Here is a 225,080-nt window from a genome sequence, read left to right on the forward strand (position 1 = left end):
GCCTTCACGCTGCTGTCGTTCAAGTTCGCGCCGGCGCTCTTGGTGCTGTTGCCGCTGACCCTCTATTTCCAGAAGCTGGGCTTGGCCAACACCTATATCGGTCTGATATGGGTCTACCAGTTGATCTGCCTGCCGCTGATCCTGTGGATCGTGCGCGGCTATTTCGAGGATATTCCGGCCGACATCGAATATGCCTACCGCATCGGCGGCCATTCCTGGTTCGCCACCTTCCGCAAGATCGCGCTGCCGCTCGCCGGCCCCGGCATTGCGGCGGCCGGCCTGCTCGCCTTCATCTTCGCCTGGAACAATTTCGTCTTCGCGCTGGTGCTGGCCTCGGCCGACAAGCAGCCGGTGACGGTCGGCGCGCTCGCCTTCATCACCTCGTCAGGAATCCAGTACGGCCAGATCTCGGCGGCCATCGTGCTCTCGATCACGCCGACATTGGCACTCGCCCTCTACGCACAGCGCTATCTGGTCGAAGGCCTGTCGCTCGGCGCGGTGAAAGGATAGACATGGCCAGCCTCGAACTCAGAAATGTCGTCAAGCGCTACAAGAGCCAGACCGTCCTCGACAATCTGTCGTTGACCGTGGCTGATGGCGAAACGCTCGTGCTGTTCGGTCCGTCCGGCGCCGGCAAGACGGTGCTGCTGCGCCTCGTCGCCGGCGTCATCGATCCAGATGAAGGCAAGATCCTGATCGGCGGCGAGGACATGACTGATGTCGACGCCGAGTTCCGCGGCGTCGGCATGGCGTTCCAGAATTTCGCGCTGTTTCCGCATATGAGCGCCTTCGACAACATCGCCACGCCGCTGGCGGCCAAGCGTTCGTCACAGAGCGCGATCAAGTCCGGCGTCGAAAGCGTCGCCAAGCTGTTGAAGATCGCGCATGTGCTCTCCCACAAGCCGCGCGCGCTCTCCAACGGCCAGAAGCAGCGCACCGCGCTTGCCCGCGCGCTGGTCGGATCGCCGCCATTGCTGCTGCTCGACGATCCCTTGCGCAATGTCGACGCCAAATTGCGTTTCGAGATGCGGCTCGAATTGCCAAGGCTGCTCGCCGATCGCGGCGCCACCGTCGTCTACGTCACCCAGGACTACAAGGAGGCCATGGCGCTCGGCGACCGCATCGCTGTCATGTCGCAAGGCGTCATCCGGCAGCTCGGCACGCCCGAGCAGATCTACCGCGAGCCGGCCAACATCGAGATCGCGCGGCTGTTCGGCGACCCGACCATCAACCTGCTCGACGTCAAGCCCGCGCGGGATGCCAGGGGTATCTATGTCGGCCTGTCCAATGTCCAGATCCATCTCCCGGATGCTCCCGAGACCGCCATCGGTCGCGACTGCATCATCGGGCTGCGGCCCGAGGCCCTGCATTTCGTTGGCGACAACGAGCCCGGCGCCATTCCGGTGACGGTCGAGGCCGAGACGCCGCTCAACGAAAAGATCGTCACGCTTGTGCGTACCGTGCGCGGCCGTGAAATCCTGGTCTCACGCCCGGCCGGCGCGCCGGGCCGCGACGAAGGCAAGGCCCATATCGCCGTCGACGGCAAGAGCGCCTTGCTGTTCGATCACGCCAGCGGCGAGCGCATCGGCGCCAAGAACATCGTCAAATTGCGCAACGGAGAAGCGGCATGAGCGCCAGCGCACTCACCATTTCGGGCGTCGACAAATTCTATGGCCCGATCGACAGGGGCGTTCACGCCGTCAAGAACCTGACCATGGAGATCGGCAAGGGCGAGATCGTGGCGCTGCTCGGCTCGTCCGGCTGCGGCAAGACCTCGACCTTGCGCATGATCGCCGGCTTCGAGGAGGTCTCGCGCGGCGCCATCGCCGTCGCCGGTCGCAAGGTGCACACCTTGCCGCCGGTCAAGCGCAATGTGGCGATGGCCTTCGAGGGCTACTCGCTCTATCCGCCGCTGACCGTGCGCGAGAACATGGCCTTCGCGCTCAAGGCCGCCCGACTGCCCAGGAGCGAGGTCGATGCCAAGGTCGCCAGCATCGCCAAGCTGCTCGAGATCGAGGACATATTGGAGCGCTATCCCAGCTCCATCTCGGGCGGCCAGCAGCAGCGCGCCAGCCTTGGCCGGGCGCTGATCCGCGAGGCCGACCTGCATCTGCTCGACGAGCCGATGGGACAGCTCGAACCGCAGCTGCGCGCCGTGCTGCGCGGCCGCATCAAGCACTTCATCAAGGAGCGCGGCCTGACCGCGATCCTGGTCACCCACGACCAGACCGAGGCCAATGCGCTCGCCGACCGCATCGCGGTGATGGAGGGCGGCGTGCTGCAGCAGTTCGACACTCCGGACCGGATCAAGGAGCGCCCGGCCAATCTGTTCACCGGCACCTTCGTCGGCGAGCCGCCGATGAACGTCTTCGAGGCCTATGTCGGGACAGCCGCCGGCCGCATCAACCTGCGGCTGCCCGACGGCCTGTCGCTCGACTACGACAAGGATGCCTTCAGCGCCCCGGTTCGCGACCAGTTGCTCAGCCGCGAACGGGTCGTCATCGGCATCAGGCCCTACGCGGTCCGGCGCTCGAAGGAGGGTGTTCCGGCCAGGGTCTCGGCCAATCAATGGCTCGGCGACCAGACCCATATCGCCGCCGACTTCGCCGGTGGCTCGCTGGTTCTGGTCGAGCATGACCGCACGCGGCTCGACCTCGGCGCGCCGATCAATGTCAGCATCGATCCGAAAAACCTGCACGTCTTTGACCAGGCCAGCGGCAAGGCCATCTCGCACGGCATGGAGCTCGCGTGATGCGTGATCTTCTGATCGGCATCGACGCCGGCACCTCCGTCATCAAGTCCATCGCCTTCGACACGAAGGGCCGGCAGATTGCCGCAGCGGCGACGCCGAACCACTATGAGACGCTGCCGGGTGGCGGCGCCGAACAGGATCTGGCGCGCACATGGGCCGATGCCGCCACGACGCTGCGCCAGCTTGCCGACAAGGTGCCCGACCTCGCCAGCCGCACCGTCGCCATCGCGGTGACCGGGCAGGGCGACGGCACCTGGCTGATCGACGCCAAGGGCGAGCCGGTGGCCAAGGGCTGGCTGTGGCTCGACGCGCGCGCCGCCGGCGTCGTCGAGGAGATCCGCGCGCGGCCCGATGACCGGCTGCGTTTCGAAAAGACCGGCAGCGGGCTCGCCGCCTGCCAGCAAGGCTCACAGTTCGTATTCATGAAACGCACCATGCCCGAAATGCTCGGCAAGGCGGCAACCGCCTTTCACTGCAAGGACTGGCTTTATTTCAAGCTGACTGGCGAGCGCGCCACCGACCCGTCCGAAGGGACCTTCACCTTCGGTGATTTCCACACCCGCGACTATAGCGAGGATGTGCTAGACGTGCTTGGCGTCACCGATCTCAGGCACCTGCTGCCGCCGATCGTCGACGGCACCAGGCACAGCACCGGACTGTCGCCGGCGGCCGCCGCCGTCACCGGCATGCTGGCCGGCACACCCGTCGTGCTCGGTTATGTCGACGTCGTCTGCACCGCGCTCGGCGCCGGCCTCCTCGACCGCGAGCGCAAGCCCGGCTGTTCGATCATCGGTTCCACCGGCATGCATATGCGTCTGGCCGAGACGCCCGACGACGTGCAACTCAACGAGGCGGCGACCGGCTATACGATGGCGATGCCGGCGCCAGGCGTGTTCGCGCAGATGCAGTCCAACATGGCGGCGACGCTCAACATCGACTGGGTGCTTGGACTTGCCTCGGGCATTCTCGCCTCGCAAGGCATAAGCCGCAGCAATGGCGAGATGATCGCGCTGGTCGATGCCTGGATCGCGGCCTCGCGGCCGGCCTCGCTGCTCTATCAGCCCTACGTCTCGGAAGCCGGCGAGCGCGGGCCGTTCGTCGATGCCAATGCGAGGGCCGGTTTCGTCGGCATTTCCTCGCGCCACGGCTATGCCGATCTCGTCCGCGCCGTATTCGAAGGCTTGGCCTTCGCCGCGCGCGACTGCTACGCCGCCATGGGGCCGCTGCCGCGCGAAATCCGCCTGACCGGCGGCGCCGCCAGAAGCCCGGCGCTGCGCAAGATCCTTGGCGCGGCCATTGGCGCCGACACGCGCACCAGCGCGCGTGAGGAGGCCGGTGCGGCGGGTGCGGCGATGATCGCCGCCGTCTGCGTCGGCCAATACGCCTCCATGGACGAATGCGTCGGCGAATGGGTGACGCCGCTGCTCGGCGAGGCCGAGCCGAGCGACCCGGACCTCGCCGCGATCTACGAGAGGATGACACCGTCCTACATGCTGGCGCACCAGGCCTTACGGCCGGTCTGGCGTGCCATGGCCACATCGCAGGAAAATTGAGAAGACGAGTATGCGTAAGAGAATAGCGATCATTGGCGACAACTTCATGCTGCCGGAGGTGTTTCGCGCCAAAATCGAGAAGGTCGCCAGTGGCGACCTCGATATCAGGACATTGCGGACGGCCTGGCCCGACGAGCCGATGGAGTTCGGCAATGCGGCGCTCGGCCTCGACAAGGTCAAGGAATATTTCGGCCATCCCGACGAGGTCGTCGATTTCATCGGCGACGCCGAAATCCTCGTCACCCAACTCGCGCCCCTGTCGGAAGGCATGATGCGGCGCCTGCCTGATATCAAGCTCGTCGCGGTGTCGCGCGGTGGGCCGATCAACATCGACATGGAAGCGGCCAAAGCGCACGGCATCACCGTGGTCAATGTGCCGGGCCGCAACGCCACCGCCGTGGCCGAATTCACCATCGGCGCCATCCTGGCCGAAACGCGGCTGATCCGGGTCGGGCATGAAGCCCTGCGCAAGGGGGAATGGCGCGGCGATCTCTACCGCGCCGACCGCACCGGCCGCGAGCTCAACGAGATGACCGTCGGCGTCGTCGGCTACGGCAATATCGGCACGAAAGTTGTGCGGCTGCTGCGTGCCTTCGGCTGCCACGTCCTGGTCAGCGATCCCTATGTGCAGTTGAGCGCCGATGACCGCAACGCCGGCGTCGAACTGGTCGCGCTGGACGATCTCCTGTCGCGGTCCGACGTGGTGACGCTGCATTCACGGGTGACGCAGGAGACACGCGGCCTGATCGGCAAGGACACGATCGCGCGGATGAAGCCGGGAGCGATCTTCGTCAATACGGCGCGCGGGCCGCTGGTCGACTACGACGCACTCTACGAGGCGCTGGTTTCAGGGCAGATCGCCAGCGCCATGCTGGAAACCTTCGCGGTCGAACCGGTGCCCTCGGACTGGCCCTTGCTGCAGCTGCCCAACGTGACGCTGACCCCGCATATCGCCGGCGCCTCGGTCCGCACCGTGACCTATGCCGCCGAGCAGGCCGCCGAGGAGGTGCGCCGCTACCTGGCCGGCCTGCCTCCGGTCAATCCGTGCTGAGAGCCGCGGCCATGGAGCGCAAACCCGGCAGAGGAACGAGATGAACGGCGACCCTGACATCGTCGACCTCTTCGTCATTGGCGGCGGCGTCAATGGCGCCGGCATCGCGCGCGATGCCGCCGGACGCGGCCTGTCCGTGATCCTGTGCGAAAAGGACGATCTTGCCGAAGGCACCAGTTCGCGCTCGGGCAAGCTCGTTCATGGCGGCCTGCGCTATCTCGAATATTACGAATTCCGCCTGGTGCGCGAGGCGCTGATCGAGCGCGAGGTGCTGCTGGAATCGGCACCCCACATCATCTGGCCGATGCGCTTCGTGCTTCCGCACAGCCCGGATGACCGGCCGGCATGGCTGGTACGGCTCGGCCTGTTCCTCTACGACCATCTCGGTGGTCGCAAGCGGCTGCCCGCCACCCGCACGCTCGACCTGCGCACCGCGCCCGAGGGGGCGCCGATCAAGGACAGTTTCAAGCGCGGCTTCGAATATTCCGACTGCTGGGTCGACGATGCCCGCCTCGTCGTCATCAACGCGCTCGACGCCGCCGAACGGGGAGCCAAGGTCTTCACCCGCACCGCCTGCATCGCCGCTCGCCGCGAGGGCGGCGTCTGGCTTGTCGAGATGCGGGACGTCAGGACCGGTATCAGGACCGTCGTTCGGGCGCGCGCGCTGATCAATGCCGCCGGTCCCTGGGTCAACGACATCGTCAACCGCGTTGCCGGCCAGAATTCCAGGCGCAATGTACGCCTGGTCAAGGGCAGCCATATCGTCGTGCCCAAATTCTGGGAGGGCCGGCAGGCCTATCTTGTCCAGAACAGCGACAAGCGCGTCATCTTCATCAATCCCTACCAGAACGATCTCGCTTTGATCGGGACCACCGACATTCCTTACGAAGGTCGGCCCGAGGATGTGACGGCGGATGAGAGCGAGATCGACTACCTCATCAGAGTGGTCAACCGCTATTTCAAGCGCGGTCTCGTGCGCGACGACGTAGTCCATTCCTTCTCCGGCGTCAGGCCGCTCTATGACGACAATGCAGACAATCCAAGCGCGGTGACCCGCGACTATATTTTCGAGCTCGACGCGCCGGAGGCGCAGGCGCCGCTGCTCTCCGTCTTCGGCGGCAAGATCACCACCTTCCGCAAACTGGCCGAGCATGCGTTGGACAGGATCGCACCGTTCTTTCCTCGCATGGGGAAGCCCTGGACAGCGAAGGCGCATCTGCCCGGCGGCGACATCGCCAATGCCGACTTCGAACAATTTCTTGGCGGCCTCGCCAACGAGTATCCATGGATGCCTGCGTCGCTGCTCAAGCATTACGGCCGGCTCTACGGCACCAGGACGCGGTCCGTGGTTGGCGGCGCCCGCTCGCTCGGCGCGCTGGGGCGGTGCTTCGGCAAGGACTTCTTCGAGCGCGAGGCGACCTATCTCTTCGAACAGGAATGGGCGCAAGACGCGGCCGACATTCTCGAACGGCGCACCAAGCATGGCCTGCATCTGTCCGCCGAGGAGAAGTCGGCTTTCGGGCATTGGTGCGCGAGCCGGCAGGCGAGGGCAGGCTGATGGCGCTCATCGCTCCTGTCCGGCGACGGCGCTGAAGGGATCGCGACCTTGGCCTTCACGCTCTCCCTCAACACCAATCCGCTGGTCAACCGCTTCGCCGAGCCGGACGATCTGATCGACACCATCGCCTACGAGATCGGCATTCGCGACGTGCAGCTCACGCATGAATTCGTCAATCCGGGCTGGCCGGCGGCGACGATCGTCAAATTCGTCCGCCTGTTCCGCAACGCCTTGAACCGCACCGGCGTGCGCGTCACATCAGGCATGACCGGCCCCTATGGCCGGCTCAACCATTTCGGCCATCCCGATGCCGATGTGCGCCGCTACTATGTCGACTGGTTCAAGACCTTCGCCGATATCTCGGCGGAGCTTGGCGCTGGCGGCATGGGCACGCAGTTCGCCATCTTCACGCATAGCGACTATGACGACCCCGCCCGCCGCGCCAGGCTGTTCGACATCGCACTGGACTGCTGGCGCGAGGTCGCCGAACACGCACGGGCGGCAGGCCTGACCTATTTGTTCTGGGAGCCGATGTCGGTCGGCCGCGAATTCGGCCACACCATCGAAAGCTGCCGGCTGCTGCAGGATACGATCGACGCGGCCGGCATGGCCATTCCGCTTGAGATGATGGTCGACATCGACCATGGCGACGTCTCGTCCTCCAACCCGGCAGACGTCGATCCCTATGCCTGGGCCGAGGCCTTCCCCCTGAAGTCGCCGATCATCCACATCAAGCAGTCGTCGATGAACAAGGGTGGCCATTGGCCGTTCACCGCAGCCCACAACAAGGACGGCCGCATCACGCCTGAGAAGCTCCTGGAGACCGTGCGGCGCGGCGGCGGCACCGACAACGAAATCTGCCTCGAACTGTCGTTTCGCGAGCGCGAGCCGGTCGATCACCAGGTGGTCGCCATGATCCGCGAGTCGGTCGATTACTGGGCACCCTTCATCGACGCCGGCAGGCCCGCTCTGCTGCCGAGAGCTGGATAGAAATCGGGCAGGAGCCGATACAGTCCCAACCCGTTTGAAGAGGCCACGGCTCGAAATATTCCGACGATCCAACCGCCCGCCCGCCGGCGGAAGGGAATGCACCCATCAGCGAATGTATATTAGGCAGGTCGAATGTTTTGTCGGCCTGCGAAGCTTAACTATGAGCAAAGGCAAACTATAAAAGATACTTTTGTTTAACTTCGCCATGCATACTGCGAACTGGCCAGATTTGCTTGTCCGGCTTTCCCGCCTGAATTGAGAATTCGCATGTCGGTTACACGTCGCACATTGCTTACGGCCGGAGGCGTCGGATTGCTGGTCGCGCAGGCGCGGGCGGCCAATACTCCGGGACAGCAAATGGAGAACGCCTCCGTTGTGAGCAACAATGCGCTGCGCATCGCAATGCCGGCCTTTGCCGCCAATCCATTTTTCCCGGCCGATGGATCGGGGGACACCGGTATAGACATGGAACTGGCCCGCGGCATAGCTGGCGAGCTTGGCGCCGAGCCGGTGTTCGACCGATCCGCCGTAACATTCGACGGCATGGTGGAACAGCTGACATCGGGCCAGGCGGACATCGCGATCGGCAAGCTCAGCCGCACCCTTCGCCGTGGTCGATCAATCCTCTATTCCCGACCTTACGCCGTGCTGCATCAAGGGCTGCTGGCGAACCGTCTCAGCCTGGCGCGCATCACGCAAGGCAAGCCGCCCGAGCAGATCATCCGCGATTTCTCGGGCGATCTCGGGGTGATCGAGGGCTCTTCATTCGCTACCTATGCCGCCAAAACCTTTCCGCATGCGCAACTCCATCGTTTTGCAGGCTGGGACATGGTTGTCGATGCGATCCGAAACGGGACGATTGACATGGCCTATCGCGACGATTTCGAGATCAAGAAGCTGATGGTCGACGATCCGTCGATGACGGTCGCCGCGCGCTCGATCACGCTGACGGACAAGGTGGACACGATCGCAATCGGCGTGCGGCCGGACAATCCGCATCTCGCTGCCTTTGTCGACCTTTATCTCGATCTCGCGCGCGGGCAGCAGGTTCTCAACACCGATGAGATCATCGCCCGCTATCGATTGGGGAGCAAAGCCTGACGATGGCTATCTCGGAGGTAGCCGGACACCTGTCTTTCGATTGGCGCCTGGCGGCAAGGCGCGTATTGCGCTCGCCCGTGACGACGATCGCGATGATCGCGGCCGGGATCCTGTGCGGTCTCTACCATCCGGAGTTTTCTCATGCGATCAGCCCGATCGCGCAGCTCTATCTGAATTTCCTCAAGATGGTCGTCCTGCCCTATCTGGTCTCGTCGGTCATCTTCTCGATCGCCGCCATGGTCCAGGACCCGAAATCGGTCCGCTACCTGGGCAAGGTCGGCATCGCCGTGCTGGTCGTGTCGTTCCTGGCCGTGCTGGTGAGCGGCACCTATTCGCTGATCCTCCAGCCGGGCCAGATCGAGAACCCTCAGTCGCGCATCGAGCTTGGCGAGTTCATCAATTCCCAGGGCAGCGTATCCACCGATCTCGCATTCCCGTTCCAGCCGCCGCCATCCAACGCGGACCCAAATAGCGGACATTCGATCTTCCTGGATCTGGTGCCGAACAACGTCTTCAACGCGCTGGCCTCGGGCCAGACCATCCAGGTCCTGCTGTTTTGCCTGCTCTTCGGGCTCGCGATGGGCAAGATCCCCCAGCCCTCGTCGATGAGCCTGACGCAGGCGCTCAACGCGGTCTACCGCGCCTGCACCGTGCTGACCAACTGGTTCATCTGGGGATTGCCCTTTGCAACTTTCATGCTGATCGCTGACCAGACCGCGTCGACCGGCACCAAGCCGCTGACGCTGATGGGCGGCTACCTGCTGGTGATGGGGCTTTCCTGCCTGACATTCCTCGCCGGCGCATTCGCCATTATCGCCATCCGGTCGCGCCGAAGCTTCTGGTCCACGATCAAGACCTGTCAGCCCCTTCTGATGGTGGCCATAACCACGCGCTCCTCGGTTGCCTCGCTTCCATGGGTCATCAACCTGTTGAGCGAGCGGTTGAGGTTCAACCTGGTGGTCGTCGAACTGCTCGTGCCGCTGCAGGCGGCATTGCTGCGGACGGGTCCGGCGCTGGTCTACACCTCGGGCGCCCTGTTCATCGCGCAGCTCTACGGCCATCCGCTGGCAATCCCGGATCTGCTGCTCGTCGGCATTGTCTCGGCGCTTCTGGCGCTCACCACCGGCGGCATGGGAAGCCTGCTCATCCTGTCCCAGATGTCTATCGTCTGCGGCTACCTGAAGCTTCCCTTCGAGGCGGCATTTGCCCTGTTCGTCGCCGTCGATGCGGTCGTGGACACGTTCATGACGCTGGCCAGCGTCTGCACCGTGGCGGCGAGCACGGCAATGATCGCACCGGGCCATAGGGAGGCAACGCAGCCTGCCGAAGCAGTTCCCGGAGAGCTTGAAGTCCGATGACCGACCAAGGGATCAGCCTTCAACTCGGCATCATCGGCGGCCTCGGGCCGCTGGCATCGGCCGACTTCTACTTGAAGCTGACCCGGATGACGCAGGCAGTCCGCGACAACGAACATGTGCCCGCCGTCATCCTCAGCGTGCCACAGCTGCCCGACAGGACCGAGGCTATCCTTGCGGGCCATGACGGGCCGCTGGCGTCGTTGAAAGCCGCGGTCTCGACACTCAACACGCTCGGCGTCGCCTGTATCGCAATTCCGTGCAACACGGCCCACCACTGGTATGGCCAGTTGACGGCGATCTCGCGAGCCGAGATCATCCACATCGGCGATGCGGTCGTGGCGGAAACCCGTCGCGGCCTGGACCGGGGCCAGGTCGCGATTCTCGCGACCCGGGGCACACTGGTCTCCGGCTTTTATCAGGACAGGATGTCGGCGGCGGGATTTGAACTCTGCTTTCCCGCGAGCACGGAATTTCAGGAGCGCGTCGACAGCGCGATCGGCCTCGTCAAGGCGGGTTCGATCGCGCAGGCCGCAGCCGAGACTGGATACGCGCTCGAGATCGCGCGATCGGCCGGCGCCGACACAGCCCTCCTCGGCTGCACCGAACTGTCGGTGGTGGCCGCCAGCCTTGACGATACAAACGGATTGGTCGTCATCGACAGCAATGCGGCCTTGGCGCGAGCCTGTCTGGCACGATTGGGTTTCGCCGCGCAGGAAGCGCGCGGCTTGCCAACCGTGTCGGAGCTGCGGGGACATGACCGATTTCCCTGGCAGTCGGCCCGGCGGGCCTAAAGCGGTCCAGCGTTTGACAGAATCGCTGAACCGCCCGGGGGCCGCGGTCGTTCAGCCGAATTTCGGATCGAGGCTGCCCGATTTGTAGCGCTTGGCCATTTCCGAGACCGGCAGCGGCTTGATCTTCGGCGCGTTGCCGGCGGTGCCGAACTGCTCGAAGCGCTCCTTGCAGAGCTTCCTCATCGCCGCCATGGCCGGCGTCAGGTATTTGCGCGGGTCGAACTCGCTCGGGTTCTCGGTCAGCACCTTGCGGATTGCACCGGTCAGCGCCATGCGGTTGTCGGTGTCGATGTTGATCTTGCGCACGCCATGCTTGATGCCGCGCTGGATCTCTTCCACCGGCACACCCCAGGTCGGCTTCATCTGGCCGCCATATTTGTTGATGATCTCCTGCAGATCCTCCGGCACCGAGGACGAGCCGTGCATGACGAGGTGCATGTTCGGCAGGCGACGATGGATTTCCTCGATGACGTTCATCGCCAGCACCGCGCCGTCGGGCTTGCGCGAGAATTTATAGGCGCCGTGGCTGGTGCCCATGGCCACCGCCAGCGCATCGACATGCGTGTCCTTGACGAACTGCACCGCCTGCTCGGGATCGGTCAAGAGCTGGTCGTGGCTGATCGCGCCTTCGACGCCGTGGCCGTCTTCCTGCTCGCCGCCGCCGCTCTCCAATGAACCCAGCACGCCGATTTCGCCTTCCACCGAGACGCCGCCCCAATGCGCCATGTCGACGACGCGCTTAGTGATGCCGGAATTATAGGCATAGTCGGCCGGCGACTTGCCGTCCTCCTTGAGCGAACCGTCCATCATCACCGAGGTGAAGCCGTACTGGATCGCGGTGACGCAGGTGGCTTCGTTGTTGCCGTGGTCGAGATGCATGCAGACCGGGATGTCGGGGTGGATTTCCACCAGCGCGTCGATCAGCTTGGCCAGCACCACGTCATTGGCGTAGGCGCGCGCGCCGCGGCTGGCCTGCAGGATGACCGGCGACTTGGTCTCCTCAGCGGCTTCCATGATGGCGAGGCCTTGTTCCATGTTGTTCATGTTGAAGGCCGGCACGCCATAGCCATGTTCGGCGGCGTGATCGAGCAATTGTCTCAGTGTGATGCGAGCCAACGATTAGTCTCCCGTATCTGGTTTCAAAACCCGTGGTTGCGGGCTGTCCGCGCATCGTCCAGCCCACCGATGCTTCTGGCCGGAATTCCGCGCAACCGCAACCGTGACAGACCGTCCCGGCCGCAATTCTTGTTACAGCGTCGCGATAAAAGCCGGCGAAATATCCCAAGGAAATATCTCATTATCACAAAAATAATGATACTCGTGCGGCGATATCTGTTATATCTGGCTCGATCAAGGCGCCAGGGTTCTGCTTTGGCGGGTCGGCGGCATGAAGAGCGACAACAGACGACAAGGCATCATCGATTTCCTGGTGGACGCCGGCGCGGCAAGCGTCGACGATCTTGCCTCCCGCTTTGGCGTCTCCAGGATGACCGTGCATCGCGACCTCGACGAACTCGAGGAAAGCGGCTTCCTGCGCAAGGTGCGCGGCGGCGCCTCGATCCAGCCGAGCAGCCTGTTCGAAAGCGATTTCCGTTACCGGCAGAAGCAGGCGATCGGGGAAAAGCAGCGCCTTGCGGCGTCGGCCGTGATCATGATCGAACCCGGCCAGACCGTCATCATCGACGACGGCTCGACGGCGGGCGGCATTGCGCGCCATTTGGCGGATCTCAGGCCGCTGACGGTGATTACCAACAACCTCGCCGTCATCCAGGATCTGGCCGGTGCCGGAGGCATCAACCTGATCGCGCTGGGCGGCCAGTACTCGAAGAAATTCCACGGCTTCTTCGGCCTGCTCGCGGAGGCCTCGCTGCGATCGCTGCGTGCCGACGTCGCCTTCCTGTCCTCATCCGCCATTCATGGCGCCTCCGCCTTCCATCAGGACCAGGAAGTGGTGCAGGCCAAGCGGCTGATGATGGCGGCGGCGACGCGCAAATATCTGCTGGTCGATCACGGCAAGTTTGGTCGCAGCGCATTGCATTTCCTGACCGATCTCAACGCGTTCGACGCCGTCTTCACCGGGCGCGAGCCGGAGCCCGGAATGCGCGCGACGCTCGATGCGGCCGGGGTTTTGCTGACCGTGGTCGCCGACAAGGATTGAGGATCAAGGAGAGTACGCGTGGTTTACTGGGTCGGTACAAGCTGGAAGATGAACAAGACGCTCGCCGAGGCGCTTGATTTTGCAGGCGCGCTGGCCGGCTTCGTGCCGGGTTTCGACGATCGCATCCAGCCTTTCGTCATCCCGCCCTTCACGGCCGTGCGGGAGGTCAAGCGGGCGTTTTCGGCGACACGCATCAAGGTCGGTGCGCAGAACATGCATTGGGCCGATGCCGGCGCCTGGACCGGCGAGATCTCGCCGGTGATGCTGAACGATTGCGGGCTCGACCTGGTCGAACTCGGCCACAGCGAGCGGCGCGAGCATTTCGGCGAGATCGACCGAACGGTCGGGCTGAAGACCGCGGCGGCGGTCAGGCATCGATTGATACCACTGATCTGCGTCGGCGAAACGCTGGCCGAGCGCGAAGGCGGCAAGGCCGATGCGGTGCTGCGCGCCCAAGTCGAGGGGGCGCTGCAATTCCTCGAAGGCGAGGCGAAAGGCGCAAAGATCCTGTTCGCCTACGAACCGGTCTGGGCGATCGGCGACAAGGGCATTCCGGCGAGCTCCGACTATGCCGACAGGCAGCAGGCGTTGATCAAGCAGGTCGCCGGCGGTCTGCTGCCGTCCGTGCCGCCGGTGCTCTATGGCGGCAGCGTCAATCCCGGCAATGCCGCCGAGCTGATCGGCCAGCCCAACATTGACGGCCTGTTCATCGGCCGCTCCGCCTGGCAGGCCGAAGGCTATATCGACATCCTGCGCCGCGCTTCCGCGGCGATCTGAATCAATCGAACTGGAAAGGACAGAAAATGAAAATAGCCATCGGAGCAGACAGCGCCGGCAAGCCGCTGCTCGACGTCATCGCCGCGCATCTGGCGACCAAGCCCGGCCTCACCGTCAGCGACCTCAGCCAGGCGGGCTTCTATGCCGACCTGTCGCAAAAACTCGCCCAGACCATCGTCGACGGCGAGAACGAGCGCGGCATCCTGTTCTGCGGTACCGGCATCGGCGTCTCGATCTCGGCCAACAAGGTGCCGGGCATCCGTGCCGCGCTCACCCATGACACTTACTCGGCCGAGCGCGCCGCGAAATCCAACAACGCCCAGATCATCACCATGGGCGCGCGCGTCATCGGGCCGGAACTGGCCAAGGCCATTGTCGACGCCTGGCTGGCCTCGGAGTTCGACGAGAAGGGGCCGTCGGCCGGCAACGTCCAGGCGATCAACAAGCTCGACGCGGCAAAGAGCTAAGCGAGACTTTTCTGCATCGCGCCGATGACGGTGACGGCTGAGGCCGCGCCCGGGTCCATGTGCCCGAGCGACCGTTCGCCGAGCCGCGACGAGCGGCCCTTGGCGGCGATCATGTCCTTGGTGGCTTCGGCGCCGCGCTCGGCGGCGGCGAGGGCAGCCTGCAGGCTTTCGGCAAGACTTTTTCCCGCTGCGTTGCTGGCGCCAGCCGCTTCGGCCGCGGGTTGCCAAGCATCGACCATGGTCTTTTCACCGGTCTCGGCCTTGCCGCGATCCCTGATGCCTTGCGCCATCGCTTGGAACAGGGCGACGACATCGCTATCCGCCAGCTCGGCCTTGCCCTTGACGGCGGCGGCGGCGCGCATGAAGGCCGTGGCATAGAGCGGGCCCGACGACGCGCCGACGGCGTTGAGGAACGATTTCGCGGCTGTGTTGAGCAAGCCCGTGGGTTCGGTCGCCGCCAGGTCGAGCGATGCCAGTGCATCGCGCACGGCGTTGAAGCCGAGCGCCATGGCAATGCCGTGGTCGGCGTCGCCGATCACGCCGTCGAGCTGGCAAAGCCGATCCCTGTCGGCCTCGATTGCCACCGCGATCGCGTCGAACATTCTCTTCAGGTCGGAGGCGCCGATGGTCATGGAGCGCTCCTCAGCCGGCACGGAACATGGCGCAATCGCAGGGATGGTCGAGCATCGCCTGCAATTCTTCGTCGAGATGGAAAAGCGTCACCGAGGCGCCGGCCATTTCCAGCGACGTGCAGTAATTGCCGACCCATGTGGCGTGAATGGAAACGCCGATCGCATCGAGCCGCTGCTTGACCCGGCGGTTCATGATGTAGAGCTCCATCAGCGGCGTCGATCCCAGCGAATTGACCAGCACCGCGACCTTGTCGCCACGCTTCGGCGCCATCTCGGCGAGGATCTTGTCCAGCATTTCGTCGGTGATCTCGTCGGCGGTTCCGAGCTTGCCGCGCGCGATGCCGGGTTCCCCATGGATGCCCATGCCGATCTCCATCTCGTCGCCTCCGATCTCGAAATTCGGCCGCCGCGTCTGCGGCAGCGAGCAGGGCGACAGCGCTACGCCTATGGTGAAGGTATGGTCGTTGGCCTTGCGGGCGACGCGCTCGACCTCGTCGAGGGGGAGCATGAGGTCGCAGGCCGCACCGGCCGCCTTGAAGATGAAGAAATTGCCGGCGACACCACGGCGCTTCTGTCGCTGGTCAAGCGGCGCCGAGGCGACGTCGTCGGTGGTCAGCACGGTGCGCACCTCGATGTCGTCCATGCCGGCCATCTCGGCCGCCATGTCGAAATTCATCACGTCGCCCGCATAGTTGCCGTACATGAACAACACACCGGCGCCGCCGCTGACCGCCTTGGCGCATTCGAGAATGGGATCAGGCGGCGGCGAGGCAAAGACGTTGCCGACGGCCGCCGCGTCCGCCAGCCCCTTGCCGACAAAGCCGAGAAAGGTCGGCTCATGGCCGGAGCCGCCGCCGATCACCAGCCCGACCTTGCCAGGCCGTGGCCCATCGCGGGCGATGATCGAGCGCGGGCTGCCGTCTACGCTCCTGAGATGGCGAGGATGCGCGGCGAGGATCCCTTCGAGCATCTCGTCGACGGCGCGGTTGCCGTCATTGATGATCTTCTTGGTCTGCACCGGCATCCTCCCGAACTCGCGTATTTCGCGAGATACTACAGGCTGTTACCGGGATTTCCACCCGGCTTCGTTGCTTCAGGCCGCGATCTTTTCTCGCGCGGCGAGAATCTCCACGCACGCCTTGGCCGCCTCCTTGCCCTTGACCGTGAAGTGCTCGAAGAAGAAGCGATGGTGCTCGGCGCTGTCGTGGAAATTGTGCGGCGTCAGCACCGCCGACAGCACCGGCACGCCGGTCGACAGCTGCACGTTCATCATGCCGTCGATGACGGCGCCGGCGACGAAGTCATGCCGGTAAATGCCGCCATTGACGACGAACGCCGTGCCGAGGATCGCGGCATAGCGGCCGGTCCCGGCTAGCGTCTTGGCATGCAGCGGAATTTCGTAGGCGCCGGGCACGTCGAAGACGTCGACGGCAAAGCGTCCTTTGCCGATCTCGGCCAGTTCCGCCTCGAACGCCTTCACGCACTGGTCGACGATGTCGGCGTGCCAACGCGCCCTGATGACGGCGATGCGGATCGTCTCGTAGTCTTTGTGGGAATGCTGATTCATCGGTCCATCCTTCCGTTTCGAACCAGAATCAGGACGCACGATACGAAATCCGGCCCGCCGGGGCGGTCCGTTTTCCGTTTCGTTCTCTTTCATCCGGACTCTGACCGTCGGCTCCGGAATCACACCGGATCTGCTGACCTTTCCAATTGTCTTGGAAAGCGCTCGCGGGCTTGGGCCGAAACCCTTACCGCCGGTGGGGACTTTCACCCCGCCCTGAGAACATTAACGGCTCTGTATGGGAGGACAGGGGGCCGCTGTCAACGCGGCAGGGGCCATTGGCCAATCACGTTTTGCCGACTGGAGCAACGCGGCAAGCGGATCGTTCTAGCGGGTGCGCCAGGCTGCAGCCAAAGCGGCAACCAGCATCAGCAAGGCCGCGACTGCCGCGCATATGGCAAAGCCGAAGCCGGAATAGAGCGGCCCGAAGCCGGTGGTGCCGACGAAGACCGCCAGATAGGTCACCGCGCTGTTCAGCCCCATGATCGTGCCGCGCCGCGAGGGGTCGAGCGCCGACAGGCGCATCACCAGCACATTCAGCCCGAAATGGTTGGCAAGCCCCCAGGCCGCGACCATCGCGAGGGTGAGGCCATAGCTGCCGCTGGTCGCCGCGATCGCCACATAGACGATAGCGACGAGCAGATAGGCGAAAGGCATGACGCGCCGGGCGCCCAGGCGATCGATGATGCCGTCGAAGAGCGCCGCCGTGCCGAACCCCGCGCCATAGGCAAGGGCGGCCAGGCCGTTGGCGCTGACCGGCTGCCCAAGCCCGCTGTGGAGATGGTCGCCGAGATAGCCATAGACACCGTAGAAGGCGGTCATGAACGCGCCGCAGGCGATGAGAAGCGGCACGATGCCGGGGATGTTCAGCGCCGCGAGCGGGGCAGGCGCCGGTCCAGCCTTCCTGACATCCGGCAGCGACGATGCGGTGAGGCCGCCGAGCGCCAGCGCGGCCAGCAGCGCCACCGCGGCGAAGACGGCGCGCCAGTGAACGAGATCGGCAAGCACCGCCGACAGGGAAACGCCGGCCACCATGCTGAGCGTCCAGCCGGTCAGCACCACGCCGATCGTGCCGCTTTCGCGGCCGGGCGGAGCGATGGCCGCGGCACTGGCGTAGATTGCCGGCATGGCGATGCCGGCGGCGATCCCGGCGACAAGCTGTGCCGCAACCAGCGCGGTCACCGTCGGCGCCGCGGCGCTGGCGACCAATGCCAATGCCAGCAGCAGCAGGGCTGCCTGCAACATCCGGCGGGCGCCTACCCGGTCGATATGGCGTGCCAGGAACAGGGCGCTCGCCGACGTGCCGAGGCCGAAGGCAGCTGCCGCCATCATCACCATGGGAACGCTGGTCGAAAACGATACGGCCACGGCCGGCGCGATCGGACCCAGCACCAGCGAATTCGAGCCGATCACGGCGATGCATCCGGTCAGGAGATAGGCCAGCGCCGGGATGGACGGCCTTGTGTTCGCGCTCAAGGTTGCGGCTTGATCGTTGTTCGACATATCAGCATAATGGCCGTATTAAATTCCGTGACAATCGGGAATACCGATATGGATGAAGAAACAGATGGCATTCCGCGGAACAAGCCAGCAGCCCGGGATGTCGACGCGATCGACCGAAAAATATTAGGCGTTATGGTCGATGACGCGACGGTCAGCTATGCCGAACTCGGCGATCGCGTCGGCCTGTCGCCGCCGGCAGCGCATGAGCGGGTCAAGCGGCTTCGGCGCAGCGGCGCCATCCGCAGCACATCAGCCATCATCGATCCAAACGCGGTGCGGAAGCCGCTGCTCACCTTCGTCCATATCGACACCAGCGGCTGGGGCAAGACCCCGGAACTGATGGCGATCTCGCAATACCCGGAAGTCGAGGAAATCCACACCGTCGCCGGCGACACATGCGTCTTGCTCAAGGTACGTACCGAGGACACCAAGGCGCTTGAAGGACTGCTGTTGCGTCTCTACGAGACCCCCGGCGTCACCTCGACGCGCAGCTACGTGGTTCTGGCGACCTATCTCGAACGGCCGGTGCAGCCCGGCATCACGACGCAGTGGCCATCGCCAAGGCATATGGCCAAGCCGCTGTACTAGCTCCCCAGCCGGATCGTCTCGAAATAGGCGTCTGTGCCGACCTGGCCGCCCTTCAGCGCGATCTCCAGGCCGTCGATCGCGCCGCCGCCATGAGCGACGCAGAGCGGCGATCCCGGCGATTGCGGCAGCGGCATGCGCACGGTCAGCGCGTCGATGGCCAGTTGTCCGAGCGCGTGGCTCGACGTGTCGCCACCGGCGATCACCGCGCGCTTGAGTTTCTGCTCGGCGATCAACCGGCGCAGGATCGTCCCCAGCGCCCGCCCGAGCGTGTTCCGGGCGCCCTCGATCCGGTCGATCTCGACGCCGCGATCGGCCTGTGGACCGAGCGCGGTGTAGAGGATGACGCTGCGGCCATTGGCCAGGCTCGCCAGTCCGGCGGCGACCGCCTGCTCGATCGCTTCGCCCGCACTTTCCGAGACCAGTCGCATCGCATCCATCTCGACACCATCGAAGCCATGGGCAAGGGCGTGGCGGATCTGCTTTTCCGTGGTCGGCGAGACGCTGCCCGACACGACGGCGAGCCGATCGACCGCGCCGGGCGGTGCGAATGCGGCATGCCCCGATACGATGCCCTTGGTGGCCCACTCGGCAAGCAAGGCATATTCGGCGCCGGAGGATCCGACGACGAAGCCATGGCCCTTGCCGTGGATGCGCCAAAGCTGTTCGCCGACCCGTTTCTGCGTCTCACGGCTGTCGACGTCGAACAGGACGACGTCCTTGTCCTGCAGCAATCGGTCGACCGTTTGCGCGAGATCGTCCGCCTGCAATGTCGCGAGGTCGATGAGGCCCGAGCTGAGGCTGGTCTGGCGCGAAAGGTGGACGAGCAGGTCGGCCTCGTCCATCGGCGTCACCGGATGCCTGCTCATCACCGGATGCCGGTCGATGCGGAAATAGGCGCCGCGGAAGGCCGCGAAGAGATTGCCGAAGGCGGTGTAGCGCTTGAGCTGCGGCGCGCCGACCACCATCGGCACGCTCGCGCCGCCGAAAATGCGCCTGCCGATCTCGGTGGCGCGGCCGATATTGCCGACCGCCGGGCTGGAATCGAAGGTCGAACAGATCTTGTAATGGCAGAGCGCCGCGCCGAGGCCCTTCAGCCATTCGAAGGCCGGCGTCAGGTTTTCCTCCATCCATTGCGGCGTTTCGCTGCGGCTGGTGCCCGCCAGGCCAATTGCGCGGCAATGGGAAAACCGCGCCAGCAGGGACGGGTCTGGCTGGCGCATGAACAGCACGGTCGGCAAGCCGCCGAGTTCGAGCGCCTCCATCACGTCGGTCGAGCCGGTGAGGTCGTCGCCATAGTAACTGAGGAGCAGGTTCCGCGCGGCCATGCTCATGCCGCCTTGCCGTCGCCGAATTTCCCGATCGATCTCGCCAGTTCGGGGTGATCGCGGGCATAGTCCGCCAGCGCGATGCCCTCGACCGCCGCCTGCCAGGCTTGCAGAACGGCTCGCACGCCGGCGCCGGGGCCATCCGGATGGCTGACGATGCCGCCGCCGCAGAGATAGAGGAGATCGAGCGTGCGGCCGGTGCGCTCATAGGTTTCGGGCGCCTGACCGCCCCATTGGCCGGAGCAGGCCACCGGCAGCGCGCAATCCTCAGGCGAAAACAGCGGCGTCGTCACCGCCTCGAAGGAGCGGATGAAGGAATCGTCCGGCTCCCAGTATTTCGAGCCGATGCCGTTGATCTGGAACTGGTCGACGCCGAGCAGCCGCCAGAATTGCTGCCAAACGCTGAAATCCATGCCGAGTCCGGGATGGCGTGTCAGGATGTCCCAGCCATTGCGATGGGCATGCAGCACCAGCCCGGAGCGCTTTCTCAGATAGGCCATGCCGCCGAAGCCGATGGAGTTGATGTTGACGACGGCGCAATTGCCGCCGGCTTCGAGCACCAGATCGTGGTTGCGCATCATCTCGTCGGGATCGGCATGCGAGATGCCGAAAGCATACATCACCTTCTTGCCGGTCTTCTGCTCGTGGTCGAGGATGAGGGGCATGATCGCCTTCACCCGCTCGGCAAGCGGCGAATAGGCCGGGCTCATCAGCTTCTCGTCGTCCTTGATGAAATCGACGCCGGCCTCGATCAGTTCGCCCACCATTTCGGCCGTCTCGTGCGGCCTGAGACCCAGCGCCGGCTTGACGATGGTGCCGATGATCGGGCGGCCTTCGACCCCGGTCAGCCTGCGGCTGCCGGCGGCACCGAATTGCGGGCCCGGATGGGCGCCCCTGAATTGTTCCGGCAGCTTCATGTCGATGACGCGGATGCCGGACAGGCCCCGGATCGAATAGGTGCCGCCGATGGCGATGGTCATCAGCGCCGAAAGATCGGTGCCGATGGCATCGAACGGGAAGCCGATGTCGACGTCGGCGCGCCGAAACGGCCCGTTGCCGGACCCGGGCAGCGATGGTTGCCCGGCATCGGGCAGGTGTCGGATCGCCAGCACGCGCGCCGCCACGCGCGCCTTCAGCTCCTCGGTCTCGCCCGGCAGCGCGACGAAGGTGCCGGTCGACTGGTCGCTGGCGATCTTGGCCGCCAGCGCCTCGATGCTGCCAGGGGTTTCGATGCGATAGGTAAGCGTGATCATGGTTGGCCGGCCGCTCGAAAAGGGTTCGAAAAAAGTTTCATCGCGCAGGAAATCTGGTATAATGAGTACATAAGTATTGCAAGAAATATCCTCGCCTCGACAAGAGCGGACGGGCTGCGGCAATTCCAGGAAAACTGTACAACGGTTTCCGTTCGGAATTGCGTGAGACCAAAGAGTTGGAGCGACCCCGCTCCAGGCGCGGGCATTCCGGTAATCCCGCCGGGAATGCTAAACAGGACCCGGGCCAGGGAGTGATTCGTCACGATGAACCGTTCGGAGCCGATCGTCCGGCGCAAACTTTCCGACGAAGTCTTTGCAAGACTGAAGCGGCTGATCACCAGCGGCGAATTGCAGCCGGGCGACGACATGCCGTCCGAGCGCGAACTGATGGAGCGCTTCGAGGTCGGCCGGCCGGCGATCCGCGAGGCCATGCAGGCGCTGAGCAATATGGGGCTGGTCGCCATCTCGCATGGCGAGCGCGCCAAGGTGCTGCAACTGACCGCCAAGTCGATCATCAGGCAGGTCGACGGCGCTGCCAAGATCATCCTGTCCTCGTCCAGAGACACGCTGGAACACCTGAAGACCGCGCGCATCTTCTTCGAGCGCGGCATGGTCAGGGAAGCGGCGGAAAAGGCTACATCGGAGGATGTGCAACTGCTGAAGGCGACCGTGGCCGAGCAGCGCGCCGCGCGCGGCGATTCCGAAGGCTTCATCTCCTCCGACATGAAGTTTCACACCCAGATCGCGACCATTTCAGGCAATCCGATCTATGTCGCCGTCAGCGAAGCCACGCTGGGCTGGCTGAAGGAATACCACACCGAAATGCTGATCTGGACCGGCAAGGAAAAATACACGCTGACCGAGCATGAGGAGATCATCGACCGCATCGAGCAGCGGGACGCCGACGGCGCCGAGAAGGCGATGATCAAGCACCTCGAACGCTCGCGCGCGCTCTATGTGATGAATTCCGAGAAGTAGGCTGTCTGCCTAACCGATCCGGGCAATCGCATAGGGCGACATGACGATGTCGCGCTGGCCAAGCGCGGAAACATCGACCGGGACATCGTTCGCCGTCAGGTTCGCCAGCCAGACGATGGTCTCGCCCGAGACAGAGCGGCCGGCCAGCGCCAGCACCCGCGTCTCGTCGCTCGTCGTGGCGCAAACATGCGTCAGCCCGGCCAACGCACAAAGCCCTTCGATAGCCCGGAAGATCGGCCGCGGCGTTCCCTCTGCGACGGGTTCGCCCGGTCCCGCGACCACGCCGAAAGGTCCGGCGAAGCTGGACAGCGTCAGCATCTCCAGCCCCGCCGGCGCGACGCGCGCGGCGTAGCCGATGGTCCATGCGGCGGCGAATTGCGCGGCATGGCGGGGATCGCGGTTGGCCATGGCGATGCGCTGTCCCCGCGGATTGTCCTTGGTCGCGCCGCCATAGGGGTTCTGGCGCATGGCGATCGTCGATGGCCCGATCCGGTAGGGCTTTGTGCCGAAGATCGCCCGGCTGGACCGGGTTATGAAGGGCAGCGCCTCCAGCGACTGCATGACGCTGAGATCGTCGGCGGCATGCACGATCGGGTTGGTGCAGTGGGTGATGAAATCGAGCTGGCTAGCCGGAACGCGCTTGCGGTTGAGCTCGGTGAAATAGCTGAACATGCCGCCGCCAAGGCGGAGGCCGGGAAAGGCGCGCCGCGCCGCCGCGTAGACGTCCTCGAGCGGCGGACATGCCGGCCAGGCGCTGCCCGGCGGTGTCGACTGACGGTCGACCGCGGGCGACACCGCGATGGCGTCGAGCCGCAACCCTGCGTGACGCACCATGTCGGCGACGTCGGAAAGTTCGGCGTCGAGGTCGCCGGTGCAGGCGGCCACGCATTCCAGCGTCGTCGAAACGGGATAGGCGGCGGCGAGCCGGGCATGGGCACGCAGCGCGTCGAGGCCATGGCCGCGCGTCGGATCGAAATGGAAAAGCAACTGCCGGGAACCGAGCCTCGCCAGCAACGGCAGGTCGGCAAGGGTTGCCTGGACATCCTCGGGATAGATCACCACGCCGATGTCAGGCAGCTTCGAGCCGGCTTCGCCGAGTTCGACGCGGACCGGTTCGGCCGCCGCTGCCGAGGCAGCCACATTGGCGTCGCCGGCAATGCGCAAGCTGATCGTCTGGCGCACTGGCTCTCCGGCCGGCAGCATATAGGGCCATGGCAGCGCCAGCGGCCGCACATAGGTCTTGTAGGAGGCGTCTGACCAGTTGCGCTGGTCCTCCATCTCGAATGTGTCGCCTTCCATCCGGCATTGCGCGGTAACGCCGGGCCGCACCCTATGCGTGATGGCGCGCAAATCCTTGAAGGGCTGCCACGGGTCGATCAGATCGGGCAGTTCCGTCTCGACCACGCTGCCGTCGGTGTGCTCGACCGTTACCGGGCTGCCGGCGAGGCCGGCGATCGGGTGCAGGATGCAGAAGCCGCAGCGGTTGGTCTCGAAGTCGCTCTCAGGAAGCGCGGTCACATCGAAGATCAGCCGCCCGTCGGCAAAGCCTTCGATCGTCGCGTGGAAGCCAAGCCGGCTGCCGGCGGGGCCTAGGCAGCTTGCCGCGTAGCCGACGGCGAAACGGTCGTCCCTCTGGTCGATGGTCAGCTCCGTCAGCTCAGGCTCATACGTGCCCCAGTCACGGTCGCGCACGATATAGGCGATGGCGCGCAGCACTTCGGTTCCGCCATGGCGGATGGTGCGCAGATTGCCGTTGACCAGCTCCGCGCTCAATGCGCCCGCCTGCAGCAGGATCGGCGCCGCTTCCGCCGTCCGTGTGCCGTAAAGATCGAAAGCGTCTGATGTCATCTGAGCAAGGCGTCGATTTGCACCGGTTCGCGGCTAGCGGCGCCGGCATAGGCGGCTTCGACGAGCGCAAAGGTTTTCAGATTGTCGGCGCCCGAGGTCGCCGGTTCCTTGCCTGATGCAAGGCGGTCTATCCAGTGCTTCTGGATCGCCAGCACACTTTCCTGGATGTTGTGCCATGGCCGCGAGGCCCAGGGCAGCAGCGGCGGCGAGACATCGCTCACCTTGGTCCCGCTCTTGCCGGTGACGGTCAACCGGTACCCTTGCGCCAGCCGGATCGTGCCGTCGCCGCCGTCGAGTTCGATCAGCGTTTCCGGAAATGGCTCGACGGCAAGCTTCGTCGCATAGCTGCAATCGACGACGGAAGTGGCGCCGCCGCCATGGTCCATCAGCATCGTGGCGACATCCTCGCCGGCGATGGCCGGGTTGATGCGCGCCGTGCGGGCGGTGAGGCTCGACACGTCGCCGAGCAGGAAGCGGGCTATGTCGAGGATGTGGATGCCAAGATCCTCGATGATGAAACGCTTGCCCGTCGCCAGATAGGGCTGGCCGGAAAACACGTCATAGCCGGAGCGGAACGAGATGCGGCCGAAGAAGGGCGTGCCGATCTCGCCGCTGTCGAGCACCGCGCGCACCGCCTGGATCGGCGACTGCCAGCGAAAGTTTTCGTGGATCATCAGCGGCACGCCGGCATCGGCGCAAGCCTTCACCATCGCCTTGGCATCGCTGAGCGTCGGCGCGAAGGGTTTCTGGCAGATGACAGGGACGCGGTGGCCGGCTGCTATTTCGACCAGCGCACGATGGCTGCCCACCGTGGTGGCGATGTCGACGAAGTCGAGTTTCTCCGCCGCGAACATCGCCGCCGCATCGGCGTAGCGCCGCGCCACGCCGAATTGGTCGCCGACGATCCTGAGCCGTTCCGGATCGCGGTCGCAGATGGCGACGATCATGGCGCCTTCGATGTCGCGCCAGGCATGCATCTGGTTGACGGCGAAGAAGCCGCAGCCGATCAGCGCTCCACGCAACGCAGCCATTCTCAACCCGCCTTTGCCATCTGCATCAGGGTAACACGCTGCTGCAGCCGGCGCTGCGCCTGGTCGACGACGACGGCGACGATGATGACCAGGCCTTTGATCACCATCTGCCAGAAGGAACTGACGCCCATCATCACCAGGCCGTCCGACAGGATACCGATGACGAAGGCGCCGACGATGGTGCCGCCGATCGTGCCGCGCCCGCCAGACATCGAGGTGCCGCCGAGCACCGCCGCGGCGATGGCGTTCAATTCGAAGCTTTCGCCGGTCGCCGGATGCGAGGCCATCAGCTCCGACGAGATGATCAGGCCGACGATCGCCGCGCAGAAGCCGGAGAACATGTAGACGAACATCTTGACCATGTTGACGCGCACGCCCGAGATGCGCGCCGCGCGCTCATTGCCGCCGACGGCGAAGATGTGGCGGCCAAGCGGCGTGTAGCGGGCGAGATAGGCAGCCCCCAGCGCCACCACGATCAGGATCCAGATCGACACCGGCAGGCCGAGCAGCCGGCCGGCGCCGAGGAAGCCGAAGCCGGTGGTGCCGAGTTCCGGCTTGCCGACCAGGTTGGGGAAGGTGCGGCCGTCGGAGGACAGCAGCGCGAAACCGCGCGCCACATAGAGTACGCCGAGCGTGGCGATGAAGGGCGCGACGTTGAGCCTGGTGATCAGCAGGCCGTTGACCGCGCCGATCGCTATGCCGACCAGAAGCGTGATCAGGGCAATCTCGACCACGTTGAAATAGACGGTGTACCCCATCTGCAGGTCGATGCCGTTGAGCACGAGATAGCCGGCCACCATGCCGCACAGGCCGACGATCGAGCCGACCGAAAGGTCGATGCCGCCGGTGATGATGACGAAGGTCATGCCCATGGCGAGGAAGGCGTTGAGCGCGACGTGCTTGGCCATAAGGATCAGATTGGCGGCCGACAGGAAGTTGGGCGCCGCGATCGAGAAGAACACCAGCACGGCAATCAGCGCGATGAAAGTCCGGAGCTTCATCAACGTCAGCAGCGCGGAGCCGCCGGAGGCGGAGGGAGCGGCCGCCTTGGCCGGAATGTCAGTCATCAGCGTTGCTCTCCATGTACGGGGGCAAGATGTACGGGGGCAAGATGTCCCGGTCCGTGACCCAGCGCCGACGCCGCGACGATCGCCGCTTCCGTCGCTTCGGCGCGGTCGAACATGCCGGTCAGCCTGCCGTTGCTCATCACCGCGATGCGGTCGGACAGCGCCATCACCTCGTCGAGATCGGAGGTGGCGAACAGGATGCCGAGCCCGTCGCGCGACAGCTTGCGCATGGTGCGGAAGACGTCGGCCTTGGCGCCGACATCGATGCCCCGGCTGGGCTCATCCATCAACAGCACTTTCGGTCCGGTGAGCAGCGCCTTGCCGATCACCACCTTCTGCTGGTTGCCGCCCGACAGCGACGAGACTTCCTGCGCCGGATCGGCGACCTTGATCGCCAGTTCCCGCACCATCCGCACGACGGCCTGCCGCTCGGCGGCGCCTCGGATATGGAACAGGCGCACGAAGCGCGACAGGCTCGCCAGCGTCAGATTGCTGGCGACCGAGAGGATCGATACCAACCCTTCGCGCTGGCGGTCCTCGGGGATCAATGCCAGCCCGCGCCGGATGCGTCGCGTCGTGTCGCGCTCCTTCACCAGCTTTCCGGCGATGAAGATCCTGCCGCTGGCATGGCCGTGACGGCCCATGATGCAGTCGAACAGCTCGCTGCGCCCGGCGCCCATCAGCCCGTATATGCCGAGGATTTCGCCGGCGCGCAGCGACAGCGAGACATGATCGACCGCCAGTCCGCCGGTGACGCGCGGCAGGCAGATCTCCTCGGCGCGGAAGATTTCCTCGCCGGGCTGATGCCCGTCGGCCTTGGCGAAATCCTTGGCGTCCGAGCCAATCATCTGCCGCACGATCCACTGCGTGTCGACGTTCTTCATCTCTTCCTGGCCGGTGATGCGGCCGTCGCGCAGCACGGTGATGTAATCGCCGATGCGGATCAGCTCTTCCAGCCGGTGCGAGATGTAGACAATGGCGACGCCGCGCGCCTTGAGGTCGGCGATCACCTTGAACAGGATCTCGACTTCCGCCGCGCTCAGCGCCGAGGTCGGCTCGTCCATGATCAGGATCTTGGCATCGAGCGAAACCGCCTTGGCGATCTCGACCAGTTGCTGCTGGCCGATCCGCAGATCCTCGACCAACATGTCGGGCCGGATACCGGCTTCGAGCCGGTCGAGAAATTCGCCCGCCCGCCTTTCCTGCGCCTTGCGGTCGATCTTGCCCAGCCGGTTGGTGATCTCGCGCGTGGCGAAGATGTTCTCGGCGACGGTCATGTTGCCGAACAGGTTCAACTCCTGGAACACCATGCCGATGCCCCGCGCCACCGCGTCTCCAGACGAGGAGAAGGAAACCGCCTCGCCTTCGAGCAGGATGCGGCCGGCGGTCGGCTGCTCGACGCCGGCGATGATCTTCATCAGCGTCGACTTGCCGGCACCGTTTTCGCCGACAAGCACGTTGACGGCACCCTTGCGAACCTCGAAGTTTGCCTGCTTGACCGCGACCGTGCCGGCATAGACCTTCGAGACATCCTCCAGCTTGAGGATGACATCGTGAGCGGGGCTCATGGCTTGGGCCCGATCTCGGCCTCCGCCGGCGTCACCAGCGGCAGGTCTTGGCCGCCTTCGATCGTGTAGGCGCCGAGCACCTTGGCGGTGCGGCCCTCGAGTGCCTCGCGCGGCAGTTTGGAGAGCACGGTCTTGCCGGCATAGGCGTTGAAGGCCTTGCCGAACTGGGCGAAGTCGATCTGGTTGGTGAAGTCGTTGAACTGGACGAAATCGAGGCTGTCGCGCAGCGCCGTGCCGCGCATCGCCGGCCCGATCTGGATGCGCGCATCGGCCTTGCCGTCGCCGTCGACGTCGATATCCATCGTGCCCGCGCGAGACTGCGTGTTGGCGGCGACGATCTTGCCCTCGACACGGACCGCGAAGGTCCATGGCGAGTTCGCCTGCTTCCTGGGATTGCCGTATTTGGCGCCGGCCGCCGCCGGATCGGTTTTCGCCAGCGCCTGGACCTCTGCGAACGGCCCGGCCTTCTGGTTGAGATAGGGTATGACCTTCGAGGCCCAGATGTCCTCGACCATCTTGTCCGGATTGAAGGCAGGCGCGCTGTTTTCGCTCTGCGCCACGGGCGTCGGCAGGATCTTGCAGCCGCCAAGGCCAAGGCCCGCGAGCGCGGCAAGCGTCAGCCAGCTAAAAGGGGTCTGCCAGGTCAATGTCTTCGGCATGGCGGTCAAAAGCACCCGGAACGTGAAGTCGCGCAATTCCAGGAAAAAATGTGGAACGGTTTTTCCGTCCGGAACCGCGTCAAAACAAAGAGTCAGGCGAGGGGCGAACCCGGAGGTCCACCCCTCGCAATCATATCGCGCCGGCTCAGTTCTTCAGCGCGAAGGTTTCGAGCTTGGCGGCATTGTCGCCGTTGATGAGCACGCAGTCCATCAGCTGCTTTTCCTTCTCTGGCGACTTCTTGTTCTTGATGAAGTCGTTGGCCTGCTCGACCGCCATCTGCGCCTGGGCGTAGGCCGGCTGCAGCACCGTCGCCTTGATGCCGCCGGAGGTGATGGAATCGCGCACGTCGTTCGAACCGTCGAAGCCGACGACGATGACGTCCTTGCGGTTCGCTGCCGCGAGCGCCGCATAAGCGCCCATCGCCATCGTGTCGTTGCCGGAGATGACGCCCTTGATGTCGGGATTGGCCTGCAGGATCGATTCCATCTTGGAATAGGCCTCGGTCTGGCTCCAGTTGGCCGACTGCTGCGCGACCATCTTCAGGTCCGGATAGTCGTCGATGACGTCGTGATAGCCCTTGGAGCGGATGCCGGCATTGGTGTCGGATTCCTTGCCGACCAGCTCGACGAAATTGCCCTTCTCGCCCATCAGCTTGACGAACTCCTGCGCGCCGAGCTGGGCGCCCTGGTAGTTGTTGGAGACGATCTGCGCCACCGCAACGCCGGTGGCGTTGATCTCGCGGTCGATCAGGAAGGACGGAATGCCGGCGTCCTTGGCCTTCTGCACGGCGGCGACGGTCGCGTCGGCGCCGGCATTGTCGAGGATGATCGCCTTGGCGCCGCGGCCGATCGCGGTGTCGATCAGTTCGGACTGCTTGTTGGCGTCGTCGTCATGCACCAGCACCAGCGCCTCGTAGCCGAGTTCCTTGGCCTTGGCCTCGGCGCCGACGGCTTCCGCCTTGAAGAACGGATTGTCGTGCGAGGGAGTGATGATGGCGATCAGGTCCGCCGCGTAGGCGGGCATCGCCGTGCCGAGTGCCAGCACGCCGGCGAAGGCGGCAAGCGTCATTCTGCGTGTCAGTTTCATGAAGTCCTCCCGTTGAAAAAATGCCTTGATCGATCAAGGCCGCTGTCTGCGTCTGAATTCGTCAGGCCGCGGAGAATGCGGACCACTTCGGCTCAAGCCGTCGATCGGCTTTTTCAGAGCCGATCAGCACTCCCGTTCCCCGCCATCCTCCACTCGTCCGGGCTTCGAACTCCTAGCGAAGCGTGCCCGATCCAAGCCAGCAACAACTTAGCCAACTGGTATAATGAGTCAACCACAAATTCAGGTGATATGTACCTGATGAGCTGGCTCAGGTGATCCGCTGAATGCTGGCCGCGATCTCTTCGGGCTCGAAGACGCGCTTCCAGTCGTCGCGCATCAGCACCGGCTTGCCGAATTCGATCGCCTTGTTGCAGGCGTCGGAGAACACGCCCTTGGTTTCGCCGAAGATGACGGCGCCGAGCACGTTCATGTGGCCGAGCAGAAAGTCGAGTGCCGCCTGCTGGTCGACACCGCGCGCCACCACCTCGTCGACCGCTTCCTTCATGACGACCAGCAGCGAGGCGCACACCGTTTCCGAAAGGCCGGGCTCGAGCAGCGCCATCTGTTCGACGGAAACGCGGTGCGAGCGCATCACCGGCGCCCAGATGATCTTGGCGATGGCCTCGCCCTTGGCGTAGTCGGCTTCCGGTCCCTGCATCAGCGCGCTGACCATGTGCTGCTTTGCCTTGACGCCGCCGAAATAGTCCTTCTTGGCCGCCATGTCGGTCTCGTCGTTGAAGATCGGCGGATGGCAGGGATGGGTGACGAAGTAGGTCAGGTCGGGACGGTCGGGCAGATGGCCGGCGAACGGTGCTGCCGCGTCGAGCACGATGACCATCGTGCCCGGCGCGAGCTTGCTCTCGATGCTGGTCGCGACCTTGCCGATATGGGTGTCCGGGACCGCCAGGATCACCACCTCGGCGCCTTTCAGCGCCTCGTCGGCGCTGACCGTGTCGAAGCCCAATCCGGTCTTCAGCCGCTCACGCCCGGCCTCGCTGACCTCGACATGGCGGATCGTGTAGGGCGAGCCGCGGAAATTGGTTGAAAGGCGGTAGCCCATTTTTCCGCCGGCACCGAACAGCGCGATCGTCGTCATCTAGCCCTTGCTCCCTGGTCCTGGACGATGGCATCGCCGATCGTCACCTTGTCTACTGGTATGATCACTCTACCATAAATTGGCAAGAGAAATCATCATCCATGGTGTCATTCCGGCCGGATCGCCACGGCATTTTGTTCGGGTTTCAGCGTGCCGTCGTCGCCTGCGCGATCGACGGCGGCTCGTCGCGACAGCACCTGCCGGCCTGCCAGCGCCAGGACGAAGATCACGACGATGCCTTGCACGATGTCCTGCGCGCCTGGCGGCAGGCCGACGATCTGCATGGTGGTGACGATCAGGATCAAAAGGATGCTTGCGAACAGTGTGCCCACGGCACTTGCCGAGCCGCCGAAGATCAGCGTGCCGCCCAGCACCACCGCGGCGATGGACTGCAGGAGATAGGGCTGGCCCATTTCGAGAAAGGCGCCGCCGATATAGGCGCCGAGCAGCAGCCCGTTGAGCGAAGCCAGCACCGACGAGATGATGAAGGCCGAGGCGATGACGCGGTTGTTGCGGATCGCCGCCAGCCGCGCGGCGGCTCGGTTCTGGCCGACCGCCGACAGCAATTGTCCGAACACAGTATAGCGCAGCACGAAGGCGGTCGCGGCCACGCCGACGATGGCGATGACGGCCATGACCGGCACGCCGGAGACACGGCCCGTCGCCAGCGTCTTCAACAGCGGGCTGACGGCAAAGCCGGATATGGCGCGGTTCGACAGCAGCGTTGCCGTCGCCAGCACATAGCCGGTCGCCAGCGTGGCGATGATGGCCGGTATGTTGAGCCCGACCACGAGCAGCGAGTTCAGCGCGCCGACGGCGAGGCCGAGCAGGATCGCCGCGCCGACGCCGATGGCGAGGTTGGCGTCCTGGCCCTTGATGGTGAGCAGCGCCACGAAGGCGCTGAGCGTAATGACCGAGGCCACCGAAAGGTCGATATTGCCACGCCCGGTGGTGACGACGAACATCTGGCCGATGCCGACGACGGTCAGGAACGAGGCCGACAGCATGATGCCCGACAGGCTGTTGAGGCTGAAGCGGTTGGTCACCACCGACAGCACCAGCCAAAGGACCAGCACGCCAATGGCCGACCAGACCCAGCGGTTCTTCTGCGCCCAGAGGCTGAAGGTGGCGAGGCCGTTCATTGTTCGCTCCTGCGGTCGGCGGTCAGGCTGCGCAGCGTCAGCAGGGCGATGAGCACCAGCCCTTGCGTCGCGGCGTTGAAGTCGCTGCTCACGTTCAGCGTGCCGAGCAGGGCGCCAATCAACGACAAGGTAACCGCGCCGGCGATGGCGCCGACCGGAGAGATGACGCCGCCGAGCAGCGAGCAGCCGCCCATCACCACGGCGGCGACGCTGAGCAGCGTGAACGAACTGCCGGAATTGATGTCGCTTGCCGTGTTGATCGCCGTCAGCGACAGGCCGGCGGCGGCCGCGAACAATCCGGCGACGAGGTAGCGCACCAGCGCATAGCGGGTCGGCGACCAGCCGGAGCGGACCATGGCGGTCGGATTGTTGCCGAAGCCGCGCAGCACCACGCCGAGCGGCAGCCGGTCGATCACCAACACCACCAGCGCGACCGCGGCGATGAGGATGATGGAGGTGGGCAGGAAGCCAAGCGACCAGTTGAACATGGCCGACAGCCATTCGGGGCTGGCGCCGCCGGGTGTCGGCTGCAAGGCGTAGCCCAGTCCCATCCAGATGAAGGAGGCGCCGAGCGTGACGACGATGGCCGGGATCTTGCGCGCCTGGATCAAGCCGCCAAGCCCGGCATAGGCGGCGACCGCCGCCGCCAGCGTCAGCGCGCCGAGCCATGGCTGATCGTAGAGCAGCGTGGCGGAGAGCACGCTGACCAGGCCGGCAAAGGCGCCGACACCGAGGTCGATCTCGCTGCCGCCGACGATGAACATCTGCGCCGCCGTCACCAGCACCAGCGACAGCGCCGGCATCAGGAGCAGGTCGATCCCGAAGATCGAGGCGACCGCCGGATTGGCCGAGATCATCACCGCCAGCACGGCGGCTAGACCGATGAAGGGAGCCGCGTTGACCAGCCCGCGGGCAAGTCCGGCACCGGTGGCACTTTTCCCGGAGCCGGCGCGCGTGTCTGCCTGCTGGGCGAAGGAGGCGCCAACGACGGCCGATTCCGTGATCGCCTCGCCGCTCAATTCCTTGACGATGCGTCCGCCCGAAAACACCAGCACGCGGTCGCAGGCCAAAAGCTCGGCGTCTTCGGTCGTGTGCCAGATCAGGGTGCGCCCGCCGCGCGCGATGTCGTTGCAGAGCCTGTAGAAATCCTGCTTGGTGGCGATGTCGACGCCGCGTGTCGGATCGTCGAGCAGCAGGATCGGCGTGTCGGCAACGAGCGCGCGGGCAACCAGCGCCTTCTGCTGGTTGCCGCCGCTGAGTTCGAGGATGTTGGAGCCGAAACGCTTGTCGTCGAGCCGCAGCCGGCCGGCCGCATCGGCCGCCGCCTCGCGGTTGGCGCGCTCCGAAACCAGGCCCAGTGCCGGACGGCGGGCAAGGCTGCCGATGCTGATGTTTCCAAGCACGCTCCACAGCGGGAACACGCCTTCCTTCTGGCGGTCGCCAGCGATGAAACCGGCGTCACCGCTCCTGGTCACCGCGGCACCCCTGGCGGTATCCGGCTCGAAGATGGTGTGCAGCAACTCCTTCTGGCCGCTGCCTTCGAGCCCTGCCAGCCCGATGATCTCGCCGCGGCCGATCGCAATGTCGTGGCCGAGCCCCGCTGTCAGGAATCCCGACAATCTGACCAGCGCCTCGCCCCTGCTGACGGCGGCGGCACTGTGCTGGTGGATCGAATTGGCGTCGCCGCCCATGAGTTGCACAAGTTGGCCGATCGAGGTGGTGGCGACATCGCCGCGCCAGGCGGTGCGGCCGTTGCGCAGCACCATCACCTGCGTGGCGATATCGATGATTTCCTGCAGCTTGTGGCTGATGAAGATGAAGGCGAGGCCGGATCTGGCCCGTTCGCGGATGAAGGCCCGCAACTGCCTGGAGCGGTCGAGGTCGAGCGAGGAGGTCGGCTCGTCGAGTACGATCAGCTTGACACCGGGCGTCGCGGCGGCGCGCGAGATCTCGACCATCTGCCGCTCGGCGATGGAGAGGTGGCCGACCTCGGCATTTACGTCGATGCCGTTGGCGGGAAAGACGGCGTCAAGCGCCGCGCGGGCGCGAGCCCGGTAGAGTGCGCGCCAGCCGGGCCGGTTGGCCGCCTCGCCCGGTGTCTCCAGGAAGAAGTTCTCGGCGACCGAAAGGTTGGCGCACAGCGACAGTTCCTGGTGCACCATGCGGATGCCGCGCCGTTGCGCCTCTGCCGTGTCGTAGTCAACGAAGCTCACATCCTGGCCGGCGAACGAGATCGAGCCCAGGGTCGGCGACGTTGCCCCGCACAGGATGCGCATCAGCGTCGACTTGCCGGCCCCGTTGCCGCCGACCAGGCCGATGATTTCGCCGGCCGAGACGGCGAGGTCGATCGCCGCATTCGCCAAGGTCGGCCCGAAACTCTTGGTGATCTTCGACAGCGAGACGACGTCCGACCGCGCGGCCGGCATCGTGGCGGCGGCATCTTCCGGGTCGGCTGCGGCAAGATGGGACATTCGTCCTCCGTTTCTGTACGGGCAAGGACCGGGCGCGGCCGTTTGGCGGCGCCCGGTCCTTGGGCATTCGCGACCTTACTTGGTGAGCAGGTTCTGCTTGACCCAGTCGAGCGAATAGCTGGGGCTGATGATCTGGCCGCCCGGCAGTTTCGCATACTCCTTGAGATTGCTGGCATCGACGGTCGCCACCGGCATGATCATCAGCTTCGGCGCCTTGCCGCCCTTGAGCAAGGAAAGGCCGAGCCAGAACGCCGCGCCGCCAATGCCCGGCGTGGTGTTCATCGAGACCGTCTGGTAGCCGTTTTTGGCATTCTCGTCGGCCCACCATTTGACGAAGTCGGTGCCGCCGCCGCCTTCGATGATCGGCATCTTGCCGGCATAGTCGCCGCCATACTGGACGAAGGCCTGGGCAATGCCGACATCGTCGCTGCCGCCCTGGCCGAGCACGGCGTCGACATGCGGCAGCGAGGGCAGCACGTTGGCGATCGCCGCCTGCGCGACCGAGGCTGTCGCTTGGCCGTAGACGGTGGCGACAACCTTGATGTCGGGATATTTCGCCAGCACCGACTGCTGCGCGTTGAACATGTCGTTGTCGGGCGCCGAGCCCTTCACACCGCGCACCTGGATGACGTTGCCCTTGCCGCCGATCATCTTGAAGACGGCCTCGGCCTGGGCCGCCTTGTAGCCCTTGAAGTCGAAGTTGAGCTGGTAGTTGCAGGGCGCCGAAGCAACCGAATCGAAGGACACGACTATAATGCCGGCCTTGCAGGCCTTTTCGATGATGCCGTTGACCGCGGTTTCCGAGGCGGCGTCGACGGCGAGCACGTCGACCTTCTTGAGGATCAGTTCGGCGATCTGGCTGTTCTGCTGCGCCACCGAGCCGTCACCGTTCATGACGATGTAGTCGGCGATCTGACCGGCCGCCTTGGCTTCCTTGGCCGAGGCCTCGAAAGCCTCCACCATCTGATGGCGCCAGGTGTTGCCGTAATAGGCGTTGGCGAGCGCGATCACCGGTTTGTCCGACGATGCCATCGCCGGCAAAACCGAAACACTGGCCAGCGCGGCGCCGGCAAGCGCCGTCACAATAGAAAACTTCATGTTGTCTCCTCCCAAAAAAACACCAGCCGACCCTGATCGGCCCGTCTGTCATTTCGTTATGGTGCCTCTTCCGAAGGACACCATACCATCTACATGTTATACCAGCATACCAAATAGGCAAGCCGGTCCGGAACCCATTTGATTGCGTCGACGGTAGCCAGGCGCGGCCCGCCGGTTCGTCTGTCTCATCCCTGGCCAGTCGGCCTACCCGTTTCGGCAATGACGTTGGGTCGCCGAAGGCTGGACGTTAGGTCATCATATATGTAATGTCAATGAATGGCGGGATTTTGCCTGTCGGTGCGACTCGGGATCGGGTATGCCTGGGAATGATCAGGAGAGATGCGGATGGAACCGGTCCAGAAGAAGAAGTTGTATGTCGAGGTGCTTGACCGGCTGATGGCGGCGATCTCGACGTCCGAATTTCCGCCCGGTTCCCAATTGCCGTCGGAAAAGGAACTGATGACGATGATCGGCGTCGGGCGCCCGTCGATCCGGGAAGCGATGCTGACGCTGCAGCAGATGGGGCTTATCCGGATTTCGCACGGCGAGCGTGCGCGCGTCATCAATCCGACGCCGGAGGTGATCGTCGATCAGGTCTCCGCGGCGATGGTGATGATGCTGGCAACGAATTCTCGCGGGCTGGAAGAACTAAAGGAAGTCAGGCTCTTGCTGGAAACCGGCCTGGTTCGGATAGCGACGCGGCGCGCCACGGCTAAGAGCCTGGAACGTCTTGCCGAGACCTTGCGCCACTTGCGCGACGCAAAGGGCGATCAGGCGCGATTTGTAACCGCCGACATGGAATTCCACGCCGTCATCGCGGAGATGAGCGGCAATTCGATGATCGCGGCCGTGGCCAAGGGCATGCTCGAATGGCTGTCCCGCTTCAAGCGCGATCTCGTGGCTGTGAAAGGCGCCGAGCGTCTGACCGTCGAGGAGCATGAACGGATCTACAAGGCGATCGCCAACGGCGATGCGGAAGGCGCGAGCGCCGCCATGGCCGACCACATCGGCCGCGCCAATGAACTCTATTCGAAACTGGCTGGTGGCGGCGGGGGCTGACAGCGTACAAAATTTTTTAACGAGGAAAACTCGTGTGATGACATGATATCTTTTTGGTGCTATCGCTCCCGCCATGAAGATCATTCCAGCCGGAACCTCTGCATTGACCGGTCGCCTCAGCGCCACTTATCTGATCGAAACCCGCTACCCGTTGGAGGCTGCCGCAACTGCGATGGCCGGCGAGCAATCGAGCGGGACGTTCCGCGCCATACCGGGGGAGACGCCAGAACTGCTGCGCAGGTTTGGGGCGCGTGTCGAATTCATCGAGGATATTGGCGAGGTCGAAGGTGAGGCGCTGCCGTTTTCGCGTGCGCCCAAAAATGCGACCTCCACCAGACCACGCCGGGCCAAAGTGGGTCTTTCCTGGAACATCGAGAATACGGGTACCGTGCTGGCTTCGGTCTGGTCGACGGTCCTCGGCAATCTGTTCGAGCTGCATCATTTTTCGGCCATGCGCCTGCTCGACGTCACCTTTCCCGACGCCTTCGCGGATGCCTATCCGGGCCCGGCCTTCGCCGTCGAAGGGACGCGTCGGCTGACTGGTGTCGAGGGGCGCCCGCTGATCGGCACGATCGTCAAGCCGAGCGTCGGCCTTTCGCCGGAAGAGACGGCACGGCTTGCCGATACGATGATCTCAGCCGGCCTCGACTTCATCAAGGACGACGAACTGATGGGAGACCCCCCGCATTCGCCGTTCGAGCAGCGGTTCGAGGCGGTCATGGCTGTCATCGACCGGCACGCCGACAGGACCGGGCGCAAGGTCATGTACGCGGCCAACATTTCCGGCGATATCGACCCCATGCGCCGTCAGCTGGATCTGATTGAGCGCCGTGGCGGCACCTGCGCCATGCTGGTCTTGAATTCCGTCGGCCTCTCGGGTGTCGTCGAGATGCGCCGCCATTCCACTGTCGCGCTGCACGGCCATCGGGCCGGCTGGGGCCTCTTCAGCCGGTCGCCGGATCTCGGCATGAGCTATCTCGCCTACCAGAAGTTCTGGCGCCTGGCCGGCATCGACCACATGCACGTCAACGGGCTGTCCAACAAATTCTGCGAGCCCGACGATTCGGTGATGGCCTCGGCCCATGCCTGCCTGACGCCGATGTTCGGCCGTGCCGACCGTCCCGATACGGTCATGCCGGTTTTTTCGTCCGGACAGACCGCGGTGCAGGCGGGCGAGACCTACGCAAGGCTCGGCTCGAACGACTTCATCTATTGCTGCGGCGGCGGGATCATGGCGCATCCCGGCGGGCCAGCCGCCGGCGTTCGAAGCCTGCGTGATGCTTTCGAAGCCGCGGCCGCCGGCATTCCCGCGCGCGACTATGCCGCCACGCATCCAGAACTCGAAGCCGCGCTGCTGACGTTCGGCTGAACCGGCGCCAACGGCGCGCCATCAACAGGGAGAAAAAAATGACGATATCCGTAGCCGTGCTGGGAGCAGGCGGAAAGATGGGCTTCCGCGTCACTGGCAAGCTGATCGGGGCGGGCTATGACGTGCGTGCCGTCGAGGTCGGCGAGCCGGGCCGCAAGCGTTTGGCTGAGGCCGGCATCGCCGCCGTCGCCATGGAGGAGGGCATTCCCGGCGCCAGGGTCGTGGTGATGGCCCTCCCGGACAACATCATCGGCCAGGTGACGCGCCAGATCTCGCCGATGCTGGCCAAGGGCACCATGATCCTCGTTCTGGATGCCGCCGCACCCTATGCCGGAGACCTGCCGAAGGACCGGCCTGATCTCACTTATTTCGTCGGCCACCCCTGCCATCCGCCCTTGTTCGGCGACGAGACGGAGTGGGCGGCGCGGCGCGACTATCATGGCGGCATCGCCAGGCAGTCGATCGTCTGCGCCCTGATGCAGGGCCCGGAGGAGCACTACGCGCTTGGCGAGGAGGTGTGCAAGGCGATGTGGTCGCCGATCATCGACAGCCATCGCGTGACGGTCGAGCAACTTGCGATCCTGGAACCAGGCCTCTCCGAAATGATCGCCATGCCTTTCGTCGACACCATGGTCGAGGCGGTCGAGGAGTGCGAGCGCGAATACGGCATTCCCAGGCAAGCCGCGCTCGATTTCCTGATCGGCCATCTGAATGTCGAGATCGCCATGTGGTTCGGCTTCTCGCCGAAAGTGCCGTCGGATGCTGCGCTGCGCCTGATGCGGTTCGCCAAGGGCGTCGTGGTTCGTGACGATTGGCGCGAGGCGCTCTCGCCGGCCAAGGTCAAGGAAGCCTCCGAATTGATCGTCTACGGCAAGGGAGCCTGAGCCCTGCCTTCGCGGATTATATCGGTATCGACCGCGCTCTTCGACGGCTATTCCATGGACTTGGCCGTCGAGGAGATTGCGGCGGCGGGTGCTGCCCATGTCGAGCCGGCCTTTATCAGCGGCTATGTCGATTTCGATGAGGGCATGTTTGCCGAAGCGAATGGCCTCAAGCTGCGCCGGACGGCGCAAAATGCCGGGCTTGGCATCAATGCCGTGTCGGCCCATCTCGACCTGTCGGGCCCCGATGCAATCGAGGCCTTGTCCCGACGCATCGGCTTTGCCGCCGGTCTTGGCGCATCCTTCCTGATTACCAACGCCGGCCCGGCGGTGAACCGGGCTGCTATCCGCGCGACGATCGAGGCCGTTCTGCCGAGGCTGGAACAGGCCGATATCGTTCTGGCGCTCGAAAACCCTGGACATGGCAGCGGCGATCTGCTCGGCAGCGCGCGATCGGGGGCCGGCTTCGTCGGGGAAATCGGATCGCGGCACGTCCGCCTGAACCACGACGCCGGCAACATTTTCACCTACAGCGGCGAGACGATGCAGCCGGCAGAAGACATCGCCGATGCCATCGACATGTTCGGCCATGCTCATCTGAAAGATGCCGTCAGCAGCGGGGCGGGATGGGAGTTCTGCGCCATCGGCGACGGCTCTGTCGACTATGCATCCTACTGGGCGATGCTGCCCGCCACGCTGCCGGTCAGCGTCGAACTGCCCTTGCGACTGAAGCGCCCGGGCCGCCGCGACCCCCAGCGCGGAAGTGCACCCGTCGATATCGCCATTATTCGGAACGCGCTCAAGCGTTCGCTGAACTTCGTCAACTCGCTGGAGGCCGCGGCGAATGGCGTGGTTTGAGCCGAATTCGACCGGGCTGGATAAGCTTATCCTCGCTCGGGGAACATAGCTTTCAGCCCCTCGCGCGATGCCTTGGCGACGCCGCGCTCGGTGATCAGCCCGGTAACCAGCCGCGCCGGCGTCACGTCGAAAGCCGGGTTCGCCGCTGGCGTTGCTTCGGGCGAGACGCGCACCTGCGCGATTTTGCCGTCTGATGTCTTGCCCCAGACCAGCGAGACCTCGTCGCCGGAGCGTTCCTCGATCGGAATTTCGGCAAGCCCGTCGCCCACCGTCCAGTCGATGGTGGGCGAGGGCAGCGCAACGTAGAACGGCACGTCATTGTCGGCGGCTGCGAGCGCCTTGAGATAGGTGCCGATCTTGTTGCAGACATCGCCATCGGCCGTCGTGCGGTCGGTGCCGACGATGACCATGTCTATCGCGCCACGCTGCATCAGATGGCCGCCGGCATTGTCGACGATCAGCGTGTGCGGCACGCCGTGGCCGGCCATTTCCCAGGCGGTGAGCTGGGCACCCTGGTTGCGCGGGCGTGTCTCATCGACATAGACATGAACCGGAATGCCGGCTTCGACGGCGAGATAGATCGGCGACGTGGCCGTGCCGTAGTCGACCGTCGCCAGCCAGCCGGCATTGCAGTGGGTCAGGATATTGACCGTCTCGCCCGGCTGTTTGCGCGCCGCGATCTGCTTGATGATTTCAAGGCCGTTCTCGCCAATGGCGCGGTTCAGCCCGACGTCCTCGTCGGCGATTTCACTGGCGCGCTTATAGGCGGCCGCGGTGCGTTGCTCCATTGGCAGCGGCTTGAGGAAACGCCGCATCTCGTCCAGCGCCCAGCGCAGGTTGATCGCCGTCGGCCGCGTCTCGTGCAGCGTTTCCCAGACGTCGTCGAGAGCTGTATCGGAAGGATCGACGGCCATCTGCATGGCGACGCCATAGGCCGCGGTGACACCGATCAGCGGTGCGCCGCGCACCCACATGTCGCGGATCGCGGTGGCGATGGCGGCGACCGTGCCGAGCTTCTCGATGCGGAACTCATGCGGCAGCCAGCGCTGGTCGATGATCTCGACCGAGCGCCCGTCGTCGCTCAGCCAGATGGTCCGGTAGTGGCGGTCACCGACGTTCAAATGCTGCTCTCCTGTTCGATCAGCGCGGCCAGGTTGTTGACCTCGTCGATGCTGTGAATCTGGCGCCGGTTGACGGCGATGTGACGGCCGAATTTCAGTGCCTTCGCCTCGCAAGTGGCGCGCACATCTTCATTGGCAATGGCTTCGAAGTCGGCATTGTGGGCGAGGCCGAGGATGCGCCTATGCACTTCGATGCCGGCAAATCCGAGCAGATCCTCCCAGATCTGGTGCAGCACATTGTCGAGCGCCTGCTCGGACCCCAGCCTGTCGCCCTGATCCTCGAACAGGCTCTTCTGATAGAGCATGCCGTCCCGCTCGGTGCGCCACATCAGCGAGAACTCGGCGCGAAACACGGCCCAGGTTTCGGTCGTGACGCCGAGCAGATAGGCGCGCATGGCATCGCGCTTGCCGTTCTGCTCATGACCGCGCTGCGAGAAGAAGGACATCCAGAAATTGGCGAGCAACATGCCGACGTCGAACGCCATCGGGCCGTAGAAGGCGAACTCCGGATCGATCATCCGGGTCTCGGTATCGGTGACCATGATCGAGCCCGAATGCAGGTCGCCATGCAGCAGCGTCTCCGCGTTCGCGGCGAAGATATGCTTCAGCCGCTGCGCCTCCACCTTGAGGTCGCGGTCGGCGCGCAGTTCGGCGACGAGGCCGTCGAGTTGCGGCGATGTGTGCCGGTTCAGCTTGGCATCGAAATAGGGATCGGAAAAAACCAGGTTCTCGGTGATGTCGCAGAGTTCGACGTTGTCGGCGAACAACGCCAGGTCGTTTTTGCGCTCCCGAGCCACCATTGACAGGTCCGAGCCGCGGAACAGCGTGCGGGCCATGAACAGGCCGATATCCCTGGCGATGTTGGGCAGCTGCCGGCCCTCGATCAGCGCCCGCCGCAGGATGATGTGCGGCGGCGCCAGATACTCCATGATGATCAGCGCCTGGCCTTCGTCGAAATGATAGATCGCCGGTACCGAGCCGGGCGCTCTGCGCTCCTGCCGGGTCAAAGCGTGGTATTCGAAGAAAGAGCGCTTCAGCGGCAGGGGCCAGCTGTCGCCGACGAGGCGGACATAGGGCAGGGCCTGCTTGACTATGGCGCCGCCACTGGCGCCTTCGACGATGAACACCAGGTTCAGATTGCCGTCCCCGACTTCGCGGACTTTCCAGGCGCTCGCGTCCTTGCCGATCTTCGCGCACAACGCCTCGTTCGTGCCGAGACGCGTTGCGAGCGTCTCCACCGACAATGCTTCGAACGGCAATTTTCCAGTCATCCTCGTCCCTCCCGCCTGTGTGCTCCGATCATAGGGGAGCCTTGGCGGCGGGGCCAAGCTAGGAAGCTGTCTGGCAATTGTCAATCGTGTTGACAATTGCCGATATTGACCATAGCGTCGGCGTCAGGGAGGAACGCATGGTCGGCAATGCCGTGTTCCGCGTAGAGGGACTGAGGAAATCCTTTGGCCGCAACGAGGTGCTTGGCGGCATCGCGCTGGACCTCCATGCCGGTGAAGTGACCGTGCTGATGGGCGCCAACGGCGCCGGCAAATCCACCTTGGTCAAGATCGTCAGCGGCGTCTACGAGCGTGGCGGCGGCACCATGACCCTGGCGGGTGCGGAGTTCGCGCCGAACACGCCGGCGGAAGCGATCCGCGCAGGCGTCGTCACCGTGCACCAGAACATCAATGACGGTGTTGTCGCCGACCTTGATGTCGCCACCAATCTCACTCTGGACAGGCTGAGCGGCCGTGGCGCGCCAACCCTGTTCAATCCTGCCCGCGTGCGCCGCGAGGCCAAGGCGGTCGCCGACCGCATGGGACTGGCCATCGATCTCAAGGCGCGCGTCAGCGATCTGTCGCTGGCCGACCGCCAGATGGTGGCGATTGCGCGTGCGCTCGCCCATCAGCCAAAGGTGCTGATCCTCGACGAGCCGACCTCCTCGCTCTCCAGTGCCGAGGCTGACCGGCTGTTCGCGCTGGTCGACCGCCTTCGCGAGCAGGGTGTGGCGATCCTCTACATCTCGCACCGCATGTCGGACATCAGGCGGCTCGCCGACCGCATCGTCTCTATGCGCGATGGTGTCGTCTCGGGCGCCTTCGACACCAAGCCGCTCGACTATGAAGGCGCGGTCAACGCCATGCTTGGCCGCAAGATCCATCTCGACCAGATCGTCGCCAGGAGTTCGGCCAGGGCGGTCCTGAACGTCGAAGGGCTGCGCATCGCCCACGGCGCCAAGCCGATTTCGCTGACGCTCGGTGATGGTGAAGTCGTCGCCATCACCGGTCTAGTCGGTGTCGGCAAGACCGCTCTTGCCGAAACGCTGTTCGGTGTGCGCCGACCGCTCGATGGCGCCATGACGATGAACGGCAAGCCCTACGCGCCGCGCTCGGCGGGCGACGCGATCGCCGCCGGCGTGTTCCTCGTCGCCAAGGATCGCGCCACCAGCGGCATCATCGGTGGCTTCAACATCGAGCGCAATGTCAGCCTGCCGTTCCTGAAGCGTATGTCGAATTTCAGCGTGCTCAAACGCCGTCTCGAGCGCGCCACCGCGCGCCGGCAGATCGAGCAACTCGGCATCGTCTGCCGTTCCGAGAAGGACGAGATGTCGGCGCTATCAGGCGGCAACCAGCAGAAGGTGATGGTCGCCCGCTGGATGGCCCAGAATGCCGCGCTGTTCATCCTAGACGAGCCGTTCCAGGGCGTCGACATTTCGGCAAGGCGCGACATCGCAGCCAAGCTGAGGGCAAGCGCCAATGGCCGCGCCACGCTTTTGTTCCTCACCGAACTCGACGAGGCGCTGGAGACGGCCGACCGCATCCTGGTGATGTCGGAGCACACGATCGTCGGCGAGCACCGCAATGCCGATGTCGACCTCGACCGCCTGTTGGCCGAGGTCGCCGGCGGACCGCTGCACAACGCTGCCTGAGCGTGGCGGTGAACGGAATTGGAATGGAGAGACAATGGCTTCGAGTTGGGTAAAAACGGCAGCGGCGCTGGGGTGCGCTGAATGACGCTGCGCGACTATGCCATCCGCTATGGGTTCATCGTGCTGCTGTTCGGATTGGTCGCCTATTTCGCGATCGCCGCCGACGGGTTCGTCTCGCCGCAAAGTGCTGTCTTCATCTTCCAGTCGGTCGCCATCACCGGCGTGCTGGCGCTCGGCGTCACCGCCACGCTGGTGGTCGGCGGCTTCGACCTGTCGATCGGCTCGGTCGCGACCTCGGCCATGATGGCGGCGGCCTATGTCATGGTGGTGCTGGAGCAGAACGCTCTCGTCGCGGTCATCGCCTGTCTCTTGATCGGCGCTCTTGTCGGCCTGATCAATGGCTGGCTGATCGTCTACATGCGCGTGCCCGATCTTCTGGCGACGCTCGGCATGATGTTCCTGCTGGTCGGCCTGCAGCGTATCCCGACAGAAGGCCGCTCGATCGCCACCGGCATGACCATGCCCGATGGTTCGGTCGCCAACGGCAAGTTCTCCGACGCCTTCCTGGCGCTTGGTCGCCACCGCTTCGACTTCTTCATCCCGAACCTCATTCCGGTGTCGGTGGTCGTGCTTCTGGTGCTGGCGCTGCTGATCTGGTTCTTCCTCGAATACACGCGCTTCGGGCGCATGATGTATGCCGTCGGCTCCAATGAGCGCGCCGCCGAACTCGCCGGCGCGCCTGTCAAGGCATACAAGATCTGGGCGTACGTTATTTCAGGCGTTTTTGCCTCGATCGGCGGCATTTTGCTCGCTGCCCGGCTTGGACGCGGCGACATCGCCTCGGGTAATAATCTGCTGCTCGATGCGGTCGCCGCGGCGCTGATCGGCTACGCGGTGCTTGGCGCCGCCAAGCCGAACGCCTTCGGTACCGCCGTCGGCGCGCTGTTCGTCGGCATCTTGCTGCAGGGCCTGACGATGATGAACGCGCCCTACTACACGCAGGATTTCGTCAAGGGCGTGGTTCTGGTCGTCGCCCTTGTCTTCACCTTTGCCCTTTCGGGCAGGGGCAGGGGCTAGCATTCGGCCGGATTGATTTTGGGCTCAACAAAAGTGGAGGAAAACAAGGTGAACATCACACGACGACTTCTGGGGAAAGTGGCGCTCGGGCTGGCCGGCGCAACCATGCTGATGCAGGTCCCGGCGTTGGCCGCCGACAAGCCGGCGCCGTTCGACAAGCCCGGCGTCAAGATCGCGCTGGTGCGTTATCTCTCGACCGGCGACTTCTTCCAGGCCTATCTGTCGGGCGTCGAGGCGCAGTCAAAGGCGCTCGGCATCGACCTGCGCGTGCTCGATAGCCGCCAGGACGCCGCCCTCCAGTCCGACATGGTCGACCAGGCCATCGCGCTTGGCGTGCAGGGCATCATCATTCAGCACGGCCTGACGGAATCGATGAAGGATGCCGCCCAGCGCGCCGTCGACGCCGGCATCAAGGTGGTGGCTTTCGACGTCAACGTCGAAAACCCGAAAATTCCGCAGATCGAACAGTCGGACAAGGATCTGGCGCGGCTCGCCCTCGAGCAGGCGGTGAAGGACAATGGCGAAAGCTGGAACGCCGGCTATGTCTATGTCGCCGGCATCGCGCCGCTCGACCGCCGCAACGAGACCTGGGTCGACGTGAAGAAGAAATATCCCGGCATCAAGGAAGCCGCGATGTTCGGCACGCTGGACAATCCGATCGCCAATTCGGTCGCCAACCAAGCGCGCTCTGTGCTGTCGGCGCACCCCGACATCAACGTGATGTTCGCGCCCTATGACGAATTCGCCAAGGGCGTGAAGATCGCGGTCGACGAAGCCGGCCTGAACAAGAAGATCAAGATCTATTCGGCCGACATTTCGACGTCCGACATATCAGCGATGCGCGAGCCCGACAGCGCCTGGGCGGCGACCGCCGCAACCAACCCGGCCGTCGTCGGCCAGGTCTCGGTGCGCGCTCTGGCGCAACTGCTCGCCGGTGAAGATCCCGGCCACAACGTCATCGTGCCGCCGACGCTGATCACGCAGAAAGAGCTGATCGACAAGGACATCAAGAACATGGAAGACCTGTCGGCCAAACTGCCGCAGTTCGCCCATGCCGATGTCGCCATGCCGGCCTGGATGCCGAACCCGAACGCGAAGTAAGCGCGGCTCCAATAGGAAAGCAAAAGGGCGGCCACGAGCCGCCCTTTTTGCTTGACGCGCAGCCTTTCCGGTTACAGCCAGTGTTCCGGATCGCGCATCCCGTGGACAATCGCCACGGCCAGGATGCCATCTGTCTGCGGTTCATAGATGACGATATAGCGGCCCTCGATGAGCACGCGGGCGGTCACGCTCAACTCGGGCCGGGCGGTTCCCATCCTGGGATGCTCTGCCGCCAGTTCTAGTTTGTCGAAGATGCGTATCAGCAGCTTGTCCGCTGCCTTTTCATTGTCGATTGCAATTGTGTTCCAGATGTCCCGCAAATCCTGCGAAGCGCGCGGAGTGAGCCGGTATCTAGCCACGGGCGCGGCGTTCTGCCTTCAGGCTGCGCAAGAATTCAGCCGGTTCGACATCCACCGGCTTGCCGCTGGCCATGCCGTCGGCATAGGCACGTTTCAACTGATCGAGTTCAAGGACACGCAGCTCTTCGCGCTGCTCCCACAGGCGCAAGGCTTCGCGAACAACCTCGCTGTTGGAGGCGTATCCGCCAGCGTCAACGGCCCTCTGCAGGCGGGCGGCCTGCTGAGGCGTGAGCGATATGGTCAAGGTGCGCATCGGTTCGGTTTTCATCCCAGCCTTATATCACGCCCCACAAAAGCTAACAATCTTTGTTAGGGCCTCACTACCCCCTGCCACGTGCAGGAGGTAGTGAGCGGCAACGTTTTGCCTAACGCAGCGCCGCGGCGATGTTGCCGCCGTCGACCGTCGTCACGTCGGCGGTCGTCCGATCGGCCAGCGCGTGATGCAGGAAGGCCTGAGCCACGTCCTGCGCCGTCACTTCCTGGCCGAGCAGATTGCCGGACATGTATTCCTTCTCAGATACGCCGCGCGCGCCGGAACGGCTCGCGATCATGGCGTCGGTCAAGAGGCCGGAGCGAATGCGGTCGGCGTTGACGGCGTTGGAGCGGATGCCATGGGCGCCGTAGTCGAGCGCGTATTGCCTCGACAGGAACAGCGTCGCCGCTTTCGGTATGCCATAGGCACCGAATTTCGGGCCTGGATTGATCGCCTGCTTGGAGGTGTTGAACAGGAGCGCGCCGCCCGTTCCCTGTTCCAGCATGATGCGCACCGCGTTCTGCGCCGCCGACTGGTGGGCGAAGAAATTGAGCTCGAAGCTCTTGCGCAGCAGCGCATCGTCAAGTTCGCCGATGCGGCCTTCCCAGGCCGCGCCCGCATTGGACACCAATATGTCGACGCCGCCGAACACGACGACCGCGCTGTCGAAGGCAGCACGAACCTGGGCTGGGTCGGTGATGTCGGCGCCGACACCGATTGAATTGTTGCCGGCTTTCTTGGCGGCATCGGCGGCCTTTTCGGCGTCGAGATCGACGACCACCGCATGCGCGCCATTGTCGGCGAACAGTTTCGCGGTCGCCGCACCAATCGCGCCGGCGCCGCCGGTGATCAGCACGACCTGGCCGGTCAGCGGCTTCGGCTTGTTGGAGGCGAGCTTGGCCTGTTCCAGCGACCAGTATTCGAGCGGGAACAGGTCGGCCTTGGAGAGCGGATGGAAACGGCCGACAGCCTCGGCGCCGCGCACCGCCTCGATCCACATCTCGCCGACATCGGATGCGATCCTGGCATCCTTCAGCGTGCGGCCATGGCCGAACATGCCGAGCCCCGGAACCAGCGTCAGCCGCGGCATCGGATCGAGCATGATGCGCTTGACGTCGTCGCGCGCGTCATTGGTCTCGAAATAGGCGCGGTAATCGCTGGCGAAGGCGTCGACATGGCTCTTGATGACGGCCTTGTAGTCGCCGGCCTTGTCGGCATCGGGCGCCGGCACGGCCATCGGTCCGGTCTTGATGCGGATCGACAGGTCCGGCGTCGACACGCCACGCCCGGCATAGTCGGCGATGTCAGCCGAATTGATGAAATCGACGATCGCGTCCGAGGTCCGGAAATCGCTGATCATGCGGTCGAAGCGGCCTTCGCCGCGTGGTGCCGCGACAGCGCCGCGCAGCATGGGCGCGATGGAAGCCGGCGTCGCCAGCCTTGCCGGCAATGCTGCCTTGGCCGGCCGCGGCTTGGCGTGCTTGGCCACATAGTCTTCCGCCACGTTCACGTAGTGGATCATCCGGTCATAGGCCTGCTTGGCATCGTCGCCGAAGGTGAAGATGCCGTGCTTGTCGAGGATCAGGCCTTCTACCGTTGGGTCGGTGTCGAACACATCGGCCGCCGCCTTGGCGAGATCGAAGCCCGGCATGATGTAGGGCACATAGCCCATCTTCGTCCCGAACACCTTTGCCACCAGCGGCTTGCTGTCTTCCTGGTCGACAATGGCCAGGATAGCGGTCGAGTGGGTGTGGTCGACGAATTTGTGCGGCAGGAAGGCATGCAGCAGCGTCTCGACCGAAGGGTTGGGCGAGGCGGGGTCGATCAGGTTTGCCCGCTGCAGGGCAACCATGTCCTCGTCGGAAAGCCTGTCCAGCTTGCGCGCCTTGAGCAGGGCGCCCATCTTGACCGCCGGCAGGCCCTGCGGCTCGATGATGGCCATGTCCCAGCCGCTGCCCTTGACGCACAGCACGTCCCACTCGTCGCCGACAAGGTCGGTCGCCTTGATCTTGCAGGAGGTGTTGCCGCCGCCATGCAGGACCAGTTGCGGCACGCCACCGAGAAGCCGTGTCGTGTAGACGCGCAAGGCGAGGTCGCGGCCGATACCTTTCTTCGCATAGTCGGCAACGAGTTTTTCGGCCGCGTCGTCGTTCCACAGATTCTTCATGTTCGCTTCGTCCAGTTGCTGTGTTTAGGTGGTGAAACAGGAATGCCGCGACGCCTTGATGACAATGCGTCGGCAAAGGGTTTTTCAGGATGCCTTTTCTGCTGACGCTCCGGCATGATCGAGCAGCCGCTGCGCCATATGCGCGCCGACCACCAGATGCGTGCAGAGGCCGCCGGTGATCGCCGCGAGCAGCGGCTCGAACTTGCTGTCTTCCTGCACGACCATCAGCCGCTTCCCGATGACGCGCAGTGAAGCAAGCCCCGCCGAGATGACCCGCCGGTTGTAGCTGCAGTCGAGCAACTCGCCACTGGCATCGATGATCTGCCCGGCGATCACGCCGGCGGCACCCTCCTTGCGCAATGCCGCCATCTCGGCCGCCGTCAGCGCACCGCACTTCACCAGATGGCTGTCGGCATCGACGGCGCCGATGGAGTAGAGCGCAAGGTCGCAGTCGCTGATCCCGGCAAGCTGGTCGCGGATGACCGGCTCGGCGCGCAGGCCTTGCGCCAGTTCCTCGGTCGACAGCACCAGGGGCGCGTAGAAGTTGAGGCCCTTGGCATTGAGCCGTCGCGCGATTTCCATCGTGCATTGATCGGGCCGGTAGGAATACGGCGCGCCGAGATTGCCGCAGAGCTGAACCACGGTGACGTCCTGCAGGTCGGCATAGGACATGATGTCGGCGATGGTGTAAACGGTGCGGCCCCAGGCGACGCCGATGCGGTCGCCTTTCCCAACGAGTTCCAGGAAAACGCTTGCCGCCAGCACCGCGATATCGGTCGACTGGTCGGCGAGATAGGCGTTTTCAGGCGCGATCCAGACGGCGTCGAGCTTCAGGGCGTCTTCCAGCCTGCGCGCCATGACGTCGTCGGTGAAGAGCTGCGTCGAGGTGGAGATGTTGACGATGCCTGTCTCGCGCGCCTTGCGCAGATACATGGCGACCGAGGCGCGCGAAATATTGAGCTGATTGGCCACTTCGTCCTGGCGAAGCCCATGGGCATAGTAAAGCCAGGCCGCCTTGTGAATGAGCTGTTCTGCCGGTCGGATCGCCATGCCGCCTCCTCGGCTGACAATAGTCACGGCTCTCGACAAAAGTCAAATTCGCATGAGCAGGAAGCGATCTCCCGCCGGCGCGGCTAAATCGAGATCACCATTCCAGCAAGTCGGCACAGCATAGCATTTTCAGCCATTCAGGGGGGGATAGCGTGACGACGAACCTAGGGTTAGAAAGCTCGAAAAGACTTTGGGGAGGACGGGATGGCCAATCCCTACGAACAGGATCTCGACAGGAACGCCGCCAACCACCAGCCGCTGACGCCGCTCACCTATCTGGAGCGCGCGGCGAAAACCTATCCCGACCATATCGCCATCATCCATGGCAGTCAGCGCATCAGCTACCGCGATTTCTGGCGCCGCTCGCTGAAGCTGGCTTCGGCGCTTGGAAAACACGGCATCGGCAAGGGCGATACGGTAACGGTCATGCTGTCCAACACGCCGCCGATGTTGGAGGCGCATTTTGGCGTGCCGATGACCAAGGCGGTGCTGCATTCGCTCAACACGCGCCTCGATGCCGCTGTCATCGCCTTCCAACTCGACCACGCCGAGACCAAGGTGCTGATCGTCGACCGCGAGTTTTCCGATGTCGTGCGAGAAGCACTCGGTCTGGCCAAGGTCAAGCCGCTGGTCATCGACTACGACGATCCCGAATACGCCGCCGACACGCCTTATCGCAAAGGCGAGCGGATCGGCAAGGTGGACTATGAGGCGTTTGTCGCCGGGGGCGACGAGGATTTCGCATGGTCGATGCCGGACGATGAGTGGGACGCCATCTCGCTCAACTACACTTCGGGCACGACGGGCAATCCCAAGGGCGTCGTCTATCACCATCGTGGTGCTGCGCTGATGGCCTACACCAACACCATCCATGCCGGCATGGCCAAGCATGCGGTCTATCTCTGGACCTTGCCGATGTTCCACTGCAATGGCTGGTGTTTTCCCTGGACGCTCGCCGTCCAGGCCGGCACGCATGTCTGCCTGCGCTGGGTGCGGCCGAAGCCGATCTATGATGCCATCGCCGACCATGGCGTCACCCATCTCTGCGGGGCGCCGGTCGTCATGTCGGTGCTGATCAATGCCAGGGAAGAAGACAAGCGCGCGTTTGCGCAGACGGTCACCTTCAACACGGCGGCCGCGCCGCCGCCAGAGGCGGTGCTGTCGGGCATGGCCGATGCTGGCTTCGCCGTCACCCATCTCTACGGGTTGACCGAGACCTATGGTCCCGCTGTCGTCAACGAATGGCATGTTGGCTGGGACGCGCTCGACAAGGGGGCGAGGGCGGGCAAGAAGGCGAGGCAGGGCGTGCGCTATGCCGCGCTCGAAGGCCTGACGGTGATGGACCCGGAGACGATGACGGAGACGTCAGCCGACGGCGAGACCATCGGCGAGGTCATGTTTCGCGGCAACATCGTCATGAAGGGCTATCTGAAGAACCGCAAGGCGACGGACGAGGCTTTCGCCGGCGGCTGGTTCCACTCCGGCGATCTCGGCGTCATGCACCCGGACGGCTACATCCAGCTCAAGGACCGCTCCAAGGACATCATCATCTCCGGCGGCGAGAACATTTCCTCGATCGAGGTCGAGGACGCCCTCTACAAGCACCCGTCGGTCGCCTCCTGCGGCGTCGTGGCGCGCGCGGATGAAAAGTGGGGCGAGGTGCCTGTCGCCTACGTGGAGCTGAAGCCGGGCAAAGCTGCCACCGAGGCCGAGATCCTCGAGCACTGCCGCGCGCTGCTTGCCCGCTTCAAGGTGCCGAAGGCGGTGGTGTTTGCCGAGATACCGAAGACGTCGACGGGCAAGATCCAGAAGTTTAGGCTCCGGGAAATGGCGAAGGTGGCGTAGCTGCACCGTCATTCTGCCGACCTCCTTGCCATGGCCTCGACAATTTGCCGCGGACCTCCGTGACTTCGTCACCCCTAGGGTCTGCGCCGCGTCGCTGCGCTCCTTGCTCCGCCCTAGGATGACGACGGTACGGGCGTCATTGGCCAATCGCCAACGTCGCTCATTGCGCTCCTTGTCACTGTCACCATCTGTCACCAATTATACGTGTACGTCGATTTGGCGTTGACTCCTCATGGCGTTCGATTTACGACTGACGAAAATTGAAATTCGTCACTCATCAAACGAAAGCGCCATGTCCGAAGCCGCCAACATTGTCGCCGATGCCGCCCGACAGGAGAATGTGACGCGCATCCTCGATTGCGCCGAGCGCCTGTTCCGGCACTATGGCTACGGCAAGACCAATGTCGCCGACATTGCCCGCGAACTCGGGATGTCGCCGGCCAACATCTATCGTTTCTTTGCCTCCAAGGTCGAAATCCACCAGGCCGTCTGCGGCCGCATGCTCGGCGCCGGCTACAAGATGGCCTACGAGATCATGCACCTGCCGGTCAGTGCCGAGGAACGGCTGCGGCGCTACGTGCATGCGCAGTACAAGATGACGATGGAGGTCATGCTCGACGACCAGAAGGTCCACGAGATGGTCATCGTCGCGCTCGAACGCGACTGGGGCGTCATCGACAAGCATGTCGACAGCATTCACGATCTCTTCGCCGAGACGATCCGCGATGGCATCGAGGCCGGCGAGTTCAGGAAACAGGACCCGGTGATCGCGTCGCGCTGTTTCGGCGCCGCCACCGTCATCCTGTGCCATCCGCAGATGGTGGCGCAGTGCCTCGCCAAGACCAACCGGGCGATGCCCGACGAGCTCATCGATTACGCCATCAGAGCCTTGAAATAGCCGCCGCCAACCGGTGTCGACAGTCCGCCTCCAGTCGGGAATACCAAGATGTTTTTGTCCAGTTCCATCCTTCGCAAGCTGCCGGTTGCCGGCCTGATCGTCGCATCGCTTGGGCTTGCCGGCTGCTCCCAGGAAAAAGCGGAGGTGAAGGACATCATCCGGCCGGTCAAGGTCGTCGAGATCGCAAAGGCGCATGACACCCGCACGCTGTCCTATTCCGGATCGGTGCGCGCCCGCACCGAGAGCGCGCTGGGTTTCCGCGTCAACGGCAAGATCACCGAGCGTCTCGTCGATATTGGCCAGCGCGTGGCGCCCGGCGATGTGCTCGCCCGCGTCGATCCCTCCGACTACGAACTGTCGGTCAAGAGCGCGCAGGCAGCACTCGATGCCGCCGAACGGCAGGTCGAGACGGTCGAACTCGCCCGCAAGCGCGCCGAACAGCTTTTCGCCAAGAATTTCGCGCCGAAATCGCAGCTCGAACAGGCGACGCTGACCTATGACCAGGCCGTCGCCACGCGCGACTCCGCCCGCTCGACGCTCGCCCAGGCCAGGAACCAGGTCGGCTATACCGACCTCAAGGCCGACAGGGACGGCATCGTCACGGCGGTCAATGCCGATGTCGGCCAGGTGGTCGGCTCGGGTACGCCGGTGGTCACCGTCGCGGTCGATGGCGAAAAGGAAGTGCTGATCGCGGTTCCGGAAATGGAGATCGCGGAGTTCAAGCCGGGCAAGGACGTCAAGGCGGGCTTCTGGTCCGACGCGGCGCTGGCGCTCGACGGCAAGGTCCGCGAGGTCGCCGGCAGCGCCGATGCGCAGTCGCGCACCTTTGCCGTCCGCGTCAGCCTGCCCAACGACCCGCGCGTGCTGCTCGGCATGACCGCCAATATCGAGGCGTCGGCGGCCAACGAAAAGCAACTCGTCTCCATCCCGCTCAGTGCGCTCGCCGAGCAAGGCAGCCAGTCGATCGTCTGGACCGTCGATCGTGGCGCCGACACGGTTCATGCCCGTCCGGTCAAGGTCGCCGAGTTCGCCGCCGACGGCGTGCGTGTCGCCGAGGGGCTAAAACCCGGCGATGTCGTGGTCGCCGCCGGCACGCAGTTCATGACCGAGAATCTGAAGGTGAAGCTCGCCGGAGGCACGACGCAGCAGTCCGCCTCGGCCGAGGGCGACGACGCCAGCCAGCTGCGCTGACGACAGACAGGTCGGCCGCGCGTTCCCGCGGCCGCAGGTTTCCGGGCGGCGTGCCCGAAGGTCGAGACGTCAAGGCCGATGTTCCCCCGCATCGATCCTCGCGTCCCACCGCGATGAGTGTCTCCGCGCTCGGAAAGCTCGCCGCCCGGAAGCCAGTATCGAATGCAGATGATTTCGTTCCGCGCGCCGCGCTTCCTCGAAGCACCAGGCGCCGGCAACCAAGCAACGTGGACCAGCACCGATGACGACCTCCACTGAAGAAAAGCGGCCCTTCAATCTGTCGCGCTGGGCGATCGGCCATCCCTCGATCGCGCGCTTCCTGTTCGGGCTGATCATCATCGCCGGTGGGCTCGGCCTGATGCGAATGGGCCAGAAGGAAGACCCCGATTTCACCTTCCGCGTCATGGTCGTGCAAGCGATCTGGCCCGGCTCCTCGATCCAGGAGATGGAGGACCAGGTCGTCAACAAGATCGAGCGCAAGCTGCAGGAGACGCCGCATCTCGATTTCGTGCGTTCCTTCACCCGCGCCGGCAGCGCCATCATCACCGTGCAGATCAAGGGCGACACCAACGCCGCCGAGGTGACGGACGCCTTCTATCAGGTGCGCAAGAAGGTCGGAGACATCTCAGGCGACCTGCCGCAGGGCCTGCTCGGTCCCTATTTCAACGACGAGTTCGGCGACACCTTCATCACGCTGCATTCGATCAGCGGTGACGGCTTCTCCTATCCGGAGCTGAAGAAGTTCGCCATCCAGGCGCGCGACATGCTTCTGACGACACCTGGCGTCGAAAAGGCCGTCATCATCGGCGACCAGCCGGAAAAACTCTATATCGACGTCTCGTCCAAGGCGCTGGCCGAACGCGGCCTGACGCTGACCGACCTGCAGAACGCGATGAAGGGCCAGAACAATGTCGACCCGGCCGGCTCCGTCGACACCGGCGTCAATTCGGTGCGCATCTCCGTCGAAGGCGACGTCGCCAAGGCCGCCGACATCAGGGAATTGCGCCTGCGCGCCGGCGGACAGGTCACCCGTCTCGGCGACATCGCCACCGTGACCTCCGGGCTCGAAGATCCCTTCCAGCGCAAATATCGCTTCAATGGTCACGACAGCGTGCAGCTTGGCGTCGTCATGGCCAAGGGTTTCAAGGTCACCGACGTCGGCAAGGATGTCGAGGCGACCTACAAGCGCTTCGAGGAGGCGCTGCCTTATGGCGTCTCGGTCGACCAGATTTCCGACCAGCCCGAAGTCGTCAAGGATGCTGTCAGCGAGTTCATGCATGCGCTCGGCGAAGCGCTGCTGATCGTGCTTGTCGTCTCGTTCCTGTCGATCGGCTGGCGTTCGGGCCTGGTCATCGCCATTGCCATACCGCTGGTTCTGGCCGCCACCTTCGCCATCATGTACGAGCTCGGCATCGATCTGCAGCGCATTTCGCTGGGTGCCTTGATCATCGCGCTCGGCCTGCTCGTCGACGACGCCATGATCGTCGTCGAGATGATGGAGCGAAAGCTGGAGGAGGGGCTGGTCAAGATCGAGGCGGCGAGCTTCGCCTATTCCTCGACCGCATTCCCGATGCTGACCGGCACGCTGATCACCACCGCCGGCTTCATCCCGGTCGGCTTCGCCGCTTCGACCGCAGGCGAATATGTGCGTACCCTGTTCTATGTCGTCGGCATCGCGCTGATCGTATCGTGGTTCGTGGCGGTCTATTTCACGCCGTGGCTGGGCAACATGATCCTCAAACAGCGCAAGCACGCGGGCAGCCATCACGACGCCTTCGACACGCGCTTCTATCGCCGGCTTCGCTCGACCGTCGGCTGGGCGGTGCGCCACCGCATCATCGTGCTGGTGATGACGCTGGTGACCTTCGGCACCAGCCTGTGGGCCTTCCAGTTCATTCCGCAGAACTTCTTCCCGCAATCGTCGCGGCCGGAAATCCTGGTCGATCTGTGGCTGCCGGAGGGCACCTCGATCAAGGAGGTCGAGGCGCAGGCCAAGACCCTGGAAGCCAAGATGATGGACGACAAGGACAAGCGGTTCATCGCCACCTATATCGGCGAGGGCGCGCCGCGCTTCTTCCTGCCGCTAGACCAGCAACTGCGCAACCCGAACTTCGCCCAGATGCTTGTCATGGCCAATGACGAACCGGCGCGCGAGCGGCTGATCGTCAAGCTGCGCGCCATCCTGGCGCAGGATTTCCCGTCGATCCGCGCCAAGGTCGACCGCCTGTTCCTCGGACCGCCAACCGGCTGGCCGGTACAGATGCGCATCATGGGCCCGGACCGCCAGGAGGTGCGCCGCATCGCCGACCAGGTGAAGGCGAAGTTCCGCGAGGATCCGCTGCTGGGTGCCGTGCATGACGACTGGCTGGAGCCGGTGCCGGCAATGAAGCTGGTCATCGACCAGGACCGTGCCCGTGCGCTCGGCGTCACCTCGCAGCGCATCCGCCAGATGCTGCAGGCCGCGATGTCCGGCGCGCCGCTCGACGACTTCCGCGACGGCGAGGAGACAGTGTCCATCGTCGCCCGTGAGCCGGATGCCAGCCGCAGCCTGCTGTCCTCGGTCGACTCGGTCTATATCCCGACCGATTTCGGTGGCTTCGTGCCGCTGTCGCAGGTCGCCAAGGTGGTGCCTGTGCTGGAGCAAGGCATCGAGTGGCGCCGCGACCGCCTGCCGACCATCTCGGTGCGCGCCACCTTGCCCGACGGCGTGCAGTCCAACGACGTCGTCACCAAGATGTACAAGGACATGCAGGGCCTGCGCGATGGCCTCGCCCCGGGCTACAAGATCGAGATCCAAGGCGGTGCCGAGGACTCGGCTGAAAGCCAGGCCTCCATCGCCGCCAAGGCACCGATCATGCTGGCCATCATCGTCGTGCTGCTGATGATCCAGCTGCAGAACTTCGGCAAGGCGATGCTTGTGCTGGCGACTGGCCCGCTCGGCATCATCGGTGCTGCTGCTGCCCTGTTGATCAGCGGCGCGCCGTTCGGCTTCGTCGCCATCCTCGGCGTCATCGCGCTGCTTGGCATCATCATGCGCAACTCGATCATCCTGGTCGATCAGATCGACCAGGACATTGCCAGGGGCATGGAACGCTCGGAGGCCATCATCGGCTCGGCCGTGCGCCGCTTCAGGCCGATCGTGCTGACGGCGATGACGGCGGTGCTGGCGCTGATCCCGATCTCGCGCGCCGTCTTCTGGGGTCCGCTCGCCTACGCCATGATGGGCGGCATCCTGGTCGCCACCGTGCTCACCATCCTGGTGCTGCCGGCGGGCTACGCCCTGTTCTTCGGCCGCGAGCCGAAGAAGGCGCAAACCGGTGAGCAGGCCCCGGAGCCAGGAGAGATCGAAGGCATCGAGCGGCCGCAACTGGCGTTGGCGGCGGAATGAGAAAAAACCGGCCGGTCGATTTGCGACCGGGCGGTTTTCCTTGATGCAGTGGCTTGGACCGCCCGGCAGTCAGGCCATCAGATGACGAACACCCAATTGGCGATGAGCATGACCGCCACACCGGCGATCAGCGTCAGATACGGCAGTATGCCCGCCTTCTTGACCGAAAGGTCGGCGCCCGCCATGCCGAGGTCGGCCAGCATGTGGTCGGGGAACTTGCCCTTGTCCTGGATGTAGTGACGGAAGCAGAACACCGGGATGATCAGTGCCGCTGTGATCAGGCCGGCCCACAGCGCCATCGGGTTCCACACCTTGGCGCCCGCGCCCATGAAGATGGCGTTGACATAGGCGAAGATCGCTCCGATGCCGAGCAGCCAGGACGGCGCCCGCCACGGCCTGGCGATATGGCCGTTGTCGATGCGGTGGATCCAGCCGGCATTGAGGTTGAGGAAGTTGAAGATGATGTAGCCGCAGTTCGACACGGCAAGGATGAAGAAGAAGCTCGTCGCGTCGGCGGAAGCGATCGCCAGCACGATCAGGTTGAAGCAGAGGTCGGTCCACATGGCACGCGTTGGGGCGCCATGCTCGTTGACGTGGCTGAGATAGCGCGGCAGCCAGCCATCGACCGAACCCTGATAGAGCGTGCGCGAGGAGCCGGCCATCGCCGTCATGATGCACAGCACCAGGGCCAGGATCATCAGCATCACCAGCAGGCTATGGATGATCTTGCCGCCGCCGACCATGCCGGCCAGCGCATCGGCCACGCCTGACCCGTCGACGATAGGCGTTGCCAGCATGCCGTTCAGGCCCAGCACGCCCTGGAAGGTGAAGGGCACCAGGATGAACAGAAGCATGCACAGCAGGCCGGAATAGAAGATGGCCTTGAACGTGTCGGTACCGGGGTTCTTGAACTCCGACGTGTAGCAGACGGCGGTCTCGAAACCGTAGGTCGACCATGCGGCGATAAACATGCCGCCGAGCACCAGCGTCCAGCCGGCGATGTTCCAGGAGCCGGGGTCCGGCGCGTAGGCGGCCGCCAGCGGCACCAGCGGCGAGAAGTTCGCCCAGTCGATCTGGCCGGTGACGATCGGCACGACGCCGACGATCAGCATCGGGATGATGACCAAAAGGCCGATATATTTCTGCACATTGGCGGTGCCCAGGATGCCGCGATGCTGGATCGAGAAGATGATCAGCATCAGCACCGCGCCGATGAAGAAGGTGGCGTTGAGCGTGAACGACACCGGACCCAGCGTGTGGCTCCACAGCGTCCAGTTGCGGATCGCCGGTGTCGCGGCGGCGGTAACCGCCGTGATGGCATCGGCGGGAACCGTTCCGGCATGGGCGGCGATGTAGGCCACCACCTCGGGCGAGGTGTCGGTGAAGATCGGCAACGGCGCCAGCGCGTTGAGGATATAGGCCGCGGCGATCGAGCAGCCGAGCGACAGCACCGGCGACCAGGCGAACCAGTTGCACCACACCGAGAGCGGCGCGATGAACTTGGAATAGCGCAGCCACGCCGTGGCGCCGTAAATCGAGGCGCCGCCGGACTTGTTCGGAAACAGGCCGGCGATCTCGGCATAGGTGAAGGACTGCAGGAAGCCCATGATCATGGACACCGTCCAGATCAGGAAGGCCAGCTTTCCCGTCGTGCCGGCGATGCCGCCGATCGAGAACAGGACCAGTGCCGGAACGCCGCTCGCCACCCAGAAGGCGCCGCGCCAGTCGATATGCCTGAGCAGCTTGCTTTCGGCAGGCTGGTCCAGGACCGTGCTTATCGTGCTCATGTCGATGAGTTCCCCTTTTTCGATGTTCCCCGCCAGCGATGCCTCGGCTACGCGAAGCTTGCTCCCCGGCAAATGATCGTTCCGGCTGCGGTGTTTCCACTCAGTCGTATTTTTTTCTTAAGAGTGAAGATTGATCCGGCGCGCTTTCACGTCAAGCGATTTGTGAAACCGTGCACATCACGCTTGCGCGCACGGATGACAAAGCGCCCGGCGGGGCGGCCGGCCGGCGCTTTGCGAACCAAAAGGGCAGGTCAGGAACGTGGTTTGGTCTTTTGCGGATCGTAGTGGGCAAATGCGACGACCCGCGCCGGCAGCCGCTTGGCATGGCCGTCGAGCTTGCCGATTTCGACCTCGGTGCCGATGGCGGCGTGGGTGACGTCCAACCGCGCCAGCGCGATGTTCTTGTTCAGCACCGGCGAGCGCATGCCCGACGTGACGACGCCGATCTGGGCGCGGCCGACATGGACGCAGTCGCCATGGCCGACGGCGACATTGCTGTCGATGTCGAGACCGACCAGCTTCGTCTGCGGATGGTCCTTGCGCCGGATCAGCGCCTCGCGGCCGACGAAGTCGTCGGTCTTGCTCTTCAGCGGCACGGTGAAGCCGATGCCGGCCTCGAACGGGTCGGTCTGGTCGGAGAATTCATAACCGGCGAAGATCAGTCCGGCCTCGATGCGCACCATGTCGAGCGCCTGCAGACCCATCGGCTTCAGTCCATGCGGCTGGCCGGCTTCCCATACGGCGTCGAACACCTTTTCGGCGTCGCGCGGATGGCACCAGACCTCATAGCCGAGTTCGCCGGTATAGCCGGTGCGCGAGACGACGATGGGAATGCCGTTGCCGCCATCGATGCGCGCCACGGCGAAGCGGAACCATTCGAGTTCCTCGATCGAGGGCTGCAGCGGCGAGGTCCAGATCACCTGTTTCAGGATGTCGCGGCTCTTTGGCCCCTGCACGGCGACATTGTGCATCTGGTCGGTGGACGAGCGCACCAGCACGTTGAGGCCGAGCTTTGTCGCCGTCTCGCGCAGCCATTCGCCGGACAGATCGTCGCCGCCGACCCAGCGGAAATTGTCCTTGCCGAGCCTGAGCAGCGTGCCGTCGTCGATCATGCCGCCATGCTCGTAGCACATGGCGGAGTAGACGACCTGGCCGACGCCGAGTTTCCTGACGTCGCGCGTCAGCGTGTATTGCAGCAGCGCTTCGGCATCCGGGCCGGTGACCTCGAATTTGCGCAGCGGCGACAAATCCATGATCACCGCGTCCTGCCGGCAGGCCCAGTATTCGGCGATAGGTCCTTCCTTGGCGAAGGAATTGGCCAGCCAATAGCCCCTGTACTCGACGAAGTCGCGTGTGTGCTTGGCAAAGCTCTGGTGAAAGGCTGTCTCGCGGGTCATTTTCGGTTCCGAATCGGGCGTCATGCGTCTGGCGATCGCTCGCGAGAATTTGTGCTGGCCGGAATAGGTCCGCACGTGGATGTCGGTCAGGTCCCAGCCATTGGCCGGCGTCGTGTCGTCGGGGCAGGCGGAGGAAACGCAGACGATGTCGGTCAGCGCGCGCAGCAGAACATAGTCGCCGGCGCGCGACCATGGCTCGTCCGACACCATCACGCCATGGGCGTCGATCGCCGTGTTGAAGAAGAAGTTGATCGCCATCCAGCCGGCGCGGGCGTTCACCCCCTTATCGGAGAGCGCGCGGTTGAAATTCTCCGAGCAGTTGGTGTGGCCGGGATAGCCGATGTCGTCGTAATATTTCGCCGCACAGGCGAGCGCGAAGGCGTCGTGTCGGCCGCACGTGTCCTGCACCACCTCAACCAGCGGCTCCATGTCCTGGTCGTAGTATTTGGAATGCAGGCCGGGCATCGGATAGCTCGCGCCCATCAGCGTGCGTGTCGTCGTCACATCAAGCGGATGGTCGAGGCCCTTGTCGAGCTTGCGCGCCGAGAAACACTGGAAGTCGGTGCACTGGCGCCCGTCGACATCGATGATCTGCAGATAGTCGCCGGCCTTGACGAAATAGGATTCCGCCGTCGCCGAATGGACGCGCAGGTCGAGCACCGGATCGGCAAGTGGATCGGCAAGCCGGGATCTTGATTTCAGGCGGATCGTGTTGCGCCGCACGATGATGCTCAGCGGCGTCGCCGTGTCGTGGCCGTCGACCAGCATCGGCCCGCCGGGCGCGGCAATCAGCATCGCGCCATCGCGCTGGACGGAAAACGCTTGCTCGGTACCGGCAGGCGTCGAGCCGCCGAATACGCGCACCGCCTTGGGCTGATCAAGCTGAACCTGCCGGCGCTCGAGCCCGCGCCGCAGCGATGCGATGCTGTCATCGCCCTCGGCGAGCAGCGCCTTGATGCCGGCGGCATTGCTGTTGGGTTCCTCGCCGAGAATGCCTGGATCGGTGACGCCTGACTTGTCCCAGGCCAGCAACTCGCAGGCCTGGCCGCCTTCGACGTTGCGCACCGTAATCGTATCGCCGGCCTCGACTTCGATCAGCACCGCGCCATTGCCCTGGATCGTGTACCGTTCCATCCCCGGCGGCAGCGTGATCTGGCCGGGCCTCAAGATGAGGCTTGGCCTGGGCGGTCCGGCTGCGACTGTGGGATAGGGCGACTGGCTCATCTCAGCCTTGCGGTTCGAGAAACAATTTTGCCTGTGTGTGAAATTATTTTAGCGACAAGAATAGCAGTGTCGGTGAGTTTGGCAAGCGGAGGCGCCGTTACTGGTGCTATCGTTTTGGTGCATCCTTGCCGGTCGCCTGGTCTTCGAACGTCAGCGCTGCCCCTCATCTGGCTGCCGCCATCTTCTCCCCATAAACGGGGCGAAGGGCGCTGTCGCCGTCGATTTCGCCAATCGCCAACGTCACAGATCGGAGCGCCGCCGTTGCGGACAGCCCCTTCTCCCGTCACTATACGGGGAGAAGATGCCGGCAGGCAGATGAGGGGCAGCGCCGAGTTCTGCTGATTGGCAGCTAAAGCTCCATGGAATGCGCGATGTCGACGCCATACTCAGCGGCCGAGTCCAGAACGGCGTGCCACAGGCTCTCGGCGAAAGTCGCGAAGACCAGCAGATTGAACACCACCTGTCCGTCGCGATCCGCACCTCGCCATAGCATAACGCTGGTATGATCCATCGAGGTCGCTGCGGCGGCACCCACGCCAAACACATCGGAATGCAGATCGATAGACGACAGCTTGGCCAACATCGCGCGCGCCTTCGCGCCGGAGATGCTGATCAGCACGCGCGCATGCGACTGGTCCGACAGCGAGGCGCAGGATGCGAAAACGGGAGCGAGCGACTCCATCGTGTGCTTGCGGCCTTTCGACAGCACCATGAACTGATCCGGTCCCGACCAGATCAGCGTGGCGTCCGCCCTGCCGACCGCCTTTGGCGTCTCCGGCGCCGCGACGCCGAACCGCACCTGTGCGGCCGTCGCCATCTCGGCCGCCTTGCCGCGCCGCGCCATCACCTGGACGAGATCGAAATCGCGGATCTCGCTCAGCGACACGCCGGCGTCACCCTGCGCGCCGTGGCGGCCGGCAACGAGCGCGCGATCAAGCGGGCCGCGGGTCTCCCAGGAAAACTCAGCCACGCTGGCGCCCTCCATCCGGATCGTAGAAGACGGGATTGCAAATCTCGACATCATAGTCCTCGCCGCGCAACGGATCGTGCGCGTGCACGATTTCGCCGATGCGCTCGCGGCCGCGCTCGATGAGCGCCAGCCCGATCCACTGGTCCAGCGTCGGCGAGAAGCAGACCGAGGTGACATAGCCCTGGTCATTGTCCGGGCCGGGAATCTCGCCTTTCGGAATGATGTGGGCGCCGGAACGCAAGCGCCGGGCCTTGTCGGTCGGCTTGATGCCGACCACCACCTGCCGGTCCGGGGCCACCAGCGCCTCGCGGCCGGCCATGACGCGGCCGATGAAGTCCTTTTTGGTCGACGTCATCTTGCCGAGGCCGAGATCGGCCGCGGTTGTCGTGCCGCTGAGTTCCGGCCCGGCGACATGGCCCTTTTCGATGCGCATGACGCCGAGCGCCTCGGTGCCGTAAGGCGTCACGCCGAACGGCTGGCCCGCAATCATCAGATTGCGCGCCATCGCCTCGCCGTAGCGCGCCGGCACCGAAATCTCGAACGCCATTTCACCGGAGAAGGAGATGCGGAACAGCCGCGCCTTGACGCCGCCGCGCAACGCGACTTCGCGCGCGCCCATGAAGGGGAAACCTTCGTTGGAGAGATCTTCCGAAGGATCGACGATCTCTTTCAACAGGTCGCGGGTCTTGGGTCCGGCAATGGAGAACTGCGCCCACTGGTCGGAGACCGAGGTCAGTTGCACGTCGAGTTCCGGAAACAGCACCTGCCGGCAGAATTCGAGGTGCTGCATCACCAGCCCGGCCTTGGCCGTCGTGGTGGTCAGGAAATAGTGTTCCTCGGCCAGCCGCGACGTGGTGCCGTCATCATAGACGATGCCGTCCTCGCGCAGCATCAGCCCATAGCGCGCCTTGCCGACGGCAAGATTGGAGAAGGTGTTGATGTAGACGCGGTCGAGGAAGGCGCCGGCGTCCGCGCCATGCACGTCGATCTTGCCGAGTGTCGAGACATCGCAGAAGCCGACGCCGCCGCGCACAGCCTTGACCTCGCGGGTCACCGATTCCAGCCAGTCCTTCTCGCCCGCGCGGGGGTACCACTGTGCCCGTTTCCATAAACCGGTGTCGACAAAGATAGCGCCCTGTTCGGCTGCCCAGTGATGCAACGGCGTCAGCCGCGTCGCATGAAAATTCTCGTCGCGATGGTGGCCGGCAAAGGCACCGATGGCGACGGGCACGTAAGGCGGGCGATAGATGGTCGTGCCGGTCTCGGGAATGGATTTGCCCGTGACCGCCGCCATGATGGCGAGGCCGGCGACGTTGGAGGTCTTGCCCTGGTCGGTCGCCATGCCGAGCGTGGTGTAGCGCTTCAGGTGCTCGACCGATTCAAACCCCTCACGCTGCGCCAGCTCGATATCGGACGCGGTGACATCGTGCTGCTGGTCGACAAAGGCCTTGCCCTTGCCGGCGACATGCCAGAGCGGCGTCAGCGAGAAGGCCTCGTCGTCGGCGACAGGCGCCGATCCCGCGTTGCCGGCGCGTCCTGCATCACGTGCAGCCGCCGCACCGGCCTCGAAGCCTTCGCGCAGGCAAGCGCCTAGGCCAAAGGCGCCGTTGGCCGCGCCTGCGGCAACCATACCCGGGGGCGCGCCATCCGGCACGAAGGCGGCGATGTCGTCGCGCCATTTCGGCCGGCCGCGATGGTAGGAGGTGAGCCCGACCGTCGGGTTCCAGCCACCGGACACGGCCAGTCCGTCGGCCTCGACCTCGGCACGTGCGCCGCCGGTCAGCGAAACGGAAAGCTTGCGCACGCCGGTCTTGCCGCCGTCGACGCCGCTGACGGAGCCGTGCAGCACCGGGAAACCGCCCTTGCTGGCAAGCGAGCGATGCGCCGGCGAGATCTCCGCACGGGCGTCGATCACCGCCGCGACCTGCAATCCGGCGCCGAGTGCTACCTCGACCGTGTGCCAGCCATCCTCATTGTTGGTGAACAGCGCGATGCGCTTGGCCGGCGCTGCGGCGTAGCGGTTGATGTAGCTCCGCATCGCGGACGCCATCATCACGCCGGGCGTGTCGTTGCCGGCAAAGACGATTGGCCGTTCGAGCGCACCTGCCGCGACGACGCAGCGCTTGGCCACGATACGCCACAGACGCTGCCGCACCTGATGCTCGGGCGGCTGCGGCAGATGATCGTTGACGCGCTCGATCGCGCCATATGTGCCGCCGTCATAGACGCCGAACAGCGTTGTGCGCGTCATGATGCGCACGTCGGGCAGGGACCCAAGTTCAGCCAGCGTTCGCGCCAGCCATTCGGCCGCCGGCAGCCCGTCGATCGTGCCACCATCGGCAAGCAGGCGGCCGCCGGGCACGAAATCCTCTTCGCACAGGATGACCCGCGCGCCGCTGCGGCCGGCAGCCAAAGCCGCAGCCAGGCCGGCCGGCCCCGAACCGGCGATCACTACGTCGCAATGCGCCCAGGCCTTGTCATAGTGGTCGGGGTCGGGAACCACGGCGGCACGGCCGAGGCCGGCGGCGCGGCGGATCGCCGGTTCGTAGATCGCTTCCCAGAACTTCGCCGGCCACATGAAGGTCTTGTAGTAGAAGCCGGCGACGAAGATCGGCGCGAACAGCTGGTTGACCGACATGACGTCGAAGTTGAGCGACGGCCAGCGGTTCTGGCTGGCCGCTTCGAGGCCATCATAGAGCTCGGCGGTGGTGGCCTTGGTGTTGGCCTCGCGCCGCGCGCCGGTGCGCAGCTCGACCAGCGCGTTGGGCTCTTCCGAGCCCGCCGTCAGGATGCCGCGCGGGCGATGGTATTTGAACGAACGGCCGACCAGCTTGACGCCGTTGGCGACCAATGCCGAGGCAAGCGTGTCGCCCTTGAAACCGGAGAAGCTCTTGCCGTCGAAGCTGAAATTCAGTGGCGCCGCACGGTCGACGAGACCGCCCGATGCAAGGCGATGGGACTGGCTCACGATGTAAGGCCTTCCATCAATTCGACGTCTTTTGAGAAGCCAGCGCTGCCCCTCATCGCCCTGCCGGGCACTTCTCCCCGTATAGTGACGGGGAGAAGGAGGCTGGCCGCGGCTGCGGCGCCCTTCTTGCAACGCTGATGATTGGCGAAACCGTTGATTAGGGCGCCCCTCTCCCCGTCTCTATACGGGGAGAGGATGCCGGCAGGCAGGTGAGGGGCGGCGCTGACCTGGACAGAATAAGTCATTTCGCAACCTGCCTCGCCCCGGCACCCGGCGCCGGTTCAACCGCCGAAATCTCGTGTGTCAGCGTGTTGCGGGTGACCTTCAGCCAGGCCCGGCAGCCGCCGCCATGATACCAACTCTCGTCCATCACGCCGGCGATATTGTCGCGCAGATAGACGTAATCGTAGACCTCGTCTTCCGACGCTCCAGGTGCCGGCCGCGCGGGCTTGGCGTCGCCGAGATAGGTGAATTCGCCAAGTTCGCGTTCGCCGCAGAAGGGACAGGTAATGCGCATGGTTCCAGCCGTCTTCAGTGCAGGTTAGGTTGGGCGCCCTGGCCCTTTTCGTCGATCATGGCGCCGGCCCGGAACCGGTCGAGGCGGAATCGGGCGGCCTCCTTGTGCGATTCGTCGCGCGCGATCAGGTGGGCGAAGACGAGGCCCGAACCCGGCGTCGCCTTGAAGCCGCCATAGCACCAGCCGGCATTGAGGTAGAGCCCGTCGACCGGCGTCTTGTCGATGATCGGCGAGCCGTCCATCGACATGTCCATGATGCCGCCCCACTGGCGCAACAGCCGCACGCGGCCGATCATCGGGATGATCGCCATGCCGCCCTCGCAGACATCTTCCATCACAGGCAGATTGCCGCGCTGGGCGTAGGAATTGTAGCCGTCGATGTCGCCGCCGAAGACGAGGCCGCCCTTGTCCGACTGGCTGACATAGAAATGTCCAGCGCCGAACGTCATGACGCCTGGAATAAGCGGCTTGATCGCCTCGGAGACGAAGGCCTGCAGCACATGGCTCTCGATCGGCAGGCGCAGGCCCGCCATATCAGCGACGCGCGACGACGACCCCGCGACCGCCATGCCGACCTTGCCGGCACCGATCCTGCCGCGCGAGGTCTCGACGCCGGTCACCTTGCCATTGGCGTCCCTGACAAAGCCGGTCACTTCACAATTCTGGATGATGTCGACACCAAGTTCGCTGGCGGCGTGGGCGTAGCCCCAGGCCACCGCGTCGTGGCGCGCCGTGCCGCCGCGCCGCTGCAAGAGCCCGCCTTGCACGGGGAAGCGCGCATGGTCGAAGTTCAGGAACGGCAGCATCTTCTTCAGCGCTGCCTGGTCGAGCAGTTCGGCATCGATGCCGTTGATGCGCATCGTGTTGCCGCGCCGCGCATAAGCATCGCGCTGCGCGTCGGAATGGTAGAGATTGAGAACGCCGCGCTGGCTCACCATCGCGTTGTAGTTCAGATCCTGCTCCATCCGCTCCCACAGCTTCATCGACAATTCGTAGAAGCCGGTATTGCCGGGCAGGCCGTAATTGGAGCGGATGATGGTGGTGTTGCGGCCGGCATTGCCGGAGCCGATCCAGCCCTTTTCCACCACGGCGACATTCCTGATGCCGTATTCGCTGGCCAGGAACCAGGCGGTGGCCAGCCCATGGCCGCCACCACCGATGATCACCACGTCGTAGCGGTCTTTCGGTGTGGCGTCGCGCCATGTGCGCTGCCAGTTCTTGTGGCCTGAAAGGGCGGCGCGTGCGAGCGAGAAGATCGAGTATTTCATCAGTTCATTCCGAGGTCGCTCGCACCGCTAAAGACGATCAAATGTCCAGCGTGTGGTCGCGCTCCCATTGCGTGAAGTGCGAAGCATAGGAATTCCATTCCTGGTGCTTCAGCTTTAGGTAGGCCGACGAGAATTCCTCACCCAGCGCCGCCTTGAGCGATTTGTCCTTGTCGAACTCGCGTAGCGCGTCGAGCAGGTTGAGCGGCAGTTTCGGCGCACCCTTCACCGTATGCCCGTGCTGGTACATGTCGATGTCGTAGCGCTTGCCCGGATCGGCCTGCGAGCGGATGCCGTCGAGGCCGGCGGCGATGATCACGGCCTGCAGCAGATACGGGTTGACCGCACCGTCGGGCAGGCGCAGTTCGAAACGGCCGGGGCCGGGCACGCGCACCATGTGGGTGCGGTTGTTGCCCGTCCAGGTCACCGTGTTCGGCGCCCAGGTCGCGCCAGAGATGGTGCGCGGCGCGTTGATGCGCTTGTAGGAATTGACCGTCGGGTTGGTGATCGCGGCCAGCGCCGAGGCATGTTTCATGATGCCGCCGAGGAAGTTCCTGCCCTTGGCCGACAGGCCAAGCTCCATCGACTTGTCGGCGAAGACGTTGGTCTTGCCGGACTTGTCCCACACCGAAATATGGGCGTGGCAGCCATTGCCGGTCAGGCCCTGGAAGGGTTTTGGCATGAAGGTGGCGCGCAGGCCGTGCTTCTCGGCGACCGACTTGACCATGAATTTGAAGAAGGAATGCTTGTCGGCGGTCGCCAGCGCGTCGTCGAAGTTCCAGTTCATCTCGAACTGGCCGTTGGCGTCCTCATGGTCGTTCTGATACGGCCCCCAGCCCAGCGCCAGCATATGGTCGCAGATCTCGGCGATCACGTCGTAGCGGCGCATCACCGCCTGCTGGTCGTAGCAGGGTTTTGACGCTGTATCGTACTCGTCGGAGATCGCCTTGCCGTCGGGCGAGATCAGGAAGAACTCGGCCTCGACGCCGGTCTTGACGTGCATGCCTTCGCTGGCGGCCTCGGCGATCAGCCTGTTCAGCGTGTTGCGGGGTGCCTGGTCGACCCCCTTGTCGTCCATGATGCAATTGGCGGCGACCCAGGCAACCTCGGGCTTCCATGGCAGCTGGATCACCGAATCCGGATCCGGAACCGCCAGCATGTCGGGATGCGCCGGCGTCAGATCGAGCCAGGTGGCGAAGCCGGCAAAGCCGGCGCCATCTTTCTGCATGTCCGATATCGCCTGCGCGGGCACCAGCTTGGCGCGCTGGCCACCGAACAGGTCGGTGTAGGAAATCATGAAATACTTTACGCCGTTCTTCTTGGCGAAAGCGGCGAGATCGTTCCCCATTATAGTTCCTCGCTTATATCTGCTGAAGGCTTAGAGGGTGTTTTTTCCCGGTATCCAGTTGGTGCCGGCCAGCGGCACGCCGGCCATGGCGGCTGCCTCGATCGTGAGCGCGACGAGATCCTCGGGTTCGAGATTGTGCAGGCTGTTCTTGCCGCACGCGCGGGCAATGGTTTGAGCTTCGAGCGTCATCACCTTGAGGTAGTTGGCGAGCCGCCGTCCAGCCGCGATCGGGTCGACCCGCTTCATCAACTCGGGATCCTGGGTGGTGATGCCGGCCGGGTCTTTGCCCTCGTGCCAATCGTCATAGGCGCCAGAGGTGGTGCCAAGCTCGTTATACTCCGCCTCCCAGCGGGGGTCGTTATCGCCGAGCGCCACCAGGGCCGCCGTGCCGATCGAGACCGCGTCGACGCCGAGCGCCAGCGCCTTGGCGACATCGGCGCCGTTGCGGATGCCGCCGGAGACGATGAGCTGCACCTTGCGATGCATGCCGAGATCCTGCAGCGCCTGCACGGCCGGCCGGATGCAGGCGAGCGTCGGCTGGCCGACATTTTCGATGAACACTTCCTGCGTCGCCGCCGTGCCGCCCTGCATGCCGTCAACGACGACGACGTCGGCGCCGGCCTTAACCGCGAGGGCTGTATCGTAATAGGGGCGGGCGCCGCCGACCTTGACGTAGATCGGCTTTTCCCAGTCGGTGATTTCGCGCAGCTCGAGGATCTTGATCTCGAGATCGTCCGGGCCGGTCCAGTCGGGGTGGCGCGAGGCCGAACGCTGGTCGATGCCTTTCGGCAGCGTCCGCATCTCGGCGACGCGGTCGGAGATCTTCTGGCCGAGCAGCATGCCGCCGCCGCCCGGCTTGGCGCCCTGGCCGACGACGACTTCGATGGCATCGGCGCGGCGCAGGTCGCGCAGGTTCATGCCGTAGCGCGATGGCAGGTATTGATAGACCAGTTGCTTGGAATGGCCGCGCTCTTCCTCGGTCATGCCGCCATCGCCGGTCGTGGTCGAGGTGCCCGACAGCGTCGCGCCGCGCCCAAGCGCTTCCTTGGCCGGGCCAGACAGCGAGCCGAAGCTCATGCCGGCGATGGTGATCGGGATCTTCAGCTCGATCGGCTTCTTGGCGTGGCGCGAGCCCAGTACCACCGAGGTGTCGCAACGCTCGCGATAGCCTTCCAGCGGATAGCGCGAGATCGAGGCGCCGAGGAACAGGAGATCGTCGAAATGCGGCAGCTTGCGCTTGGCGCCGGCGCCACGGATATCATAGATGCCGGTCGCCGCGGCGCGGCGGATTTCGGAAAGCGTGTAGTCGTCGAAGGTCGCGGATTTGCGCGGTGTCGTCGGCGGGTTGCGGTACGTCATCTTGCCTCAATACGCGTCGGCGTTGTCGATATTGAAATTGTAGAGCGTGCGCGCCGAGCCGTAGCGCTTGAACTCCGACGGCTTGACGCCGGTCACGCCGGCGCGGTCGAGCAGGCCCTGCAGCAATTCCAGGTGCTCGGGCCGCATCTCCTTGACGATGCAGTCGGCGCCCAGGCTGTCGACCTTGCCGCGTACGAAGAGCCGCGCCTCGTAGATGGAATCACCGAGCGCATCACCGGCATCGCCCAGCACCACGAGGTTGCCGGACTGCGCCATGAAGGCCGACATGTGGCCGATATTGCCGTGCACGACGATGTCGATGCCCTTCATCGAGATGCCGCAGCGCGAAGACGCATTGCCCTCGATGACCAGCAGGCCGCCCTTGCCGGTGGCGCCGGCATACTGGCTGGCGTCGCCTTTCACCGTTATCGAGCCCGCCATCATGTTTTCGCCGACGCCGGGTCCGGCCGAGCCGTGCACGGTGATCGCGCTGCCTGAATTCATGCCGCCGCAATAGTAGCCGACGCTGCCGCGCACATCGATGCTGACAGGCTGGTCGACGCCGACAGCGACGGAGTGGTTGCCTTTCGGGTTGAGCACTTCCCACGCTGTCTCGTTGGAACCGGGGGTGAGCTGGTGCAGCGCCTGGTTGAGTTCGCGCAACGACTGGACGTCGAGGTCGAAGACGCGCGCATGGCTTTCGCGCGTTGCCTTGGAGGTTGCCGGCATGAACTCAATGCTCCCAGAAATAAACGGTTGCGGGCTCCGGTTCCCAGACCCGCGCATTGTCGATGCCGGGTAGTTTGGTCAGCGCGCGATATTCCGAGCCGAAGGCGACATACTGGTCGGTTTCGGCCATCACGGCGGGCTTGCAGGCGATCGGGTCGCGCACCACGCCGAAGCCGTTCTTGGTGCCGACGACGAAGGTGAAGAAGCCGTCGAGGTCCGACAGCGTGCCTTCGAGCGCTTCGCCGAGGTTCTTGCCATGCGCCATCTGCGAGGACAGATAGGCGGCCGCCACCTCGGTATCGTTCTCGGTCTCGAACTTCATGCCTTCGCGCACCAGTTCGCGCCGCACATTGTTGTGGTTGGACAGCGAACCATTGTGCACCAGGCACTGGTCGCCGCCGGTCGAAAACGGATGCGCGCCCATCGTCGTCACCGCCGATTCCGTCGCCATGCGGGTATGGCCGATGCCATGCGTGCCGGTCATCTTGCGCACCTCGAAGCGGTCGACGACGGCTTCGGGAAGGCCGACTTCCTTGTAGATTTCCACCGCTTCACCGGCGCCCATGATGCGCACGTCGGGACGAAGCGACTGAAGGGCCTCACGCGCCGCGTCGACCTTGTCGGGCGTGGTCCTGACCACCGCATGTGTCGATTTCACCGCAATGCTCACCGGCGCTCCGAGAGCCTTGGCGAGTTCGGCGTCCAGCCCGCGAAAATCGCGGTCAGGCTTCGGCGACTGGATGGTGATCTTGGCTTCGTTGCCTGATGTCGCGCCATAGATGGCGATGCCGGCGCTGTCCGGCCCGCGATCGCTGAGCGATACGAGCATCTCCGACAGCATCGCGCCGAGCTTCGGCTCCAGCGTCTTGTCCTTCAGGAAAAGTCCAACGATTCCGCACATGTCAGCCTCCCGACGTTTGTGACCATGAGATGATGTACCGAATGAAATCCTTGAATTCAATGGTATGAAAAAAATTTTCCTCTGGTTACGTATGTGGCTCGATGCCGCTCTGCATGTCGTCGCTCCCCGGTCGGGCATTATGAGCCCATTTGGCGGTACGGATACGGGCGAGCTTGTAGGCGTCGAGGATCGACAGCGCATAGATGAGGAAGCCGCCGGCGTGCCGGCCGACGAAGCTGGCATCCGGCGGCGAGATCTTGGCGGTTACCCAGGCCAGGATGACCATGAAGAAAAGGAACTGCAATCCGCGCACGGGCACGCCAAGAATGACATGACCGCTGCCCGGCAGCGCGATTGCCGCGCCCAGGACGAGATAAGGGCTCACTGGCGCCGGCGAAGTGTTTGAAGTGCTCATGCGGCCTGCCGTTCGCTTCGGTTGATGGCGTCGCGCAGCTCGGACAGCGATACGAGCAGCCGCTCGATCAGCATCGCATCGATCCGTGTGTCGCCGAACGCGGCTTGCCGGAAGACACCGTAGCGTGCCCGTTCGGCCTCGGCCAGCAGCCAGACCATGCGTACGCCCTTGGGTGTGATCAGCAACTCCTTGGCGCGGCCATCCGAAAATAGTTCGAGATGACCGGTGATGATGCCCTGCGGAAAACGCGTGCCCCTGTGGTCGGTCCGCAGCACCGCCTCGGCGGGAAAGCCCGGCGCCTTCGGCAGCGTGTGCGCAAGATGGTCGAAATTGGAGAATGTGGTCGGCGAGCCCGGCCGCATCATCATGTCGAAAGTGGCAGGCACGGCAACCTTTTCGGTGATCGAGACGGAAAGCCAGCGCGTCGGCAGCTTTCGCGTCGCCAGCGTGTCGACGATGGTGCGCACTTGCACCCGACGGCTGTTCCAGGAGCCTTCCCAGGTCAAAACACCCGCGGTGCCATTGGAGACATTGGCAGCGTCCACAATGACGGCGCGGATGCTGGCCGTATCGAAAGCCAGCGCGGCCAGCGCTTTGTTGTGATTGGCACGCGCCATGAAGGCGAGGTGGAAGACGAGAGCCAGGGCAATCGCCCCGACAAGCAATATGGATGTCACGTCACGCACCTCACGATGGCTCGCCCTGCTTCGGGTGAGCTTCCTTTGCTCCGATCAATAGCCCTGCGGTTTCGGCCACGGCATGGTGAACTGGTCGCCACGCCGCACGAATTTGTAGCGGTAGAAGTGGAACCACACGGAAATCAGGAAATAGAAGATGGTCATCGCGATCAGCTGCGAGCCGAAGCCGAGGAAGATGGCGAAGAAGGTCACCACGCACAAGCAGAACAGCACGATCGCCGGCAGCGGATGGAAGGGGTGCGTATAGCCGCGGCGGATCGAGCCCAGCGGCCACTTCTTCCTGAACATCATGATGTTGATGCTCATGAAAGTGTACTGCAGCACGCCCGACAGGATCGAGAAGGTGATCGCCTGGTTGAGGTCGGCGATGAAGGCGAAGGCGAGCGCGATCGGCAGCAGGAACAGGATCGAGCGGTAGGGCGTGCGGTATTTCGGATGCACCGCCGAGAACCAGCTTGGCAGATAGCGGTCGCGGCCGAGCGAGAACCAGGCGCGCGCGGCGTCATTGATGCAGCCATTGGCCGAGGCGAGTGCGGCCAGCAAGGTGGCGACGAACAGAAGATTTTCCAGCAGCGGGCTGCCGGTCAGCTTGCCGGCGTCCCACAGCGGATAATAGGTGATGCCGAGATATTCCCAGGGCATCAGCGAGGCGCAGACATACCAGGTCATGGCGGCTGCGATCAGCAGCGTGATCATGCCGGCCATGGTCCCGTAGGGCAGGGAGCGGGCCGGCGAACGCACTTCCTCGGCCGCCTGCGTCGTGCCTTCGATGCCGAGATAGTACCAGATGCCAAACTGGAAGGCGGCGATGACGCCGATCCAGCCATAGGGCAGCGCATTTCCCGGCGTCACGAGTTCGTTGAGCTTCAGCACCGCCCCTTGCGTCCACGGGCTGACCGAAAAGAAGAGGATGACGATCGAGACGTAGGCGATTGCCGTGATGACGAAGTTGACGTTGAGCGTCATCAACACGCCGCGATAGTTGAGCCACGCCAGCACCACGATGGTGGCGGCGATGAAGGAATTGTGGGTGAGCCCTTCGACGCCAGCCTTGGCGACGATAGTGTCGCCGAGCAGGATGGCGTCGGACACTTCAAGCATGGTGTAGGCAAACACCAGGAAGAGCGCGACATTGAACGCCATCAGCGGCCCGACAATGTGCTTGGCCTGTGCGTATTGGCCGCCGGCGGCGGCGACGGTCGAGGTGACCTCGGAATCGATCATGGCGACCGAGGTGTAGAGCAGCCCGACGATCCAACAGACGATCAGCGCCGCCAGCGCGCCGCCCTTGTCGGCCGAGAAATTCCAGCCGGTGAACTCGCCGACCAGGACGATGCCGACACCAAGCGCCCAGACATGGGCCGGGCCAAGCACCCGAAGCAGCGATACCCGGTCGCCGTGAATTGTGGTGGTGGTGTTTTCAAGCGCGACCGTCATCGATCAATCCCCACTCAGATCCGGTGTTTTTCGGAAGCGGCTTCAAGCTCGCCTTCACGCGACGAGGTCAGAACGTCCTCGGAGTAGTTTGTATCGACCTTGAACCAATCGTAGAGCATCCACAGCGCGAGCACGATCGAAATGCCCCAGCATGCGTAAGACAGTGCCACCCACATGATCGTGTCCCCAAATTCTTCGTCGAACCTTATTTGTCGTCGAACTTTTCTTTGATGACGTCTCGATATTCGCGGTCGGATGCCCGGAACAGGAAGACGAAATAGCCGATCAGCACGGCCGCCATGATGATCAGTGTCGGCCAGTCGATGATGTAGTGGAACCGGTTCTGGATGATGTCATGCGCGGTCTCCGGCGTGTAGCCGAGCTTCTCCCAGATCGAGGCCATTGTCGGGTTCTGGCCAAGGGCTTCCCAGGTCTTGGCATCGAGCGCGTCGATGGACTTCGCCGCCCCGGCCAATCCCATTTTCAGCGGCAGCCACAGCGCCACGAAGATGGCGACCACGACAACGGCAATATCGAAAACCTGCCCGGCCTTGCTTTGCTCCGGCGGCGTATAACGCGGCATGTCTGTGCTCCTCAGGCCTTGCGATTGCGGGATGCGTCGGCGTTCTTGATGTCGAGCCCGTAGATGAAGTCCTTGTCTTCCTTGTAGTGCTTGACCATCGCCAGGATGGCCGCGGTGTTGAAGATCAGCACCAAGGCCGCGGCGATCGCCACGACGGCCTTGATGCCGCTATGCGGGATATAGGGCCACGTCATGAAGAGGACGAAGAGGATCGTCGCCCACAGGCAGATGATCAGGAGCGCGGAGCCGCGCACGTCGGAACGGTACAGCGCCTCGATGCGCTGCTGCAGGTCTGACATCGGTTTTCCCCTTCTTTGCCGACGCCCGGTTCCGAATTGACCGCCCGCCGCTCTCTTTCAAGAGAGTAAAATTTTTTTCATAAGCTCCGCCCGAATCCCGAACTTGTCAAGACGAATTTACTCGGGGTTAACCGCTCGCTTCGAGTGAACAATTTTGCCTGACAATGAAATTATTTGCTTCAAGGGGATTGCAGGCTTCCCGCGTTTGCGGTCAATATTCCGTCCAAAGCTCCGCCCTCGGGCAAAGGAGCAGGGAACAGCAGCATTTTCGAACGGAGGACGAGCGGATGACGGCATCCTGGAGATTTTCAACCCTGGCGGATCGCCATCGCGCCCTGGGGTCGAAACTCGAAGACTGGAGCGGTATGGGCACCGCCTGGACCTACGACAAGGATGCCGATGAAGAATATGTCGCCATCCGCACCAAGGCCGGGCTGATGGATGTTTCCGGCCTGAAGAAGGTGCACATCACAGGACCGCACGCCTCGCATCTCATCGACCTCGCCACAACACGCGACGTCGAAAAAATCTATCCCGGCAAATCGGCCTATGCCTGCATGCTGAACGAAGCGGGAAAATTCACCGACGACTGCATCCTCTACCGCACGGGGCCGAATGCGTGGATGGTGGTGCACGGCTCGGGCACCGGCCATGAGGAACTGCAGCGGGCGGCGATGGGCCGCGACGTGTCGCTGCGCTTCGACGACAATCTGCACGATTTGTCGCTGCAGGGGCCAACGGCCGTCGACTATCTGGCCAAGCACGTGCCCGGCATTCGCGACCTCAACTATTTCCACCATATGCAGACGCAGCTGTTCGGCTTTCCCGTCATGATCTCGCGCACCGGCTATACCGGCGAGCGCGGCTACGAGATTTTCTGCCGTGGCCAGGATGCCGGCGCGATCTGGGACAGAATCCTCGACGAGGGCAAGAGCGCCGGCATCATCCCCTGCCGCTTCACCACGCTCGACATGCTGCGCGTCGAAAGCTACCTGCTGTTCTATCCATACGACAATTCCCAAAAGTATCCGTTCGAGAATGAAGGCCCTGGCGACACGCTGTGGGAGCTTGGCCTCGACTTCACCGTCAGCCCCGGCAAGACCGGCTTTCGCGGCGCCGAGGAGCACTATCGCCTGAAAGGCAAGGAGCGCTTCAAAATCTATGGCGTGCTGCTCGACGGCAAGGAACCGGCCGATGAAGGCGCGCCGGTCTATCGCGACGGCAAAAAGGTCGGCGTGGTGACCTGCGCCATGTATTCGCCGCTGATCAAGAAATCGATGGGCATCGCCCGCCTCGATGTCGACTGCGCGGTCAAGGACACCAAGCTCGAAATCCGCAACGAGAGCGGGTCGATCAAAGCGACGGCGCAGCCCTTGCCGTTCGACGATCCCAAGAAGACCAAGCGCACGGCGAAAGGCTGAGGCATAATCGACAGCGAAGGGTTTCAAGGCACGAAGCAGCGAATGGCAGCCAAGACCATCATCAGCCGGCCCATTTACGGAACTCTCTCTCCGCAGCCCGGCAAGCATCATCTGTTTATCGCCGACGCCGAAGGCGCGCTGGCGATTGCCGACATGGCCGCCAAGGCCCCTTCCGGGTTCTTTGAAGGGGCCGAAATCGTCTTCATTCCCGGTCCTGACGGCAAATATGTAGCCGCCCTCGAAGCGCTGAAGCCGGCGCAATTTCACACCGCGCCATCCTTCGCCAGCCTGCTACCGCGTTTGAAGCAGACGCTGACCAACGCCCATATGGGCTTGCGCCTCTATCTCGCAGGCACCGAGGGACTGATCGGGCAGGCCATGCAGGTTGCGCTCGAAGCCGGCATCGACCACACCTCCATGCAGACCGAACATCGCGGCTCGCTGGCCAGGCGCATGCAGTGTGTCCACTGCAAGGGCATCACCGAAAACGTGACGACGCAGCCGGCAACCTGTTCGCATTGTGGCCTGCTGCTGTTGGTGCGCGATCACTATTCGAGGCGCCTCGCCGCCTTCCAGGGTGTCTGCATCAATGCCGAGGATCGCTCCGAGATTCCTCCCATGGAGGAGGCCTTCCCATGAGCACCGGCACCACCAAGCTCGATGTCGTCGTCAGCGATGTCGTCCCGGTCAACGAGCTGGTCACCCGCTTTCATTTCCGCAGGCGCGACGGCGAGCTTTTGCCAACATTTTCCGGCGGCGCTCATGTCGTGGTCGAGATGCGCGACGGCGAGCGCACCAGGCTCAATCCATATTCGCTGATGGGCTCGCCGCTTGACACGCGCGAATACACCATTTCGGTGCGCCGCGACGATGTCGGCCGCGGCGGCTCGCTGTTCATGCACAATTCGGTCAAGCCGGGCCTGGAGATGGTGATCAGCTATCCGGTCAATCTTTTCTCGCTCGATCTCAGGGCGAAGAAACATTTGATGCTGGCTGGCGGCATCGGCATCACGCCGTTCATGGCGCAGACCGCGCAACTGGCGGGCGAAGGCGGCAATTTCGAACTGCACTACACCTGCCGCACCGCCTCGCTTGGTACCTATGCCGACGTACTCAGAGAACGCTACGGCCGTCGGGTCCGGCTCTATCACGATGACCTCGAGGAGCGCATCGAGCTCGACCGGCTTCTGTCGTCGCAGCCGCTGGGCACGCATCTCTATGTCTGCGGGCCGGCCGGCATGATCAACTGGGTGCGCGACCGCGCCGCCGCACTCGGCTGGCCGCCGGAGACCGTCCACTACGAGCATTTCGCGGCGCCGCAGCCCGGCCTGCCGTTCGACGTGACGCTGGCCGTCAGCGGCAAGACCATCCAAGTCGGCGAGCAGCAGAGCCTGTTGGAAGCCATCGAGGCCGCCGGCGTCGATCCGCCCTATCTCTGCCGGGGCGGCGTCTGCGGCCAGTGCGAGACCAACGTCATCTCGTGCGACGGCAAGTTCATCCACAACGACCATTGGCTGAGCGAGGAAGAGCACCGTTCCGGCAGGAAGATCATGCCGTGCGTGTCGCGCTTCGAGGGCAACTCGTTGGTCCTGGAAAGATAGGAGGCGAGCTTGGGCATCACCTTTCGCAAGGAAACCTTCCGCGACGACTTCACCTTCAGGAACAGCCCGGAGCACATCAGGCGGTTCCCGTTCCCGTTCCACGAAGACAGCTACATGTACGCGGTCAACATCGAGCCGCATGTCGTCGGTCCGAAGGGCTCGGTGCTGGAGAACCTGATCGACGTCGACGAGCACTATGTCGCCGAGATGCAGGACCGCGCTTTGGTGCTGGCCGAGGATCCGCTGCGTTGCCAGTCATTGCCGCACATGACCTTGGCCGGCTGGGACCTGCTGGAACTCTTGATGGAGCAGCAAGCGCTGGGATACCCCGAGCATTTCACGCTGGAGCGAAACGGCGACCGCTGGCGCTGGATCAACCGCCCGCTCGGCATCGACGATACCTTCACCTTCGGCGACACCTCGACTTTGCCTTATGGGCCGATGGAATACATCACCCGCCAGAGCCAGGGCGATTTCTGCATCCTCGACCAGCGCGACGGCAATCTATGGATGGATGCCGGCATGGTCACCACCCAGGCCGACTGGTCGCTCGATTTCGACATCGGCATGAATTTCTTCGAGTGGCATGCGCCGGTGCCGCTCGCGCATGAGAAGGGGATTTTCGTCAGGGCGCTAAAATTTCTCATCAACATCCAGCAAGGCAAGCCGGCACGGCGGCTGAACTGGACGATGACCATCAATCCGCGCCTCGATACCAGCCCCGAAAACTACCACAAATGGGGTCCGGACCGCACGACCGTGACGCCCGAGAATGTCGGCGACAAGGTGCATCTGCGCGTCGAGCTGCAGAGCTTCTGGCGGCTGCCGCGCTCCAACGGGATCGTCTTCCCGATCCGCTGCTACCTGATCAAGATGGACGAGCTGGTGACACAGCCGAAATGGGCACGGCGCCTGCATCGCGTCATACGCGACCTGCCGGAGGAACTGGCAACTTACAAGGGCCTGACGCGCTTCCGACCGACGCTGGTCGAGTGGCTGTCGAAGCTGGATGATGGCAGTCCGACGAGCTCCGGGTTTGGGCCGGACTAAGGCAGGCCTCCTCATCCGGCCGCTACGCGGCCACCTTCTCCCCGAGGGGAGAAGAGATCGCCAAAGCTGGAGCCAGCTCCTCTCCCCTCGGGGAGAGGTCGGATTGCCCCGAATTGCTCTTTGCAATTCGGTCTTGGCAATCCGGGTGAGGGAGCAGCAGCGGCCCGCCTACCCAGCGCTATTCTGCGGATAGCAGATAATCGAGAGATACCGCATCGGCAGTTTTGTCAGCTCTTCCGGCCCATGCGGCGCGTCGGCGTCGAAGAACAGGCTGTCGCCGGGCTTCATCGGATAGAGGTTGCTGCCGTGCCGGTAAACCACCTCGCCCTCGAGCATGTAGAGGAACTCCATGCCCTCGTGCTGGAAGGTCGGGAACACGTCCGAATCCTCAGTCAGCGTGATCAGATAGGGCTCGACCACGACGCCGCTGGTGTTTGACCCGATATGGCCGAGCAGATTGTACTGATGGCCGGCGCGCGTGCCGCGGCGTTCGACATCCAGCCCTTGGCCGGCCTTGACGAAGACGGCGCTGCGCTCCTCCTCGAAGCGGCGGAAGAAGGCGGTTACCGGAACGCCGAGCGCCCGCGACAGTGCCTGCAAGGTGGTCAGCGACGGCGAGGTGATGCCGTTCTCGATCTTCGACAGCATGCCCAGCGAAATGTCGGTGGCGACAGCCAGATCGGCGACGGTGATGCCGAGCTTCTTTCGGAACGCCCGAACCTCGCGGCCGATCGCGACCTCCAGCACTTTTTCGCGGGTATCGCGAATGGCGTGCGGGTTCTGCGTCAGCGGTGCCCGGATTGTCTTTCCATCGGCCGAAACCTTTGGCTGCGGCTTTGCTTTCGCGGATGCGGGAGCAGTCTTGGAACCGGAATCTGTCTTCGCCATGTCTGTCCGAGCCCTCGAATATTTATTTCACCCTAGGTGAACTTATTCGCTGCCGATACAGGAGCGCAATGGCGACGGCAAGCCATCTTCTGTCGGGCGCGCCGGTCGTTGGAGCGTGGCCTTCGTCGGTTTTTCGCCAGGAATCCGTTGTACGCAAACACGTTCCCGCAGTTGGCTGTTGACAGCACGCAAGGGCCAATTATTGTCCTGTCAGTGAAATTTGTTTCGCTGGGGAAATCAAAAAAAGTGGAGGCCCGGAAATGAAAACTCGCGTTGCCGTCATCGGAGCCGGACCGTCCGGCTTGGCACAGCTCAGGGCCTTCAAATCGGCGGCCGACAAGGGCGCCGACATTCCCGAGATCGTCTGTTTCGAGAAACAGTCGGACTGGGGCGGCCTGTGGAACTACACCTGGCGCACCGGCCTCGACGAGCATGGCGATCCCGTGCACGGCTCGATGTACCGCTACCTCTGGTCGAACGGACCGAAGGAGTGCCTGGAATTCGCCGACTACACGTTCGAGGAGCATTTCGGCCGGCCGATAGGTTCCTATCCGCCGCGCGCCGTGCTGTGGGACTACATCAAGGGCCGCGTCGAGAAATCGGGCCTACGCGAATGGGTGCGGTTCAACAGCCCGGTGCGCATGGTCACCTTCTCGGACGAGACGAAGAAGTTCACCGTCACCGCTCATGACCGCGGCAACGACGTCACTTATTCCGAAGAGTTCGACAATGTCGTCGTCGCCTCCGGGCATTTCTCGGTGCCCAACGTGCCCTATTTCGAAGGCTTCTCGACCTTCAACGGCCGTATCCTGCACAGCCACGATTTCCGCGACGCCATGGAGTTCAAGGGCAAGGACATCCTGATCATCGGCCGTTCCTATTCGGCCGAGGACATCGGCTCGCAATGCTACAAATACGGCGCCAAATCCATCACCTCCAGCTACCGCTCGAAGCCGATGGGCTTCAAATGGCCGGAGAACTGGAAAGAGGTGCCGCTGCTGCAGAAAGTCGTCGGCAAGACGGCGCATTTCAAGGACGGCACCACCAAGGACGTCGACGTTATCATCCTGTGCACCGGCTATCTCCATTCCTTCCCGTTCCTGACCGACGATCTGAAGCTCAAGACCGCCAACCGGATGTGGCCGCTGGACCTCTATGAAGGCGTCGTCTGGGAGAAGAACCCAAAACTGTCCTACATCGGCATGCAGGACCAGTTCTACACGTTCAACATGTTCGACGCGCAGGCCTGGTTCGCGCGCGATGTCATCATGGGCCGCATCAAATTGCCCTCCGCCGAGGCGATGGCGGCGCACGGCGCCAAATGGCGGGCGAGGGAAGAGACGCTGGAAGACGCCGAGCAGATGATCTGGTTCCAGGGCGACTACACCAAGGAATTGATGGACCAGACCGACTATCCCGGCTTCGACGTCGAGGCGGTCAACCAGACCTTCATGGAGTGGGAGCACCACAAGGCGGAAGACATAATGAGCTTCCGCGACCATTCCTACCGTTCGCTGATGACGGGCACCATGGCGCCGCTGCACCACACGCCGTGGCTGCAGGCGCTGGACGATTCGATGGAGAGTTACCTCGAAGTGAAAAGCGTCGCGGCAGAATAGCCGCGGCGCATCTTCAGGATTACCCCAATCTTGCCCTGGCCTTGGCTGTCCATGCGCTGAACAGCCGGTCGGCGACGATGCCGATGAAGGCGATGGCCAGGCCGGCGACGATGCCGCGGCCGGAATCGGCCTTCGACAGCGCGATGAACACTTCCTGACCGAGATCGCGCGTGCCGACCATGGCGCAGATGATGACCATCGCCAGCGCCATCAGGATGGTTTGGTTCACACCCAGCATGATCTCTGGAAGCGCCAGCGGCAGCTGCACCCGAAAGAAGGTCTGGCGCGGCGTGCAGCCGGACACCTTCGCCGCCTCGATCAGCGCCGGCGACACCTGCCGGATGCCATGGTTGGTGTAGCGGATGGCCGGCACCACGGCGAAGGCGACCGTGGCGATCATGGCTGTGACGTCGCCAACCCGGAACAGCATGACCACGGGAATGATGAAGCAGAAGGACGGCAGCACCTGCAGCGTGTCGATGACGGGCGTGATTATCTTCTCGAAACGATCGCTGCGCGCTGCCGCGAGTCCGATCGGGATGCCGATCAGGCAAGCGATGAAGGCCGAGATGCCGCAGAGATAGACCGTCGCCATGGTCTTTTCCCAGAGTCCGGTGACGGCGCAGAAGGCGGTGAGTGCCGCGACAAGTGCGGCCAGCCGCAAGCCTGAGAGCTGGTAGCCGGCAAGGCTGAGCAGGAACACCGCGCCCAGCCACGGAAAGCCCTCGCAAAAGGCGCGTACCGGGTTGAGCACGTTGAGGATCAGCGCGACGCGAAAGGCTTCGATGATGTCGAAGAAGTTGATCGTCACCCAGTTCACCGCCGCCTTCCACAGCGGCGCGGTGGTGAAGGTGACCGCCTTCGGCACCGCCGCGAAGGCCGGCACGAACAGGCCAAGCAGCGTGGTGACGGCAAGGATCGCAATGGCCAGCGTCAGATTGGGATAGCGCCGCCACAAGCCCCTGTTTGCCTGCTGATGGAGATGGCCCTTGGCCTGCTTGTGCGCCATGGCCTGGCTCAGCCGGTCGAGCGCGATGGCCAGTGCGACGATGGCGAGGCCGGCTTCCATGGCTTCGCCGACCTTCAGCGCACGCAGCGCCAGAAGCACGTCATAGCCGAGCCCGCCTGCGCCGATCATCGAGGCGATGATGACCATGTTGAGCGCCAGCATGATCACCTGGTTGACGCCGACCATCAGTGTCGGCCGCGCCGACGGCAACAGGACGCGCCACAGTTTCTGCCGCGCGGTGCAGCCTGCCATGTCGCTGAATTCGCCGATCTCCAACGGCACGCGGTTGAGGCCGAGCATGGTCGCCCGCACCATCGGCGGCGTGGCGAAGATGGCGGTGGCGATCATCGCCGAGACCGGGCTGTTGCCGAACAGGAGCAGCATCGGGATGAGATAGGCGAAGGTCGGGATCGTCTGCATCAAGTCGAGGGCAGGGGAGACGATGAGCCGCTCCGCCCATGGCTTGCGCCATGCCCAGATGCCGGCGAACAGCCCGGTGAGAATACAGAACGGCACCGCGATCGAGATCAGCGCCAGCGTCAGCATGGCGCTGGTCCATTGGCCGAACAGCGCGATGTAGAGGAAACAGCCGCCGACCAGCAGGCTCAGCTTTCGGCCGCCCACGGCATGCCCGGCGAGGAACGCGACGGCGCAGACGCCGACCCAGGACAGGCGCGGCAAGACATAGGCGTCCACGCCATGGCCGAACTTGAAATTCTTGGCCAAGAAATTGAGCGCGAAATCGAGCGGCACGCCGAGCACCGTGGTGATCGAACGCGTCAGCCACGACAGGTTCGACTTGATCCAGCCCATCAGCGCGCTGACCCAGTCGGCGACGGGCACGACAGCCTCGGCCGGATAGTTGACAGCCCAGGGCAGCCTGTCCTGCAGCATGAACACCACCAGCACGGCGGCCAGTGCCAGGACCCAGATCAGCAGCCAACGCTGAACCGGCGGCCTTGCCTGGCTGGCGCTTGCCGTCACCGTCATGCGCCGGCTCTTGGCTTGTCGATGCCGGCCAGCAGCCCGATCACAGCTTGTGGCGTCACCTCGCCGATCGGCTTACCGCTGCCGTTGACCACGGCGAATGGTTTGCCGGCGGCAACGATGCTGGCGGAAAAACTTGATATCTTGGCCTCGGGCGCCACCGTGCCGCCATGCTCGGCGCCGTCGCAGGTGCGCATCAGGCTGCGCGCCGAAATCACCTTGGCGCGGTCGACGTCGCGGGTGAATTCGGCGACATAGTCGGTCGCCGGATTGACCACCAGCTCCTCCGGCGTGCCGATCTGGATGACCTCGCCGTCCTTCATGATGGCGATGCGGTCGGCGAGCCTGATCGCCTCGTCGAAATCATGAGTGATGAAAACGATGGTCTTGTGCAGCATGGTCTGCAGCCGCATCAACTCATCCTGCATCTCGCGGCGGATCAATGGATCGAGAGCCGAGAACGGCTCGTCGAGAAACCAGATTTCCGGCTTGGTGGCGAGGCTGCGGGCGATGCCGACACGCTGCTGCTGGCCGCCCGACAATTCGCGCGGATAGAAATGCTCGCGCCCGCGCAGGCCGACGAGTTCGATGACTTCCCGGGCGCGCGCCTCGCGTGTCGAACGGTCCTGTCCCTGGATGCTGAGCGGGAAGGCGATGTTGTCGAGCACGTTGAGATGCGGCAGCAAGGCAAAATTCTGGAACACCATGCCCATGCGGTGGCGCCTGAGCTCGATCAGCGCGGCATCGGAAATCTTCAGCAGATCCTTGCCTTCGAACTCGACCTTGCCATGCGTCGGCTCGACCAGCCGTGACATGCAACGCACCAGCGTCGACTTGCCGGAGCCGGAGAGACCCATGATGATGAAGATTTCGCCCTGGCGGATTTCGAGGTCGACGGCGCGCACGGCCCCGACCAGACCGGCCGCGGTCACATCCGCCATGCTGGCCTTGCCATCGCGCTCGCGGATGAAATTGGCGGCGTTCGCTCCGAACAGCTTCCACACATTGCGGCAGGCAAGTTTGACAGGGCGGGCGTCCGTGCCCGGTTGCGCCGCCCGCTGTTCAATCGCTTCCGTCATTCAGTCGTCCTTCTGGAACATCAAGAGTTGAGACCCGGCTGGCCAACAGCCAGGTCTCGCGTTTTCCAGTCGGAGCGATCACTGCGCCCAGGCTTTCCAGTCTGCCTCATGGGCGGCGATCCAGGCGGCGGCGACGTCTTCCGGCGTCTTGCCGTCGAGGTCGATCTCGCCGCTCATCTTGTTGAGTTCGTCGGTGTCGACCGTGTAGGCCTTGGCTACCTTGTAGGCGACAGGCCATTTGTCCTTCATGCCGTTCCAGGAGTATTTCCAGATCTCGCCATGCGGCTTGCCGCAGTCATATTTAGCGTCGGGATTCACGCCCCATTTCGGGTCGTTGTAGCACTCGGGCGTGTATTCGGGGAACTGCACCCATTCGCCCTTGTATTTTGCAGGCGCCCAATGCGGCGAGTAGATCCACAGCATGATCGGCGCCTTGCGCTGATAGGCGGAATCCAGTTCGGCGAACATCGCCGCGTCGGTGCCGGCATGGATGACGGTGAAGGGCAGTTTCAGGGCTGCTACACGCTCGTCGTCAAAACCTTCCCAGGTCACCGGCCCGCCGAGATAACGCCCCTTCGGCGCCGTCTCGGCGGTCGAGAAGGCCTCAGCGCATTTCGGATCCTTGAGGGCTTCCCAATTGGGCAGGCCGGGGCACTTTTCCTTCATATATTCGGGAAACCACCATTCTTCCTTGGCTTTCGGACCGAGCTTGCCGAGCCGCTCGGTCTGGCCAGTGGCGTCGGAGGCCTTCATCGCTTCGCCGGCGGTGGTGTCCCAGAACTCCAGGCCGACATCGATGTCGCCATTGGTGAGGCCGGTGGTCAGGCTGGAGAGGTAATCGGCGGTCGGGTATTCGACGGTGTAGCCGAGCTTTTCCAGGATGCCGCCGAGGATCTTGGCGTTGAGGTTGACGCTGGTCCAGTCGAACAGCGCGATCTTGATCGGGTCGTTGGATTCAGGCGCCGCTGCCTGCGCTGTCGGCGTCATGGCACTTGCCGCGGCAAGCGCCAATGCTCCCATTGAGAATTTCGAAATCACACTGCGAATTGGCATTGCTTGGTTCTCCTTCAAGCTGTGACGGTTACTGGTCGTTCCCTTCTTGCGTCTTTTCTTGATTGTGTTGGAAAGGCTGGCTGTTGCGCAAGGCTGTTGTCGCCCGGGCGCCGCCAGGCACGGCACGGGCGTGTTGATGCTCGATTTCGGTGATGACGGATGCTGCCTGGGCGGCCAGTCTCATGGCCGATGGATCGCCGCGATAGCGATCATCCGCGGATCGATTGCCAGTCCTGCGGCGCCCTGCAAGGTGCGAGCCATCAAGGTCCCATGATCCCGAGCATTCCGGCGGAAGTGCTTCCGGCCAGCGGCTTGGCAAGCCCCATCTCGCCAAGGCCGTTTCATGGGATGAAATTATATATACCAACGTTCATGCCGCGCAACGACTAACGCTACGTTCGCGCCGTAATTTGAGACTGCGGGCCAAGTGGGCCGGCACCGGCGGGACATGGCTCGCATCCCTGTTACCAGCAGACGTAGCCGCCATCGACGATCAGGTCGAGGCCGGTGACGAAGCTCGAGGCACGGCTGGCCAGGAACACGGTCGGTCCGACCATCTCCTCTGGCACCGCCATGCGTCCCATCGGCGTGTCGCGCTTGAAGATCTTTATCTGTTCGGCCACCTCCGGCCGCTTGTTCATCGGCGTCAGCGTGTAGCCGGGGCTGACGACGTTGACGCGCAGCCCACGACCGGCCCACTCCATGGCGAGGCTCTTCGACATATGAATGACGGCCGCCTTCGAGGAATTGTAGTGCGCCTGCGTCAGCCCGCGATTGACGATGGTGCCCGACATCGAGGCGATGTTGATGATCGAGCCCTTGCCGCGCGCCAGCATCTTGCGCGCCTCGGCCTGGCAGGACAGGAACACGCCGGCGACATTGACCTCGTGCACCTTCCGCCACGTCTCCAGCGACAGTGTCTCCGCTGGTTCCGAGCCGGCGATCCCGGCATTGTTGACGGCAACCGTCAAAGCACCGAGTTCGGCTTCCACGCGATCGATGGCGGCAGCCAGATCGTCCTCCGACGTCACCGTGCCTGTCAGCACCACCGCCTTGCGTCCAAGTGCCGTGATCCGGTGGGCGGTTTCGTCCAGCCCGCCCTTCGACGCATGGCCGAAACAGGCGACATCGGCGCCGGCCTCGGCCAGCCCGATCGCGATTGCCTGGCCAATGCCGCTGCCGGCTCCGGTGACCAGCGCGACATCGCCGTCGAGTTTGAAAAGATCCATCGATAGCCCCTCCCTGGGTCCGCTTGGTCCGGGGAAGGTATGCGCTACCCAATGCCTCGATCAAGCCACCACGCGCCTGACCGGTATCGTCCGTTCAGAAGTATCCGTCGGAGGCGGCCGTGGCTTCCTTCGGGATTTCGACGCCGTCGACCAGGATCTTGTCGACCAGTTCATGGTGGAAGCAGACCAGGCCCTTGATGCGCTCCGCTTCGTGCACGGGTTCGGGATAATACCAGACCATGTTCTCGTGGCGCTTCTTCGCCGTCGTCACGTGATAGTAGTTGGAGATGCCTTTATAGGGGCAGCGCGAAATGTAGCGGCTTGGCGAAAACATATCGAGCCGCGTGTCGGAAACCGGCAGGTAGTGGCGCACAGGATGGCCGGTCTCGAACAGGAACACGCCACGCCGTGAGTCGGCGACCTGCTCGCCGTCGAGGATGACCTGCACTCGCCGCGAGGAGGGCAGGCAGTCGACGCGGCGGAACGGATCGCGGGCGTGGACGAAGATCTCCTCGTCCTCCTCGAACCAGTGGCCCATCTTGCTCCACACGAACGACATGTAGCCCGAGATCGGCGGGCAACCCTTGACCGGATCGAGATAGCGCCATGCACCATCCTCGACCAGGGTGATCCCCGTATTCAGCGAGTAGTGCGTGGCGACGCCCTTGTATGGGTCTTCCGTCGTCGTCTTCGAGGGCAGCAGGAATTCCTCGCGCACGTCCTCGATCGGGAAGTAATACACCGGCAGATGGTCGGATTCGTACAGCACCAGCGCCCTGGTGGTGTCGGCGACGGTCATCGATCCCACCTGCACCCGCAGCCGCTTCAGCGACGGCATGGTGAAGGCGACATAGCCAGGCTCGAACTCGTACTGCACGATCTGGTCGAGCACGGGGAAATGCGGTCCGCGACCGCGCAGGTGAGGCTTGCGAATGGTAGTCTCCCGTTTCTTGTCTTTCATGGCCGGATTTCGGCGCATGGCTAGGGGGATATGAGGCCGGGCCGAGGGCGGGCGAGGGCTTCCGGGCGGCGGGCGTTGCCGGCATCGAGCCGCTGGAACGATGGCCCCCCATCGTTCGTCGCGGCCCTGCTACCGGACCGCCTCACCGCCCGAAACAGGGAACCGTCCGATGTGGCCTCTGCCCGTTCGAGCATGATCTCAGCAGCCTCTATCCCAGCGACACACGATCGAGCAGCAGCCCGGCGGCGATCGGCGGCAGGCCGCTGACATTCTTGCGCACCGGCACCAGAAGATCGGGGAAGTAGCTGAAGATCACCGGTGTCTCGTCGAGCAGCAGATTCTGGATGTCGGAGGCCGCCGCGCGCTGAGCGCCGATGTCGAGCGCCTTGAGATAGCTCGTCACCATGCCATCATAGGCAGGACTTTTGAAGTGCGCCGCGTTCCACGGGCCGTCGCTGACCAGCGGGCTCTTCAAAAAGACATTCGGCACGGAGCGATGCGCGTAGTCGGTGATCCCCAACGGGCTGTCCAGCCAATCCGACTGGCCGAACACCGCTTTGCCGTAATATTTGTCCTGGTCCTCGATGTTGAGCGAGACGCGGGCGCCGATCTCCTTGGCGAAATTCTGGAACAGTTGCGCATAGGCTGGAATGTCGGAATAGCGCAGCGTCGTCAGCGTGATATCGAAACCATTGGCCAGACCTGCGGCCTCCATCAGCTGCTTGGCCTTGGCGATGTCCTGCGCGCGCTGCGGCACCGATTTGTCGGTGGCCGGGAAAGCCGGCGCGAACGGGCTGTCATTGCCGGTCGCCGCCATGCCGCGGCACAGTCCGTCGACCAGCTTGGAGCGGTCGATGCTGAGCGCCAGCGCCTGGCGCACGCGCTTGTCGGTGAACGGCGCCATGTCGCAGCGCATGTGAAGCTGGCGGTGCGCGGTCGAGGCGACCCGCAGCACCGTGATGTCGGGGCTGTTCAGCACCACCTGGCTGACATCGAGCGGCACGGCGTCGAGAATGTCGACCTCTCCGGCCTGCAGCGCCAGGATGCGCGGCTGCACATCGCCGTAAAATTTGAATTCGAGCCTGTCGGGCAGCGCCTTCTCACCCCAATAGTCCTCATTACGCACGAAGGTCGCGCCGACTTTCGGCGTATAGCTCTCCATCCGGAACGGCCCGGTGCCTTCGAAGGTCTTTTCGTAGTCGCCCTTGTAGCTCGCAGGCAGGATGACGGCGTTGTAATTGTCGATCGACACCGAATAGGGAAAGCTGCCGTTCGGCGCGTCGAGATGGAAGGCGACGGTATGATCGTCGACTTTCCGGGTGCCACCCTTCGACAGCAGGCCCTTGAACACCGACAGCGCGTTGGATGCGCCGTTCGGATCGGCCAGCCGGTCGAAGGTGGCGACTACGTCGTCGGCCTTGAAGTCCTCGCCATTGTGGAATTTCACGCCCTTGCGCAGCTTGAAGGTCCACACGCTGCCGTCTTCGTTGGGCGACCAGCTTTCCGCCAGCACCGGTTTCAGGGTCAGGTCCGGCTGGGTGATGCAGAGAAACTCGGCGGTCTGGAAAACCAACTGGTAGCTGCCGCTGTCATAGAAGGTGACGGGGTCGATGGCGCCGCCCGGCGTCGCCACACCGGCGCGCACCGTGCCGCCCGGCTTGCCTTCGGCGCGGGCCTCTTGCGTGGAGAACCCCGCCGCTCCCAGAATGCCACCAAGGAACGGCAGCGAAAGGCCAAGCACGCTGCCATGGCGCAGGAAATCGCGCCGGTCGAGCCTGCCAGCCAGCAATTCGTCGACAGCGGAATTTTCGATTGCGGTCAGGCTTTTGCGGGCAGCGTCAATCGTCATGAAATGCCTTGGCATGGCTGCATTCCTCGCTTGCCCTTGGGAGATCGGCCATTTAGGTCATTGTTGACCGCGACCGGAAAGCGATATTTTTTGATAGGGCCCATCGGAATTTTCGATGGAGGAGTGATGCATGGATACCGAAAACCTGCGCAGCTTCCTCGAAGTCGCCGAACATGGCAGCTTCACTGTCGCCGCCAACCGGCTCAATCTCGCGCAGTCCACCGTCAGCGCCCGAATAAGGGGGCTGGAGGAGCAGTTGGGGCGAAGGCTTTTCGTCAGGGATCACGATGGCGTCTCGCTGACGCCGGCCGGCCGGCAGTTCCTGCCGCACGCTTCCTCCATCACCCGCACCTGGGAACAATCGAGGCAGGACATCGCCGTTCCCGATGGCTATGAAACGCTTCTGCGCTTCACCGCCCCTGCCTATCTCTGGGAGCGCATGACCTCGCCATGGGTCGAGTGGATGCGCGTCAGAAGGCCGAACGTGGCGTTGCGGCTGGAAGGAAGTTTTCCAGACCAGGCAATCGACCAACTGGCGGAAGGCCTGCTCGACATTTGCATCCTCTATCTGCCGCGGCCGCATCCCGGCATCGTCTATGAGACGCTCGCCGTCGACCAGGTAGTGCTCGTCCAGCATACCGCGCAGACCAGGCCTTGGACCGAGAACTACATCCTGATGGACTGGGGGCTCGAATTCCGCATCGAGCATGACCGGGCCTTCGCCGGCATGGTCAAACCGGCCATCTCGGCCGGACTGGTCTTCATCGGCCTGCAGCATGTCCTGTCGCAGCACGCCGCCGCCTATCTGCCGCTCAGCGCCGTCAGCGGCCATATCGAGCGCGGTGAAATGAGACGCATCGACAACACGCCGGTATTCCGGAGGCCGATCTATCTTGCCTATCCCTCGAACCCCGTCTCTTCGGATGTGCTCGATGTTGCGTTGACCGGGCTGCGCACACTGGCCAGGGACTGGACGGGAGGTCAGGGGTTTTCGGAAGGCGACCGTTCCCTGGGCACCGCTGGCCAGGTGTAACCGGCCAGGCAAATGCGGTCACCCATGCGATGTCTCGCTATGCCGGTTCGGCCACGGCTGCCTTCTGCAGCCGCGCCAGTTCGGCATAGGGAATGTGGCAGCGGATCGAATGTCCAGGCTGCGCCTCGGCCAGCGGTGGCTCCTGCTGTTCGCAGATCGGTCCGATCTTGCGCGGGCAGCGTGTGTGGAAGACGCAGCCCGAGGGCGGGTTGACGGCGCTGGGGATTTCCCCATCGAGCCGGATGCGCGCCGTCTCGGTCTGGTCGAGCTTGGGCACGGCCGAAAGCAGCGCCTCGGTGTAAGGGTGATGCGGCCCGGAAAACACTGCTTCCGACGGCCCGATCTCCATGATGCGGCCGAGATAGAGCACGGCGATCTTGTCGGAGAGGTAACGCACCACGCCGAGGTCGTGCGAGATGAAGATGTAGCTGACGTCTTCCTTCGACTGCAGGTCGGCAAGCAAATTAAGGATCGCCGCCTGGACGGAGACGTCGAGCGCCGAGGTCGGTTCGTCGCAGACGACGATGCGCGGATCGCCGGCGAAGGCGCGCGCAATGGCGACGCGTTGCTTCAGCCCGCCCGACAGTTGGCGCGGCTTGACCGCGAGATGCCGGTCGGTGAGCCGCACGGAGCGGACGAGGTCGTCGAGGCGCGCTTCCCGCGCCTTGCCGGAGAGGCCGGCCAGCCGTTTCAAGGCGCGGCCGAGAATGTGGCGGATCGAGTGCGAACGGTTAAGCGCGGAGTCCGGGTTCTGGAAGACGATCTGCATCGCCTTGACCTGGTCGTCGCCACGGTTCTCCAGCTTCGGCGCCAGCGCCTTGCCCTCGAGTTCGATGGTGCCGCCGGCGTCCGGTGGCACCAGGCCGAGCAGCAGTCTGGCGAAAGTGGTCTTCCCCGAGCCGGATTCACCGACCAGGCCCAACGTCTCGCCGGGCCTGAGATCAAGCGATACGTCCTTGACGGCCCGCAACGGATAGCCATGGCTGGCATAGGTCTTGTTCAGCCCGGCGACGCGCAGCACCGGCGCCGTTGCTGGCTTTGGTGCGGTCGCCACGTCCGCGGGCGTGGCGCGAGGCAGGGCCTGCGCCTGGTCGTGATAGTGGCAGCGCGACAGCCGCCTCCCGCGCTCGTCGGTGAGATCGTAGAGCGGCGGCAATTCGGTGCGGCAGCGGTCGGTGGCCAATGCGCAGCGGTCGGCGAAGGCGCAGCCCTTGATGACGGTGCCGATGCCGGGCAGGAAGCCGGGGATGGTGTCGAGGCGGCCCTGGTCCTTGCGCTGGCCGCCGCGCGGCAGGCAGCGCAGCAGCGCCACCGTGTAAGGGTGGCGCGGATCGTTGAAGACGACGTCGGTCGGTCCTTCCTCGACCAGCATGCCGGCATAGAGCACGCCGACCCGGTCGCACATGTTGGAGACGACGGCGAGGTTGTGGCTGATGAACAGGATCGAAGCGGAGAGTTCCTGCCGCAGCTGCGCGATGAGGTCGAGCACCTCGGCCTCGACGGTCGCGTCCAGCCCGGTGGTCGGCTCGTCGAGGATCAGCATCGAGGGGTCATTGGCCAGCGCCATGGCGATCGCCACACGCTGCTGCATGCCACCGGAGAGCTGGTGCGGGTAGCGCTGCATGACGCTTGGCGGATCGGAGATGCGCACCCGGTTCAGCATGGCGATGGAGCGGTCGGTGGCCGCTTGGCCGGAAACGCCGGCAAGCTCGAAAATCTCGGTCAGTTGGCGGCCGATGCGGATCGACGGATTCAGCGCCTTGCCCGGATCCTGATAGACCATGGAGACGCTTTCGGCGCGGGCACGCCGCAGCGCCTCGGCATCGAGCTTCATGACATCCTGGCCGTCGAGCGCGATGGCGCCGCCTGATATCGAGCCGTTGCGCGGGAGATAGCGCACCACGGCGAGCGCGGCTGTCGACTTGCCGCAGCCGGATTCGCCGACCAGCCCATAGGCCTCGCCCTGGCCGATGGTGAGGCTGAGGTTGCGCAGCACCGCCCGGTTTCGGCCGCCGACGCGGTAGGCGACAGACAGGTCGCTGAGTTCCAATGCGTTCCTTGCCTTGGCGGGTTCAGTCATTGAACGCTCCATGCACGCCGTCGGCGGCCAGATTGACGCCGATCACCAGCGAGGCGATGGCGAGTGCGTCAAACAGCACCGTCCACCAGAAGCCGCCGCCGATCATGCCGTAATTCGAGGAGATGGAGAGCCCCCAGTCCGGAGACGGCGGCTGGATGCCGAAGCCCATGAAGGACAGCGTGGCGACGGCGAAGATGGCGTAGCCGAGCCGCACCGTGGTCTCGACCAGGATCGGCGGGATGACGTTGGGCAGGATCTCGACGAACATCGTATGAAGCGCGTTCTCATGCCTGAGTTGTGCGGCCGCGACATAGTCGAGTTCGCGCTCGGCCAGCACCGCCGAGCGCACCGTGCGCGCGATGATCGGCGCGAAGCTGAGGCCGATGACGACGATGACGGTGGTCTTGGAGGTGCCGAGCGCGACGATGGCGAGCAGCGCCACGATGACCACGGGGATGGCCATGAAGGCTTCCAGGATGCGGCTGACGACATCGTCGACCAGCCCGCGAAAGTAGCCCGTGAGCAAGCCGAGCGCAGTGCCCGCGACCGTCGCCAGCAAGGTCGCCAGCGGCGCGACGGTGAGGATATCGCGCGAGCCGACGATGACGCGCGAGAAGACGTCGCGCCCGATCTGGTCGGTGCCGAACCAGTGTTCGCGCGAAGGCGGCGCCAGCGCGTTGATGATGTCGTCGGCGAGCGGGTCGTAGGGGACAAAATGTTCGCCAAACAGCGCGCAGACGACCCAGAACAGAACGATGGCTATGCCGACGAGGAACGTTCGCGAGCGCAGCAGCGAGAACAGGACCTCGGCCAGCGGGCCGCGGCGCCGCGTGTCGTCCTGTGCGGGGGAGGGGGTCTGAACGGCGCTCATTGGTCTGACCCCAGCCGGATGCGCGGATTGAGCACGGAATAGAGGAAGTCGGCGACCAATGTCGCCACGGCATAGACGATGCCGATGGTGAGGATGCCTGATTCCAGCATCGGAAAATCCTTGCCGCGCGCGGCGGTGAAGATCAGCGAGCCGATGCCCTGGTAGCGGAACAGCGTCTCGATGACGACGAGGCCGCCGATGAGGTAACCGGTCTGGGTGGCGATGACGGTGATGGTCGGCAGCAGCGCATTGCGCAGCACATGGCGCCAGATCACCGTGCGCCACGGCAGTCCTTTCAGCACCGCGGTCCGCGTATAGTCGGAATCGAGCGCCTCGATCATGCCCGAACGCGCCATGCGCGCGATATAGCCGAACAGCACCAGGAACAGCGGCAGGGCCGGCAGGATGAGGTAATAGAGCTGGGTGAGGAAGCCGGCGTCCTTCGGCCATGCCGCCGAGATCGGCAGCCAGCGCAGCCACACACCGAAGATCAGGATCAGGATGATGCCGGTGACGAATTCCGGCAGTACCGTCACCGACAGGCCGCCGAGGCTGATGATGCGGTCGAGCGGGCGGTTGAGGTTGAGCGCGGCAATCACACCGCCCAGGATGCCGATCGGCACCACCAGCACGAAGGCGACGGCCGCCAGCTTCATCGAATTGCCGAGCGCATCGATGACGAACGGCGCCACCGGCGAGCGGAAGATATAGGAGGTGCCCATGTCGCCCTGGACGAAATTGGAAATCCAGCTCCAGTACTGGGTGAGAAGCGGGCGATCGACGCCGAGCGTATGATTGAGCGCGTCGACCGCGCGCTGGTCGGCGAACGGGCCCAGGATCGCGCGCCCGACATTGCCGGGCAGGACCTGGCCACCCAGGAACACCATCACGCTGAGCAGGAACAGCGTCACCAGCGACAGCGAGACACGCCGGGCAAAGAAGGAGAGAATGGCTAGGCCTCCTTATGGTGGGGCTGGGGCCCGGACATGCCGGACACGTCGGCTAAACACACTGTGGCAGGTGGATCGAATGCTGTCACCGTTGGAACGGCTCCATCAAATCGCGACACCTCGACCAGCGTCGAATTGCAGGTCGGCGATTGCGCAAGGCGCGATGTGCCGCGGTCGGCTGTCAGGACATTCGGATTGCCATGCTTTTCCAGGCTGTGCGGCTGTCCAGGCTCCGACGGATCGAACCAGGCACCCGTGGGCAATTGGACGACGCCCGGGATCAAGCCGTCCGTCAGCACGGCACCCGCAAGGCAGGAGCCGCGCTCGTTGAAGACGCGAACGACGGCTCCGTCCACAATGTCACGCGCCGCGGCATCCGCCGGATTGATCCACAGCGGTGCGCGGCCCGACACCTTGCCGGCGCGGCTGACCGAACCATGATCGTGCTGGCTGTGCAGCTTGTCGGCCGGCTGCGGGGACAAGAGATGCAGTGGAAACCGGCCGGCAAGATCGCTTCCCAGCCATTCCCGTGGTTCTCGCCACACGGCATGGCCAGGGCAGTCGTCATAGCCGAAGGTTTCGATCGTGTCGGAGAAGAGTTCTATGCGGCCTGACGGCGTCGCCAGCCGGTGCCGCTCCGGGTCGGCGCGGAAGGCGCCAAGCAAGGTCTGCGACGTGACCTGGCGGACAAGATCGGCGTGGCCGTCCTGCCAGAAACGGTCGAAGGACGGCATCTCGACCCCGGCCGTGGCGGCATTTCCCCGGGCCTGCTCGTAAAGCAGCCGGATCCATTCGCCGGCATTGCGCCCTTCGGTGAAGGTTTCGCTGGTGCCGAGCCGCACTGACAGAGCGGCGAAGATGGCAAAATCGTCGCGCGCTTCCCCCACCGGATCGATTGCCTGCTTCATGGCGACGACCAGGTTTTCCCGGTTCGAAAAGGCGAGGTCGTTTCGCTCCAGCGGCGTGGTGACCGGCAGCACGATGTCGGCATGGCGCGCGGTCGCCGTCCAGAAGGGTTCATGGACGATGACCGTTTCGGGACGTTGCCATGCCTCGACCAGGCGGTTCAGGTCCTGATGGTGATGGAAAGGATTGCCGCCCGCCCAATAGACCAGCCTGGTGTCGGGATAGGTCATCGCGGCGCCGTTGAATTCGAAAGCGCCGCCCGGGTCGAGCAGCATGTCGGCCACGCGGGCGACCGGAATGAAGTCCGGCACCTGGTTCTTGCCTTGCGGCAAGGACGGCCAACGGAACCCCATCTCCGGCCTGCCGGCGCCGTTTGTCGACGAATAGCCGAAACCAAATCCGCCGCCGGGCAATCCGATCTGTCCGAGCAGGGCGGCAAGCGTGATTGCCGCCCAGTAGGGCTGCTCGCCATGGTCGGCGCGCTGCAGCGACCAGCTGACCATCAGCATCGTGCGTTTGGCGGCCATCTCCCTGGCCAAGGCGAGCATTGTCGCCTCGGCGACGCCGCTCAGCGCGGCAGCCCAGGCGGGGTTCTTCGGCTGGCCGTCGGTTTCACCCATGACATAGGCCCGCACCGCCTCGAAGCCCGTGCAGTAGCGCGCCAGGAACGCCTCGTCATGGCGGCCTTCGCTGATGAGGACGTGGCACAGGGCCAGCATCAGGGCGGTGTCGCTGTTCGGCCGCAGCCGCAGCCATTCGGTCTCGACGCCGCGCGGCGCGTCGTCGCGCACCGGTGAAACATTGATCAGCCGGGCGCCGTTGCCGACGGCGTTGCGCATGGCCGCTGCCGCCTCGTGACGGGCCGCGCCGCCACCCTGGATCTGCGCGTTGCGCCAGGGCAGGCCGCCAAAGGCGACGATCAGCTCGCTATGTCGTTCGATCCCGTCCCAAGTGGAATGGTTGCCCGTCAGGCCGTCCGTCCCGCCAACCACATGTGGCAGGATGACCTCGGCCGCGCCGTAGGAATAGCTGAGCACCGAGCTCGTATAGCCGCCGATCGTGTTGAGGAAGCGATGGACCTGGCTTTGCGCGTGATGGAATCGTCCCGCGCTCGCCCATCCATAGGAACCGGCATAGATCGCGGCATTTCCGTGCTCGACGCGGACACGCTCCAGTTCCGCCGCCACGATATCAAGCGCGGTTTCCCAGGGAATTTCCACAAAAACCTCGCCGCCGCGCCTGCCCGTCGGTTTGGACCTGTCGCCCTCCAGCCAGCCGCGCCTGATGGCCGGGCGGGACACGCGCAGGTCGCCTTGTACCGTGTCGAGCATGGACTTGCCGATCGGCGAAGGATCGGGGTCGCCGCTCCACGGCTCGATGCCGACAAGCTTGCCGTTCTCGGCGCGGACTTCGTAGGTCCCCCAATGCATGGTGGTGAGCAGCGTCTCGGACTCCATGGGACGGGTCAACGATAGCTCGTCCCGCACTGCGAGGCTCGGCGTCTGGCGGGTGCGACGCACCTTGCCTTGACCGGCCGCGAAACCGCCAGCCCCGGCGGGGCTGGCGGTCGCGGGATGGGCTAGTTTCGGTCCACTTAGGCCTTCGATGCCTTTTCGAGGAACAGCTGCGACATCGCTGTCGGCTGCACCCCGGTCACGCCCTTGGCCGTCGCCGTCAGGTAGTCGTAGAAATAGCCGAAGATGACGGGCGTTTCCTCGAGCAGAAGCTTCTGGATCTTGCCGGCGTCGGCCTTCTGCGCCTCGAGGTCGAGTGCCGCGATATAGCTGGTCGCCAGCGCGTCGTAGTCCTTGTTCTTGAAGTGCGCTGCGTTCCAGGTGCCTTCGCTCTTCAGCGGCGCGGCAAGGTAGACGTTCGGCACGCCGCGGTGGCCGTAGTCGGTGATGCCCATCACCGAATCCAGCCAGTTCGATTTACCGAACACCGCATCGCCGTAATAGGCGCCCTGGTCGAGAATGTTCAGCTCGAGCTCGACGCCGATCTCCTTGACCCAGTTCTGGATGAGCTGGGCGTATTCGGGGATCTCGAGGTAGCGCTCGGTGGTCAGCGTCACCTTGAAGCCCTGGCCGACGCCGGCTGCTTCCATGAGCTGCTTGGCCTGGGCGATGTCCTGCTTGCGCTGCGGTATGGTTGTGTCGGTCGAGGGATAGACCGCGGCGAACGGGCTGTCATTGCCGAGCGCCGAGCGTCCCTTCATCAGGCCGGCGGCCAGCTTGTCGCGGTCGAGGCAGAGCGCGATGGCGCGGCGCACGCGCGCGTCCTTCAACGGGCCGTCGTCGCAGCGCATATGCAGTTGCTGGTGGGCGGACGACTTCAGGCTGATGATGTCGACATTGGGGTCGTTGAGCAGCGCCACACCCGACAGAACCGGCATCTGGTTGATGATGTCGATCTGCCCGCCCTGCAGCGCCAGGATCTGCGGCTGCATGTCGGCGAAGAAGGTGAATTCGGTGCGATCCGGCAACGCTTTCTCGCCCCAATAGTCCTCGTTGCGGACGAAGGACGCACCGACCTTGGCGGTATATTTCTCGATCTTGAACGGCCCGGTGCCGTCGAAGCTCTTTTCGTAGTCGCCCTTGTAGGTCGCCGGGATGATGACGGCGTTGTAGTTGTCGGACGACAGCATGTAGGGGAAGTTGCCGTTCGGCGCATCGAGGTGGAACTCGACCGTATAGTCGTCGACCTTCTTGGAGGCGCCCTTCTGCAGGATGCCGGTGAACACCGAAAGCGCGTTGGACGAATTCGCCGGATCAGCGAGGCGGTCGATGCTGGCGACGACGTCGTCGGCCTTCATCTCGCCCCCCGAGTGGAATTTCACGCCCTTGCGCAGCTTGAAGGTCCACACCGTGCCATTGTCGTTCGGCTTCCAGCTTTCGGCCAGCGCCGGCTTGAGCACGAGGTCGGGCCCGTCGACGCAGAGGAATTCGGCGACCTGCTGCATGACAAGCAGGCCGCCGGCGTCGGCGATGGTCACGGGATCGATCGTCGCGGCCGGCACGCTGCTGCCGACGCGGATGGTGGCGCCAGGCGCCCCGGCGCGGGCGAGCGACGGCATGGCGCCAAGGCCTGCAGCCGTGGTGATGCCGCCCAGAAGCGGCAGCGACAGGCCGAGCAGGCTGCCGTGGCGGATGAAGTCGCGGCGGCTGACGCGCCCGTCGACGAGGCCGTCGATCAGATGGTTTTCGAGCGGCGAGCGGCCACGCCGCAGCAGATCGAGAATGCGGTAATTCTTCATGGGTCTAAGCCCTTTCCCCAGTTGTTGTGGTTGGCGAGTGCAGTTAAATCGACGAGTTCCGTGGAGTTCTCCTGTCCCCGGGCCTCATCGGTATCGGTCGATGGACTGTAGCATGCGGCTCCGACCGGTCCATCCGCTCGTTGGGATGGAAAAGTCAGATTTTCTTGATGAATTGTCTGTCGGACAGGCGACCCGTAGTCGCCTTTTTCCCGATAAATCCTGCTTGCTTTTCGACATCCCTCCTAATTCAGCGGCAGTCTGCGGTAAGTCCCGGGTTTTTCCGGATCGTGATATTTGTTGCAGGGGCCGTTTTCGACGAAATCGCGATGACAGGCGGCAAGACGCTCCTGCGACAGCGTCACGCCGAGGCCGTGGCCTTCGGGGACCGGCACGGTGTTGTTCCTGGGCGCGAACGGGCCTTCCTCAATGATGTCCATCGGCTGCATGCGAAACAGCGACTGGTTGGGCTCCCGGATCCAGCCCAGCGCGGCGCACAGATGCAAGTAGCAAGCGCTGCCGACGCCGGTGTCGCCGCTGTAGCACCAATAGTCGATGCCGGCATGCTCGCAGGCGCCGACGAAGCGCAGCATGCGATTGATGCCGCCATGCGTCGTCGGGTTGCCGACAAAGGCGTCAGGCACTTTCAGCTCCGTGGCGCGGGCGATATCGATGTTGTGGGTCGAGAACGGGATCGAGGTGTGGCGCCGCAGCTCCCGCATCTCCTCGATGGTCGCCACCGGGTCTTCCCAGTTGCGCACGCCGAGCTCTTCCAGCGGCCGCGCCAACTGCCTGGCGGCCGCCAGCGAATAGGCCTGGTTGGAATCGATGCGGATCATCGCATCGTCGCCGAGCCTTTTGCGGATGAGCTCGACCATCTTCATCGACACCTTCGGGTCCTGTGTCGAGAACTTGCCTTCGAAGAAGGTCGTGCCGTGACGCTCATGGAGTTCGACACAGTAGTCGGCGACCGCTTCCGGCGTCTTCTCACCCGTCACCTTGGCCCCGTCGCCGCGCAGCGAGAAATAGTCGGTGAACGGGATGTCCTTGCGCACGGCGCCGCCGAGCAATTGGTAGAGCGGCTGCTTCCATGCCTTGCCGCGCAGGTCCCACAGCGCCATTTCGATGGCGCCGAAGGCCATGATGCGGGTGCGGTCGTTGATCGATTGCACGCCGCTCCAGAAGGGCAGGCAGACTTCCTCGGCGCCGGCTATGTCGAAGGCATCGCGGCCAGCGAGCCTCGGTGCCAGAATGTCGTTGATGAGGGCGGCGGCTCCCGCCGTCGGCGCCTCGCCGATCCCGGTGAGCCCCTCCTCGGTCTCGACTTCGACAATGGTCGGTGAAAAACCGTCGAGTTCGCCGAACACCCAGACGTATGGCGCTTCCAGCCGGTAGTTAATCGGTGTTGCCTTGATGCGTTTGATCTTCATGTTCGGCCGATCTCGAAGAAGGGTTCGCCGAGCAGGCTCGGATCGACATCGATGCCAAGGCCGGGGCCGTCGGGGATGCCCATGTGGCTGCCGGTCACCGGTGGTGCATTCCTGGCCGTGCGCACCGTCACCCATTCGTGGAAGGCGATGGCGTGCAGCCGGCGCTCCGCCGGCGTCGACAGCGACAGATGCGCCATCGCGGCCGTATCGATCTCCGCCCCGCCGGTATCCTCGACCGTGATCATGAAGCCGAGATCGATGGCGACGTCGCGGATCAGCCGTGTCTGCGTCACGCCGCCCAGCCGCGAGATCTTCAACGTCAAACCATCGGCGGCACCGCGGCGGTGGATTTCCAGCATCTCGCCGAGCGAGGTGACGGATTCATCCAACACCATTGGCTTGTCGAGCATGCGGCGCACCGACATGTTCTCGTCGAGCGTCGTACAGGGCTGCTCGAACGTGTAGTCGATGCCGCGCGTTGCATCGGCGAACTGCCGCGCCTGATACGGCGTCCAGCCGGCATTGGCGTCGCAGAAGATCACCGTGCCTTTCGGCACAGCCGAGGCCACCGTCGTTACGCGCTCGATATCGTCATGCACATTGCCGCCGACCTTGACCTGCAGGCGGCGGCAGCCTTCGGCAATGATCCGCTTGGCCAAAACCGCCATCTGATCGAGTGTGCCGTGGGTGACGACCCGGTAGGTCTCCGCCATGTCGCTTTCCTTGCCGCCGAGCAGCGTCACCAGCGGCACGCCGGCCGCGCGCGCGGCCAGATCCCAGCAGGCCATGTCGAGCGCCGATTTGACATAGGGATGGCCCTTGAACACGGTGTCCATCAGCCGGCCGATGCTGGCCAGCCCGCACGGGTTCTGGCCGATGAGGTGCGGCGCGATCTCCGGCACGCCGGCCCGCGCGCCGGCCGGGAAGGCGGCCGAATAGAAATTGCCGAGCGGCGCCATTTCACCCCAGCCGGTGACGCCGCTGTCGGAGGTGATGGAGACGATCACTGCGTCGAAGCAGTCGGCCACGCGTCCCTTGGACATGCGGTAGGGGCCGTCCACGAAGGGCTGCACGACATGATAGGCTTTGATGGTTTCGATCTGCACGTCGGTATCCATTGTCCGCGATGAGGGAGGGATCAGGCGCCTTTCGACGGGCGCCGTTCGAGGCCGCGCGCATAGGCAAGAAGCTCTTCGAAATCGAGGTCGATATGCTCGCGGGCATGGCGCTGGGCGGCACGCATGTCGTGGCCCTTGAGCAGCGCCACATAGGTCTCGTGGACATCTTCGGCCGGCACGGCTTCCTTGCGCGCCTGCTGGTGCAGGGCGAAGTACATCTGCAAGCGGCTGGTCAGCCTTTGCCAGGTCTCCAGGAGCACCGAATTGTCGGCCCATTCATGGATCAGACCATGCAGTTGCAGCGCGGTTTCGATCTGCCTTGTGGTGTCGCGCTCGCGCGTCGCCTGCTTCACCGCCTCGTGGCGCCGGTCGAGCTCGTCCAGGAAACGCTGGTCGCGCAGCTTCCACATCCGTTCGATGGCGAATTCGTCCAGCACCTTGTTGAGCGAATAGGCATCGTCGATGTCCTTGGCCGTGACATTGATGACGAAGGTGCCGGCATAGGGGATGCTGGTCAGGATGCCCTCCTGCACCAACTCGCGCATCGCCTCGCGCAGCGGCGCGCGGCTGACCCGCATCTGTTCGGAAATCCGGAGCTCGTTGAGTTTCTGTCCGGGCTCCAATTGTCCGGTCAGGATCGCGCGCCGCAACAGCGCGACGATCTCGGCGCGGCGCGTCGTATCGGCAATCGGGCTGAATTCCGTCTTCACCATCCGACCCACTCCAGCGAGACCAGAAGACAAGACAATCAGATTGTCGACAATCTAACAAGAGCTTTTTTGGATTTTCATCGTCACCGGGCCGCCCCGTCGAATGCCGTCGGGCTGGTCAAGCCGCGCGGCCGTAGAACCCGACACGCTCTTCGGCGCTGAACATCACGCCTGGCCTCTCATAGTAGGAAAACACCGCGATCATCCGTTCGCGTTCGCCTTCGACCGTGGTAACGCGGTGCGCGGTGTTCTTGCCGCGAAACACGTTCAGCGTGCCGGGCCTCATGCGCAGGATCCTGGCTTCGGGGTCACGCCCTTCGAGCAGCCTGGCGACGCCATCGTAGTTTGGATCCTCATCCGATCTGAGATCGGTGCGGTATTCCAAGTCGCCGCCGCGCTCCGCCTGTTGCAGGAGCAGCGTGGTGGTGAATTCCGAGCGGTCGAAGTGCCAGTTCAGCGCTTCGCCGGCGCGGTAGGCCATCACATTCGTGCGTGCCAGCGGATCCTGCATGACATGCAGCTTCGCCTTGCCCGTCGTCGCCGCGAGGAAACGCACCAGCGGTTGGTACTCGTAGATCGCCATCACCGTGCTGCCGGGAATCTGGTCGGCACAGACGGTGTGGCTGATGGTTTCCACCTTGCGCAGCGCGGGGTGGTCTGGCGCCAATTCGGGAATGTTGGGCTTGAAGTAGATGTTGTGCATGCGCTTGTGGACATGCGACCGCGTGTCCATGACCGGCTTGATTTCCCGCACCGCCTGTTCGGCGACGCCGGGTCGCAAAAAGCCTTCGAGATTGAACATGCCATCGGCTGCGAGCGCCGCGATGGACTGCTCGACGAGGCGATCCCATTCGGGGCTGCCTTCGCGGTCGAGCGGATAGCGGTCGAGGTCGAGAATGTCTTTCATGGCGTGTGCTCCAGTCGGGGCCCAAAGGCTGGGCACAGAAGACGGCAAAAAATTCTTTCTCTCAACGGATAAAATTATTAGGATTGGCCAAGAAAAACTTCTGAAGGCCTGATATGGACCGGCTGCCGCCATTGAATGCGATCAAGGCCTTCGAGGTCGCCGCCCGCGCCGGCAGCTTCACCTTGGCCGCGAGCGAGCTTGGCGTCTCCTCGGCGGCGGTCAGCCAGCAGATACGCAATCTCGAAAACTGGTTCGGCAAGCAGCTGTTCGTGCGCACGGGCAATCGCATCGCGCTGACCGACGCCGGCCACGCCATCTATCCACAGACGGCGCGGGCGCTTGGCGACATTGCCGCCATCGGCCAGCGCATGCTTGAAGGCGGCCTGAGGACGCGGCTTGTCGTCAGCGTGCCGTTCTCGCTGGCCGAGCTATGGCTGGCGCCGAGGCTGGCTCTCCTCCTGGATGCCTTCCCGCACATGGCGATCGACGTGCGCGCCGAGGATGACCCGATCGACCTGATGCGCCAGAACGTCGACCTGCGCATCAGCTATGGCGACTATCACTATCCCGGCCTGCGGATGGTCCGCCTCGTCCATGACGATGTGCTGCCGGTCTGCGCGCCGGAATTCTGGCATCGGCACGGCAAAGGCGATGCGGCTCTCACCGATTTGCATGAGAGCCTGTTCATCCACACCAACTGGGGACCGAACTATGCCTCGCACCCGAGCTGGGCCGATTGGTTCGCGGCATCCGGATCCAACCGGTCGCCCGACCCGTCGCAGGGGCGCCGCGTCGGCCTGTCAAGCCTGGCGATAGCCTCGGCTCGGTTGGGCCTCGGCATTGCCCTTGGACAGCGGGTGATGGCCCAAGCCGATCTGGATGCGGGCCGGCTGATTGCGCTCTCTTCCGTCTCGGTGCGCCTGGGGCACCCCTATTGCGCCTTCATGCCGCCGGCAAAGGCCGACCGTGCCGACGTCGCGGCTCTGGTTGGCCTGCTCGTGAAAGCGGCGCCCGCGACCTGAGAAAAGGTCGGGGGCGCCGCGCGGAAACCGGGCCTGCGGGGGAGTCAGGTGGCCGGCTTCTGTGGGAGAGGCGAGATCGGCATTCCGGGGCCGATCTTCTGCAGATTGCCAGTGATCACCTGGTCGCCTTCAGCGACGCCGCTGAGGATGGCGATCATGTCGCCATTGGTCGGCCCCAGCGAAACCAGCCGCTGGTCGACCGTATTGCCCTTGCCGACGACATAGACATATTTGCCGAGCTGGCTCGAGCCCAGTGCGACCTGCGGCACCATCAGCGCATCGGGCTGTTGTTTGACGTGCAGCCGCACGCGGACATACTGGCCGGGCAAGAGTGTGAACTTGGCGTTGCCGATGGTGGCGCGTACGGTGATCGTCCCGGTCGAGTGATCGACCGTGTTGTCCATGAAGGTAAGTTCGCCCTTTTGGTGGGCTTCGGTCTCACCCGGAAGCAGGACCTCGACCTCGATCGGACCGGCAGCGCGCGCCTCTTCGATCTGGGCCAGATCCGTCTCGCTCGGATTGAAGGTGACGTAGATCGGGTCGAGCTGCACCAGTGTGTTGAGCACGGTGCCGGCAACGCTGACCAGCGTTCCAACCGAAGCCTGGTTGCGGCCCAGGCGTCCGGGGAACGGCGCGTGGATTTCAGCGTAGCTCAGATTGAGTTCGGCAGTGCGCACGGCAGCCTGGTTGAGCGCCAGCGACGCCTGCGCCTCGCGCAAGGTCGAGGTGCGCTGGTCGAAGCTGTCCTTGTCCAGGTAACCGCTCTTGGCGAGCTCGGTACCGCGGCCGAGATTGGAACGCGCATAATCGAGCGTCGCCGTATCGCGCTGAACCTGTGCCTTCGCCTGGTCGAGCGCCGCCTGGAAGTCATCGGGCGAGATCTTGTAGAGCATGTCGCCCTGCCGCACATCGGCGCCATCTTGCGCCGTCTGTTCCTGCAGGTAGCCGGGGACGCGCGCCTGCAGCGTGATGCGGCGGATCGGCTCGGTCCGCGCGGCGTAATCGAGGTAGATCGGGATCGTCTTCTTGACGACGCTCGCCACCGGCACCGGCATCACGAACGCGGCTGGAGCCGGCGTCGCCGCTCCGGCCGTGCCGGCGCTGAGTCTGAGGTTGCCCATGTCGAGCAGGTGGACGCTGGCCACCGAGATCGCACCCAGCGCGACAGCCGTTCCCAACGCGATTTTCCATTTACGCATAGTAATTCTCCAATCTTATTCAGCCGCTTGCGCCAGGGGAGGGAAGGCGGTTTCGGCAGTTGGTTCAGTGTGTTGAGAAGCGGGCTCGTCGCCGCCGCGCCGTTCGCGCAGCTGTTCGATGACCGCGTAGAAGACCGGCACGAACACCAGCGACAGTATGGTCGCCGCCACCATGCCGCCAAACACGGTGGTGCCGATCGACTGACGGCTTGCCGCACCCGCGCCGGTGGCGATCATCAGCGGCACCACGCCGAGGATGAAAGCAAACGCGGTCATCAGGATCGGCCGCAGCCTCAGCCGCGCGGCTTCCATCGACGCCTCGACGATGCTGAGGCCTTCTTCGCGCCGCCGTCTTGCGAACTCGACGATCAGGATGGCGTTCTTGGCCGCCAGGCCGATCAGCATGACGAAGCCGATCTGCGAATAGACGTCGATCTGCATGCCGCGTACCCAAAGCGCGGCGAACGCGCCGAACAGGGCGAGCGGCACCGCCAGGAGCACCATGAACGGCATCGCCCAGCTCTCATACTGCGCCGCCAGGATCAGGAAGACGAAGACGATGGCGAGGCCGAAGACAACCGACGCGATCGAGCCCGCCTTGAGCTCCTGGAAGGTGATGCCGGTCCATTCGAAGCCGAAATCCCTGGGCAGTGCGGTGGCGGCGGCCCGTTCCATCGCGGCGACCGCCTGTCCGGACGAATAACCGGGCGCGGCGCCGCCATTGATGGTGGCCGAGGCGTTGTTGTTGTAGTGCGGCACGGTTTCCGGGCCGACGAACGGAACCAGCTTGCCCAGCGTGCTGAGCGGCACCATTCCTCCGGAAGCATTGCGCACATAGAGCCGTGAGATATCGGCGGCACCCGCACGTGAATCCTTGTCGGCCTGGATGGTCACCCGGAAGGTGCGGCCGAACAGGTTGAAGTCGTTCACGTAGAGCGAGCCGAGATAGATCTGCAGCGTGTTGAAGACGTCGGGCAGGTTGAGGCCGAGCAGCTTCGCCTTGGCACGGTCGAGATCGTAGTTGAACTGCGGCGTCGAGGTCGAGAACGGCGAGAACAGCTGCTGCGGATTGATTTCCGGTTGCTTGCGCGCCTCGGCGATCACCGCTTGCGTGGCGTCGTTGAGGGCCGTGCTGCCGCGGCCGGTAAGGTCCTCGACAACGAATTCGAAGCCGCCCGTGGTGCCGATGCCGGGGATGGAAGGCGGATCGAAGGAGAGCGCGAAGGCTTCCGGAATCTGCATCAGCTTGCCGCGCACGTCGGCGACGAGCTTCGATGCGCTCTGGTCGGGGCCACGCTCCTCCCATGGCTTGAGGATGGCGAACTCGACCGCCGAGTTCGACTGCGCCGCACTGGTCAGGAAGTTCAGGCCACTGATCGAGCCGACGATGTCGACACCGGGCGTCGCCTGCAGGATATCGCGCGCCTTCTGGGCCACCGCATCGGTGCGCTCCAGCGAGGCGCCGTCCGGCAACTGGATGACGACGAAGAAATAACCCTGGTCCTCGACCGGAAGGAAGGTCGAGGGCAGCTTTTGCCAGACGAAGTAGGTGGCGACCAGGCCGGCCGCGAACAGGCCGAGCATGATCCAGCGCAGCCGGATGAGAAAGCGCACGCCATGGGCGTAGGCATGTGACAGCCTGTCGAAGCCCGTATTGAACCAGCGGAACAGAACAAACTGCGTCTCGCCGCGATGGCGCAGGAAGGCGGCACTCAGCGCCGGGCTGAGCGTCAGCGAATTGAAGGCCGAGATGCCGACGGAGATCGCCACCGTCAACGCGAACTGGTTGTAGAGCTTTCCGGAAACACCGGGAATGAAGGCAACCGGCACGAACACGGCCATCAGCACCGCTGTCGTGGCGATGATCGGACCGGTGACTTCGGCCATGGCGGCTTTTGTCGCCGCCAATGGTTTCAGTCCGGCCTCGAGCTGTCGTTCGACATTCTCGACCACGACGATGGCGTCGTCGACGACAAGGCCGATCGCCAGCACCATGCCGAGCAGCGAGAGCATGTTGAGGGAGAAACCCATCATCTCCATGACGACCAGCGTCGCCACCAGCGACACCGGGATGGCGATGGTCGGGATGATGGTCGTGCGCCAGCTCTGCAGGAAGATGAACACCACCGCCACGACGAGCACCAGGGCTTCGCCGAGCGTGATCAGCACGTCATGCATCGAGGCCGAGACGAAGCGCGTCGTATCGTAGTGCATCGCATAGTCGACGCCCTTGGGAAAACGCGCCGACAGTTCCTGCATCTTGTCCTTGACGCGCTGCTGCAGATCGAGCGCGTTGGAGCCGGGCATCTGATAGACGGCGAGCACCACGGTCGGGTCCTTGCCGAAGAAGGCCGACGACGAATATTGCAGCGCGCCGAGCTCGATACGGGCGACGTCGCGCAGCCGCACCAGCGAACCCGTATCGGTGTTGGCACGCACGACGATATCGCCGAATTCCTTGGGGTCGCTCAACCGCCCGACGGCATTGACCTGCATTTCGAAGGCGGTGCCGGCAGGCGCCGGCGACTGGCCGATCTTGCCGGCCGCCACCTGGACGTTCTGCTCGGCGATGGCATTTTGCACATCGACGGCTGTGATGCCGAGATTGGCGAGCTTGTCGGGATCGAGCCAGACGCGCATCGAATAGCGCCGTTCGCCGAAGATCTGCACGTCGCCGACGCCCGGCAGTCGCTTCAGCGGATCCACCACCTGCAGATAGGCAAGGTTGGAGAGCGCCACAGGATCGACGGAATGGTCGGGCGAGGTCAGGTTGACGATGAGAACGAAGTTCGGGTTCTGCTTCTTGATCGTCACGCCGCCCTGGTTGACGATCGCCGGCAGCGAGGAGGCGGCCTGCGAGACGCGGTTCTGGACGTCGACGGCGGCGGTGCTCAAGGAATAGCCGACATCGAAGGTGATGGTGATGGTCGACGAGCCGTCATTGGAGCTTGTCGACGACATGTAGGTCATGCCCTGCACGCCGTTGATCTGCTGCTCCAGCGGCGTTGTCACCGTATCGGCCACCACTTGCGCGCTGGCGCCTGGATAGTGGGCGCTGACCACGACTTGGGGCGGCGTGATGTCGGGAAACTGCGAGACGGGCAGCAGGAAATAACAAATCGTCCCGGCGAGCACCATGATGATGGCGATCGCCGAGGCGAAGATCGGACGATGGATGAAGAAGTTTACCACGACACGCACGCCTCTCCGGCCGCTCTTGCCCGCCCGAAGGCGCTGGCGACCCTGGACAACTGGCCCTGCCCGTCACGGGAGACTTCCCGTGAACGCAGCAACGGCACTTCGCGACGCTGCCCATCGGCGAGCGAGCGCAACATTTTCTCGAAGGCGCGGGGGTCGACCCCATCTGCTTTCATGACCAGCCGGATCATCGGATCCCGGACGGCCTCATCTATGGTAAGATCGCGGCGCTGTGGCATTGGCCGGCTCCTTGTCTGTCGATTCGCAGCCCATGCTCGCGAACCGTTTTTCATCTCGTCACCGGCCGAAGCCGCATGATTGGCAATCTTTTCGTCCATCTCGATCTGGTAGGACCAGTTCACGACCTTGTTATTGACGACGGACGCTTTAGGTGTTACCAGTAAGTAACATGCTGGAAGTTACAGACCGGTAACACCCTAGTCAAGAGGTGGCCGAGGGTTTTTTGGAAACGAAAGGAGATCATGATGGCAGACGGCGTCGTGGAGCGCTCTCGTCCCCGGGATCGGATCCTGGAGACGGCACGCGACATGTTCCACAAGCACGGCATCAAGGGCGTCGGCGTCGACGCCATCACCGAGGCCGCCGGCACGAACAAGATGACGCTCTATCGTCACTTTGAGTCCAAGGACGAACTGATCGTCGAATGCCTGCGTGCCAACGCGTTGAAAGCTGGCTCGATGTGGGAGGCGTTCGAGGCCGAGCATCCGGGCGACAAACTCGCTCAACTTCACGCCTGGGTTCGCAAGGCCGCCGCCATGCTCAACACCGACGGCCGCGGCTGCGACATGGCCAACGCCGCCGCTGAGCTGACCGAGCCCGATCATCCGGCAAGGCGCGTGATCAAGGAACTCAAGGAAGCCCAGCGCGAACGCCTGGTCGGCCTCTGCCGGGATGCCGGCATCGGCCAGGCCGAGCTTCTCGCCGATACGCTGTCGCTGCTGTTCGAGGGCGCGCGGGTCAGCGTGCAGACCGTCGGTGCCGAGGGTCCGAGCACGCAGTTCGTGCGTATGGCGGAAGGGCTGATCGTTTCCTTCAGGGGAACCGCGGCAGGCTGATATTTGCCCGACTGCCGACGGCCGCGCGATCCCGTGGTCGAGGACTGGCGGAGCTGTGTGCGGCGGCGCTCGTGATTACGCTCAGACGAAAAAAGCCCGCTGCCGGGAGGAGGTGGCAGCGGGCTCGATTTCGAATGTGGCGCGGGAGGAGGTGCACCCCATTCAGCGTCGGCATCGCATCTGGGAGGAGTAGATGGCCGACAACCAAAACCTACGAGTTGCCCAATGATTCGGCAACACTGAATTGTGCATAGCTGCTGTGCAGATTTGCCATGCCAATTATCATACAAATATGGGAACGCGGTTTGCCCAGGCCGCCCGGTCTCACTGGACCGGCACGTTTTCCCTGAAAATCAGTCGCGGCTCGATGAATTTGCGCGTGAGGTAGGGCGCCGACGATGCGATCGAGCCGAGCAGCTGGATGACCGACTGTTCCGCGATCAGCCTGGCGTTCTGGTCGATGACGACGTCGGCGAGGTCGTCGACGAGATAGCCGCGCGTTTCCCTGGTCAGGTCGTGGCAGATGAACACCGGCTTGCGGTTGGGCCTGGCTTCGCGGATCGCCTTGGCAATGCCGGAGCGCCCGGCGCCGACGCAATAGATGCCGAGCAGTTCCGGTTCGTTGCGCAACGCCTTCATGGTCTCCGCATAGCTGGCGTCAGGCTCGTCATTGATCTCGACGGCACTGCTGACGGTGAGGTTGGGAAATTCCTCGCCAAGCACCGAGCGGAATCCCATCTCGCGCTCTTCATGGCCGCGATAGGAGCGCGAGCCGACCACCATCGCCAGCCGCCCCTCGCGGCCGCCGAGGAAGCGTCCCATCAAAAGGGCCGCCGTCCGTCCCGCCACGCGGTTGTCGATGCCGACATAGGCGGAGCGGCGCTGTCGGAATATCGGACACCAGCGTCACCAGGCGGATGCCGGCCTCGACCACGTCGCGCAGGATGTTGCGTGTCCTGGGATGGTCGACGGCGATGACACCGACGCCATTGGCCCGCAGCGACAGTTTTTCGACCGCCGTCTGCAGGGCATTGGGCGAGATGCCGGCTAGATTGTGGATCCGGCAGGACGCCACAAGCGGCAGGCGTGAGGCGTACTCCTCGATGTGCTTCGCCAGATCCTGCATGAAGGCGTTGGAGCCGATCGGCAGGAAGAATTCGAGGTTTGCGGGCTTCGAGGGCAGCGTTACCTGGTCGGCGACCGGCAGATAGCCGAGCTGCTTGGCGGCCTCCATGACACGTTGCCGGTTGGCCGCGCTCGCTCCGGGCCGATTGTTGAGCACCCTGTCGACCGTCGCGGTCGACAGCCCGCAATTCCTGGCGATGTCGGAGACGGTGGCCTTCATGCCGCGACCCTATGCGTCGATGCTCCCTCAGTGCCCCGGCTTGCCGTCGGCGAGGGCGTCGCGAATGTCCTTGTCCGACATGCCGGTGATGATGCGCTCGACTTCCGTCACGGTCGTCGTCTTCGGATCGATGTCGTCGGCGACCACCTTACCCCTGCGCATGACGACGATGCGGTCGACCACCTGGAAGACATGGTGGATGTTGTGCGCGATGAAGATGCAGGAATGGCCGGAATCACGCGCGTTGCGCACGAAGCTCAGCACCCCTTGCGTTTCGGCGACGCCGAGATTGTTGGTCGGCTCGTCGAGGATAATCAGGTCGCTGTCGAAATGCATGGCGCGCGCGATCGCCACCGCCTGGCGCTCGCCGCCGGAGAGCGAGCCGATCGGCGTCGTCGGCGGGATGTTCTTGGAGATGCCGACCTGCTTGAGCAGGTCGCGGGCGACCGTGTTCATCGCCTCCTGGTCCATGCGGTTGAGGAAGCGCGGCGGCTTGATCGGTTCACGCCCGAGAAACAGGTTGCGCGCGATCGACAATTGCGTGACCAGGGCGGAGTCCTGGTAGATGGTCTCGATGCCATGTGCGATGGCGTCGCTGGTGCTACGCAAGGTGACCTTCTTGCCGCGAATGAAGATGTCGCCGCTGGTCAGCGGCACGGCGCCGGAGAGGACCTTGATCAACGTCGATTTGCCGGCGCCATTGTCGCCCAGCAGGCCGACGATCTCCCGCTCGTTGACATGGAAATTGGCATCCACCAGCGCCTGTACGCGGCCATAGGACTTGCGGATGTTGTGCATGCGGATCAATGGCTCGGCCATGGTTCAAGTCCCCGCCTGGTGCCGGCGTTCCAGCCATGAATGCAACGCCATCATGCCAAGGATGATGGCGCCGATGAAGATGTTGTAGGCAAGCCCGGGCACGCCGATCAGCACGATGCCGTTGCGCATCACGCGCAGGATCAGGATGCCGAGCACGGTGCCGATGATGGTGCCGCGCCCGCCGGTCAGCGCCGTGCCGCCGATCACCACCATGGCGATCACCTCGAGCTCGTAACCGGTGCCGCTGTTGGGGTTGGCGGCGGATGTGCGCAGCGAGGAGATGACGCCGGCAAGCGAGGCCATGACCGACGACAGCACGAACAGGCCGACCTTGACGCGGTTGACGTTGACACCGCGGGCGCGCGCCGCGTTGGGATTGCCGCCGGCCGCCTGGATCCAGTTGCCGGTCCGGCTTTGCGTCAGGACATAGCCGAGCGCGATCGCCGCGGCGATGAACCAGAACAGCGACATGTAGATGCGGAAGGGCCCGATGAAGAAGTCGCCGACCAGCGCCTCCGCCAGCCAGCTGCCCTCGGCGCTCCAGGTGCGCTGCGGAAATCCGTCGGTGATGAAAAGCGCACTGCCGCGCACCACCAACAGCATGCCGAGCGTCACCAGGAAGGAAGGGATCTTGAGCTGCGTGACGAACCAGCCATTGACCAGGCCGATCAAGGCCGCAACCAGCAGCGCGACGACGAAGCCCATTTCCAGCGAGGTGACGCCGGCATTGAACAGCGTCCACATCAGCACCGGCGAGAAGCCGAACAGGGACCCAACCGAAAGGTCGAATTCGCCCGACGTCATCAGCAGCGTCATCGCCAGTGCGATCAGGCCGAGTTCGACGGTGAAGGCCAGCGTGTTGGAGATGTTCTGCGGCGACAGGAAGTCGTGGTTGAAACCCCAGAAAACGGCGATCTCGGCGATGAGCAGCACGAACGGTCCGAATTCCGGTCGCGCGATCAGGCGTTGGATGAGCGAATGATTTTCCACTGGGAACCCGCGACATGGTTGGAGCGGGCCGCACTCTCCACCGCATCGGGCGGACATGTCGCGGCGCAGGGAGATGTTTGGCGCCACGCCGAAATGCGCGGCGCCAGGGATCGCGGATTACTTGCCGGACAGGATCTTGTCGTAGACCGCCGCGGTGTCCTTCTCGTAGAGCGCGCCGGTGATGACGTTGAAGCCCGGAGGAATGCCGCTGGCCGCCATGTTGGCGAGCGACAGCGCGACATAGCTGGTCGCCTGTGGATCCTGCCACTGGCCGGCGTTGACATAGCCGTTCAGCACTTCCTGGGTGGTGTCGAGCGAGTTGCCCCAGCCGACGACCGGGATTTCGCCCGGCTTGACGCCGACCTGGTCGAAGACGCGCTTGATCGAACCGGTGACGAGGTCGCCGAGGCCGATGATGGCGTTGACCTTGCCCTTGTGGGCGGTGAGGTAGTCGACCATGCGGTTGATCACCTCGGCCTGGTCGAGCGTCGCCTCGGTCACCTCATAGGTGATGCCGAGCGGTCCAAAGACGCTCTTGATGCCTTCCTCTTCCTGCACGCCGTAGGTGGCGCCGGGGATTTCGACCGGCATCCAGACGAAATCGCCCTTCTTCACCAGGCCCTTGTCGACCAGATACTGCGCCCAGTGCTTGCCGAAGGTGACGTTGTCGCCGCCGACATAGGCGTTGAAATTGGCCTTGGGATCGGGCGTGTTGAAGTTGATGATCGGGATGTTGGCCGCGCGCGCTTCCTTGACGATCTCGACAAGGCTGCCCGGATCGGGGCTGGTGGTGACGATGCCGTCGGCCTTGGCGGAGAGGGCGGCGCGAACCGCTTCCTGCTGCGAGGCGACGTCGCCATTGTGGAACGAGGTGTTGACGGTGTTGCCGGTGTCCTTGGCCCATTGCTTGGCGCCGGCAAGGAAGTAGGTCCAGACCGGGTCGGCCGGCCCGCCATGTGAGATCCAGTAGAACGTCTTGGCCTGCGCGGCTGCCGGAATGACGGTCAGCGCGATAAGCAGGCCATAGAGCACAAGTCTCAGTCTTGTCAGCATTTGATTTCCTCCCGGTTGAAGATGATCCGTCCCTTGTTCCGGCTTCGGCCGGACCCGCGTCTTTTGCCAGCGCCGCTCGGAGCCTCAAGAGCATCCCCTTTTTCGATGAATGGCAAGCCTCCATCTGCAGATGTAGTTGGCGCCTGACGCGACGCCATCAACGACCCCATCAGATCGCATCAGTTGGGATGATTTTTCCCGGGCGGTCGGATGATTGTCGCCGAGGCTCAGCCCGGCGGACTGTCCCTATCATGTTTGGGCGGTCACCTGGGGCGAAAGCCCCCGAAGAACCGCTTAGAGCAGGTGCGATCCCTATGCATTCGGCAGTTAGCTGGGCAGCATGGGGCAGTTGGCGCCACGGCGGAGGCTGATATGCGCCACGTCGCCCGCGCTGAACTGAACGCCCTCGGCCTGGCGCGGCGCGTCGATGACGACGGGCATGCCTTGCCCCAATTCGGCATGCAGGCGCAACGTGCGGCCATGGAAGACGATGCTGTTGACCCGCGCCGGCGCCGTGCCGGGCGCGGCCTCGGCGGCCGCCAGCAGATCCTCGGGGCGCACGCCTATGGTGCGGACCTCGCCCTCCTGGGGCTGATCGGCGGTATCGGGAACAGCTTCCAGCGGCAGGGCGCCGGCGGTGAACCTCAGGCGCTCGCCATCGCGGCCGACAAAGCGCGACTGCAGCAGGTTCATGGTGCCGATGAAACTTGCCACGAACTTCGTCGCGGGCCGGTCGTAAAGCGTCGCCGGCGGCGCGATCTGCTCGATGCCGCCCTTGTTCATGACAACGATGCGGTCGGAGATCGACAGCGCCTCGGTCTGGTCGTGGGTGACCATGACGAAGGTGGTGCCAAGCCGCGACTGCAGCCGCTTCAGTTCGACCTGCATCTGTTCGCGCAGATGTGCGTCGAGCGCCGACAGCGGCTCGTCGAGCAAGAGCACGCGCGGCTCGCAGACGATGGCACGCGCAAGCGCGACGCGCTGGCGCTGGCCGCCCGACAATTCGGAGACGCGGGCGCGCAGCTTGTCGGCAAGGCCGACCATGTCGAGAGCCTCGGCGACGCGCCTTGCCTGTTCGCCGCCGGTCAGCTTGCGCAGCGACAGGCCGAAGCCGACATTTTCGGCAACGTTCATATGGGGAAACAGGGCATAGTCCTGGAACACGGTGTTGACCGGCCGGTCGAAGGGCCGGAGCGCGGTGATGTCGCGGCCGTCGAGCAGCACCTCGCCGCTCGACGGGCTTTCGAAGCCGGCGATGACGCGCAGGCTGGTGGTCTTGCCGCAACCGGACGGTCCCAGAAGGGTCAGGAATTCGCCGCCGACGATGTCGAGATCGACGGCATCGAGCCCGACGATGCCGCCCGGAAATACTTTCGACACCGCCCGCAGCCGCACGAGGGGATCAAGCGCCATCGCGAACCTCGGAGGGTTTGGTCGTGTTGACCCAGAGGATCTGGCACTGCTCCGCGCCGGGATTGCGGAAGGCGTGCAAAAGCGTGCTCTTGAAGGCAAAACTGTCGCCGCTCTTCAGCCCGTATTTCGTCGAATCCACCACCAGTTCGACCTCGCCCGAAAGCACGAAGCCGAACTCGTGGCCGGCATGCGCATAGGCTTCCGCCGTACCGCCGCCAGCCTCGACCGTCACCAGCATGCCTGTCAGCGTGGCGCCGGGCGGCGACAGCAGCGCCTTGGCGATGCCTTCCGACTTGACCGGGATCGACCTCCGCTTGTCGGCGCGCACGCAATAGAGATCGTTGACAGCGTCATTGCCGTCGGCGATCAGCGCCGACGGCTCGATGTCGAGGGCAGCCGCCAGCGGCCAGATCACCTTGACGCGCAGCGAGGACATGCCGCGCTCGATCTGACTAAGGGCGCCGATCGATATGCCGGCTTTTGCCGAGAGATCCGCCAGCGACAGACGGCGCTCCAGCCTGAGCGCCCGCACGCGCCGGCCGACGCGAATGTCGGCATCGTCCTTGGGTTCTTCGGCGGCTTCGTCCAGCATGTCCATGTGCACGTCCTCGTTGCGATATTTGCGGCTCGGGCCTGACTAAGGTCAGCTGCAAAATCGGGCCGAACCTTACCGCGACGTCAGCGCAGCCCCTCACCTGCCTGCCGGCATCCTCTCCCCGTATAGTGACGGGGCGAGGGGCACTGAGTCCCTCGTTTCGCCAATCGCCAACGCCGCAAGAAGCGAGCCGACATTGCGGCCAGCCCCTTCTCCCCGTCACTATACGGGGAGAAGTGCCCGGCAGGGCGATGAGGGGCGGCGCTGACTTCCGCAATTAACCCGACTCTGTCTCAGCTTACCCGCCAGCCTTCACCTTCTCGAACATCTTCGCCATATCGTCATTCTGTTTCATCGGGCCGGTGAAGATGGTGCTCTTCAGCATCACTTCCGGGTCGGAGGGCAGTTGCAGCTTCTCAAGCTCCTCCTTCGGCACGCCGGCGAAAGCGGTCGAGAGCGAGCTGCCATAGCCATAGGACTGGATCAGGAATTTGCCGGAGTCGGCATCCAGCCGGCTGTTCATGAAGTCATAGGCGAGATCGACATTCTTGGCGTCCTTCAGCATGACGAAGCCGCAGGCCCAGGTCAGCATGCCCTCCTTCGGCTTCATGAACTCGACCGGCACGCCCTGCTTCTTCAGCGACGTGGCCGATGCGTTCCAGGTCATGGCGGCGACCAGCTGGCCGCTGGCCAGCGCCTGCTCGACCGAGGTCATGTCGGTGGTGTAGCTCGACAGCAGCGGGCGCTGGTCGCGCAGTTTCGCCGCCACCTTGTCCATCTGCTCGGCCGTCATGTCGAACGGGTTTACGCCGGCCAGAAGCGCGGCGACGATCGGCGTGTCGTGCACCGCGTCGATGGTCGCCATGCGGCCGGCATATTTCTTGTCCCACAGAAGGTTCCAACTGGCTTCCGGGTTCTTCACCAGATCGGTGCGGTAGAGGATCGAGGTGTTGCCCCAGTCCCACGGCACCATCCAGACCTTGCCGTCGCCGGCCTGCAGATCTGGCAGGCTCTTGAACACCGGGAAGATCGAATCCCAGTTCTTGATGCGCTTGGTGTCGATCGGCTGCAGCAAGCCTTCCTTGTTCCAGCGCGCCACCTTGTCATAGCAGGGATGGGCGATATCAGGCCGGAAGCCAGCCTTGACCTTGGTAAAGGCGTCGTCGTCGTCACCGAAGATCGAAGCCTCGACGCCATCGGGGTGCGCGGCAAGGAAGCTTTTGTTGAAATCGGGCAGTTCGTAGCCCGACCAGGTGAAGTATTGCAGCTTCTCGGCGGCGAGCGCCACGGTCGATGACAGTGCGAGCGCTAGGGCCGCGAGGCCGGCCCTGGCCTTGTGTCCGGTTAGCGATTTCAGGTGGAATGCCATTTTCGTTCTCCTCTCTGTTTGTTTTGGTTCAGGTTGGATTGCGTCGCGTGGCGCCAAGCCCGCGATGGCGCAGGATCTCGGCGGTGCCGGCGATGATGAAGGAAACTGCCAGGATCGCCGTCCCCAAGGCCATGACGGTCGGCAGCGAGCGGGGGAAGCGCAGCTGGCTCCATATGTAGAGCGGCAGTGTCGGCTCGGTGCCAGCGAGGAAGAAGACGACGATGAACTCGTCGAACGAAATCAGGAAGGCGAGCATGAAGGCCGACAGCACGGCAGGCAGGCTGAGCGGCAGCATGACGCGCCGGAACGTCGTCCAGTCGGAAGCGCCAAGGTCGAGCGCCGCCTCGCGAACGGTCTTCGGGATGGCGGCGAAACGGCTGCGCATGACGACCACGGTGGTCGGCAACGCGACCAGTATATGGCCGAGCACGATGGCGACACGCGATGGCCCGAGGCCGACGAGGTTGACCAGGATCAGCAGCGATATGCCGACGATGACGCCGGGAATGAGGATCGGCAATCGCGCGATGGCGCTGATCGTGGCGGCCAGCGGCGAGCGGCCATAGAGATCCATGTAGGACACGGTGATGCCGCACAGCGTGGCGCCCGAGGCCGCGATGGCGCCGATGACGAGACTGTTGACGAGCGCACCCGACAGTGCCGGATTGCCATGGAGCGTGGCATACCATTGCAGCGTGAAGCCCTGCAGGGGAAACGCGGCCTGGATGGAATCGTTGAAGGAAAACAGCGGGATCAGCAGCACCGGCAGATAGAGGAAGACCAGATAGGCAAGCACATAGAGGCCGAGCCAGCGACCATCCCGTTTCATGCTGGCGCGCCCTGCGTTCATGTGCGGCTGCCAAACCGGCGGTCGGCGCCGCGCGCGACCAGCACCACGAGCAGGATCACCAGCATGACGCAGACCGAAAGCGCGGCGCCGAACGGCCAGTCATTGGCCTTGCCGAACTGCGACTGGATCAGCGAGCCGATCATGGTGCTGGCCGGGCCGCCGACCATGGCCGGTGTGACATAGTCGCCGACCGTCGGCACGAAGACGACGAGGGCAGCGGCCAGCACCCCTGGCATCGAATTCGGCAATACGACGCGACGGAACGCGGTAAAGGGTTTTGCGCCGAGATCGGAAGCGGCCTCGAGCAGGGATTTCGGGATCGTGTCCAGCGCCACGTAGATCGGCAGGATGGCGAACGGCGCATAGGCATGGGCGAGCGTGACGACGACTGCGGCCGGCGTGTTGAGGAAGGCCAGCGTCGGCTCGGACCAGATGCCGCTTTCGATCAGCGCCGAATTCAAGACACCGTTATAGGCGAGCACGATCTTCCAGGCGAAGACGCGCAGGAGATAGCTGGTCCAGAACGGCAGCGTCACCAGGAACAGCAGCAAACCGCGCTGGCGGCCGGCGTGGAAGGCCAGGTAGTCGGCGACGGGATAGGCAGTGACGACGGTTGCCACCGTCACCAGGCCAGCAATGATCAGCGAGCGCAATGTCACCGTCCAGTAGAGCGGATCGGTGGCCACGGTGAGGAAGTTTTCGCCGGTCAGCCCGACGCCGAGCAGCGAGCCGTCATTGCCGCGGAAAGCGAGAAACAGCACGAGGCCAAGCGCGAACAGGATCAGGAGGAAGGTGACCAGCGCGCCGGGCAGTAACATGGCAGCCCGGAAACCCGATGAAGACCGGGCCTCTGGCGTTCGGGCTGCAATGATGGCCGACATGACCTGCCTGAAAATTTGAAATCCAGTTAGATTTTTCATATTCGTGAAACTGTCAAGCCAATTTATGTTTGATGGCGAGGCGGCGACCGACGCGCGGCACCAAGCTCTAGACCGCTATCGATGGGATAGACCTTTGACCGAAATCCGGTGAAAGTGCCGCGCCGATCCGGCAAGCCGCATTTTTTCGATGATCAGAGGACCGCTGCCATGACCAATCCGACGCTTCTGCCCACCGAGGGCCTGTTTGTCGGCCGCGCCAGGAGCGGCGATGCCTCGCATCCCATGGTGGTCACGGTGCGCGACGGCACTGTCTTCGACATCACGTCGAGCGCTGCGCCGACGGTGCGTGACGTCTGCGAATTGGCCGATCCGGCCGGCCATGTGCGCTCGGCCAAGGGTACGTCGATAGGTTCGCTCGACGACATCGCGGCCAACAGTTTCGAAGCCACGCGCGACCGCGCAAAACCCTCTCTCCTTTCCCCGGTCGACCTGCAGGCGATCAAGGCATCGGGCGTCACCTTCGTCGTCAGCCTGCTCGAACGGGTGATCGAGGAACAGGCGCGCGGCTCGGCGGAAAAAGCCGACGCCATCCGCGCCGACATTGCCGGCCTGATCGGCCATGACCTGTCCAAGCTCAAGCCCGGTTCGCCCGAGGCGATGGAGATCAAGGCCAAGCTGATTTCACGCGGCGCCTGGTCGCAATATCTGGAAGTGGGCATCGGCCCGGATGCCGAGATCTTCACCAAGTGCCAGCCGATGGCCTCGGTCGGCTTCGGCGCCGATGTCGGGCTGCATCCGGTGTCGACCTGGAACAATCCGGAGCCGGAGATCGCCATGATCGCCGCCTCGAGCGGCAGGATCGTCGGCGCCACCATCGGCAACGACGTCAATCTGCGCGATGTCGAAGGGCGTTCGGCGCTGCTGCTCGGCAAGGCCAAGGACAACAATGCCTCGGCCTCGCTTGGCCCTTTCATCCGGCTGTTCGACGACACGTTCTCTATCACCGACGTGAAGCAGGCCGTCGTGCGCCTCAAGGTCGAGGGCGAGGACGGGTTTTCACTGGAGGGGGCGAGCTCGATGGCCGAGATCAGCCGCTCGCCGGAGGAACTGGTTGCCGCCGCCATGGGGCCGCATCACCAGTATCCGGACGGGCTGGCGCTCTATCTCGGCACGATGTTCGTGCCGTCGAAGGATCGCGGCGAAAAGGGCAAGGGGTTTACGCACAAGGTCGGCGACATCGTCACCATCTCGTCGGAGAAATTCGGCGCGCTGGTCAACCGCGTGCGGCTGTCGCCTGACTGCCCCCACTGGACTTACGGCGCCAGCCATCTGATGCGCGACCTCGCCAAAGCCGGCCTATTTTCTGCTTGATTTGTTCCCCTTATGTTCTATACTTCTCGACCGGATGCAACTTGCCCGATCGAGAGTAGTGATGAGTAGGCAACCTGCGTTGGGAACCGCCAAGAACGGCCAGATGTTTTACCGATGGGATGAGTCCGAGCGACATTTTGACGACCGGATATTCTTCGCCATACTGGCCGAGAGCGCTATCGCCGGCCCCCTGGCGTGCAAGGCTGTCGCCCTCGAGCGGGAACTGGGGTTGCAAGGCTGGCTTGTTCCGGAAGACCACATCCATATCTCGCTCGTCGGTCTCGGTGACCACGACGGGTTTCCTCAAAAGTTAGTCGAAATCGCCGGCCACATAGGCTCCATGGTGGTCGCAAAACCTTTCGAGGTTTCGTTCGATCGCCTGTCGGCTTTTGGCGGCGGTTCGCTTGTTCTGCGCGGTGGCAGTGGCAGCAATCCGGCATTGCAGGGGTTCTGGCGCAACCTTACCGCTCTGATTTCCGACAGCCCGTTAAAAGGCTTTCTCACAAAGTCCATTGAACCGCACGTCACGCTGCTTCGTGATGAAGCTGGTGTCCCAAAGATTCGCGAACGATCAATTGACCCAGTCAGGTGGTGGGTGCGGGATTTTGTGTTGATTCACAGTCTCATCGGCAAGGGAATTTATGAGGAGCGTGGACGCTGGCGATTGACCGGGCGGGACGATTCCCTGGCCGGTATGTGAGACACCGTCGTCACACGGCCACGCTATATCTATCGTCCTGACACGCCTTGTCAGCTGTCATCCGGGCAAAGCTGGCGGACCGGCAAGCGCTTCCCTACCTCGAATGCGTCTGAACAGGAGGAACACATGCCAATCGCGGAAATTGCCAAGGATTTCACCGAGCTGCTCCAGCATGGCGATCACGCCGGTGCTGGCGAGAAGTACAACGCCGACGATATCGTCAGCTACGAAGCCATGGAAGGACCAATGGCCGTGGCCCATGGCAAAGAGGCTCTCAAGCAAAAGGGCCAATGGTGGCAAGAAAACCACGAAGTCCACGGTGGCTCGGTCGAGGGCCCTTATGTCAACGGCGACCAGTTCGCCGTGCGCTTCAAGTTCGACGTCACGCCCAAGGCCACCGGCGAGCGGGTCACCATGGATGAAGTCGGCGTGTACACGGTCAAGAACGGCAAGATCACGGAAGAGCGTTTTTATTATTGAGCCGCGAATCTCACCGGCCGGGAGCCTGCTCTTTGGGCTCCATGTCGGCAAACCAAGCATGATGGCCGGGGCCATACCAGGCCATCATGCGGCGGCTCAAATCGTCTTTACATATTGGGCAAGCTGGTCGGCCACGGTCCCCCAGCCATCGAAGAAACCCATCTCTTCATGGCTGTTGCGGGTCGCCTCGTCGCGATGGATGGCGGTGGCGGTGTAGCGTGTGCCCTTGCCGTCCGGGTGCAGCGAAATGACCGCGGTGATGAAAGGCTCGCCCGAGGGCCGATAGCCGGGCAATAGCGCATCGGTCCACACCAGCCGCTCGTTCGGCACGATCTCCAGATAGCAGCAATGGCGGTCGTTGACCTCCTTGCCGTCGGGCGACTGCATGCGTGTCCGGAACAGCCCGCCCGGCCTCAGATCGATCTCGCAGTCGGTGATCAACCAGGGCTTCGGCGTAAACCATTGCTTGACATGCTCCGGTGTCGTCCAGGCTTTCCACAGCAATTCGCGCGGCGCATCGATGACGCGCTCCAGCATCAGGTCCAGTCTGAGATCGGCTTGAACGGATAGCTCATTTTTCCTGCTCCTTGAGGGTCATCACATAGGCGTCGAACTGGTCGAGGCGGCGCTCCCACAGCGCGCGCTGTTCGGCCAGCCAGCTTTCGGCAAGTTTCAACGGTTCAGGTGCAAGCTCGTAAGTTCTGACCCGGCCGGTCTTTTGCGACCGAACCAGCCCGCAGCCTTCGAGTATTTTGAGGTGGTCGATGAAGGAGGGCAGGGCCATCTCGAAAGGCTGCGCCAGTTCGCTGACCGAGGCGGGGCTCCTGTTCAGTCGCTCGACCACGCGCCGCCGGGTCGGGTCGGCAAGCGCGCGAAAAATGCCGTCGATCGGCGGGAGGCTTGGATTTGCGCTCTGGAGGCTCGTCATCGATCGGTCCTGGGTCATCGCCAAAAGTGATGAGCGATACTTAGGTAAATTCCTTAGTATTGGCAAGCGCAAATTTCGCGAGCTGCTGGCAAAGCGGCAAGGGCGGTTCTAGGTTGCGAAACGGATTCGACTGTCAGCCAAGGGAAGCACGTCTTGACGATCACCATGTACGGCATCACCAATTGCGACACGATCAAGAAGGCGCGCGTCTGGCTGGAGAGCCGTGACGTGCCCTATCGTTTCCATGACTATCGGGCCGAAGGGATCGAGGCGGGCAAGCTGAATGGCTGGGTCGGCGAGGTCGGCTGGGAAAAGCTGCTCAACAAAGGCAGCACGACGTTTCGCGAACTGCCGGAGGCGGACAAGCAAGGCCTCGACGAGAACAAGGCCAAGGCCCTGATGCTGGCCAAGCCGACGATGATCAAGCGTCCGGTGCTGGAGGTTGGGGACAGCGTCCTCGTCGGGTTCAAGCCGGATGTTTATGAGGGGGCGGTGGGAAAGTAGGGCACCCCCCCCCTACTTCGTCATCCTATGGCGAAGCAAGGAGCGAAGCGACGCGGCGCAGACCATAGGATCCATGCCGTGACTTACGAACGTTGCAACGGTGCGGGTTATTGCTCCGTTGCACCCTCCACGGAGGTCGCGGCACGGATCCTCGGGTCAGCCCGAGGATGACGAACGCGTAGTGGTCGATCGCTAATTGAGAATGCTTTCGCCTGCGGCTTTTGAAGCAGTTCACCGTTCTTCAGCCTTTTCCGCGCAGATACCCCGCCAGCGCCACGGCATTGTTATGCGCCTCGTCGTGCGCGCCGTAGAGCAGCGTTACCTTGCCGTCACCGTGCAGAGCGCGCAGTCGCGCCACCGCCGCTTCATTCCCATCCAGCTCGGCCCGATACCGCTCCTGAAACTCCGCCCAGCGTTCCGGCTCGTGCCCGAACCATTTGCGCAGTTCGTCGCTCGGCGCGATCTCCTTCAGCCAGAGCGCCAGCGCGGCGTCCACCTTGCTGACGCCGCGCGGCCATATCCGATCCACCAGCACCCGCTGTCCATCGGCCTTGTCAGGAACTTCGTAGACGCGCTTGACCGCGATATCGAAGGCCACCTCCGCCGTCTAGTGCCCCTGGGCCCACTCGCCCTTGCGCATCACCGGCACGCGGCTGCCATCCTTGTTGACGCCGTCAATGTCGATCTTGTCCGACCCGATCATCCAGTCGATGTGGATGAAGCTCTTGTTGCCGCCGCGCTGGGCGATCTCGTCCTGGCTGAGCGAAGCGCCGTCGACGAAGCATTTCGAATAGCACTGGCCGAGCGCGATGTGGCAGGCGGCGTTCTCGTCGAACAGCGTGTTGAAGAACAACAGGCCGCTGGCCGAGATCGGCGAGGAATGCGGCACCAGCGCCACTTCGCCGAGGCGGCGCGCGCCTTCGTCGGTGTCGAGCACTTTCTTCAGCACGTCCTCGCCCTTCGAGGCCTTGGCCTCGACGATCCGCCCGCCCTCGAAGCGCACCGAGATGTCGTCGATCAGCGTGCCCTGGTAGGACAGCGGCTTGGTCGAGGAGACATGGCCCTCGACGCGCCGCGCATGCGGCGTGGTGAAGACTTCCTCGGTCGGGATGTTGGGATTGCAGGTGATGCCGTTCTTGGCGGTCGAGGCGCCGCCCATCCATTCATGGCCATCCGCCAGCCCGACAGTCAGGTCGGTTCCCGGCCCGGTGAAATGCAGCGCATGGAAATTGTGGCCATTCAGCCATTCGGTGCGGCCGCGCAGAGCCGCATTGTGCGCCGTCCAGTTGCCGATCGGGTCCTCCACATCCACACGCGAGGCGGCGAAAATGGCGTCGGCGAGTTTCGCCACCGCAACGTCGTCGGCATCGCCGGGGAAAACCTGCCTGGCCCAGGCCAGATCCGGATAGGCGACGATGTTCCAGTTGATGTCGAAGCCGGTGATCTTTTCCAGCGCCGGCTGGTAGGCCATCGAATTGGCCTTGTTGGCGCGCGCCACCTTCGCCGGGTCCTGCGCCGACAACAGCGAGGGATCCTCGCCGCGCACCGCGAGCCGCGCCGCATTGTTGGAGAAGGCTTTCGCCATGCCTTCGTAGAGCCAGCCGGCGGCACGGTCGAAACCGGCGTCGACGCCGAAGCGGTAGCGCGCCAGCGTCATCTCGTCATCGTTGAAGATCGGCGTCACCAGCCCGGCGCCGGCCTTGTAGGCATGCTCGACGATCCGCCTGGTCAGCGGCAGGGCCGCGATCGACGAGGTCAGCACCAGATCCTGTCCAGGCTGCAATTGCAGCCCGACCTTGATGGCGACTTCCGCCAGCCTGTCGAGCTTCACCGGGTCGATCGTTGCGGAAACGCCGCGCGAATGTGTGGTCATGATCCTGCCTGTCGTCGTGGGATGTCTGATTGAACATAGACCGGTGCCGCGGTGCTTTCCACCGTGATCGCGCCGCCGGGATCGGCGGCCGCCGATCCGAACTGCGCCATCGTCGCCGCGATCTCTTCGCGGATCCAGTTCTTGAAGTCCCGCACCTTGCGGCTTTCGGCCTTGGTGGCGGACGTCACCAGCCAGTAGCCGAGCCCGCTCTGGGCGCGGATGCCGAACGGCGCCACCAGCCGCCCGTCGGCCAGCGCGTCGGCTGCCAGCAATTGCCAGCCCAGCATCACGCCATGGCCGGCGATCGCCGATTCCAGGCACAGCATCGGGTCGGTGAAGCGTGCGCCTTTCAGGAAGGCGACGGGTTGAACGCCGGCGGCCGCGAACCAGCTCTCCCAGTTCATCATCGCCCGCTCGTCGGTGATGGCGCAGGTCTGCGCAAGGTCCCCGATCGACTTCAGTTTTCGTGCGATGCCAGGCGCGCAGACCGGGAAGACTTCCTGCGCCAAAAGCAGCTCCGCCTTCCCGCCCGGCCATTTGCCGTCGCCAAGCCGGATGGCGATGTCGATGTCGGAATGATCGAGATTGGCCAGCCGCACCGAGGCGTCGATGCGCAACAGCACGTTGGGATGGCGGTCGAAATGCCGCGAAAGTCTGGGCAACAACCATTTCGAGGCAAAGGCCGGGGCCGCCGAAACCACCAATGTGCATTGCGTCGCCTCGTCGGCCAATGCCACGGCCTGCGCAAGCTCGCGAAAGCCAGCGCCAAGGCGGGCCGCGAACACGGCGCCGAATTCGGTCAGGATGAGACCGCTCGTCGTACGCTCGAACAGGGCCTGGCCGAGCTGCTTTTCGGTGCGGCTGATCTGCTGGCTGACGGCGCTGACGGAAACGTTGAGTTCGCTGGCGGCGGTCGCGAGCGAGCCGAGGCGGGCGACGGTTTCCACGGCGCGCAGGCCGTTGAGATGAACGCGGTTGAGCATGGCCATTTGAGATTTTCTAAACCCATCCGACCGAAATCTCAATTGAAAGACACGCCGAAACGGCGGACTTATCGACGGGAGCCAGACCCGCGGAGCCGGAAATGCTGAGGATGCTGTCGTCGCTGAAGGTCCTGTTCGCCGCCGCTTCGTCACATGAAACGCGCTGCGACATCGATACGCTGAGTTGGCTGACCGATCCGCTCGCGCATCCCGCGCTTGACGCGATGTCGGAGCGGGAGCTCGGCGATGTACCGTTCCGGCTGACGGCGCGCCGGACAATGCATGAGACCGTTTCGCTGAACGCCGGTTTCGGCGGGCGCTGCTGAACCGCGGTCCCGGTACTGGCCCAACATAAGGCGGATTGTTTCATCTGCCAGCACATTTATCGTGCACTGCAATGACATCGGCCCCATCGACAGCGCTTCGCTACGCCTTCGCCGGCATGATCGCCATGGCCGTCGCCATGGGCATCGGCCGCTTCGTCTACACGCCGATCCTGCCCGGCATGATGGAGGAACTGCATCTGTCGCCGGCCGATGCCGGCTGGATCGCCTCAGCCAACTATCTCGGCTACCTCGTCGGCGCGTTGGTCGCGGCGGGCAACTGGGCGCATGGACGCGAGCGTTCGCTGATGCTGGCCGCCCTCGGCGCCAACGCCGTGTTGGCCGTGCTGATGGGGCTGACCGACGCCATGGCCGCCTTTCTCGCCATCCGTTTTCTCGCCGGCCTGGCGAGTGCCTTCGTCATGGTGTTCATGGCCAGCATCGTTTTCAGCCACATCGCAGCGGCCGGGCGCGGCGACCTGCAGGCCTGGCATTTCGGCGGCGTCGGCCTCGGCATCGCGATATCGGCGGCGATGATGGCGGCGCTGGTCACCGAGCATGCCGGCTGGGAGCAGGGCTGGCTGTGGTCGGGTGCGATTTCGGCTTGCGGCTTCGTCGCCGTCGCACTGCTGGCAAATGAGGGTCCGCTCACCGGTGGCGCAGTCCTCCGTGAACCGGCGCTGCCGAAAGACCGGTCGCTGATCAAGGTGATCGTCGCCTATGGCCTTTTCGGTTTCGGCTATGTGGTGACGGCGACCTTCCTCGTCGCCATCGTCCGGCAGGGCGGCGGCAGCCGTGTCTTCGAGGCGGTGGTGTGGATGGTTGCCGGCCTTGCCGGTTTCCCTTCAGTCTGGTTGTGGCAGAAGATGGCGGAGCGGATCGGGCTCTATGCCACCTATGCCTTGGGATGTTTCGTCGAAGTTGTCGGCGTGACCGCGAGCGTGGCCGCCGGCGGGCGCACGGGACCACTGCTTGGCGGCATACTCCTCGGCGGCACCTTCATTGCCATCACGGCGCTTGGCCTGCAGGCAGCCCGACAGCAGGCGCCAGCGTCACCCCGGCGCGTCTTTGCCCTGATGACCGCCTCTTTCGGTCTTGGCCAGATCATCGGCCCGATCGCGGCCGGGTTGCTGGCCCAGGCATCGGGCGATTTCTTCCTCGCCTCCATCGTCGCCGCGGCCGTGCTGGTCGTCTCCGGCGCCGTCACATGGTCGGCCGCGCCAAAATCGCCATGATTTGTGGTCTTGCTCTGCACCCGGCGTCGGGCAGGGCATTTTCTTTCCTCCTAATGTGTGACCTTATGCCCGCCGAACCCACCTGATTTGCCCATAGATCGAGGAATTCGCCACAGTGTTCGTATCCTTCTTCCCGCAGCCGAAGCTCTTCTTCTCTTCGGTCGCCATCTGGAGCCTTGCGGCGGTCCTGTTTTGGTTCTTTGGTGGCGAGCAAATCGGAGCCTTCGTAGGCCTCCCACCCGATGCTTCTGATGTGGCAAAGATCGTTGGCGTGTCAGTCTTCTGGTCTAAGCCGTTTCTTTGGTTCTACATATATTTCGGCGCTGTTGTCTTAATTTTCTATGGTTTTTGGGCTTGGTATCGGCCCCATCCTTGGCAAAATTGGTCAATTCTTGGATCATCCTTGATCCTGTTTGTTATCTATTACCAGGTTCAGGTAAGTGTCGCTTTCAACGATTGGTATGGACCGTTTTACGATTTGATCCAGAAAGCGCTTGGCACGCCATTTTCTACCACCCCATGGGATTTTTACTCTCAGCTTCTCACGATTACCTGGATAGCGCTCTTAGCTGTGACCGTGGGGGTCCTCAATAGGTTCTTCGTTAGCCATTGGATCTTCCGCTGGCGTACAGCGATGAACAATTATTACATGGCCAACTGGGACAGGTTGCGTCATATCGAGGGTGCGTCGCAGCGCGTCCAGGATGATACGATGCGGTTTTCCAATATGATGGAGGGCCTCGGAGTCAGCTTGGTAAGCTCGATCATGACGCTGATCGCATTCCTGCCGCTTCTGATGCACTTTTCTGCAGTTGTCACGGAGCTTCCCATCGTGGGTGAGGTGCCGCACTCACTTGTGGTTGTTGCCATCCTCTGGTCGATCTTCGGGACCACTTTCCTTTGGCTGGTTGGAATCAAGTTGCCGGGGCTTGAGTTTCGGAATCAGAGGGTGGAAGCTGCCTACCGTAAAGAACTTGTTTATGGCGAAGATGACGAAAATCGAGCCCAGCCGCAAACTGTCAGAGAGTTGTTCGATAACGTTCGAAAAAATTATTTCAGGTTATACTTTCACTACGTCTATTTTAACGTCGCAAGAATTTTCTATCTGCAGATAGACAACATATTTCCTTACATAGTTCTTGTGCCTACAATGGTAGCAGGAAAAATAAAACTAGGAGCGCTTAATCAGATTCTTAATTCGTTCGATCAAGTGCGCTCTTCGTTCCAGTATCTAGTCAATTCCTGGAGTGACATTGTCGTGTTGACGTCTATCTACAAACGTCTGCGCGCTTTTGAGGCGACTTTGGACGGCGAACCACTTCCGGGTATCGATCGCCGCTTCATCGAACGCCAAGCTCGTCAGCCTGATCCTGCTTGACACGAACGGAAAGCACCGTGCGCGGCTCAGCCGCCCACGACTTTCTGGCCGCCATCCCGTCGCGAAACATAGTCGCGAAAACTGATGCATTCGACATCTGCCTTGACGCAGACCTCGCCGGCAAAGCGTTCCAGCGCGTTCCAGTAGGCGCCGTCATTCATCAGCGTGAAGTGGAAGCCGAGTTCCAGCGGAACGCGCTTACCCTGATATTGCGCGTCGAAGGCGGCGCGGAACGCCTGGTAGGTCCGGTCGGCGAACTCGCCGGCCTTGCTCGGCCGCTCGAAGCCGCCGGAATGGCGGACATAGAGATTGTAATCCATGGCGATCACCGGCCGCGATTTCGGCCCTTCCGGAATCTGCGGCAGGGAGAATCTGGTGATGCCGCCGACGGTCTGCGGCAGGGCAGGACCCTTTGAGACGCCGCTGGCGTCGAACTGATAGCCGGCCGCCGGCAGCGCCTCGTAAAGCGCCTTGCTTGCCGACAGATACGGCGCCCGGAAACCGACCACCGCATGCCGCGCGAAATCGCGCCAGCCCTCGGGTTCGGGCGCAATGCCGTTGATGGCGTAGGCGTTTTCGAGAATGTGCTCGAAGGAGCCGAACTCTTTCAGCCAGTCGGCCTTGCTCCAGCCCTTGCCGTCGAAATGACCGCAGGCATGGCTGGCGATGTCGTGGCCTTCGGATGCGGCAAGCCCGATCTGCTCGAGCCGGTCCGCCACCTCCTGTCTGGATGCGGCAAAGCCGATGTTGGATTTGCCCGCTGCCTTGCCAGGTGCGGTGTATTGGCCGCGTGTCTCGGGCGAAAGCAGGAAGACACAGGACAGAAAATAGGTGAAATGCGCCCCGGTGCGCTGGGCCAGCGCTCGGCTGCGCTTCCACTGCGGGATGTCGCGCGCGCTGTCGAAGGAGATGATGACGACCTGTTTCGGCCTTGTCGGTGCTGGTGGCGCGGGCGGATCGGCCAGGGCCGCGCCGGCGGTGGCGAGCGAGGCAAGCGAGAACGCGACAACGCGGGACAAACAAGGCATCGGCAAATTTACAGGCTCCGGGTGGTGAGCAAGCCGGCTATCGCGCAAATGTGGCGCGGGTGCGGTTGGGGTTTTCGTGGGTTTGTCCAGGGGGACAAGCATCCGTTTGCCCCAGGAACAAACTTCCGTTTGCCCCAGGAATAGCCGATTTTCCGGTTGAACCCCTTCCATGACGACAAAATTTCGCTAAAACGCGGGCTCATGAACCGCCCCGGCCCGGGCAGGAATGGTTTTGATTGATGTCCGACGACAGTTTTATCCGCGAAGTCAATGACGAGATCCGCCGCGAGCAGGCGCAGAAGCTGTGGGACCGTTTCGGTCCGGCCTTGATTGTCATCGCAGCCCTGGTGGTGCTCGGCACCGCCGCCTTCGTCGGCTATCGCTATTGGGACGAGACGCGCGCCAACCGCTCCGGCGATGCCTTCTCCCAGGCGCTGAAGCTTGCCAATGACGGCAAGAACGATGAAGCGCTGGCCGCGCTCGATCAGCTGGAAAAGGATGGCTACGGCGCCTATCCGCTGCTCGCCCGCATGCGCGCCGCGACGGTGAAGGCCAACAAGGGCGACGTCGATGCCGCCGTCAAGGATTTCGACGATGTCGCCGCCGACACCGCCATTCCGCAGGGCCTGCGCGACATGGCGCGGCTGAGGGCGGGGCTCCTGCTCGTCGATCACGGCTCCTTCGCCGACGTGTCGAGCCGCGTCGAGGCGCTGACCTCGGACACCAACACGCTGCGCCACACCGCGCGCGAGGCGCTCGGCCTTGCCGCCTGGAAGGAAGGCAAGACCCAGGACGCGCTGAAGCTGTTCGACCAGATCGCTTCCGATGACGGCGCGCCGCGCAACACGCGCGAGCGGGCGACCTTGATGTCCGAACTGATCCGCGGGTCGGGCAGTGCGTCATGACCCCTTACCCAAAGCGCGCAGCGGTTTGGGACCACGACATGCACGGAAGATGTAGGGTGGGATGACCTTCAAAGTCGCCATCATCGGCAGACCTAACGTCGGCAAATCGACCCTTTTCAATCGGCTGGTGGGAAGGAAGCTGGCGCTTGTCGACGACACGCCGGGCGTCACCCGCGATCGTCGCGTCCATGCCGCCAAGCTTTACGATCTGCATTTCGATGTCATCGATACCGCCGGCTTCGAGGATGCCGGCGCTTCGACCCTTCCGGGCCGCATGCGCGCGCAGACCGAAATCGCCATCCGCGAGGCGGACCTGATCTTCTTCACCATCGACGCCAAATCCGGCCTGCTGCCGGACGACAGGACCTTTGCCGAAATCGTCCGCAAATCCGGCAAGCCGGTCGTTCTCGTCGCCAACAAGGCCGAGGCGAAGGGCGCGCAGGGCGGCATGCTGGAAGCCTGGGAACTTGGCCTTGGCGAGCCGATCCCGGTTTCGGCCGAGCACGGCCAGGGCATGCCCGATTTGCGCGACGCGGTGATCGCGGCACTTGGCGAGGAGCGCGCCTTCGGTGAAGACGAAGACGGCGAAGGCGAAGAGACCGCGGGCGAGGTGCTGATCGGCGAGGACATCGCCGATCCGGACGCCGAGCCCACCTATGACGACACCAAGCCGATGCGCATCGCCGTCGTCGGCCGGCCGAACGCCGGCAAGTCGACGCTGATCAATGCGCTGATCGGCGAGGAGCGGCTGCTGACCGGACCGGAAGCCGGCATCACCCGCGATTCCATCTCCGTCGACTGGGACTGGCGCGGCCGCCGCATAAAACTGTTCGATACGGCCGGCATGCGCCGCAAGGCCAGGATCCACGAAAAGCTGGAAGTAATGTCGGTGCAGGATGGCTTGCGCGCCATCCGCTTCGCCGAGATCGTCATTATCGTGCTCGACGCCACCATTCCCTTCGAGAAGCAGGATCTGCAGATTGCCGATCTGATCATCCGCGAGGGCCGGGCGCCGGTGATCGCCTTCAACAAATGGGACCTGATCGACAATCCGCAGGAACTGCTTGCGGAATTGCGCGAGAAGACCGAGCGGCTGCTGCCGCAGGTGCGCGGCATCCAGGCCGTGCCTGTCTCAGCGGAGACCGGACGCGGGCTCGACAAGCTAATGGATGCCGTGCTGAAGACGCACAAGGTGTGGAACAGCCGCGTCTCGACCGGCAAGCTCAACCGCTGGCTCGAGGCCATCCTGACACATCACCCACCGCCCGCTGTCGCCGGGCGCCGGCTGAAGGTCAAATACGTCACCCAGGCCAAGACCCGGCCGCCGGGTTTCGTGGTTCAGTGTTCGCGGCCGGATGCGATGCCGCAATCCTATGTCCGCTATCTCTCCAACAGCCTGCGCGAGGCCTTCGACATGCCGGGCGTGCCGATCCGCATTGCGCTGAGGACTTCCGATAATCCGTTCGCGGGCCGCGCCAAGAAGCGCTGACCTGTTGCTTGTCGCAACGCCGGCCTGACGAAATCGAAGGGCGTCGGCTAAGAGACTAAGCGACTTTCAGTAGGTTCTCTTTTGTCTCGGCGCCCTCCGGCAACGCCTCGAACGCCGATTGCAACAGGATGTCGGCCAGCCGCGCCGCGACCGGGTCGAGCTCGGCATCCTTCTGGTGCAGGTGCAGGGCCATCCTTGGCAGTGGCGGCAGCCCGAGTACTCCGGGCGCCAGCGCCCTGACAGTGGCAGGCAGGCCGATATCGGTGCGGATCGTCAGTCCAAGGCCAGCGGCAACCGCCGCCCATATGCCGCCAAGACTGGGGCTGGAGAATGCCATGCGCCATGGCCGCCCGGCGCGATCCAGAGTCTCGGTCGCCACGGTGCGCAAAAGGCACGGCGCCTCGAACACCACCAGCGGCAGCGCCTCGCCGTTATGGGGGCCTGCCTCCATTGGTTTGGCCGGGCCGATCCAGCGCGCCTGCACGTCGGCGACATGCCGGCTGTATGGCAGCGTCGTGCCGTCATGCCAGGCGAGCGCGATATCGAGGTTGCCGGAGAGGACACGCTCGGCCAGTTCGTGGCTGCGTCCGATCCGTGCTTCGATCTTGACCTTGGGATGGGCTCGGGCGAAGCGCCCGAGCACTTCGGGCAACACGGCCTCGCCGAAATCCTCCTGCAGGCCGAGCCGCACCCAGCCTTCCAGTTCGACGTCATGGATGGCCGCCGCCGCCTCGTCATTCAGGTCGAGCAGCCGGCGCGCATATCCGAGCATGGTCTCGCCGGCCTCCGTCAGCGCCAGGCCGCGCCCCGCCTTGCGGAAGATCGGCGTATCGGCCTGCTCCTCCAGTTTCTTCAGCTGTGCGCTGACTGCGGAGGTTGAACGGCCAAGCCGCTCGGCGGCCTTGGCGAAACTTCCCAGTTCCATGCCGGTGACGAAAGTCCTGAGAACGTCGAGATCGAATGTAACGCGTCGCATGATCGTCCTTATTTTCAGGATTATTGATCAAAAACTTCCTGATTTTATGGATGAAGCTATGGCGTTACACCGATCCCGTCAAGGCCGATCGACCACACAGTCACGGGAATGAAATCATGTCCGCCACCGTCACGCGAAACGATTGCCAGCCGTTCGGGCCAAGCATAGCCACCGACGCGACCGGCCGGACCTTCAGCCCTGGCCATCGCTGGAAGGTCCTGGGCATCGGCGTCGCCGCGAATGCCGGTTTTTCGGCCACGTTCTCGGGCATACCGGCCACGGCGGTCGTGCTTCGCCAGGGTTATCATTTAAGCAATGCCGAACTCGGCCTCGCGCTCGGCCTGCTTGGGCTGGGGGTCGCGCTCAGCGAATTGCCGTGGGGTTTGCTCACCGACCGCTGGGGCGATCGCCGCGTGCTTCTGATCGGGCTCGGTGCGACGGCGGCCTGGCTTCTGGCAATGGCGATGCTGGTCGTGCCGACACCATCGGGCATTCCCGATATCACAGTGCTGGCGGCAAGCCTGCTTGTCACGGGACTGCTCGGCGGCAGTGTCAACGGCTCGAGCGGCCGCGCCATCATGGCCTGGTTCCGCGAGAACGAGCGCGGTTTTGCCATGAGCATCAGGCAGACGGCGGTGCCGCTTGGCGGCGGCCTCGGTGCGCTCGTCCTGCCGTCGCTTGCCCTGGCTTTCGGGTTCGCCGCGGTGTTCGGGCTGCTGGCGGCGGCATCCGCCATCTCCGCCCTGTTTGCCTGGCGTTGGCTGCACGAACCGCCAACGGCGGGTGAGGGGCACGTCGCATCATCTGGTGTGACCGGACCGGCGCCGTTGCGCAACATCGAGATCTGGCGCATTTCGACTGCCATCGGCTTGCTTTGCTTTCCGCAGGTCGCGGTCCTCACTTTCGCGTCGGTGTTCCTGCACGACTTCGCCGGGCTTGGCACGGCGGCGATCAGCGCCAGCCTCGCCGCTGTACAGGTCGGCGCCGTGGTCATGCGCGTATGGAGCGGCCGCTTCACCGACCGCCATGGCAATCGCCGTCGGTTTCTGCGCTTGTGCAGTGCGCTCAGCGCGCTGGCCTTCGTGGTGCTCTGGATGCTGGTCCTGGCCGTTCCGGCGCTGCCTGCCAGTCAATCCTTGCTGATCGCGATCCTGCCCCTGGTGCTTGTCGTTGCTGGCATCTCTGTCTCCGCCTGGCACGGCGTTGCCTATACCGAGCTTGCCACGCTGGCCGGTGTTGGCCATGTCGGAACGGCACTCAGCCTTGCCAACACCTTCGTGTTCGTCGGCTTCTTCCTCGTGCCGGTGGCCATTCCAGGGCTGCTGCACCTCTCGTCATGGCCTGGCGTTTGGCTGTCGGCAGCCGCCTGCGCCCTTGTCGCGTGGCCCATCTTCCTGCGGCCGGCCTGAGCGTTCCCGCCGCAAAACCGCCCGACTTCGAAGCCACGACCTCCAGCCGGGAAAACCCGACCGATCCCGTTAACGTCCCATCAAGGTTAATGCATCATTTTGCTCTCCAGTGGGGTCAGTAGCGTTCCTGGAGAGAGTTCCGTGCATCGACGTGTGTTGAAGCGGCTGGTCGCCGCCGCCGGTGAGAAACGCAGCCTTGTGTCTCCGCTCATCATTGGCCTCGGCATCTGGATCGGCTTTCCGACCGTCGCCGCCTACCAAGACATGACCAGCCTCGTCTCCGGCCTCGAATCGCCGACCGCGCGCTGGAACTCCTATGTCGAGAAATCCATAGCCGGTTCGGTCCACGCGGCCGAGATGCCGTTTGTCGATTCCGACGTCACCGGTTCGATCTCGGGGTCCGGCGTGCGTCTTCCCGGCATCGGCTCCGTCTCGTTCCGCGGCAAGGGCGGCAAGGTCAGCGGGTCGCCCGACGAGGATCGCATCATGCGCGCCGACAAGAAGGGCCGCATCGTCCAGGTCTCTCCGGTGGCGCCGCCGAAGAACTTCAATGCCGGTTCGATCTTCCAGCGGACCTCCTCGCTGATGCGGCCGAGCATGGACGGCGACCTGAAAATGGCCTTCGCCAAGCCGCAGATCAAAGGCAAGGAAATCCAGATCGCCGCGGCATTCCACGCGCGTGAGGACAAGAAGCCGGATCCCGGCGTGCCGGCCATGCTTGCCGCCCTCGTCAACAACGACCATCCCGATGTGCTGGCGACCGCCTATGCGCAATCCGAGCCGGACTATGCCAAGGCCTCACCCTTCGAAGTCCTGCTCCAGGACGAAGAGCCCAACAACGGCCGCTTCATTCCGCCGATGGCCAAGGGCGACCATTCGTGGATACAAAACCCGCTGCCGGCAACCGTCTTCTCCCAGCCGGAGCAGAAATGCCTGGCCAACGGCATCTATTTCGAGGCGCGTGGCGAAACCGTGCGCGGCCAGGCCGCCGTCGCCCAGGTGATCCTCAACCGTGTCCGCAATCCCGCCTATCCCAATTCGATCTGCGGCGTCGTCTACCAGAACGACAGCTGGTTCAACCGCTGCCAGTTCTCGTTCGCCTGTGACGGCAGGAAAAAGCGCATCGACAATCCTGTCGCCTACAAGACCGCGCAGGACATCGGTATGGCCGTCACCGCCGGCAAGATCTTCATTCCGGAGGTCGGCTCGTCGACCCATTACTATGCCCAATATGTCCATCCCGGCTGGGCGCGCACGATGCAGAAGATGACCAAGATCGGCTTGCATATCTTCTACCGGACCTACGGCGGCGGCTGGAGCTGAGCGGCCCGTCTGCCGCCGCTGTTTTCGACCGGTCGCACGGTCGATCGGAGAGCCATTGCCGGGGGGATTCGCGCGACGTATTCCCCTGATCGCGGCGGGCACGATGTCGCACCTTTCTAATACATTGATTTCGTTGCCTAAAATACACAAGGCGGAACTTCCGCCCGTGGCTTGACGGGCGCAAACCCTCTAACTATGTTGCCGGCGACTTTAGAAGCGGACGGACGGTGACGGTCTGCCCGGGCAGGGGGGTTGCGATGGCCGAGAAAAACAGGCCAGACGGAACCGGAGAAACCGGCCGCGGCAAGCAGCATGACGCCGAAATCCGCGACGACGATCTTGAGCGACGTCGGCGTGAACTTGGAGCATCGCTTGCGACAAGGCTGCCGAACCGGCTCGAGGGGAAAGACGACGCGAAACCAGTGACCGGATACGGTCAGGCACTCAAACTGTCCAGCGAGTTCATCGCCGGGGTGGTGGTCGGTGCCGCCATCGGCTGGATCATCGACCGTCTGGCGGGAACATCGCCATGGGGTCTGATCGTGTTCCTGCTGCTTGGTTTTGGCGCCGGCGTGCTCAATGTCATGCGTTCGGCAGGCGTTGTGGCGGAATTCGGACAAGGCGCGAAACCGCGCCGTGACCGGGACGACAGCAAATGACCGCCCTTCTGGCGGCCTGTGAAAATAGCCGCCTTCCATGCGGCAATGACAATTTGGCCGTACGCGGCATAGACGGGGTTTGAACGTGGCAGCTGACAAGGTCGATCCGATCCACCAGTTCCATATCAACAAGCTGATACCGATCGAGATCGGCGGCTATGACCTGTCTTTCACCAATTCCGCGCTGTTCATGGTCGCCACCGTGGTTGTCGCAGCAGCGTTCCTGTTCCTGACGACCTCGAGCCGCAGCCTGGTCCCCGGCCGGCTGCAGTCGGTCTCTGAAATGGCCTATGAATTCGTCGGCAACATGCTGCGCGACGCCGCCGGCACGCAGGGCATGAAATTCTTCCCCTTCGTCTTCTCGCTGTTCATGTTCGTGCTGGTCGCCAATCTGCTCGGCCTGTTCCCCTATTTCTTCACCGTCACCAGCCACATCATCGTCACCTTCGGCCTTGCCGCCCTGGTGATCGGAACCGTGGTGGTCTACGGCTTCATGAAGCATGGTTTCGGCTTCCTGAAGCTGTTCGTGCCGCATGGCGTGCCGGTGTTCCTGCTGCCGCTGGTGGTGCTGATCGAAGTCATTTCCTTCGTGTCGCGCCCGGTCAGCCTCTCGGTTCGTCTGTTCGCCAACATGCTTGCTGGCCACATCACGCTCAAGGTGTTCTCCGGCTTCGTCGTCAGCCTCTCGGCGCTGGGCGCGGTCGGCGTGGCGGGTTCTATCCTGCCGCTGGCCATGGCGGTGGCGCTGACGGCGCTTGAATTGCTGGTCGCCTTCCTGCAGGCCTATGTCTTTGCCGTGCTGACCTGCATGTATCTCAACGACGCCCTGCATCCCGGGCATTGAGGCAAGAGTTTCGGCCCCAAGAGTTTCGGCCAATTGGCGCCGGATGGAATAACAACGGAATTTCAGATCCAAAGGAGTTGAACAAATGGACGCAGAAGCAGCAAAGTACATCGGCGCCGGCATTGCTTGCCTGGGCATGGGTGGCGCGGGCATTGGCCTGGGCAACATCTTCGGCAGCTACCTCTCGGGCGCGCTGCGCAACCCGTCGGCTGCTGACGGCCAGTTCGGCCGCCTGATCTTCGGCTTCGCCGTGACCGAAGCTCTGGGCATCTTCTCGCTTCTCATCGCGCTTCTGGCCCTGTTCGGCTGAGCATTGAGAAGATTGGACAGGCCGGCCGCGCGAGCGGCGGGCCTGATATCTGGGGATAGTCCATGTTCGTGACATCTGCCTTCGCGCAAGAGTCCGCGCCATCAGCCGACACCAGCCACGCTGCGACCGGAGGCGACACGCATTCCGGCACCGGCGTGCCTGCGGAAGCGCACGGCACGTTTCCGCCATTCAATCCGGAGACGTTCCCGTCGCAGCTTCTGTGGCTGGCGATCACGTTCGGGCTGTTCTACCTCTTCCTGAAGCGGGTGGTGATGCCGCGCGTGGGCGGCATCATCGATGTCCGCAACGATCGCATCAGCCAGGATCTCGACCAGGCAGCCAAGTTGAAGGGCGAGGCCGACGCCGCCGTTGCCGCTTACGAGCAGGAACTGGCGGAAGCCAAGAAAAACGCCAATGCGATCGGCCAGCAGGCCAACGACGCGGCCAAGGCGGAAGCCGAGACCGTGCGCAAGAAGATCGAGGCCTCGCTCGACGAGAAGCTGGGCGAGGCCGAGGCACGCATTGCTTCCATCAAGGCCAACGCCATGAAGGAAGTCGGCAGCATCGCCGAGGACACCGCTTCGGCGATCGTCGAGGCACTGGTCGGCGGCAAGGCCAGCAAGGCCGAGATCGCGGCCGCGGTCAAATCCGTGGCCGGGTGAGGAGCGCATCATGGACGCTACATCTCTCGCAACGCTCTGGGCCACGGTTGCCCTGATCATCTTCCTGGCCATCGCCGTCTACATCAAGGTGCCCGGCATGATCGCCAAGGCGCTCGACGCCCGCGCCGCCAGGATCAGCAATGAGCTCGACGAGGCCCGCAAGCTGCGCGATGAAGCCCAGCAACTGCTTGGCCAGTACAAGAAGAAGCGCAAGGAAGCCGAGCAGGAGGCCGCCGACATTGTCGCGGCAGCCAAGCGCGAGGCCGAGATGCTGGCCGCCGAGGCGCACAAGAAGACCGAGGACTATGTCGCCAGGCGCACCGCGCTTGCCGAACAGAAGATCGGCCAGGCCGAGCGCGAAGCGATCGGCGAAGTGCGCGCCAGCGCCGTCGACATCGCTGTCGAGGCTGCCCGCGCGCTGCTCGCCGCCAAGGTTGACGTCAAGGCCGGAGCCGACCTGTTCAAGTCCGCGCTGCAGGATGTGAAGGCCAAGCTAAACTGAGCTGAGAGTATCAAGCAATTCAAAAGCCGCCCGGGAAACCTGGCGGCTTTTTTGTTTTGTGCCTTATGAATTCGTCGTCCTAGGGCGAAGTAAGGAGCGAAGCGACGCGCGCAGACCTTAGGATCCATGCCGGGACTTACGAGCGTCGCAACGGTGGCCGTCGCCCTAATCCAGCCCGGTAAAACTCTCTTCTTCCGCCACCTCGACGCCACCCAGCCTGAACGGCGCGAACGAGACGCGGTGCAGCCGTGCCACCGGGCCATGCGCCTCGATCGCCGTGCGGTGCCGGGCCGTGGCGTAGCCCATATGGACTTCGAAACCATAGCGGTCGTGGTGGCTGCCGCAGCCGCACATCATGCGGTCGCGCATCACCTTGGCGACGATCGAGGCGGCGGCGATCGACTGCGAGCGCTGGTCGCCCTTGATCAGCGCCCGGCCGTCGCACGGCAATCCCGGCGGCACGTCGCGACCGTCGGCAAGCGCGAGCTTCGGTCGAACCGACAGTCCGACCAAAGCCCGGCGCATCGCTTCCAGGCTGGCCTTCAGGATGTTGCTGCCGTCTATGCCCTCGGCGCTGATCGAGGCCATGGAAACAGCCTGCGCCGAGCCGAGAATGCGCAGGAACAGCGCTTCGCGCTGCAAATGGCTAAGCCGCTTGGAATCGTCGAGCCCTTCGGGAATGTTGGCCGGATCGAGCACCACTGCCGCCGCCACCACCGGCCCGGCCAACGGGCCCCGGCCGGCTTCGTCCATCCCCGCGACCGGCCACAGGCCATCGGCCATCGCCTTCGTCTCGAAGGAGAAATCGGGTTTCTCGACGATTTCGAAGAGAAGCGGAGAATCGGAACGCGCGCGAGCCATGTTGCGGCGAGGTTCGCATCGGCTCCGATTCTCCGCAAGTCCCTCCGGGTCGGATGGGGCGCCGGACCGGGAGGGCACCGTCTGCAGGCCGGGGCAGGCCGGACGGGATTTTTTCGCCACGGCGGCAATCAAACGGCCGCGGCGGTCTGATCGTTCAAAGCAGCATCAACTGCTCCTGATCCTTGCCGGCCGCGACGAACTGATCGGTCCGCAGCGTGCGCCGTTCGGCATTGAGGCCGAGCCGCTTGGCGGTGATCTCGAAGCGCCGGCCGATCTGCCAGGCATAGGGTCCGGCGCCCTTCATGCGCTTGCCCCACTCCGAATCGTAGTCCTTGCCGTCGCGCATCGAACGGATCAGCGACATGACGTGGCGATAGCGATCGGGATAGTGGCGCAGCAGCCAGTCCTTGAAAATCGGGCTGACCTCCAGCGGCAGGCGCAGCACGACATAGCCAGCCTCGCGCGCTCCGGCATGGTATGCCGAGTCGAGGATGCGTTCCATCTCCTGGTCTGTCAGGCCCGGAATGATCGGCGCCACCATCACCGAAGCCGGGATGCCGGCATCCGAAAGCTGCCTGATCGCCTCCAGCCGCTTGGTCGGCGTCGATGCGCGAGGCTCCATCGTCCTCGCCAGCATGCGGTCGAGCGTCGTCACCGACAGCGCCACCTTGGCCAACCCGCGCTCGGCCATGCGCGACAGAATGTCGATGTCGCGCACCACCAGGGCCGATTTGGTGACGATGCCGACCGGATGGCCGCGTGCTTCCAGCACTTCGAGGATCTCGCGCATGATCCGGTACTGCTTCTCGATCGGCTGGTAGGGATCGGTGTTGGTGCCGATGGCGATGGTGCGCGGCTGGTAACCGTCCTTCGACAATTCCTTATCGAGCAGGCGGGCCGCGTCCGGCTTGGCGAACAGCTTGGATTCGAAATCCAGGCCCGGCGACAGGCCCATGAACGAATGCGTCGGCCGCGCGAAGCAATAGACGCAACCGTGCTCGCAGCCGCGATAGGGGTTGATCGACCGGTCGAAGGAGATGTCGGGCGATTCGTTGCGGGTGATGATGGTGCGCGGCTTCTCGACCTGCACCTCGGTTTTGAACGGGGGCAGTTCCTCCAGCGAACTCCAGCCATCGTCGAAGACATGCCGGCTGACAGGTTCGAATCGGCCGGACGGATTGATGCCCGCCGACCGGCCGCGGTTGCGGTCCGGACGGACCCGCATGCCGCTCTGCTCGATCATCGCATTGGCCATTTCGGCTCGTCCTGCTCCGAAGGCTGCAATGTCGGCGCGCATGATCGGTTCCATCTTCGCCCGCTCCCAGGGACTGTCCGTGTTCTGTCGAATCGCTCTGCTCATGAAATTATTCCTATTTTACCGATGAGAACAAAGCAAGAACTTTCTATGGTGCGCCGCAAAAACTGGCGCCGGCCAACCCTTTCCGCTATTCGGCTAATCATGCTCAGTGTTCTCATCGAAACGCACAATGACGAGGAGGGCCTCGCCCGCACGCTGGCGACGCTGATCGGCGGCGCGGTCGAGGGCGTGGTGCGCGAGGTCGTGGTCTGCGACACCGGCTCCACCGACCAGACGCATCGCGTCGCCGATCATGCCGGCTGCCACTATGTCGGGAGTGGCGGCATTGCCGCCGGCATTCGCCAGGCCAAGGGTGACTGGCTGCTGTTTCTGGAGCCGGGCGCGAGGCTGGTGGAGGGCTGGATCGAAGCGGTCGCCGCCCATACGTCCAGGCAGACCATAGCGGCCCGCTTCTCTCGGGCGCGGGGCAGTCGTCCGCCCTTCCTGGCCCGCGTCTTTTCGGCAAACCGCGCGCTCGCCGACGGACTGGTGATCAGCAAGCGGCAGGCGGCGTCCCTGTCCAAGAATGCCGCCACCGCCGAGGCCTTGGCGCGCGGGCTGGCGACCAGGCGGCTCGACGCCGAGATCTGGGCGGCGCCGCCGAGGCAAAGGTGATTTTTTGCGACCGCTCTTTGGCAGGCGCGGACTTCGATTTGCGATGGATCCAGTTCGGTCGAAAATCGCAGGCATATATTCCGCAATGGCACCCGCCGGTGTGCATGGTCCCAGTTTGCACGGCCATATCTGCCTTCTCGTGAACGGTAGGGATTGCCCACGAAAGTACTGTCTCCGGCATCCGGTTTGGAATGGCCGTTCGAAAGCGCCGGCGCTGTTCTGCCTGGCGAACACAGCGTGAAGCCGGCACTTTGCCTAGGCTTTTTAAGGGGCAGGTTTCCGCCGCCGCAGATGCTCGTCCAGGCGCGGCATGATCTCGACGAAGTTGCAGGGCATGTGCCGGTAGTCGAGTTGTGCCTTCAAGATGCCGTCCCAGGCGTCCTTGCAGGCGCCGGGCGAGCCCGGCAGCACAAAGACGAAGGTGGCGTTGACGACGCCGCCGGTCGCGCGGCTCTGGATCGTCGAGGTGCCTATCTTGTCGTAGGAGATGCGGTGGAACACTTCCGAGAAGCCATCCATGCGCTTTTCGAAGATCGGCTCCAGCGCCTCGGGCGTCACATCGCGGCCGGTGAAACCGGTGCCGCCGGTGGTGATCACGACGTCGACGGCCTTGTCCCGCGACCACGCCAGCACGGTGTCGCGGATCTTTTCGCGATCGTCGGTGACGATGTCGCGGGCAGCCAGGATGTGACCCGCCTCGGTGATGCGATCGGCCAGCGTCTGGCCGGATTTGTCGTCGGCGAGGATGCGTGTATCGGAAACCGTCAGCACCGCGATGCGCACCGGAACGAAGGCACGGTTCTCGTCAATCCTGGCCATCTCACTCGGCCTCCGAGGCCATGCTGCGCGTTGCGGCGACGAACCAGTCGGGCTGGCGGGCGCGGATTTCGGCGGCCGCGCGCTTGGCGACATTGCCGGTCTCGAACAGTCCGAAGCATGTCGCGCCCGATCCCGACATCCGCGAAAATCCCGATCCAGCCTTATCGAGCCAGGAAAGCGCCCTGCCTATGGCTGGCTGCATCGCAACAGCTGCCGGTTCGAGGTCGTTTCGGGTCACCTCCAGCCAGTTGCGCAGGCTATGAAAATCGATGCGGCGCGGCAGCGGCGGCAGGGGCTCATTGTCGCGATGGGAAAGGGCCGCGAAGATTTCCGCTGTCGAGACCGGCGTTCCCGGATTGACCAGCACCAGTCCCAGCGCCGAAAAATCCGGCACCACCGAGAGTTCCTCACCAATGCCGCGCGCCACCAGCGGCTTTGCCGCCAGGCACATCGGCACGTCGGCGCCGAGCGACAGACCGATCCGCGCCAGCTCGGCGCTATCGATGTCCAGTCCCCAGCTCTCCCCCAGCCCGCGCAGCACGGCCGCCGCGTCGCTCGACCCTCCGCCCATGCCGGACGCGACCGGAAGGTTCTTTTCGAGCCTGATGCTCACCGGCGGCGTGCTGCGAATGCCGGCGGCCTGCCGCAACGCGTCGCGGGCCTTCAGCACGAGATTGCCGCCATCGAGCGGAACGTCAGGCGCGTAGCGGCCGGACACGCTGAACTCGTCGCTGTCGGCCGGCGCGATCTCAACCCTGTCGCCAAAGCGCGTGAACACAGCCAGGCTTTCGATGAGGTGGTAGCCATCGGGGCGCCTGCCGGTGACGTGCAGGGCAAGGTTTATCTTGGCGGGTGCTGCCCACGTCCGGACAACCGGTCCGGAGTCCACGGTCTCGATTGCGAGTGAAATGAGCGTCAGTCCTTGGCCAGCCGGTATTCGCCGGTCTTCGGATCCTTGACCAGCGTTCCCATCGTGCCGTTGGCCGCCTGTTTTTCGGTCCGCCGCACCTTGGCCGTCACGCGCTCGGCCTCGCGCAGGAAGGTGCGGTAGCCGAAATACGCGGCGACGCCGACGACGGCGAAGAAAATGAGCTGCGGCATGTCAAAACTCCTACCACGCAGGGCCGGTAAGGGCGGCCGGTCGGGTCTTTCGGGCAACCATGCTAGACGCTTTCATGGCTTTTTCAAAGCCCGAAGCGCGTCCACAATGCGCGCTCTTCCGCCGCATCGATGATTCCGCTGGCCGCGGCCGCGGCGATGTCGGGCGCCGAAAAGCCCTTGTTCGAGCCGAACAGGCCGAAGCGGCCGAACAAACCGCGCGGCGCCGAGACCAGCCTGAGCTGGGTCTTCGGCCCGAAGCGGGTCTTCAACACCGTGCGCATGTCGCCGAGCGCATCGACAAGGCCAAGTTCCAACCCTCGCTTGCCGGTCCAGAACAGGCCGGTGAACAGGTCCGGGTCGTCCGCCAGCTTCGTGCCGCGCCGCTCTTTAACCAGGTCGATGAAGGTCTCGTGCACTTCGAGCTGCAGCGCCTTCAGCCGCTCGACGTCTTCCTTTTTCTCGGGCTTGAACGGGTCGAGCACCGCCTTGTTCTGGCCGGCGGTATGGACACGGCGCTCGACGCCAATCTTCTTCATCAATTCGGGGAAGCCGAACGAGGCCGATACGACGCCGATCGAACCGACGATGGAGGAGGGGTCGGCGAAGATCTCGTCGCCGGCGACCGCGATCATGTAGCCGCCGGAAGCCGCGACGTCCTCGACGAAGACAAGCACCTTCTTGTTTTTCTCGACGGCGAGATCGCGGATGCGCTTGAAAATCAGCCGCGACTGCACAGGGGAGCCGCCAGGGGAATTGATCGAGATCGCGACCGCCGGCGCGTCGAAGGAGAACGCCTTTTCGATCAGTCCGGCGGTGGAGGCAATCGACAGGCTCGGCCGGAACTGGCCGCCGCCGGCCATGATGGTGCCGTGCAGCCGGATGACCGGAATGGTGACGACGGTGGAGCGCCAGGATTTCGGCAGCAGGCGGTTGAAAAGACGTTTCACGGTGGCGTGGTCTCCGGCAATGGTTGCAGGCATGTAGGGATTTCCCGGCCAACGGCAATGCGCGGGCCGCGAACGGCTCAGTCTCCGAACAGCGAGGCGAGCCCATTGGTGATCATTTCGCTGCGCTCGTCGGGGCCGTTGCCCGATTGCGCGTGAAGCATCAGGGGCGGACGAATGGCGAGCTTTCCCCGTGCGCCAAGGGCTGCCCGCACGACAATGCGGATTGCCGCCGCGTCCGGGCGCGGGTGCACGGCGAGCATCTCGGCTTCGCCGAAGCGGCCCGAAATGGCGTCGAGAATGGCGCCGAGCTGTTCGGGCCGCGCGATGACCGCAAGTCCGCCGCGCGGTTTGACAACCGCCGCCGCGCTGCGGATCCAGTTCTCGAACAGGCCGTCCTCCATGACATGGGCTTCTTTTCGCAGGCGCTCCGGGGTCGTGCGGTCGCGCGCGGCGTTGAAGGGCGGGTTCATGATGACGAAGTCGAAATCATTGTCGGCAAGGCCGGCGGCGGCCCGCGCCCGGCCCGACATGGTGACATCGGCGACAAGCACGGCCGCGCGATCGCTGAGATGCGCATTGCCGGGATGGGCAAGCGTGGCCGACGCGAAGGCGGCCATTTCGGGGGCGCGCTCGACCAGCACGGCCTGGGCACCCGGACAGCGCGACAGCACCGCCAGACCGGCGGCCCCGGCGCCGGCCCCAAAATCGGCGAGCCGCCCGCTAAACGAGGATGGCACCGATGCGGCCAGCATCATGGCGTCCATGCCGGCGCGATGGCCGCCATGCTTGGGCTGCACGAGCCAGAACCGGCCGCGATGGAAGGCATCGACCGTATGGGCCGGCGTATCCGTGGCGAGGGTGGCCGGCGCGGCGGACATTACTTCTGGCGGATCTCGTTGGCGATGCCGGCATCGGTCAGGATGCGCCGCGCGGCGTCGGCCTGATCGGCATCGACCATGACGCGCCGCGGCAGGATGCCCAGCGAGCCGTCGAGCACGCTCATATTCTGGTCGGCGACGAAGCAGCCGATGCCGGCATCGCGCATCAGCGATTCGACAAAGGAGATGATGACGGCGTCATTGGTGCGGATAAGCTCTATCATGGCGGGAAACTCGCAGGTTGCGGCGTGCATGTAAACGTGCGGCCGCATTCCGGCATTTCCCGAGGTTGACACGCTGTCACCGCCGCCGCGCCAATTCGCCACTTGCCGTGCCCGTGTCCGCCGCCCTAGAGTCCATGCCGGGACTAAGGGTGCCGTCGCACGCGTTATACCAAGACGGGAGTGATTGTCGTGGGTGTCGTTCTCAACATCGAAAACGGGAAGCGGGAACCCGCCTCCATCAAGGATCTGATCGATCTGACCGCGGCCGATATGGGGCGCGTCAACGAATTGATCCTGTCCAAGGCCGGCTCCGACGTCGAGATGATTCCCGAGGTTGCCAACCACCTGATCTCGTCCGGCGGCAAGCGGCTGAGACCAATGCTGACGCTCGCCGCGGCGCAGATGTTCGGCTATGCCGGCGAGGGCCACGTCAAGCTCGCCACTTCGGTCGAATTCATGCATACGGCCACCCTTCTGCACGACGACGTCGTCGACGAAAGCGGGATGCGGCGCGGCAAGAAGACCGCCCGCATGATCTGGGGCAACCAGGCGAGCGTCCTGGTCGGCGACTTCCTGCTCGGCCAGGCCTTCCGCATGATGGTCGATGTCGGCTCGCTTGAAGCGCTCGACATCCTGTCGAGCGCGGCCTCGATCATCGCCGAGGGCGAGGTCATGCAGCTCGCCGCCGCCAAGAACCTCGAAACCACCGAGGACGAGCATTTCGCCGTCATCAAGGCCAAGACCGCCGCGCTGTTTTCAGCCGCCGCCGAGGTTGGCCCGGTGATCGCCCAGGCGACCCGCAACGATCGCGCCGCGCTGCGCTCCTACGGCATGAATCTCGGTCTTGCCTTCCAGCTCATCGACGATGCGCTGGACTATGGCGGCACCAGCAAGGATCTCGGCAAGAATGTCGGCGACGATTTTCGCGAGGGCAAGGTGACCTTGCCGGTCATCCTCGCCTACCGGCGCGGCAGCAAGGCCGAACGCACCTTCTGGAAGCGCGCCATCGAGGACAATGTCACCGACGATGCTGGGCTGGAAAAGGCGATCGGCCTGATGACCCGCCACGGCGCCATTGCCGATACGATCGGGCGCGCCCGCCATTTCGGCGAGATCGCCCGCGACGCGCTGGCGCCGCTGGAAGAGACGCCGCAGAAATCGGCGCTGATCGACGTCATCGACTTCTGCATCAGCCGGGTGAACTGAGCGCGGTCATACAGGATTGGTCTCCGGCCAGCGCTGGGGAGAATGGCGACGATTCTTGCCCTGCCGTCTCGACAAGCGGCCTTGCCGCAAATTATCTATAAATCATGGCAAAGGGCATGGACGACACCATCGCGGTGCGCATCGGCAAGGCGCTGGCGGACCGCATCATCTCCGGCGCGATCGAGCCTGGGGCGCGGCTGCGGCAGGACCATATCGCCGAGGAATTCAACACCAGCCATGTCCCCGTGCGCGAGGCATTTCGTCGCCTCGAGGCGCAGGGGCTCGCCGTCAGCGAACCGCGTCGCGGCGTGCGCGTCGCGGCCTTCGATCTCGGCGAGGTCAAGGAGGTCGCCGAAATGCGGGCGGCCCTCGAAGTGCTGGCGCTGCGCCACGCCGCGCCGCACCTGACTTCGGCCATTCTCGACCAGGCCGAGGAGGCGACGAAGGCCGGCGACAAATCCCGCGACGTCAGGTCGTGGGAAGAAGCCAATCGCGCCTTTCACCGGCTGATCCTGACGCCTTGCGGCATGCCGCGTCTGCTTGCCACCATCGATGACCTGCATGCCGCAAGCGCCCGCTTTCTGTTCGCGGCATGGCGTTCGGAGTGGGAGACGCGCACCGATCAGGACCATCGGGCGATCCTCACCGCCTTGCGACAGGGAAACACCGAATCGGCCGCGGCAATATTGGGACGGCATGTTCAATGGATTGGCCGCAAGCCGGTCAGGACAGCCTCCGGTGCCACGCGGGAAGCCTTCGCGATCGTGGGTTGAGCGGCCTTTTCCCGCGCACGGGCTTGCTATCGGTCCAAAAATGTGGATTCGATAATAGATCGAACGCAGAAATTATCTATAACTTTGGATCGATTGAAGGGAAGCTATGACCAACCTCGCATTCTCGTCCGCCAGACCGTCCTTCAGCCCGCTACGCCTCCAGCAGCGATCGATTGGCTGGCAGGCCGGCGCCGTCGTGCTCGGCACGCTGTTCCTGGCGCTATCATCCTACATCGAGGTGCCGATGGTGCCGGTTCCGGTGACCATGCAGACCTTCGCCGTGACGCTGATCGGTGCGCTCTATGGCTGGCGGCTTGGCGCGGTGACGATCGCCGCCTGGCTGGTCGAAGGCGCTGTCGGCTTTCCGGTTCTGGCCGGCGGGGCGGCGGGCGTATCGTATTTCGTCGGCCCGACCGGCGGCTATCTCTTCGCTTTCCCGATTGTCGGCGCGCTTGTCGGCTGGCTGGCCGAACGCGGCTGGAATGGCAACCGGGTCGTGCTCGCCTTCATCGCCATGCTGCTTGGCAATCTCGCTTGCCTGGTGCTCGGAACGGCATGGCTAGCCGCCATGATTGGCGCCGAACAGGCCATCACCTTCGGCTTCGTGCCGTTCATCGTCGGCGGATTGCTCAAGTCGGCGCTGGGCGCGGCGACACTGACGGCGCTGCCGCGCGGCAAGATGAACTTGCCGAAGCCGTGACGGTCAGGCTGCGCGCCCATCATCTCCTTTGCCTGCTCACCTATGTGGGCAAGGGATACAGCCCCGCTTTCATCGCCAATTATGACGCGATCGCGGAGCGCCTGAGCCGGGGCGAGGACATTCTCCTCGTGTCCGGACCGGACGACATCTGCGCTCCGTTGCTTGGCGAGCCGGATCCGCACTGCCTGCGCGACAGCGCGGCCGGGCGGGACCGGCAGGCCAGGGATGACGTGCAAGCGCTGCTGGCTCGGCCGATCCGGGACGGCATCCGCCTCGATCTCGACGCCGTGATCCTGATGCGGTTGCGGCAGGCGTTTTCGACCGGCCATGTGCGCGAGGCGTGCGCGGGCTGCGAATGGAGCCGGCTGTGCGGCGCGGTGGCAAGCGGCGGCTATCGCGATACGCGACTGCAACGGCCTGTTGACGGGCAAAGCCGTCCCATTTTAGCGATGGTTTGTTAATCGGGTGACCCGATTGTGAATTTCGGGCGGATTGAAGCGCGACCCCAAAAAGGCCATGCTTTGCCCGGAATGATCGAGTCTGGGTCGATCCGCTGACGCGGAGATGGCGCCTGGCTGAAAGGGATACGATGCAGCAAGGACGTGCGCGCTGGCTGACAAGGCTGGCAATTGTGACGGGCATGGCGATTTCGGCTTTGCCGGCCTATGCCAAGCAATCCACCGAACCGGTCAAGATCTCGTCGTTCTCGGGCGCCTATCTGGCTGCCAGGATCGCCGAGGGCGACAACGACCTCGACAGCGCCATCGCCTATTATAAGCAAGCCCTGGCGTTCAACCCCGGTGACACGGCGCTGCAGCAAAGCCTGATGCTGTCGCTGATCGCTCAAGGCCGCTTCGATGAATCGCTGGTCTACGCCGACAAGCTCAAGGAGGTGCCGGACGTCGAGCGCTTCTCGCGCCTGGCGCTCGCTGTCGACTCCTTCCACAAGAAGGATTTCACCAAGGCGCAGTACTGGCTCAAGCTGTCGCTGGAATCCGATCTCGACCGCTTGATCTCCGGTGTCATGTCCGGCTGGGCCGAACAAGGTGCCGGCCAGGCCAGCGAAGCGATGGCTTCGATCGACAAGCTGCAGGGGCCGGACTGGTTCGGCCTGTTCAAGTCCTTCCACCGCGCCCTGATCGCCGATGCCTCCAACATGCCCGACAAGGCCGAGGCGATCTACGCCGCGACGATGCAGGATACCGCCGCCGGCGGCGCGGCGCCTGAAACCTGGATGCGCAACGCGCAGGCCTATGCCTCGTTCCTGGCCCGCAAGGGCGACAAGGCCAAGGCGATGTCCGTGCTCGACCAGGCCGAGGCGTTCTCGCCGGGCAAGCTGGAAATCGTCGCCTTGCGCGACAGGATCAGCAAGGGCGACAAGATCGCGCCCTTCGTGTCCGGTCCGTCCGACGGTGCTTCCGAGATTTTGCTCGATCTCGCCACCGCGCTCAACCGTGGTGGCGGCGAGCCATTCGTGCGCCTCTATTTGCAATATGCCTTGGCCCTGAAGCCGGACAGCGACGCGGCCCTCGTGCAACTCGCCGCCGTCGCCGAACAGCTGAAGGACGGCGAGGGCGCCATCGCGCTCTATCGGCGCATCCCCGACTCTTCGCCGCTGAAGGAGATTTCGGACCTGCAGCTCGGCCTCAACCTGGCCGATCTCGACCGCCATGACGAGGCGATCACGCATCTGAAAGCCTTCGTCGACGCCCATCCCAATGACATGCGCGCCTATCTGGCGCTCGGCGGCGTCTACTCCTCGAAGGATGATTTCCGCTCCGCCGCCAATCTCTACGACAAGGCCGTCGAGGTGCTGAAGACGCCGACCGCCGCCAACTGGAACATCTTCTACCAGCGCGGCATCGCCTATGAGCGGCTGAAGGAATGGCCGAAGGCCGAGCCGAATTTCCGCAAGGCGCTGGAGTTGCAGCCAGACCAGCCGCAGGTGCTGAACTATCTCGGCTATTCCTGGGTCGACATGAACACCAACCTCAAGGAAGGCCTTGAGATGATCCAGAAGGCCGTCGACCTCAGGCCGAGCGATGGCTACATCGTCGATTCCCTGGGCTGGGCCTATTTCCGCCTCGGCCGCTTCGATGACGCCGTGCGCGAGATGGAACGCGCGGTCTCGCTGAAGCCGGAAGATCCGGTTCTGAACGACCATCTCGGCGACGCCTATTGGCGCGTCGGCCGCAAGCTGGAAGCCACCTTCCAGTGGAACCAGGCCCGCGACCTGAAGCCCGACCCCGATGTGCTCGCCACCTTGCAGCAGAAGCTGATGAAGGGCCTGCCGCCGATCGAGTCCAACACCGCGCAGGAAACCCCGAAGGTCAAGCCAGAGCCGGTTCCCGCCCCGAAGGGGTGAAATCGCTTTTGAAATGCGAACGGGGCTCTTTGGAGCCCCGTTTTCGTTGGAAAGGCGCATGGCGTCATCAGAAGACGCGGCGACGCGCCGGAGCGTCCTCAGAACATCTTTCGGTAGACGACGAAGCCAGAGCGTTCGCCGACCTTGTCGTAGAGCTTCATCGCGGTTTGGTTGGTTTCGTGCGTCAGCCAGTACACCCGGCCGGAGCCGGCCGCCCGGGCGCGCTCATAGACGCCTTCGATCAGCGCCTGGCCGATGCCCTTGCCGCGCGAGGCCTCGTTGGTGAAAAGGTCCTGCAGATAGCAGTTCGGCGCGATCGCCGTCGTGCTGCGGTGGAACAGGTAGTGGACGAGGCCAAGCAACTGGCTCCCGCTTTCGGCGACCAGCGCGTGCACCGGCTCGTAGGAGTCGAAGAAGCGCGACCATGTCATCGCGGTGATTTCACTCGCCAGCGCCGTCTCGCCCGAGCGGCCATAGAACGCGTTGTAGCCATCCCACAGCGGCAGCCACTGCTCGAAATCCTGGCGCGTGATGGGGCGGATGGTGATCGGGTTGGACATGGCTCGACCTGCTGTGCCTGACGTGGATGCTTGTTCGAATTGGATCGCGGACCCTCGCGGCGGGCAATGGGCCAGTCCCTGGCAAAGTTTTCAACATCGCCCGGTATGCTCAAGGCTGCGCGCATCGGACGCGCCTTGCTTGACGCTTCGCCGCACTGTCTCTAGGACGTGGCCGCAAGCTAGCCTGTGTCGCCGAGGCCATCGTGACGATTGAAATCCCAGCCCATATGCACCCCAGCCGCTCGTTCCAGGGGCTGATCCTGACCCTGCACAATTATTGGGCCGCCTATGGCTGCGTCATCCTGCAGCCCTATGACATGGAGGTTGGCGCCGGCACGTTTCATCCGGCAACGACGCTGCGGGCGCTCGGACCGAAGCGCTGGAACGCAGCCTACGTCCAGCCTTCGCGCCGTCCCAAGGACGGCCGCTATGGCGAGAACCCCAACCGGCTGCAGCATTATTACCAGTACCAGGTGATCCTGAAGCCCAATCCGCCGAACCTGCAGGAGCTTTATCTCGGCTCGCTGGCGGCGATCGGCGTCGACCCCCTGCTGCACGACATACGCTTCGTCGAGGACGACTGGGAAAGCCCGACCCTGGGCGCCTGGGGCCTTGGCTGGGAATGCTGGTGCGACGGCATGGAGGTCTCGCAGTTCACCTATTTCCAGCAGGTCTGCGGCATCGAATGCGCGCCGGTGGCGGGCGAACTCACTTACGGCCTGGAGCGCCTGGCCATGTATGTGCAGGGCGTCGACAACGTCTACGACCTCAACTTCAACGGCCGCGAAGGCGCCGACAAGGTCACCTATGGCGACGTGTTCCTGCAGGCCGAGCAGGAATATTCACGCCACAATTTCGAATACGCCAACACCGCCATGCTGCTGCGCCACTTCGAGGATGCCGAATCCGAGTGCAAGGCGCTGCTCGAGGCCGGCGCGCCGGCATCGAACGACAATCTGCCGATGCACAAGATGGTCTTTCCGGCCTACGACCAGTGCATCAAGGCGAGCCATGTCTTCAACCTGCTCGACGCGCGCGGCGTGATCTCGGTCACCGAACGCCAGAGCTACATCCTGCGCGTGCGCAATCTGGCGAAAGCCTGCGGCGAGGCGTTCCTGAAGACGCAGGCGGGTGGATTGGCGGCTTGAGCCTCAAGCGCCGTTGATCATTTCGAGGCAAGCGCTGATCGGCGGCAGGATCTGGCCGCTCGGACCAGACATCGTCCGCAGCGCTTGCCGCACGCCCGGCATCGAGAAGGCGCCATGGGCCTGCGCGGTGAAGCAGGCGCTGAGCGCGAGGATCTGAAGAAGTCTGGATGCGGTTTTCATCGTCGTTCAGCCAATAGTTCCCTGCCTGAGCGTGGGTCGCTTCAGCGCTGCGTTGGGTTCATGGAAATCTTTGATCCGAGGACGGGCGGGTTCGGCGCGTCCCGACAAGCCGACTGAAATTTATGGAAAGGGTGACAGCGGCCAGCCGAGTTGCTATGCCCCGCGCGGACCACTCTCCCGCATGAGCTGACCCTATGCCTGACCTGCTGCTAGAACTTCGCTCCGAGGAAATCCCCGCCCAGCCGCGCGACCGCAGCGCCGGAGGCGCGAGGACGCGCAAACAGAGAAATGGCATGCGGTCGGAGACACTCTGATGCCCGATTTGTTGCTCGAACTTCGCTCCGAGGAAATCCCCGCGCGCATGCAGCGCAAGGCGGCGGGCGATTTGAAGAAAATGCTGACCGACGGTCTGGTCGAGGCGGGACTGACTTATGAGGCGGCGCGTGACTATTGGACGCCACGGCGCCTGACGCTCGATATCCGCGGGCTTACCGCACGCTCGAAGGACATTCACGAGGACATCAAGGGGCCGTCGACATCGGCGCCCGAACAGGCCGTCCAGGGCTTCCTGCGCAAGGCCGGCCTGTCATCGATCGCCGAAGCGCATGTCCATTCCGATCCGAAGAAGGGCGACTTCTACGTTGCGCATATGTCGAAGCCGGGCAGGGCGGCGGAGGAGATCATCGCCGGACTGGTGCCCGCTATCATCCGCGATTTCCCCTGGCCCAAATCCATGCGCTGGGGGCCGGCCTCGGCCAAGCCGGGCTCGCTGCGCTGGGTGCGGCCGCTGCAATCGATCCTATGCACCTTCGGCCCCGAGACCGAGGAGCCGGTCGTGGTCGATTTCGAGATCGACGGCATCCGTTCGGGCAACGTCACCTACGGCCACCGGTTTCCCGCACCCGGCGAAATCACCGTGCGCCGCTTCGATGATTATGTAAGCAAGCTCGAGGCGGGGAAGGTCGTGCTCGACGCCGACCGGCGCAAGGAGATCATCCTCGCGGACGCCCGCAACCTCGCCTTCGCCAACGGGCTCGACCTGGTCGAGGATGAGGGCTTGCTTGAGGAAGTGTCGGGGCTGGTCGAATGGCCTGTCGTGCTGATGGGCGAGTTCGAAGAGGCATTCCTGGCCATTCCCGCCGAGGTGATCCGGCTGACCATCCGCGCCAACCAGAAATGCTTCGTGACGCGGCCGCAAGGGGAAGGCGAGGCGCTCTCCAACCGCTTCATCCTCACCGCCAACATCGAGGCCAGGGACGGCGGCAAGGAGATCGCCCACGGCAACGGCAAGGTGGTGCGCGCCCGCCTCTCCGACGCGCTCTATTTCTGGACGACCGACCAGGGCGATCTACCTGACGTCGCCCAGCTCGACGCATCGGCGAAGAAATTCGGGCTCGACCTGAAGAAGCCGCTCGACCAGCGCATGGCCCGGCTCGACCATCTCAATGTGACTTTCCATGCCAAGCTCGGCACACAGGGCGAGCGGGTGGAGCGGATCGCGCGGCTGGCGGAAGAGCTGGCGCCGATCGTCGGCGCGGATCCAGCGCTGGCGCGCCGTGCCGCTATCCTGGCCAAGGCCGATCTCACCACTGAAGTGGTCGGCGAGTTTCCGGAACTGCAGGGTGCGATGGGCCGCAAATACGCGCTGCTTCAGGGCGAACATCCGTCAGTCGCCGCCGCCATCGAGGAACACTACAAGCCGCAAGGCCCGTCCGATTATGTGCCGAGCGATCCGGTGTCGGTCGCCGTGGCGCTCGCGGACAAGCTGGATACGCTGGTCGGCTTCTGGGCGATCGATGAAAAGCCGACTGGGTCCAAGGATCCCTACGCGTTGCGTCGGGCGGCGCTTGGCGTGGTGAGGCTTGCATTGGAAACCGCATTAAGGACTTCGGTTAAGGACCAAATCATAGCTTCGATCACCAGTTATATGGAGCAAGCAAGCGTGGTCGGCAGACTCCATACATTTGACGGAACGAAAATCATCACTCAGCGCGTCAAGCAGGAAAATATTGGGTCGGAGACTGAATATTCGATCGTGAACCTAGTTCGCGGTGCTTTCATGTGGGCCGGAAAATCCGATCCCCAAGTGTGGAGCGAGTTGGGAAAATTCACTGTCGCAGATTTGCTAGACGACCTCCTCTCCTTCTTCCATGATCGCCTGAAAGTCTACCTCCGCGATCAAGGTGCGCGGTACGACCTTATCGACGCGGTGCTGGCGGCAGGTTCGCGCCCAATCTCCCCCCTTGTGGGGGAGATGTCGGCGAAGCCGACAGAGGGGGGCGCTGTCCCGCCGACCTCTCAGCGCGAGGCGCCCCCCTCTGCCCTGCCGGGCATCTCACCCACAAGGGGGGAGATCGGCCAATCGCCGAACGACGACCTCCTGCAGATCGTGCGCCGCGTCGAAGCGCTTGGCTCCTTCCTCGATACCGAGGACGGCAGGAACCTGCTTGCCGGTACCAAGCGCGCGGCCAACATCCTGGCCGCCGAGGAGAAGAAGAAAACGGCGGTCGCCCAGAGCGTTGAGCCGGCGTTGTTCCGGCAAGATGCCGAGAAATCGCTGTTTGCGGCGGTGAATCAAGCCGAGAAGCAAGCCGGCGAAGCGATTCAAAATCAAGACTTTTCCGCTGCCATGCTGGCGCTTAGCGTGTTGCGTGAACCTGTTGATTCATTTTTTGAGCATGTTCTCGTGAATGATGAGGATCAGGCCGTGCGCGCCAACCGCCTTGCGCTGCTTGCCCGCATCCGCGCCGCCACCGATCAGGTCGCCGATTTCTCCAAGATCGCGGGCTAGATCGGCCGCTGCAACGGTGCTGGAGACCGGTTCCGGTGCCTTGAAAAAATATCGCCCAGCCGGCCGTTCGAGCCGGCTTACAGTCATATGACGATGATCTCTCCGTGGCAAAAGGGACATGTTCCCCAACCCAACGGAGGCTTCCATGAATTCCGATCACGAAATCGAAGTGACTGAAGAAAACCCGGCCGCCGCCGAGACGCTTGAATCCGCTTCCGAAACCGCCCTCGATCATGCCGCCGCCACGGCCGAAGCCGCCGACCTGTCAGACGATGACGAGGATGGCGAAGACGAGGATGGCGATGACGAAGACGGCGAAGAGTCCGAAGAAGAAGACGCCGATGACGCCGTGAAGGCCGAAGGCGATGACGCCGAGGAAGAATCCGAAGACGGCGAGTCCGACGAAGAAGACGACGACAAGGAAGAAGCTGCCTGATTTTTCAGGCGACGGTTTTTCTCAAATGAAGGGGCGGCGCTTTCGTGCCGCCCTTTTCGTTGGCCTTGTGTCAGTTTTCCAAACGCCGACTTTTCAATTTTCCAGAATGCTGACGCGCACGCTGTTTTCGTAGACGTCGACCTGGATCAGCGGCTCGCCATTGACGATGGCGCGCTTGGTCGAGGAACTCATCGCGCCGGGGCGTTCCAGCATGCGCTGCAGATCGGCGCGCTGGTCGTTGGTCCTGAACCAGGCATCACCCTCGTCGTCGCTGTCGCGGCGATGGAATTTGTGCCAGTTGGCGCGGTCCTGCCGCACCATCTGCGCGGCGCCGTCCAGCGCATAGCCGTCGCTCGCCTGGTGATCGCGATCCGAAATGCGCGCCACATAGGACCCCAGCATGTCGTCCGCATGGGCCGCGCCGCCAAGCAATGACGCCAGCAGCAGCCCTGCCACGGTAACGGTCTTCGAGTTTTTCATGAGCACCCCCTTGCCTTGAACAATACAAATTCCATCTGCCGGGGCCGCCTGGTGAAATTCAGGCGGCAGCGTCGGCCGGCGAGATATGCCAGGATTCGCCGGACAATGGTTCGCAGGGCGCCAGACCGCCGTCAAGCCATCGAGCCCTCTGGTCGGCCAGTCCAGTAGCTCGCTATTTGACCTTGCCGGCTGCCGAAGCAGGCTGTTGGGCCGCCGGTCGCGGCGCGGCCGCCGCCGGTGCTTTGCCTTGCGCTGCCGGCGCGGGGGCTGCCGAGGCGGTCGCCGTGGCGGGGGCGGTTGTGGCGGTGGGCGCCTTGGCTTGCGCCGGCGTCGAGAAGGCGCCGCCGACGATGCCGCCACGAATGATCATCGGGTTCTGCGGGGAAGGGTGGCCTGCCTCGGCCTTGTCCGGGATTGCCGCCACCTTTTCGTAGGTGACATCGGGCTCGCCGAGCGCAACGACAGACACCACGTCGCTCGTGTCGTTTGCTTTCAGCGTAACAATGGAGGGCGTCGAGACCGGCGCGCCGGGAAAGACCAGCGACGAGGCCTGAGCCCCGCCAGCCATTGACGCCAGAGTGATAGCAAGCGTTCCCCAGACACGCATAGACACTGACATAGCTCCCCAATTGCCGAGAAGCCGCACGATAGTGCTCGGCGATTGACGCCGGCTTTCATGGAAACGTAGCATTTTAGGAATTGATGATTTGCCAATGCCCGCTTGCTCCGGCGGCGCCGTCGTACTACGCAGCCGGCATCCGCGAGGTGACGAGAGTGGCTGAAATACTTGCCGTCGGCAAAGCGATGGAACCGGCGTTGGCGCTGCTTGAGGGCGGCGATGTCGTCGCCATCCCGACCGAAACCGTCTATGGACTGGCCGGCGACGCCACCAACGGCATCGGCGTGGCGCGCATCTTCGAGGCCAAGGGACGGCCGCGGTTCAATCCGCTGATCGCCCATGTCGCCGACATGGCGATGGCCGAGCGCATCGCGCTGTTCGATCCGCTGTCGGAGAAACTCGCGCTTGCCTTCTGGCCGGGTCCGCTGACGCTGGTCCTGCCGCAGCGCCCCGGCAACGGCATTCATCCGCTGGTCACAGCCGGGCTGGACACCATTGCCTTGCGCATGCCTAGGGGGTTTGGCGGCGACCTCATAGCCAGGCTTGGCCGACCGCTTGCCGCGCCCAGCGCCAATTCCTCCGGCAGGATCAGCGCCACGACGGCGCAAGCCGTTGCGGTGGACCTCGGCGCCCGCATCACGCTGGTGGTTGATGGCGGCGCCACGCCGGTCGGGCTGGAATCGACCATCGTCAAGGTCGAAGGCGAAAGATTGCGGCTGCTTCGGCCAGGCGGCGTTGCCGCGGAAGAGATCGAAGCTGTCATCGGCATGGAGCTGCTGCGCGGCGGTGGCACCGGCATCGAGGCGCCGGGCATGCTCGCCTCGCACTACGCGCCGGGTGCCGCTGTTCGGCTCAATGCCCAGTCGGTCGGCGAGGGTGAAGCGCTGCTCGCTTTCGGGAGCCAAAGAGCTGATGGCTGGCGCGGCGCAACCGCTTTTCTCAACCTGTCGGTGTCGGGCGACCTGCGTGAAGCGGCGAGCAATCTGTTCGCCTACATGCAGGATCTCGACCGTAGCGGCGCGCGCACCATCGCGGTTGAGACCATTCCCTTTGACGGACTCGGCGAGGCGATCAACGACCGGCTTTCGCGTGCCGCCGCTCCTCGTGACAACGCACAGCCCACAAAGTAGTTTTCCCGCATGACCGAAACTGTGAAGACACTCGATCCCGCTCTCATCGATCGTTTCGCGGCGATCGTCGGCGAGAAATATGCTCTGCGCGATCAGCAGGACATCGCGCCTTATCTCATCGAGCGACGCGGACTCTGGCATGGCGTGACGTCCCTGGTGCTGCGACCGGGCAGCGTCGAGGAGGTCAGCCGGATCATGCGGCTGGCGACAGAGACCGGAACCCCGGTCGTGCCGCAAAGCGGCAACACCGGGCTGGTCTGCGCGCAGGTGCCGGACAAATCCGGCCATGAAATCGTCCTGTCGCTGTCGCGGCTGAACCGCATCCGCGAGATCGATGTCCTGTCCAACACGGTCACGGTCGAGGCCGGCGTCATCCTGCAGACGCTGCAGGAAGCGGCCGATGCCGCCGACCGGTTGTTTCCGCTGTCGCTCGCCGCGCAAGGGTCCTGCCAGATCGGCGGCAACCTTTCGTCCAATGCCGGTGGCACCGGCGTGCTTGCCTATGGCAATGCACGTGAACTCTGTCTTGGCGTCGAAGTGGTGCTGCCGACGGGCGAGGTGTTCGACGATTTGCGCAAGCTGAAGAAGGACAACACCGGCTACGACCTGAAGAACCTGTTCGTCGGCGCCGAAGGCACGCTGGGCATCATCACCGCCGCCGTGCTCAAACTGTTTCCCAAGCCCAAGGGACGCGAGGTCGCCTTCGTCGGCCTGTCGTCGCCCGCCGCCGCCCTTTCCCTGTTCAGCCTGGCCATGGATCGCGCCGGGGCGGCACTCACCGCCTTCGAACTGATCGGCAAGCGGCCATACGACTTCACTCTGGCGCACGCCCCGGGGGTGACCCGACCGTTGATGGAGGATTGGCCCTGGTATGTGCTGATGCAGATATCCTCAGGCCGCTCGTCGGAGGATTCGCGGGCGCTGATCGAGGACGTGCTCTCGGCGGGCCTCGAGCAGGAATTCGTCGGCGATGCCGTCATCGCCGCCAGCCTGGGGCAGGGCGATGCCTTCTGGAACTTCCGCGAGCTGCTGCCCGAGGCGCAGAAGCCGGAAGGCGCTTCGATCAAGCACGACATATCAGTGCCGATCGCATCGATCCCGCGCTTCATCGAGGAGGCCGCCGGCGCGGTGGCCTCGGTCAGTGCCGGCGCCCGTGTGGTCTGCTTCGGCCATATGGGCGACGGCAATCTTCATTATAACATCTCGCGGCCCGTGGACGGCGACGACGAGGCGTTTCTGGCGCTCTATCATGCCATGAACAAGGCCGTGCATGACGTGGTGCGCAGCCTGCACGGTTCGATCTCGGCCGAGCACGGCATCGGCCAGTTGAAGCGCGACGAACTGATCGCCACCGCGCCGCCGATGGCCATCGATCTGATGCGCCGGGTAAAGGCCGCCTTCGATCCGGCCGGCATCATGAATCCGGGTAAGGTTATCTGATCCTTTCAACATCTTGTGGTCGGTGGCATTCCGATAACCATCCCTGAGATCAGCAAAATTTAACCGACTTTCTTAAGCGCGGCGGTAAGGAGCCGGCGCTACTGTTTCCCCATAACGAGGCCGGGAAAACTGGCCCGGAGAGAACCGGACACCGGCTCTCAGGAGACAGACAGGAAGGCGCTCTATGAACGTGAACACTGGACTTAAGCCAGTCTGGGCGGGACGCAACATGCGCCTCGACCCATTCCGCCTGCCGCAGGTGGTGAGCTACGCGACGCGCGACGATTATGGCGACGTGACCTTCACCATCGACCAGCGTGGCGCCGTGATCCGCCGCATGCTCGAGATGAGTGGCCTGCCGGCGATCATCGTCCTGCCAGCCAATGCATTTCGCGGCGTCGCCGCCCGTGCGATGGAGGATCCGGAAGGCAATGTCACGGTGACCCTGGAACTCCTGCACAACGATCCGATGCTGTCGGTGCCGCTGCTGGTGGCCGACGATCTCGAGGACGTTGCCGCCGACTGGCGCGCCTGGGCGGATGCCTACCGTCTGCCGATGCTGCTGATCGAATCCGACGGCGTAGCCCGCACGCTCGAGGAATCGCTCGGCGCCGCCATCAAGACACTACCGCCGCAGGACCGCCGCAAGGGCCGCGTGTCCAACACGCGCCGCCCGCGTTTCCTTGCCCGTCGCAGAACCGGGAACCTCGGTTTGAGGCTCGTCATTGACGGCCAGGAAATCATTTCACGGGAGTAGCCTTCTTCTCCCCGTAAACGGGATTACACCAGCGGCTTCAGCGCCACCCACAATGCACCGCCGATCAGGCCGAGGAAGATCAGCCAGCCGACCTGGTTGTTCGACCGGAACAGCCGCAGGCACTGGTCCGGATCGCTAATGTCTAGAACCGCGATCTGCCGGGCCAGATGGGCACCGGCGGCGATCAATCCCGCCAGCGCCACCACCGGGGCCTGCGCCGATGCGAAGGCGATGGCAAAGCAGATCAGCATGCCGCCATAGAGCCCTGCCAGCCACGCCTTGGTGTTGTCGCCGAACAGCCGTGCCGTCGAGCGCACGCCGACAATGGCATCGTCTTCCTTGTCCTGATGCGCGTAGATCGTGTCATAGCCGATCACCCACAGGATCGAACCGATATAAAGCATGACGGCGGGGCCATCGAGATCGCCGAACTCGACCGCCCATCCCATCAGCGCGCCCCAGGAAAAGGCGAGCCCCAGAAACAGTTGCGGCCAGTTGGTGATCCGCTTCATGAATGGATAGACGGCGACGATCACCAGCGAGCAGACGCCGAGCAGAATGGCGAAGCTGTTGAACTGCAGGAGAACCGCCAGGCCGACCAAGGCCTGCAGCAGGAGAAACAGCCAGGCTCGCCGGCGCGTGGCCTGGCCGGACGGCAGCGGGCGCGAGCGGGTGCGCTCGACCTGGTTGTCGATGTCCTCGTCGACAATGTCGTTATAGGTGCAGCCGGCGCCGCGCATGGCGACGGCACCGACCAGGAACAGCACGAGGTACAGGGGCGCCGGCAGCAGCGAGAGCAGCGGGTCGCCGGGGCGGGGATAGGCGCTCGCGGCAAGTGCCGCCGACCACCAGCACGGCCACAGAAGCAGCTGCCAGCCTATCGGCCGGTCCCATCGCGCAAGCTGCGCGTAGGGCCAGATCGCGCGCGGCAGCACGCGATAGACCCAATGGCCGTTCGGCGCATCGGCGACACGGCCCTGGGCCGTTTTCGACTGGATTTGTTCCATCGGCATGGAGTGGCAGCAGCGGTTGAAACCGTCAAGCGGCAAGCAGGCGCGCGGCGCTCCTCAATCCGTCATGAGGTGAAGATATCGCGCTGGGAAAACCAGTCCTTCGCCACCTCGATGAAAGCCAACGCCGCCTTCGACACGCGCTGCTGTGTATCGTGGGTGAGGATGATGCGCTGCATGGGCAGCGGATCCGACAGTGGCCTGCAAACGAGGGGCAGACCGTCATAGCTGCGGTCGCCATGCGGGCGGGTATAGCTGACCGCAACGCCGAAGCCGTTCGCCACCATGCTGCGCTGGAGTTCGAACGAGCTCGTGCGCCTGTGGGCAACGGGCGATAGGCCGCGCCCGCGGAACAGGTCGAGCATATGCTGCCAGCTATGCGGCTGGTCGGTGGTGATCAGCGGATAGGCGGCCAGATCGGCCAGGCTGACCTCGGGGCGGTCCGCCAGCGCATGGCCCGCCGACAACAGCGCGTGCGGCCGCAATTCGTGCAGCAGGATGCGGGCGAAGTGCGACGGCAGGCCAAGATCGTAGCTGAGCCCGAGATCGACGGCGGAGTCCGACAGGCGTCGCCCGAGCGTCTCGAATGTCTCGTCCCGAACGACGACATCGACCTCTGGATGGCGTTCGGAAAAGGCGCGGATGAGGCTCGGCGCGAAATAGGGCGCCAGATCCTCGAAACATCCAAGCACCAGTTCGCCGCCGACCGTCGAACTGACCTTGCCCAGACCCAGGAGTTCGTCCGTCTCGGCAAGGACCTGCTTCGCCTTCGCCACCACGACCCGGCCGAAGGAGGTCAGCGACACGCCGCTTCCCCGCTGGCGCACGAAAAGCTTCTGGCCGAAATCCTTTTCGATCGCGTCGATGGCCACCGAAATCGACGGCTGCGAAATGTTGAGCGCCCGGGCCGCGCCGGTAACGCTGCCATGGCGGGCAACGGCGATGAGGTAGCGTAGCTGGGTGAGGCTGAGGCTCATAGCTGAAGCCTATGTGTCAGATGAGAAGTTATTATTTTACTGAATGAGTTGCCGCTGCGATAGTCGCGTCGATCCTGAAAGGAGGACAACATGGCTTCACAGACCGTTGCTCGCGCCATCGACACCGAAATCATCGATGCCCAGACAATCGCCGACTACCAGCGTGACGGCGCAGTCTGCGTACGCGGCGCCTTCAAGGGCTGGGTCGACACGATTGCCGCCGGCATCGAGCGCAACATCCAGAACCGCAGCGCCACGGCGTCCGACATCGCCAATGGCAAAGGCAGCTTTTTCGACGACTACTGCAACTGGGAGCGCATTCCCGAATTCGTCCAGGTGGTGCGCGAATCGCCTGCGGCGCGACTGGCGGCCGCGGTGATGCGGTCGCGCACCGCGCAGTTCTTCCACGACCACGTCCTGGTCAAGGAACCCGGTACGCAGAAGCCGACGCCGTGGCACCAGGACATTCCCTATTATTTTGTCGACGGCCAGCAGACGGTGAGCTTCTGGATCCCGATCGACCCGGTGAAGGAGGCGACGCTGAGGCTGATCGCCGGTTCGCACAAATGGGACAAGATGGTCCTGCCGGTGCGCTGGCTGAACGAAGACAATTTCTATGCAGGCGAAGGCGACTACCGGCCGGTACCGGACCCTGACAACGATCCCTCGATGAAGGTTCTCGAATGGGAGATGGAGCCGGGCGACGCCATCTTGTTCGACTTCCGCACCGCGCATGGCGCACGCGGCAACATGACCGCGGCACGTCGCCGGGCGCTGTCGCTGCGCTGGGTCGGCGACGATGCCCATTATGTGGAGCGGCCCGGCCGCACCTCACCGCCCTATCATGGTCATGGCATGCAGCCGGGACAGAAGCTGCGCGAGGACTGGTTTCCGGTCATCTTTCAGAACTGAGCGAGAAGCCAGAATAGAGACGCCGATAGCGGCGCCTCTATTCTGCAGGGGTAACGTTCCCGTGCGCAATTTCGATCAATCCACCCTGATGCCTTGACCCGTCGCCCGGAGAGCAATAGCGGGTGTTCTCCTAAGTCGGCATCAAGAGGTGGCCATGAACGTTCTTCTTCTCGGCTCGGGCGGCCGCGAACATGCGCTGGCCTGGAAGATCGCCGCGTCGCCGCTGCTGACCAAGCTCTACGCGGCTCCAGGCAATCCGGGCATCGGCGCAGAGGCCGAACTGGCAAAGCTTGATATTGCCGACCATGCCGCAGTCGCCGCCTTCTGCCGCGAGAAAAAAATCGATCTTGTCGTGGTCGGTCCGGAAGGGCCGCTCGTCGCCGGCATCGCCGATGATCTGCGCGCCGAAAACCTCCGCGTCTTCGGGCCTTCGAAGGCCGCCGCGCGGCTGGAAGGCTCGAAGGGTTTTACCAAGGATCTCTGCGCCCGGTACAGCATCCCGACCGCCGCCTATGGCCGTTTCGGTGACCTGGCCTCCGCCAGGGCCTATGTCGAAAAGACAGGCACGCCGATCGTCATCAAGGCCGACGGGTTGGCGGCCGGCAAGGGCGTCACCGTCGCCATGACGATGGATGAGGCGCAGGCGGCACTCGCTTCCTGCTTCGACGGCTCCTTCGGCGCCGCCGGCGCCGAGGTGGTGATCGAGGAATTCATGACCGGCGAGGAAGCGAGCTTCTTCTGCCTTTGCGACGGCACCACGGCACTGCCCTTCGGCACCGCACAGGACCACAAGCGCGTCGGCGACGGCGATGTCGGACCCAACACCGGCGGCATGGGCGCCTATTCGCCGGCCCCGGTGATGACGCCTGACATGATCGAGCGCACGATGCGCGAGATCATCGAGCCGACCATGCGCGGCATGGCCGAGCTTGGCGCGCCCTTCGCCGGCATTCTGTTCGCCGGGCTGATGATCACGGACAAGGGACCCAAGCTGATCGAATACAACACCCGCTTCGGCGACCCGGAATGCCAGGTGCTGATGATGCGCCTCAGGGATGACCTTCTGGTCCTGCTCAATGCCGCCGTCGACGGCCAGCTCGCGCATACCTCCGTGCGCTGGCGCGACGAGGCGGCGCTCACCGTGGTGATGGCGGCGAGGGGCTACCCCGGCACGCCGGAAAAAGGCTCCGTCATTCGCGGCGTCGAGAACGCCGCGGGCGAAGGCGTCCAGATTTTCCATGCCGGCACCGCCATCAATGGCGGTGCGTTGGTGGCCAATGGCGGTCGCGTCCTCAACGTCACGGCGACCGGCGCCACCGTCGGCGAGGCGCAGGCGCGGGCCTATGCCGCGCTCGACCGCATCGACTGGCCGGACGGCTTCTGCCGCCGCGATATCGGCTGGCAGGCCGTGGCGCGCGAACAGGCTGGCTGAAGCGCCGACCGATGGGCGGCGGCTACCGCTGGCCGCGATCAAGTTCGGTCGAAGCGGTGCTGAGCGGATCGGCCGCCGCGAAGGCGGCGTCGAGTTGTGAGGGCGAGCGCTGGCCGGCCCGCTTCCAGGCAACATACTGGACAATGCCTAAGCCCGGCCGTCGCGGCACCGTCTTCACGACCGGCATGCGAAATCCATCGCGGAATTTCGACCAGCGCGAACCGAGCACCGCGACCATTTCCTCGACGGTCGGCGGCGTCGCCACATCGGCATAAATGAGGGTGGCTCTGCCGGCGAGGCCTGCCTCCCGCGAGAGCGGCACCGGCACGCTGGCCAGATAATCGGACGGCACGTCGATCAGCCCGCCGAACGGCCATTGCTGGCGCAGCGTGGCGGCATCGGTTGGCGCGACGTTGACGTCGATGTTGTCGGGTGTACCGGCGGCCCGGTAGGGACAGCGGAAGCGGCCGCAATTGGCCTGCGCCGAGAACTGCCAGAGCGCGTAGCCCTGCCAGTTGCCCATCGGAAAATGCACGTCGATGTCAGGCTTGTACCGCGCGTACCAAAGCGGCAGCCGCGACAGGAGCCGGTATCTGTAGCGGTTGTCGGCGATATATTGCGCCGTCTTCCCGTTGGTGTAGAGCACCGGGAAGCGGCCCACGCGCCGATGCACCTGGCGCACGAACTCCTCGGCGTCATCGAGCGACATCCATTGCGTGGGATCGATACCCTCGATGTCGAGGGCCATGAGGTCGTCCGGCGCCGGGTCGGCGAAATCGAGGAAATTATTGGCCTGCTCGACTGGATTGCCGGGGCGGGCGAGGTGATAGGCGCCCCATTTCATGCCGAGCGCCTTGGCCACGACCCGGCGTGTCTGGAACAGCTCGCGCGTCACCGCGTGGCGTTTCCAAAGCGCCTTGCACAGCTTCACGTCGGTATCGCCGCCGAAACAGAAATAGGGCGGCGGCATGCCGTCGGACGCCTTGTTGATGAAGGCGGCGATGCGCTTGTCGGTGGCAAGCTGGGCCCAGTCGATGGAATTATATTCGTAGGCGTCGATGACCAGGGCGCGGTCGGCATTCTTCCACGGCTCGGAGAAATCCGAGGCCTTTGCCGCCATCGACAGTGCCATGACTGCCGCGAAAGCGAGAAGCGCCGTGCGGGCAAGAAAGCGCGCCGTCCTTTTCAAAACAGGGAATTCCCGTTGATCAAAGGCGAATGCTGAACCGCTATGGTTAAGGAAATGCTTATCGAGACGACGCGGTGTCAGCCGAACAGCTTCAACGCCGTCGCTACCGACAGGAACATCGACAACGGGCGACCTTGAAACGGCGTGAAACCATGCTTGAGATAAAAAGCGGCGGCTTTGTCGTCCTTGGCGTCGACGATCAGCGCGAAAGAGGCGGGAGCGGCTTGGGCGCAGCGCCGGAGCGCATCCACGATCAATGTCGATCCAACACGTTGTCCCTGATATCGGGTGTCGACAGCCAACCTTCCAATCAATATGGCGGGCAGGACTGGATAGCGCGGTAGGCGTTTCGTCAGCTCTTCTGGCAGAGAAGCGATGGGCAGACTTGCCGCTGCAAGAGTGTAATATCCGGCAATGAGACCGACATCACGGTCTGCGGCGACGAAGCAATTGCTGACTCGGCGTTTGACGTCCTGGCTCGCCTGCTCGCGAAGATAGTGGTCCAGTGCCAGTACACCGCAGCTGAATCCATTCCGAGTATACGAGCCACCCAGTGGCTCGATGATCAAGTCCAGACTCACCGGGATTCGACGACAAGTCGCTTGTAGGCATCGGCGGCTTTGCGCAGTGCTTCATTGGGTTCGGGTGGATTGAGAATGGCCTCGACCAGAGCGCGCTGATCCTCGATGGACAGGCGAATGATAGCCGTCTCCTCAATGGTGCGTTGTGCGGCTTCCTGCGCGGCGGCAACCACGAAGTCACTGACGCTGCGGCCCTGAATTTCGGCAGCACGCTTCACCACGCTAAGCATATCTGGCGAAATACGAGCCTCGATACGGGCAGTGCGGGTCTGTTGCTTTGGCATCGCGATCACCTCTGACGCAATATGTACGGGTTTTAACCGTACATATCAAGCGCTGCGGTCACCGTCGGCTGACCGGAGGAAATTCAAACGGATCTGGCGCCGGCTCCTGCCGCAACGTGCCTTCTGCGGCGCGTTTGCGGTGGTGGGCAAGCGAGCATCGTGGTGAGCACAATATGCCGCGATCCGACCAGTAGGCGGCGCCGTTCGCCAGGTCGCCGTGATAGTAGGAAAATCCGGTTGCCCGGTAGGGCAAACCGCATTCGATGCAGCGATAGGCGTCAGGTCTGGCAAGCATGGCAATGGTCCGGTCGGCTCTGTATATGATCTGCCCAGATCATATACGAGGATGTAATTCCTGATTGAAGAAATTTTGAGAGTTGCAACTTCGAAATTGGCCAGAATCTCCGCGATTTCGTCATCCTATGGTCTGCGCCGCGCCGCTTCGCCCGTGGATGACGACCCCATGGCGATTGCAAAATCCACGTGACAAAGTTTGACGTTTACGTAAAAAGAAGGCCACTGAATTATCCGAACGCGGTGGTTTGCGTCGGCGCTTCCGCATAGGATTTGTCGCCAGGGAGGAGCAGATATGTATCGCGCACCGGTCGAGGATATCGCGTTCACGCTGAAGCACGTCGCCGGCATGAAATCAGCGCTCGATGCCGGTGCCTTCGGCGATCTCGGCGAGGATTTGGTCGATGCCGTCATTGGCGAAGCCGGCCGTTTCGCCACCGAGGAGGTGGCGCCCCTTTACAAGATCGGCGACGAACAAGGCGCCGTGCTCAGGGATGCCGCCGTCACCATGCCGACGGGCTGGAAAGAACTCTATCGCCGCTGGATCGATGGCGGCTGGAACGCGCTTTCCGGGCCGGAAGAATATGGCGGCCAGGCGTTGCCGACCATGCTTGGCGTCGCCGCGCTCGAAATGTGGAATTCAGCGGCAATGGCGTTCGGCATCGGCCCGACGCTGACCATGGGCGCGGTCGAAGCGCTCGACAAGCACGCCTCGGAGGAACTCAAGGCGAAATATCTCGCAAAGCTCGTCTCCGGCGAATGGATGGGCACGATGAACCTGACCGAGCCGCAGGCGGGCTCCGACCTCGCCGCGCTGCGCGCCCGGGCCGAGCCCGCGGGCGACGGTACCTACCGGATCTTCGGCCAGAAGATATTCATCACCTATGGCGAGCACGACTTCACCGACAACATCATCCATCTGGTGCTGGCCCGGCTGGCCGATGCGCCGGCCGGCACGCGCGGCCTCTCGCTGTTCCTGGTGCCGAAATTCCTGGTCGGCGACGACGGCTCGATCGGCGCGCGCAACGACGTCTTCTGCTCCGGCCTCGAGCACAAGCTCGGCATCCATGCCTCACCGACCTGCACCATGATCTATGGCGACGGCTTTCAGGGCGCCAAGCCAGGCGCCATCGGCTGGCTGATCGGTGAGGAGAACAAGGGCCTCGCCTGCATGTTCACCATGATGAACAATGCCCGTCTGGCCGTCGGCATGCAGGGCGTCGCGGTCGCGGAAGCCGCGACCCAGAAAGCGGTCGCCTATGCCAATGAACGGCGACAGGGCAAGGCGAGCGACTATGTTGGCGCCGGCATGGCGCCGATCGTCCATCACCCGGACGTGCAGCGCAATCTCCTGACGATGAAGGCGCTGACACAGATCGCCCGCGCCATCAGCTATTCCTGCGCCCATGCCATCGATCTCGCGCGCGTGTCGTCGGGCGACGAGGCGGCGCATTGGCGCGACCGTGCCAATCTCCTGACGCCGCTCGCCAAGGCGTTTTCGACCGATATCGGCGTCGAGGTCGCCTCGCTCGGCGTGCAGGTGCATGGCGGCATGGGTTTCATCGAGGAAACGGGCGCGGCCGCGCTTTATCGCGACGCCCGCATCGCGCCGGTCTATGAGGGCACCAACGGCATCCAGGCGATCGATCTGGTGACCCGGAAACTGCCGCTCGGCGGCGGCGAGCACGTGCATGGCTATATCGACGAACTGGCCGGTATCGCCAATGCGGTGCGCACCTCCAACCTGCAAGGCTTCGGCCGAACCGCCGATCTTCTGGATGCAGCCCTTGGCGATCTGACGCAAGCGACCCGCTTCCTGCAAAAACTGGCGGCCGATGGTCAGACGGACAGGGCGCTGGCCGGCGCCACGCCGTATCTCAGGCTGATCTCGCTCGCCGCCGGCGGCGCCTATCTGGCGCGGGCCGCTCTTGCCGATCAGGGCCGCATCGCGCTTTGCCGCTTCTTCGCCGAAAACCTGCTTGGCGAAGTCAGTGCCTTGAAAGAGCGCGTCATCGAGGGTGGCGACAGCCTTGCCGCTGCCGGCAAGGCGTTGATGTCCGCCTGACATTCACCGAGGAAACAATCGTGACAGACCACATTCTCGTCGAGCGCCAGGGCGCCATCCAGATCATCCGCATGAACCGCCCGGACAAGAAGAACGCGCTGACGCGCGCCATGTACGCGAAGATGTCGGCTGCCCTTGCCGAAGGTGACGCCGACCCGGCGGTCCGCGTCCATGTCTTTCTCGGCGTGCCAGGTGCCTTCTCGTCCGGCAACGACCTGGCAGATTTCATGGTCGTCGCCACCGGCGGCGACGGCGGCACCGAGGTCTGGGATTTCCTCATGGCGCTGGCCCGGGTCGAAAAACCCATCGTCTCCGGTGTCGATGGCATCGCGGTTGGCATCGGCACCACGCTCAACCTGCATTGCGACCTGACCTTCGCCACGCCACGCACCGTGTTCCGCACGCCTTTCGTCGATCTTGGCCTCGTGCCCGAGGCAGGATCGAGCCTGCTCGCCCCACGCATCCTCGGCCAGCAAGGCGCGTTCGCGCTGCTCGGTCTCGGCGAGGGTTTTTCGGCCGAGCGCGCTAAGGCCGCCGGCCTGATCTACGAGGTGGTGGAGGAAGGGGCGCTGGAGGCTTCGGTGCTTGCCGCGGCTGGCCAGATCGCCGCCAAGCCGCCGCAAGCGCTCAGGATCGCGCGCGACCTGATGCGTGGCTCACGTGACGACCTCGTCGCCCGCATTGAGGTGGAAAGCGAGCATTTTCGCGAGCGGCTGAAGTCCGACGAGGCGCGCGCCGCGCTCACCGCATTCATGACCAGGAAAAAGAGCTGAGCCCCTTTCAGGGGTAAAGCCGCGCCTTGTCCCAACCACCCTTGGTGTCACGGGAAAAAACCACCCGGTCATGCAGCCGGAACGGTCTGTCGTGCCAGAATTCGATCGTCTTCGGCACGATACGGAAGCCGGACCAGTGCTTTGGCCTTGGGATTTCGCCGATGGCATAACGGGCCGTGTATTCGGCGACCGCCTTTTCCAGCGCGAAGCGGCTTTCCAGCGGCCGCGACTGTTTCGAAGCCCAGGCGCCGATGCGGCTGCCACGCGGGCGCGTCACGTAATAGGTGTCGGCTTCGGCGTCGCTGACGATCTCCACCGGGCCGCGCACGCGCACCTGCCTGCGCAGCGACTTCCAGTGGAAACACATCGCCGCCTTCATGCTGCCAAGAATTTCCTGGCCCTTGGCGCTCTCGAAATTCGTGTAAAACACAAAGCCGCTTTCATCGAATCCCTTGAGCAGCACCATCCGCACGTCCGGCATGCCCTCGGCATCGACGGTCGCCAGCGCCACGCCGTTGGCGTCGTTGATTTCGCTCTTGGTGGCGTCGTCCAGCCATGCGGCAAAAAGGCGAAACGGCTCGGCGGCCTCGGTAAAGTCACCGCTTGTTAACTCTGCATCACTCATAGTTTTTCTCAAATTGTCACGAAATCAGGGAGGTTGCCGATTGTCGCGTATCGCGCAAGCTTTGGACAGCAGGCAATGGGGCGTTATCGCTTCAGCCAGCGCGAAAGCGGCGATCGTGGCGGCGGCCTTGCCGCTCGCGGCTTGCGGAGCGGGGGGCTTCAGCCTGGAAAAAGCCGAAGTCGACCGCTCGATCCTGACTTCGAGCACATTGGCAACGCCAGCGCCGGCCGATTCGGATCGCGACTCCGACCAGACGACGATCGGCAATGCGGTGTCGTCCGCCGACATCGAGCAACTCGGTGGCCAGGCGGTGCCCTGGGCGAACACCGGCACTGGATCTCGCGGCTCCATTACCGAACTGGCGGAGTTGAACGACAGGGGTCAGACCTGTCGCCGCTTCAAGGCTTCCCGCGAAAGCTTTGACGGTGTTGCCATGTTCGAGGGTGAACTGTGCCTTGCCGGCGCTGGCGGCTGGCGCATGCAGGGCTTCAAGGCGCTCTGAGCCTGCTCCGAAAGCCGATTGGGTCGGCTTGGCGGATTTTTTCCAAGCCAATCCTCAACCGCCGTCTTCACGGCTCAGGCTCTGATTTTCCACCTTCGATCTGAAGCTCCGCCACTGGAATTTCTTCCTATGCGAGCGCATATAGGAGGCAAGTATGGACTCAACTCATTTCCAGGGCAGGACGCATGCGCGACCCCTATGAGGTGCTGGGCGTTGCAAAGAACGCATCGGCCAAGGACATAAAATCGGCGTACCGCAAACTCGCTAAGAAACATCATCCGGACCAGAATCCGAATGATCCCAAGGCGAAGGACCGCTTTGCCGCGGCCAATCAGGCCTATGAAATCATCGGCGACGAGAAGAGCCGCGCCGCATTCGATCGCGGCGAGATCGATGCCGACGGCAAGCCGCGCTTCCAGGGCTTTGAGGGTGCGGCCGGTGGCGGCGACCCCTTTGCCGGATTTCGCCGCCAGCAGCAGGGGGCCGGAGGCTCACGCTTCGAGTTCCGCTCGGGCCGGCCAGGCGGCGATCCGTTCGACGGCAACAGCGACATCTTCAGCCAGATATTCGGCGATGCTTTCTCCGGCGCGCGCGGTCCAGGCCAGGGTGACCGTCGACAGCCGGCGACGGCGGCCGACCTCAATGTGACGCTCGACATCACCATCGAGGAAGCGGCCAATGCCGAGAAAGTGACGGCGATGTTCCCCGACGGCCGCAAGGTGGCCGTCAAGCTGCCGGCCTATGTCGAGGACGGCCAGACCATCCGGTTGAAGGGCCAGGGTGAGCAGGGACCGGGCCAGCCTGGCGACGCGTTGGTCAAAATCCACATCCGCCGGCATCCGCGCTACCGCATCGAGGGTCGCGACCTGCACGCCGATCTGCCGGTTTCGCTGGCCGATGCGGTGCTGGGCGCCAAGGTGCCGGTCGAGACGCCGACCGGCAGGCTCGCTGTCAACGTGCCCGCCTGGTCGAGTTCCGACAAGGTCCTGCGGCTCAAGGGCAGGGGCTTGCCCGAGAAAGCCGGCGGCCATGGCGATCTTTACGCCCATGTGCGCATCATGCTGCCGGAAGGCGGCGACAGCGCGCTGGAAACGCTGTTGCGTGGCCAAAAAGGCTGATCGAGAGCTTTGTCCCCCGAACTGTCCGGTTTGAACGCTTGAAGGGGCTGTGTGCCTGTGCGATAGGCACTTCACAAAGCAGAAACCTTGCGGAGAGCGCTGACATGGCGGGTGGACAGGGCCTAATGGCCGGCAAGCGCGGCCTTATTCTTGGCGTCGCCAACAACAGATCGATCGCCTATGGCATCGCCAAGGCCTGCGTCGATCACGGTGCCGAAATCGCGTTGACCTATCAGGGCGAAGCCTTCAAGAAGCGCGTCGAGCCGCTGGCGGCTGAACTGGGCGCTTTCGTCGCCGGCCATTGCGATGTCACCGATCCGGCGAGCCTGGACGAGGTCTTCGCCAATGTCGCCAATCATTGGGGCAAACTCGACTTCCTCGTGCACGCCATCGCCTTCTCCGACAAGGATGAGTTGACCGGCCGTTATGTCGAGACGACGCGTGACAATTTCCTGCGCACCATGGACATTTCGGTCTATTCCTTCACCACCATCGCCAAGCGCGCCGAAGCCTTGATGACCGAGGGCGGTTCGCTGCTGACGCTGACCTATTACGGCGCGGAAAAGGTGATGCCCCACTACAACGTCATGGGCGTCGCCAAGGCGGCACTCGAGGCCAGCGTGCGTTACCTCGCGGTTGATCTCGGCGCCAAGAAAATCCGCGTCAACGCGATTTCCGCCGGCCCGATCAAGACGCTTGCCGCCTCCGGCATCGGCGACTTCCGCTACATCCTGAAGTGGAACGAATACAATTCGCCGCTGAAGCAGACCGTCACGCAGGAAGAAGTCGGCGATTCCGGTGTCTATTTCCTGTCCGACCTGTCGCGTGGCGTCACCGGCGAGGTGCACCATGTCGATTCCGGTTATCACGTCGTCGGCATGAAGGCGGTCGACGCGCCCGATATTTCGACGGTCAAGGATTAGTTCTCTCCGCCCGTCCCGGCCCTGGCCCGATCTCCGGAGAGCTGATGTACCCGCTGGTTTATATCGTGCGCCACGGCCAGACCGCGTGGAACGCCGAGTTCCGGCTTCAGGGCCAGGCCGACACCGATCTCAATGCTCTCGGCCGCGAACAAGCGACCGGAAACGGGCGTCGGCTGGCCGAACTCATCGGCGATCCCAACGAGTTCGACTTCGTCGCCAGTCCGATGAGACGGACGCGCGAAACCATGGAGCGCATTCGCGCCGCGATGCGGCTCGATCCGCTCGCCTATCGAACCGATGCCAGGCTCATCGAAGTCAATTTCGGTGATTGGCAGAGTTTTACCTTCGCCGAACTCGAGACGCAATCACCCGGGGCGAGCCGGTCGCGCTCCCTGGACAAATGGAATTTTCAGCCGCCCGGCGACGGGGCGGAGAGCTATCAGATGCTGCTCGAACGGGTGAAGCCCTGCTTCGATGAAATGAAGCGCAGGACGATCTGTGTCACGCATGGCGGCGTCATGCGCACCCTGTTTCGTTTCGTACTTGATATGGCCGAGGACGATGCGGCGAACCTGGAGATACCGCAGGATCGCGTGCTCAAACTTGAAGGCAAGAGCCTGGAGTGGCTTTAGGCCGCCTGATGGTGGCCAATTCCTAATGCATGTCGCCTGGAAGTGACGTCGGTTTTGGGGAAGACGACATGCAAGAACTAAAGCGCGTCGCGACGTGCTTTAGTTCGTGTCGCTGTCACCCGGCAACTGCATGTCGGTCACGACGTTTTCGCCATTGGTGACGTCATAAGCGATGACGATATCCATGCCTGGCTTCAGCGAATCGAGATCGGTTTCGGCATTGAGCTTGTAGGATTTGCCGTCGTCCAGCGTCAGGGTCAGTGCATCCTTGTCGACCTTCTTGATTAGGCCTTCGGTCTGGCCGGCAAAGGCGGCGGTGGAAAGCAGCAGCGTGGCGGCAACAGCGCCAATCAGGATACGCATGATCGTCCTCTTTGGTCATTGCGCCGGCCTGGGTGGCGGCGGGTCCTCAACGGCGAATGGAAGAAAGCAGAAACCAGCCGAATGTGTCAAAACTTAAACGGCGGGGATGACAGTTTGACCACTGTGGAAAACGCCAATAGAAGGCTGGCTTCAGCCGGCTGCGATGCCGGGCAGGGCGCTTTTCCATGTCTCACAACACGTTCGGCCATCTTTTCCGCGTCACCACCTGGGGCGAGAGCCACGGCGCAGCGCTCGGTTGCGTGGTCGATGGTTGTCCGCCGGGCATCCGCTTTACGCGCGACGAAATCCAGGCCGAACTCGACAAGCGCCGTCCGGGCCAGTCGCGCTTCGTCACCCAGCGCCGCGAACCGGACGAGGTGAAGGTCCTCTCGGGCTTCGTCCTCGACGAGGACGGCGCCACGATGATCACCACCGGCACGCCGGTGTCGATGCTGATCGAAAATGTCGATCAGCGCTCGAAAGACTATGGCGAGATCGCCCGCCAGTTCCGGCCGGGCCATGCCGACTACACCTACGACGTCAAATACGGCATACGCGACTATCGCGGCGGCGGCCGCTCCTCGGCGCGCGAGACGGCGGCCAGGGTCGCCGCCGGCGCGCTCGCTCGCAAGGTGGTGCCGGGCATGGTGGTGCGCGGTGCGTTGGTGTCGATGGGCGAAAAGTCGATCGATCGCGCCAACTGGAACTGGAATTTCATCGGCGATGCCGAGAACCCGTTCTTCACCCCGGATCCGGCTTCCGTGCCCGTCTTCACGCAGTATCTCGACGGCATCCGCAAGGCCGGCTCCTCGGTCGGCGCGGTGATCGAGGTCGTCGCTGACGGCGTTCCGCCGGGCCTCGGCGCGCCGATCTACGCCAAGCTCGACCAGGACATCGCGTCCGGCCTGATGTCGATCAACGCCGTCAAGGGCGTCGAGATCGGCAATGGTTTCGAGGCCGCCCGCATCACCGGTGAACAGAATGCCGACGAGATGCGCATGGGCAATGACGGCAATCCGGTCTTCCTGTCCAACAATGCCGGCGGCATCCTAGGCGGCATATCGACCGGCCAGGCGATCGTCGCGCGCTTTGCCGTCAAGCCGACCTCGTCGATCCTGACGCCGCGCAAATCGATCGACAAGGACGGCAACGACGTGGAGGTGATGACCAAGGGTCGCCACGACCCCTGCGTCGGCATCCGAGCCGTGCCGATCGGCGAGGCGATGGTCGCCTGCGCCATCGCCGACCATTATCTGCGGCATCGAGGACAGACAGGGAAGGGGAGTAGGGGAGTAGAGGAGCAGGGGAAATAAATTTCACCCTTAGCCCGACCAGGCAAATTCTTTCCTTTTCCCTATTCCCTTGCTGCCCTATTCCCCTACTCCCTTGCGAGCGAAGCGAGCGCACTATGCCTTACGACCAGAAGAAGATCGTCGAAGCCATCCGCGCCTTCGAGCGCGGCGAGATCGTCGTCGTCATGGATGATGACGGACGCGAGAACGAGGGCGACCTGATCGTCGCCGCCGTCCACTGCACGCCGGAGAAGATGGCCTTCATCATCCGCAACACGTCGGGCATCGTCTGCACGCCGATGCCGCGCGAGGAAGCCAAGCGGCTCAACCTGCAGCCGATGGTCGCCGACAATGATTCGGCCCACACCACCGCCTTCACCGTCAGCGTCGACTTCAAGCATGGCACGACGACAGGCATTTCGGCCGACGACCGCACGCTGACCGTGCGCAACCTTGCCAATGGCAATGTCGGCGCCTCCGATTTCGTCCGCCCCGGCCACATCTTCCCGCTCATCGCGCGCGAGGGCGGCGTCCTGATGCGCTCGGGCCATACCGAGGCGGCTGTCGATTTGTGCAAGCTCGCCGGCCTGCCGCCGATCGGTGTCATTTCCGAACTGGTCAATGACGACGGCACGGTCAAGCGCGGCCCGCAGGTGCAGGCTTTCGCCGAAGAACATGGCCTCAAGCAGGTTTCGGTGGCCGATCTCATCGCCTATCGGCAGCGCAAGGAAACGCTGGTCGAGCGCGTCGCCTGCTCCGACATCGACACGCTCGGCGGCAAGGCGCAGGTCTTCACCTACACGCTGCCCTGGGACACGACGCACCATGTCGCCGTCGTCTTCGGCGATATCCGCGACGGCGAGGACGTGCCGGTGCGGCTGCACTCCGAGGACGTGGTGACCGACGTGTTCGGCACAAGCCACCGGCTCGACGCCATCATGAAGGCGATGGGCGAGCGCAAGCGCGGCGTCATCGTCTATCTCAGAGAGGGCTCGGTCGGCGTCGCGCATCAGGAGCGCAAGCGCCCCGCGTCGGGCGACCGCGAGGATCACGAAGAGGCGCGCCGGCGCGAGAGCGAATGGCGCGAGATCGGCCTTGGTGCCCAAATCCTGAAGGATCTCGGCATTTCTTCCATCAACCTGATCGCTTCGCGCGAGCGCCATTACATCGGCCTCGAGGGCTTTGGCATCCACATCGCCAAGACCGAGATTCTGTAGCGGGCCAACACCTTCGCGACATCGTCATCCACGGGTCTGCGCTCCGCTGCGCGTCGCTTCGCCCGTGGATGACGATGTCGCCTAGGCCTAACGTATATGCGCTGATCATCGGACGGCTAGCCGTCACTCCGCCGGGATAGCCGCCTCGCATCCTTCCAACTCGCATTCGTGGGTGGCGAGGCTGCGCTGGCCGAGCAGCACCGTGACCAGCGCGATAACGCCCGAAGCCACCGAGACCCAGAACCCGTTCTGGGCGCCGAACGCATCCACCACCGCGCCGGCGGCGAAGGAACCGAGCGCCATGCCGATGCCGATGCCGGTCATCACCCAGGTGATGCCTTCAGTCAGCATCGCTTCCGGCACGTGCCGTTCGATCAAGCCGAAGGCGGTGATGAAGGTCGGCGAGATTGCCACGCCGCTGATGAACACGGTCAGCGCCAGCAGCGGCACCGTACCGGCGGTGAGCGGCAGCAGCGTGCCAAGCGCGACCAGGGCGACCGCGATTGCCAATTGGCGTTGCAGCGGCGCTTGCAGGTTGAGGGCACCGACGATGATGCCGAGCACGAACGACCCCAGCGCATAGACGCCGATGACGAGGCTGGCGGCGCCCGGCTGGCCGAATTCCTTGGTGATGGCCACGGTGCTCACCTCCGTCGTGGCGAAGGTCGCGCCGATGAAGACGAGCGAAAGGGTGATGATCTGCACCGGCCGCAGCCTTATTGCCGAACCGCTCGTGGCGCGATCCACCGGCCGCACCTGCGGTTCGGTCGAGCGCTGCAGGATGAAAGCCGTTGAACCGATGGCGAGGAGCACGGTGCTGACCAGAACGCCGGCTTCAGGAAAGAGGCCTGCACTGAGGCCCACCGACAGCGACGCGCCGGCGATATAGACCAGTTCGTCCGCCGCCGATTCGAAGGCGAAAGCGGTGTTCATCTGCGGCCGTCCCCGGAAAATCTCGGTCCAGCGCGCGCGCACCATTGCCGGCATGCTGGGCATGGCCGCGGCCGCCAGTGCCGAGGCGAACAGCGTCCAGACCGGCCAATCCTGATTGGCCGCCGCGATGAGAACCGCGAAGGCGATCAGGGTGATGATGGTGGTAGGGACCACGATGCGTGTCTGGCCCATACGGTCCACCAACCTTGATATTTGCGGCGCCACGAAAGCGTTGCCCAGCGCGAAAGTCGCCGAGACAGCACCCGCCAGCCAGTATTCGCCACGCGTCTGCGACAGCATCGCGACGATGCCGATCGGCGCCATGGCGATCGGCAGGCGCGCCAGGAAGCCGGCGGCCGCAAAGCCTTTGGCTCCGCGGGCCCGGAAGATTTCGGAGTAAGGGTTATGCATGATCCGGTTCCTCGACAAAAGGCGATCTGATAATTACATACGATACGTATGAGTGTTAAATAGACCATACGTCGCGTATGTCAATTGGCATACGGAGCGTATGTGGATAGGACCAGAGCATGCACCGACCACGCAAGGAGATGATCGCCGAGACACGAGCCAAGCTGATCGCCGCGGCGCGTCAGGCTTTCGGCACTATCGGCTATTCCGAAGCGTCGATGGACGATTTCACCGCATCGGCCGGGCTGACTCGCGGCGCCCTCTATCATCACTTCGGCGACAAGAAGGGCCTGCTGGAGGCGGTTATCGCCGAAATCGACGCGGAAATGGCCGCCCGGGTGAATGAGGTTGCGTCACGGGCGCCGACCCGCTGGCAGCATTTCGTCGACGAATGCACGACCTACATCGAAATGGCGCTGGAGCCGGAAATCCAGCGCATCATGTTCCGCGATGGCCCGGCCGTGCTGGGCGACCCGGCGCAATGGTCGAACGCCAATGCCTGCGTCGGTTCAATGACCGATCATCTGATCGCGCTGCAGGGGGAAGGGGTGGTCGTCCCCGGTGTCGACCCCGAGTCGGCCGCGCGGCTGATCAACGGGGCGAGCAGTCAGGCCGCGCAGCGCATCGCCAATGCGAAGAATCCCGAGGCGACGTCGAGGATGGTTGTGGCCGCGTTCAAGCAATTGCTCGAAGGCCTGCTGAAAAAGCCGCAAGCGCGGTCAAGCTGAACCGCCATGGCGGGACGCCACCGCCCGCAATTGACAACAGCCGGTTTGAGCGCATCCTCCCCCAGCCATCTCTAAGGGGGAGAATCGGGCATGTGGGATTTCGATATCGGCAGGTCGGTGTCCATCATGGTGCGGACCTGGCCCTTCATTGTCTTTCGCATGATCGTCTATTTCGGCATCACGCTGGCCTACATCATGGCCACCGGCACCGGTGCCTCGGTCGGTTATGGCGTCGGCCATATCTCCACCGATCCGGACGGCCCGTTGTCCTTTGCCCTGTGGGGCGGCGTGGTAGGCTTTGGCGTCGTCTCGATCGCCGTCTACTGGCTGCGCGAATACATCCTCTATGTCGTCAAGGCCGGCCACATCGCCGTCATGGTGCATCTGATCGACGGTCATGACGTTCCCGACGGCCAGAACCAGATCGCCTACGCGAAACAGGTCGTGACCGAGCGTTTCGCCGAGGCGAACATCCTTTTCGTCGTCGACCAGCTGGTCAAGGGCGCCATCCGCGCCATCACCGGCCTGCTCGGCGGCGTCGCCGCCTTCCTGCCCATTCCTGGCCTCAGCGGCCTTGTCGCCTTCCTCAACACGGTGATCCGCCTGTCGCTGACCTATGTCGACGAGATCATCCTCGGCTACAACATTCGCATCAACTCGTCCTCGCCCTTCGAAACCGCGCGCCAAGGCGTCGTGCTCTACGCCCAGAACGGCAAGATCATGGTCAAGAACGCCGTCTGGCTGGCGGTCATCATGTGGGGCGTGTCGTTTGTGATCTTCCTGCTGATGCTGGCGCCGGCCGCCGCCATTCTTTACGTCATGCCCGGTCAACTCGCCGGTTGGGCCTTCGTGCTGGCGATCGTCTTTGCATGGGCCTTCAAGGCGGCCTTTATGGAGCCCTTCGCCATCGCTTGCCTGATGCAGGTCTATTTCAAGACCATCGAAGGCCAGGTGCCCGATGCCGCCTGGGATGCCAGGCTGGCCGAAGCCTCGTCGAAGTTCAGGGAACTCAAGGACAAGGCGCTCTCCACCTTCGGCGGCTCGCGCTGGGGCACGGCCGGCGCGACGCGCTGATCGGTGGGACTCGCGGGCGCAATATCGGGGATGTTGAGGCGCGCCACCGCCGATTTGAGCGGTGCCTCTCCCTGGCCGCAAAACGTCTCGCTCATGATCAGGTCGGGCAGCGGCAGCCGTCGTCCCCAGCCATGCGTTTCAAGATCCGGTTTCGGTGCGAACTCCGAGACACGGCCGACGCAGAGATAGGCGATCGGCGTTACATGGTCGGGAATGGCCAGCAGCCGTTTCAACGCCTCGGCCTCGATGATGCTGACCCAGCCGACGCCAACACCCTCGGCACGTGCCGCCAGCCAGAAATTCTGCACCGCGCAGACCGTGCTGAAGAGGTCCATCTCCGGATTGTGCCAGCGTCCAAGCGGCGAGCCTTTCGAGCGTTCGCGGTCGCAGGTGATGCAGATGTTGAGCGCGCCTTCGCAAATGCCTTCGAGCTTGAGCTTGCGGTACAGCGCCCGCCTTTCTTTTTCGATAGCCGGCAGCTCCTGTTCTCGCGCGGCCAGGAACAGGTCGCGCACCTCAGCCCGCCGCTGCCCGTCGCGGATGACGATGAAGTTCCAGGGCTGCATGAATCCGACCGACGGCGCGTGATGGGCGGCAAGCAGCAGCCGCGCCAGGACGTCGTCATCGATCGCCTCCGATGTAAAATGGCTGCGGACGTCGCGCCGCGTGAACATGGCGCGATAAACCGCGTCGCGCGCTTTCTGATCGAATCCGTCGCCGACAGGAGCGGTCATGGCTTCCGGCATCGCGTGCCCCCTTGCGATTGCAATCCCTGATATCCGCCTGACCATGCGGATATCGATGCCTGCCAGGCCGGTCTTCTGGCTCGGGATCAACCCGCCTCCGGTGCCTTCCCGTCATCGACAGTGGCATTTACCGGCGCGGTCCCCCTTACAGCGTTGGGCACGCCACGGAATTCAACCGTGTTCCCGATTCTCCCGCCACAAATCGACCGGCGGGCACCAGGCAGGTCCCCACCTTACGCCGAAGTGCCGGCGACGCCAATGCCCGTAGCGACACTACGAGACGCGGACGTGATTTTCCCCAGCGATCAAAGCGCGGCGCATGGTCATTGAGGCGCCGGGGCACTAGATAGGGGACATGGCCACCCGTCTCTATACACACCCGATCTTTCTCGAACACATCACCCCGCCCGGTCACCCCGAGCGGCCGGATCGCCTGCGCGCCATCGAGCGCGTGCTCGACGACGAAGCTTTTGCCGCGCTCGACCGCGTCGAGGCATCTAAAGGCGACGAGGCGACGATCCTCTACGCGCATCCCGCCGATTTCGTCGCGCGTGTCCGCGCCGCCATCCCCGACGAGGGCATAGCCCGCATCGATGCCGACACCACCGCCAGCCCGAAAAGCTGGCAGGCGGTCATCACCGCGATCGGTGCCGCCAACGCCGCCGTCGACGACGTCTTCGCGGGCCGTGCCGACAATGTCTTCGTCGCGGCCCGACCGCCCGGCCATCACGCCGAAAAGACCACGGCGATGGGCTTCTGCTTCTTCAACACAGCGGCGATCGCTGCCCGGTATGCGCAGAAGAAGCATGGCGCCGAACGTGTCGCCGTCGTCGACTGGGACGTGCATCACGGCAACGGCACGCAGGACATTTTCTGGGACGATCCCTCGGTGCTCTATTGCTCGACGCACCAGATGCCGCTCTACCCCGGCACCGGCGCGAAGACCGAGACCGGCGCCGGAAACATCGTCAACGCGCCACTGGCGCCGCAAACCGGCAGCGAGGTGTTTCGCGACGCCTTCCTGTCGCGCGTGCTGCCGTCGATCGACAATTTCGCGCCCGACCTGATCATCATTTCGGCCGGCTTCGACGCGCATCATCGCGATCCCCTGGCCGAGATCAATCTGACCGAGGACGATTTCGACTGGGCGACCGGCCAGCTCATGCAGCGCGCCGCTCGCCACAGCGGCAACCGGCTCGTCAGCCTGCTCGAGGGCGGCTACGATCTGCAGGGATTGGCATTTTCGGTCGCCGCCCATGTCGGGCGACTGATGAAAGGATGAATGATGAGCGGTGAGATCAACGAAGACGTCAAGGCGATGAGCTTCGAACAGGCGCTCGACGCGCTGGAGAAGATCGTCGATGACCTGGAGCGTGGCGACGTGCCGCTCGACCAGTCGATCCGCATCTACGAGCGCGGTGAGGCGCTGAAGGCGCATTGCGACCGGCTGCTGAAGGCAGCCGAGGACAAGGTCGAGAAGATCAGGCTGTCGCGCGACGGCAAGCCGGTCGGAACCGAGCCGCTCGACGCTGACTGAGGCCGGTCGCCAACGACGGGCTTGCCTCACCGGCTTTTGGACACGATCATGATTGAGGATAAGGCTCATCCCGATTGAAAAGGCTCCAGAGGAGGTTTGGAAACGATGTGCAGAAACATCAAGACCTTGTTCAATTTTGATCCGCCGGCAACCAATGACGAAGTCCGCGACGCGGCGCTCCAGTTTGTCCGCAAGCTGAGCGGGACGACGCGGCCGTCCGCCAAGAACCAGCATGCGTTCGATCACGCGGTCGAGGCTATCGCGGCGGCGGCACGCGAGCTGCTTGATACGCTCGAGACCCACCAGCATCCGCGCAACCGGGAAGAGGTGGCGGCCAAATTGCGGGCGAAGGCGGCTATCCGGTTTGCCTGACGCGGCCAAGGCCGCTGACAAGGAGAGTTCATGAGCTTCTTTCCCGGTAAAGATCCTGAAGCCGGTGATGCCTTTGCCAGCGACCAGATCGAGCTGATGGTCATCCCCAACGCCAAGGATATTGGCGGCTTCGAGGTGCGCCGCGCCTTGCCGACCGCCAAGAGAAGGCTGGTCGGGCCATTCATCTTTTTCGACCGAATGGGCCCGGCCATCCTGCGGGCGGGCCAGGCGCTCGATGTCCGTCCGCATCCGCATATCGGCCTCTCGACCGTGACCTATCTGTTCGACGGCAGGATCAGGCACCGCGATTCGCTCGGCACCGAAATGGTCATCGAGCCCGGTGACGTGAACCTGATGACGGCGGGCCGCGGCATCGTCCATTCCGAGCGAACGCCGCAGGAACTGCGCGGCGCGCCAATGTCCATCTCCGGCCTGCAGACCTGGCTGGCGCTGCCCGACGGCAAGGAAGAGGTCGCACCGGTGTTCGAGAACACCGCGGCGCTTCGACTTCCCGAAATCGACGCCGAAGGCGTCAGCGGCCGCATCGTCATCGGCGATTTCCAGGGGTTGCGGTCTCCGGTGCGGGCGGATTCCGAAACGCTCTACGCTGATTTGCGGCTGGCACCCGGCGCGAGTATCAAAATCCCGGCCGATGCGGAAGAGCGCGCCGTCTACACGCTGGAGGGCGAGGTCTCGATTTCGGGCGACGGCTTTCCGTCGGAACGGCTGCTGGTGTTCCGCCCCGGCGACGAGATCGTCATATCATCGCTGACCGGGGCGCATTTCATGCTGTTCGGCGGCGCCTCGCTCGGTTCGAAGCGCTACATCTGGTGGAATTTCGTTTCCTCGTCCAAGGAGCGCATCGAACAGGCCAAGCAGGAATGGAAGACCGGCCGCTTCGACATCGTTCCTGGCGACGAGCAAGAGTTCATTCCGCTGCCGGAAGGCTGAGCGGGTCGGTGAGAGGCTGACGGTCCGCGTCACCCGACACGCATTTACTTTCGCCGGACGGCGGCCTATCCCGCCGATGAACAGAAAGTCTGGGTGCCCGTGAACGCAACGCCGCATACGCCGCTTCTCGACAAGGTCCACGTGCCGGCCGACCTGCGCACACTGGCCGAGGGCGAATTGCCGCAACTGGCATCCGAGCTTCGCGCCGAACTGGTCGACGCGGTGTCCCGCACCGGCGGCCATCTGGGTGCCGGTCTCGGCGTGGTCGAACTTACGGTGGCGCTGCATTATGTCTTCAACACGCCCGACGACCGGCTGATCTGGGATGTCGGCCACCAGGCCTATCCGCACAAGATCCTGACCGGCCGGCGGGACCGGATCCGCACCTTGCGTCAGGAAGGCGGCCTTTCCGGCTTCACTCGCCGCGCCGAAAGTGAGTACGACCCCTTCGGCGCTGCCCACTCCTCGACATCGATATCGGCGGGGTTGGGCATGGCCGCCGCCCGAGACCTCTCCGGCGGCCGCAACAATGTCATCGCCGTCATCGGCGATGGCGCCATGTCGGCCGGCATGGCCTATGAAGCGATGAACAATGCCGGCGCGCTTGATGCCAGGCTCATCGTCATTCTCAACGACAATGACATGTCGATCGCCCCGCCGACCGGCGCCATGAGCGCCTATCTGGCGCGGCTCGCCTCCGGCAAGGCCTATGTCGGCCTGCGCGATTTCGGCAAGAAGCTGACCTCTTATCTCGGCAAGCGCGCCGACCGCGCCATCACCCGGGCGGTCGAGCATGCGCGCGGCTACGTCACCGGCGGCACTTTGTTCGAGGAGCTCGGCTTCTACCATATCGGCCCGATCGACGGGCACAATCTGGAGCACCTGGTCCCGGTGCTGAAGAACGTTCGCGACAACGGCAAAGGCCCCGTCCTGATCCATGTCGTCACCCAGAAGGGCAAGGGCTATGCGCCGGCGGAAGCCGCCGCCGACAAATACCACGGTGTCAACAAGTTCGACGTCATCACCGGCGCGCAGGCCAAGGCGCCGGCCAATGCTCCCGGCTACACCAAGGTGTTCGCCGAAAGCCTGATCCAGGAGGGCCGCGAGGACGACCGCATTGTGGCCGTCACCGCCGCCATGCCGACCGGTACCGGCCTCGACCTGTTCGGCGAGGTGTTTCCGACCAGAACCTTCGATGTCGGCATTGCCGAACAGCATGCTGTGACCTTCGCCGCAGGTCTGGCGACGGAAGGCTATAAGCCCTTCGCGGCGATCTATTCGACCTTCCTGCAGCGCGCCTACGACCAGGTCGTCCATGACGTCGCGATCCAGAAACTGCCGGTGCGTTTCCCCATCGACCGCGCCGGCTTCGTCGGCGCCGACGGTGCCACCCATTGCGGCGCCTTCGACACCACCTTCCTGGCTAGCCTGCCGGGCTTCGTCGTCATGGCTGCGGCCGACGAGGCGGAACTGCGCCACATGGTGCGCACCGCCGCCAGCTATGACGACGGGCCGATCGCCTTCCGCTATCCGCGCGGCAATGGCGTCGGCGTCGACATGCCGGAGCGTGGCGTCATGCTCGAGATCGGCAAGGGCCGCATCGTCAGGGAGGGCACCAAGGTGGCGCTTCTGTCCTTCGGCACGCGCCTGCAGGATTGTCTTGTCGCGGCGGAAGAACTCGGCGCGGCCGGTCTTTCCACCACCGTCGCCGATGCCCGCTTTGCCAAGCCGCTCGATGAGGACCTGATCCGCCGGCTGGCCCGCTCGCACGAGGTGCTGGTGACAGTCGAGGAGGGCGCCATAGGCGGCTTCGCCAGCCATGTGCTGCAGTTCCTCGCCCATCAAGGACTGCTGGAAAGTGGTCTCAAAGTGCGGCCGCTGGTCCTGCCCGACGTCTTCACCGACCATGCCAAGCCGGAAAAGATGTATGCCGATGCCGGGCTCGACGCCGCCGGCATCGTGCGCACCGTTTTCACTGCGCTCGGCCACACGGCCCGCGCGCAGCGCGCTTGAATCAAAATCGTGCCCAGCGCGCCTGAATCAAAATCTGAACGGCTTGAATCAGTTTGCCGGCTTGATTTCGTAACGCATTGTTAACGCTGCCGTTTGGCGTTTCGCTTACCCTGTCCCTTGGCCGTTTTTCAACGGCGCCCTGCTAGATCACGGCCAGGCAGGGAGACAAAATCAATGAAGATGCTTTTGTGCGGCGGGGCACTTTTGGCCGTGATGGTCGTGCCTGCCGCCGCCGAAACGCCCTACGACCGCAATCTTGAAAAGGCCGCGATGGGCATCGTCGCCGGCAAGATGGGCGATATTCGCGGCGGCTTTTCCTACAGGCAGGTGCCGCAGCTCGTGGTCGTGCCGGACACCGCACCTCGGCCCGCTGTTACGACCGAGCGTCCGCGCGAACAGGCTTCGGGCAACAGGGACGATGGTTTGTCCCCAGCTGTCGAACGCCAGAATTCACGCACGATCTTCTAGAACCACATATCGCGTACGCAGCGACCATCGCGTGGCAGATCGTCGTAGGAGTCGAGGCCATCGAAATGGTCGATCGGCAGATCGGCGACGGCTTCGGGCGGCGCCAGCCGGACGTTGACGGCCATGCGTCTTCGACCCGAGGCGCTGGCGCGCAGTCCGCGCCAGCCGAGCACGCAGGCGCATGTGGGGCAGAACAGGATTTCCAGCGACGGATCGTCCTTTCCAGCGCGCGTGTAGCTGGCCGTGGGCCCCGAAACGCGAATGCGTTCGTCGACATAATCATAGGCCCAGAGCGTGCCATAGCGGCGGCAAAGCGTGCAGTTGCAGGCAGTCACCGGACCCGGATCGCCTTCCAGGGTCCAGTGGGCCGCGCCGCAGTGACAGGTTCCCGTCAGCATTCGTTCTCCTCGGGTTCGACGATGGAGGCTCTCCTCGACGACCATTTTGCCGGATCTGACGCGATGCGCGCAAGCCGCGCCAAGCTCGCTGCTCCAGCCGTTCACGTCCGACGTCACCTTGTTCCGTGTAATGTCCTTGCCTTCATCGCGGGCTTTCGTCAGAGAAGGCCGATGAATTCACCTCTGCCAGCCAGCACACGCCAGCGGCTCGACGACCTGCTCGTCCAGCGTGGGCTGTTTGCCAGCCGTTCGCGCGCCCGCGACGCGGTCGAGCGCGGCACGGTGACGGTCGACGGCGCGATTGCCCGCAAACCCGGCCAGAACGTTTCGCCGCAATCCCTTGTTGTCATCGACGATCCGGCGCAAACCTATGTCTCGCGCGCGGCGCTTAAACTGATCGGCGGACTAGATCATTTCGGCCTTGATCCGGCTGGCAGCGAGGCGCTCGACATCGGCGCCTCGACCGGCGGGTTCACGCAGGTGTTGCTCGAACGCGGCGCGTCCCACGTCACGGCCATCGATGTCGGCCACGGCCAGATGCATCCCGATGTCGGCGCTGATCCGCGCGTAACGGTGATCGAAGGGCTGAATGCCCGCGATCTGACAATCGCCGATCTTGGTGGCCGAAGCCCGGATTTCATCGTTTCCGATGTCAGCTTCATCTCGCTGAAACTGGCGCTGCCGCCGGCACTTGCTCTCGCGAAGCCCGGTGCCGGGGCGATCTTTCTGGTCAAACCGCAATTCGAGGCCGGTCGCGAGGCGATCGGCAAGGGCGGCCTGTTGAAAGATCCCTTCGATGCCGCCCGTGTCGCCGGCCTGCTGCGGGATTGGCTGGATGCCGTTGCCGGCTGGCGCTCGCTCGGCCTGCATCTGTCGCCCATCGAAGGTGGCGACGGCAATCGCGAATTCCTGCTCGGTGGGGTCAAGGATCGATGAGCACGCGCTTGACCATCAGGAAACTCGGCGCTCAAGGCGACGGCATCGCCGAAACCGAAGGCGGCGATCTGTTCATTCCCTTCACGCTGCCCGGCGAGACCGTCACCGCCGCACGCGAACGGGATCGCGCCACGCTGATGGCGGTGCTGGAGGCTTCGCCGCTGCGCATCGAACCCGCTTGCCGCCATTTCACTGAATGCGGCGGCTGCGCCCTCCAGCATCTGGAAGCCGAGGCCTATCGCCAGTGGAAGCGCGAGAAGGTGGTGCATGCGTTGAAGGGCAAGGGCATCGATTGCGACATCGGCGCGTTGGTTGCCTGTGCGCCGCACTCGCGGCGCCGTGTCGTGCTTGCCGCCCGGCGCGCCGATGCGGGCATGCTGCTCGGCTTCAATCGCCATCTGTCGCCGGAAATCATCTCGATATCCGAATGTCCGATCTCGCTGCCCGAGATCGTCGCCGCGCTCGGCCCGTTGAAAGCGCTGGCAGAATTGATATGCGCCACCACCAAATCGTTCCGGATGGCGGTCACCGTGACGGGCTCCGGCCTCGACATCGCGGTGCATGACTCCGGCAAGCTCGGCGAACACCAGCGCCGCATCGCCTCCAACTTTGTCCTTGCGCAGGGCTTTGCCAGACTGTCCATCGACGACGAGATCGTCATCGAGCCAAGAAAACCCGTGGTCATGTTCGGCAGCGTCGCGGTCGCCGTGCCGCCGGGCGCCTTCCTTCAGGCGACCGAGGCGGCCGAACAGACCATGGCCGAGGTCGTCGGCGGACATCTATCGCGGGCCAAGAAGGTCGCCGATCTCTTTGCCGGTTGCGGCAGCTTTGCCTTGCGGCTGGCCGCGAAATCGGAAGTCCATGCGGTCGAGGGCGATGCGGCCGCACTGTCGGCGCTCGACCGTGGGTCGCGCTTCGCCACCGGGCTCAAGCGGGTGACGGGCGAGCGCCGCGACCTGTTTCGCCGGCCGCTGACCTTCAAGGAGTTGAACGCCTTCGACGGACTGATCTTCGATCCGCCGCGCGCCGGCGCCGAGGATCAGTCGAAGCAGATCGCCCGCTCGGATGTCCCGTTCGTTGCCGCGGTGTCCTGCAACCCGGTGACGCTGGCTCGCGACCTGCGCATCCTTATCGATGGCGGCTACACGCTGAAGAGCGTGACGCCGATCGATCAGTTCCTGTGGTCGCCGCATGTCGAGGCCGTCGCCCTGCTGGAAAAGCCCAGGCGGAGGCGCTGACATCCGATCACATTCGGTTGAGACCGGGCAATCCGGCCCATCCCGTCCGAAAGGCGCCGGAATGATGCCGCAAAGCCGCCTTGTTGCGCCAGCCTAGTCGGGCGGCAACGCCGCCTAGCCATCGGGGACGTTGACCATAGCGGCCAATGATGCCGGCCTGATTGCGCAGACGTTGCAGGCAGCAGCAGCGCGAGCCAGGCAAGAAGCCGCCCTGCGGACATCCCAATGAGCCGGCCTGCAAGAGGTAACACGGGTCGAACCCCGACCGTGCCGCGCGACACACGCTCACATCACAACTGCGTGGTCGGCCGTGGTCTCGATTGCGCGGCCCGTTGGCCTGCTGTTACCAGTCGATGCCGGGCGGGGCGCTCAAGGGAGTGACCATGATGAGGATTGCAAGCGTTCTGACCTCCATCGCCGTAGCCGGGTTCATCGCGACGGGAGCAGCCGCGGCGGCGACCACGGCCGCCACCACGACCACAACGGCGCCGGCCGCCACCACGGCCGCCCCCGTGAAGAAGGCGAAGACGACTGCCATGACGCCTGAGAAAACCGCGATTTCGAAGCAATGTTCAGCACTTGCGGATGCCCAGAAACTGCACGGCAAGGCACGTGAGAAATTCCGCGCCGATTGCAAGAAGAACGGCGGCAAAGCCACCTGACCAGCCGCCTTCGCGGCCGAGGTCATTGCCAGCCTGCCCTGCTGGGGCAGGCTGGTGGCATTTCGGAAAAATATAAACCAGTTTTCGTCTGAAGCCGTGTCCACCCTGGACAGATCAAGCGCGGATGAGACGGTTGCGGAACCCGCTCTCGACTGTCGGAACTCGCCGCGGTTCTGACAGGCTCAGTCCACGAGCTTTGCAACAGTCTTGGAGGTTCTCGGCGTGCCGCCTCGCTGGTTGACCGACAGCCAGATATTCGGATTCTGCTGCGACTGACGTTTCAGGAAATAGTAGCCGGTCGCGTTCCATGGCCTGATTTCGTCGACCAAATTGTCGAGGACGAGATCGCCTTTGTCGGTTTTCACCGTCAGGACGGTGTGGCCTTCATTGTTGAGGTCGCGCACGACCGTCATCAGCAGCGCCTGCCGGGGAAAGCCAGCCTCCTGAAGGAGCTTGCGTTTGTAGAGTGCGTAGATCTTGCAGTCGCCTTTCCCGTCGACCGGGTAGTCCCAATGGTCCGCCATCGTGCCCCAGTGGTCGAAATTGCTGACGGGTTTGATGGAACTGTTCGCCTTCTGATTTATCCGCTTCAGGATGCGGAGGTTCCGCGCCGTCAGCTTGACGTTCGCGGCCGGCAGAGCGGGCACCTTGCACTCTTTGGGTCGGCGATGACAGAAATCGACCCAACCGTAGGGGACGCTGGTGCTTCCGCCGACGGCGGCGGCGGAAGATTGCGTCGATCGCGCCTTGAACCATGTCGACTGTGCTGCCGCCGGACCGGCTTGCAGCGCCGTCGCGCCAATCAACGAAACGAAGCCAAGCACGAAAGACGAAGTCAGGACGGGCCGCATTGCCAAAACCACCACCGCAACGAGGAGCTGGTGCTGCGTCCGTGCGCAAAAGGCAGCCCAGGCAGTCAGAGACTTAACAATTTCATAATCTGGATTGTGTCCACTTCAAGGTCCCGGCCGAAATACGGGCTGGAAACGCCAGCATCTCCCCTCGCAACGCAGCACGCGTCGCGCGCTGTTCCATCCGGAAACATCACGTGGCGGCACCGAGCCTCAAACCCGGGTGCCGCCGATCGTCATCTGGTTCATCCTCAGATGCGGCTGGCCGACGCCCACGGGCACGCCCTGGCCGGCCTTGCCGCACATGCCGATACCGTTGTCGAGCTTCATGTCGTTGCCGACCATCGAGACGCGGTGCATCGCGTCCGGTCCGTTGCCGATCAGCATCGCGCCCTTGATCGGCTGCGTCACCTTGCCGTTCTCGATCATGTAGGCCTCGGTGCAGCCGAACACGAACTTGCCCGACGTGATGTCGACCTGGCCGCCGCCGAAGGAGACGGCGTAGATGCCGTTCTTGACCGAAGCGATGATTTCGTCCGGCTCCATGTCGCCCGAGGTCATGTAGGTGTTGGTCATGCGCGGCATCGGCTGATGCGCATAGCCTTCGCGCCGGCCGTTGCCGGTGGCTTTCATGCCCATCAGCCGGGCATTCTGCCGGTCCTGCATGTAGCCCACCAGCTTGCCGTCCTCGATCAGCACATTGCGGGCCGAAGGCGTGCCTTCATCGTCGACGGTGAGTGAGCCGCGCCGCTCGGGGATGGTACCGTCGTCGACGACGGTCACGCCCTTGGCGGCTACCTGCTGCCCCATCAGGCCGGCGAAGGCCGATGTCTTCTTGCGGTTGAAATCGCCTTCAAGGCCGTGGCCGACCGCTTCATGCAGCATCACACCCGGCCAGCCGCTGGACAGCACGATGTCGAAAGTGCCGGCCGGAGCCGGGATCGCCTGCAGATTGACCAGCGCTTGCCGGAGTGCCTCCTTGGCGGCGTGCTTCCAGCTATCCTCGATCAGGAAGTCGCCGAACGCTTTGCGCCCACCCATGCCATAGGAGCCGCTCTCCTGGCGGTCGCCGTCACCGACGATGACCGAGACGTTGACGCGGACCATCGGCCTGATATCGCGCACCACCTGGCCATCGGCACGCACGATCTCGACATGCTGCCAGGACGCGGCGATCGAGGCGGTCACCTGGCGCACGCGTGGATCCTCGGCGCGCAGCCAGGCATCGATTTCCTGCAGCAGCTTGGCCTTGGCCTCGAAGGAGGGCGAGGGGATCGGGTTCTCGTCGCCGTAGAGATGGCGGTTGGTGCGGGCGGGCGCGGCGGCTAGCGTACCGGAATAGCCGCCCTTGACGGTCGAGACGGCGTCGGCCGCGCGCAGCAGCGAGGCCTCGGACAGGTCGCTCGAATGTGCGTAGCCGCTGGCTTCGCCGGCGACGGCGCGCAGCCCAAAGCCCTGGTCGGTGTTGAAATTGGCGGTCTTGAGCCGGCCATTGTCGAACATCAGCGCTTCGCTCTCGCTGTATTCGAGGAAAAGCTCGCCGTCGTCGGCACCCTTGATGGTGTCGGCGACGATCTGCTTGATGCGGTCGTCTGAAATGTCGAATTGGCCGATCAGGCTGTTCATGGCGCGTCCGTCCGTGGGATGATTGCTTTCCCCCGATGTAGGCGTGAAGCCGCGCCCGCACAATCGGCAATGGAGATCAGCGCCGACGAATGACACCCGTCCGCTGAGCACAAGGCATGCGCCTGGAATCGGCAAAAGCCGGGGCAAGGCCCGATTCAGCGCGAAGCCGCGATCAGGGCAGGGCGGCGAAGCCTTCGGCGAAACCCTTGAGGTCGACGGGAATGCCGATACCCTCTTCCGGGGTCTGGAAGACGATGAAGGTCGCCGACGTGCCGGTCTTCAGCGTGTCGAGCAGCGGCTTTTCGAGAATGACCTCGGCATAGCAGCCGTCCTGGAAGCAGCGCACGAAATAGGCGCGGCCGATATCCTTGCCGTCGACATTGAGGCCAAGCCCGTTCGGCAGGAGCACGCCGAGCGGCGCCAGCACGCGCAGGATCTCGGCCTTGTTGTCGGCGGTGCGCAGCACGACGACCGAAAGCCCCATCTCCGGCCGATCCTCGGCGACGACGTTCTGCATCATCACGCATTGTTCCGAGGTGGCGCCGGCCGGCGTGTCGCAGATGATCGACCACGCGCCATGCGTCGACTTGACCGTGCCGCTCGGCTGGGCGGCATTGGCCTGGCCGGTGACGGACAGGCCGGCACAGGAGACGGCGGCGAGAACGGCGATCTTCGCCAAGGTTCTCGAAAGCCCGGTTCTCGACAGCCAAGAGTTCATAACCGCTCCATTGCGAATCACGGCACTTTAAGCCGCGCCAAAGCCAAGTAAAGGACGAGACGACGGCTTGGCTGTCCCGAAAAAGCCAATAGCGCGCTTTTCCCTGCCAATTTCGCCTGAATTACGACGCCAGGCACGCCTGACGGCCAAAGGCAGGACGATGTGTCGGACATAGACGATTCGCTGCCGATGCGGCCGCCTTCAAACACCCGTCACGGCTTGCGCGCAAAAATGCCGCACAGTTTCCTCCGCTCCTTTCTTGCGGAGGGAAAAAGAGTATGGTTTGAACCACCTTGAGACTGTCGGGATTCCCGTCCCGGCATTGTTCGTTATTCTCGTTGGCACCGCCGCGAGGAACTGGGAGACGAAGAGGGCGATGAGAAATTTCCTAGCTGGCGCCAGGTTTCTAGCAAGTGCCAAGTTTCTGAGTGCTTGTGCCGCTGCCACTGTGCTTTTCGCTGGCACATCCGCCCATGCCGATCAGCCCGTGGAGTGGGAGACCACCTTCCAGGCGCCGGCGACCGACATGATGCGGCAGATCGAGTGGTTCGGAAACTATACGATGTGGTTCATCGTCCCGATCACCATCCTGGTGCTGCTTCTGCTCGCCTACTGCATCGTGAAATTCCGCGCCAGTGCAAACCCGGTTCCCTCCAAGACCAGCCACAACACGCTGATCGAGGTGATCTGGACCGTCGGCCCGGTCGTGATCCTGCTCTGCCTGGCCATTCCCTCGTTCCAGCTCTTGACCGCCCAGTACACGCCGCCGGAAGAAGCCAAGCTCACCGTCAAGGCGACAGGCAACCAGTGGAACTGGGACTACGAGTACCAGACCGACAGCACGCTCTCCTTCAATTCGGCCATCCTCCAGGAAGGCGATCGCGCCAAAGCAGGCAAGGAGGACCGCAAGGTCTATCCGCGCCTCCTCGCGGTCGACAATGAGCTGGTGGTGCCGGTCAACACCATGACCCGCTTGCTGGTCACCGCGACCGACGTGATCCACTCCTTCGGCGTGCCGTCCTTCGGCATCAAAGTCGACGCCATTCCAGGGCGTACCAACGAGACCTGGTTCAAGGCGGAAAAGGAAGGCATCTTCTACGGCCAGTGCTCGCAGCTCTGCGGCAAGGACCACGCCTTCATGCCGATCGCCATCCGCGTCGTCTCCGACGCGCAGTTCAAGACCTGGCTGGCGGCGGCCAAGACCGATCTGCCCGGCGCCAACAAGACGCTCATGGCCGAGGTCGATGGCCAGAACAAGGTAGCGGCCGCCGGCAACTGATGCCGCGGGTTAGCAAGATTTAGGGAACGGAGCGGAACATGGCAGACGCTGCAGCTCACGACGGGCACGACGACCACAAGCCTTACCACGGCTGGGTGCGCTGGGTTTATTCGACCAACCACAAGGATATCGGTACGCTCTACCTGATCTTCGCGATCATGGCCGGCATCATCGGCGGCGCGCTGTCGGTCGCCATCCGCATGGAGCTGCAGGAGCCTGGCATCCAGATTTTCAGCGGTCTGGCGCAGATGGTCTACGGCATGAACGGTGATGCCGCGATCGACGGCGGCAAGAGCATGTACAATGCCTTCGCCACCGCGCACGCGCTGATCATGATCTTCTTCATGGTCATGCCGGCACTGATCGGCGGTTTTGCCAACTGGATGGTGCCGATCATGATCGGCGCGCCCGACATGGCGTTCCCGCGCATGAACAACATCTCGTTCTGGCTGCTGCCGCCAGCCTTCATCCTGCTGCTCACCTCGATGTTCATGCCGAGCGCGCCGGGCGCCTATGGTGTCGGCGGCGGCTGGACGCTCTATCCGCCGCTTTCGACCTCGGGTCAGCCTGGACCGGCGATGGATCTGGCGATCCTGTCGATCCACATCGCCGGTGCCTCTTCGATCCTCGGCGCCATCAACTTCATCACCACCATCTTCAACATGCGCGCCCCGGGCATGACGCTGCACAAGATGCCGCTGTTTGCCTGGTCAGTGCTGGTAACTGCCTTCCTGCTGCTGTTGTCGCTTCCGGTTCTTGCCGGCGCCATCACCATGCTTCTGACGGACCGCAATTTCGGCACGGCCTTCTTTGCGCCGGACAACGGTGGCGACCCGCTGCTGTTCCAGCACCTGTTCTGGTTCTTCGGTCACCCCGAAGTGTACATCCTGATCCTGCCGGGCTTCGGCATCATCAGCCACGTCATCTCCACATTCTCGAGGAAGCCGGTGTTCGGCTATCTCGGCATGGCCTACGCCATGGTGGCGATCGGCGCCGTCGGCTTCATCGTCTGGGCGCACCACATGTACACGACCGGCCTGTCGCTCGACACGCAGCGCTACTTCGTCTTCGCCACCATGGTCATCGCGGTGCCGACGGGTGTGAAGATCTTCTCCTGGATCGCGACGATGTGGGGCGGATCGATTTCTTTCAAGACGCCGATGTTGTGGGCGCTGGGCTTCATCTTCCTGTTCACCATCGGCGGTGTCACCGGCGTCCAGCTCGCCAATGCCGGCCTCGACCGCTCGCTGCATGACACCTATTTCGTCATCGCCCACTTCCACTACGTGCTGTCGCTGGGCGCGGTGTTCGCCATCTTCGCCGGCTGGTACTATTGGTTCCCGAAGATGACCGGCTACATGTACTCGCCTGTCATTGCCAACACCCACTTCTGGGTGACTTTCGTTGGCGTGAACCTGATCTTCTTCCCGCAGCATTTTCTCGGCCTCGCCGGCATGCCGCGCCGCACCATCGACTATCCGGATGCGTTCGCGGGCTGGAACTATGTGTCGTCCATCGGGTCCTACATCTCGGCCGTCGGCGTGCTGATCTTCCTCTATGGCGTCTTCGAAGCCTTCCAGAAGAAGCGGATCGCCGGTGCCAACCCATGGGGCGAGGGGGCAACGACGCTTGAATGGCAGCTGCCTTCGCCGCCGCCCTTCCACCAGTGGGAGCAACTGCCGAAGATCAAGTAAGGCGGCTCCCCTCGAATGCGAAACCGCCGGTCCGCCGGCGGTTTTGGCCAACGGAATAATGGACTGAGTACGCATGGCCCTAGTCGACGAAAACAGCATTGACGAAGCGGGCTTCCGCATGTCGGAAGCCACTGCGGGTGATTTCTTCGCCCTGCTGAAGCCGCGCGTCATGTCGTTGGTGGTGTTCACCGCCTTCGTCGGCCTGGTGGCCGCACCCGTGACCATCAACCCGCTGCTGGCGGTGATCGCGATCCTGGCAATCGCCATTGGCGCTGGTGCCTCTGGTGCGCTCAACATGTGGTACGATGCCGACATCGACGCGGTGATGACCAGAACCTCCAATCGTCCGGTGCCGGCCGGTCGCGTTCGTCCAGGCGAGGCGCTGGCTTTCGGCCTGGTGCTGTCGGTGCTCTCGGTGATGACGCTCGGCGTGCTGGTCAATTGGCTCTCGGCGACGCTGCTGGCCTTCACTATCTTCTTCTATGCTGTCGTCTATACGATGTGGCTGAAACGCTGGACGCCGCAGAACATCGTCATTGGCGGTGCGGCCGGCGCCTTTCCGCCTGTCATCGGCTGGGCCGCCGTGACCGGCTCGGTCAGCCTCGAAAGCATCATTCTGTTTCTCATCATCTTCCTGTGGACGCCGCCGCATTTCTGGGCGCTGGCGTTGTTCAAGTCCGAGGATTACGGGCGCGCCGGCATTCCCATGATGCCGAACGTCGCCGGCGAGGCTTCGACCCGCCGCCAGATATTCGCCTATGCGCTGGTACTGGCCCCGGTCGGCGTGCTGCCGTGGCTGCTCGGCTATACCACGCCGGTCTATGGCGTGGCCGCTCTGCTGCTCGGCGTTGGTTTCGTCTGGTATGCCTGGAAAGTGCTTGGCATGGCCGACGATGACCGCGCCATGAAGCCGGCCAAGGCGTTGTTCGCCTATTCGCTGCTCTATCTCTTCGCCATCTTCGCCGTCTATCTCGCCGACAGCGTCATCGGGCGTGTACTCGCGGCTGGTGGAGCATGAGCATGGCCGAAGACAAGCTCGAAACGGTCACTCTGACCGATCGGCAGAAGAAGGCTCGGCGCAACCGTTCCGTCGCCATCGGCGTGGCGCTGGCGGTGCTGGTCATTATTTTCTACATCGCGACGATCGTGAAGTTCGCCCACAATTTGTCGGGCAAGATGTGATGAGCGTCGAAACGCCCAAGAAGCCTGGGGGCAAGAACAGCAACCGCGTCGTCGCGGCCGTTTGCCTTGCCTTCTTCATCGGCATGATCGGCATGGCCTATGCCGCAGTGCCGCTCTACAGGATGTTCTGCCAGGCGACGGGCTATGGCGGCACGACGCAGCGCGTCGAGAAGCAATATGCCGGCCGCGTGCTCGACCGTGAGATTACCGTCCGCTTTGACGCCAATATCGCCGGCGTGCCGTGGGAGTTCCAGCCGGTCCAGCGCTCGATGACGATGAAGATCGGGCAGACGGTGCAGGCGCATTACCAGGCAACCAACAAGTTCGATCGCCCTGTCACCGGCCGCGCCACCTTTAACGTGCAGCCGGAACTGGCCGGACCCTACTTCAACAAGGTCGAGTGTTTCTGCTTCACCGATACTTCGCTGAAGCCCGGCGAGACGCTTGACATGCCGGTCCTGTTCTATGTGGATCCCGATATCGTGAACGTGCCGGAACTGAAGGACATCAAGACGATCACGCTGTCCTATACGATGTTCCCGGTCGAGAAGAACAAGCCGGTCGCCTCCTCGGAGCCGGCCAAGGCCAACAGCAAGACAGTTTCAGATACCGAAAATCTCGGGGGTTGATATGGCAGACGCGCACGCAAAACATCACGACTATCATCTCGTCGACCCGAGCCCGTGGCCTTTCCTGGGGTCGATCGGGGCGCTCGTCATGGCCTTTGGCGGCGTCTGCCTCATGGAGTATCTGAAGGGCGGCTCCTTCCCGATCTTCGGCTTCAACATCGCCAATCCGTGGCTGTTCTTCATCGGCCTGGTAATCGTGCTCTACACCATGTTCGCCTGGTGGTCGGACACGATCAAGGAAGCGCATGAGGGCCATCACACGCGCGTCGTGTCGCTGCATCTGCGCTATGGCATGATCATGTTCATCGCCTCTGAGGTGATGTTCTTCGTTGCCTGGTTCTGGGCCTATTTCGATGCCAGCCTTTTTGCCGGTGAGGTGCAGAACTACGCGCGCCACACGTTTACTGGTGGTGTCTGGCCGCCGAAGGGCATGGAGGTTCTCGATCCCTTCCATCTGCCGCTTTACAACACCATCATCCTGCTGCTCTCGGGCACCACCGTCACCTGGGCCCACCACTCGCTCATCCATGGCGATCGCAAGGGACTGATCAACGGCCTGGTGCTGACCGTCGGCCTCGGCATGCTGTTCACCATGGTGCAGGCCTACGAGTACATGCACGCTCCGTTCGGCTTCAAGGATTCCATCTACGGCGCCACCTTCTTCATGGCGACCGGCTTCCACGGCTTCCACGTCATCATCGGCACCATCTTCCTGCTGGTTTGCCTGATCCGCGCGATGAAGGGCGAGTTCACCCCCAAGCAGCACTTCGGCTTCGAGGCAGCCGCCTGGTACTGGCATTTCGTCGACGTGGTCTGGCTGTTCCTGTTCGCCTCGATCTACGTCTGGGGATCGGTCGGCGCGGTGATCGAGGGCCACTGATCCCGCCCGCGGATTTTTGATTTGGAGAAGGCGGCCGCGGCGACGTGGCCGCCTTCTTCTTTTCGGCGCAATGATCATCGATCGATAGAAGATGCGGCTGACAATTTTCTGGGCGATTTGCGCATTTCTGATCGCGACCTTCCAGGCCTTTGCCGCTGAGAAGGTCGATCTGGTGCGTGTCCACAAGGCGGAGCGGCGGCTCGAGCTGATCGGCGGCAAGGTCCTGCGCAGCTACGGCATTGCACTCGGTGGAGATCCCGTCGGCCACAAGCGGCAGGAGGGCGATCGGCGCACACCCGAGGGGCGCTACGTCCTCGACTGGCGCAACCCCAACAGCATCGCGCACAGGTCGATCCACATTTCCTACCCCGATGTCGACGATCAGGCGGCCGCGAAGGCACGCAATGTCGACCCCGGCGGCATGATCATGATCCATGGCCAGCCGAACGGTTTCGGCTGGTGGGGCTGGCTGCTTCAATTGGTCGACTGGACCGATGGCTGCATTGCGGTTACGGACTTCGACATGGACGAAATCTGGGCAATGGTGGCCGACGGGACGCCAATCGAGATCGAGCAATAGGCATGAGTGACGGCATTATCCATGAGTGAAGATAAGGCGATCTGGCCTCCGATCGAGCCGATTTCAGCCGGCCTGCATGGCCGCTGCCCGCGCTGCGGCGAGGGGCGGCTGTTTTCCGGCTTCCTCACCGTCGGCAAGCGTTGCGTCAATTGCGGTCTCGATTACTCCTTTGCCGATGCCGGCGACGGGCCGGCCGTGTTCGTCATCCTGATCATCGGCTTCATCATCGTCGGCCTGGCGCTCTGGGTCGAAGTGACGCTAAGCCCGCCGCTGTGGCTGCATCTGCTGATCTGGATCCCGCTGGCCTTGGTGCTGTGCCTTACGGCGCTGCGGTTGATCAAGGGCGTGCTGCTCACCTTGCAATACGCCAACAAGGCCGCCGAGGGGCGACTGGATCGCGGCGAATGAACGAAGCTTCCCTCAACGATCGCGGCCGTTCGCGGCCAAGGTCGGCATTGCTGCTCGGCCTTGGCCTGCTTCTGCTCGGGATCCTGCTGGCACTTGGCACCTGGCAGGTCCAGCGCCTGCACTGGAAGGAAGGTCTGCTGCGGACCATCGACCAGCGCACGCACTCGGCGCCACTGCCGCTTGCCGAGGTCGAGAAGCAATTCGCCTCGACCGGCGACGTCGACTACACCCCGGTCACGGTCTCAGGCACTTTCCTGCATTCCGGCGAGCGGCATTTCTACGCGACCTGGGAAGGGGACGCCGGCTTCAACGTCTACACGCCGCTGGCCCTCGACGATGGCCGTTTCGTCCTGATCAATCGCGGCTTCGTACCCTATGACCTCAAGGATGCGGCCAAGCGCGCCAAGGGACAGGTGACGGGCAAGGTGACCATCACCGGGCTTGCCCGCAATCCGCTGCCGGCAAAGCCGTCCATGATGCTGCCCGACAATGACGTGGCCAAGAACATCTTCTACTGGAAGGACCGCGACGTCATGGCCGCGAGCGCCGGCCTGCCGGCCGGGTTCACGCTGGTGCCGATCTTCATCGATGCCGACAAGACGCCGAATCCCGGCGGCCTGCCGGTCGGGGGCGTCACCATCGTCGACCTGCCGAACAGCCATCTGCAATATGCTGTCACCTGGTATGGCCTGGCCGCGGCGCTCGCCGCCGTCCTCATCCTGCGGCTTCGCCGGCCCGCGAAAGAGGAATGAACGCGACCGACGCCTCCTTTCCAACCGACACCCCATTTCTGCCGACGCTCTTGACAGGGCAGGGGTGGGCACCTCATTTCGGCGCTGACGAACCGGCAGGATTTAATGCTTCACACAATCGCCAAGCCTCCCCTGACGATCCGGCTCTGCCAGCCGCGCGGTTTTTGCGCGGGCGTTGACCGTGCCATCCAGATCGTCGTGCTGGCATTGAAGAAATATGGCGCGCCGGTCTATGTCCGCCACGAGATCGTACACAACCGCTATGTCGTCGAGGGCCTTCAAAGCCTTGGCGCCGTGTTTATCGAGGAACTTTCCGAGATTCCCGCCGAACACCGCCAGTCGCCGGTCGTCTTCTCGGCGCATGGCGTGCCGAAGTCCGTGCCGGCGGACGCGCAGGCGCGCAACCTGTTCTATCTCGACGCAACCTGCCCGCTGGTCTCCAAGGTCCACAAACAGGCGATGCGCCACCAGCGGCTCGGCCGCCATGTGCTGTTGATCGGCCATGCCGGCCACCCCGAGGTGATCGGCACCATGGGGCAGTTGCCGGAAGGCGCGGTCACGCTGGTCGAGACCGAGGCCGATGCCGCCCGGCTCGAGCCCGCCGATCCCAAGGCACTCGGTTTCGTCACCCAGACGACGCTCTCGGTCGAGGATACCGCCGGCATCATCCGCGCATTGCAGGAACGTTTTCCGGACCTGCAGGCGCCGGCGGCGGAATCGATCTGCTACGCCACCACAAACCGCCAGGAAGCGGTCAAGGACACCGCTCCGGGCGCCGACCTCTATCTGATCGTCGGCGCGCCCAATTCCTCGAATTCGCGCCGTCTTGTCGAAGTTGCGGAACGCGCCGGCGCCGCCATGTCGCTTCTCGTGCAGCGCGCCGCCGAAATTCCGTGGAATGACATCGGCAGCATTTCGACGCTCGGCCTGTCGGCGGGGGCATCGGCGCCGGAGATCATCGTCGATGAGATCATCGACGCGTTCCGTCAGCGTTTCGATGTGACCATCGACCTGGCCATCACGGCCACCGAAACAGAGGATTTTCCGGTCATGCGGGTATTGCGCGATGTCGAACTGACGCCGGCCGACATGGCCTTCGTCAACGGGGCCGCGTAAGGCACATGGCCGTCTATACCGACGTTGCGGAGGGCGAACTCGGCGCTTTCCTGAAACACTATCCGGTCGGCGACCTCCTGTCCTACAAGGGCATCGCCGAAGGCACCGAGAATTCGAACTTCCTGTTGCACACCTCGAGCGGTTCCTACATCCTGACGCTCTACGAAAAGCGCGTCGAGAAGGCGGATCTGCCGTTCTTCCTCGGGCTGATGGGCCATCTCGCCAACAAGGGCGTGTCATGTCCATTGCCGGTGACCGCGCATGACGGCAGTGTCATCGGCACGCTGGCCGGCCGGCCGGCGGTCATCATCACTTTCCTCGAAGGGCTTTCGCTACGGCGGCCGACGGCAACGCATTGCGCCGAGGTCGGCAAGGCGTTGGCCGCGCTCCATCTGGCCGGCGCCGATTTCCCGATGAACCGGCCCAACGCGCTTGCCATCGACGGCTGGCGCAAGCTTTGGGACTCGGCTCGCGCCCGCGCCGACGAAGTCGAACCGGGACTGGCGGCCGAGGTCGATGCCGACTTCGCCGATTTCGAGCGGAACTGGCCCAAGGGCCTCCCCGAAGGCATAATCCATGCCGATCTTTTCCCCGACAATGTCTTTTTCCTCGGCGAGAAGCTCTCGGGTCTGATCGATTTTTATTTTGCCTGTGACGACCTCTATGCCTACGACGTCGCCACCTGCCTCAACGCCTGGTGTTTCGAGAAGGATTTCTCCTTCAACCTCACCAAGGGCAAGGCGCTGCTTGCAGGTTATCAGAGCGTGCGCCCGCTGAGCGTGGAGGAGAAGGCGGCGCTGCCAATGTTGGCGCGCGGCTCGGCGCTGCGCTTCATGCTGACCCGGCTCTACGACTGGCTGACCGTTCCTGACGGCGGGCTGGTGATGAAACGCGACCCGACCGAATACATCAGAAGGATGCGGTTCCATCGGGCGATCAGATCGGCTTCGGAATATGGATTGGCCTGATATGGGGTATCATGAGCAAACAGGTTGAAATCTTCACCGATGGCGCCTGTTCAGGCAATCCCGGCCCCGGCGGCTGGGGCGCCATTCTGCGCTTCAACGGCGCCACCAAGGAACTCTCCGGCGGCGAAGCCGAGACGACCAACAACCGCATGGAACTGCTGGCCGCCATCTCGGCGCTGAATGCGTTGAAGGAGCCTTGCACGGTCGAGCTTCATACCGACAGCAAATACGTCATGGACGGCATTTCCAAATGGATCCATGGCTGGAAGAAGAATGGCTGGAAGACCGCCGACAAGAAGCCGGTCAAGAACGGCGAGTTGTGGCAGGCGCTGGACGAGGCCAACCGCCGCCACAAGGTCACCTGGAACTGGGTCAAGGGCCATGCCGGCCATGCCGAGAACGAGCGTGCCGACGAACTGGCCCGGGAAGGCATGGCGCCGTTCAAGAAGGGTTCTTTCAAGCCGACGGTCTCACTGTCCAAGCCGGATGTCCAGGCAAAGCAGCCGCTGGCCCCGAAGGCGCGCCGATCGACCCAGAGCTATTGAGCCTCGGATCGTCGCGGCCACAACCGAACGGAGCGCCTCCGTCATGACGATTGCCTACTACATCACCCATCCCCAAGTTCAGATCGACGCCACCATTCCGGTACCGGATTGGGGCCTGTCCGACATTGGTCGCGCAAGGGCGAACGCAATGCTGGTTCAGCCGTGGATCGCGTCGATCGGGCGTGTGGTGTCGTCGGGCGAACGCAAGGCGGTTGAAACCGCCGAAGTGCTGGCGCGGCATCTCGGCCTTGCCGTGCAGGTGAGGGAGCGGATGCATGAGAACGACCGGTCATCGACGGGTTTCCTGCCGCCGCCGGATTTCGAGGCGGTCGCCGACCGGTTTTTCGCCAATCCGCATGAAAGCGTTCGCGGCTGGGAGCGGGCCATCGACGCGCAGCGGCGCATCCTCAGCGAGGTCGAGGCCGTGCTTGGTGAGGGCGGTGCTGGAGACATCGCCTTTGTCGGACATGGCGGCGTGGGAACGCTGCTCCTTCTTGCCCTGGGCGACCGCGAGATCAGCCGCGCGGCGGATCAGCCGGCCGGCGGCGGCAACTATTTCGCCTACGATATCCCCGCGCGCCGCATTCTCCATGGATGGCGGCCGATGGACCGGCTGCCCTGACTGTCTGACGGGCGTACGCATCGGGTCGGGCCTGGTTCTTCTGGTGACGTTGCGGTTGCTCAAGGGTGGGAGTAATATTTCCTACCACGGAGCATGCGATAAGGACGCAGCATGGCAAACGTTGAAAAAATGAGCGTGGCTGTGACCCCGCAACAGGCAGCCCTCATGCGAGAGGCTGTGGAAGCGGGCGAGTATGCCACCGCAAGCGAGATTGTGCGTGAAGCGGTGCGGGATTGGCTGGCCAAGCGCGAACTGCGGCATGACGATATCCGCCGGCTGAGACAGGCATGGGATGAAGGCAAGGCAAGTGGGAGGCCGGAGCCTGTGGATTTCGACGCGTTGCGAAAAGAAGCTCGGCGAAAGCTGACGGAAGCCTCGCGGAATGGCCGTTAGGCTGGTCTGGTCGCCCGCAGCCAGGGCTGACCTCATCGACATCTACGTGGCGATAGGCAGCGAAAACATACGGGCGGCCGATCGTTATTATGATCAGTTGGAAGCGCGGGCCCTGCAACTGGCGGACCAGCCGCGCATGGGTGTCAGGCGATCGGATATCAGGCCTTCCGCACGAATGCTGGTGGAGGCCCCGTTTGTACTGCTCTACGAAACGGTTCCAGACACGGACGATGGCCCAGTCGAGTGGGTTGAAATCGTCCGCGTGGTGGATGGGCGGCGGGATCTGAACCGTTTGTTCTAATTGCCTAACGGATCAGCAGCGCCGTTCCCCAAAGCCCAAGCGCGAACACCGTGTGCGAGACCAGGTTGAGCGCACGGATTTGCATCGGGTTCGGCCGCTTTGAAGCCGCCCAGCCGGCGCCCATGCCCGGCGCCAGCAGGAACCAGCCGGCGCCGACGGTGACGATGCCGAGGATGAAGGCCGGCAGGAAGGTCGGCGTGGCCAGCCAGCCAGCGCCCGCCAGCACCACCAGGATGATGCCGTAGACGATGCCGACGAAGTAATGGAAAGCCCAGCCCAGCGCTTTCTCATGGGCGTAGGGCGTGGCATCGCCAATATCGTCGTGAAACACCTTGTCGCGGAGGTGCCAGACCCAGCGCCCGACCGGCCCCCAGTTCGGCCGTGGCTGGCCGAACGCTTTGTGCAGGAAGAAGGCCCAGATATCCATCAGGACGGTGGCGCCGATGCCGATCGCGACAGCGCGCCAGAAGATGTCAAACATCGTTGGAATTCCCCCGAGAGCCGGCAGTTCTGAAGCGCGGCGCTTGTCAGGCGAGGCCAGCCATCGCGGCCCCGCCTTAGCGGCCCTGGAAGCTCAGAGCTGGCCCAGAATATGAGCCGCGCCGGACTCGTCTACGCCGGGTTTGGTTTCGACATTGAGCGCGGTGACCTTGCCATCGTCGATGATCATCGAAAACCGCTTCGAGCGCAGGCCCATGCCGCCACCGGAATAGTCGGCGTCGAGACCGACCGCCTTGGCGAAGTCCCCGTTACCGTCGGCCAGGAACAGGATCTTGCCTTCTCCGCCGGTAAAGCGCGCCCAGGCGCCCATGACGTGAACGTCGTTGACCGAAACGACGGCGATCGTATCGACGCCGCGCGCCAGTATCGCGTCATGGTTCTCTAGATAGCCAGGCAGATGGTTGTTGCTGCAGGTCGGCGTGAAGGCGCCGGGAACGCCGAACAGTACCACTTTCTTGCCCGGGAAAATCTCGGCCGACGTGATCGGCTTGGCGCCGTCGTCGGTCATGGTCTTGAAGGTCGCCTCGGGCAGCTTGTCGCCAACGGAGATGGTCATGAGTTCCTCGCTTGGGGATGGGGAAGGACGCGTGCTTGCGTAGCGAACTCGGCGGCTTCCTGCAACCATGGCAGCGCCGCCATCACGGAAAGGGCAGCAACCCTTCGACCGCGCCCGCCGAACTCGTCAGCGTATAGTGGAGCCCGCCATCCGTCGGCGTCGTCGAGGGGCGATCGAGGATCGGCACGGTGAAGATCAACTTGCCGTTCTTTTCCGCGCGCGAAGGGGTGCCGAACATATAGTCGCGCTCGCCGGCGACGAAGAAATCCGCTGCCTGCGGATCGCCGGGAAAACTCGCTTCGACCACCAGCGTTTCGTGATCGCCCGGCAGCACCTTGATGCCAAACTCAGGCTTTGCAGCAGCCGGCAATGCGGTGAAGCTCGCCTTCACCAATGCCGCGTCGTCGGCATTGTCGGGATCGGAGGCGGGGTCGACGCTCAGCCGTGTCTGCACGGGGATGCAGATGGTTTCGCAAATACCGAGAAAGATGTCGGCATCGATGACCGCCGGCTGGTTCGGCGTCGCCAGCGTGAACGTCACCGGCAGCGAAACGGGGTAGTTGTAGCCGGCCCATTTGCCGTAGCCATCGTCGTGGCGCTGCGGCGCGGGAAACGACAGCGTCGCATCGGCGATATTGGTGCTGGCCGAAACGTCGAGCTGCGGCGGCACGCCTGCGTCACCCGGGTCGCGCCAGTAGGTCTTCCAGCCGGGTTTGAGCGCTATATCGAGAACGCCCTGGATGCGGCCCGCATCGTCGGGCTTGCCTGACGTCACCAGCCGCACCTTGCCGCCTTCGCTGCTGTACCAGGCGGAGGAGGAGGCGGTGGCGGGGAGCGCCGTCGCCAATCCAATGGCGGCACAGAGCAACAGGATTTTCAAGCTTTGCATGGGCGTGATTTGATCGTCCGTTCGTGGCCGCGCAATGATTTCATGGCCGTGCCGATATCATATTTGCGTGACCTTCGCGGCCAAGCCAAGGGCCGGCCTCGCAATATGGGCTTTGGTCGAATCCGGCGCGGCGCATCTTTTCGGCGCCCGGGAAACGCGTTACCCTCCCTGTCATGGATTTGTTGCGCCATAAGAAGACAGCCGCCGTTCCCGGCTTTCTCGACGATCAGTTCCTGATTGCCATGCCAGGCATGAAGGACGACCGTTTCACGCGCTCGGTGATCTACATCTGCGCCCACAGCGATGAAGGAGCGATGGGCCTGATCATCAACCAAACGCAGCAGATGCTGTTTCCCGACCTTCTGGTGCAGCTCGGCATCATGAACGAGCAGGAAGCGATCCGCCTGCCGGCGCAGGCGCGCGATTTCGTCGTGCGCAATGGCGGGCCTGTCGACCGCAGCCGGGGCTTTGTCCTGCATTCGGGCGACTATCGTGTGGAATCCTCGCTCACCGTTTCCGACGACATCTGCCTGACCGCGACGGTGGACATATTGCGGGCGATATCGTCAGGGCGCGGGCCGCGTCGCGCGCTGATGGCGCTTGGTTATTCCGGCTGGGGAGCCGGCCAGCTGGAAACCGAGATCGCCGAGAATGGCTGGCTGACCTGCCCGGCGACGCCGGAATTGCTGTTCGACGCCGATATCGAGCGCAAATATGACCGGATTCTCGCCTCGATCGGCATCGATCTCGCGCATTTGAGCCTGGCGGCCGGCCACGCCTGAGGCCGCCTCCGCCAACCCTCGAGATTAGCCGAATCCTCCCACCTTCGTCATCCCTGGGCGAAGCAGGAGCGAAGCTCCGTCGCGAAGACCCTGGGGTGACGAAGGGACAGCGGCGACGCGGCTGCGCTCCATCACGCCTGCGTCAGCGGATATTGCTCTTTCAGCGTCTTCAGCACCTGGTCGCCCGGCATTGGCGCGCCGAACATGAAGCTCTGCACATATTCGCAGCCCATCTGGCGCAGCTCCAGCGCATCGCGCTCGTCGGAAATGCCCTCTGCGACCACCGAAAGGCCGAGCTCATGCGCCATGTTGACCATCGATTTGAGCAGCACGGCGCGCTTGGGCGTGCTGTCGTCGACGAAGCTCTTGTCGATCTTGATGGTGTCGAACGGGAACCGCGTCAGATAGGCGAGCGACGAATAGCCGGTGCCGAAATCGTCCAGCGACAGGCCAATGCCGAGCTGTTTCAGCTTGGTCAGCACATGGGCGGTCTGCTCGGGATTGTCCATGACCAGGGACTCGGTGAGTTCGAGCCGGAAGCAGCGTGGTTTCAAATTGGCGCGCGCTATCACGGAACGCACATCGCTGACGAGGTCGCGACGGATAAGCTGGCGGCTGGACAGGTTGACCGAGACCGATAGCGGCGCATCGCCGATCTGCTTTTGCCATCCCGCGAGATCCTCGGCCGCCTGCTGCATGGCGAACAGCCCAAGCTGCACGATCAGCCCGCAGCTCTCGGCGACCGGGATGAAATCGGCGGGCGGGATCATGCCGCGGCGCGGATGGTCCCAGCGCAGCAACGCTTCGAAGCCGGCGACGCTGCCGTCCTCGAGCCGCACGATCGGCTGATAGGCCAGCGTGAATTCGCGCCGCTCGATGGCGCGCCGCAAGTCGGATTCGAACTGCAAGCGGTCGGTGCCGACGGTGCGGAACGCAGGGCGGAATGGCTCGATCCGGTCGCCGCCGAAGCGCTTGGCCTGATGCATGGCGAGCTCGGCATCCTTGACCATGTCCTCGGCCGAGGTCTGCGCCGAGGTCCAGGTGATCAGGCCGATCGAGGCGGTCAGCACGATCTCGCGCTTGGCGAAGGTGATCGGGTTGTTGATCGCGTGCTTGATGGCATCGGCGACGCCCGCGATGCGGGCGGGATCCTGCTCGGACAGCAGCATCAGCGCGAACTGGTCGCCGGCGAAGCGCGACAGCGAATCCTTCGGCTTGAGCAGGCGGTGCAGGCGCCGCGCTATGGTGAGCAGGATGGTGTCGCCGGCCGAGATGCCGAGCCCGTCATTCACCTGCTTGAAGCGGTCGATGTCGATGACGAAGACGGTCGGCCGCACCTTCTCTTCGGTGCGGGCGATCGAGATGATCGCCTCAAGCCGGTTCATGAACAATTCGCGATTGGGCAGGCCGGTCAGATTGTCGTGCACGGCGTCGTGCAGCAGTCGCTCTTCTGATTTCTTCTGTTCGGTGACGTCGACCATGGTGCCGACGCAGCGGATCACCTCGCCATCCGATCCGATCACCGGACGCGCGCGCAGGGCAAACCAGTGATAGTGCCCATCGGCGCCGCGCAGCCTGAAGTTCTGCGCCACCCGGCCGCGGCGGTGTTCGAGCACCACGTCGAGCGTCGTGCGGAACGTGTCGCGGTCATCGGCATGCAGCACCGGCAGCCAGTTGCGGGCGGCACCGCCCAGGCTGTTGGGGGCAAGGCCGAGCTGGATGCTGACATCGGGCTTGGTAACGACGCGGTCGCGCAGAACGTCCCAGTCCCACACCGTATCGCCCGATCCCGCGACGGCCAGCGCCTGCCGCTCGAGGTCGGAGAACAGCCCCTGATGCAGCGCGCCACCGGCAAAGGCGTGCTGCATGACAGTGAAGCCGATCAACAGGATGATCAGGATCAAACCGCCGCCAAGTGCCGGCTGGGCGATGTCGTTGTCGAGCATGCCGGTGATTGCCATCCACGATCCGCATAGCCACAACAGCACCATGACCCAACTGGGCACAAGCATGATGGCGCGGTCATAGCCGCGAATGCCGAGGAAGATGATCAGGCCGAGCCCGGTCAGCGCGGTGGCGGCGAACGAGATGCGGGCGATGCCCGCGGCCACCGCCGGATCGACGATGGCGACACCGGCGATCAAGAGCAGTCCCAGGATCCAGACCAGGGCGCCATAGCTGAAATGGCCGTGCCACCGGTTGAGGTTGAGATAGGCGAACAGGAAGACCACGAAGGTCGCCGCCAGCGCCACCTCCGTTCCGGCCCGCCACATCTGTTCGTTGCCGGGCGAAATCTCGATGACCTTGTTGAGGAAGCCGAAATCGACGCAGATATAGGCAAGCACCGCCCAGGCGAGCGCTGCCGTCGCCGGGAACATCGATGTTCCCTTGACCACGAAGAGGATGGTCAGGAACAGCGCCAGAAGGCCGGCGATGCCGATGACGATGCCGCGAAACAGCGTGTAGGAATTGACCGAATCCTTGTAGGATTCCGGATCCCAGAGGTAGACCTGAGGCAGCTTCGGCGAGGCAAGCTCGGCGATGAAGGTGATCACCGTGCCGGGATTCAGCGTCACCCGGAACACGTCGGCGTCGGGGCTGGTCTGGCGGTCGAGCGCGAAGCCCTCGCTGGGCGTGATGGCGGCGATGCGCGTCGAGCCCAGATCCGGCCAGAAGATGCCGGAATTCACCAGCCGGAAATGCGGCGCGACGATCAGCCTGTCGAGCTGCTGGTCGGTGGTGTTGGCGAGCGCGAACACTGCCCAGTCGCCGGTCGAGCGGGCATCGTTGGCCTCGACCTCGATGCGCCGCACGATGCCGTCCGGCCCGGGCGCGGTCGACACCTGGAAGTTCTCACCCTGGTTGCGGTAAATCTCGACGGCGCGCGAAAGATCGAGCGCGACATCGTCGCGGGCAATCTTGATGGGTTCGACGGCAAAGGCCGACGAAGCCGCGCACAGCGTCAGCATCGTCGCCAGCAGAAAGGCGAACAGCGGCCCGTTTCGCAGGAAATTCGTCAAAAATCAGTCCTTCGTTCCAGCGCCCGGGGGATCGTCGGCGATCCGGGCGTAGAGGTAATGGTCCTGCCAGATGCCGTTGATCCTGAGATAGGATCGCAGAAGTCCTTCGCGCCGGAATCCGGCTTTTTCAAGCACGCGGATCGACCTGATGTTGTCGGGAATACAGGCGGCTTCGATCCGGTGCAACCTCAGCGTATCGAAGGCGAAGCGGGCCACCACCTTGACCGCGTCGGTCATCAGGCCGCGGCCGCCGAAGCGCTCGCCGATCCAGTACCCGACATGACCGCTTTGCGAGACGCCGTGGCGTATGTTGCCGAGCGTGATGCCGCCCGCGAGCTTGCCGCTCGATTTCTCGAAGATGAAGAAGGCGATCGCCGTTCCCTGTGCGTAGTCCTCGCGATAGCGGCTGATGCGCAGGCGCCATGCCGTGCGGTCGAGTTCGTCCGGGGTCCAGCGCGGCTCCCAAGGCTCCAGGAACGCCCGGCTTTCGCCGCGCACCGCCGACCACTCGCGATAGTCGTTGGTGAACGGCACGCGCAGCGTGACGAGGTTGCCCTTCAGTGCCGGCAGGTCACGGCGAAAGAAAGGGAGCGCGAACACGGCGCTTGGGACTTAGACGGCGAGTCTGCGGGCCGTGGTCTGCGTGCCCGGAAGCGAATCGAGGATCGCCTCGTATGGTGCCAGCGTACCCACGGGCCCGACAGCGGTAAGCGTCGGCTTGGTCGAGAACATCCGCGACGACAGGTCGGTCAGCCGCTCCACCGTCAGCGCCGACAGGCGCTCCATCAGCTCTTCCTTTGCGATCGGCCTGCCGAATAGGAGCAGTTGCCGCGCGATCTGCGAGGCGCGGCTGGCCGGGCTCTCGGCGGACATGATCAGCCCGGCGCGATACTGGGCGCGCGCACGGTCGAGTTCTTCCTGCAGGATGCTCTCGCCGGCCTTCTGCAACTCGTCGATGATGACAGGCACCAGTTTGGCGATATCGCTCTGCCCCGTCGCGGCATGAACGCCGAATATGCCGGTGTCGGAAAAGCCCCAGTGGAAAGCATAGACCGAGTAGCAGAGGCCGCGTTTCTCGCGGACCTCCTGGAACAGACGCGACGACATGCCGCCGCCGAGGATCATCGACAGCACCTGCGAGGCGTAGAAGTCGCGCACATGGTAGGCGCGGCCCTCGAAGCCGAGCACGATCTGCGCGTCCATCAGGTCGCGGTCCTCGCGGAAATCGCCGCCGACATATTGCGCGTATTGCGGAATGGTGCTGTCGGCCTTGCTGCGGAAGCCGCCGAGCCGTTTTTCGACCTCGCGCACGAACTTGTCGTGCTTGATGTCGCCGGCGGCCACGATCACCATCCGCTCGGCGCCGTATTGGCGCTCGATGAAATCGTGCAATTGCTTCGACGTGAAGGATTTGACGGTTTCCGGCGTGCCCAGGATCGAGCGGCCGATGGTCTGGTGGCGAAAGGCCGTCTCGGTGAACCGGTCGAACACGATGTCATCGGGCGTGTCATGCGCGGCGCCGATCTCCTGCAGGATGACGTGCTGCTCGCGCTCGAGTTCCTGCGGGTCGAATTCGGACTCCTGGAGGATGTCGGACAGGATGTCGACGGCCAGCGGCACGTCGTCGGACAGCACCCTGGCGTAGTAGGATGTGGTCTCGACGCTGGTGGCGGCGTTGATCTCGCCGCCGACGTCCTCGATTTCCGAGGCGATCTCGAAGGCGCTTCGCCGCTTCGTCCCCTTGAACGCCATGTGCTCGAGCAGATGGGCCATGCCATGCTCGTCTTCGCGTTCGTTGCGGGCACCCGACTTGACCCAGGCACCCAAGGCAACCGATTCGATACTTGGAAGGGTTTCGGTGGCGACTGTCAGGCCGTTCGACAGACGGCTTACCTCAACACCCATATGGCTCTTACTCCCTAACGCGCCGCCCGCGCGCGGCGACTGACGTAATCTTCCACCATTTTCAGGTCGGATGGAAGTACCGTGTATTTTTCCTCAAATGTCATCAATCCACCTAGCCATGCGGGCAGGGCGGGCGAGACGCCGCTGGCGGCCTCGACGGCGGCCGGGAATTTCGCCGGATGCGCGGTGCCCAGCACCACCATCGGCAAGGCGCCCGAAGCCTTGCCCGCCGCCACATGCACAGCTGCCGCCGTATGCGGATCGAGCAGGTAATTGCTGGTCGCGAGCGTCGAGCGGATGGTGGCGGCGACCTCATCCATCGTGGCGCGGCCGGCATCGAATTCGGACCGCATTCCGGCGATTTCCTGGGCTTCGATGGTAAAAGCGCCCGATTGCTTCAGGCTGGCCATGTAGCGCCGCACGGTCGCCGCGTCGCGGTTTGATGCCTCGAACAGCAAACGTTCGAAGTTCGAGGATACCTGGATGTCCATCGACGGCGAGGTGGTCGCAAAGACCCCTTTGGTCCGGTATTCGCCGGTCGCGAAAGTACGGGCGAGAATGTCGTTGTCGTTGGTGGCGATGACCAGCCGCTCGATTGGCAGCCCCATCTTCTTGGCGGCGTAGCCGGCGAAGATATCGCCGAAATTGCCGGTCGGCACGGTAAAGGAGACCGGCCTGTCCGGTGCACCGAGCGACAATGCCGAGGAGAAATAATAGACGATCTGGGCCATGATGCGCGCCCAGTTGATCGAATTGACCCCCGACAGCGACACCCGGTCGCGAAAGCCGTGATCGTTGAACATATCCTTCAGCAGGCCCTGACAGTCGTCGAAATTGCCGTCGATCGCCAGCGCATGGACGTTGTCGGCTGTCGAGGTCGTCATTTGCCGCTGCTGCACCGGTGAGACGCGACCATGCGGAAAGAGGATGAAGATGTCGGTGCGGCTGCGCCCGGCGAAGGCGTCGATGGCCGCGCCACCGGTATCGCCCGACGTGGCGCCGACGATGGTCGCATGCTGGCCGCGTTCGGCAAGCACATGGTCCATCAGCCGGGCGAGCAACTGCATCGCCACGTCCTTGAACGCCAGCGTCGGCCCATGGAAGAGTTCGAGGACAAAAGTGTTGGCGCCGGTCTGCACCAAGGGGCAGACAGCCTCATGTCGAAAGGTGGCATAGGCTTCGCGAACCAGGCGCTCGAAGACCGGCGCGGCGATTTCGCCGCCGAGGAACGGCGTCAGCACGCGGATGGCGAGGTCGGGATAGGCAAGGCCGCGCATGGCGCGGATGTCGGCTGCCGAGAAGTGCGGCCATTCGCGCGGCACATAGAGCCCGCCATCGCGCGCCAGACCGGCCAGGACGGCGTCGGAAAATCCAAGCGCGGGCGCTTCGCCGCGGGTACTCACATATTGCATGTCACTGATCCGTTCGCCGCTGGTTTTCCGTTCACCACAAGGTGGTTAATTTCTGTGCCGGCTCTAGTCGCATTTTTGCCGCGCGGTTGATATACGTCACCAGCTTTGCGAGAGGGAAGTACGGTTTCATGGCGTTTCGTATATCAAGTGGTCGCTTTTTGGCGGGTCTTGCGCTCACGGGCTTTATGCTTGCCGTCGCCGGCTGCCAATCAGGCGACAACGGCATCCTGAACCTCGGTTTCGGCAAGAAGGACCCGGCGGCGCCACCGCCGCCGCAGGATCCCAAGGTGCTGGCCAGCCAGCTGAACGCGTATTGCCCAAGGGTGACGGTGCGCGATGGCACGGCGTTCTTCAACACCTATGTCAACGAGGTCCAGAAGCCCAAGCCGAAGCTCAAGAAGACCGGCGACGCCGCCGCGGATGCCGCGGCCCAGGCGGCGGCTGACGCCGCTGCTGCTACGCCGCCCGACGATTCGGCGAGAATCATCTACCAGGCGTCGATCAGCGACGTGACCCGCGATTGCAGCCGTAGCGACGGACAGCTGACGATGACGATCGCGGTTGCCGGCAAGATCGTGCCAGGACCGAAGTTCACGCCCGGCACCATCACCATGCCGATCCGCACGGCGGTCATGCACGGCACCGACGTGCTTTATTCGCAGATCCACCAGTATCAGGTCCAGGTGACCGATCCCTCGGTCGCCACCCAGTTTGTCTTCACCGATTCCAATATCGTCGTGCCGGCGCCGACGGCGCAGGACTATCAGGCCTATGCCGGTTATGACGAAACCGCGCCGAAGGCGACGACCGACAAGCCGAGGAAGAAGACCCACAGGAAGAAGGCCGCCGCGACGAACTAGGCGGCTGTCGGTCTGGCGTGCGTCGAGGAGGACGCACGCATCTCAGGCATCCGCGGACCACTCCGACAGCGCCGCGATAACGCTTTTCAGCTCCGCCCACCGCCGGATCACCGTTTCGGCGCCGGCCTCCGTCAGGGCATCGGCATGGCCGGGATAGCTGTGGCTGGCGCCCGTGAAACCGATCACGCGCATGCCGGCGGCCCTGGCGCCGGTGACGCCGTGCACGGAATCCTCGATGACGAAGGTGTTCGCCGGGTTGGCGCCGAGTTTTTCGGCGGCATGCAGGAAGACGTCCGGCGCCGGTTTGGTCTTCCCGGTCGGCGTCTCCATCGCCGAGAAGATGCGTCCGGCGAAGAACGGCAGCAGATGCACCTTCTCCAGCATGAACTCGATCCGATCCGAACGAGAATTGGAGCAGATGCAGCGCTGCGTCGTGACCGAGGCGACCGCTTCGCGCACACCCTCGATGGCGCGAACGTCGCTGCGCAATTTGCGGTCGACCAGTTCCTCGGCGCGATCGATCAGCGACACCTGGAACGGGATCTTCGATTTTTCCTCGATCCGCATCAGTATGTCCTTGAAAGTCAGGCCGGCATAGGTCTCCGCAATCTCCTCCGCCGAGATTTCATATCCGGCCAAGGTTATCAGCTCAGCCTCGACCCGCGCGGCGATGATTTCGGAATCGACGAGCACGCCGTCGCAATCGAAGATGACAAGATCTGGCTGGGGCATGGTGGTCCGGACGATGGAGGATGGAAGAATGGCCGCTCGGGGCTCGAGCGGCGCGGCATACACCAATGGGCACGGCTTCGCAAACTCCTGCACGGGATCGATAAAGCTTCACCGAATATTTACGCTGATCGGTAACCATAACGGGGAGTAAACAGTAACGCGTGCCTCGGGTGTAAAAATGTCAGCCGTGCGTCTTCTCGACGAGCTCTCCCATGCTCCCCAGCAATCCGAATGGCTGGACACGATCCTGAAAGGCGATTGCGTCGCGGCGCTCGACCGCCTGCCGGAAAAGTCGATCGACGTCATCTTTGCCGATCCCCCCTACAATCTGCAGCTCGATGGCGATCTGCACCGTCCCGACCAGTCCAAGGTCGACGCGGTCGACGACGACTGGGACCAGTTCGAGAGTTTTGAGGCCTATGACGCCTTCACCCGCGCCTGGCTGCTGGCGGCGCGCCGGGTGCTGAAGCCCAACGGCACGATCTGGGTCATAGGCTCCTATCACAACATCTTCCGCGTCGGCGCCAAGATGCAGGATCTCGGCTTCTGGATCCTCAATGACGTCGTCTGGCGCAAGACCAACCCGATGCCGAACTTCCGCGGCCGCCGCTTCCAGAATGCGCATGAGACCATGATCTGGGCCTCGCGCGATCAGAAGGGCAAGGGCTATACGTTCAACTATGAAGCGCTGAAGGCGTCGAATGACGATATCCAGATGCGCTCCGATTGGCTGTTCCCGATCTGCACCGGCGGCGAGCGCCTGAAGAACGACAATGGCGACAAGCTGCACCCGACGCAGAAGCCCGAGGCACTGCTTGCCCGTATCATGATGGCGTCGACCAAGCCGGGCGACGTCGTGCTCGACCCGTTCTTCGGCTCCGGTACGACGGGCGCCGTGGCCAAGCGCCTGGGCCGCCACTTCGTCGGCATCGAGCGCGAGCAGGCCTATATCGACGCCGCCAATGACCGCATCGACGCCGTGCGGCCGCTCGACGAAGCGGATCTCACCGTGCTCACCGGCAAACGCGCCGAGCCGCGCGTCGCCTTCGTCAGCCTGATCGACACCGGACTGATGACGCCCGGCGCCACGCTCTATGACGCCAAGAAGCGCTGGGCCGCCAAGGTTCGCGCCGATGGCACGGTGGCGATCGGCGACAGCGCCGGCTCGATCCACAAGATCGGCGCCGAGGTGCAGGGGCTGGATGCCTGCAATGGCTGGACCTTCTGGCATTATGAGCGCAGCGGCGGCTTGACCCCGATCGATGAACTGCGCCGCATCGCCCGTCTAGGCATGGAACGGGCAGGGGGCTGACCCCTGCCGTTTCCTCCTATTTCGTTGATTCAAAATCTCAACGGATCGCCGGAACCGATTCGGATCAAGCCTTTATTCCAAACCGCTCAAGATCTGCTTTAAGCGTGGCGGCATCGGTGAACAGCACCGCTTGCCAGCCAGCGGCCTTGGCGCCGTCGACGTTCTTCTGGCTGTCGTCGATGAACAGTGTCGCGGATGGTTCGAGGCCGAACGCCGCCACGTGATGGTCGTAGATGTCGCGGTCGGGCTTGATCTTGCCGATATCGCCCGACACTGTCACGCCGCGCGGACGGCTGAGAAAATCGAAGCGCTGCCGGGCTTCGGCCAGCGTGTCGGAAGCGAAGTTGGTCAGCATGGTCACGTCGTGTCCGCTTTCGATCAGGCCCAGCATGATGGCGACGCTGTCGTCATAGGCGTGCGGCACCATGTCGTTCCAGTAGCGGCGGAAGTTGCGGATGTTTTCCGCGTGCCCGGGATGGTCAGCAATCAGCAGCGCCTCGGCCTCTTGCCACGTCCGGCCACGGTCCTGCTCGAGGTTCCAGTCATGCGTGCAGACATTGTCGAAAAACCACTGTCTCTCCCCGGCATCGGGAATGAGGCGACTGAACGGGATATTGGGATCGTAGTGGATCAGCACCTTGCCGATGTCGAAAACGATGTGGCGAATTTCAGTCATGGAGCCTCTTTGTACCTGATGGCGACGGTTTTTTCGTCGCGCCGGGTATTGCAGCCTCGATTGCCTTTTTCATGACAGTCGGCAGCGCCTCGCCCGAAATCTCACGGGCGGGCGACCAGAAATGCCCTGCCAGCGCATCACCTTTGATGTGGGCGCGAAAGACTTCGAGTTCGAGCGCGAAATGGGTGAAGACATGCGTGATTTTGCCGGCGTGCCGCCAATCGCCGGGGAAGGGTGCTGCCGCCTGCGTGGTGGCTCCGTCCGCCCGTGCCGTCCAGGCCGTGGTCGGCACTTCCGTCATGCCGCCAAGCAGCCCCTTTTCCGGCCGCTTGCGCAAAAGAATGGCGCCGTCCTCACGCACGGCCACGAAAGCCGCGCCTCGCCGCAGCGGTTTGTCGGCCTTCGGCAGCCGTACCGGGAAATTCTCGGGGTCGCCTGCAATGACGGCGCTGCAGTCCTCGCGCAGCGGGCATAGCATGCAGCGCGGCCGGCGTGGCGTGCAGATCGTGGCCCCCAGATCCATCATCGCCTGGGCGAAGTCTCCTGGCCTCGTTGCGGGCACCATGCGCTCGACATGGGCCCGTATCTCGGCCTTGGCTTCGCCGAGCGGCGTCGTGATCGAAAACAGGCGTGAGATGACGCGCTCGACATTGCCGTCGACAACGGCTGCGGGGCGGTGGAAGGCGATCGCCGTTATTGCCGCCGACGTATAGGCGCCAATCCCCGGCAATTCTCTAAGGCCGGCCTCTGTGTCGGGAAACCGGCCGCCGCGCGCCGCCACCAGATCGGCGCAGGCCTTGAGGTTGCGGGCACGGGAATAGTAGCCGAGCCCCGCCCAGGCTTTCATCACATCCTCGGTCGGCGCCGCGGCCAGCGCCGTGACATCGGGCCATTGCTCGACAAAGGCACGGAAATAGGATTTCACCGCTTCGACGGTGGTCTGCTGCAGCATCACCTCGGACAGCCAGATACGGTAAGGGTCGGGCCGCACACCGCGTGCATGGTCGCGAGGGCTCACGCGCCACGGCAATTCGCGATGATGCACGTCGTACCAGGCGAGCAGGCGTGACGCAGTGTCGTCTGGGATGGCCTTGCGGGTCTGGTCTGCTGGTGCCATTGATCTTGCGTTGGCCTGGCCGGTATCTGCTGGGTCGTGGCTGGAGAACGCACATGGCAGGGAAAAGGCGCTTCGGCAATCCCGTTCCGGTGAGCGATCTCGCCACCGAGATCCTCGATCCGGTGCTGCGCAAGCGGGCAGGCATCTCGATCGGCCTCGTCCAGTCCTGGGAAGAGATTGCCGGACCACGCCTCGCCACCCACTCGCGGCCCGAAAAGATCCAGTGGCCGCGCCGCCTGCACGAGGACGATCCGTTCGAGCCGGCCGTGCTGGTCATCGCCTGCGAAGGCATGGCCGCGCTTCATCTGCAGCACGAGACCGGCGAGATCATCAACCGGGTGAATGCCTTCCTGGGTTTCACCGCGATAGGCCGCATCAGGATCGTGCAGAAGCCGGTAAGCTCGGGAAAAGCCCGGCCCAGACCCGCCCTCAGGGCACTGAGCGCGGCGGAAAAGGCGAAATTGGCCAATACTGTCGGGCTGATCGAGGATGACGGGCTACGCGCCTCGCTGGAACGGCTGGGTGCGACCATTCTGGGCGGGAGGAAAGTTTAGTTCGCACTGGAAATAGTCATAGCTTTGTCGTTAATCTCGCGCATTCGTGATCGCCCTTGTCAGGTTTCACGATTGGATTGGGGACAGGGATGCCTTAATTCGCGCCAACTCTCGCTTTTTCGTGCCTTTGCATTGCAAAATCCAACCCTTATCAGGTGATTCGTATGAGCCGTCCCCCGTTTGGCCAAAGCTTCTCTCGCAGAAACGTCCTGACTTCGCTTGCAGCCATCCCGGCGGTGGCCCTGCTTGCCGCCTGCAGCGATTCCGGGGAACAGGCGAAGGCCGCGGATGTCAAGCCCGCGGACCCGGCAACGCCCGCAAAGCCGGCCACGCCCGCCGCGGTCCAGGTGCCGGAAGCGCAAGGCACCGTGGATATGGCTGAATTGCTGAAGCCGGGTGCGCTGCCCGACAAGCAGCTCGGCAAGGATGACGCCAAGGTCACCATCGTTGAATATGCTTCGATGACCTGCCCGCACTGCGCGCATTTCGCCGAGACCACCTTCCCGGATTTGAAGACCAAGTACATCGATACCGGCAAGGCCCGTTACATCCTGCGCGAATTCCCGTTCGATCCGAGCGCCGAAGCCGGTTTCATGCTGGCGCGCTGCGCCAAGGATAACTATTTCCCGATGGTCGACGTGCTGTTCCGGCAGCAGGCGAACTGGGTCGGCGTGTCCAACACCAAGGATGCGCTGCTGCAAATCTCGAAGCTCGCCGGTTTTACACAGGAGTCCTTCGAGGCCTGCTTGACGGACCAGAAACTTCTGGACGATGTGAGATCGGTCCAGAAGCGTGGCGCCAATGAATTCAAGGTCGACTCGACACCGACCTTCTTCATCAACGGTAAGACCTACAAAGGGGCGATGTCGATTGAGGAAATGTCGGCCATCATCGACCCTCTGCTCTGACATCGGCTCAGCGCTGAAGCGGCAGCGCTCCGGCGCTGCTTGCCTTTCTATCTGTTCGCGCGCCATGCGCCCTATCGCAAAACTTCGGTACACTTTTGCGGAACCGGTGTATGAGGCGCGGGAATGAAGTTTTCGCGCCTTCGCCTCCTCGGCTTCAAGTCCTTCGTCGAACCAGGCGAGTTCGTCATCGAACGTGGCCTGACCGGCATTGTCGGACCCAATGGTTGCGGCAAGTCGAACCTTGTCGAGGCGCTGCGCTGGGTGATGGGCGAAAGCTCCTACAAGAACATGCGCGCGTCCGGCATGGACGACGTGATTTTTTCCGGCTCGGGCACGCGTCCCGCCCGCAACACCGCCGAAGTCACACTTTTCCTCGACAACAGCGACCGCTCGGCTCCATCCGCCTTCAACGATGCCGACGAACTTCAGGTATCGCGCCGCATCGAGCGCGAGGCGGGCTCGCTCTACCGCATCAACGGCAAGGAAGCGCGCGCCAAGGACGTGCAGCTCCTGTTCGCCGACCAGTCGACCGGCGCGCGTTCCCCCTCCATGGTTGGTCAGGGGCGGATCGGCGAACTGATCCAGGCCAAGCCCCAGGCGCGCCGCGCTTTGCTCGAAGAGGCGGCCGGCATTTCCGGCCTGCACACCCGCCGCCACGAAGCGGAACTGAGGCTGAAGGCCGCCGAACAGAATCTCGAACGCCTGGATGATGTCGTCGGCGAACTGGAAAGCCAGATCGAAAGCCTGAAGCGCCAGGCGCGCCAGGCGTCCCGCTTCAAGAACCTGTCGGCCGACATCCGCAAGGCCGAAGCGACGCTTCTCCATCTGCGCTGGACGCTGGCCAAGACACAGGAAGGTGAGGCGCGTTCGGCGCTGGCTGTCGCCACCGCTTTGGTCGGCGACCGCGCCGCCACGCAGATGAACGCGGCCAAGGAGCAGGGCATCTCCGCCCATCGCCTGCCTGACCTGCGCGACGCGGAAGCCGCGGCTGCCGCGGCCTTCCAGCGGCTGTCGATCGCCAGGTCGCAGATCGAGGAAGAAGCCGGTCGCATCCGCACCCGTCAGGCCGAACTCGACCGCCGATTGCAGCAGCTCGACGGCGACATCGCCCGCGAAGAGCGGATGGTGCGCGACAATGCCGACGTTCTCGAGCGCCTGCGCGCGGAAGAGGCTGCGCTGAACTCGGAGAACGCCGGCGCCGCCGAGCGCGAGGCCACCACGCGCGCGGCATTCGAACAGGCCGCCGCGACGCTTGCGCAAAGCGAAGCCAAGCTCGCCGCGCTGACGGCCGAGCGCGCCGAGGCCGCCGCCTCGCGCCATCAGATCGAACGGACCTTGCGCGAAACCGCCGAGCGCCGCGATCGCTTCGCCCGCCAGCTCGCCGAGGTCGACCGGGAATTGTCTGATATCCTTGCCAAGGTGGCAGGCCTGCCGGATCCGGCCGAGAAGCAGGCTCTGGTCGAACAGGCGATGGCACTGCTGGAGGAATCCGAGGCAGCGGTCTCGCAGGCCGAAGAGTCGGTCATCGACGCTCGTGGCGCCGAAAATGCCGCCCGCCCGCCGCTTCAGGAGGCCAGGGCGGAGCTGGCGCGGGTTGAGACCGAAGCGCGCACGCTGGCCAAGATCCTGAACGCGGCCAGCGGCGACCTCTTCCCTTCCGTGCTGGAGCAGATCAGCGTCGAGCGCGGCTTCGAGACCGCTCTGGGGGCGGCCCTGGGCGAGGATCTCGACGTGCCGCTCGACCGCAGCGCGCCGGCGCATTGGGGCGAAAGTCAGATCCAGCCCGGCGACGCGGCCCTGCCGGAAGGCATCAAGAGCCTCGCCAGCGTGGTGCGCGCGCCGGCCCAGCTTGCGCGCCGCCTGGCGCAGATCGGTATCGTCGAGGCCGCCGACGGCCGCCGGTTGCAGGGGCTTCTGGCTCCCGGCCAGCGCCTGGTCAGTCGCGAGGGCGCGCTGTGGCGTTGGGACGGCCTGACCGCCAGCGCCGATGCACCGACTGCCGCGGCCCAAAGGCTGGCACAGAAGAACCGTCTTGCCGAACTCGATGCCGAAGCGATTCAGGCGACGCTCGTCCTGCGCCAGGCCGAGGAGGTGCTGGCACAGGCCGAGCAAGCACTTCGGCAGGCGAGCGAGGCCGAGCGCAACACGCGTCAGGCCGGACGCGATGCCCGGCACCGGCTGGACGCCGCCCGCAATGCACTTGCCGAGGCCGAGAAGGCCGGCGGCGAACTGTCGAGCCGGCGTGCCGCACTCGATGAGGCCCGCGCGCGCATCGTCGACAGCCACGAGGAGACGTCGGCGGCTTTTGTCGAGGCCGAGATGTTGCTGCAGGACGCGCCGGATCTCGGCGACCTGCAATTGCAGCTCGAACAGTCCTCGGCCAACGTTTCCCGCGATCGCGCCGCCTTGGCCGATGCGCGCGCCGTCCATGAAGGGCTGCGGCGCGAAGCCGAGTCCCGCATGCGCCGGCTGGACGCCATTGGCACGGAACGCAGCAACTGGCTGGTGCGCGCCGAAAACGCCTCGACGCAGATCGCCTCCCTCGGCGAACGCAAGGCCGAGGCCGAGGCCGAGCGCGAACGGCTGGCCGATGCGCCCGACGAGATCGATGCCAAGCGCCGTGCGCTGCTGTCGCAGCTCACCGAGGCCGAGACCTTGCGCAAGGCGGCGGCCGACCGTCTGCAGGAAGCGGAGAACAGGCAGGCCGAGCTGGACAAGGCGGCGACCGGTGCCATCCAGTCGCTGGCCGAGGCGCGCGAAACCCGCGCCCGCGCCGAGGAACGGCTGACGGCGGCCGACGAACGCCGGCTGGAGGTCGAGGCGCGCATCCAGGAAACACTGAACACGCCGCCGCATCTGGTCATCCGCCACACCGGGCTGGAGGCCGACGATCCGATGCCCGAGATGGCCGAGATCGAACGCCAGTTGGATCGGTTGAAGATCGAGCGCGAACGGCTCGGCGCGGTCAATCTGCGCGCCGAGGAAGAGCAGAGGGAGCTTTCCGAGCGACTGGAGACGATCGTGTCCGAGCGCGAGGATATCATCGAGGCGATCCGCAAGCTCAGGCAAGCGATCCAGAGCCTCAACCGCGAAGGGCGCGAGCGGCTATTGGCAGCCTTCGATGTCGTCAACGGTCATTTCCAGCGGCTGTTCTCGCATCTGTTCGGTGGCGGCACTGCGGAATTGCAGCTGATCGAATCCGACGATCCATTGGAGGCGGGACTTGAAATCCTGGCCCGTCCGCCCGGCAAGAAGCCGCAGACCATGACGCTGCTCTCCGGTGGCGAGCAGGCGCTGACGGCGATGTCGCTGATCTTTGCCGTGTTCCTGACCAACCCGGCGCCGATCTGCGTGCTCGACGAAGTCGACGCGCCGCTCGACGATCACAATGTCGAACGCTTCTGCAATCTCATGGACGAAATGGCCAAGACCACCGAGACGCGTTTCGTCATCATCACGCACAACCCCATCACCATGGCGCGCATGGACCGGCTGTTCGGCGTGACCATGGCCGAGCAGGGCGTCAGCCAGCTTGTTTCGGTCGATCTGCAGGCCGCCGAAGCCATGCGCGAGGCAAGCTGAGGCGTTAAGGCCCAGAGCAATTCCAGGAAAAGTGCGTAGCGGTTTTCCCGGGAGAAGCGCGTAGCGCTCCGCCTTGGGAATTGCGTAAAAACAAGGCCGGGAGAAGCGCGTAGCGCTTCGCCTTGGGAACTGCGTAAAAACAAGGAATGAGCGGGCCAGCGATTCTACCAAACGCTGAACCGCTCTAAGACTATTCAGCCAGTCTGGCCGTGTCTGTGCGAATGCTGCTTGGCAGAGGCCCAGATGAAATAAATCCAGCCCAGTTTGAGCACAGGCACCCTGCGATCCCGCTCGCGATCTCGCAGTTCGCGGTAGGACTTCAGCTTCAGCGTGCCGCGGGGCAATCTGATTCGCAGTACCATGACTGCGACAGTATACGCAGGTTCGCCGATCTCACAAAGGGTCAGGGAAAGTCGTTTCGCTCCCCGCCCGGACGTTTGGACGGACGGTCGGAAATCGTCGCCGGCCACCAGACGACAAAATACTTGCCGACCTGCCAGACCGGCACCTCGCGCTTCTGCTCGCGGCGGCGCAATTCATGATGTTGCTTCACTTTCAACGTGCCGCCTGGAAGCCTGATTTTAAGGGCCATCGTGTTTCTTGTGCTGCCAATTGGTTGATCTGGGCATCTCAATGTATCCGCCGCCGAATCCAGTTCGCGCAGGTCGCTGCCAGCAGACCGAACGCCATGCCGATGCAGTCGGCGACCCAGTCGAACACGTCGAGGTCACGGCCTATCAGCGACGTGCCCTGGAGGATTTCGATCGCGGCACCGACCAGCGCGAGGAAGATGATCAGCCTCGCCTTGCGATCGGGCCAGCCCAGACCTCCCAGAAACGCCAGGACCGCGAAGGCGCTGGCATGGTTGGCCTTGTCGTAGGGGAAGCCGATGTCGATGCCGAATTCATCGAGGCGGGGTATCGGTAGCAGCGCCAGCACCAGAACGGCAATCAGCGTGACGACAAAAGCAATCCGTTCGACGGCTGAGTAAAATTTCATTCTGCTCCAACAGTCTGCTTCGACACCCGCCATCGAAGCCGGTTCCGAGATCTTCGCGGCCTGGCGATGCCCGTCCGCGCGGCAGGCTGGCACTGTCTCGCACGATTGCATCAGCCGGCTTTGGAAAGCAACGAGCCCCGTCTCGTGGTCACAAGGAGATCCCAGGCCGTCTTGCCGGCGCAGGACACGCCTTTTACTATTGCCGATATGAGAGCGCGGATTTTCCCGGATTTGGGAAGGTTGTTGCCCGGCAAAGCGGGTTCCACTTCTTTCACGCAAGGCTTCGGGAGGCGCCGGAGACCGTCAGGTTGAAGCGCGTTGGATACGCGACAGTTCGAAACCGCCTTTGCCCGATAAGCTTTCTTCCGCCGGCCGGAACATGTCCTCGAAGTCGAGTTCCTGCTCGAAAACCACGCCGCCGACAGTCACGGCCAGGATCTCCTCGGCGCCCCGAGGGGCGAAATAGACCTGCGCGACACTGGCGCGGATACGCTCGCCAACCGTCCTGGCGTCGGCCTCGTCCGTTCCGGGAAGGAAGACACCGAACATGGACGCGCCTATGCGGCCGACGACATCTTGCGAGCGCACGCAAGACCGGATGCTCGAGGCTATCAGGCGCAAGGCTTCGTCGCCCCAGTTCAGGCCGTGGCGTAGATTGATGACGTTGAGATGTTCAGGATGAATGACCAGGAAGGCGCCCGATCGCTCGCCCGGCGGGGAAGCTCTGATCGCCCGTCTCTCGATCAGCGACGTGAAGACGTTGCCGTTCAGGCAACCCGTCAGCGTATCGAAGGTGGCAGCCCTGTTGAGTTCCCGCCGATAGCGACGGATCTCGGCCAGTTTCAGGCCTATGAACACAAAAAGCGGCAGGCAGATCACCACGGGCAAAAGCGTCGCGGTGATCATGCCGCGCCCGAAAGGCGTCAGCGTCTCGCTGAACAACAGCAGATAGTTCAGCACCAGGGAGAGGCCGAGGCTGCCTGTGGTTCCAAGGAAGGCCAACCAGGCAATGGTTTTCCATTCGTGATGGGCCGGGACACCGGCTGCTGCGTTGCTCATGGTCGATCTCCGTTCGATCACCAAGCATAAGGCCGGCAAGTTAGGATTTCGGTTTCGAAGAACAATACAATTTGAGGCGTCGGCATGGATCGCCCAGCTGGCTGGAGAGAAGGCCGGCCTCTGCCGCGAATCCGGTTCTGCCGCCTATGGGGGGCCGAACATTCCCATCTGCGCCGTCCTGGCTGTTTCCTCCGCCTTGCCATAGATGCCGCTCGGCAAGGCCTGCGCCCAACCATTCGATACGAGCCAGGCGCCGACGTCCTGCTTGCCCAGCCTGCATGTCGCCGCGACAGGGAAGCGGTCGACCTCTGGAGGCACGAAACAGTTCAGCGCCCGCCCGCGCATCCAGTTGTTGAAAGCCGCGCGCGCCCGCTGCCCGCATGGCCACGAAACGTCGTGAAACAGGCAGACCCTGTCGGGCTCGACGCCTTGGGTTCCGCTGATGAACAGTTTCCGCCCCATGGAATCGAAGCCGGCCGACGTCGTGGCCACCGGACGGTACAGCAGCGTTTCGCGCCAATCCCTGGGCATCGATGACTTGGGGCGTGACGCCAGGCCAAGGTCGCCAAGCGGCGAACGAGGGTCCACCCGCTCCATGTCGGTTCCCTCGATCCGGGGTGGTGCGATGAGATCCTCGGCAATCTTGCGGGTCGAATTGACGATCGATCGACCCCGAGCTTGCGCGATGTCATCGTTGACATCCGGGGCCGGCTCGATGGCGGCGGCCCGTTCGACGGGGAACAGGGTCGCCGCCTTGCCCAGCAGCAGAACACCGACGAGAAGCTCGAGGCTTGCGACCGCGATCATCATGCGAAGGCGCCCCGCTTGTCCCATCGGGCCGCCCGCGCCCAACCCGCTAGAAGCTGGGCGTTGATTTGGCAACCAGTTTGAGCGCACCTTTTTCAATCCGGTAAAACGGCATCGAGCGTTCGCTGGAACCATCGGCGCGGAACCTGAACAAGCCGGTCGATCCGCGAAATCCATTCGGGTTCTCGAAAACCTGCCTGTTGAAACCGTTCGGTCCGGCAGCGCTCGC

At 63.8% G+C, this 225,080-nt stretch carries 220 protein-coding genes, 1 pseudogene and 2 riboswitches (2 of these 223 running past the window's edge); of the genes and pseudogenes, 103 read left to right on the forward strand and 118 right to left on the reverse strand.

The features are described 5' to 3' along the window. The 10 genes from FJ948_RS14740 to FJ948_RS14785 form a co-directional block, all read left to right on the forward strand. Window positions 1–510 carry the 3' portion of a carbohydrate ABC transporter permease gene (locus FJ948_RS14740; protein ID WP_140705560.1) on the forward strand. The gene continues 348 nt to the left of window position 1, outside the view, so 510 of the gene's 858 nt are visible here — the last part of the coding sequence; its start codon lies off the left edge, out of view; it ends in the stop codon at window positions 508–510. 2 nt (window positions 511–512) lie between these two features. Next, window positions 513–1,631: an ABC transporter ATP-binding protein gene (locus FJ948_RS14745; protein WP_140705562.1), complete on the forward strand. Its 1,119-nt coding sequence runs from the start codon at window positions 513–515 to the stop codon at window positions 1,629–1,631. After that, window positions 1,628–2,752, forward strand: a complete 1,125-nt coding sequence (locus FJ948_RS14750) for an ABC transporter ATP-binding protein (protein WP_140705564.1) — start codon at window positions 1,628–1,630, stop codon at window positions 2,750–2,752. The genes FJ948_RS14745 and FJ948_RS14750 overlap by 4 nt, the downstream gene beginning before the upstream one ends. Beyond that, window positions 2,752–4,305: an FGGY-family carbohydrate kinase gene (locus FJ948_RS14755; protein WP_140705566.1), complete on the forward strand. Its 1,554-nt coding sequence runs from the start codon at window positions 2,752–2,754 to the stop codon at window positions 4,303–4,305. The genes FJ948_RS14750 and FJ948_RS14755 overlap by 1 nt, the downstream gene beginning before the upstream one ends. 10 nt (window positions 4,306–4,315) lie before the next feature. Further along, window positions 4,316–5,356: a 2-hydroxyacid dehydrogenase gene (locus tag FJ948_RS14760; protein ID WP_140705567.1), complete on the forward strand. Its 1,041-nt coding sequence runs from the start codon at window positions 4,316–4,318 to the stop codon at window positions 5,354–5,356. Between the two features lie 40 nt (window positions 5,357–5,396). Further along, window positions 5,397–6,914, forward strand: coding sequence for a glycerol-3-phosphate dehydrogenase (locus FJ948_RS14765; protein WP_140705569.1), 1,518 nt, complete (start codon window positions 5,397–5,399; stop codon window positions 6,912–6,914). Between the two features lie 48 nt (window positions 6,915–6,962). After that, a complete protein-coding gene (locus tag FJ948_RS14770) occupies window positions 6,963–7,904 on the forward strand; it encodes a TIM barrel protein (protein ID WP_140705570.1) in 942 nt (313 codons plus the stop codon). Window positions 7,905–8,171: 267 nt separating this feature from the next. Continuing rightward, window positions 8,172–9,005: a transporter substrate-binding domain-containing protein gene (locus FJ948_RS14775; RefSeq protein WP_181173667.1), complete on the forward strand. Its 834-nt coding sequence runs from the start codon at window positions 8,172–8,174 to the stop codon at window positions 9,003–9,005. Between the two features lie 2 nt (window positions 9,006–9,007). Continuing rightward, window positions 9,008–10,363 carry a cation:dicarboxylase symporter family transporter gene (locus FJ948_RS14780; RefSeq protein WP_140705572.1) on the forward strand — a complete coding sequence of 452 codons (1,356 nt, stop codon included), beginning with the start codon at window positions 9,008–9,010 and terminating at the stop codon, window positions 10,361–10,363. Continuing rightward, complete coding sequence (locus FJ948_RS14785) at window positions 10,360–11,154, forward strand: amino acid racemase (protein WP_140705574.1); 795 nt, start codon at window positions 10,360–10,362, stop codon at window positions 11,152–11,154. The genes FJ948_RS14780 and FJ948_RS14785 overlap by 4 nt, the downstream gene beginning before the upstream one ends. Before the next feature lie 51 nt (window positions 11,155–11,205). Here the strand turns inward: FJ948_RS14785 and fba are convergent, their stop codons facing one another. Beyond that, window positions 11,206–12,270, reverse strand: coding sequence for a class II fructose-bisphosphate aldolase (gene fba / locus FJ948_RS14790; RefSeq protein ID WP_140705575.1), 1,065 nt, complete (start codon window positions 12,268–12,270; stop codon window positions 11,206–11,208). Window positions 12,271–12,541: 271 nt separating this feature from the next. Between fba and FJ948_RS14795 the strand changes: the two genes are divergently transcribed. From FJ948_RS14795 to FJ948_RS14805, 3 genes are read left to right on the forward strand one after another with little or no spacing between them, the layout of a single operon-like run. Next, window positions 12,542–13,312, forward strand: a complete 771-nt coding sequence (locus tag FJ948_RS14795; protein ID WP_140705577.1) for a DeoR/GlpR family DNA-binding transcription regulator — start codon at window positions 12,542–12,544, stop codon at window positions 13,310–13,312. A gap of 18 nt (window positions 13,313–13,330) precedes the next feature. Then, window positions 13,331–14,089, forward strand: a complete 759-nt coding sequence (locus FJ948_RS14800; protein ID WP_140705579.1) for a triose-phosphate isomerase — start codon at window positions 13,331–13,333, stop codon at window positions 14,087–14,089. Window positions 14,090–14,115: 26 nt separating this feature from the next. Further along, window positions 14,116–14,556 (forward strand): RpiB/LacA/LacB family sugar-phosphate isomerase, encoded by a 441-nt coding sequence (locus FJ948_RS14805; RefSeq protein WP_140705580.1) that lies wholly within the window; start codon window positions 14,116–14,118, stop codon window positions 14,554–14,556. Here FJ948_RS14805 and dhaL read toward each other — a convergent pair. The 4 genes from dhaL to FJ948_RS14825 form a co-directional block, all read right to left on the reverse strand. Next, on the reverse strand, window positions 14,553–15,188 hold the full coding sequence (dhaL, locus tag FJ948_RS14810) for a dihydroxyacetone kinase subunit DhaL (protein WP_140705582.1): 636 nt from the start codon (window positions 15,186–15,188) through the stop codon (window positions 14,553–14,555). The two genes, FJ948_RS14805 and dhaL, sit on opposite strands and share 4 nt — an antisense overlap. 10 nt (window positions 15,189–15,198) lie before the next feature. Beyond that, window positions 15,199–16,212 (reverse strand): dihydroxyacetone kinase subunit DhaK, encoded by a 1,014-nt coding sequence (locus tag FJ948_RS14815; protein ID WP_181173668.1) that lies wholly within the window; start codon window positions 16,210–16,212, stop codon window positions 15,199–15,201. A gap of 69 nt (window positions 16,213–16,281) precedes the next feature. Further along, window positions 16,282–16,755: a 6,7-dimethyl-8-ribityllumazine synthase gene (locus FJ948_RS14820; protein ID WP_140705586.1), complete on the reverse strand. Its 474-nt coding sequence runs from the start codon at window positions 16,753–16,755 to the stop codon at window positions 16,282–16,284. 77 nt (window positions 16,756–16,832) lie between these two features. Then, a riboswitch (FMN riboswitch) is annotated at window positions 16,833–16,980 on the reverse strand. 99 nt (window positions 16,981–17,079) lie between these two features. Beyond that, window positions 17,080–18,255, reverse strand: a complete 1,176-nt coding sequence (locus FJ948_RS14825; RefSeq protein ID WP_140705588.1) for an MFS transporter — start codon at window positions 18,253–18,255, stop codon at window positions 17,080–17,082. Between the two features lie 48 nt (window positions 18,256–18,303). Here FJ948_RS14825 and FJ948_RS14830 point away from each other — a divergent pair, with 48 nt between their 5' ends. Next, window positions 18,304–18,843, forward strand: a complete 540-nt coding sequence (locus FJ948_RS14830) for an Lrp/AsnC family transcriptional regulator (protein WP_140705590.1) — start codon at window positions 18,304–18,306, stop codon at window positions 18,841–18,843. Here FJ948_RS14830 and FJ948_RS14835 read toward each other — a convergent pair. Continuing rightward, entirely contained in the window at window positions 18,840–20,168 is a 1,329-nt protein-coding gene (locus FJ948_RS14835) for a four-carbon acid sugar kinase family protein (protein WP_140705592.1), read from the reverse strand. The genes FJ948_RS14830 and FJ948_RS14835 overlap by 4 nt on opposite strands. A 2-nt stretch (window positions 20,169–20,170) precedes the next feature. After that, window positions 20,171–21,421: a 3-oxo-isoapionate-4-phosphate decarboxylase OiaX gene (gene oiaX / locus FJ948_RS14840; RefSeq protein ID WP_140705594.1), complete on the reverse strand. Its 1,251-nt coding sequence runs from the start codon at window positions 21,419–21,421 to the stop codon at window positions 20,171–20,173. Window positions 21,422–21,685: 264 nt separating this feature from the next. On the opposite strand from oiaX, the gene FJ948_RS14845 reads away from it, so the two are divergent. Next, complete coding sequence (locus FJ948_RS14845; RefSeq protein WP_140705596.1) at window positions 21,686–22,399, forward strand: transcriptional regulator NanR; 714 nt, start codon at window positions 21,686–21,688, stop codon at window positions 22,397–22,399. 9 nt (window positions 22,400–22,408) lie between these two features. On the opposite strand, the gene FJ948_RS14850 is transcribed toward FJ948_RS14845, so the two are convergent. The 10 genes from FJ948_RS14850 to FJ948_RS14895 form a co-directional block, all read right to left on the reverse strand. Next, on the reverse strand, window positions 22,409–24,247 hold the full coding sequence (locus tag FJ948_RS14850; RefSeq protein WP_140705598.1) for a hypothetical protein: 1,839 nt from the start codon (window positions 24,245–24,247) through the stop codon (window positions 22,409–22,411). Next, window positions 24,244–25,278, reverse strand: a complete 1,035-nt coding sequence (locus FJ948_RS14855; RefSeq protein WP_140705600.1) for a Gfo/Idh/MocA family oxidoreductase — start codon at window positions 25,276–25,278, stop codon at window positions 24,244–24,246. The genes FJ948_RS14850 and FJ948_RS14855 overlap by 4 nt, the downstream gene beginning before the upstream one ends. Window positions 25,279–25,280: 2 nt before the next feature. Beyond that, entirely contained in the window at window positions 25,281–26,345 is a 1,065-nt protein-coding gene (locus tag FJ948_RS14860) for an ABC transporter permease (RefSeq protein WP_140705602.1), read from the reverse strand. Further along, window positions 26,345–27,913: a sugar ABC transporter ATP-binding protein gene (locus tag FJ948_RS14865; protein ID WP_140705604.1), complete on the reverse strand. Its 1,569-nt coding sequence runs from the start codon at window positions 27,911–27,913 to the stop codon at window positions 26,345–26,347. Before FJ948_RS14865 ends, FJ948_RS14860 begins: the two co-directional genes overlap by 1 nt. Next, entirely contained in the window at window positions 27,910–28,572 is a 663-nt protein-coding gene (locus tag FJ948_RS14870) for a DUF2291 family protein (protein ID WP_140705606.1), read from the reverse strand. The genes FJ948_RS14865 and FJ948_RS14870 overlap by 4 nt, the downstream gene beginning before the upstream one ends. A gap of 145 nt (window positions 28,573–28,717) precedes the next feature. Next, window positions 28,718–29,659: a D-ribose ABC transporter substrate-binding protein gene (locus tag FJ948_RS14875; RefSeq protein ID WP_015318943.1), complete on the reverse strand. Its 942-nt coding sequence runs from the start codon at window positions 29,657–29,659 to the stop codon at window positions 28,718–28,720. 268 nt (window positions 29,660–29,927) lie between these two features. Further along, a complete protein-coding gene (locus FJ948_RS14880; protein WP_140705607.1) occupies window positions 29,928–30,755 on the reverse strand; it encodes a phosphogluconate dehydrogenase C-terminal domain-containing protein in 828 nt (275 codons plus the stop codon). Window positions 30,756–30,862: 107 nt separating this feature from the next. Continuing rightward, a complete protein-coding gene (locus tag FJ948_RS14885) occupies window positions 30,863–31,897 on the reverse strand; it encodes an ABC transporter permease (protein ID WP_140705608.1) in 1,035 nt (344 codons plus the stop codon). After that, window positions 31,894–34,368, reverse strand: a complete 2,475-nt coding sequence (locus FJ948_RS14890) for an ATP-binding cassette domain-containing protein (protein WP_140705609.1) — start codon at window positions 34,366–34,368, stop codon at window positions 31,894–31,896. Before FJ948_RS14890 ends, FJ948_RS14885 begins: the two co-directional genes overlap by 4 nt. A 75-nt stretch (window positions 34,369–34,443) precedes the next feature. Beyond that, window positions 34,444–35,466: an ABC transporter substrate-binding protein gene (locus FJ948_RS14895; protein WP_140705611.1), complete on the reverse strand. Its 1,023-nt coding sequence runs from the start codon at window positions 35,464–35,466 to the stop codon at window positions 34,444–34,446. 345 nt (window positions 35,467–35,811) lie between these two features. On the opposite strand from FJ948_RS14895, the gene nanR reads away from it, so the two are divergent. The 4 genes from nanR (at window position 35,812) to FJ948_RS14915 (ending at window position 39,633) form a co-directional block, all read left to right on the forward strand. Next, window positions 35,812–36,525 carry a transcriptional regulator NanR gene (nanR, locus tag FJ948_RS14900; protein WP_140705612.1) on the forward strand — a complete coding sequence of 238 codons (714 nt, stop codon included), beginning with the start codon at window positions 35,812–35,814 and terminating at the stop codon, window positions 36,523–36,525. Between the two features lie 103 nt (window positions 36,526–36,628). Next, entirely contained in the window at window positions 36,629–37,894 is a 1,266-nt protein-coding gene (locus FJ948_RS14905) for a ribulose-bisphosphate carboxylase large subunit family protein (protein WP_348642974.1), read from the forward strand. A 38-nt stretch (window positions 37,895–37,932) separates the two neighbouring features. Next, the gene (locus FJ948_RS14910; RefSeq protein ID WP_140705614.1) at window positions 37,933–38,778 is read left to right on the forward strand and encodes a phosphogluconate dehydrogenase C-terminal domain-containing protein; all 846 of its coding nucleotides are present in this window, start codon (window positions 37,933–37,935) and stop codon (window positions 38,776–38,778) included. 54 nt (window positions 38,779–38,832) lie between these two features. Then, on the forward strand, window positions 38,833–39,633 hold the full coding sequence (locus FJ948_RS14915) for a TIM barrel protein (RefSeq protein ID WP_140705615.1): 801 nt from the start codon (window positions 38,833–38,835) through the stop codon (window positions 39,631–39,633). 26 nt (window positions 39,634–39,659) lie between these two features. Here FJ948_RS14915 and mtnA read toward each other — a convergent pair whose 3' ends face one another. Then, on the reverse strand, window positions 39,660–40,754 hold the full coding sequence (mtnA, locus tag FJ948_RS14920) for an S-methyl-5-thioribose-1-phosphate isomerase (protein ID WP_140705617.1): 1,095 nt from the start codon (window positions 40,752–40,754) through the stop codon (window positions 39,660–39,662). Beyond that, window positions 40,751–42,025, reverse strand: coding sequence for an S-methyl-5-thioribose kinase (mtnK, locus tag FJ948_RS14925; RefSeq protein WP_140705619.1), 1,275 nt, complete (start codon window positions 42,023–42,025; stop codon window positions 40,751–40,753). The genes mtnA and mtnK overlap by 4 nt, the downstream gene beginning before the upstream one ends. A 137-nt stretch (window positions 42,026–42,162) precedes the next feature. Here mtnK and FJ948_RS14930 point away from each other — a divergent pair, with 137 nt between their 5' ends. From FJ948_RS14930 to FJ948_RS14940, 3 genes are all read left to right on the forward strand, one after another. Continuing rightward, complete coding sequence (locus FJ948_RS14930; protein WP_140705621.1) at window positions 42,163–43,674, forward strand: sugar ABC transporter ATP-binding protein; 1,512 nt, start codon at window positions 42,163–42,165, stop codon at window positions 43,672–43,674. Window positions 43,675–43,755: 81 nt separating this feature from the next. Continuing rightward, window positions 43,756–44,751 carry an ABC transporter permease gene (locus FJ948_RS14935; RefSeq protein WP_140705623.1) on the forward strand — a complete coding sequence of 332 codons (996 nt, stop codon included), beginning with the start codon at window positions 43,756–43,758 and terminating at the stop codon, window positions 44,749–44,751. Between the two features lie 48 nt (window positions 44,752–44,799). Further along, window positions 44,800–45,852, forward strand: coding sequence for a substrate-binding domain-containing protein (locus tag FJ948_RS14940; RefSeq protein ID WP_140705625.1), 1,053 nt, complete (start codon window positions 44,800–44,802; stop codon window positions 45,850–45,852). Window positions 45,853–45,923: 71 nt separating this feature from the next. Here FJ948_RS14940 and FJ948_RS14945 read toward each other — a convergent pair whose 3' ends face one another. The 4 genes from FJ948_RS14945 to FJ948_RS14960 all read right to left on the reverse strand — a co-directional run bounded on the left by FJ948_RS14945 (window position 45,924) and on the right by FJ948_RS14960 (window position 49,681). Continuing rightward, window positions 45,924–46,211, reverse strand: coding sequence for a type II toxin-antitoxin system RelE/ParE family toxin (locus tag FJ948_RS14945; protein WP_140705627.1), 288 nt, complete (start codon window positions 46,209–46,211; stop codon window positions 45,924–45,926). Next, window positions 46,204–46,479, reverse strand: coding sequence for a type II toxin-antitoxin system ParD family antitoxin (locus tag FJ948_RS14950; RefSeq protein WP_140705629.1), 276 nt, complete (start codon window positions 46,477–46,479; stop codon window positions 46,204–46,206). The genes FJ948_RS14945 and FJ948_RS14950 overlap by 8 nt, the downstream gene beginning before the upstream one ends. A 97-nt stretch (window positions 46,480–46,576) precedes the next feature. Beyond that, window positions 46,577–48,631 carry a bifunctional aldolase/short-chain dehydrogenase gene (locus FJ948_RS14955; RefSeq protein ID WP_140705631.1) on the reverse strand — a complete coding sequence of 685 codons (2,055 nt, stop codon included), beginning with the start codon at window positions 48,629–48,631 and terminating at the stop codon, window positions 46,577–46,579. Window positions 48,632–48,715: 84 nt separating this feature from the next. After that, a complete protein-coding gene (locus FJ948_RS14960; RefSeq protein ID WP_140705633.1) occupies window positions 48,716–49,681 on the reverse strand; it encodes a sugar-binding transcriptional regulator in 966 nt (321 codons plus the stop codon). Window positions 49,682–49,885: 204 nt separating this feature from the next. Here FJ948_RS14960 and FJ948_RS14965 point away from each other — a divergent pair, with 204 nt between their 5' ends. From FJ948_RS14965 to FJ948_RS14980, 4 genes are all read left to right on the forward strand, one after another. Then, window positions 49,886–51,526: an acyl-CoA synthetase gene (locus FJ948_RS14965; protein ID WP_140705634.1), complete on the forward strand. Its 1,641-nt coding sequence runs from the start codon at window positions 49,886–49,888 to the stop codon at window positions 51,524–51,526. Window positions 51,527–51,818: 292 nt separating this feature from the next. Continuing rightward, complete coding sequence (locus tag FJ948_RS14970; protein WP_140705636.1) at window positions 51,819–52,424, forward strand: TetR family transcriptional regulator; 606 nt, start codon at window positions 51,819–51,821, stop codon at window positions 52,422–52,424. Window positions 52,425–52,472: 48 nt separating this feature from the next. Further along, complete coding sequence (locus FJ948_RS14975; RefSeq protein ID WP_140705638.1) at window positions 52,473–53,615, forward strand: efflux RND transporter periplasmic adaptor subunit; 1,143 nt, start codon at window positions 52,473–52,475, stop codon at window positions 53,613–53,615. A 241-nt stretch (window positions 53,616–53,856) separates the two neighbouring features. Further along, the gene (locus FJ948_RS14980) at window positions 53,857–57,003 is read left to right on the forward strand and encodes an efflux RND transporter permease subunit (RefSeq protein WP_140705640.1); all 3,147 of its coding nucleotides are present in this window, start codon (window positions 53,857–53,859) and stop codon (window positions 57,001–57,003) included. 77 nt (window positions 57,004–57,080) lie between these two features. On the opposite strand, the gene FJ948_RS14985 is transcribed toward FJ948_RS14980, so the two are convergent. The 16 genes from FJ948_RS14985 to FJ948_RS15065 all read right to left on the reverse strand — a co-directional run bounded on the left by FJ948_RS14985 (window position 57,081) and on the right by FJ948_RS15065 (window position 74,900). Beyond that, window positions 57,081–58,790, reverse strand: coding sequence for an APC family permease (locus FJ948_RS14985; protein ID WP_140705642.1), 1,710 nt, complete (start codon window positions 58,788–58,790; stop codon window positions 57,081–57,083). 251 nt (window positions 58,791–59,041) lie between these two features. Further along, entirely contained in the window at window positions 59,042–61,411 is a 2,370-nt protein-coding gene (locus FJ948_RS14990; protein WP_140705644.1) for an aminomethyltransferase family protein, read from the reverse strand. Between the two features lie 349 nt (window positions 61,412–61,760). Next, window positions 61,761–62,381: a sarcosine oxidase subunit gamma family protein gene (locus tag FJ948_RS14995; RefSeq protein WP_140705646.1), complete on the reverse strand. Its 621-nt coding sequence runs from the start codon at window positions 62,379–62,381 to the stop codon at window positions 61,761–61,763. Beyond that, entirely contained in the window at window positions 62,374–65,352 is a 2,979-nt protein-coding gene (locus FJ948_RS15000; protein ID WP_140705917.1) for a sarcosine oxidase subunit alpha, read from the reverse strand. The genes FJ948_RS14995 and FJ948_RS15000 overlap by 8 nt, the downstream gene beginning before the upstream one ends. A gap of 238 nt (window positions 65,353–65,590) precedes the next feature. Next, the gene (locus tag FJ948_RS15010; RefSeq protein WP_140705649.1) at window positions 65,591–65,866 is read right to left on the reverse strand and encodes a sarcosine oxidase subunit delta; all 276 of its coding nucleotides are present in this window, start codon (window positions 65,864–65,866) and stop codon (window positions 65,591–65,593) included. 14 nt (window positions 65,867–65,880) lie between these two features. Then, window positions 65,881–67,134 (reverse strand): sarcosine oxidase subunit beta family protein, encoded by a 1,254-nt coding sequence (locus FJ948_RS15015; RefSeq protein ID WP_140705651.1) that lies wholly within the window; start codon window positions 67,132–67,134, stop codon window positions 65,881–65,883. A gap of 37 nt (window positions 67,135–67,171) precedes the next feature. Further along, complete coding sequence (glnT, locus tag FJ948_RS15020) at window positions 67,172–68,479, reverse strand: type III glutamate--ammonia ligase (RefSeq protein ID WP_140705653.1); 1,308 nt, start codon at window positions 68,477–68,479, stop codon at window positions 67,172–67,174. Window positions 68,480–68,509: 30 nt separating this feature from the next. Next, complete coding sequence (locus FJ948_RS15025; RefSeq protein ID WP_140705655.1) at window positions 68,510–69,838, reverse strand: FMN-binding glutamate synthase family protein; 1,329 nt, start codon at window positions 69,836–69,838, stop codon at window positions 68,510–68,512. A gap of 6 nt (window positions 69,839–69,844) precedes the next feature. After that, window positions 69,845–70,567, reverse strand: a complete 723-nt coding sequence (locus tag FJ948_RS15030) for a GXGXG domain-containing protein (protein WP_140705657.1) — start codon at window positions 70,565–70,567, stop codon at window positions 69,845–69,847. A gap of 4 nt (window positions 70,568–70,571) precedes the next feature. Next, window positions 70,572–71,468 (reverse strand): glutamine amidotransferase family protein, encoded by an 897-nt coding sequence (locus tag FJ948_RS15035; RefSeq protein WP_140705659.1) that lies wholly within the window; start codon window positions 71,466–71,468, stop codon window positions 70,572–70,574. Window positions 71,469–71,553: 85 nt separating this feature from the next. After that, window positions 71,554–71,883 (reverse strand): hypothetical protein, encoded by a 330-nt coding sequence (locus FJ948_RS15040; protein ID WP_140705661.1) that lies wholly within the window; start codon window positions 71,881–71,883, stop codon window positions 71,554–71,556. Continuing rightward, entirely contained in the window at window positions 71,880–72,569 is a 690-nt protein-coding gene (locus FJ948_RS15045; protein ID WP_181173669.1) for a hypothetical protein, read from the reverse strand. Before FJ948_RS15045 ends, FJ948_RS15040 begins: the two co-directional genes overlap by 4 nt. Window positions 72,570–72,614: 45 nt before the next feature. Further along, window positions 72,615–74,018, reverse strand: a complete 1,404-nt coding sequence (locus tag FJ948_RS15050) for an amino acid permease (protein ID WP_140705662.1) — start codon at window positions 74,016–74,018, stop codon at window positions 72,615–72,617. A 14-nt stretch (window positions 74,019–74,032) separates the two neighbouring features. After that, window positions 74,033–74,194 carry a hypothetical protein gene (locus FJ948_RS15055; RefSeq protein WP_015318908.1) on the reverse strand — a complete coding sequence of 54 codons (162 nt, stop codon included), beginning with the start codon at window positions 74,192–74,194 and terminating at the stop codon, window positions 74,033–74,035. 29 nt (window positions 74,195–74,223) lie between these two features. Next, complete coding sequence (locus FJ948_RS15060; protein ID WP_140705664.1) at window positions 74,224–74,601, reverse strand: hypothetical protein; 378 nt, start codon at window positions 74,599–74,601, stop codon at window positions 74,224–74,226. 11 nt (window positions 74,602–74,612) lie between these two features. Continuing rightward, window positions 74,613–74,900, reverse strand: a complete 288-nt coding sequence (locus FJ948_RS15065; protein WP_140705666.1) for a hypothetical protein — start codon at window positions 74,898–74,900, stop codon at window positions 74,613–74,615. A 287-nt stretch (window positions 74,901–75,187) separates the two neighbouring features. Between FJ948_RS15065 and FJ948_RS15070 the strand changes: the two genes are divergently transcribed. From FJ948_RS15070 to FJ948_RS15085, 4 genes are read left to right on the forward strand one after another with little or no spacing between them, the layout of a single operon-like run. Then, on the forward strand, window positions 75,188–76,321 hold the full coding sequence (locus tag FJ948_RS15070; protein ID WP_140705668.1) for an aminomethyltransferase family protein: 1,134 nt from the start codon (window positions 75,188–75,190) through the stop codon (window positions 76,319–76,321). 42 nt (window positions 76,322–76,363) lie between these two features. Beyond that, window positions 76,364–76,960 (forward strand): dimethylamine monooxygenase subunit DmmA family protein, encoded by a 597-nt coding sequence (locus FJ948_RS15075; protein ID WP_140705670.1) that lies wholly within the window; start codon window positions 76,364–76,366, stop codon window positions 76,958–76,960. Continuing rightward, window positions 76,957–77,922, forward strand: coding sequence for a PDR/VanB family oxidoreductase (locus FJ948_RS15080; protein ID WP_140705672.1), 966 nt, complete (start codon window positions 76,957–76,959; stop codon window positions 77,920–77,922). The genes FJ948_RS15075 and FJ948_RS15080 overlap by 4 nt, the downstream gene beginning before the upstream one ends. A gap of 9 nt (window positions 77,923–77,931) precedes the next feature. Next, window positions 77,932–78,972 carry a DUF3445 domain-containing protein gene (locus FJ948_RS15085; protein ID WP_140705674.1) on the forward strand — a complete coding sequence of 347 codons (1,041 nt, stop codon included), beginning with the start codon at window positions 77,932–77,934 and terminating at the stop codon, window positions 78,970–78,972. Between the two features lie 168 nt (window positions 78,973–79,140). Here the strand turns inward: FJ948_RS15085 and FJ948_RS15090 are convergent, their stop codons facing one another. Then, window positions 79,141–79,860 carry an XRE family transcriptional regulator gene (locus FJ948_RS15090; RefSeq protein ID WP_140705676.1) on the reverse strand — a complete coding sequence of 240 codons (720 nt, stop codon included), beginning with the start codon at window positions 79,858–79,860 and terminating at the stop codon, window positions 79,141–79,143. Between the two features lie 260 nt (window positions 79,861–80,120). Between FJ948_RS15090 and FJ948_RS15095 the strand changes: the two genes are divergently transcribed. Continuing rightward, window positions 80,121–81,479, forward strand: a complete 1,359-nt coding sequence (locus FJ948_RS15095) for an NAD(P)/FAD-dependent oxidoreductase (RefSeq protein WP_140705678.1) — start codon at window positions 80,121–80,123, stop codon at window positions 81,477–81,479. A gap of 19 nt (window positions 81,480–81,498) precedes the next feature. On the opposite strand, the gene FJ948_RS15100 is transcribed toward FJ948_RS15095, so the two are convergent. From FJ948_RS15100 to FJ948_RS15125, 7 genes are all read right to left on the reverse strand, one after another. Further along, entirely contained in the window at window positions 81,499–83,478 is a 1,980-nt protein-coding gene (locus FJ948_RS15100; RefSeq protein ID WP_140705679.1) for an ABC transporter permease subunit, read from the reverse strand. Continuing rightward, window positions 83,475–84,554 (reverse strand): glycine betaine/L-proline ABC transporter ATP-binding protein, encoded by a 1,080-nt coding sequence (locus FJ948_RS15105; protein WP_140705681.1) that lies wholly within the window; start codon window positions 84,552–84,554, stop codon window positions 83,475–83,477. The genes FJ948_RS15100 and FJ948_RS15105 overlap by 4 nt, the downstream gene beginning before the upstream one ends. 78 nt (window positions 84,555–84,632) lie before the next feature. Further along, window positions 84,633–85,607, reverse strand: coding sequence for an ABC transporter substrate-binding protein (locus tag FJ948_RS15110; protein ID WP_140705683.1), 975 nt, complete (start codon window positions 85,605–85,607; stop codon window positions 84,633–84,635). A 28-nt stretch (window positions 85,608–85,635) separates the two neighbouring features. Beyond that, window positions 85,636–85,791, reverse strand: a complete 156-nt coding sequence (locus tag FJ948_RS30445) for a hypothetical protein (RefSeq protein ID WP_210242271.1) — start codon at window positions 85,789–85,791, stop codon at window positions 85,636–85,638. 280 nt (window positions 85,792–86,071) lie between these two features. Further along, complete coding sequence (locus FJ948_RS15115; protein WP_140705685.1) at window positions 86,072–86,836, reverse strand: SDR family oxidoreductase; 765 nt, start codon at window positions 86,834–86,836, stop codon at window positions 86,072–86,074. A gap of 94 nt (window positions 86,837–86,930) precedes the next feature. Further along, window positions 86,931–87,797 (reverse strand): DUF427 domain-containing protein, encoded by an 867-nt coding sequence (locus tag FJ948_RS15120; RefSeq protein WP_140705687.1) that lies wholly within the window; start codon window positions 87,795–87,797, stop codon window positions 86,931–86,933. A gap of 208 nt (window positions 87,798–88,005) precedes the next feature. Continuing rightward, window positions 88,006–89,661, reverse strand: coding sequence for an ABC transporter substrate-binding protein (locus FJ948_RS15125; protein ID WP_140705689.1), 1,656 nt, complete (start codon window positions 89,659–89,661; stop codon window positions 88,006–88,008). Window positions 89,662–89,776: 115 nt separating this feature from the next. Here FJ948_RS15125 and FJ948_RS15130 point away from each other — a divergent pair, with 115 nt between their 5' ends. Further along, entirely contained in the window at window positions 89,777–90,679 is a 903-nt protein-coding gene (locus tag FJ948_RS15130; protein ID WP_140705690.1) for a LysR family transcriptional regulator, read from the forward strand. Window positions 90,680–90,716: 37 nt separating this feature from the next. Here the strand turns inward: FJ948_RS15130 and FJ948_RS15135 are convergent, their stop codons facing one another. The 9 genes from FJ948_RS15135 to FJ948_RS15175 form a co-directional block, all read right to left on the reverse strand. After that, the gene (locus FJ948_RS15135; RefSeq protein ID WP_140705692.1) at window positions 90,717–92,759 is read right to left on the reverse strand and encodes an ABC transporter ATP-binding protein; all 2,043 of its coding nucleotides are present in this window, start codon (window positions 92,757–92,759) and stop codon (window positions 90,717–90,719) included. Next, entirely contained in the window at window positions 92,752–93,630 is an 879-nt protein-coding gene (locus tag FJ948_RS15140) for an ABC transporter permease (RefSeq protein WP_140705694.1), read from the reverse strand. Before FJ948_RS15140 ends, FJ948_RS15135 begins: the two co-directional genes overlap by 8 nt. After that, window positions 93,627–94,580 (reverse strand): ABC transporter permease, encoded by a 954-nt coding sequence (locus FJ948_RS15145; RefSeq protein ID WP_140705696.1) that lies wholly within the window; start codon window positions 94,578–94,580, stop codon window positions 93,627–93,629. The genes FJ948_RS15140 and FJ948_RS15145 overlap by 4 nt, the downstream gene beginning before the upstream one ends. A gap of 2 nt (window positions 94,581–94,582) precedes the next feature. Then, entirely contained in the window at window positions 94,583–96,943 is a 2,361-nt protein-coding gene (locus FJ948_RS15150; RefSeq protein WP_140705919.1) for a molybdopterin guanine dinucleotide-containing S/N-oxide reductase, read from the reverse strand. 137 nt (window positions 96,944–97,080) lie between these two features. Further along, the gene (locus FJ948_RS15155) at window positions 97,081–98,739 is read right to left on the reverse strand and encodes an ABC transporter substrate-binding protein (RefSeq protein ID WP_140705697.1); all 1,659 of its coding nucleotides are present in this window, start codon (window positions 98,737–98,739) and stop codon (window positions 97,081–97,083) included. 242 nt (window positions 98,740–98,981) lie between these two features. Further along, a complete protein-coding gene (locus FJ948_RS15160) occupies window positions 98,982–100,166 on the reverse strand; it encodes a mandelate racemase/muconate lactonizing enzyme family protein (RefSeq protein ID WP_140705699.1) in 1,185 nt (394 codons plus the stop codon). After that, a complete protein-coding gene (locus tag FJ948_RS15165) occupies window positions 100,163–101,272 on the reverse strand; it encodes a mandelate racemase/muconate lactonizing enzyme family protein (protein WP_140705701.1) in 1,110 nt (369 codons plus the stop codon). The genes FJ948_RS15160 and FJ948_RS15165 overlap by 4 nt, the downstream gene beginning before the upstream one ends. Before the next feature lie 32 nt (window positions 101,273–101,304). Then, window positions 101,305–101,997: a GntR family transcriptional regulator gene (locus tag FJ948_RS15170; RefSeq protein ID WP_140705702.1), complete on the reverse strand. Its 693-nt coding sequence runs from the start codon at window positions 101,995–101,997 to the stop codon at window positions 101,305–101,307. Between the two features lie 115 nt (window positions 101,998–102,112). After that, window positions 102,113–102,901: a 2OG-Fe(II) oxygenase gene (locus FJ948_RS15175; protein WP_140705703.1), complete on the reverse strand. Its 789-nt coding sequence runs from the start codon at window positions 102,899–102,901 to the stop codon at window positions 102,113–102,115. Window positions 102,902–103,014: 113 nt separating this feature from the next. Between FJ948_RS15175 and FJ948_RS15180 the strand changes: the two genes are divergently transcribed. Beyond that, window positions 103,015–103,923 (forward strand): LysR substrate-binding domain-containing protein, encoded by a 909-nt coding sequence (locus FJ948_RS15180; protein ID WP_140705705.1) that lies wholly within the window; start codon window positions 103,015–103,017, stop codon window positions 103,921–103,923. A gap of 44 nt (window positions 103,924–103,967) precedes the next feature. Here the strand turns inward: FJ948_RS15180 and FJ948_RS15185 are convergent, their stop codons facing one another. From FJ948_RS15185 to FJ948_RS15195, 3 genes are read right to left on the reverse strand one after another with little or no spacing between them, the layout of a single operon-like run. After that, the gene (locus FJ948_RS15185) at window positions 103,968–105,122 is read right to left on the reverse strand and encodes an efflux RND transporter periplasmic adaptor subunit (RefSeq protein WP_140705706.1); all 1,155 of its coding nucleotides are present in this window, start codon (window positions 105,120–105,122) and stop codon (window positions 103,968–103,970) included. Between the two features lie 15 nt (window positions 105,123–105,137). Continuing rightward, the gene (locus FJ948_RS15190; protein ID WP_140705920.1) at window positions 105,138–108,314 is read right to left on the reverse strand and encodes a multidrug efflux RND transporter permease subunit; all 3,177 of its coding nucleotides are present in this window, start codon (window positions 108,312–108,314) and stop codon (window positions 105,138–105,140) included. Beyond that, the gene (locus tag FJ948_RS15195) at window positions 108,308–108,682 is read right to left on the reverse strand and encodes a hypothetical protein (RefSeq protein WP_224693220.1); all 375 of its coding nucleotides are present in this window, start codon (window positions 108,680–108,682) and stop codon (window positions 108,308–108,310) included. Before FJ948_RS15195 ends, FJ948_RS15190 begins: the two co-directional genes overlap by 7 nt. Before the next feature lie 123 nt (window positions 108,683–108,805). Between FJ948_RS15195 and FJ948_RS15200 the strand changes: the two genes are divergently transcribed. After that, window positions 108,806–109,396, forward strand: coding sequence for a TetR/AcrR family transcriptional regulator (locus FJ948_RS15200; protein WP_140705923.1), 591 nt, complete (start codon window positions 108,806–108,808; stop codon window positions 109,394–109,396). A 324-nt stretch (window positions 109,397–109,720) separates the two neighbouring features. On the opposite strand, the gene FJ948_RS30585 is transcribed toward FJ948_RS15200, so the two are convergent. The 10 genes from FJ948_RS30585 to FJ948_RS15255 form a co-directional block, all read right to left on the reverse strand. Continuing rightward, window positions 109,721–110,245, reverse strand: coding sequence for a substrate-binding domain-containing protein (locus FJ948_RS30585; RefSeq protein WP_246677525.1), 525 nt, complete (start codon window positions 110,243–110,245; stop codon window positions 109,721–109,723). After that, window positions 110,145–110,741, reverse strand: coding sequence for a LacI family DNA-binding transcriptional regulator (locus FJ948_RS30590; protein ID WP_246677526.1), 597 nt, complete (start codon window positions 110,739–110,741; stop codon window positions 110,145–110,147). Before FJ948_RS30590 ends, FJ948_RS30585 begins: the two co-directional genes overlap by 101 nt. Window positions 110,742–110,768: 27 nt before the next feature. After that, on the reverse strand, window positions 110,769–111,560 hold the full coding sequence (locus FJ948_RS15215) for an ATP-binding cassette domain-containing protein (RefSeq protein WP_140705707.1): 792 nt from the start codon (window positions 111,558–111,560) through the stop codon (window positions 110,769–110,771). A gap of 3 nt (window positions 111,561–111,563) precedes the next feature. Next, window positions 111,564–112,550, reverse strand: a complete 987-nt coding sequence (locus FJ948_RS15220) for an ABC transporter permease (protein ID WP_140705708.1) — start codon at window positions 112,548–112,550, stop codon at window positions 111,564–111,566. A gap of 117 nt (window positions 112,551–112,667) precedes the next feature. Next, window positions 112,668–113,603, reverse strand: a complete 936-nt coding sequence (locus FJ948_RS15225) for a substrate-binding domain-containing protein (protein ID WP_140705709.1) — start codon at window positions 113,601–113,603, stop codon at window positions 112,668–112,670. A gap of 327 nt (window positions 113,604–113,930) precedes the next feature. Next, on the reverse strand, window positions 113,931–115,016 hold the full coding sequence (locus FJ948_RS15230; RefSeq protein ID WP_140705710.1) for an ABC transporter ATP-binding protein: 1,086 nt from the start codon (window positions 115,014–115,016) through the stop codon (window positions 113,931–113,933). After that, on the reverse strand, window positions 115,006–115,614 hold the full coding sequence (locus FJ948_RS15235; protein WP_140705711.1) for a cupin domain-containing protein: 609 nt from the start codon (window positions 115,612–115,614) through the stop codon (window positions 115,006–115,008). The genes FJ948_RS15230 and FJ948_RS15235 overlap by 11 nt, the downstream gene beginning before the upstream one ends. 295 nt (window positions 115,615–115,909) lie before the next feature. Next, window positions 115,910–116,980 carry an ABC transporter substrate-binding protein gene (locus tag FJ948_RS15245; protein ID WP_140705713.1) on the reverse strand — a complete coding sequence of 357 codons (1,071 nt, stop codon included), beginning with the start codon at window positions 116,978–116,980 and terminating at the stop codon, window positions 115,910–115,912. Window positions 116,981–117,008: 28 nt separating this feature from the next. Beyond that, window positions 117,009–117,809, reverse strand: coding sequence for an ABC transporter permease (locus FJ948_RS15250; RefSeq protein WP_140705714.1), 801 nt, complete (start codon window positions 117,807–117,809; stop codon window positions 117,009–117,011). A gap of 17 nt (window positions 117,810–117,826) precedes the next feature. Beyond that, window positions 117,827–118,711 carry an ABC transporter permease gene (locus FJ948_RS15255; RefSeq protein ID WP_140705715.1) on the reverse strand — a complete coding sequence of 295 codons (885 nt, stop codon included), beginning with the start codon at window positions 118,709–118,711 and terminating at the stop codon, window positions 117,827–117,829. 207 nt (window positions 118,712–118,918) lie between these two features. Here FJ948_RS15255 and FJ948_RS15260 point away from each other — a divergent pair, with 207 nt between their 5' ends. From FJ948_RS15260 to FJ948_RS15270, 3 genes are all read left to right on the forward strand, one after another. Next, window positions 118,919–120,082 carry a fumarylacetoacetate hydrolase family protein gene (locus FJ948_RS15260; RefSeq protein ID WP_140705716.1) on the forward strand — a complete coding sequence of 388 codons (1,164 nt, stop codon included), beginning with the start codon at window positions 118,919–118,921 and terminating at the stop codon, window positions 120,080–120,082. Window positions 120,083–120,161: 79 nt separating this feature from the next. Next, entirely contained in the window at window positions 120,162–120,782 is a 621-nt protein-coding gene (locus FJ948_RS15265; RefSeq protein WP_246677527.1) for a 2'-5' RNA ligase family protein, read from the forward strand. A gap of 126 nt (window positions 120,783–120,908) precedes the next feature. Continuing rightward, a complete protein-coding gene (locus FJ948_RS15270; protein ID WP_140705718.1) occupies window positions 120,909–121,262 on the forward strand; it encodes a nuclear transport factor 2 family protein in 354 nt (117 codons plus the stop codon). Between the two features lie 96 nt (window positions 121,263–121,358). On the opposite strand, the gene FJ948_RS15275 is transcribed toward FJ948_RS15270, so the two are convergent. Next, window positions 121,359–121,799: an SRPBCC family protein gene (locus tag FJ948_RS15275; RefSeq protein ID WP_140705719.1), complete on the reverse strand. Its 441-nt coding sequence runs from the start codon at window positions 121,797–121,799 to the stop codon at window positions 121,359–121,361. Window positions 121,800–121,833: 34 nt separating this feature from the next. After that, window positions 121,834–122,190 (reverse strand): metalloregulator ArsR/SmtB family transcription factor, encoded by a 357-nt coding sequence (locus FJ948_RS15280; protein WP_140705720.1) that lies wholly within the window; start codon window positions 122,188–122,190, stop codon window positions 121,834–121,836. A gap of 153 nt (window positions 122,191–122,343) precedes the next feature. Between FJ948_RS15280 and FJ948_RS15285 the strand changes: the two genes are divergently transcribed. Next, window positions 122,344–122,694, forward strand: a complete 351-nt coding sequence (locus FJ948_RS15285) for an ArsC family reductase (RefSeq protein ID WP_140705722.1) — start codon at window positions 122,344–122,346, stop codon at window positions 122,692–122,694. 241 nt (window positions 122,695–122,935) lie between these two features. Here FJ948_RS15285 and FJ948_RS15290 read toward each other — a convergent pair whose 3' ends face one another. Genes FJ948_RS15290 through FJ948_RS15300 form a run of 3 tightly spaced genes read right to left on the reverse strand, consistent with a single transcriptional unit; the run spans window position 122,936 to window position 125,556 of the window. Next, window positions 122,936–123,292, reverse strand: coding sequence for a DUF488 domain-containing protein (locus tag FJ948_RS15290; protein WP_140705723.1), 357 nt, complete (start codon window positions 123,290–123,292; stop codon window positions 122,936–122,938). 9 nt (window positions 123,293–123,301) lie between these two features. Continuing rightward, window positions 123,302–124,567, reverse strand: a complete 1,266-nt coding sequence (locus tag FJ948_RS15295; protein ID WP_140705724.1) for an aminopeptidase — start codon at window positions 124,565–124,567, stop codon at window positions 123,302–123,304. Next, entirely contained in the window at window positions 124,564–125,556 is a 993-nt protein-coding gene (locus tag FJ948_RS15300) for a LysR substrate-binding domain-containing protein (protein WP_140705725.1), read from the reverse strand. The genes FJ948_RS15295 and FJ948_RS15300 overlap by 4 nt, the downstream gene beginning before the upstream one ends. A 95-nt stretch (window positions 125,557–125,651) precedes the next feature. Here FJ948_RS15300 and FJ948_RS15305 point away from each other — a divergent pair, with 95 nt between their 5' ends. The 3 genes from FJ948_RS15305 to sbmA all read left to right on the forward strand — a co-directional run bounded on the left by FJ948_RS15305 (window position 125,652) and on the right by sbmA (window position 128,486). Next, on the forward strand, window positions 125,652–125,876 hold the full coding sequence (locus FJ948_RS15305) for a propionyl-CoA synthetase (protein WP_140705726.1): 225 nt from the start codon (window positions 125,652–125,654) through the stop codon (window positions 125,874–125,876). 71 nt (window positions 125,877–125,947) lie between these two features. Beyond that, entirely contained in the window at window positions 125,948–127,108 is a 1,161-nt protein-coding gene (locus FJ948_RS15310) for a YbfB/YjiJ family MFS transporter (protein WP_140705727.1), read from the forward strand. Between the two features lie 115 nt (window positions 127,109–127,223). Beyond that, window positions 127,224–128,486 (forward strand): peptide antibiotic transporter SbmA, encoded by a 1,263-nt coding sequence (gene sbmA, locus FJ948_RS15315; RefSeq protein WP_140705728.1) that lies wholly within the window; start codon window positions 127,224–127,226, stop codon window positions 128,484–128,486. A 26-nt stretch (window positions 128,487–128,512) separates the two neighbouring features. On the opposite strand, the gene FJ948_RS15320 is transcribed toward sbmA, so the two are convergent. After that, window positions 128,513–129,514, reverse strand: a complete 1,002-nt coding sequence (locus FJ948_RS15320) for a polysaccharide deacetylase (protein ID WP_140705729.1) — start codon at window positions 129,512–129,514, stop codon at window positions 128,513–128,515. A 239-nt stretch (window positions 129,515–129,753) separates the two neighbouring features. On the opposite strand from FJ948_RS15320, the gene FJ948_RS15325 reads away from it, so the two are divergent. Both FJ948_RS15325 and der read left to right on the forward strand, forming a co-directional pair. Then, the gene (locus tag FJ948_RS15325; RefSeq protein WP_140705731.1) at window positions 129,754–130,419 is read left to right on the forward strand and encodes a tetratricopeptide repeat protein; all 666 of its coding nucleotides are present in this window, start codon (window positions 129,754–129,756) and stop codon (window positions 130,417–130,419) included. 61 nt (window positions 130,420–130,480) lie between these two features. Next, window positions 130,481–131,908: a ribosome biogenesis GTPase Der gene (der, locus tag FJ948_RS15330; RefSeq protein WP_140705732.1), complete on the forward strand. Its 1,428-nt coding sequence runs from the start codon at window positions 130,481–130,483 to the stop codon at window positions 131,906–131,908. A 55-nt stretch (window positions 131,909–131,963) separates the two neighbouring features. Here the strand turns inward: der and FJ948_RS15335 are convergent, their stop codons facing one another. After that, window positions 131,964–132,884, reverse strand: coding sequence for a LysR substrate-binding domain-containing protein (locus FJ948_RS15335; RefSeq protein ID WP_140705733.1), 921 nt, complete (start codon window positions 132,882–132,884; stop codon window positions 131,964–131,966). Window positions 132,885–133,000: 116 nt separating this feature from the next. On the opposite strand from FJ948_RS15335, the gene FJ948_RS15340 reads away from it, so the two are divergent. From FJ948_RS15340 to FJ948_RS15370, 7 genes are all read left to right on the forward strand, one after another. After that, the gene (locus tag FJ948_RS15340; protein ID WP_140705734.1) at window positions 133,001–134,293 is read left to right on the forward strand and encodes an MFS transporter; all 1,293 of its coding nucleotides are present in this window, start codon (window positions 133,001–133,003) and stop codon (window positions 134,291–134,293) included. 141 nt (window positions 134,294–134,434) lie between these two features. After that, a complete protein-coding gene (locus tag FJ948_RS15345) occupies window positions 134,435–135,616 on the forward strand; it encodes a cell wall hydrolase (RefSeq protein WP_140705735.1) in 1,182 nt (393 codons plus the stop codon). A 257-nt stretch (window positions 135,617–135,873) separates the two neighbouring features. After that, the gene (locus tag FJ948_RS15350; protein WP_140705736.1) at window positions 135,874–136,275 is read left to right on the forward strand and encodes an AtpZ/AtpI family protein; all 402 of its coding nucleotides are present in this window, start codon (window positions 135,874–135,876) and stop codon (window positions 136,273–136,275) included. 85 nt (window positions 136,276–136,360) lie between these two features. Beyond that, window positions 136,361–137,119 (forward strand): F0F1 ATP synthase subunit A, encoded by a 759-nt coding sequence (locus FJ948_RS15355; protein ID WP_140705738.1) that lies wholly within the window; start codon window positions 136,361–136,363, stop codon window positions 137,117–137,119. A gap of 85 nt (window positions 137,120–137,204) precedes the next feature. Then, a complete protein-coding gene (locus FJ948_RS15360) occupies window positions 137,205–137,429 on the forward strand; it encodes a F0F1 ATP synthase subunit C (RefSeq protein WP_013896722.1) in 225 nt (74 codons plus the stop codon). Between the two features lie 62 nt (window positions 137,430–137,491). After that, entirely contained in the window at window positions 137,492–138,091 is a 600-nt protein-coding gene (locus tag FJ948_RS15365; protein ID WP_140705739.1) for a F0F1 ATP synthase subunit B, read from the forward strand. Window positions 138,092–138,101: 10 nt separating this feature from the next. Beyond that, window positions 138,102–138,593: a F0F1 ATP synthase subunit B gene (locus tag FJ948_RS15370; protein ID WP_140705740.1), complete on the forward strand. Its 492-nt coding sequence runs from the start codon at window positions 138,102–138,104 to the stop codon at window positions 138,591–138,593. 165 nt (window positions 138,594–138,758) lie between these two features. Here the strand turns inward: FJ948_RS15370 and FJ948_RS15375 are convergent, their stop codons facing one another. After that, a complete protein-coding gene (locus FJ948_RS15375; RefSeq protein WP_140705741.1) occupies window positions 138,759–139,454 on the reverse strand; it encodes a ribonuclease HII in 696 nt (231 codons plus the stop codon). 154 nt (window positions 139,455–139,608) lie between these two features. Next, the gene (locus FJ948_RS15380; protein ID WP_140705924.1) at window positions 139,609–140,763 is read right to left on the reverse strand and encodes a PA0069 family radical SAM protein; all 1,155 of its coding nucleotides are present in this window, start codon (window positions 140,761–140,763) and stop codon (window positions 139,609–139,611) included. A gap of 150 nt (window positions 140,764–140,913) precedes the next feature. Between FJ948_RS15380 and FJ948_RS15385 the strand changes: the two genes are divergently transcribed. Then, complete coding sequence (locus tag FJ948_RS15385; protein ID WP_140705742.1) at window positions 140,914–141,426, forward strand: glycosyltransferase; 513 nt, start codon at window positions 140,914–140,916, stop codon at window positions 141,424–141,426. A 264-nt stretch (window positions 141,427–141,690) separates the two neighbouring features. On the opposite strand, the gene moaB is transcribed toward FJ948_RS15385, so the two are convergent. From moaB to FJ948_RS15415, 6 genes are all read right to left on the reverse strand, one after another. Beyond that, window positions 141,691–142,245 (reverse strand): molybdenum cofactor biosynthesis protein B, encoded by a 555-nt coding sequence (gene moaB / locus FJ948_RS15390; RefSeq protein WP_140705743.1) that lies wholly within the window; start codon window positions 142,243–142,245, stop codon window positions 141,691–141,693. Between the two features lies 1 nt (window position 142,246). Further along, window positions 142,247–143,134: a 4-(cytidine 5'-diphospho)-2-C-methyl-D-erythritol kinase gene (locus tag FJ948_RS15395; RefSeq protein ID WP_140705745.1), complete on the reverse strand. Its 888-nt coding sequence runs from the start codon at window positions 143,132–143,134 to the stop codon at window positions 142,247–142,249. 26 nt (window positions 143,135–143,160) lie between these two features. Further along, complete coding sequence (locus FJ948_RS15400; protein ID WP_140705746.1) at window positions 143,161–143,346, reverse strand: hypothetical protein; 186 nt, start codon at window positions 143,344–143,346, stop codon at window positions 143,161–143,163. Window positions 143,347–143,429: 83 nt separating this feature from the next. Further along, window positions 143,430–144,293, reverse strand: coding sequence for a S49 family peptidase (locus tag FJ948_RS15405; protein WP_140705925.1), 864 nt, complete (start codon window positions 144,291–144,293; stop codon window positions 143,430–143,432). Window positions 144,294–144,370: 77 nt separating this feature from the next. Further along, the gene (locus FJ948_RS15410; protein WP_140705747.1) at window positions 144,371–145,171 is read right to left on the reverse strand and encodes a tRNA1(Val) (adenine(37)-N6)-methyltransferase; all 801 of its coding nucleotides are present in this window, start codon (window positions 145,169–145,171) and stop codon (window positions 144,371–144,373) included. Further along, window positions 145,171–145,395 (reverse strand): DUF2007 domain-containing protein, encoded by a 225-nt coding sequence (locus tag FJ948_RS15415; RefSeq protein WP_027142312.1) that lies wholly within the window; start codon window positions 145,393–145,395, stop codon window positions 145,171–145,173. Before FJ948_RS15415 ends, FJ948_RS15410 begins: the two co-directional genes overlap by 1 nt. A 189-nt stretch (window positions 145,396–145,584) precedes the next feature. Here FJ948_RS15415 and FJ948_RS15420 point away from each other — a divergent pair, with 189 nt between their 5' ends. The 5 genes from FJ948_RS15420 to FJ948_RS15440 all read left to right on the forward strand — a co-directional run bounded on the left by FJ948_RS15420 (window position 145,585) and on the right by FJ948_RS15440 (window position 150,439). Beyond that, window positions 145,585–146,601: a polyprenyl synthetase family protein gene (locus tag FJ948_RS15420; RefSeq protein ID WP_015318844.1), complete on the forward strand. Its 1,017-nt coding sequence runs from the start codon at window positions 145,585–145,587 to the stop codon at window positions 146,599–146,601. 104 nt (window positions 146,602–146,705) lie between these two features. Beyond that, window positions 146,706–147,374, forward strand: a complete 669-nt coding sequence (locus FJ948_RS15425; protein WP_140705748.1) for a GntR family transcriptional regulator — start codon at window positions 146,706–146,708, stop codon at window positions 147,372–147,374. 106 nt (window positions 147,375–147,480) lie between these two features. Then, window positions 147,481–148,074, forward strand: coding sequence for a biotin transporter BioY (locus FJ948_RS15430; protein ID WP_140705749.1), 594 nt, complete (start codon window positions 147,481–147,483; stop codon window positions 148,072–148,074). Beyond that, window positions 148,071–148,535 (forward strand): DUF1284 domain-containing protein, encoded by a 465-nt coding sequence (locus FJ948_RS15435; RefSeq protein ID WP_140705750.1) that lies wholly within the window; start codon window positions 148,071–148,073, stop codon window positions 148,533–148,535. Before FJ948_RS15430 ends, FJ948_RS15435 begins: the two co-directional genes overlap by 4 nt. A gap of 128 nt (window positions 148,536–148,663) precedes the next feature. Continuing rightward, window positions 148,664–150,439, forward strand: coding sequence for a tetratricopeptide repeat protein (locus tag FJ948_RS15440; protein ID WP_140705751.1), 1,776 nt, complete (start codon window positions 148,664–148,666; stop codon window positions 150,437–150,439). Between the two features lie 98 nt (window positions 150,440–150,537). On the opposite strand, the gene FJ948_RS15445 is transcribed toward FJ948_RS15440, so the two are convergent. Continuing rightward, entirely contained in the window at window positions 150,538–150,999 is a 462-nt protein-coding gene (locus FJ948_RS15445; RefSeq protein WP_140705753.1) for a GNAT family N-acetyltransferase, read from the reverse strand. Window positions 151,000–151,202: 203 nt separating this feature from the next. Between FJ948_RS15445 and FJ948_RS15450 the strand changes: the two genes are divergently transcribed. Next, window positions 151,203–152,147, forward strand: a complete 945-nt coding sequence (locus FJ948_RS15450) for a glycine--tRNA ligase subunit alpha (RefSeq protein WP_140705754.1) — start codon at window positions 151,203–151,205, stop codon at window positions 152,145–152,147. Between the two features lie 3 nt (window positions 152,148–152,150). Here FJ948_RS15450 and FJ948_RS30260 read toward each other — a convergent pair whose 3' ends face one another. Beyond that, on the reverse strand, window positions 152,151–152,327 hold the full coding sequence (locus FJ948_RS30260; RefSeq protein WP_181173672.1) for a hypothetical protein: 177 nt from the start codon (window positions 152,325–152,327) through the stop codon (window positions 152,151–152,153). 313 nt (window positions 152,328–152,640) lie between these two features. Between FJ948_RS30260 and glyS the strand changes: the two genes are divergently transcribed. Continuing rightward, the gene (gene glyS / locus FJ948_RS15455) at window positions 152,641–155,118 is read left to right on the forward strand and encodes a glycine--tRNA ligase subunit beta (RefSeq protein WP_140705755.1); all 2,478 of its coding nucleotides are present in this window, start codon (window positions 152,641–152,643) and stop codon (window positions 155,116–155,118) included. Window positions 155,119–155,263: 145 nt separating this feature from the next. Beyond that, window positions 155,264–155,554: an ATPase gene (locus tag FJ948_RS15460; protein WP_140705756.1), complete on the forward strand. Its 291-nt coding sequence runs from the start codon at window positions 155,264–155,266 to the stop codon at window positions 155,552–155,554. Between the two features lie 93 nt (window positions 155,555–155,647). On the opposite strand, the gene FJ948_RS15465 is transcribed toward FJ948_RS15460, so the two are convergent. After that, a complete protein-coding gene (locus tag FJ948_RS15465) occupies window positions 155,648–156,034 on the reverse strand; it encodes a hypothetical protein (protein WP_140705757.1) in 387 nt (128 codons plus the stop codon). 172 nt (window positions 156,035–156,206) lie between these two features. After that, window positions 156,207–156,602: a hypothetical protein gene (locus FJ948_RS15470; RefSeq protein WP_246677528.1), complete on the reverse strand. Its 396-nt coding sequence runs from the start codon at window positions 156,600–156,602 to the stop codon at window positions 156,207–156,209. A 206-nt stretch (window positions 156,603–156,808) separates the two neighbouring features. Here FJ948_RS15470 and FJ948_RS15475 point away from each other — a divergent pair, with 206 nt between their 5' ends. The 3 genes from FJ948_RS15475 (at window position 156,809) to FJ948_RS15485 (ending at window position 159,980) form a co-directional block, all read left to right on the forward strand. Then, entirely contained in the window at window positions 156,809–157,783 is a 975-nt protein-coding gene (locus FJ948_RS15475; protein ID WP_181173673.1) for an L-threonylcarbamoyladenylate synthase, read from the forward strand. Window positions 157,784–157,792: 9 nt separating this feature from the next. Beyond that, a complete protein-coding gene (locus FJ948_RS15480; RefSeq protein WP_140705761.1) occupies window positions 157,793–159,223 on the forward strand; it encodes an FAD-binding oxidoreductase in 1,431 nt (476 codons plus the stop codon). A gap of 190 nt (window positions 159,224–159,413) precedes the next feature. Continuing rightward, window positions 159,414–159,980: a DUF6101 family protein gene (locus tag FJ948_RS15485; protein WP_140705926.1), complete on the forward strand. Its 567-nt coding sequence runs from the start codon at window positions 159,414–159,416 to the stop codon at window positions 159,978–159,980. 23 nt (window positions 159,981–160,003) lie between these two features. On the opposite strand, the gene ubiA is transcribed toward FJ948_RS15485, so the two are convergent. Both ubiA and FJ948_RS15495 read right to left on the reverse strand, forming a co-directional pair. Next, a complete protein-coding gene (gene ubiA / locus FJ948_RS15490; protein ID WP_181173689.1) occupies window positions 160,004–160,987 on the reverse strand; it encodes a 4-hydroxybenzoate octaprenyltransferase in 984 nt (327 codons plus the stop codon). A gap of 68 nt (window positions 160,988–161,055) precedes the next feature. Further along, complete coding sequence (locus FJ948_RS15495) at window positions 161,056–161,967, reverse strand: LysR family transcriptional regulator (RefSeq protein WP_140705764.1); 912 nt, start codon at window positions 161,965–161,967, stop codon at window positions 161,056–161,058. 90 nt (window positions 161,968–162,057) lie between these two features. Here FJ948_RS15495 and FJ948_RS15500 point away from each other — a divergent pair, with 90 nt between their 5' ends. Then, window positions 162,058–162,879, forward strand: a complete 822-nt coding sequence (locus tag FJ948_RS15500) for a phytanoyl-CoA dioxygenase family protein (protein WP_140705766.1) — start codon at window positions 162,058–162,060, stop codon at window positions 162,877–162,879. A gap of 154 nt (window positions 162,880–163,033) precedes the next feature. Further along, a complete protein-coding gene (gene purD / locus FJ948_RS15505) occupies window positions 163,034–164,311 on the forward strand; it encodes a phosphoribosylamine--glycine ligase (protein WP_140705768.1) in 1,278 nt (425 codons plus the stop codon). 22 nt (window positions 164,312–164,333) lie between these two features. Here purD and FJ948_RS15510 read toward each other — a convergent pair whose 3' ends face one another. From FJ948_RS15510 to FJ948_RS30595, 4 genes are all read right to left on the reverse strand, one after another. Next, window positions 164,334–165,443, reverse strand: coding sequence for a glycoside hydrolase family 25 protein (locus tag FJ948_RS15510; protein WP_140705927.1), 1,110 nt, complete (start codon window positions 165,441–165,443; stop codon window positions 164,334–164,336). A gap of 134 nt (window positions 165,444–165,577) precedes the next feature. Next, window positions 165,578–166,069 (reverse strand): GNAT family N-acetyltransferase, encoded by a 492-nt coding sequence (locus FJ948_RS15515; RefSeq protein ID WP_224537951.1) that lies wholly within the window; start codon window positions 166,067–166,069, stop codon window positions 165,578–165,580. 8 nt (window positions 166,070–166,077) lie between these two features. Then, window positions 166,078–166,365, reverse strand: a complete 288-nt coding sequence (locus FJ948_RS15520; RefSeq protein ID WP_140705771.1) for a DUF1778 domain-containing protein — start codon at window positions 166,363–166,365, stop codon at window positions 166,078–166,080. Between the two features lie 58 nt (window positions 166,366–166,423). Beyond that, window positions 166,424–166,660: a hypothetical protein gene (locus FJ948_RS30595; protein ID WP_140705772.1), complete on the reverse strand. Its 237-nt coding sequence runs from the start codon at window positions 166,658–166,660 to the stop codon at window positions 166,424–166,426. A 294-nt stretch (window positions 166,661–166,954) separates the two neighbouring features. Here FJ948_RS30595 and FJ948_RS15530 point away from each other — a divergent pair, with 294 nt between their 5' ends. Together FJ948_RS15530 and FJ948_RS15535 are read left to right on the forward strand one after the other, a co-directional pair. Further along, window positions 166,955–168,724: an acyl-CoA dehydrogenase gene (locus FJ948_RS15530; protein ID WP_140705774.1), complete on the forward strand. Its 1,770-nt coding sequence runs from the start codon at window positions 166,955–166,957 to the stop codon at window positions 168,722–168,724. 20 nt (window positions 168,725–168,744) lie between these two features. Beyond that, window positions 168,745–169,497, forward strand: coding sequence for a crotonase/enoyl-CoA hydratase family protein (locus tag FJ948_RS15535; protein ID WP_140705776.1), 753 nt, complete (start codon window positions 168,745–168,747; stop codon window positions 169,495–169,497). Between the two features lie 7 nt (window positions 169,498–169,504). Here the strand turns inward: FJ948_RS15535 and pdxH are convergent, their stop codons facing one another. Next, a complete protein-coding gene (gene pdxH / locus FJ948_RS15540; protein WP_140705777.1) occupies window positions 169,505–170,122 on the reverse strand; it encodes a pyridoxamine 5'-phosphate oxidase in 618 nt (205 codons plus the stop codon). A gap of 40 nt (window positions 170,123–170,162) precedes the next feature. Between pdxH and FJ948_RS15545 the strand changes: the two genes are divergently transcribed. The 4 genes from FJ948_RS15545 (at window position 170,163) to FJ948_RS15560 (ending at window position 173,297) form a co-directional block, all read left to right on the forward strand. After that, entirely contained in the window at window positions 170,163–170,624 is a 462-nt protein-coding gene (locus FJ948_RS15545; protein ID WP_140705779.1) for an RT0821/Lpp0805 family surface protein, read from the forward strand. Window positions 170,625–170,809: 185 nt separating this feature from the next. Next, the gene (locus FJ948_RS15550; RefSeq protein ID WP_140705780.1) at window positions 170,810–171,742 is read left to right on the forward strand and encodes a J domain-containing protein; all 933 of its coding nucleotides are present in this window, start codon (window positions 170,810–170,812) and stop codon (window positions 171,740–171,742) included. A 104-nt stretch (window positions 171,743–171,846) separates the two neighbouring features. Beyond that, window positions 171,847–172,665, forward strand: coding sequence for an enoyl-ACP reductase FabI (fabI, locus tag FJ948_RS15555; RefSeq protein WP_140705782.1), 819 nt, complete (start codon window positions 171,847–171,849; stop codon window positions 172,663–172,665). A 44-nt stretch (window positions 172,666–172,709) separates the two neighbouring features. Beyond that, a complete protein-coding gene (locus tag FJ948_RS15560) occupies window positions 172,710–173,297 on the forward strand; it encodes a histidine phosphatase family protein (RefSeq protein WP_140705784.1) in 588 nt (195 codons plus the stop codon). A 99-nt stretch (window positions 173,298–173,396) separates the two neighbouring features. On the opposite strand, the gene FJ948_RS15565 is transcribed toward FJ948_RS15560, so the two are convergent. Beyond that, window positions 173,397–173,660 (reverse strand): DUF1344 domain-containing protein, encoded by a 264-nt coding sequence (locus FJ948_RS15565; RefSeq protein WP_140705786.1) that lies wholly within the window; start codon window positions 173,658–173,660, stop codon window positions 173,397–173,399. 185 nt (window positions 173,661–173,845) lie between these two features. On the opposite strand from FJ948_RS15565, the gene aroC reads away from it, so the two are divergent. Together aroC and ribB are read left to right on the forward strand one after the other, a co-directional pair. Continuing rightward, window positions 173,846–174,973 (forward strand): chorismate synthase, encoded by a 1,128-nt coding sequence (gene aroC, locus FJ948_RS15570; protein WP_140705788.1) that lies wholly within the window; start codon window positions 173,846–173,848, stop codon window positions 174,971–174,973. Window positions 174,974–175,068: 95 nt separating this feature from the next. Continuing rightward, entirely contained in the window at window positions 175,069–176,169 is a 1,101-nt protein-coding gene (gene ribB / locus FJ948_RS15575; RefSeq protein ID WP_140705790.1) for a 3,4-dihydroxy-2-butanone-4-phosphate synthase, read from the forward strand. 123 nt (window positions 176,170–176,292) lie between these two features. On the opposite strand, the gene FJ948_RS15580 is transcribed toward ribB, so the two are convergent. Continuing rightward, window positions 176,293–177,513 (reverse strand): MFS transporter, encoded by a 1,221-nt coding sequence (locus FJ948_RS15580; RefSeq protein WP_140705792.1) that lies wholly within the window; start codon window positions 177,511–177,513, stop codon window positions 176,293–176,295. Between the two features lie 119 nt (window positions 177,514–177,632). On the opposite strand from FJ948_RS15580, the gene FJ948_RS15585 reads away from it, so the two are divergent. Then, window positions 177,633–178,241 carry a TetR/AcrR family transcriptional regulator gene (locus tag FJ948_RS15585; protein ID WP_140705794.1) on the forward strand — a complete coding sequence of 203 codons (609 nt, stop codon included), beginning with the start codon at window positions 177,633–177,635 and terminating at the stop codon, window positions 178,239–178,241. Window positions 178,242–178,331: 90 nt separating this feature from the next. Continuing rightward, on the forward strand, window positions 178,332–179,315 hold the full coding sequence (locus FJ948_RS15590) for a hypothetical protein (RefSeq protein ID WP_246677529.1): 984 nt from the start codon (window positions 178,332–178,334) through the stop codon (window positions 179,313–179,315). Between the two features lie 119 nt (window positions 179,316–179,434). Here FJ948_RS15590 and bluB read toward each other — a convergent pair. After that, window positions 179,435–180,106: pseudogene (gene bluB / locus FJ948_RS30600) on the reverse strand (5,6-dimethylbenzimidazole synthase); the annotation flags it as partial. Window positions 180,107–180,108: 2 nt separating this feature from the next. Next, window positions 180,109–180,297, reverse strand: a riboswitch (cobalamin riboswitch). Window positions 180,298–180,416: 119 nt separating this feature from the next. Here bluB and FJ948_RS15600 point away from each other — a divergent pair. From FJ948_RS15600 to FJ948_RS15625, 6 genes are all read left to right on the forward strand, one after another. Further along, the gene (locus tag FJ948_RS15600; RefSeq protein WP_140705798.1) at window positions 180,417–181,343 is read left to right on the forward strand and encodes a histone deacetylase family protein; all 927 of its coding nucleotides are present in this window, start codon (window positions 180,417–180,419) and stop codon (window positions 181,341–181,343) included. Between the two features lie 3 nt (window positions 181,344–181,346). Next, complete coding sequence (locus tag FJ948_RS15605; protein WP_127280686.1) at window positions 181,347–181,598, forward strand: exodeoxyribonuclease VII small subunit; 252 nt, start codon at window positions 181,347–181,349, stop codon at window positions 181,596–181,598. 105 nt (window positions 181,599–181,703) lie between these two features. Then, a complete protein-coding gene (locus tag FJ948_RS15610) occupies window positions 181,704–181,970 on the forward strand; it encodes a DUF2277 domain-containing protein (protein WP_140705800.1) in 267 nt (88 codons plus the stop codon). Window positions 181,971–182,000: 30 nt separating this feature from the next. Then, on the forward strand, window positions 182,001–182,921 hold the full coding sequence (locus tag FJ948_RS15615; protein ID WP_140705802.1) for a pirin family protein: 921 nt from the start codon (window positions 182,001–182,003) through the stop codon (window positions 182,919–182,921). 99 nt (window positions 182,922–183,020) lie between these two features. Next, window positions 183,021–184,934 (forward strand): 1-deoxy-D-xylulose-5-phosphate synthase, encoded by a 1,914-nt coding sequence (gene dxs / locus FJ948_RS15620; protein WP_140705928.1) that lies wholly within the window; start codon window positions 183,021–183,023, stop codon window positions 184,932–184,934. Window positions 184,935–185,108: 174 nt separating this feature from the next. Then, a complete protein-coding gene (locus FJ948_RS15625) occupies window positions 185,109–185,402 on the forward strand; it encodes a hypothetical protein (RefSeq protein WP_140705804.1) in 294 nt (97 codons plus the stop codon). Here FJ948_RS15625 and FJ948_RS15630 read toward each other — a convergent pair. After that, window positions 185,399–185,800 (reverse strand): GFA family protein, encoded by a 402-nt coding sequence (locus FJ948_RS15630; protein WP_140705806.1) that lies wholly within the window; start codon window positions 185,798–185,800, stop codon window positions 185,399–185,401. The genes FJ948_RS15625 and FJ948_RS15630 overlap by 4 nt on opposite strands. A gap of 171 nt (window positions 185,801–185,971) precedes the next feature. Here FJ948_RS15630 and FJ948_RS15635 point away from each other — a divergent pair, with 171 nt between their 5' ends. Both FJ948_RS15635 and FJ948_RS15640 read left to right on the forward strand, forming a co-directional pair. Next, window positions 185,972–186,736 carry a TlyA family RNA methyltransferase gene (locus tag FJ948_RS15635; RefSeq protein ID WP_140705808.1) on the forward strand — a complete coding sequence of 255 codons (765 nt, stop codon included), beginning with the start codon at window positions 185,972–185,974 and terminating at the stop codon, window positions 186,734–186,736. Further along, window positions 186,733–187,974 (forward strand): class I SAM-dependent RNA methyltransferase, encoded by a 1,242-nt coding sequence (locus tag FJ948_RS15640; RefSeq protein WP_140705810.1) that lies wholly within the window; start codon window positions 186,733–186,735, stop codon window positions 187,972–187,974. Before FJ948_RS15635 ends, FJ948_RS15640 begins: the two co-directional genes overlap by 4 nt. 343 nt (window positions 187,975–188,317) lie before the next feature. Here the strand turns inward: FJ948_RS15640 and FJ948_RS30265 are convergent, their stop codons facing one another. The 4 genes from FJ948_RS30265 to FJ948_RS15660 all read right to left on the reverse strand — a co-directional run bounded on the left by FJ948_RS30265 (window position 188,318) and on the right by FJ948_RS15660 (window position 191,831). Beyond that, complete coding sequence (locus tag FJ948_RS30265; RefSeq protein WP_181173674.1) at window positions 188,318–188,662, reverse strand: hypothetical protein; 345 nt, start codon at window positions 188,660–188,662, stop codon at window positions 188,318–188,320. Window positions 188,663–188,818: 156 nt separating this feature from the next. Next, on the reverse strand, window positions 188,819–189,487 hold the full coding sequence (locus FJ948_RS15650; protein WP_181173675.1) for a transglutaminase-like cysteine peptidase: 669 nt from the start codon (window positions 189,485–189,487) through the stop codon (window positions 188,819–188,821). Between the two features lie 213 nt (window positions 189,488–189,700). Continuing rightward, a complete protein-coding gene (gene tldD, locus FJ948_RS15655) occupies window positions 189,701–191,113 on the reverse strand; it encodes a metalloprotease TldD (RefSeq protein WP_140705814.1) in 1,413 nt (470 codons plus the stop codon). 172 nt (window positions 191,114–191,285) lie between these two features. Continuing rightward, the gene (locus FJ948_RS15660; RefSeq protein WP_140705816.1) at window positions 191,286–191,831 is read right to left on the reverse strand and encodes an invasion associated locus B family protein; all 546 of its coding nucleotides are present in this window, start codon (window positions 191,829–191,831) and stop codon (window positions 191,286–191,288) included. 259 nt (window positions 191,832–192,090) lie between these two features. Here FJ948_RS15660 and coxB point away from each other — a divergent pair, with 259 nt between their 5' ends. The 15 genes from coxB to FJ948_RS15735 all read left to right on the forward strand — a co-directional run bounded on the left by coxB (window position 192,091) and on the right by FJ948_RS15735 (window position 203,180). After that, window positions 192,091–193,110: a cytochrome c oxidase subunit II gene (coxB, locus tag FJ948_RS15665; protein WP_181173676.1), complete on the forward strand. Its 1,020-nt coding sequence runs from the start codon at window positions 192,091–192,093 to the stop codon at window positions 193,108–193,110. A gap of 38 nt (window positions 193,111–193,148) precedes the next feature. Then, window positions 193,149–194,804 carry a cytochrome c oxidase subunit I gene (gene ctaD / locus FJ948_RS15670; RefSeq protein WP_140705820.1) on the forward strand — a complete coding sequence of 552 codons (1,656 nt, stop codon included), beginning with the start codon at window positions 193,149–193,151 and terminating at the stop codon, window positions 194,802–194,804. Between the two features lie 73 nt (window positions 194,805–194,877). Further along, window positions 194,878–195,822, forward strand: a complete 945-nt coding sequence (locus FJ948_RS15675) for a heme o synthase (protein WP_140705822.1) — start codon at window positions 194,878–194,880, stop codon at window positions 195,820–195,822. A 2-nt stretch (window positions 195,823–195,824) separates the two neighbouring features. Further along, window positions 195,825–195,986: a hypothetical protein gene (locus FJ948_RS15680; protein ID WP_140705824.1), complete on the forward strand. Its 162-nt coding sequence runs from the start codon at window positions 195,825–195,827 to the stop codon at window positions 195,984–195,986. Then, window positions 195,986–196,615, forward strand: coding sequence for a cytochrome c oxidase assembly protein (locus FJ948_RS15685; RefSeq protein ID WP_140705825.1), 630 nt, complete (start codon window positions 195,986–195,988; stop codon window positions 196,613–196,615). Before FJ948_RS15680 ends, FJ948_RS15685 begins: the two co-directional genes overlap by 1 nt. 1 nt (window position 196,616) lies before the next feature. After that, entirely contained in the window at window positions 196,617–197,495 is an 879-nt protein-coding gene (locus tag FJ948_RS15690) for a cytochrome c oxidase subunit 3 (RefSeq protein WP_140705827.1), read from the forward strand. Between the two features lie 91 nt (window positions 197,496–197,586). Further along, on the forward strand, window positions 197,587–198,075 hold the full coding sequence (locus FJ948_RS15695) for a L,D-transpeptidase family protein (protein ID WP_140705829.1): 489 nt from the start codon (window positions 197,587–197,589) through the stop codon (window positions 198,073–198,075). Between the two features lie 21 nt (window positions 198,076–198,096). Further along, complete coding sequence (locus FJ948_RS15700; RefSeq protein ID WP_140705831.1) at window positions 198,097–198,483, forward strand: DUF983 domain-containing protein; 387 nt, start codon at window positions 198,097–198,099, stop codon at window positions 198,481–198,483. Next, window positions 198,480–199,235, forward strand: a complete 756-nt coding sequence (locus tag FJ948_RS15705; protein ID WP_181173677.1) for an SURF1 family protein — start codon at window positions 198,480–198,482, stop codon at window positions 199,233–199,235. Before FJ948_RS15700 ends, FJ948_RS15705 begins: the two co-directional genes overlap by 4 nt. Before the next feature lie 105 nt (window positions 199,236–199,340). Further along, complete coding sequence (gene ispH / locus FJ948_RS15710; protein WP_140705833.1) at window positions 199,341–200,351, forward strand: 4-hydroxy-3-methylbut-2-enyl diphosphate reductase; 1,011 nt, start codon at window positions 199,341–199,343, stop codon at window positions 200,349–200,351. A 5-nt stretch (window positions 200,352–200,356) separates the two neighbouring features. After that, window positions 200,357–201,319: a homoserine kinase gene (locus FJ948_RS15715; protein ID WP_140705835.1), complete on the forward strand. Its 963-nt coding sequence runs from the start codon at window positions 200,357–200,359 to the stop codon at window positions 201,317–201,319. A gap of 11 nt (window positions 201,320–201,330) precedes the next feature. Next, window positions 201,331–201,864 (forward strand): ribonuclease HI, encoded by a 534-nt coding sequence (gene rnhA / locus FJ948_RS15720; protein ID WP_140705837.1) that lies wholly within the window; start codon window positions 201,331–201,333, stop codon window positions 201,862–201,864. 43 nt (window positions 201,865–201,907) lie between these two features. Then, window positions 201,908–202,486, forward strand: a complete 579-nt coding sequence (locus FJ948_RS15725; protein WP_140705839.1) for a histidine phosphatase family protein — start codon at window positions 201,908–201,910, stop codon at window positions 202,484–202,486. A gap of 111 nt (window positions 202,487–202,597) precedes the next feature. Beyond that, window positions 202,598–202,879: a type II toxin-antitoxin system ParD family antitoxin gene (locus FJ948_RS15730; protein WP_140705841.1), complete on the forward strand. Its 282-nt coding sequence runs from the start codon at window positions 202,598–202,600 to the stop codon at window positions 202,877–202,879. Then, window positions 202,869–203,180, forward strand: coding sequence for a type II toxin-antitoxin system RelE/ParE family toxin (locus tag FJ948_RS15735; RefSeq protein WP_140705843.1), 312 nt, complete (start codon window positions 202,869–202,871; stop codon window positions 203,178–203,180). Before FJ948_RS15730 ends, FJ948_RS15735 begins: the two co-directional genes overlap by 11 nt. A gap of 4 nt (window positions 203,181–203,184) precedes the next feature. Here FJ948_RS15735 and FJ948_RS15740 read toward each other — a convergent pair whose 3' ends face one another. The 3 genes from FJ948_RS15740 to FJ948_RS15750 form a co-directional block, all read right to left on the reverse strand. Next, window positions 203,185–203,661, reverse strand: coding sequence for a DUF2938 domain-containing protein (locus FJ948_RS15740; protein WP_140705845.1), 477 nt, complete (start codon window positions 203,659–203,661; stop codon window positions 203,185–203,187). A 93-nt stretch (window positions 203,662–203,754) separates the two neighbouring features. Next, entirely contained in the window at window positions 203,755–204,237 is a 483-nt protein-coding gene (locus tag FJ948_RS15745) for a peroxiredoxin (protein WP_140705847.1), read from the reverse strand. 82 nt (window positions 204,238–204,319) lie between these two features. Continuing rightward, a complete protein-coding gene (locus tag FJ948_RS15750; RefSeq protein ID WP_140705849.1) occupies window positions 204,320–205,126 on the reverse strand; it encodes a protein-disulfide reductase DsbD domain-containing protein in 807 nt (268 codons plus the stop codon). Window positions 205,127–205,299: 173 nt separating this feature from the next. On the opposite strand from FJ948_RS15750, the gene FJ948_RS15755 reads away from it, so the two are divergent. After that, on the forward strand, window positions 205,300–205,908 hold the full coding sequence (locus FJ948_RS15755; RefSeq protein WP_140705851.1) for a YqgE/AlgH family protein: 609 nt from the start codon (window positions 205,300–205,302) through the stop codon (window positions 205,906–205,908). Window positions 205,909–206,039: 131 nt separating this feature from the next. Here the strand turns inward: FJ948_RS15755 and FJ948_RS15760 are convergent, their stop codons facing one another. From FJ948_RS15760 to thrC, 4 genes are read right to left on the reverse strand one after another with little or no spacing between them, the layout of a single operon-like run. After that, on the reverse strand, window positions 206,040–208,928 hold the full coding sequence (locus FJ948_RS15760; RefSeq protein ID WP_140705853.1) for an EAL domain-containing protein: 2,889 nt from the start codon (window positions 208,926–208,928) through the stop codon (window positions 206,040–206,042). Between the two features lie 3 nt (window positions 208,929–208,931). Then, window positions 208,932–209,528: a GNAT family protein gene (locus tag FJ948_RS15765; RefSeq protein ID WP_140661409.1), complete on the reverse strand. Its 597-nt coding sequence runs from the start codon at window positions 209,526–209,528 to the stop codon at window positions 208,932–208,934. 12 nt (window positions 209,529–209,540) lie between these two features. Next, a complete protein-coding gene (locus FJ948_RS15770) occupies window positions 209,541–210,833 on the reverse strand; it encodes a pitrilysin family protein (RefSeq protein ID WP_140705855.1) in 1,293 nt (430 codons plus the stop codon). A 14-nt stretch (window positions 210,834–210,847) separates the two neighbouring features. After that, the gene (gene thrC / locus FJ948_RS15775) at window positions 210,848–212,245 is read right to left on the reverse strand and encodes a threonine synthase (protein WP_140705857.1); all 1,398 of its coding nucleotides are present in this window, start codon (window positions 212,243–212,245) and stop codon (window positions 210,848–210,850) included. A 128-nt stretch (window positions 212,246–212,373) separates the two neighbouring features. On the opposite strand from thrC, the gene FJ948_RS15780 reads away from it, so the two are divergent. Beyond that, on the forward strand, window positions 212,374–213,105 hold the full coding sequence (locus FJ948_RS15780) for a hypothetical protein (RefSeq protein ID WP_140705859.1): 732 nt from the start codon (window positions 212,374–212,376) through the stop codon (window positions 213,103–213,105). A gap of 42 nt (window positions 213,106–213,147) precedes the next feature. Here FJ948_RS15780 and FJ948_RS15785 read toward each other — a convergent pair whose 3' ends face one another. Continuing rightward, a complete protein-coding gene (locus FJ948_RS15785; RefSeq protein WP_140705861.1) occupies window positions 213,148–213,837 on the reverse strand; it encodes an HAD family phosphatase in 690 nt (229 codons plus the stop codon). A gap of 178 nt (window positions 213,838–214,015) precedes the next feature. Here FJ948_RS15785 and FJ948_RS15790 point away from each other — a divergent pair, with 178 nt between their 5' ends. Then, window positions 214,016–215,149: a site-specific DNA-methyltransferase gene (locus FJ948_RS15790; protein WP_140705863.1), complete on the forward strand. Its 1,134-nt coding sequence runs from the start codon at window positions 214,016–214,018 to the stop codon at window positions 215,147–215,149. A 64-nt stretch (window positions 215,150–215,213) separates the two neighbouring features. On the opposite strand, the gene FJ948_RS15795 is transcribed toward FJ948_RS15790, so the two are convergent. Both FJ948_RS15795 and mutY read right to left on the reverse strand, forming a co-directional pair. Next, window positions 215,214–215,825: an HAD family phosphatase gene (locus tag FJ948_RS15795; RefSeq protein WP_140705865.1), complete on the reverse strand. Its 612-nt coding sequence runs from the start codon at window positions 215,823–215,825 to the stop codon at window positions 215,214–215,216. Further along, window positions 215,818–216,942, reverse strand: a complete 1,125-nt coding sequence (mutY, locus tag FJ948_RS15800; protein ID WP_140705867.1) for an A/G-specific adenine glycosylase — start codon at window positions 216,940–216,942, stop codon at window positions 215,818–215,820. Before mutY ends, FJ948_RS15795 begins: the two co-directional genes overlap by 8 nt. A gap of 53 nt (window positions 216,943–216,995) precedes the next feature. On the opposite strand from mutY, the gene FJ948_RS15805 reads away from it, so the two are divergent. From FJ948_RS15805 to smc, 3 genes are all read left to right on the forward strand, one after another. Then, window positions 216,996–217,496, forward strand: a complete 501-nt coding sequence (locus FJ948_RS15805; protein WP_140705869.1) for a DUF721 domain-containing protein — start codon at window positions 216,996–216,998, stop codon at window positions 217,494–217,496. A gap of 164 nt (window positions 217,497–217,660) precedes the next feature. Beyond that, window positions 217,661–218,404: a DsbA family protein gene (locus FJ948_RS15810; RefSeq protein WP_140705870.1), complete on the forward strand. Its 744-nt coding sequence runs from the start codon at window positions 217,661–217,663 to the stop codon at window positions 218,402–218,404. 123 nt (window positions 218,405–218,527) lie between these two features. Further along, complete coding sequence (gene smc / locus FJ948_RS15815; protein WP_140705872.1) at window positions 218,528–221,986, forward strand: chromosome segregation protein SMC; 3,459 nt, start codon at window positions 218,528–218,530, stop codon at window positions 221,984–221,986. Between the two features lie 403 nt (window positions 221,987–222,389). On the opposite strand, the gene FJ948_RS15820 is transcribed toward smc, so the two are convergent. The 5 genes from FJ948_RS15820 to FJ948_RS15840 all read right to left on the reverse strand — a co-directional run. Then, window positions 222,390–222,578, reverse strand: coding sequence for a hypothetical protein (locus tag FJ948_RS15820; protein ID WP_140705874.1), 189 nt, complete (start codon window positions 222,576–222,578; stop codon window positions 222,390–222,392). Window positions 222,579–222,616: 38 nt separating this feature from the next. Beyond that, a complete protein-coding gene (locus FJ948_RS15825) occupies window positions 222,617–222,985 on the reverse strand; it encodes a VanZ family protein (RefSeq protein ID WP_140705876.1) in 369 nt (122 codons plus the stop codon). A gap of 303 nt (window positions 222,986–223,288) precedes the next feature. Continuing rightward, window positions 223,289–224,044 carry a GGDEF domain-containing protein gene (locus FJ948_RS15830; protein ID WP_140705878.1) on the reverse strand — a complete coding sequence of 252 codons (756 nt, stop codon included), beginning with the start codon at window positions 224,042–224,044 and terminating at the stop codon, window positions 223,289–223,291. A 144-nt stretch (window positions 224,045–224,188) separates the two neighbouring features. Next, complete coding sequence (locus tag FJ948_RS15835) at window positions 224,189–224,854, reverse strand: thermonuclease family protein (protein ID WP_140705880.1); 666 nt, start codon at window positions 224,852–224,854, stop codon at window positions 224,189–224,191. Between the two features lie 46 nt (window positions 224,855–224,900). After that, window positions 224,901–225,080 carry the end of an ABC transporter substrate-binding protein gene (locus FJ948_RS15840; RefSeq protein WP_140705882.1) on the reverse strand. 1,023 nt of this gene lie beyond the right edge of the window, so 180 of the gene's 1,203 nt are visible here — the last part of the coding sequence; its start codon lies off the right edge, out of view; it ends in the stop codon at window positions 224,901–224,903.

The sequence above is a fragment of the Mesorhizobium sp. B2-3-12 genome (genome assembly GCF_006442205.1).
Lineage (GTDB): Bacteria > Pseudomonadota > Alphaproteobacteria > Rhizobiales > Rhizobiaceae > Mesorhizobium.

What these genes read in the sequence shown, in the direction of transcription:
- FJ948_RS15810 (WP_140705870.1), top strand. Translation starts at nt 217,661, where the DNA reads ATGAGCCGTCCCCCGTTTGGCCAAAGCTTCTCTCGCAGAAACGTCCTG.
- FJ948_RS15700 (WP_140705831.1), top strand. Translation starts at nt 198,097, where the DNA reads ATGAGTGAAGATAAGGCGATCTGGCCTCCGATCGAGCCGATTTCAGCC.
- FJ948_RS15135 (WP_140705692.1), bottom strand. Translation starts at nt 92,759, where the DNA reads ATGACTGAACCCGCCAAGGCAAGGAACGCATTGGAACTCAGCGACCTG.
- FJ948_RS15095 (WP_140705678.1), top strand. Translation starts at nt 80,121, where the DNA reads ATGAAAACTCGCGTTGCCGTCATCGGAGCCGGACCGTCCGGCTTGGCA.
- FJ948_RS15130 (WP_140705690.1), top strand. Translation starts at nt 89,777, where the DNA reads ATGGATACCGAAAACCTGCGCAGCTTCCTCGAAGTCGCCGAACATGGC.
- FJ948_RS15170 (WP_140705702.1), bottom strand. Translation starts at nt 101,997, where the DNA reads ATGGTGAAGACGGAATTCAGCCCGATTGCCGATACGACGCGCCGCGCC.
- FJ948_RS15100 (WP_140705679.1), bottom strand. Translation starts at nt 83,478, where the DNA reads ATGACGGTGACGGCAAGCGCCAGCCAGGCAAGGCCGCCGGTTCAGCGT.
- FJ948_RS30595 (WP_140705772.1), bottom strand. Translation starts at nt 166,660, where the DNA reads ATGCTTGCCAGACCTGACGCCTATCGCTGCATCGAATGCGGTTTGCCC.
- FJ948_RS14815 (WP_181173668.1), bottom strand. Translation starts at nt 16,212, where the DNA reads ATGCCGGTGCAGACCAAGAAGATCATCAATGACGGCAACCGCGCCGTC.
- FJ948_RS15480 (WP_140705761.1), top strand. Translation starts at nt 157,793, where the DNA reads ATGACCGAAACTGTGAAGACACTCGATCCCGCTCTCATCGATCGTTTC.
- smc (WP_140705872.1), top strand. Translation starts at nt 218,528, where the DNA reads ATGAAGTTTTCGCGCCTTCGCCTCCTCGGCTTCAAGTCCTTCGTCGAA.
- FJ948_RS30445 (WP_210242271.1), bottom strand. Translation starts at nt 85,791, where the DNA reads ATGAGACTGGCCGCCCAGGCAGCATCCGTCATCACCGAAATCGAGCAT.
- FJ948_RS15780 (WP_140705859.1), top strand. Translation starts at nt 212,374, where the DNA reads ATGGCGTTTCGTATATCAAGTGGTCGCTTTTTGGCGGGTCTTGCGCTC.
- FJ948_RS15185 (WP_140705706.1), bottom strand. Translation starts at nt 105,122, where the DNA reads ATGCGTAAATGGAAAATCGCGTTGGGAACGGCTGTCGCGCTGGGTGCG.
- FJ948_RS15050 (WP_140705662.1), bottom strand. Translation starts at nt 74,018, where the DNA reads ATGACGGTCGCGCTTGAAAACACCACCACCACAATTCACGGCGACCGG.
- FJ948_RS30590 (WP_246677526.1), bottom strand. Translation starts at nt 110,741, where the DNA reads ATGAAGGCCACCGTCTCCGACATCGCCAGGAATTGCGGGCTGTCGACC.
- FJ948_RS15305 (WP_140705726.1), top strand. Translation starts at nt 125,652, where the DNA reads ATGCTGAGGATGCTGTCGTCGCTGAAGGTCCTGTTCGCCGCCGCTTCG.
- FJ948_RS15805 (WP_140705869.1), top strand. Translation starts at nt 216,996, where the DNA reads ATGGCAGGGAAAAGGCGCTTCGGCAATCCCGTTCCGGTGAGCGATCTC.
- FJ948_RS30265 (WP_181173674.1), bottom strand. Translation starts at nt 188,662, where the DNA reads ATGACCTCGGCCGCGAAGGCGGCTGGTCAGGTGGCTTTGCCGCCGTTC.
- FJ948_RS14860 (WP_140705602.1), bottom strand. Translation starts at nt 26,345, where the DNA reads ATGACTGACATTCCGGCCAAGGCGGCCGCTCCCTCCGCCTCCGGCGGC.
- FJ948_RS14775 (WP_181173667.1), top strand. Translation starts at nt 8,172, where the DNA reads ATGTCGGTTACACGTCGCACATTGCTTACGGCCGGAGGCGTCGGATTG.
- FJ948_RS15820 (WP_140705874.1), bottom strand. Translation starts at nt 222,578, where the DNA reads ATGGCCCTTAAAATCAGGCTTCCAGGCGGCACGTTGAAAGTGAAGCAA.
- FJ948_RS14980 (WP_140705640.1), top strand. Translation starts at nt 53,857, where the DNA reads ATGACGACCTCCACTGAAGAAAAGCGGCCCTTCAATCTGTCGCGCTGG.
- FJ948_RS14760 (WP_140705567.1), top strand. Translation starts at nt 4,316, where the DNA reads ATGCGTAAGAGAATAGCGATCATTGGCGACAACTTCATGCTGCCGGAG.
- FJ948_RS15410 (WP_140705747.1), bottom strand. Translation starts at nt 145,171, where the DNA reads ATGTCCGCCGCGCCGGCCACCCTCGCCACGGATACGCCGGCCCATACG.
- FJ948_RS15140 (WP_140705694.1), bottom strand. Translation starts at nt 93,630, where the DNA reads ATGAGCGCCGTTCAGACCCCCTCCCCCGCACAGGACGACACGCGGCGC.
- FJ948_RS15225 (WP_140705709.1), bottom strand. Translation starts at nt 113,603, where the DNA reads ATGCTGACAAGACTGAGACTTGTGCTCTATGGCCTGCTTATCGCGCTG.
- FJ948_RS15070 (WP_140705668.1), top strand. Translation starts at nt 75,188, where the DNA reads ATGACGGCATCCTGGAGATTTTCAACCCTGGCGGATCGCCATCGCGCC.
- FJ948_RS15415 (WP_027142312.1), bottom strand. Translation starts at nt 145,395, where the DNA reads ATGATAGAGCTTATCCGCACCAATGACGCCGTCATCATCTCCTTTGTC.
- FJ948_RS15715 (WP_140705835.1), top strand. Translation starts at nt 200,357, where the DNA reads ATGGCCGTCTATACCGACGTTGCGGAGGGCGAACTCGGCGCTTTCCTG.
- FJ948_RS14990 (WP_140705644.1), bottom strand. Translation starts at nt 61,411, where the DNA reads ATGAGCCAGTCGCCCTATCCCACAGTCGCAGCCGGACCGCCCAGGCCA.
- FJ948_RS15465 (WP_140705757.1), bottom strand. Translation starts at nt 156,034, where the DNA reads ATGAAAAACTCGAAGACCGTTACCGTGGCAGGGCTGCTGCTGGCGTCA.
- FJ948_RS15015 (WP_140705651.1), bottom strand. Translation starts at nt 67,134, where the DNA reads ATGAAATACTCGATCTTCTCGCTCGCACGCGCCGCCCTTTCAGGCCAC.
- FJ948_RS14805 (WP_140705580.1), top strand. Translation starts at nt 14,116, where the DNA reads ATGAAAATAGCCATCGGAGCAGACAGCGCCGGCAAGCCGCTGCTCGAC.
- FJ948_RS15375 (WP_140705741.1), bottom strand. Translation starts at nt 139,454, where the DNA reads ATGGCTCGCGCGCGTTCCGATTCTCCGCTTCTCTTCGAAATCGTCGAG.
- FJ948_RS15275 (WP_140705719.1), bottom strand. Translation starts at nt 121,799, where the DNA reads ATGCTGGAGCGCGTCATCGATGCGCCGCGCGAATTGCTGTGGAAAGCC.
- FJ948_RS15785 (WP_140705861.1), bottom strand. Translation starts at nt 213,837, where the DNA reads ATGCCCCAGCCAGATCTTGTCATCTTCGATTGCGACGGCGTGCTCGTC.
- FJ948_RS15120 (WP_140705687.1), bottom strand. Translation starts at nt 87,797, where the DNA reads ATGAAAGACAAGAAACGGGAGACTACCATTCGCAAGCCTCACCTGCGC.
- FJ948_RS15600 (WP_140705798.1), top strand. Translation starts at nt 180,417, where the DNA reads ATGGCCACCCGTCTCTATACACACCCGATCTTTCTCGAACACATCACC.
- FJ948_RS15610 (WP_140705800.1), top strand. Translation starts at nt 181,704, where the DNA reads ATGTGCAGAAACATCAAGACCTTGTTCAATTTTGATCCGCCGGCAACC.
- ispH (WP_140705833.1), top strand. Translation starts at nt 199,341, where the DNA reads ATGCTTCACACAATCGCCAAGCCTCCCCTGACGATCCGGCTCTGCCAG.
- FJ948_RS15680 (WP_140705824.1), top strand. Translation starts at nt 195,825, where the DNA reads ATGGCCGAAGACAAGCTCGAAACGGTCACTCTGACCGATCGGCAGAAG.
- glnT (WP_140705653.1), bottom strand. Translation starts at nt 68,479, where the DNA reads ATGGGGAACGATCTCGCCGCTTTCGCCAAGAAGAACGGCGTAAAGTAT.
- FJ948_RS15440 (WP_140705751.1), top strand. Translation starts at nt 148,664, where the DNA reads ATGCAGCAAGGACGTGCGCGCTGGCTGACAAGGCTGGCAATTGTGACG.
- FJ948_RS15150 (WP_140705919.1), bottom strand. Translation starts at nt 96,943, where the DNA reads ATGGAGTCCGAGACGCTGCTCACCACCATGCATTGGGGGACCTACGAA.
- mutY (WP_140705867.1), bottom strand. Translation starts at nt 216,942, where the DNA reads ATGGCACCAGCAGACCAGACCCGCAAGGCCATCCCAGACGACACTGCG.
- FJ948_RS15500 (WP_140705766.1), top strand. Translation starts at nt 162,058, where the DNA reads ATGGCTTCACAGACCGTTGCTCGCGCCATCGACACCGAAATCATCGAT.
- nanR (WP_140705612.1), top strand. Translation starts at nt 35,812, where the DNA reads ATGGAACCGGTCCAGAAGAAGAAGTTGTATGTCGAGGTGCTTGACCGG.
- FJ948_RS15705 (WP_181173677.1), top strand. Translation starts at nt 198,480, where the DNA reads ATGAACGAAGCTTCCCTCAACGATCGCGGCCGTTCGCGGCCAAGGTCG.
- FJ948_RS14830 (WP_140705590.1), top strand. Translation starts at nt 18,304, where the DNA reads ATGGATGAAGAAACAGATGGCATTCCGCGGAACAAGCCAGCAGCCCGG.
- FJ948_RS15630 (WP_140705806.1), bottom strand. Translation starts at nt 185,800, where the DNA reads ATGCTGACGGGAACCTGTCACTGCGGCGCGGCCCACTGGACCCTGGAA.
- FJ948_RS14795 (WP_140705577.1), top strand. Translation starts at nt 12,542, where the DNA reads ATGAAGAGCGACAACAGACGACAAGGCATCATCGATTTCCTGGTGGAC.
- FJ948_RS14895 (WP_140705611.1), bottom strand. Translation starts at nt 35,466, where the DNA reads ATGAAGTTTTCTATTGTGACGGCGCTTGCCGGCGCCGCGCTGGCCAGT.
- FJ948_RS14885 (WP_140705608.1), bottom strand. Translation starts at nt 31,897, where the DNA reads ATGAACGGCCTCGCCACCTTCAGCCTCTGGGCGCAGAAGAACCGCTGG.
- FJ948_RS15385 (WP_140705742.1), top strand. Translation starts at nt 140,914, where the DNA reads ATGCTCAGTGTTCTCATCGAAACGCACAATGACGAGGAGGGCCTCGCC.
- FJ948_RS15550 (WP_140705780.1), top strand. Translation starts at nt 170,810, where the DNA reads ATGCGCGACCCCTATGAGGTGCTGGGCGTTGCAAAGAACGCATCGGCC.
- oiaX (WP_140705594.1), bottom strand. Translation starts at nt 21,421, where the DNA reads ATGATCACGCTTACCTATCGCATCGAAACCCCTGGCAGCATCGAGGCG.
- FJ948_RS14960 (WP_140705633.1), bottom strand. Translation starts at nt 49,681, where the DNA reads ATGGCGATCCGACCGGCAGAACAGCTCATTCACAAGGCGGCCTGGCTT.
- FJ948_RS15040 (WP_140705661.1), bottom strand. Translation starts at nt 71,883, where the DNA reads ATGAGCACTTCAAACACTTCGCCGGCGCCAGTGAGCCCTTATCTCGTC.
- FJ948_RS15795 (WP_140705865.1), bottom strand. Translation starts at nt 215,825, where the DNA reads ATGACTGAAATTCGCCACATCGTTTTCGACATCGGCAAGGTGCTGATC.
- FJ948_RS15035 (WP_140705659.1), bottom strand. Translation starts at nt 71,468, where the DNA reads ATGTGCGGAATCGTTGGACTTTTCCTGAAGGACAAGACGCTGGAGCCG.
- FJ948_RS15230 (WP_140705710.1), bottom strand. Translation starts at nt 115,016, where the DNA reads ATGGCGCTTGATCCCCTCGTGCGGCTGCGGGCGGTGTCGAAAGTATTT.
- FJ948_RS15755 (WP_140705851.1), top strand. Translation starts at nt 205,300, where the DNA reads ATGGATTTGTTGCGCCATAAGAAGACAGCCGCCGTTCCCGGCTTTCTC.
- FJ948_RS14870 (WP_140705606.1), bottom strand. Translation starts at nt 28,572, where the DNA reads ATGCCGAAGACATTGACCTGGCAGACCCCTTTTAGCTGGCTGACGCTT.
- FJ948_RS14845 (WP_140705596.1), top strand. Translation starts at nt 21,686, where the DNA reads ATGAACCGTTCGGAGCCGATCGTCCGGCGCAAACTTTCCGACGAAGTC.
- FJ948_RS15585 (WP_140705794.1), top strand. Translation starts at nt 177,633, where the DNA reads ATGCACCGACCACGCAAGGAGATGATCGCCGAGACACGAGCCAAGCTG.
- FJ948_RS14835 (WP_140705592.1), bottom strand. Translation starts at nt 20,168, where the DNA reads ATGGCCGCGCGGAACCTGCTCCTCAGTTACTATGGCGACGACCTCACC.
- FJ948_RS15745 (WP_140705847.1), bottom strand. Translation starts at nt 204,237, where the DNA reads ATGACCATCTCCGTTGGCGACAAGCTGCCCGAGGCGACCTTCAAGACC.
- FJ948_RS15370 (WP_140705740.1), top strand. Translation starts at nt 138,102, where the DNA reads ATGGACGCTACATCTCTCGCAACGCTCTGGGCCACGGTTGCCCTGATC.
- FJ948_RS30260 (WP_181173672.1), bottom strand. Translation starts at nt 152,327, where the DNA reads ATGAAAACCGCATCCAGACTTCTTCAGATCCTCGCGCTCAGCGCCTGC.
- FJ948_RS15010 (WP_140705649.1), bottom strand. Translation starts at nt 65,866, where the DNA reads ATGCGCATTACCTGTCCCTTCTGCGGCGAACGCGAACTTGGCGAATTC.
- FJ948_RS14915 (WP_140705615.1), top strand. Translation starts at nt 38,833, where the DNA reads ATGGACTTGGCCGTCGAGGAGATTGCGGCGGCGGGTGCTGCCCATGTC.
- FJ948_RS15650 (WP_181173675.1), bottom strand. Translation starts at nt 189,487, where the DNA reads ATGCGGCCCGTCCTGACTTCGTCTTTCGTGCTTGGCTTCGTTTCGTTG.
- FJ948_RS15730 (WP_140705841.1), top strand. Translation starts at nt 202,598, where the DNA reads ATGGCAAACGTTGAAAAAATGAGCGTGGCTGTGACCCCGCAACAGGCA.
- FJ948_RS15030 (WP_140705657.1), bottom strand. Translation starts at nt 70,567, where the DNA reads ATGCCGGCAACCTCCAAGGCAACGCGCGAAAGCCATGCGCGCGTCTTC.
- FJ948_RS14855 (WP_140705600.1), bottom strand. Translation starts at nt 25,278, where the DNA reads ATGGCTGCGTTGCGTGGAGCGCTGATCGGCTGCGGCTTCTTCGCCGTC.
- FJ948_RS15055 (WP_015318908.1), bottom strand. Translation starts at nt 74,194, where the DNA reads ATGTGGGTGGCACTGTCTTACGCATGCTGGGGCATTTCGATCGTGCTC.
- FJ948_RS15310 (WP_140705727.1), top strand. Translation starts at nt 125,948, where the DNA reads ATGACATCGGCCCCATCGACAGCGCTTCGCTACGCCTTCGCCGGCATG.
- FJ948_RS15685 (WP_140705825.1), top strand. Translation starts at nt 195,986, where the DNA reads ATGAGCGTCGAAACGCCCAAGAAGCCTGGGGGCAAGAACAGCAACCGC.
- FJ948_RS15640 (WP_140705810.1), top strand. Translation starts at nt 186,733, where the DNA reads ATGAGCACGCGCTTGACCATCAGGAAACTCGGCGCTCAAGGCGACGGC.
- FJ948_RS15335 (WP_140705733.1), bottom strand. Translation starts at nt 132,884, where the DNA reads ATGCGACGCGTTACATTCGATCTCGACGTTCTCAGGACTTTCGTCACC.
- FJ948_RS14765 (WP_140705569.1), top strand. Translation starts at nt 5,397, where the DNA reads ATGAACGGCGACCCTGACATCGTCGACCTCTTCGTCATTGGCGGCGGC.
- FJ948_RS15735 (WP_140705843.1), top strand. Translation starts at nt 202,869, where the DNA reads ATGGCCGTTAGGCTGGTCTGGTCGCCCGCAGCCAGGGCTGACCTCATC.
- FJ948_RS15615 (WP_140705802.1), top strand. Translation starts at nt 182,001, where the DNA reads ATGAGCTTCTTTCCCGGTAAAGATCCTGAAGCCGGTGATGCCTTTGCC.
- dhaL (WP_140705582.1), bottom strand. Translation starts at nt 15,188, where the DNA reads ATGACCATCGGCGCCTCCGACCTGAAGAGAATGTTCGACGCGATCGCG.
- FJ948_RS15725 (WP_140705839.1), top strand. Translation starts at nt 201,908, where the DNA reads ATGACGATTGCCTACTACATCACCCATCCCCAAGTTCAGATCGACGCC.
- FJ948_RS15255 (WP_140705715.1), bottom strand. Translation starts at nt 118,711, where the DNA reads ATGTCGGCCATCATTGCAGCCCGAACGCCAGAGGCCCGGTCTTCATCG.
- FJ948_RS15690 (WP_140705827.1), top strand. Translation starts at nt 196,617, where the DNA reads ATGGCAGACGCGCACGCAAAACATCACGACTATCATCTCGTCGACCCG.
- FJ948_RS15625 (WP_140705804.1), top strand. Translation starts at nt 185,109, where the DNA reads ATGAAGATGCTTTTGTGCGGCGGGGCACTTTTGGCCGTGATGGTCGTG.
- FJ948_RS14910 (WP_140705614.1), top strand. Translation starts at nt 37,933, where the DNA reads ATGACGATATCCGTAGCCGTGCTGGGAGCAGGCGGAAAGATGGGCTTC.
- FJ948_RS14935 (WP_140705623.1), top strand. Translation starts at nt 43,756, where the DNA reads ATGACGCTGCGCGACTATGCCATCCGCTATGGGTTCATCGTGCTGCTG.
- FJ948_RS15365 (WP_140705739.1), top strand. Translation starts at nt 137,492, where the DNA reads ATGTTCGTGACATCTGCCTTCGCGCAAGAGTCCGCGCCATCAGCCGAC.
- FJ948_RS15260 (WP_140705716.1), top strand. Translation starts at nt 118,919, where the DNA reads ATGACCAATCCGACGCTTCTGCCCACCGAGGGCCTGTTTGTCGGCCGC.
- FJ948_RS15245 (WP_140705713.1), bottom strand. Translation starts at nt 116,980, where the DNA reads ATGGCATTCCACCTGAAATCGCTAACCGGACACAAGGCCAGGGCCGGC.
- FJ948_RS14985 (WP_140705642.1), bottom strand. Translation starts at nt 58,790, where the DNA reads ATGAGCACGATAAGCACGGTCCTGGACCAGCCTGCCGAAAGCAAGCTG.
- FJ948_RS15590 (WP_246677529.1), top strand. Translation starts at nt 178,332, where the DNA reads ATGTGGGATTTCGATATCGGCAGGTCGGTGTCCATCATGGTGCGGACC.
- FJ948_RS14865 (WP_140705604.1), bottom strand. Translation starts at nt 27,913, where the DNA reads ATGAGCCCCGCTCACGATGTCATCCTCAAGCTGGAGGATGTCTCGAAG.
- FJ948_RS15635 (WP_140705808.1), top strand. Translation starts at nt 185,972, where the DNA reads ATGAATTCACCTCTGCCAGCCAGCACACGCCAGCGGCTCGACGACCTG.
- FJ948_RS15740 (WP_140705845.1), bottom strand. Translation starts at nt 203,661, where the DNA reads ATGTTTGACATCTTCTGGCGCGCTGTCGCGATCGGCATCGGCGCCACC.
- FJ948_RS15160 (WP_140705699.1), bottom strand. Translation starts at nt 100,166, where the DNA reads ATGAAGATCAAACGCATCAAGGCAACACCGATTAACTACCGGCTGGAA.
- FJ948_RS15605 (WP_127280686.1), top strand. Translation starts at nt 181,347, where the DNA reads ATGAGCGGTGAGATCAACGAAGACGTCAAGGCGATGAGCTTCGAACAG.
- FJ948_RS15235 (WP_140705711.1), bottom strand. Translation starts at nt 115,614, where the DNA reads ATGGACATGCTGGACGAAGCCGCCGAAGAACCCAAGGACGATGCCGAC.
- FJ948_RS14820 (WP_140705586.1), bottom strand. Translation starts at nt 16,755, where the DNA reads ATGAATCAGCATTCCCACAAAGACTACGAGACGATCCGCATCGCCGTC.
- fabI (WP_140705782.1), top strand. Translation starts at nt 171,847, where the DNA reads ATGGCGGGTGGACAGGGCCTAATGGCCGGCAAGCGCGGCCTTATTCTT.
- FJ948_RS15825 (WP_140705876.1), bottom strand. Translation starts at nt 222,985, where the DNA reads ATGAAATTTTACTCAGCCGTCGAACGGATTGCTTTTGTCGTCACGCTG.
- tldD (WP_140705814.1), bottom strand. Translation starts at nt 191,113, where the DNA reads ATGAACAGCCTGATCGGCCAATTCGACATTTCAGACGACCGCATCAAG.
- FJ948_RS15360 (WP_013896722.1), top strand. Translation starts at nt 137,205, where the DNA reads ATGGACGCAGAAGCAGCAAAGTACATCGGCGCCGGCATTGCTTGCCTG.
- FJ948_RS15460 (WP_140705756.1), top strand. Translation starts at nt 155,264, where the DNA reads ATGAATTCCGATCACGAAATCGAAGTGACTGAAGAAAACCCGGCCGCC.
- FJ948_RS15530 (WP_140705774.1), top strand. Translation starts at nt 166,955, where the DNA reads ATGTATCGCGCACCGGTCGAGGATATCGCGTTCACGCTGAAGCACGTC.
- FJ948_RS15325 (WP_140705731.1), top strand. Translation starts at nt 129,754, where the DNA reads ATGTCCGACGACAGTTTTATCCGCGAAGTCAATGACGAGATCCGCCGC.
- FJ948_RS15155 (WP_140705697.1), bottom strand. Translation starts at nt 98,739, where the DNA reads ATGAAGAATTACCGCATTCTCGATCTGCTGCGGCGTGGCCGCTCGCCG.
- FJ948_RS15510 (WP_140705927.1), bottom strand. Translation starts at nt 165,443, where the DNA reads ATGGCACTGTCGATGGCGGCAAAGGCCTCGGATTTCTCCGAGCCGTGG.
- FJ948_RS15660 (WP_140705816.1), bottom strand. Translation starts at nt 191,831, where the DNA reads ATGAACTCTTGGCTGTCGAGAACCGGGCTTTCGAGAACCTTGGCGAAG.
- FJ948_RS15115 (WP_140705685.1), bottom strand. Translation starts at nt 86,836, where the DNA reads ATGGATCTTTTCAAACTCGACGGCGATGTCGCGCTGGTCACCGGAGCC.
- purD (WP_140705768.1), top strand. Translation starts at nt 163,034, where the DNA reads ATGAACGTTCTTCTTCTCGGCTCGGGCGGCCGCGAACATGCGCTGGCC.
- FJ948_RS15025 (WP_140705655.1), bottom strand. Translation starts at nt 69,838, where the DNA reads ATGACGTACCGCAACCCGCCGACGACACCGCGCAAATCCGCGACCTTC.
- FJ948_RS15750 (WP_140705849.1), bottom strand. Translation starts at nt 205,126, where the DNA reads ATGCAAAGCTTGAAAATCCTGTTGCTCTGTGCCGCCATTGGATTGGCG.
- FJ948_RS15830 (WP_140705878.1), bottom strand. Translation starts at nt 224,044, where the DNA reads ATGAGCAACGCAGCAGCCGGTGTCCCGGCCCATCACGAATGGAAAACC.
- mtnK (WP_140705619.1), bottom strand. Translation starts at nt 42,025, where the DNA reads ATGACTGGAAAATTGCCGTTCGAAGCATTGTCGGTGGAGACGCTCGCA.
- FJ948_RS15695 (WP_140705829.1), top strand. Translation starts at nt 197,587, where the DNA reads ATGCGGCTGACAATTTTCTGGGCGATTTGCGCATTTCTGATCGCGACC.
- FJ948_RS15080 (WP_140705672.1), top strand. Translation starts at nt 76,957, where the DNA reads ATGAGCACCGGCACCACCAAGCTCGATGTCGTCGTCAGCGATGTCGTC.
- FJ948_RS15560 (WP_140705784.1), top strand. Translation starts at nt 172,710, where the DNA reads ATGTACCCGCTGGTTTATATCGTGCGCCACGGCCAGACCGCGTGGAAC.
- FJ948_RS15565 (WP_140705786.1), bottom strand. Translation starts at nt 173,660, where the DNA reads ATGCGTATCCTGATTGGCGCTGTTGCCGCCACGCTGCTGCTTTCCACC.
- FJ948_RS15065 (WP_140705666.1), bottom strand. Translation starts at nt 74,900, where the DNA reads ATGTCAGACCTGCAGCAGCGCATCGAGGCGCTGTACCGTTCCGACGTG.
- thrC (WP_140705857.1), bottom strand. Translation starts at nt 212,245, where the DNA reads ATGCAATATGTGAGTACCCGCGGCGAAGCGCCCGCGCTTGGATTTTCC.
- FJ948_RS14970 (WP_140705636.1), top strand. Translation starts at nt 51,819, where the DNA reads ATGTCCGAAGCCGCCAACATTGTCGCCGATGCCGCCCGACAGGAGAAT.
- FJ948_RS15295 (WP_140705724.1), bottom strand. Translation starts at nt 124,567, where the DNA reads ATGACCACACATTCGCGCGGCGTTTCCGCAACGATCGACCCGGTGAAG.
- FJ948_RS14950 (WP_140705629.1), bottom strand. Translation starts at nt 46,479, where the DNA reads ATGAAAACCGAACCGATGCGCACCTTGACCATATCGCTCACGCCTCAG.
- FJ948_RS14875 (WP_015318943.1), bottom strand. Translation starts at nt 29,659, where the DNA reads ATGAAACTGACACGCAGAATGACGCTTGCCGCCTTCGCCGGCGTGCTG.
- FJ948_RS14825 (WP_140705588.1), bottom strand. Translation starts at nt 18,255, where the DNA reads ATGTCGAACAACGATCAAGCCGCAACCTTGAGCGCGAACACAAGGCCG.
- FJ948_RS15470 (WP_246677528.1), bottom strand. Translation starts at nt 156,602, where the DNA reads ATGGCTGGCGGGGCTCAGGCCTCGTCGCTGGTCTTTCCCGGCGCGCCG.
- FJ948_RS15090 (WP_140705676.1), bottom strand. Translation starts at nt 79,860, where the DNA reads ATGGCGAAGACAGATTCCGGTTCCAAGACTGCTCCCGCATCCGCGAAA.
- der (WP_140705732.1), top strand. Translation starts at nt 130,481, where the DNA reads ATGACCTTCAAAGTCGCCATCATCGGCAGACCTAACGTCGGCAAATCG.
- FJ948_RS14975 (WP_140705638.1), top strand. Translation starts at nt 52,473, where the DNA reads ATGTTTTTGTCCAGTTCCATCCTTCGCAAGCTGCCGGTTGCCGGCCTG.
- FJ948_RS15300 (WP_140705725.1), bottom strand. Translation starts at nt 125,556, where the DNA reads ATGGCCATGCTCAACCGCGTTCATCTCAACGGCCTGCGCGCCGTGGAA.
- FJ948_RS15320 (WP_140705729.1), bottom strand. Translation starts at nt 129,514, where the DNA reads ATGCCTTGTTTGTCCCGCGTTGTCGCGTTCTCGCTTGCCTCGCTCGCC.
- FJ948_RS14850 (WP_140705598.1), bottom strand. Translation starts at nt 24,247, where the DNA reads ATGACATCAGACGCTTTCGATCTTTACGGCACACGGACGGCGGAAGCG.
- FJ948_RS14880 (WP_140705607.1), bottom strand. Translation starts at nt 30,755, where the DNA reads ATGACGACGATCGCGCTGTTCGGTGCCGGCGGAAAAATGGGCTACCGC.
- FJ948_RS15105 (WP_140705681.1), bottom strand. Translation starts at nt 84,554, where the DNA reads ATGACGGAAGCGATTGAACAGCGGGCGGCGCAACCGGGCACGGACGCC.
- FJ948_RS14750 (WP_140705564.1), top strand. Translation starts at nt 1,628, where the DNA reads ATGAGCGCCAGCGCACTCACCATTTCGGGCGTCGACAAATTCTATGGC.
- aroC (WP_140705788.1), top strand. Translation starts at nt 173,846, where the DNA reads ATGTCTCACAACACGTTCGGCCATCTTTTCCGCGTCACCACCTGGGGC.
- FJ948_RS14955 (WP_140705631.1), bottom strand. Translation starts at nt 48,631, where the DNA reads ATGAAGAATCTGTGGAACGACGACGCGGCCGAAAAACTCGTTGCCGAC.
- FJ948_RS15495 (WP_140705764.1), bottom strand. Translation starts at nt 161,967, where the DNA reads ATGAGCCTCAGCCTCACCCAGCTACGCTACCTCATCGCCGTTGCCCGC.
- FJ948_RS15270 (WP_140705718.1), top strand. Translation starts at nt 120,909, where the DNA reads ATGCCAATCGCGGAAATTGCCAAGGATTTCACCGAGCTGCTCCAGCAT.
- FJ948_RS15425 (WP_140705748.1), top strand. Translation starts at nt 146,706, where the DNA reads ATGGCAAAGGGCATGGACGACACCATCGCGGTGCGCATCGGCAAGGCG.
- rnhA (WP_140705837.1), top strand. Translation starts at nt 201,331, where the DNA reads ATGAGCAAACAGGTTGAAATCTTCACCGATGGCGCCTGTTCAGGCAAT.
- FJ948_RS15445 (WP_140705753.1), bottom strand. Translation starts at nt 150,999, where the DNA reads ATGTCCAACCCGATCACCATCCGCCCCATCACGCGCCAGGATTTCGAG.
- FJ948_RS15075 (WP_140705670.1), top strand. Translation starts at nt 76,364, where the DNA reads ATGGCAGCCAAGACCATCATCAGCCGGCCCATTTACGGAACTCTCTCT.
- moaB (WP_140705743.1), bottom strand. Translation starts at nt 142,245, where the DNA reads ATGGCCAGGATTGACGAGAACCGTGCCTTCGTTCCGGTGCGCATCGCG.
- FJ948_RS15280 (WP_140705720.1), bottom strand. Translation starts at nt 122,190, where the DNA reads ATGACGAGCCTCCAGAGCGCAAATCCAAGCCTCCCGCCGATCGACGGC.
- FJ948_RS15180 (WP_140705705.1), top strand. Translation starts at nt 103,015, where the DNA reads ATGGACCGGCTGCCGCCATTGAATGCGATCAAGGCCTTCGAGGTCGCC.
- FJ948_RS15350 (WP_140705736.1), top strand. Translation starts at nt 135,874, where the DNA reads ATGGCCGAGAAAAACAGGCCAGACGGAACCGGAGAAACCGGCCGCGGC.
- glyS (WP_140705755.1), top strand. Translation starts at nt 152,641, where the DNA reads ATGCCCGATTTGTTGCTCGAACTTCGCTCCGAGGAAATCCCCGCGCGC.
- FJ948_RS15400 (WP_140705746.1), bottom strand. Translation starts at nt 143,346, where the DNA reads ATGCCGCAGCTCATTTTCTTCGCCGTCGTCGGCGTCGCCGCGTATTTC.
- FJ948_RS14890 (WP_140705609.1), bottom strand. Translation starts at nt 34,368, where the DNA reads ATGTCCCATCTTGCCGCAGCCGACCCGGAAGATGCCGCCGCCACGATG.
- FJ948_RS15110 (WP_140705683.1), bottom strand. Translation starts at nt 85,607, where the DNA reads ATGCCAATTCGCAGTGTGATTTCGAAATTCTCAATGGGAGCATTGGCG.
- FJ948_RS15770 (WP_140705855.1), bottom strand. Translation starts at nt 210,833, where the DNA reads ATGGGTGTTGAGGTAAGCCGTCTGTCGAACGGCCTGACAGTCGCCACC.
- ribB (WP_140705790.1), top strand. Translation starts at nt 175,069, where the DNA reads ATGCCTTACGACCAGAAGAAGATCGTCGAAGCCATCCGCGCCTTCGAG.
- FJ948_RS15380 (WP_140705924.1), bottom strand. Translation starts at nt 140,763, where the DNA reads ATGGAACCGATCATGCGCGCCGACATTGCAGCCTTCGGAGCAGGACGA.
- FJ948_RS15430 (WP_140705749.1), top strand. Translation starts at nt 147,481, where the DNA reads ATGACCAACCTCGCATTCTCGTCCGCCAGACCGTCCTTCAGCCCGCTA.
- FJ948_RS15250 (WP_140705714.1), bottom strand. Translation starts at nt 117,809, where the DNA reads ATGAAACGGGATGGTCGCTGGCTCGGCCTCTATGTGCTTGCCTATCTG.
- FJ948_RS15175 (WP_140705703.1), bottom strand. Translation starts at nt 102,901, where the DNA reads ATGAAAGACATTCTCGACCTCGACCGCTATCCGCTCGACCGCGAAGGC.
- ctaD (WP_140705820.1), top strand. Translation starts at nt 193,149, where the DNA reads ATGGCAGACGCTGCAGCTCACGACGGGCACGACGACCACAAGCCTTAC.
- ubiA (WP_181173689.1), bottom strand. Translation starts at nt 160,987, where the DNA reads ATGGAACAAATCCAGTCGAAAACGGCCCAGGGCCGTGTCGCCGATGCG.
- FJ948_RS15580 (WP_140705792.1), bottom strand. Translation starts at nt 177,513, where the DNA reads ATGCATAACCCTTACTCCGAAATCTTCCGGGCCCGCGGAGCCAAAGGC.
- FJ948_RS14930 (WP_140705621.1), top strand. Translation starts at nt 42,163, where the DNA reads ATGGTCGGCAATGCCGTGTTCCGCGTAGAGGGACTGAGGAAATCCTTT.
- FJ948_RS15835 (WP_140705880.1), bottom strand. Translation starts at nt 224,854, where the DNA reads ATGATGATCGCGGTCGCAAGCCTCGAGCTTCTCGTCGGTGTTCTGCTG.
- FJ948_RS14745 (WP_140705562.1), top strand. Translation starts at nt 513, where the DNA reads ATGGCCAGCCTCGAACTCAGAAATGTCGTCAAGCGCTACAAGAGCCAG.
- FJ948_RS15215 (WP_140705707.1), bottom strand. Translation starts at nt 111,560, where the DNA reads ATGGCCGAGCCATTGATCCGCATGCACAACATCCGCAAGTCCTATGGC.
- pdxH (WP_140705777.1), bottom strand. Translation starts at nt 170,122, where the DNA reads ATGAGTGATGCAGAGTTAACAAGCGGTGACTTTACCGAGGCCGCCGAG.
- FJ948_RS15790 (WP_140705863.1), top strand. Translation starts at nt 214,016, where the DNA reads ATGTCAGCCGTGCGTCTTCTCGACGAGCTCTCCCATGCTCCCCAGCAA.
- FJ948_RS15200 (WP_140705923.1), top strand. Translation starts at nt 108,806, where the DNA reads ATGGCAGACGGCGTCGTGGAGCGCTCTCGTCCCCGGGATCGGATCCTG.
- FJ948_RS14785 (WP_140705574.1), top strand. Translation starts at nt 10,360, where the DNA reads ATGACCGACCAAGGGATCAGCCTTCAACTCGGCATCATCGGCGGCCTC.
- FJ948_RS14780 (WP_140705572.1), top strand. Translation starts at nt 9,008, where the DNA reads ATGGCTATCTCGGAGGTAGCCGGACACCTGTCTTTCGATTGGCGCCTG.
- FJ948_RS15125 (WP_140705689.1), bottom strand. Translation starts at nt 89,661, where the DNA reads ATGCCAAGGCATTTCATGACGATTGACGCTGCCCGCAAAAGCCTGACC.
- FJ948_RS15340 (WP_140705734.1), top strand. Translation starts at nt 133,001, where the DNA reads ATGTCCGCCACCGTCACGCGAAACGATTGCCAGCCGTTCGGGCCAAGC.
- FJ948_RS14965 (WP_140705634.1), top strand. Translation starts at nt 49,886, where the DNA reads ATGGCCAATCCCTACGAACAGGATCTCGACAGGAACGCCGCCAACCAC.
- FJ948_RS15060 (WP_140705664.1), bottom strand. Translation starts at nt 74,601, where the DNA reads ATGCCGCGTTATACGCCGCCGGAGCAAAGCAAGGCCGGGCAGGTTTTC.
- FJ948_RS14755 (WP_140705566.1), top strand. Translation starts at nt 2,752, where the DNA reads ATGCGTGATCTTCTGATCGGCATCGACGCCGGCACCTCCGTCATCAAG.
- FJ948_RS15675 (WP_140705822.1), top strand. Translation starts at nt 194,878, where the DNA reads ATGGCCCTAGTCGACGAAAACAGCATTGACGAAGCGGGCTTCCGCATG.
- FJ948_RS15520 (WP_140705771.1), bottom strand. Translation starts at nt 166,365, where the DNA reads ATGCCAAAGCAACAGACCCGCACTGCCCGTATCGAGGCTCGTATTTCG.